The sequence below is a fragment of the Halosimplex carlsbadense 2-9-1 genome (genome assembly GCF_000337455.1).
Classification (GTDB): Archaea; Halobacteriota; Halobacteria; order Halobacteriales; family Haloarculaceae; genus Halosimplex; species Halosimplex carlsbadense.
Genome location: NZ_AOIU01000005.1, coordinates 1 through 183541, shown reverse-complemented (window position 1 = coordinate 183541; position 183541 = coordinate 1). Strand labels below are relative to the sequence as shown.

The window sequence follows — 183541 nt, the reverse complement described above, 5'->3', positions numbered from 1 at the left end:
AGAGTCTCTGGGAAACCCGGTTCGCCGCCTCCATTCATCCCGGCCACATTCGGCCGGAACGCATCACCCTCGACCAGTCACTACTGGTCAGGGGTTTCGTATTTATTTCGCCAGTGCCGACAGCGGGTGCTCGCTCGCCGACCCCGAAGAGTGGGCGAATCCGATGGGCTTAAGCGACACAGGCGGATACTATCTGACGCGCCAAGGTGGCAGAGTCCGGCCGAACGCAGCGGCCTGCAGAGCCGCCCATCGCCGGTTCAAATCCGGCCCTTGGCTTTCTGTTGTAAGTCCGTGAGTGGTGACACTGGTCCGGACGGTGGTTGATAGGCGTGGCGACACAACCGACGATATGAACGCGAACGAACGGCGACGAGCGTGGGACGAGATCGCTCGGACGTATGCAACACAGCGTGACTCCTCCGGATCGGACGCAGCACTCATCGGGGAGTTGCTGGAGCGGTGTCCGGCCGACCCGTTAGTGCTGGATGTCGGTTGCGGTGACGGTGCGCGGACGCTCGCGAACCTCCCGGGGGGTAGTATCGGGCTGGATTTCTCGCGACGGGGGCTGGAACTCGCGGCGGAAACGCTCCCGGACGCGCGGTTGTTGCAGGCGGACATGACGGCTATCCCGCTGGCTGACGGGACGGTCGACGCGGTCACGGCGTACTACGCGGTGTTCCACGTGCCGCGGGACCGACACCGGGAGGTGTACCGCGAGTTCGCGCGAGTACTGAACCCCGGCGGGGTTCTCTTGCAGACACTCCCGGGTGGTCGGTTCGAAACGGTTCGACGCGGCTGGATGGGCGGGTCGATGTTCTTCTCGGCGCCCGGACGGGAGGCGACGCTGGAACAGTTGCGCGAGGCGGGGTTCACCGGGGTGCAGACGGAGACGGTCGACGACCCGCTGGGGAGTTCGAGCGAGTTCGTCTTCGCGGAGCGGTCTCGGTGAGGTGAGCGTCACGGTCCGAGCGATACGTCGGCGCTGGGTCGCGCGTGCGCACTGAGTAGTGACAACAGCGTGCGCCAGCGCGACCGTTCGCTGGCTCGGTCGAGCCGGACGCTACTCCTCGGGGCGGGGTGTCGGGAGCGATCGGTGGCGCCGCGGCGGGACGAGGAAGTTCCCGCGACGGCGGACGAAGATGTACTCGAGGATGCCGTTGTTGACGCGCTGGCGGACGGCCGGCGTGGCGGCCGTGATGTCGGTGCCGTTCATCGCCTCGCGCACCGCTTCGAACGTCGAGATGCGGCGCTGGAGCGACGGGAAGTGGAGGCTGGCGACGGGCTGGTCGGATCCGATGTCGTCGGTCGACTCGAAGTGGCGGCGCAGGAGGCGGACGTTACCGTCGTCGTCGCGGTTGGCTCGCGCGGCCTTCTGGGCGTGGCCGACGCGGCCGGTGGCGCGCGCTTGTTCCTCGATGTCGTCGAGGAATCGGTCGACTTTGCTGTCGTCGCCGAGGTTCGCGCCGACGCCGTCGACGAGGTCGTGCTCGGCGTGGCCGGGGCTGAACAGCTCGGCGACCCGTTCGGGGTAGTCCTGCTCGCCGTACCAGTCGTCGAGTCGCTGACGGAGGTTCGCGATCACTTTCGTCGTCCCGCCGGCGAACGGCCCCTCGTCGATGGTGACGTAGTCCTCGGTGGCCTGGTTGCCGACGAAGCCCGCTTTGAACCCCATGAACAGCGGCGACTCCTCGGGAACGGGGTTCGAATCGGGGATCCCGGCGGCGTCCTGGCGCTCGGCGGGGAGGCCGGCGCCGACGAAGCCGGTACGTCGCGAGTCGACGGTCGCGACGTCGGTCAGTCGCGCGTCGACGGACTCGCTGTTGACCGACTCGCGGTCGCCGGTCAGCGCCTCGTCGGCTTCGAGGACCACGTCCGCGCGGTCGCTCGCGAGGTGGACGACGGCGTCCTGGGTGTCGAAGGTGGGATCTTCGAAGTCCGAGAGCGCGCGAGGCGGCGGGAGGTCGACCGACGAGGGAAGGGGGGTGTCGAAGCGGTCGAAGTAGGTGGGGGAGTACGCGACGGTGTGGAGCAGGCCGTCGGCGCTCCACTCGTAGGCTCGGTCGAGCGTCGACAGCGCGGCATCGAGCGTCGAACGGGCGTCCTCGTCCGGTGGACCGTCGGGGTCGAAGTCGACGTACAGGAGGACCTGGTGTTCGGGCAGGAGGGAGTTGCCGCTGTCGTCGTGTGGGACGTGGTCGCGCCAGGCGTGCTGGCGCGCGGGCTTGGCCGCGGGGTCGCCCGCAGGGACGGCGTCGCCGTCGGTTCGCTCCTGGCAGGCTGCGAGCGCGCTCGCGCCGCCCAGCGCGACGGCCGCCCGGAGGAACTGTCGGCGGGGGAGGTCGGAGTCGGGGACCATCTGTGTGGGGCGGTACCGTGTGGACCGAAAAGGGGGTTTTGGTCGGTCGCCGCTCGGGCGGGACCGAGCGACGGTCGGGTGGGTCCGAGGGGTGGACAGACGCCGCCGTAGCGGCGGAATTGGTAATCATTATACGCGGGGCCGCCCGACCACCCGGGTATGCAACGACGAGCCGCGGCGATTTATCTCGTGTTCTTCCTCGTCATCGGGGCCGGGGCGTACGGCCTCATCCAGACGGCGGAGGAACCGACGATCTCACTGCAAGGCGACACCGCGTACTCCGCGGGTGACACGGTGGAGTTCGGCGATCGGGCGTGGGAGGTCGCCGAGGCCGACACCGACAGCGGCGAACTGGCGTGGGTCAACGAGTCGGCCGTCATCTCGACGACCATCGACAACGGAAGCGAGGTCCCGGTGACCGACGTGCGCTGGTCAGACCAGTCGGCTCGGATGGAACAGGTCTTCGAGGCCGGAGCGACCGTCCAGTACAACGGCAGCGAGTACGAGGTGAGCGTCAACGGGAGCGCGGAGTCGTTCACGCTCGCGCTCGCGAGCGACGCCTCGGTCAACGAGAGCTACGCCGTCGGTGACACGGTGACCTACGAGGGTAACGAGGCAACGGTCACGAGCGTCACGGGCGATGCCGCGACCATCGTCTGGGGCGGTCCGTACATGCTCGTCGTCCAGGCCGAGAACGTCACCGACCCGACCGAGGCGATGTTCGTCGAGCAGCGGGACCTCGAAGCGATGGTCGCCGCCGATCCGGCGCTGTACGACGAGATCATCACGCAGAACGGCACGCGGAAGGTCACGTACCGCGCCAACGAGACGAACGTCGCGCTGGAGGGGTACTTCCCGCCGGTCGAGCGCCACACCATCGCCGAGGGCGAGACGCTGACCTACCAGGGCAACGAGACGACCGTCGACGCCGTGACCAACACCAGCGTCGAACTCACGCGACCCGGCCAGAACACCGTCACCGTGGGCTTCTCCGAGGGCGCGAACTTCACTGTCGCGGACACGCAGTACTTCGCGCACTTCCCGAACAACTCGTCGGTGTACTTCATGGAGACGAGCGAGCGCTACGGTGACTACCAGGCACAGGAAAACGAGATCGCTTCGTACAACGACCGGGTGACGGGCCTGTGGGGTATCGCACAGCTCTGCCTCGTCGCGGCGATTCTCCTGGTCGCCATCGCGTACCTGCCCGTCCGGGGCTGACCGCTCGCGGCGCGGTCGCTTTTCGCGGAACGCTTTTTGCGGACTCACTCGACGACACGGCGGCGGCGCTGTCCGACGTGTCGGGACGAAATAAAAACTGAGTCGGCGTTAGTCGGCGCGGCTGAGCCAGACGAGGAGAGCGCCGATGGCGGCGGTGCCGACGGCGCCGACCACCTGCAACGCCGAGGCGAGCGCGTCGCCTTTCGTCGCCCAGGGTGCGCCGGCGAGCGTCGCGACCGCGACGAGCACGAGCAGGGCGCCGAGGGCGATCCCGATCGGCTCCATCCGGTCCGAGAATCGGTTCGTTTCGTTCATAACGGCTTCTCGCGACTCACCGTGGTAAGTCTCTTGGTTCGAGATGCCGGCGGATCGCCGAAGTCCGAGTCGTCGGGAGAACGGGCCGGGAGGGAGTTGAACCACGTCGAGACATTCGGGGTCGCTCCTACGGTCGCTTCCCGGGCTGTGACTCGCCTCCTTCACTCTCTCCCGGATGCGTTGCTGGTCGCTCACGGTTCGTTCGCTGCGCGTGCCTTCCAGGGTTCGACTCCTTCCTGCCGGTTCACTCACCGCCTCACTGTCGCTCGGCGGTTCGTTGCACGGGCCGGGAGGGAGTTGAACCCCCGACCATCTGGTCTCTCCCGCAACCACGCGGATCGAACGCGTAGCCGCGATAAAAGCCAGACGCTCTGCCTGACTGAGCTACCGGCCCTACGTCTCCGAATGAGGGGGACGGCGATTAAGTACTTACGATCAGCCCTGCCCGAAGCGGCGTTCGAGCGCGGTCGCGACGATCTCGTCGGGCTCGACGTCCTCCAGGGCGGCCCGTCGCCGGAGTTCCCGGTAGATCCCGGGCGGGAGTTCCATCGTGAGTTCCCCGAGGGTGATCCCTTCGGTGACGAGGGCGTTCTCGACGGAGGTGCCGTCGTTGACGTCGCTGGCGACCGAGCGGACCTGGCGGACGGTCATGTCGTGGTCGAGGACGGCCCACGCGAGCTGGAGGCGGGCGGCGCCGGCGACGCGGGCGATGTGTTTGGCGGCGGTGGGGGCGATCTCGCCCATCGCGACGTGCTTGCGGATCGAGCGGGGCAGGTCGTGGACGCGCGACCACTTGCGGATGAAGGCGACGGTGGCCTCCCCGCCGGCGCGCTCGGCGGCGGCCTTGTACGATCCCTCGCCGCGGACGAGGGCGGCGCAGGCGGCGGCCCCGCGGAGCATGAAGACGGTGTCGGCCTCGCCGGCGGCGTCGCCGGCGAACTGTCGAACGGTCTGTGCGGCGGTCTCGAGGCTCTCGGGGTCGTCGGGGTCGAACTCGACGGCCTCCTCCGGTCGCTGTCCGGTGACGCTCGGGTCGCCCCGGATGACCGGCGCACCGACCGGTGACTCGCGGTCGGTCGGCGGCTCTCCCGGCCCCTCGTGACTCATCACTTGCTCCTTTGGAACGGTGTCTCAAAAGGCTCTCGGCTGTCGGGACGACGATGCGCGCGCGAGTTTGGCTCCGGTCGCCGCGCGCAGGCCGTCCCTCGGCGCGTCAGTCGGACGCCTCGGCGCGTTCCTCGGAGAGGTGCTCCCAGACCTCGGCGCAGCCACACCCGTCCTCCACGTCGTCGAGGTGGCTGGTGTCCGGCTCGGGCGCTTCGTCGTCGTGGGTGTCTGTTGCCTGGGTCATCGGTTCGTCGTACACCTGCCTATATCCCCTACTCCCTTAACCGATAGCGCTCCCGTAAGTGCTACCCGGGCTTGGACGTACCGGCAATCCCTTCACCTATCTCGGACGCACGTGTTCGGGCAGCGCGCGTCGACGAGTCGGCTCGGCGCGGAGCGCTCGGCCGGTGAGCGGGCCGGCGTCGCAGCCGGCGGCGAGTGTTGTGCGGGCCGACAGCCTCTGGGTCGTCCGGACCGTAGCTGTCGACAGTGACGACCGACGTTCACCAGCTCGACGACGGTGCCTGGATCAGCGTCAACGACGAGCGACAGGTCAACGTCAGCGACCTGTGGCTGCTCGCCCGCCAGGAGGTCTGTGACTGCGAGACCGCGGACTTCCTCGTCGAGGGGTTCGCCGAGGTGGGCGTCGACCACCCGGACATCCAGGCCAGAGTCGCCGGCCGCTGCATTACCTGCGGCCGGGAAGGGGTTACCGGCTGGCTCACCGTCGGCCGCGTCATCGACCCCGAGGAGGGCGACTTTTCGCCCGTCGACACCGCGAGCGTCCTGATACCGGAACGGCGCCACCGGCTGGCCCGACCGAAACCGTAGGCAACAATATCCGCTTCTCGGGAGAGGTGGGGGCTCTTGTCGAGATGCGCGCGCCTTTAAGAGCGGAAGACGTGGGACTGTACAAGAATGCCGACGAAAGTCGAGAACTGGAAAGACGAGATTTACGGGTCGGAGATCCGCGAGCATCTGATGGAGTTCGCCGAGAAGGGATGGGACGCCATCCCGGAAGACGAGCACGACGCCTGGTTCGAGCGCTTCAAGTGGTGGGGGCTGTACCACCAGCGGAAGGGCCAGGAGTCCTATTTCATGATGCGCATCGGGACGCCCAACGGCGTCCTGAAGCCCGGGCAGCTGGAGGTCGTCGCCGAGATCGCCGACGAGTACGCCCGCGGCCCCGTCGACAACCCGGAGTTCGGCGGCGCCTACTGCGACTGGACGACTCGCCAGTCCATCCAGCTGCACTGGATCAAACTCGAGGACATCCCGGAGATATTCGAGAAGCTCGAAGCCAACGGACTCGGGACCCAGCAGGCCTGCGGTGACTCCTGGCGCAACATCGTCGGCTGTCCCGTCGCCGGCAAGGACAAGCACGAACACATCGACGCTTGGCCGGTCGCCGAGGAGCTCCACGAGACCTTCAAGGGCAACGACGACTTCTCGAACCTCCCGCGCAAGTGGAAGGTCGCCGTCACCGGCTGCGACCAGGGCTGCGGCCAGGGCGACATCAACGACCTCGCCTACGAGCCGGCCACGAAGGAAGTCGACGGCGAGGAGCAGCTCGGCTTCAACATCCGCGTCGGCGGCGGGCTCTCCCGCAAGGAACCCCGGTTTTCCCGCTCGCTCGACGTGTGGGTGCCCCCGGAGCAGGCCGCCGACATCGGCGCCGGCATGTCCGCGCTCTTCCGCGAGTACGGCGACCGCGAGGACCGGTTCAACGCTCGCATCAAGTTCCTCGTCGACGAGTGGGGCCCCGAGAAGATGCGCGACGTGCTCCAGGAGGAGTTCGTCGACTTCGAGCTGGAGACCGCGGGCGAGAACATGCGCGAGAGCTACACGTACAACGCCGGCGGTGAGGAGCACGGCGACCACGTGGGCGTCCACGAGCAGCCCGACGGCAACTACTACGTCGGTCTCGACGTCCTCGTCGGCCGCATGGGCGTCGACGACGTGTCCGAGCTCGCCGAGCTGGCCGACGAGTACGGTTCCGGCGAGGTCCGCCTGACCCAGCGCCAGAACATCATCGTCACCGACGTCGACTCCGACCGACTCGACGAGTTCCTCGACGAGCCGCTGCTGGAGACGTACTCGCCGGACCCCCATCCGTTCATGCGCGGTTCGATCGCCTGCACGGGCACGGAGTTCTGCTCGCTGTCGATCGTCGAGACGAAGAACCGCCAGGTCCGCTACGCTCGCTGGCTGAAGGACAACGTCGAACTCCCCGAGGGCGTCGAGGACTTCCACATCCACCTCTCGGGCTGTACCGCGTCCTGTGCCCAGCCGCAGATCGCCGACATCTCCCTGCGCGGGATGAAAACGCGCAAGGACGGCGAGCCGGTCGAGGCGCTCGACATCGGCCTCGGCGGCGGCCTCGGCGAGGAGCCGCAGTTCGCCGACTGGGTCGAGATGCGCGTGCCCGCCGACGAGGTGCCGGGCTACGTGGAGAACCTGCTCGCCACCTTCGAAGACGAGCGCGAGGAGGGACAGACCTTCCGCGACTTCGTCGCCGAGCGCGACGAGGAGACGCTCCAGGACCTCGCGGAGGCCGAGGAGACCTCCTACGAGGACCCGTACATGCACAACACGAAGATGACGTGGTACCCCTACGCCGAGGAGGACGACATGGGCGACTCGCCCGCGCCGACCGACGGCGAGGGCAACTCGCTCGCGCCGGCCGACGACTGATCGGCGACGACTCGTCGCTTCCGTCGGCACGCTTCGACCAGTGGCGCGAGAACATCGCCGGCGACGTTGGCGGCGAGTGGAGCGGCTGAGCGACGGTGGTTCGGACCCGGCACGCGGCCGCCGGACTCGCCGCCGCTTAAGTGTCTGCGCCGCCGACCGTGGATATGGTCGACCGCATCCTCAAGGTCAACGCCTACACGACCTTCGATCTGCTCGACGGCCGCGTCGAGGGCCACGGCTTCGAGACGGAAGCGCTGAGCGTACTGAACGTCACGACCGACAGCCGCGACGACCCCGACCACGTCGAGTTGCAGGTCGAGATGGACAACACCGACCTGGAGGAGGTGACCGCCCACGCCGACCACGTCGAGCTGTCGGCCGCCCAGGCCCGCGAACTCGCCGGGGAGCTGGAGAAGTACGCCGGTCGGGTCGAGAGCGCGGACGAGGACTGAGTTTCTTTCGGGGAACGTGACCGAGCGGAACCCGCCACTCGAACTGGAACCGCGGACAGCGTGAAAGCCCCCGCTGTTCGCGGTCGTGGTCCTCGGAGCAGTCGATCCGCTCGTACAATCTCTCCAGCCCGATCTATCGACGAAAGCCGCTGCTAGCGACCACGGGGCTTTTCACGGCGACCGGCGAATCGGGGGTAATGGAAGCACTCACGCTCGGTCCGGCGGGGACCTACTCCCACCGGGCGGCGAAGGCGGTGGCCGACGAGGTGGTCTTCACGGACTCGAAGACGGCCATCGTCGAGGCGGTCGCGAGCGGCGAGTACGAGCGCGGGGTCGTCCCCGTCGAGAACAGCACCGAGGGGCCGGTCACCGAGTCGCTCGACGCGTTCGCCGAGTTCGACGTGGCCGCGGTTCGCGAACTCATCACGCCGATCCGCCACGCGCTCATCGCGCAGGGGCCGGAGTTCGACGTGGTGGCGAGCCACCCGCAGGCGCTCGCGCAGTGTCGCGAGTATCTCGACGAGAACTACCCGAGCGCGACGCTGGAGTCGATGACTTCGACCGCCGCCGGCGTCGAGCGCGCCCGCGAGGACCCGAGCGTCGCCGCCATCGGCCACCCGCAGAACGCGGCCGACGGCGACCTGCGAGTGGTCGCCGAGGACGTACAGGACCAGTCGTCGAACGCCACCCGCTTCCTCGTCGTCGCGCCCGCGAGCGAGCGCAGCGAGGCCGGCTCGAAGACCTCCTTCATCGTCTACCCGAACGTCGACTACCCCGGCCTGCTGCTGGAACTGTTGGAGCCGTTCGCCGACCGCGACATCAACCTCACGCGCGTCGAGTCGCGGCCCAGCGGCGAGCGGTTGGGCGATTACGTCTTCCACATCGACGTGGAGGCGGGGCTCTACGAGGAACGCACCCAGGACGCGCTGGCCGAGATCGAGGCCATCGCCGAGGAGGGGTGGGTCCGCCGGCTCGGCTCCTACGACAGCGAGACGGTGCTAGACTGAGTCAGGCCTCATCGGTCGGCACCGGGAGCCGGAGTCGCACGACCGTCCCGCGGGGGTCGTTGTCCTCGATAGATAGCTCCCCGCCGAACCCCGCGACCACCCAGCGGGCGAGCCACAGGCCGATCCCGGTCCCGTGGGTGACCTGGGTCTCCTCGCCGGCTTCGATCGCCGCGCGCTCGGACCCGGGGATACCGGGGCCGGTGTCGACGACGGTGATATCGGCCCAGCCCGCCGCCCCGCCACCGACCGACGTTGCCCCGAGTGTCACCGCCGGCGGGACCCGGTCGTGGTGGGCCAGCGCGTTGTCGACGAGTTCGCGGAGCGCGACGGCGAGTCGGTCGTCCGCACTGACCCGGAGGCTCGCGGGCGCTTCGACCGCGATCTCGGCGTCGGGGTAGCGCTCCGCGAACTCGTCGGCGACGGTCGAGAGCGTCTCGCGCGCGTCACAGACGGCGTCGGGGTCGCGCTCGCGCTCGAACAGCGACCTGGTCGTCGCGACCTTCTCGCCCGTCGCGGTCAGGTCGTCGGCCCACTCCTCGATGGTCGTCGCGTGGGCTCGGAGCTCCTCGTCGTCGAGTTCGCGCCGGAGGGCCGACGCGTGTCCGCTGACGACCGTCATCGCGTTCCGGAGGTTGTGCCGCAGGATCCGATTGAGCACGTTCAACCGCTGTTCGCGGAGGTTCCGGTCCGTGGTCTCGGACTCGATGCCGACGAAGTGGGTTATCTCCCCGTCGTCGGCGATCGGCGCGATCGTCTGGTCGACGTGGTACAGCTCGCCGGACTTGCGCCGGTTGACGATCTCGGCCTCCCAGGTCTCGCCCGCGAGGATCGTCTCCCACAGCTCGTCGTAGAACTCGTCGTCGTGTTTCCCGGACTTGACGATCCGCGGGTTCAGCCCGACGGCCTCCTGGCGGTCGTAGCCGGTGTCGGCGGCGTAAGCCGGGTTCACGTACTCGATCGTCCCTTCGGGGTCGGTGATCACGATACCGTGTCCCGCCTGCTCGACGGCCTTCTCGAACATCCGGCGGTCGCGCTCGCGGGACCGCCGCTCGGTCACGTCCATCACGGCGCCGCGTACTGCGGCCGTCCCGGAGGTCCCGTCGGCTCCGGGACCAGTGGCGTCGCCGACGGCGGACTCGCGGTCCGACGAGACTGGCTCACCCACCGAGCGGATCCACCGGTCGTCGCCCGCGGCGGTCCGTGCCCGGAGTACCACGTCGTACGGCGTCTCGTCCTCACAACACCGGCGGACGAGGCGTCGGATCCGCGAGCGGTCGTCGGGGTGGTAGAACTCGACCGCGTCGGCGAGGGTCGGCTCGTACCCGTCGTCGACCGCGAAGATCGACCGCGTCCCGTCCGTCCAGCGGAGGGCGTCGGCGCGGCGGTCGAGTTCCCAGCCGCCGACCCGTGCGAGCCGCTCGGTCTTCGAGCGGAGGTCCCGGTTCCGTTCGAGTTCGCGCTCGCGCGCTCGCCGCTCGGTGATGTCCCGCGAGATGCCGACGATCCGCGTCACTTCGCCGTCGGGACGGATCGGCGTCAGTTTCGTCTCGAACGTCCGACGGTCGGCGGGGAACGAGAGGGTCTCCTCGTACTCGACGGTCTCGCCCGTCTCGACGCAGCGGCGGTACTGCGCGGCGATGTCGCTCCCGAGGGATTCGCCGAACACCTCGCGTGGCGTCCGGTTCAGTATCTCGGACGCGGACCGCTCCGTGAGCGACTCGTAGGCGGGGTTGACGCGGCGGTACCGGTACGTATCGGCCGGGGCGACACCGTCGACGCCGACGAGAAAGACCGCGTCGTCGACGGTCCGGAAGATGGTCTCGTACTCGTCGGGGAGGTCCGACGGCGGTTCGGAGGGGGGATCCGGGCGGTCGGACGGTGTGGCGTCGCCCCCGCTCTCGACCCAGTCGCGCGAAGTCATCTATCCGAATTCGACCGCTGGCACAAAAAAGGTGCCCGGTCTCTTTCACTCCGTAGGCGAACCCGCCCCGGCGGGGGCTCGGCTCGTCCGCCGAGTCGGGGCCGGCGCGGACGCGCGGCTTAAGACGCGCGGGGACGTACCGCCGAGTGACATGACGGGATCCACCGATCCGTTCGGCGACATCGAGGAGCTGATCGACGTGATGACCGGCGGGCTCGAACCGTCGGGCGACCTGGCGGTCGACGTGGCGGACACCGGCGAGGCGTTCGCCGTCGTCGCCGACCTGCCCGGCTACGACCGCGACGACATCGACGTACAGCTGACCGACTCGACGACGCTCACCGTGTCGGCCAGCCGGGAGACCGAGGCCGTCGAGGAGGCCGACCGCTACGTCACGCGCGAGCGACACGGCGAGTCGATCACTCGTCGAGTCGGCCTGCCCGAGCCCGTCGTCGAGTCCGAAGCGAGCGCGTCATACGAGCAGGGGGTACTGACGGTCACGCTCCCCAAACGGACGACGAGCGACGACGGCGGCACCGACATTCCCGTCAACTGACCGCGCGGTACGGGTCCGCGAGCGGGCGCCCCGGCGCGACGGCCGGTGTCGACGGCGCCGGTCGCCGCAACCGAAACCGGCTTTCGCCGTCGGTCCGAGCCGTCGGTATGGCACTCGAACCCGGCGACCCGGCGCCCGAGGTGGCGGCCCCGAACCAGGACGGCGAGACGGTCGAACCCGACTGGGCGGGGGTCTCCGTCGTCTACTTCTACCCGAAAGACGACACGCCCGGCTGTACGACCGAAGCCGAGCAGTTCCAGGCGGAACTGGAGAGCTACCGCGACGCCGGCGTGACCGTCTACGGCGTCTCGGTCGACGGCGTCGACTCCCACGCGGCGTTCGCCGAGGAGTACGGGATCGAGTTCGACCTGCTGGCCGACCCCGACGGCGAACTGGTCGACGCCTTCGACGTCGAGCGAACCCGGGGCGTCGCGAGTCGGACGACGTTCGTCGTCGTCGACGGGTCCGTCCAGGCGACCTACACCGGCGTCGACGCGGACGGTCACGCGCGGAACGTCCTCGCCGACCTGGTCGAGACGGGCGTCGCCTCGCTCGACGACTGAGCGCGCCGTCGGTGGGCGGGAGTCGGACGACCCATCGCCACCGGAGCGTCGGGCGACCGACCCGTTCAGAAGGCTTATCATCGGAACGGATCGGAATAGCGACAATGAGCGTCGCGAACGGCAGTCTGAGATACGCGCTGCTCGCAGTGGTCGTCGGGGCGGTCCTGTTCCCGTTCTCACGCGTCGCGAGCGGCGCCTGCGTCGTCGCCGCGGTCGGCGTGGTCTACTTCCACCGCGACCCCGCCCGGGTCGTGCCGCCCCAGGGCGTCGTCGCCCCGGCCGACGGGAAGGTGACCGTCGTCCGCGAGGAGGAGGAAGGGCTCCGGCTGGGCATCTACATGAGCGGCTGGGACGTCCACGTCAACCGCGCGGCGATGGACGGGACCGTCGAGAACGTCGAACACATCCCGGGCGCGAACAAACTCGCCTTCACGAAAGACGCCGAGGAGAACGAACGCCTGCGCTTCGAGTTCGAGGACTACACCCTCGAACAGATCGCCGGCACGTTCGCCCGCCGGACCTACTCCTACGTCGACCCCGGCCAGGAGGTCGCCCGCGGCCAGCGAATCGGCCACATCTCCTTCGGCAGCCGCTTCGACATGGTCTTCCCGCCCGAGTACGGCCCCGACGACCTGACCGTCGACGTGGGCCATCGCCTCTACGGCGGCGAGACCGTCATCGCCCCCCAGCGCTCGGCGGTGAGCGGCGACGACGAAACCGCGGCCGACGCCGACGGGTCCGACGACGAATCCGCGACGGACGCCTCCGCTTCCCCCTCCCCCGCCTCGTCCGCCTGAGCGCCGGCGCGGACGCGGTCGCCCGCCGCGCTCCCCAGTTGTGTCCCGCCAACTGGCCGAGTACGTACGGCTCCGTTACCCTCGTTTATCGATTAATAACCTGACATATTTACGCGCGGGGCGACCAGTGAGGCCCGAGGAATGACACGGACAGAGGGGGAGAACGCGCGGTCGGGGGGCGAGTGCGCCTACGATCCGTCGGTCGTCGCGGGGGACGAATCGTTCTTCCGGACGCTGGTCGAGAGCGCGTCGGACGCGATCGTGACGGTCGACGAGACGGGGGGGATCGTCTTCGCCAACCCCGCCATGGAGGAGACGTTCGGCTACGACCCCGAGACGCTGATCGGGCGGTCGGTGACGGCGTTCGTGCCCGAGGACCAGCGCCCGCGCATTCGGGCGGCCTTCGAGGCGCTGCAGTCGGCCCCGGCGCCGCCGTCGGAGTGGGACGGGATCGAGACCGTCGGGCGCCACCGGGAGGGGCGACTCGTCCCGATCGAGCTCTCCTTGCGCGCCCACCGCGACGACGGGGCGTGGCTGTTGACCGCTATCGTCCGCGACGTGTCCGACCGCCACGCCGAGCGCATCGAACGCCGCCGCGAGCGGGACCTGACCGAGCAGCTCCTGCGGACGGTCCCGACGGGGCTGGTCGTCCTCTCCGACGAGGGCGTCATCGAGCGGATGAACGACCGCGCGGGCGAGATCCTGGGCACCGACCCGGCGGACGTGATCGGCGACTCCCGGGAGACCGACGCCTGGCGGCTGCTGGACGCCGACGGCGAGCCGATCCCGCCCGACGAGCGGGTGTTCCAGATCGCTCGCGATTCGGGGCGACCGGTGACCGAGGTCGAACAGCGCGTCGAGCGGACCGACGGCGAGCGCGTCTGGGTGCAGGTCAGCGCGGCGCCGCTGTCGGACGGCGACGGCGGCGGCCGAGTCGTGGTCGTCGTCGAAGACATCTCCTATCAGAAGGCCCGCGAGCGCCGGCTGCGCGAGCAGAACGAACAGCTCGAACGGCTCGACCGCATCAACGCGGTCATCCGGGGGATCGACCAGGCGCTGGTGCAGGCGACGACGCGCAGGGAGATCGACGAGGCGGTCTGCGAGGCGCTGGCGGCCGCCGACCCGTACCGTTCGGCCTGGATCGGCGACGTGAACGCCAGCAGCGACGAGGTGAGTCCGCGGGCTCACGGCGGCGACGTGGCCGACTACCTCGACGCGATCACGGTCACGCGGTCGGCCGAGCCGAACGGCACCGGCCCCGCTGGCCGGGCGATCCGCTCGCGGTCGGTGCAGGTCACCCACGACGTGGACACCGACCCGTCCTTCGAAGGGGTGCGCGCGGCCGCGGCCGACCACGGGATCCGCTCTGCGGCCAGCGTCCCGCTGGGCTACGATGGGACGATATACGGCGTGTTGACCGTCTACGCGGACGAGCCGGGCGCCTTCGACGACACCGAACAGGACGTGCTCGCCGAACTCGGAGCGACGATCGGTCACGCGATCAACGCGGTGACGACCCGACAGGCGCTGGTCGCCGAGCGCGTGACGGAGCTGCGACTGGCGATCGGCGACGAGCGGCACTTCTTCGCGGCGCTGTCGGCCGCGCTGGACTGCGAGGTAGCCTTCGACGGAGCGACCGTCCAGGCCGACGAGAGCCTCCGCTACTACCTGACCGTCGCGGGAGCCGACCCGGACGACGTGCTCGGGTTCGCCGACGAGTTCGCGGGCGTCGAGTCGGCCCGCGTCGTCAGCGTCGGCCCCGACGGGGAGTCGCTGCTCGAAGCGACGCTCGACGCCGAGAGCGCCTTCGGCGTGATCGCCGACCACGGCGGGGCCGTCCGCTCGGCCTCGGCGGCGGAGGGCGAGTGCGAAGTGGTGGCCGAGCTGCCGGTCGCCGCGGACGTGCGTACCGTCGTCGAGGCGCTCGACGAGGCGTTCGCGGACATCGAGGTCCGCGCCCAGCGCGACCGCCCGCGTTCGGGGACCGACTCGGTCTCCTCGTCGCCGTCGCTCGACGCCGACCTGACCGACCGCCAGCAGACGGCCATCGAGACCGCCTACTACGCCGGCTTCTTCGAGTGGCCCCGCGAGTCCACCGGGGAGGAAGTCGCCGAGTCGCTCGGCGTCTCGGCGCCGACGTTCCACAAACACCTCAGGGTCGCCGAGCGCAAGCTGCTCGCCGCCCGATTCGACGACGAATCGACGGCGGAGTGACACTAACCGTTTAGCCACGTCACTGAATACCGCAGGGGAGTATGAATCGATACAGATGGGACGAAACCACCACGAGGCCCTCGAACCGGCGACAGACGCGAACGGCACCGCCGAGACCGACGAACTGTTCGCCGTTCTCTCGAACGCGAACCGGCGGTTCGTCCTCTCGCATCTCGCCCAGCGGGAGACGTCGCCCGCGCTCGACCCGCTCGCCGGCGCGCTGGCCGAATGGAGCGACGACCTCTCCCTCGAAGACGCTCGCATCGCACTCCACCACGTCCACCTGCCGAAGCTTCAGGAGACCGGCCTCGTCGAGTACGACGAGACGGTCCGGCTGACCGACGAGGCTGGGGCCCCGCTCGACCTCGTCGAGGACCTGTAGCCGGTCCGATCCGTACGCGCTGATTCTCTCGACACACACGGTTCCCAGCGCCAGCTGAGGCTCGCGCCGCGGGCGTCGCCAGGGGGGCGACCTCGGCGACGCTGAAACGCGCGAACCGCGTGTTGCCGACGGCGTTCGCGCGCGGACAGGTCGCCCGCGGGCTCTCGCGGGTCGATACGGTGAAAGCGCGGGCGGTCGCCGGCTCGCTGGATGGGGTGCCCGACGGGCGGTTGCGCGCCGTCCGTGACGCCGCCGGCGAGCGTGCGACGGTGCAGTTCGCCGCCCGCTACGGCCGCAGCGGCGTCGACCTGCTCGAAGGGCTGAACGACCGCGCCGCCGGACGGCTGGCGGCGATCAGGGCCGATCGCGCGTTCCAGCGGCGGCTGGTCGAGTCCTACGACACGAGTCCCGACGTGTCCGCGGCCGACGTGGGCGCGGGCGTGCGGCGGTATCGGTCGTACGATGGACTTCGAGCGGCTAGCTATACGAATCTAGTCCGGAGGGGTGGCCCACGGGCAGTCGACGCGCTCGGTGCGTTCGACGACGACACGCTGAAGCGGTTCCTCGACGCGAGTGCGGGATACAACGACCAGCGACTGTTCGTGCAGGTGGCCGACGACGACGCTGCAGGGATCGTCGATTCGTTCGACGAGGAGACGCTGACGACGTATCTCGACGCGGAACTGATAACGAGGGAGTCACCCCTGTCGGAGCCGTGACCCGCTCACGCGATATCGATCGCGGGCCGCCCGGGTTCGGCCTTCCCGGCCAGGTCGTCGTCGGCCGCCTCGGCGGACTGGACGACCACCTCGGCGTCGAACTCCGCCTCGATCAGCCACGCGGCGCGCTCCAGCGCCGCGACCTCCTCGTCGGGCGCGAGCACGTCGGCGAGCGCCTCGCGCTCGGCCTGCAGGTCCTGGGCGAAGTCGGCGGCGGCGTCGCCCTGGCTCCGGATCTCGTCGTGGCCCATCAGGTCGCCGATGAGGTTGTCGGCGTCGGACTCGCGGGCGAGTTCGTGGGCGCGATGTTTCCACTCGGGGGCGACCGCGAGCGTGATCGTCTCGGGGTCCTCGATGCCGACCGTCTCGACGATGTCGCGCACGTCTTCGCGGGTGTCCTCGACGAGGCGGCTGGCCACGTCGTACTCGTCGGGGAGGGCGGCGTCGGGCCACTCGGCCTCGGCGAGCAGGCCCTCGCCGTCGAGCAGGCGCCAGACCTCCTCGCCGACGTGGGGCGCGACCGGGCCCAGCAGTTTGACGACCGTGCGCACGCCGCGCTCGACGGTCGCGGGGTCGGCGTCGGGCCGCTCGTGGTAGCGGCGCAGCAGCGAGACGAGGTCGCGGACGGCCTGCAGCGCGTGGTTGAACCGAAACGCCTCGAACTCCTCGGTGGCCCGCGCGGCGGCCGCGTCTATCTCGCGGTCGACGTAGGCCGCGACGGCGTCCTCGCCGGCGTCGGCGCCGCCGTCGGTCTCGGCGAGGTCCGCCGCGAGGCCGTAGAGGTTCTGGAGGAACTGGTGGGCCGACTGCACGCCCTCGGGACTCCAGGCGAAGTCCTTCTCGGGCTGGGCCGCCTCCATGATGAACAGTCGGGCGGTGTCGGCGCCGTACGCCTCGACGATCTCCGTCGGCGAGACGCCGTTGTCGCCGGACTTGGACATCTTGTTGCCGTCTTCGCCCAGCACCATCCCCTGGTTGGTGAGGTTCTCGAAGGGCTCGCGGACGCCCTCGACGAGGTCGATGTCGTCGAGCACCTTCGTGAAAAAGCGGGCGTACAGCAGGTGCATGACGGCGTGTTCGATGCCGCCGACGTAGCGGTCGACGGGCATCCAGTCGTTCGCGCGCTCGCTGTCGAACGGCGCCGAATCGAGGTCGGGCGAGAGGAAGCGCAGGAAGTACCACGACGAATCGACGAAGGTGTCCATCGTGTCCGTCTCGCGCTCGGCCGGGCCGCCACACTCGGGACAGTCGACCGACTTCCACTCCTCGGCCGCGTCGAGGGGGTTGCCCGTCGTCTGGACGAACTCCGGCAGTTCGACGGGCAGGTCCTCGTCGGGCACCTCGACGTAGCCACACTCCTCGCAGTGGACCATCGGGATCGGGGTGCCCCAGTAGCGCTGGCGGGAGATGCCCCAGTCCCGGAGGTTGTACTCGGTGCGGTGTTCGCCGTCGAAGACCTCGACGAACCGCTCGCGGGCCTCGGCGCTCTCCAGTCCGTCGAACTCGCCGCTGTCGACCAACAGCCCGTCTTCGGGATAGGCCGTCTCCTGCACGTCGACGTCTTCCGGATCCGCGTCGGCGTCGTCGGTCGGCTCCACGACCTGCACGATGTCGATGTCGTGGGCCTCGGCGAACTCGTGGTCGCGCTCGTCGTGGCCCGGCACGGCGTACAGCGCCCCCGTCCCGACGTCGGTCAGCACGTAGTCGGCCACGTACACCGGGATCTCCTCGCCGGTGGCGGGATTGACGGCGTACTCGCCGGTGAACACGCCGGAGGTCACGTCGAGTTCGTCCTCGTCGGCCCCCTCGGCCATCTCGATGTACTCGGCGACCTCATCGTTCTCTTCGGCGATCGCCTGTGCCACCGGGTGGCCCGGGGCCAGCGAGAAGAAGGTCGCTCCGTGGATCGTGTCGAGCCGCGTCGTGAAGATGTCCACGTCGCCGTAGCCGGGGATCTCGAAGGCGACGCTTGCGCCCTCTTGCTTGCCGATCCAGTTGCGCTGCATCTCGCGGACGTTGTTGGGCCACCCCTCCAACTCGTCTAAGTCCGCCAGCAGTTCCTCGGCGTAGTCGGTGATCGTCAGGAACCACTGGTCCATCTCACGGTGGTCGATCGGGGAGTCACAGCGCCAGCAGATCTCGGCGCCGCCGGCGTCCTCCTCGACCTGCTCGTCGGCCAGCACCGTCTCGCAGGAGGGACACCAGTTCAGCTCCGCGGCCTGGCGTTCGACCAGCCCCTCCTCGCGGAATCGCTGGAAGAGCCACTGGTTCCAGCGGTAGTAGTCGGGGTCGCAGGTGGTGATCTCTCGCTCCCAGTCGTAGCCAAAGCCCATCGACTTGAACTGCTCGGTCATCGAGTCGATGCAGTCCAGCGTCCAGTCGCGGGGGTTGGTGTCCCGTTCGTTGGCGGCGTTCTCGGCGGGGAGGCCAAAGGAGTCCCACCCCATCGGGTGCAGGACGCTCTCGCCGCGCATGCGCTCGAAGCGGGCGTAGGCGTCCGTGATCGTGTAGTTTCGGACGTGGCCCATGTGGAGTTCGCCCGACGTGTAGGGGAACATCGCGAGGACGTACTCGGGGTCCTCGGCGTCGTCGGGGATGCGGAACACACCCTCCTCGTCCCACGTGCGCTGCCACTCGGGTTCGATCTCCGCGTGGTCGAACCCACGCTCCCGTTCGCGTTGCTCTCCAGTCCCGGCGGTCATGCGCGTACGTCGGACAGCGACGTTGCTATACCTTTCCCTTCGCTGGGACGGGTACACACGGGCGAGCGGGCGAGTCGTCTCCGTGGCCTTCCGCTCGACCCACCACCGTGGTTTTACGTCCGCCCGTCCCCAGCCTCCGCTATGCGCGTCGCCTCTCTCTTGCCGTCGGCCACCGAGATCTGTTACGCCCTCGGGGTCGAGCCCGTCGGCGTCTCCCACGAGTGCGACTGGCCGCCCGAGGCCGCCGACCGGCCGACCCTGGACCGCTCGCGGGTCGACCCAGACCAGGACAGCGCCGCGATCAACGAACAGGTCGCACAGGCCGAGCGCGAACACGGCGGCGTCTACGAGATCGATCTCGACGCCCTCGCCGGCGCGGACCCCGACGTGGTCGTCACCCAGGGCGTCTGCGACGTGTGCGCCGTCGACACGTTGCTCGTCGAAGAGGCCATCGCCGAGGCCGGCGTCGACGCCGAGGTACTCACGACGGACGTACACGGTCTCGACGACCTCTATCGCGATATCGAGCGCTTCGGCGACGTGTTCGACCGCGAGGAGCGAGCGGCCGAACTCGTCGCGGACCTGCGCGAGCGCGTCGCGGCCGTCCGCGAGCGAACGGACGGGATCCCCGCCGCGGAGCGGCCGAGCGTGGCCGTCTTCGACTGGCTCGACCCGGTGATGGTCGCCGGTCACTGGATGCCCGAACTGGTCGAGGCGGCGGGCGGGACCTACCCGATGGCCGACGCCGGCGACCGCTCGACGCCCCGGGAGTGGGCCAGCGTCCGCGAGGCCGACCCCGACGCTCTCGTCGCCGCGCCCTGCGGGTTCGGCCTCGACCAGACGCTCGACACCGCCGACGAACTGACCGGGCGGCCAGGGTTCGACGACCTCACCGCCGTCGAGTCCGGTCGGGTCTTCGCCATGGACGGCCACTACTTCGTCAACCGGCCCGGCCCCAGACTCGTCGACACGCTCGAACACCTCGCGGGACTGCTCCATCCCGATCTGTTCGATAGTCCGCCCGAATCCGTCGCCCGCGACCTGCTCGTCGGCGAATCCGCGCGAGCGGGCCCGAAGCCCTGAGACGCCGCGACCACAAACTACGTATCACGGCCCGAAGACGTGGGACTGCATGCCCTCCGCGAAACCGTTCATCGACCCGGCGACCGGCGAACTGGACACGACGCGAGTCGTCTCGGAAGCGGTCCCGATCGGCAAGCTCGTCGGACTGTTCGTCGGGGTCAGTCTCGTCCCGTTCTCCCTCGTGTTCCTGGCGCTCGGCAACTCGCTGCTCGGTGCCGTGCTGGTCGCGATCGGACAGTTCGTCCTCGCGGTCGGCGCCGCGGTCGTCGTCACCTACGCCGTCGCTCGCGGGATACAGCTGTCGGGCGAGGACGCGCCGTGAACGGTCCGGTTCGAGCCGACGGCCGAGTCACCGGCTAGACGGCGACCAGTCCCACGTAGACGTTCGTCAGCACCACGGCCGCACCGAGCCCGATGACGCCGAGGAACCACGCGCGCCAGCCCGGCACGCGCTCGACGACCGACCGACACTCCAGGAGGACGACACCGGCGTACAGCACGACGGCGGCCTTCAGCGCGACCATCAGCATCGGGTGGTGCACCAGCAACAGGCGGATCCACGGGTTGGCCTCCAGCGAGGGGCCGGCGAACGCCACCGCGACCAGCGTCGAGGCGGCGTCGCCGAAGCCCCAGATCATCACCAGCGACAGCACCAGCTCGACGTAGCCGGGCTTCTCCAGGCGTATCTCCGACCAATCGAGCGCGTCGCCCATCGTCTCTGGCTCTGACATCGAATCCGGAGCGATCCGCTCCGTTCGTCTCTCTCGAATATCCACGCATAAATCCTCCTGACGGAGTATCATCGATGAGATTCTGGATCGGTGACGTGAACGACGCGGGGAGTGATCGAGAGCGTGGAGCGAATACGGGAGCGGGGGGCGCTCAGTCGGCCGGGACGGCGCAGCTCTCGGCGTACTCCACGTCGTCGACGGAGTCGATGGGGTCGTCGCCACAGACGGGGCAGGCGGGGTTCGAGCGGACGGTGACCTCCTCGAAGGACATGTCGGCGGCGTCGTAGACGACCATCCGGCCGTCCAGCGACTCGCCGACGCCGACGAACTGTTTGACCGTCTCGGTGGCCTGGATGGCGCCGACCGTACCCGGGAGGACGCCGAGCACGCCCGTCGTCGCGCAGTCGGGGACGGCGCCCTCGGGGGGCGCCTCGGGGAACAGACAGCGGTAACACGGGCCCTCGCCGGTGAAGGTGGTCACCTGGCCCTCGAAGCGGTAGATGGCGCCGTGGGAGAAGGGGACGCCGGCGAGCGTGCAGTAGTCGTTGATCAGGAACCGGGTCGGGAAGTTGTCCGAGGCGTCGACGACGAAGTCGTAGCCGTCGACGAGGTCGGCGACCGTCCCGGGGGAGACGGCGACCTCGTGGGGTTCGACGGTCACGTCGGGGTTCAACTCGCGGACGAACTCGGCGGCGCTCGCCACTTTCGGGCGGCCCACGTCGCTGTCGCCGTGGACGACCTGGCGCTGGAGGTTCGAGCGCTCGACGGTGTCGTGATCGACGATGCCGATGGTCCCGACGCCCGCGGCGGCGAGGTACTGGAGGACGGGCGAGCCCAGCCCGCCGGCGCCGACGACCAGCACCGCGGCGTCGAGCAGGCCCGCCTGGCCCTCCGGACCCACCTCGTCCATGATGATGTGCCGGGAGTACCGATCGAGTTGCTCCGGGTCGAGATCCGGCCCTGCCATACCCGCGAATACCGGGTCGAGCGGGTTAAGCGGTCCGCTCGCGTCGCCGCCGTCAGTCCCCGTCGATCAGCCGGTCCATCTCGCGGTTGATGTCCGCGACCTGGTCGGTCTGGTCGTCGGCCTCGGCGGCGATATCCGCCGTGGAGTCGGCGATCTCCTCGGCCGCGCCGGTCGCGTCGTCGACCATCGCCGCCACCTCCTCGGTGGAGGCGGCCTGCTCGTCGGTCGCTGCGGCGACCTCGTTGATGCCGTCGTTGACCTCCTCGACCGCCTGGTGGATGTCCTCCAGCACCTCGATGGCGTCCTCGACCATGTCGATGCCGCGCTCGATCTGCTCGTTGGACTCCTCGATGGTCTCGACGGCGTTGCGCGTGTCGTCCTGGATGCCCGCGACCATCCCCTCGATGGTCCCGGCCTGGCTCTGTGACTCCTCGGCGAGGCTCTTGACCTCGTCGGCGACGACGGCGAAGCCCTCGCCCGCCTCGCCGGCGCGGGCGGCCTCGATAGAAGCGTTGAGCGCCAGCATGTTCGTCTGGTCGGCGATGTCGTTGATCACCTCGACGATCTCGTCGACCTCGCCGACGCTGTCCTGGATCGTCAGCACGTCGTCGGCGACGCTCTCGGAGGCGGCCTGGATGTTCTCCATCGCCGTCGAGATGTCCGCGGCCGAGTCCTGGCCCTCCTGTGCGAGGTCGCGCGCCGTACTGCTCGCGGCCGAGACCTCCTCCGAGGACGAGGCGATCTCCTCGACCGCCGCGCTGAGGTTCGACACCTCGTCGGCGACCTGGGACATCCCCTCGTGTTGCTCGGCGGCGTGCTCGCGGATCCCGTCGATCTCCTCGGCGATCTCGATAGAGGAGTCCTGTAGCTCCGCGAGCGAGGTCTGGATCTCGCTGGCCGCCGCCGAGTCGTACCCCTGATTGCGGTCGATCCCCTCGGCGATCTCCTCGTCGATGTCCTTGTCGATGTCCTCGTCGAGCCCGCTCTCGGCCGCCAGATCCGTGGTCTCGTTACCGGTTCCTGCCATTGTATCGGTGCAGGGAAGCAGTTCGGCAAAAACGTTCGGCTGCAGTTATCCCGCGTGAGAACCCGAGTGACAACGGTCGTACATCGGAACCGCTCGCGCTCGGAGGGTCAGAGGTCGTAGAGGTCGCCGAACTTCTCGGTCGCGTAGTCGACGAAGTAGTCAGCGGTGAAGCCTTCGCCCGTGGCTTCGCGGACGAGGTCGTCGGTCTCGTAGCGACAGCCGTGGCGGTGGACGCTCTCGGTGAGCCACTCGTGCAGCGGGTCGTACTCGCCGCCCCGGATCTTCCCGTCCAGATCCTCGATGGCCTCCTCGGCGCTGGCGTACAGCTGGGCCGCGAGGACGCTCCCCAGCGAGTACGTCGGGAAGTAGCCCAGCGAGCCGTGGGTCCAGTGGATGTCCTGCAGGCAGCCCTCGCTGTCGGTCTCCGGTCGCACGCCGAGGTACTCCTCCATCTTGTCGTTCCACACGCCCGGGACCTCCTCGACGTCCAGATCCCCGGAGATCAGATCGCGCTCGATCTCGAACCGGAGGATGATGTGCATGTGGTAGGTGAGCTCGTCCGCTTCCACCCGAATGAGATTATCCGGGTAGATCTGGTTGGCGGCCTCGTAGAACTCCCGAGGTGAGGCGTCCACCCCGAGCCCCTCGTTGACGGTGTCGGCGAAGCGGTCCCAGAAGGGGCGCGAACGCCCGACGTGGTTCTCCCAGAGCCGGGACTGGGACTCGTGGACCGTCAGATCGCGGGACTGGCCTAGCGGCGTGCCGTAGTGTTCCCGCGGCAGCCCCTGGGTGTAGGTGGCGTGGCCGAACTCGTGGATCGTCGAGCCGATGGCGCCCATCGGGTCGGCGGGGTCGAACCGCGTGGTCACGCGGGCGTCGAACTGCGTCCCCGTCGAGAACGGGTGGGCCGCGGTGTCCAGCCGGCCGCGCTCCCAGTCGTAGCCCAGTTCGTCCAGCGCCGCCCGGACGGTCTCTTCCTGGGCGTCCTCGCCGTATTCGCCGTCGGCGAACGGGTCCGCCAGTTCCGCGTCGCTGTCCTCGATCTCGTCGATCAGCGGGACGAGTTCGTCGCGCAGCCGTTCCAGCACCCGCTCGGCGGTGTCCAGTCCCAGATACGGTTCGTACTCCTCGAACAGCACCTCGTACGGGTCGCGGTCGGGGTCGATCGCCGCGGCGTAGTCGCGTTTCAGTTCGACCATCGTCTCCAGCGTCGGCGCGAAGGCGTCGAAGTCGTCCTCGGCCTTGGCCTCCTCCCAGACCGGAAGGGCGTTCGACGCCGTCTCGGAGATCTCCGTCACGAGCTGTTCGGGCACCTCGACGGCCCGCTCGTGCTCGCGGCCGACCTCGCGGACGACGGCCCGCTGGCCGCCGGTCAGGTCTGCGTCGCCGAGCTCCTCCAGCCACTCGCCGACCCGCTCGTCGGTCAGCCGCTCGTGGGTGACCGCCGACAGCGCCGAGGACTGCTTCGACCGGGCGGGCGTCCCGCCCTCCGGCATCGTCACCTGCTGGTCCCACCCCAGCACTCCGCCGGCGTCGTTGAGGTAGGTGAGCTGTTCCACGTGCGCCTCGAAGGCGGGATAGGGCTCGGGCGCGGACTCGGACTCGGACTCCGATTCGGGGGATTCCGTTGCCATCACCACCCGATAGCGGCCCTGTCCGTATCAAAACACGGGTGGACGACCGCGCTCGTCAGGGCGAGACGACCAGCACCGCCGGCACCGGCCACTCAGGCGAACAGTTCCCGCGCGGTGTCGAGCGCCTCGACCAGCGTGTCGACCTCCGCCTCCGTATTGTAGATATAGAAGCTCGCACGCGTCGAGGCGGGGATGCCGAGCTTGTCGTGTAGCGGCTGGGTGCAGTGGTCGCCGGCCCGCACCGCGACGGCGAAGTCGTTGAGGATCTCCGAGGCGTCGTGGGCGTGGACGGTCCCGAGGTTGAACGACACCAGCGCCGCCCGGTCGTCGCCGGGCGGCCCCAGGATGTCGATGTCGTCGAACTCCGAGAGGCGGTCGTAGGCGTACTCAGCCAACGCTTCGCCGTGCCGTTGCACGTTCTCCATCCCGATCTCGTCGAGGTAGTCGCAGGCCTCGGCCAGCGCGATACCCTGGGCGATGACGGGCGTGCCGGCCTCGAACTTCCAGGGGAGCTCGTGCCACGTCGACTCCTCGAAGGTGACCTTCTCGATCATCATCCCGCCGTAGAGATACGGCTGCATCTCCTCCAGCAGGCGCTCCTTGCCGTAGAGGACGCCGATACCCGTCGGACCGCACATCTTGTGGCCCGAGAAGGCGAAGAAGTCGGCGTCGATATCTTTCACGTCGACGGGCATATGCGGGACGGACTGGGCGCCGTCGACGAAACACAGCGCATCGTGGTCGTGAGCCACGTCGGCGATCTCCGAGACGGGATTGACCGTGCCCAGCGTGTTCGAGACGTGGACGACGCTGACCATCTCGGTGTCGTCGGTGACGAGTTCGCGCAGATGGTCCATGTCGAGATAGCCGTCCTCGTCGACGCGGGCGTACTTCACCGTCGCGCCGGTCTTCTTGGCGATCTGCTGCCACGTCACGAGGGCGGCGTGGTGCTCCATCTCGGTCATCACGACTTCGTCACCCGGGCCGAGTTCGGCCAGCCCCCACGCGTAGGCGACGGTGTTCATCGACTCGGTGGTGTTCTTGGTGAAGACGACCTCCTTGCGCCCGTCGGCGCCGATGAAGTCGGCGACGCGGTCGTGGGCCTCCTCGTAGGCGATGGAGGCCTCCTGGCTCAGCTGGTGGAGCCCGCGGTGAACGTTGGCGTTGGTGTGGCGATAGTAGTGGGCGATGGCGTCGACGACCTGGTCGGGCGTCTGGCTGGTCGCCGCGTTGTCGAGATACGCCAACTGCTCGCCCGCGAACTCCCGTTCGAGGATCGGAAAGTCCTCGCGGATGCGCTCGACGTCGAGCGACTCCGATTCTGACACTCCCATTACTCCAAGGCAGGTGCTCGACGGGCAACATTCCTTCGGTTTCCCGAAAACTCAGTTCGCGCTCGGCGAACACCGCCGACACCCACCGAGTTCAGACCCACTCGCGGACCGGCAGGACACCCCCGAGCGTCGTCACGAAGACCACGAGACCGACGAGGAACACGGTGAGGCCGACCCCGAACGACGCGGCGGAACTCGCGCCGAGGACAGCCGTCACCCCGGAGACGAGGAAGACGGTGCCGATCCCGAGCAACAGGAGCGTGCCGACGACGCCGAGGATCGCGTCCTCGACGGCCTCGTGGACGATCTCGTAGAGCCGTTCCTCGTCGATTTCGGCGACCGATCCACCGTCGGGAACTGCCGGGTCGGACCCTCCGTCGGAGTCCGCGGGGTCGTCGCTTCCGCTGTCGGGCATGCGTCTGTCGACTCGCTGTGAGGTCAGAAACGTTGCGGTCGCGACGGCCGGGCCGCGGTCACATCCACAGCAGTTGCGCGTGGCGGGTGCCGTCGAGTTCGAGGACGTTCTCCTCGTCGACGAAGCCGTGGTCGACGGCCAGCCCGACGGTCTCCTCGCCGACGAGGTTGGCCGTCGTACAGCGCTTGAGACTGTCGACGACCTCCTCGGCCGAGGCCTCCTCGCCGTCGTAGAAGTCGGGCTCGACGGTCAGGGAGACGCTGCCGTTCTCGTAGGTCTCGCCCAGGTCCTCGGGGTCGCAGACCGAGACGAGCAGCCCCTCGTCGGTGTCGCGTTCGTTGAGCAACATCGCCTACTCTAGCATCTCCGCCTCGGCCTCCTGGCGGAGCTCGTCGGCCTCCTCGGCCAGCTCCTCGGCGCGGTCGTCCTCGCCGAGTTCCTCCAGAGCGCGGGCCTTCTCCTCGATGATCTCGGCGTTGCGAAAGCCCAGGCGGATCGCGTTGTCGAAGGCGTTGCGGGCGTCCTCGGCGAGACCCCGTTCGAGGAGGAAGAAGCCGCGGTTGTACCAGCCCTGAGCGAAGCGGGGGTCGACCTCGACGGCGCGTTCGGCGTGTTCGAGCGCCTGCTCGGTGCGGCCGGACTCCCAGAGGGCGAAGGCGAGGTTCGTCTCGGCGGTGGCGGCGTGTTCGGAGTCGTCGTCGATGTTCAGGGCCTCGCGGTAGGCGCCGATGGCGGCGTCCCACTCCTCCAGTTCGGCGTGGGCGGCGCCCTTGTTGGTCCGGGCCTCCTGTTCGATCTTCTCGTCGTCGGCGAACTGGGCGGCCCGTTCGAGCGCCTCGGTGGCCTGTTCGTAGCGGTTGATGCCGATGTAGCTCAGCCCCACGTCGAGCAGCTGTTCGGCGTCGACCTCGTCGGAGGCGAGGCTGCGCTCGTCGAGGAGGTCGGTGACGGCCCGCGAGTCGACGGGGTCGACTCTGTCGGTGTCGACGTGGAACTCCGGCGGGTCGATGTCGAACCCCTCGTAGGGGTCGCCGAAGCCCTGCCCCGAAGAGAACTCGTGGTCGTCCCGGTCGTCAGTCATACCCCGGGGTACGCGAGCCGAGCGGTTAAGGGCTACGTCCCGGGCTCGTCGGGGTCGGTCCCGTTCGCGCCGGGATCCGAGCCGGTCGGTGCGTCAGCCCCCTCCTCCGCGGCGTCGGGGTTGATCTCCACGATCGGATCTTCCCCCGGGAATCGGCCGAGTGCGCTCACGACGAGGTAGATCACCGCCCCCGCGAGAAACAGCGTGCCGTCGTACTGGTAGTTGCTCAACGGGCCGAACGCCGAGGCGAGCAAGGCGACCAACACCGCCGTACAGCGGCGGATCGTGGTGCGGAGGGCAGCGATGTCCGCCGCGCTCGCCGTGTCGTCCATGCACGGCGACGCGACCGGACGGGGGCTAAATCTATCGGTCAGCCGAACGCCGCCGGTGGTCGCTCGGTTACCAGTGTCCTCCGCCGAACGTCGCGGCCGGCGGACGGTCCGGGTCGTCGGCGTCGCTCTCGTCGGCGCCGTCTCCGTCGTCGGAATCGGCGCCGTCTCCGCTGTCCCCGCCCCCGTCACTCGGCGGTCCGCGTGGCGAGTCGGCCGAGTCGGCGCTCCGCCGGACGAGGCCGGCGAACAGGCTCAGGGCGAGGTAGCCGACGGCGAGGTACGCGAGGAAGTAGCCGAAACTGTTGTCCGGGCCGTACGGATGCGTGTTCGCGGCGATCAGCCCGAGACCGACGACGACGACGGCGGTGCAGCGGCGGAGGGTCAGACGCAGGGCGGCGGAGTCGTCCATGCGTGGCCGTGACTCCGCCGCGGTGCCTAAGTGTGACGGCCGTTCGCCCCACCGCGACAGCCCCTCCCACTACTCCCCGGAAACCGGAGGCGGGGCTTGAAGCCGACGGCGCCCGACGGGACGGCCATGGAACGGCAGGCGGACGTTCGAGCGCTCGCCCGCGACCTCGTCTCGGTCCCCAGCCACGAATCGGAGGCCGCGGCGGGCGACCGCATCGAGTCCTGGCTCCGCGAGCACACCGACGCCGCGGTGACCCGCGACGACGCCGGCGGGCCCGAACGCGGCGGCAACGTGATCGCCCGGAAGGGGTCGGGCGAGACCTCGCTTGCGCTGGTCGGCCACCACGACGTGGTCCCGCCCGACGAGTCACAGGTCGACGGCGGGGAGTACGTCGTCCGAGAGGACCCCGCCGACGGCGAACCGTCCGGTGGCGACCGCGAACGGACGGACCGACGACTCCACGGCCGGGGGAGCGCCGACATGAAAGGCGCCGTCGCGGCGGCCATGTGCGCCTTCCGCGACAGTGAGGTGCGACGCACCTCGGGCAGCCGGACGGCGTCCGGCGACGGCGAGCCGCCCGCGGGGGTCGAACTCGTCTTCGCCTCGTTCGTCGGCGAGGAAGTCGGCGGCGTCGGGGCGCGCGCGGCCATCGACGACGGCTTCGCGCCCGACTACGCCGTCGTCGGGGAGGGCTCGACCGGCTACTCCGCGCCGGGCGTCACCGACGTGGCCGTCGCCCACAAGGGCCGGCGCGGGTCGACGCTCGTCGCCGAGGGGTCGGCCGCCCACGCCAGCGAGGTCGAGTCCGGCGTCAACGCCATCTACCGCGCCACCGACGCCGTCGACGCCGTCCGAGACCTCTCGTTTCCCGCCACCGAGGTCCTGGGCCACGAACTGTCGGGGAGCGTCGCGGTCACGGGGATCGAGGGCGGGTCGGCCTGGAACGTGATCCCCGAGCGCTGCGAGGTGACCGTCGACGAGCGGACGGTGCCCGGCGAGCGCGCCGACCTGGAGCGCGTGGAATCGGTCGACGGCGTCACCTGGTCCGTCGACCAGGACCTGCCGCCGATGGCCTGCGACGACGCCGCTTTCGCCGACGCGGTCCTCGCGGCGGCCCGCGACGCACACGAAATCGAGGGAGCAACGGCGTCGGGCGACGATGGGGCCACCCCGGACGAGCGCCCGGCGGCACCCGGCGACGGCGCGCCCGAACAGGTGGTCAAACCCCACGCGACCGACGCGGGCTGGCTCGCCGACGCCGGGACGACCTGCGTGGTCTGTGGTCCCTCCGAACCCGGCGAAGCCCACACCGCGACCGAGAGCGTCTCGCTGCCCGTTCTCGACCGCTGTTACCGGATCTACCGCGGCGTCGCCGAGTCCTGGGGTGGATAACCTCGTGCTTATCAGCCGACAGCTCTAACGGCGAGTATGCGACGGCGAGCGTTCCTCGCCGCGTGTGTCGCCGCCGGGGTGGCCGGCTGCCGGGGCGACGACGCGTCGACAGACGGCGGAACCGACGACGGTGGTGGGGCGGAAGCGAGTACTCCGACTGGCCGGTCCGGCGGGGCGACGCCGACGGGGACGCCTACCGCGACGCCCACTGAGACACCGACGGAGACCGCGACCGCGACGGCCTCGCCGACCGCGGTCGGGAACGGGACCCGCGAAGCTGTCTTCCCCGGCTACGAGACGACCGACGTTCGAGTGACGACGCCGGACGGCGAGCGGCTCGGGTCGGTGACCGCCGCCATCGCCGATACCGGGCAGTTACGCTACACCGGGCTAAGCGACACCGAATCGCTGCCGGAGAACATGGGAATGCTGTTCGTCTACGAGGGGGTGGACGACCACACGTACGTGATGCGCGAGATGGACTTCGGCCTCGACATCGTCTACGCCGACGACGAGGGAGTCATCACGCAAATTCACCACGCGCCCGCGCCCGGCCCGAACGAGGACGGCGGGGACCAGACCTACCCCGGCCGGGGCCAGTACGTGTTCGAGGTGAACCGCGGGTGGACGACCGACCGCGGCGTCGAGGTCGGCGACGTGTTGCGCTTCGAGCTGTGAGTTCGAGCCGTGAGCGTCGTTTGCCCGGACCAGTTGCCCGTCCGCGTTCCGGCCAGCGATCAGTGCATGTTGCTTATCGACTACCGATCATTCTGTCTGTTTAATTTTCTGTTCAGCATCGCGTGCTGACACGCAAGTCGGTCTCGATCAGGTATTGTGTCGCCTTCGTTGGTACCGTCTGAGATTTGGGGTACCTATTTTCAGTCCTCTCCGGCTGCGACTGCGGCCAGCGACGACAGCGCGTCTGAGGCGGTCTCCACCCAGTCGTCCTTGCCGTCGATATCGTGTCGGTCGACGAGATACGCCGGGTCGTTGTACGTGACTGTCACCGTCCCGTCGTCCTCCTCCGTAACAAGCAGTTTCATCGGGAGGTCGATAGCGATGCTCCGGCCGGCCTGCATCAACGGCGTCCCAAGGTCGGGGTTGCCGAACACCAGAACGGTCGTCGGTGGGAGGTCGCGGTCAACCGTCGTTGCGTTGGCTTTGTGGTCGAACTCGGCCATCAGCCCCAGTTTCTCTTTTTGCCCGATAGCATCTTTGACGCGCTTGACGGAGTCAGTGACGCTCGCATCACTCTCTATCGTTACGAGCCCGTCCGTCACACCACCATCTGCGAGCAGTTGCCGCGCATCATTGGCCGTGCTGTCTGCCTCGTCGTGAGCTTCGAAAGGGGCGTCCGTCATCGTTGGACAGACGACCGCCTCTCATTTAACCCCGGCTTGTAGTTAGCGGGCGGTTTTTGGCAGTTATGAAAGGTATCTGCTTCCGCTTCGATACCTATTTCATCTGCACTGAGCATCCGCGCGCCTGCGGCACGCGGTTCTCCGGACGCGACCGAAGGGAGCGTCCAGCCTTCTTCGTGAGCGAAGCTCTGCCGGTGTTTTCACCTATCTTTTTTACGGTGGGGTGGGTGCGGCTTGCCCACCCCTCCGCGAAAAAGATGGGGTTTATGCGCCTCTTGCCGCTAGAGTCGCGCGTGGAGTCGCCGTTCGACGTTCTCTCGGTCGAGCCGGACGCCGACGAGGAGGCGATCAAGGAGGCCTACCGGGAGACGATCAAAGAGGTCCATCCCGACCACGGCGGGTCGGCCCGGGAGTTCCAGCTCGTCAGGTCCGCCTACGAGGAGATCAAAGACGGGGGCGCCGAGGCGGTCGGCGAGGAGGACGAGGACCGGTCGCCGGCCGAGCGGGCCGAAGCCGCGGCGTCGCCGAGGGAGGGCGAGGACCCTCGCCGCGAGCAGCGGTGCCGGGTCGAGTATCTCAATTACGAAGTGCTCGACGACCGGGGGTGGGACCTCGACGAGGCGGACCTCATGGAGACCGCCGCCGACGGCGGCCTCGACCGCGAGGACTACGGGCAGTTCTGGGTGCGCCCGCGCGAGTCGCTGCTCGAAGCCGCCGAGCGCCACGGCTTCGCCTGGCCCTTCGCCTGCCGCGGCGGCGCCTGCGCCAACTGCGCGATCGTCGTCCTCGAAGGGGATATGCGGACCCGCGTGGACCACGTCCTCCCCGAGGAGATGCTCGACGAGGGCTTTCAACTGTCCTGCAACGGGATGCCCGTGACCGACGAACTGCAGGTCGTCTACAACGTCAAGTCGATGCCCGAACTGGAGGACCTGTTGCTCCCGCCCCGGCCGTTCGAGCAGGCTCACGACGACTGAGGCCGGGACCCGATACCGCGCGGCCCGCAGATTTTTCCCGAGCGAGCGCGAGCGGACGACCGTGACACAGTGGCCCGACCGCCTGTTTCGTGAGCAGGCGGACCTGTTCGCGGAACAGTTCGAGGACATGTTCGCGGCGGCGGACGCCGAGGTCGCGGACCTGCTCGACCTGCTCGCCGACGAGTACGACTGCGAGCCCGAGCGGTCGCTCGACGTGGCCTGCGGCGTCGGCCGGCACGCTCTCGCGCTGGCCGACCGTGGGGTCGCGGCCGAGGGGCTCGACTTCTCCGAGTCGTTCCTCGGCCGGGCGCGCGAGCGGGCGAACGAGCGTGGGCTCGCCGACCGGACCGCCTTCCGCCACCGCGACATGCGCGAACTCGACGAGCTGTCCGGGAGCTACGACCTGATAACGGTGTTCTGGAACTCGCTGGGCTACTACGGTCGCGAGACGGACGAGGCAATCCTGACCGACGCCCGGGAGCTGCTGGCCGACGACGGCGTCCTCGTGGTCGAGCAGTCCAACCGGGACGCCTTCGTCGCCGACTTCGAGGAGGCGACGGTCACGGAAGCCGACGGCCACTTGACCGTCTACCGACAGGACTTCGACGTCGAGACGAGCCGGTTTGCGACGACGCTGGACGTGTTCGACGCGGACGGCGACGGCTACGACTACGTCGACACCATGGAGTGGGAGAATCGGCTGTACGCCCCGCCGGTGCTCCGGGAGCTGTGCGAGCGTGCCGGGTTCGAGGACGTGACACTGGTCGGTGGGTTCGACGGGAGCGAGCTGACGCTGGAGTCGACGCGGGTCGTCGTGCTGGCGCGCTGACTCGCACGGAGTATCGCGAGACAGTCCAGGATCGAGCGCACGACTGCGTGCGACCGCCCCGGGAAACGCTCGCGATACTCCGTCTCAGCCGCCGAACTCCCAGCCTGCGCTCTCCAGCCGCTTCTCCTCGACGCGGTCGCGGCCGGCCTCGTACTCGTCGGCGTCGTGGTGGGGGCGCTCGTCGGCCAGGTCGCGGGCGCGCTCGAACCACTCCTCGGCGTCGCCGTAGCGGTCGCCGGCCTCGTCGGTGTCGTCGATGTCGTCGGCCTCGCGTTCGAGCGCGGCGGCGTGGGCGCTCATCGCCTCCAGCAGGCCGGCGGTGACCCAGGTGAGCTGGTACTCCAGGGCGTCGCCCGAAACCGGGGCGTGGCCGTTCCAGCCGGCGTCGGCGGCCGCGCGGTAGCGGTCGAACGCCTCCTCCCAGGCGTCGACGGCGACGGTCGCGTCCTCGGCGTCGAGCGCCGTCTCACAGCGCCCCGCTGCGTCGTCGAGGAACCGCTCGCCGGCGTCGCGGAGGTCGGCCTCGATGGCGTCGAGTCGGCTCTCGGCGCCCTCGGGCGCGTCGTCGACGTCGTCGATCACGTCGCGGGTCTCCTCGACGGCCCCGCCGGCATCGACGTACGCCTCGCAGGCCTCGCCGTAGCGGCCCTCGTCGAGCGCCGTCTCGACGGTCTCGTACTGTGATTCGGCGCGGTCGAGCCACGAGTTCACGCGGGTGTGGGCCAGTTCCTCGACGACCGCCTCGATCTCGGCGCGGATCTTCTGTTCGGGCGCGCGGTCCTCACGGGTGGCAGAGCGGCGGGCCTGCGAGAACTGTGAGCGGGCGGTCAGCGCGTGGTTGTTGGGGTCGGCGCCGCGCTCGCAGGCGTCCTCGTAGGCGGCGATGGCGTCGCGGGCCTGCGCGAGCGCGCTGGACATATCAGCCCACGACGAGCCCACGTTGCTGATGTAGTCTTCGGCGGCCTCGGCGTCGCCTTCGTCGGGGTCGAAGACGACCATCTCGTCGTAGGTCTGGATCTCCAGCTTGCTGTTGATCAGTCCCTTGCGGATGTGGCAGGTCTGCAGTCGGGTCATCTCGAAAGCGATCTCGGTCTCCTCGGGCTGGTCGCCCAGCACCCAGAGCACCCGCTCGTCGGTCACGAGCATGTAGGCGCCGTGGCCGCCGCCCGATTCGATCGTCGTCGTTCGACCGTCCTCCGTGTGTTCGATCGTCCCGTCGTTGGCGAGCGCGTGCTGCAGCTCCTCGCCGTCGCGCAGCAACCCGTCGAGGTGCTCCGCGTCGACCTCCCCCGACCCACCGGATATCGCGTCGTTTACTCGGTCGAACATTGCCCTGTGGTTGTGCTGTATTTCCGGGACGGTAGGTAATAAACTTCGGTGTAGATTCACGGCGCGAAGCCGCCCGGCGATCGGCTGTCATAGCACGTATACTCCGGAATCGTTCGGTCGCGTGACAACCGCTCCCTCGGAATCCTTTTCCGCCGGTAGGGCATACTCACGGCCGACAATGGGTATCGGCGGATCGGACATGTACCGACAGCAGATCCTCGACCACTACAAGAACCCGCGTAACTACGGGGAACTCGAGGAGGCCACGTTCACCCACGTCGGCGAGAACCCGATGTGCGGCGATACCATCGAGATGGATGTCGTCCTCGACGACGCCGAGGAGACAGTCGAGCGCGTCGCCTTCCGCGGGGACGGCTGCGCTATCTCCCAGGCCTCCGCCTCGATGCTCTCGGAGCAGCTCGCGGGGATGGCGGTCGAGGACCTGAAAGAGATGGACAGGGACGACGTGATCGATATGCTCGGCGTCGACATCTCGCCGATGCGCGTCAAATGCGCCGTGCTCGCCGAGAAGGTCGCCCAGGACGGCGCGGAGATCTACTTCGACGAGTTGGACGTCGACAGGACGACGACCGAAGACGACGAAGACTGACCGGGCGGGCCGGCCGCTTCGGACCGCAATCCTCCGTTTTTCCACCGCTTCGCTTACTGCGCGTCGTCGGGCTCGACGACGGTCGTCTCGTCGTCGACGCCGTGTTCGATGGCCACGGTGTGGCGGGTGTGGCGGGCGTGGGTCCGCGCCCAGCGCTCGGCGGCGTGACGAGCGAGGTGTTCTGACAGCTCGGTACAGCGGCGACAGGAGGCGAGCCACGTTCGCACGTCGTCGGGGAAGTGGCCGGTGTGGCGCTTGTGGTCGAGCGCGAACTGCTCGACGGCCTGGTTGCCGACGCCCAGGTCGTCGAGTTCGTAGGCCAGGTCCCACTCGCGGTCGCAACGCGAGCAACTGACCGTCGGCGTGTCGTCGACCTCCGCCGTCGCTTCGCCGCCCGCGTCGTTGCTGTCGTCTGGCACGACACACGATTCGGCCGCGAGCGGCTTGGGTCTGACGGGGCCGCGCTCGTCGAAACCGGGACGTATTTTGCGTTCACCCCGCCTTCACCGACAACGTGCGTTCCCGTCCACGCTTCCGCGTCCCGCGGTCGCGCCGAGCGCCGCGACCCTCGCGGCTCCGCGACCGCTCCGTTTCGGGGGGGCAGACCCGGTGATCCCCCGCCGGTTCGCCCGGTTCGATGCGCTCGTCGCGACGGCGCTCGTGTGGTTCCTCGGGAAGTTCCTCCGGTACGCGTTCCCGCCGCTGTTCGGGACGATCGGGTCGACCTACGGCGTCTCCCGGACCGTCCTCGGGTCGGCGTTCACGGCGCTGATGCTCGTCTACGCGCTGATGCAGTTCCCCTCGGGGCTGCTCGCCGACCGCATCGGGCCGGTGCGTGTGATCTCCGCCGGGGCGCTCGCCACGGCCGCAGCCGCGTTCGCGCTGGCGGTCGACACCCCGCTGTGGGCCCTCGTCGGGGCGATGGCGCTCGTCGGCGCCGGTACGGGCACCTACAAGACCGTCAGCGTCAGCCTGCTCGCGCGGGCCTACCCCCGCGGGACCGGCCGCGCGCTCGGGATCTACGACACCTTCGGGACCTTCGGCGGCGCCGCCGCGCCGGCGGCCGTCGTCCTCGCATCGGCGACCCCTGCCGTCCTGGGCGCGCCCTGGCGGACGCTCTTCCTGGTCGCCGGGATTGTCGGCGTCGGCCTCGCCGCCGTCTTCGCCTGGCGCGTCCCGCGACGACTGCCCGACGAACCCGCCGCCTCGGCCGCCGACGGCGACGACGGGGACGCCGTACCGCTGCGCGCGTACGTCGCGCTGTTTCGCGACCGTCGCTTCACGCTCTTCGTCGTCGTCACGGTCTGCTTTTCTTTCACCTACAACGGCGCCGTGGCCTTCCTCCCGCTGTACCTCGCCGAGGAGACCGCCGTCTCCGCCGCGACGGCGAACCTGCTGTTCAGCGCGCTCTTCCTCGTCAGCCTCGTCCAGCTGGTCACCGGCGAGGCCAGCGACCGGTTCGGGGCCGGACCGATCCTCGCGCTGACCCTCGCAGTGGCCACTGCCGGAATGGTCGCCGTGCTGGCGTTCTCGGCGACCGGCGGCGCACTGGTCCTCGGCGGTGCGGTCGTCCTGCTGGGGCTCGGCGCCCACGGCTACCGCCCGGTTCGCGGTGCGTACCTGATGGAGGTCACGCCCGAATCGGTCGCCGGCGGGAGCCTCGGCGTCGTCCGGACGCTGCTGATGGTCGCCGGCGCCGCCTCGCCCGCCGTCGTCGGCTTCCTCTCCGAGACCGCCGGCTTCACCCCCGCGTTCCAGCTGCTCGCGGCCGCGCTCGTGGCGGCGACGTCGCTGACACTGTTCCTGTGGGCCACCGATCGGTGAGGACAGTCTATCGCCCGGCGAGGGCGGGGCGCTCCCTACGCGGGATCCCAGTCGAACCCGTTCCCCACGGCCGACACGCCGCCGTCGACCCGCAGGTTCGTCCCGGTGACGAACGACGACTCCTCGGCGGCCAGGAAGAGGACGGCGTCGGCGACCTCCCTCGGGTCGGCCGCGCGCTTGAGGATCCCCGGCCCGTCCGCGCTGGGCGTCGTCTGTTCCTCGCGGTACTCCCGGGCTTCCTCGGGGTCGTCGGGCAGGTGATACTCCGTGACGACGTAGCCCGGTGAGACCGCGTTGACCCGGATCCCGTCCGGCGCATGGTCGCAGGCCATGTCCTTCGTCATCGCGACGATGGCGCCCTTGGTCGAGTCGTACTGCGCCCATGCCGGACGAGCGACCTCGCTCCCCATCGACGCGACGTTGACGACCGAGCCGTTCCCTTCGGGTCCCCTGCCGTCGTCCCCACCACTGCCGTCACTCCTGTCCCCGCTCTCCTCGTCGCCGGTCATCAGCGGGATCAGGTGCTTCGCACAGAAGGCGACGCCTTTCTGGTTGACTGCGAGGATGCGGTCCCAGCTCTCCTCGTCGGCTTCGGTCACCGGCTTCGGGTCGACGCGGATCCCCGCGTTGTTGACGAGGATGTCGACCTCGCCGAACCGATCCGCGACCGTCGCTGCCATCGCTTCGACTGCGCGCTCGCCGCCCACGTCGCACTCGACCGCCAGTGTCTCCCGGCCGGTGTCGTCGGCGATCTCGTCGGAGACTCTTTCGGCCTGCTCGGCCAGCACGTCGACGACGGCCACGTCCGCGCCCTCTTCGGCCAGCCGCCGGGCCGTCGCCGCGCCGATGCCGCGGGCGCCGCCAGTGACGACCGCCACGCTGTCCGCGACTCGTCCGGTCATGGTCGCGGTTCGACCGTCCGGGTGTTGTAACTATCGGCGGTCGAGTAGCTCGAAAACCGCGACCGCGCTCAGGCGAGGAAGACGTGGCGGGGTCGGTCGGCCAGCACTTCACGGCCCCATTGGACCGTCTCGCGGAAGTCCTCTGAGCGGAAGAAGGCCATCGCGTCCTCCTTGGCGTCCCAGCGGCTGGCGATGAACATGTCGGCGTCGTCCTCGCGGTTGGCCAGCAGCGCCGTCTCGCGGTGGCCGTCCATCTCGGCCAGCAGTTCGCCGACGGTCCCGAACGTGTCGACGAACTCCTCGCGGTAGTCGGGCTTGACCGTGTAGAACATCCCCATCGTGCCGAAGCCCTCTCGCTCCTGCGGGCGGCCGACGATCTCCGGGAGGTCCGTGAGGAAATCGGCTGCGGTGTCGGCGGCGCTCTGGGTGTCCCAGAGGCTCACGACGGCGGTCGTGTCCGAGTCGCTGTCGGTGTCGGTGTAGACGGCGGTCTTGACGTGGGTGTCGTAGCGGTCGAAGCCGTCGCGCAGGTCTGATACCTCCGCGTCGAGCGTCTCGGCGTCGGCCTCCGAGTACAGCACCAGCGCGTAGACGTCCTCGCCGTGGGGCTGGCCGGCGTAGACGCCCTCGTCGGCGAGCTCCGCGCGGATGTCGGCCGCGGTGGTGTCGCTCTCGTCGTCGGCAGCCTCGTCGCCGCTCGCTTCCGACTCCTCGGGGCCGGCCTCGCCGGCGTCGCCGAGCGGGCCGCGGGCGCTGTGGGTCACCCCGTCGATGTCGGTCAGGAATCCGAGCGCCGTGTCGGCGGCGCCCTCGTTGTCCCAGACGCTGACGACGGCGGTCTGACCCCCGTTGGCGCGGACGCTCGTCAGGACGTGGGTGTCGTAGTGGTCGAAGTTGCCCCGCAGGCCGTCGACCTCGTCGACGAGTTCCTCGGCGTCGGCGTCGGCGTAACAGACCAGCGCGTAGTCGCCCGCGCCGTAGTCCTCGGGGTAGACGCCGAAGTTCGCGAGCGTCTGTGCGGCCTCGTCGGCGTCGAGTTCCTCGGCGTCCACGTCTTTCTGCGCGGCCGCGGGCCGGCCGCCGCTCGCGCCGCCCTCGCTCGATTCGCTGACCGCCTCCGGCTCGCCGTCGTCGGCGCCCCCGGCGTGGCTCTCGGCCGGCGGGTCGGCCGACTCGCTGTCGCTGCGGGCACCGTGGTCGCCGTTCGCGTGGGTACCGCCCCCGGCGTTGCCGTCGTGGCCGGCGCCCGACGCGCTGGCGTGGGCCGCCCGTTCGCCCGCCGACGATTCGCTCGCCCCGTCCGCCGTCGGTACCGACTCGCCCGCGAGGTAGGCGTCTAGATCCGCCGGCGGGAACTTCCGGCCGACGTAGAAGGGGCCAAAGTCGGCGAACTTCGAGGAGGAGGGGTCGAACCGCATCTCGTAGAGGAGCTCCTTCACGTCGGTCATGTCGTCGGCCCACAGCGTGACGCCCCACTCCCAGTCGTCCATCCCGACCGAGCCGGTGATCATCTGGGAGACCCGGCCGGCGTAGTCGCGGCCGATGTCGCCGTGGCTCTCCATGTGTTCGGCTCGCTCCTCGAAGGGCAGGTCGTACCAGTTCTGGTCGGGCTGGCGGCGTTTCGACATCGGGTAGAACGAGACGTGCTCGCTGTCGGGGATCTCCGGGTGGAGCCGCGACTGGATGTACTGTGCCAGCCCGGAGTCGTCGTCGACCTCGCCGTCGAAGTACTCGCTGGCGCGCTCGGAGTAGCCCGACGCCTCCGTGACGGAGACGTACGACGAGGACTGTTCGGTGAACTGCGCGAACTCGGTGCGCTCGAAGCGCCGTTCGAGGCGTTCGGTGTCCGCCAGGCTCGGCCGGAGGTGGACGACCATGAGATCGGCCTTGTGCCCGACGACGGCGTACAGCGCCGAGTCGCCCGCCTCGGCGTCGTCGACGGCCTCGGCCGACCCGAGGAACTCGACGGCCTCTTCCAAGGCTCGTTCGCGGACGCGCTCGGGCGCGTCGCGCCAGGCCTCCCAGTCGACCGTCCTGAGGTCGTGGAAGGCGTACCAGCCTTCCTCCGTCTGCGGCGGCTCGCGTCTGACCATACCGAAGATAGCCCGTCGCTGCTTAGGAAAGTTGCTGTTCCCGCCCGCGGCCGAGCACTGGGAGAGTCGAACTGCCCTCAGTTGAGCAGTTGCGGCCCGAACAGCATGAGGAACAGGCCGGCGATCATCAGCAGGCTGATCGAGGCGGTGACGGCGGTGGTCGCGCGGCGGCCGTCCTCGACGGGAAGGCGCGCCACCAGCGACTCCGCCGACGCCCGGAGGATGTGCCCCCCGTCGAGCGGGAACGTCGGCACGCAGTTGAACACGCCGAGGTTGAGGTTCACCCAGGCCGTCCAGAAGAGGATGTTCGCGATCATGAACACCCCGCCGCCGAGCGGTTCGAGCGGGCCGGTCACCGTGTAGAAGGTCGTCACGTCGGGGACGAACCCGGCGAAGTTGTAGCCGAAGCCCAGGCCGAGCGTGCTCAGGAACGGCAACAGGAGCACGACGAACATCTGCTGGAGGAACTGCCCGGAGAACAGCCCGCCCCAGTCACCGCTGAACCCACCGAGGTAGGCGAGGAACTGCGCCGCGGGGTAGACGTCGATACCGGCGTCGGTCACCGCGATGCCGCTGAAGCCCTGCTGGGTGCGAAGCCCGAGCGCGTCGCCCGGACCGTCCCAGCCGGCCGTGACGCTGTAGGTGTCGGTCTGGCCGCCGACCGACGCCCGCACGTCGACGGTCTGGCCGGCTTCGAGGCCGCCGACCACGTCACCGTACGCGGAGGCGTTGGGCGTGCGCTCGCCGTCGACCGAGCGGACGATCACGTCCGTCCCGTCGGCCGGGACCGAGGCGTTCGCGAGCGGGCCGTTGTCGACGGCCAGCCCGTAGGCGCCGACGTGGAAGGTGGCCGTCCCGCGATTGGTTTCGATCGTGGCCGTCTCGCGGCCGGCCATCGCCTCGGCGAAGCCGCGTTCGGTGTAGACGGCGGTGCCGTTGACGGCCTCGACGATCGTCGCGTTCTCCTGGTTCGGTCCGATCCCGTCGGTGACCGACGGGACCGACCGGACGAGCGCGAGTTTCCGTTCGAGCGTCGCCGTCTCATTGCCCTTCAACGTGAGTTCGACCGACCGTTCCTCGATCGCGTCGAGGCGCTCCTCGAACTCGGAGACGTTCGCGATCGCCTGGCCCTCGACCTCGGTGACAAGGTCGCCGTACTCCAGACCGGCCTCGTCGGCGGCCGACCCGGCGGCGGCGTTGCCCACGGGGACGCCAGCCGCCACCGATATCGCGCCCGAAATCGGGCCGAACAGGAGCAGGAAGCCGACGAAGGCGACGAGGAAGTTGTTGGTCACGCCGGCGGCGAACATCCGGGTCTGGCTCCCTCGGTTCGCCCGGAGGCGGCTCTCCTCGTCGGGTTCGACGAACGCGCCGACCGGGAGGAACGAGAAGAAGGCCAGCCCCATCGAGTCGATGTCGATGTCCTCGACGCGACAGAGCAGGCCGTGGCCGCCCTCGTGGACGACGAGGCCGATGAGCAGGCCGAGGACGATTTCGGGGGCGGCCGCCAGCGGGAGGAAGTCGTTGACGCCGGGGATGACCAGCACGTTCTGGGGGTTCTGGACGGGCTGGGCGTCGGGCTGTTGCATCGCCTGCCAGCCGGCGTTGAACACGGCGGCGAACATGCCGACCATCGTCACCAGCGCCATCCCGACGCCGAAGTTGCCCCAGGCGCGCCAGATCCGTTTGGGCTTGGCCAGCCACGTGAGGAACTGCCGACCCCGGAGCGTGTGCAGCGTCAGGATCGGGCCGGAGACGCGGACCGAGTCGGGGAGCTTGCCCCTCGCCTGCAGCGCCATCGTCCCCGCGGTGAAGACGACGATCGCAGCGAGCACCCAGTACAGCGGGCTTACCATTACCCGATTGCAGGGGCCTCCCCGTCAAGAGGGTTTGGTTACCATCTTTTTCCCGGAGGGGTGTCCTCGCTCACTGCGTTCGCTTCGGGCACCCCTCCGGCAAAAACATGGGTGAAAAAGGCGCGGCTCGTTCGCTTCGCTCACTCGCCGCGTGGAACCGCGCTCGCTTCGCTCGCGCGGATGCTCAGTACAGAGTGTGTCCCTCGCAAAGGCTCGTTCGAAATGTACATGTTGTGACGGTCAATTCGTCCATCTATGAAGCGTCGCTCGGTCCTCGCTGCCTCCGCTTGCGCCCTCCTGTCCGTTTCTGGTTGCGTCGCTGAACCCGGTACAAACGGTGGACTATTAGAAGTACTTGAAACACAGAAGCCTGCGGGTGCAACGGTTACGCCAGCGAACGACGAGCGGATTCGTTCTGTGGAACCGATCCAAACTGCACTCGATCGGGCAAGTACAGATGGAACTGGAACTACCGACCTACGATTAAACCAGTCTGAGTTCGACGCCACCGCAGATGCACTTACCCCGTTGCCGTGGTACGAGCGAGAAAGCGACTCTCCCTCAGGTATCTATCTCCGTTACGAAGGTGAAACGTTCGTCGCGTCACTTTGGCCCTATTGTAGCGATTCACTCGTCGGAAGTGCAGAAAGCGAGCGCGGCGTCTACGGACGTGGTGGTTGTCTGGACCCAGAAGAGCGCCCAGGAAACCCTTGATCGATACGCAATACGAACCAAACACCGCCGGGCCTCGGAAAACTGACGGCCCGTCTACCGCTGGCGGCGCAGCCGCTCGACGACGAACGCCCGGTCCAGATCGCCGAGGAAGTAGCCCAGCTGGGGCCCCTCCTCCTCGCCGAAGAACAGCCGGTAACCGATGCCGAAGAATTCGCCGATCTCGACGTCGTGGCGCTTCGCGCTCTCGTAGATCTCGCCCTGGATCGCCTCGCCGTCGGCCCCGTCGGCGACGAAGTCCGCCAGGTCGTCCAGCGCCGCCGCGGTCGCCTCGTCGACATCGACTTCGGGCAGCGTCGCTCGGGAGACCGTGTAGTTGTACTCGTTGTCGGTGCGGTCGGCCCACTCGCTGGCGAGCGCGACGCGGCCGAACGCGTCCTCGACGGCCCACTCGGGGTCGTCGTCGGCGACGTGGCCCTCCTTGCGCGCGGTCGCCGCGCGGGCGCCCTCGTCGTCGAACATCCCCAGCACCGCGGCGAAGGTGTAGGGCAGGCGCACCCGGCTTTCGAACTCGCCGTCGACGAACTCGCGTCGCCGACGGCGGTCCTCGGGGTCGTTGTGGTCGAAGTCGGCGGCCAGCGTCGCCGCCTCGTCGGTGTCTCCCACGTCGAACACGCCGCTCGCAGCCAGCGCCGCGGACGGCACGTCCGCCAGCGAACTCAGGAACGGATAGACGCGCTCGGCGCGCCGTTCCTCCCGCTCGGTGCCCGACTCTTCGCCGTAGTAGAGCCGCTCGACGCGGTCGAACTCGTCGACGAGCTGGTCGAGCCGCTCGACGCTGAAGTCGCGGGCCTTGTTCGGGTCTTTGGCGAAGAAGAACCGCAGCACCTCCGGTTCGAGGGTCTCCAGCACGTCGTGGACGAGGACGATGTTGCCCTCCGAGGACGAAAAGGGTTCGCCGTCGAGGGTGAACCACTCGTAGACCATCGGCTCGGGCGGTTCGATGTCGAGGACGTTCTCGGCGATGTCGACGCCGGACGGCCACGAGCCCTCGGCGTGGTCCTTGCCGAACGGCTCGAAGTCCACCCCGAGGACCTGCCACTGGGCGGGCCACTCGAAGCGCCAGGGGAGTTTCCCCTCGCGGAAGGTCGCCGTCCCCTCGTGGTCGCAGCCCTCGATGGTGCGGTTGCCCGCTTCGATGTCGGTACAGCGGTAGTCGACTTCCCTGTCCTCGACGCGGACCGCGGTGACCGTCTCGGTGACCTTCCCGCACTCCGAACAGAAGGGGTTGAACGGGACGTAGTCCTCGTCGACCTTGTCCTGGTACTCCGAGAGTACCTCCCGGGCCCGGTCGCGGTTTTCGAGGACGTGCTCGACCACGTCGTCCATGCGGCCGGACTCGTAGAGGTCGGTCGTCGAGACCACGTCGATGGGGGCGTCGAGCAGCTCCGCGGACTCGGCGATCAGCGTCGAGAAGTGCTCGCCGTAGGAGTCACAGCAGCCGAAGGGGTCGGGGATCTCCGTGTACGCGTGTCCGAGGTTCTTGCCGAGCGCACCGGCGTTCACGTCGCCCAAGTCGACGATCTTCCCGTCGAGGTCGGCGAGCTTGCGGGGGAGCTTGCGCAGGGGGTCGCGGTCGTCGGTGGTGAACACCTGCCGGACCTCCCAGCCGCGCTCGCGGAGGACCTCGGCGACGAAGTAGCCGCGCATGATCTCGTTGACGTTGCCGAGGTGCGGGACGCCCGAGGGGGAGATGCCGCCCTTGATCACGACCGGTTCCTCGGGGTCGCGAGCCTCGACGGCGTCGGCCACCTCGTCGGCCCAGAAGGCGTAGTGGTCCTCGCCCGCGGTCTCGTCGGATCGGGTGTCGTCGGCCGTTTCCGTCCCGCCGGGGGAGTCGGTCTCGTCGGATCCGGTGGTGGCGCTCGGTCCGTCCGTTCCGGTGTCGTCGCCGGTCTCGCTCATCGGTCGCTCCACTCGGGGGGCGCCGCGCCGACGCCCTCGGGGACCACGTTGGTCCCGTCGTGGTCGCCGGTGCGGATCGCCCGCTCGACGGCGGCGGGGTCGCTCCCGTCGAGGACGACGGTCCTGATTCCCGACCGCTGGACGATCTTCGCGGCCAGCAGGTCGACGGGCGCGTTGCTCCCGGCGTCCATCTCCAGGTCGGCGATCAGCCCGACGAGTTCGTCGGCGGTGATCTCCGAGAACTTCGCGGCGTCGGGGTCGTCGTCCGGGTCGGCGTCGTAGACGCCGTCGACGCTCGTGGCGTAGACCAGTAAGTCGGCGTTGACGTACTCGGCGAAGGCGGCGCTGACGGCGTCGGTGGTCTGGCCGGCGACGGTCCCGCCCATCACCGGGATGTCACCGCGACGGATGGCCTCGCGCCCGGTCTCGTAGCTCTCGGGCGGCGTCGGGGCGGCCCGCTCGTCGAGCGCGGCGATGAGTAAGCGACCGTTCAGGCGCGTCACCTCGATACCGAGCTGGTCGAGTTCGATCTCGTTGGCACCCAGCTCCCGCGCGGCGCCGATGTACTCGCGGGCGGTCGGCCCGCCGCCGACGACGGTCCCGAGCGTGTATCCGTCGGCGTCGAGCGATTCGACCGCGTCGGCGTAGGCCCGCACCCGCCTCGGACCCACCGACGGGACGAGCACGCTCCCGCCGATAGAGACGACTGTTTTCATTGGGACGGCGTAACCGCGATGCCGTCTTAAGGGTTGTCAAGCCGCGACGCCCGCCGGGCGGCGCTGGCCGCCCCCCGAGACCGGGACCGCCCTGGCCGCCCCCGAGACCGCTCCTCGCTCGGCCGGCCACAACCGCGGCAATACTCCCCTCAAGATCGGGCTAAATCCCCCTTTCACGCCCGTTCACCGGGCGGCCGTGTGGCCCGAGCGCAAAAACGTCTCGCCGACGCAGAACAGCGTATAAAATGTCTGCGCCGTCGAGAAAACGTTATAAAATCTTGCGAACGGCCCGTTTTACCTCGCTCGTCTGTGAAACGACACGAAGCCACCCGAAGCTTCCTCCGTTTATATGGGATTACCGGCCACAGAGAGAAACGAGGTGTCAACATGAGCTCGATACTCCAGCCCTCCAACGACGACGCGCCGTCGAAAGAACAGCGACTCAAGGCGTACCTGTGCCAGAAGGCCGAGGACGGCGAGATGTACTTCAAGAGCAAGTTCATCGCCGACGAGGTCGGCCTGTCGCCCAAAGAGATCGGCGCGCTCATGGTGAAGATCCGCGATTCCGCGACCGAACTCGAGGTCGAGAAGTGGTCTTACACGAGCGCGACCACGTGGCGCGTCGAAGTCGCCTGACGACGACCGAGCTTCACCGCACACCCACGTTCCGACCCCGCGGAGACCCCATCCACACCCTGGACGGCGACCCCGTCCGACCCCACCACACGCACCGGCTTCCGAACACCATCCGTTCACCACACCCCTGTCCCTGACGGGGCGCCCGAGCGTGGGCGTCCCGACCCGCTACCTCTCGCGTTCGTCCGACCCAGCGGCGCGTCCGGCGTCGCCGCCGGGTCAATGGCGAGGCCGTTCGTTCCGTAGCCCGTTCGCCCCTGCAGTCCGTTCGGCCGCCGGTGTCCCGGGATTTATACTCGGGAGGATCCAACCGACGGTCGATGGACGAGCGTCGCACGCCGGCGGAGGGGCCGCCGGTCGAGGACGTCGAGTCGGTATTTCAGGTGGCCGACGTGCGCGTCGACGACGGAACGGTCTACTATCTCGGCACGCCGCTGGCGTCCGCCGAGGTCCTGGAGCGCGAGCTGTGGGGCCTGTTCCGCGAGGCGGGCTACGACGTGTCGCTGACGACCCGCGCCCAGTCCTCGGGCCCGTTCGACGAGCGGACGGCCGTCGAGGGCCGTTTCGGGCCGACCCGTCCGCAGTACGTCCTCGTCGCCGAGCCCCGCTCGCCCCACATCGACGGGGTCCCGTGGACGAACCTCGTCTTCTTCGTCCTGACGGTGCTGTCGACGCTGTACGTCGGGTCGATCTGGTACTACGTCGAGCTCGACAGCCCGCTGGCCCTGCTGGAAGCGTGGCCGTTCACCGCCGCCATCCTCGGCGTGCTGGCGGTCCACGAGTTCGGCCACTACGTCATGATCCGCTATCACGACGTGGACGCGAGCCTCCCGTACTTCATCCCGTTCCCCTCGCTCATCGGGACGATGGGCGCCGTCATCCGCATGCGCGGGCGCATTCCCGACCGGAAGGCGCTGTTCGACATCGGCGTCTCCGGCCCGCTCGCGGGCCTGATCGCGACGGTCGTCGTGACCGTCATCGGGCTGTTCCTGGACCCGATCACCGTCCCCGAGCGCGTCGCCAGCGGCGGCGGTAGCGCGATCCGGTTCAACGACCCGCTCCTGCTGGTGATCCTCGCCGAGCTGACCGGCCAGCCCCTCTCGTATCCGGACCCGGGGCTGGCGGCCAACCCCGTCATCTTCGGCGGCTGGGTCGGCATGTTCGTCACGTTCCTGAACCTCCTGCCGGTCGGCCAGTTCGACGGCGGCCACATCGTCCGCGCGATCCTCGGCCCCCGTCAGGAGACCGTCGCCGCGGCCGTCCCCGCGGCGCTGTTCGGCCTCGCGGGCTACCTCTATCTCGCTCAGGAGGCGACGAACGCGGTCGTCCTCTGGGTCGTCTGGGGCGTTATCGCCGCCGGCCTGGCCTACGCCGGCCCCGCGACGCCGATCCGCGACGACCCGATCGACTCCCGTCGGCGAGCGTTGGGGGTCCTGACGCTCGTACTCGGTCTGCTCTGTTTCACGCCCGTCCCCTTCGAGATCCTGGCGGGGTAAGCGTCGCTCACGCGTGAGGGCGCGACGACCGCAGAATGGGTTTCAGTGCGTGTATCCCCTGTCGGCCAGGGGCTCGCCGTCCAGCGTGACGCGAGTCTCCGCGGCTTCGCCGCGTCGGCCCGAGGCGCTTCCCGCCTCGCGCTCGACGACCGTTCCGACCCTGGTCAGCTCGACCGACAGGTCCGCGCGGACGGCCGCGAGCGCCTCCTCGGGGACGGTACAGACGAGTTCGAAGTCCTCGCCGAAGTGGGCGCCCAGCTCCAGCCGGTCGTCGGCGTCGGCGGCCACCTCGTCGACGACCGGATCGACCGGCAGGGGCGACTCGACGGCGAACCCGCAGTCGCTGGCCTCGGCGAGCTGGTGGAGCGAGCGCGCCAGCCCGTCGCTGGAGTCCATCATCGCGGTCGCCCGGCCGGCCAGCGCGCGCCCGGCGGCCACGCGAGGCTCGAACCGGAACAGGTCGTTGGCGCGCTCGATGTCGGCGGGGTCGCCCCGTTCGAACAGCCGGAGCGCGGCCCCGCTTCGTCCGAGCGTCCCGGTGACGCAGACCGCGTCGCCGGGCCGGGCGCCCGAGCGCCGGACCGGGTCGTCGGCGTCGCCGAGCGCGGTCGTGGCGACGGTGAACTCGTCGTGGTGGTCGAGGTCGCCGCCGACGTACTCGGCGTCGACCGCCTCGCAGACCTCGCTCGCGCCGTCGACGAAGTCGGCGAGTTCGCTCTCGTCGAAGGCGGGGGCGGCGTAGACGGCGACGGCGGCGGTGGCGTCGGCGCCCATCGCGGCCACGTCCGACAGCGAGGCCCCGACAGCGCGCCAGCCGGCGGTGTAGCGGGTCGTCCCGTCGGGGAAGTCCGTCCGGTCGTGGAGCATGTCGGTGGTGACGACCTGGCCGTCGACGACGGCGGCGTCGTCGCCCGCCGCCGACAGACGGTCGCCGAGCAGCCCCAGCGCGGTCCGTTCGTCCATACCCCGCGTTCGCCTCCTCCGGGGAAACCCCCTGCGGTTCGGTCGGCTCCGTCCGAGCGGGTCGTCCCGGTCGGCTCACGGACGGCGGCCAGCGGCTCCGTCCCGGCTTCGCGGCCACTCCGGAGGGTTCAAGCCGCGGACGCCCTTCGGCCCCGACATGAACGGGGACAGGTGGGCCACGGTCGTCGGCTTCGTCGGCGCTGGGCTGGTCCTCGCGGCGCTCGTGTGGGTCGTCGGCATCGGCGACATCCTCTCTGAACTCCGTGAGATCGAGGTGCAGTACCTGCTCGTGATCCTCGGCGTCGCGGTCGTGTGGCTGTTCCTCTGGGGGATGGCGCTGCGGACGGTGCTGGGCGCGCTCGACGCCCCGCTGTCGATCGGGATGAGCGGGTTCGTCTTTGCCGGCGCGGTCTTCTCGAACAACGTCACCCCCTTCGGTCAGGCGGGCGGCGAACCGGTCAGCGGCTACCTCATCTCCCGGGCGACCGACCGCGAGTACGAGACCGGGCTGGCCGCCATCGCCTCCGTCGACGCGCTCCACTTCGTCCCCTCTATCGGCTACGCCGTGGTGGGGCTCACGTTCGTCCTCGCCGGCGCCGCGCAGTTCGGCCGCAACCTCATCTTCGCGACGACCGCGCTGGTCACACTCGCGGTCGGCATCCCCGCCGCCGCGTACTTCGGCTGGCAGTACCGCTACGAACTCGAAGCGACCGTCGTCCGCGCAGTGACGCCGATAATCCGCACGCTCGGCCGGGTCGTCCCGCGCAAGTCGCCGCCGACGGCCGAGGCGATCGAGCGCCGCATCGAGGGCTTTTTCGCCGCCATCGAGCGCGTCGCCACGAGCCGTACGACGATGCTGGAGGCCGTCGGCTTCTCGGCGCTCGGCTGGCTGGCGATGTGTACCTCGCTGTGGCTGTCGGTGTACGCGCTGGGCTACACGGTCCCGTTCTCGGCGGTTCTGCTCGTCGTACCGATGGGCGCGGTCGCCGGGATGACGCCGCTGCCCGGCGGACTGGGCGGGGTCGACGCCGTGCTGATCGCCCTGCTCGTCTCGACGACCGGGATCTCTGGCGGCGTCGCCGGCGCGGCCGTCCTCGTCCACCGCGGCGCCACCTACGTCTTCCCGACCGTCGTCGGCGGCGGCGTCGCGTTCGCCCTCGGCGTCGGCGACTGAACGGTCCCGTGGTCCACTGCGTTCGGGCTTTCTTTCCGGTCGGCCCCGCTACCCGCGGGTCATTGCCGTTCCCCGCTCGCTGTACCGTGGTCCTCGCTCCGCCCGGACCACGCTCTCCCTGTGTCGTTCTCCCGTACCCGTCCGGCGAACGATGCCCTTAAATGAGCCGCTCCGGAAGACATCTGCAATGACGACACTCTACGACGTGCCCGCGGAAGACCTCAACGAGGCGGTCGCCGAGCGCCTCGACGAGGAAGCAGACGTGCAGGAACCCGACTGGCTCAAGTTCGCGAAGACCGGCGTCGGTCGCGAGCTCCCGCCCGAGCAGGAGGACTTCTGGCAGCTCCGCGCCGCCAGCCTCCTCCGGAAAGTCGCCGTCGACGGCCCCACGGGCGTCGGCGCGCTCCGGACGGCCTACGGCGGCACCAAGCAGGGTTCCAATCGCTACGTGGTCCGCCCGAACCAGACCACCGACGGCAGCGGCAAGATCGTCCGTCGGGCGCTCCAGCAGCTCGAAGAGGCCGGCTACGTCCAGACCGCCGAGGGCGAGGGCCGCCGCATCACCGCCGAGGGTCAGAGCCTCCTCGACGACGTCGCCGGCGAGGTCCTCGAAGACCTGGACCGTCCGGAACTCGAACGCTACGCCTAACGGTCCTGCGGGCTGTTCTCTCTCGTTCGCCGCTTCGGGGAGCCCGGCTGGCGCGCCGATAGCTCCGAAATCGTTTTCCCCGCGACTCGACAAGGGACGCCCATGAGCGGCGAACCGAACGACGAGGAGCTCGAAAAGCTCCGCCAAGAGAAGATGGAGCAGCTGCAGGAACAGGGCGGTCAGGGCCAGGGCCAGGGCGTCGACGAGGAGGCCATGGAGGCCCAGCGCGAGCAGCGCGAGGCCCAGAAGAAGGCCATGCTGCGCAAGCACCTCACCGACGAGGCGCGAAAGCGACTCAACACGGTCAAGATGTCCAAACAGGAGTTCGGCGAGCAGGTCGAACAGCAGGTGCTCGCGCTGGCCCAGAGCGGTCGTATCCAGGGGAAGATCGACGACGAGAAGATGAAGCAACTGCTCAAGGAGCTCCAGCCCGACAAGAAGAGCTTCGACATCCAGCGCCGGTAGATGCCGACGGTCGCCGCGCTGTTCTCCGCCGGCAAGGACTCGGCGCTCGCCGCGGTGTTGCTCGACCCGTTCTACGACGTGGCCCTGTGTAGCTGCACGTTCGACCTCGACGGAGTCCCGTCGGTCGTCGAGACCGCCCGCGAAGCCGGCGACCGGGTGGGGTTTCCCGTCGAACGGGTCGAACTCGACGGATCGGTGGCCCGCGAGGCGGTCGACCGGATGGTCGCCGACGGCTACCCGCGCGAGGGGATCCAGCTCGTCCACGAGCACGCGCTGGAGACGGTGGCGGGTCGCGAGGCGATCGGCGGAGGGTCGTTTTCGGCTGTCGCGGACGGCACCCGCCGCGACGACCGCGCGCCCGCCGTCGAGCGGCCGTTCGCCCAGAGCCTGGAAGACAGGAACGGGATCGACTACCTGCGCCCGCTCGCGGGCTACGGTCGCGGCGCCATCGACGAACTCGCCGAGCGGTTGCTGGACGTGGAGACCGGTCCGAGCGAAGCGATCCCGACCGGCGACTACGAGACGGAGCTACGGGCGCTGATGATTTCGGAGTACGGCGAGGGGTCCGTCTCCGAGGTGTTCCCCGAGCACGTGCAGTCGCGGGTTCGCGGGCGAGGCCGGTGATCCGATACTCGTCTCCGAGCGCCTCTCATACGGTTTATCGTAGCTTATTTTCGGATAGCGCCGACACTGGGGTCGGCCCGTACCGGTAAATCGTTACAATAACCCGTATCAGTCGAGACGAGCGAGGTCACCGCGGCGTTCGCGCTGCATGATCCTCCCGGCGAAGCGGCGTAGTTTCGTGACGAGTTCCGCCTCGGTTTCGTAAGTCTCGACTCGCAGGTCCCACCGCACCGCAGCCGACCGGATCATGGCGCTCGTCACGTCTTCCTCTCGGACGAACACCAGTCGGTCCCCGTGTGTCTCCGAGAGCGCTTCCAGTACGCTTCCAGCCTCCTCGCCGACGCCGAAGTTGTGTCCGAGAAACGGAAGGACGAACGCCGTCGCGTTGCTACATCGCGTGAACTCGATGCTCTGGGTCGCCGCATCTACATCGTCGGTATCGACCCCGGCGTCGAGTGCTAGAAACGCGTTCACCCCGGGATCCGTCCGAAGATCCCCCTGCACCCGCCGCAAGAGGGCCTGTGCTGCATCGATGTCGTCCCTGTTTCGGAACAGTCGCCGTAACGGTCCGGGGAGGTCTTCGACATCGATCCCGTCTCGCTCCTCTTCGCTCAGTACGTAGCTGAGGTCGAACGACTTGTACGGCCCCATCAGGTAGAACAGGAATCGGTCGTATGTCACGTCCCCCAGTCGCTCGACGATCGATTCGCGGGTTATCTCCGCGGCCATACCCGACTGTCCTCCGCCTCACTTATAAAAAACGGTGTTTTCAGCAACAGCTGGCTTGAGAACAGCTAAGTTTGTTCGCCCGGTACGGACTCACGAGATGTCGATAGACCGCACGTCGGGAGCGGAAAACGACTTCCCGGAAGACCCGGAGGAGATGTTGCCTGCGGATAGCGTTCTCTCGCTCGACGAGTACCTCGCCATGCACGCCGCCGTCGGGCACAGAACGCGGTACGAGGTCCTCTATCGGTTGGTTCACGGAGGTGATATGAGTCCGACCGAACTCGAAGCGGCGATGGAGATCGACGACAGCACACTCCATTACCACCTCAACGAGCTCGTCGACGTGGGGCTCGTCGAGAAACGACAGCGGACGGAGCGGGGCCAGAACGGGCTGTACACGTATTATCGCGCGACTGTCTTCGGCGACGTCATACTCTCGGATGGCGTCGACGAACTGATCCGCGGCGAACGGGAGTTCGAAGCCATGTACGACAGCACCGCCGACCTCGACGTTGACGACTGACTGTCCGGGGACTTCGACGAGACTGGACGGGCGCCCCACACGGACAGGTTGAAGCGACCCCTCGCCGAACCACGGGGTATGTACGAGGGACTCAAGGGGTTCACCGACTTCTACCCCGACGCGATGGCCCCGCGCCGGCAGGTCATCGATACGATCGAGGAGACAGCGCGGGCCTACGGCTTCCGGGAGACGTCGACGCCGGCGCTCGAACCGGCGGAGATGTGGACCGACAAGAGCGGCGAGGATATCGTCGACGAACTGTACGACTTCGAGGACAAGGGCGGCCGCCACGTCACGCTCACGCCCGAGCTGACGCCGACGGTCGCGCGGATGGTCGTCGCCAAGCAGCAGGCGCTGTCGAAGCCGATCAAGTGGGTCTCGACGCGGCCGTTCTGGCGCTACGAGCAGGTCCAGCAGGGCCGCTTCCGCGAGCTCTACCAGACCAACGCCGACATCTTCGGCTCTTCGGAACCGGAGGCCGACGCCGAGGTGCTGGCCTTTGCCGCCGACTCGCTGACGAACCTGGGGCTCGACGGCTCGGAGTTCGAGTTCCGCGTCTCCCACCGGGACATCCTCGGGGAACTCCTGCGGTCGTTCGACGCCGACGTCGACACCACCGAAGCCATCCGGGCGGTCGACAAGCGCGCGAAGGTCGACGAGGGCGAGTATCTGGGTCTCCTGTCGGACGCCGGTCTCTCCTACGACCAGGCGCGGGAGTTCGATGACCTGCTCGTCGCCGGCGACGAGGACCTCTCCGCGCTCACCGACTTCTCCGACAGCGACGACCTGGCCGAGGCGGTCGAGAATCTGGAGACCGTCCTCGCCGCCGCCGAGGACTTCGGCGTCCGGGAGTACTGCGACGTGAGCCTGACGACCGCGCGGGGGCTGGACTACTACACCGGCGTCGTCTTCGAGTGTTTCGACGCCTCGGGCGAGGTCTCCCGGTCGATCTTCGGCGGCGGCCGCTACGACCACCTCATCGAGGAGTTCGGTGGCCAGCCCACACCCGCCGTCGGCGTCGGTATCGGCGTCATGAACTCGACGCTCCCCCTGCTCCTCCAGACTCACGACGCCTGGCCGGGCGAGGGCATCTCGACGGACTACTACGTCCTGCAGGTCGGCGACGTGCGCTCGGTGGCCTCCCGGATCGCTCGGGACCTGCGCGAGCGCGGTCACGTCGTCGAGACGGACGTGAGCGACCGGTCGTTCGGCGCGCAGATGAACTACGCCGACTCCATCGACGCCGAAACCGTGGTCATCGTCGGCGAGCGCGACCTGGAGAACGACGAGGTGACGATCAAGGACATGGAATCGGGCGACCAGACGAACGTCCCGGTCGAGGAGTTCCCCGGCGACAGCGAGCGGCCGACCTACGACGAGTTCGCCTGAGCGGATGCGCGCCTATCGGCTCGCCTACGACGGCCGCCCGTTCCACGGTTTCCAGCGCCAGCCCGACGTGCCCACCGTCGAGGACGCGGTCTTCGACGCCCTCCGGGACCTGGGTGTGCTGGCCGACGATGCGGACAAGCCCGACGGCTACGCCGCCGCCGGGCGAACGGACGCCGGCGTCTCGGCGCGAGCCCAGACTATCGCCTTCGCGGCGCCCGCGTGGCTCACGCCGCGGGCGTTCAACAGCGAGCTGCCCGCGTCGGTCCGGGCGTGGGCCAGCGCGGACGTGGAATCGGAGTTCCACGCGACCCACGACGCCGAGTCTCGGACGTATCGCTATCAGCTGTCTGCGCCTCGCGACGGCGCTATCGATCCGGATCTGGTTCGCGACGCGCTCGACCGACTCTCGGGCGAACACGACTTCCACAACCTGACGCCCGACGAGGAAGGGACGGTTCGGGACCTCTCCACGGCGGTTGAGCGCGACGGCGACTTTCTCGTCGTCGAACTCTCGGCGGGCGGGTTCGTGCGGCAACTGGTTCGGCGCGTCGTCGGGTTGGCCGTCGAAGTCGGGCGCGGCGAGTCGGAGCTATCGAAAGTCGACCGGGTGTTCGGTGACGCCGTCGTGGAGGGCCCCGAGGGCGTCGCGCCAGCGCCACCGTACCCGCTGGTCCTCTGGGATGTGGCCTATCCCGGCGTGTCAGTCTCTGTGGACGACGATGCAGCCGAGAGTGCCCGCGAGGTGTTCGGCGAGCGCTCCGTGGCGTTATCGACGCGGGGACGCGTTGCCGGTGCGATCCGCGACTCGCTGGAGTGAGTTGTCGTCGGCGTCGTTGCAACCGTACTCGATGGCAAGCGATGAAAGCCCTCAGCGCGCTCGCTCACGGGTCGTTGCACTCCCCGTTCGCATGTCGAGGCGCTCGCTTCGCTCGCGCCTCGCACTCGCGGTCGCTGACCGGGATATCCTCGCGGCCTGCGGCCGCTTCGGATAGTAGCCCGCTCAGGCGACAATCGGCGCGAGCGCACCTCGCCCTTTCAGTCCGCCAGGGGCGGCATCGAAACCGCCCCGCCCCGCCCCGCACAGCACCGCAGACGGCCTCGAACCTCCCCAACCTCTTGCGCTTCTCGGCCTGCGGCCTGCGATGACTCATCCCTCGCACGGTGTCGTCGGGCGGCTCTCACGAGGTTCGAGCACGCCCGACAGCGCGCGCCAGATGTCAGATTTCCAGAGCCGAAACGCCACGCGGACGCCTCACAGGCCGACACAAGACCTATCGGGGCCGGCCGAAACTGGAGGGGTATGACCGAGGAAGTCAAAGCGTGGTGGGAGCTGACCGCCCGCTGGTTCCAGGACGACATCGACCTCGACGTGGGCGTCAACTGGACCGGGATGGGCGTCGACGACGACCTGCGGCTGTTGCTCGACGTTGCCGGCGAGGACGTGCTGGAACTGGGCTGTGGCGGCGGGCAGTGCTCGGTGGCGCTGGCCGAGCGCGGCGCGACCGTGACGGGACTGGACCTCTCGGAGGAACAGCTGTCGTTCGCCCGTGAGTTGGCCGACGAGCACGACGCGGACGCGGACTTCGTGCAGGGCGACGTGACCGACCTGGGGATGTTCCCAGACTCGACTTTCGACGTGGCGTTCAACGCCTACGTCTTCCAGTGGGTCGACGACCTGGCGGCCTGCTTCCGGGAGACCCATCGGGTCCTCCGGGAGGGCGGTCGGTTCGTCTTCTCGATGCCTCACCCGGTCTACGGCCTGGCCGACCCCGAGAGCCACGAGGTCGCGGAGAGCTACTTCGACACCGGCCGGCAGGTCACCCCGCAGGAAGACACCGAACTCGACATGGTGACCTATCGCCACTCGGTCGCCGACGTGCACAACGCGCTGGTTGGGGCGGGGTTTCGGGTCGAACGGATGCTGGAACCGGGCTCCGACGACCCCGACGACTACGAGGAGGGGCCGTGGGGCGAACACAGGCCCGAGTTACTGGCGAAGTTGCCGTCGACGCTGATATTCGAGGCCCGGGCGGCGTGAGCCGACGGAGTGGGCGGGGCCTCGGGGCGACCCGACGAACAAAGCATTTGCCGCTGGGGGGCGCCATCCGCCGACGATGCCCTCCAGATTCGACCGCGCGGTCGCGGTCACCGAGGAGTCGCTGTCGCTGGCCTGGATTCCGGCCGCGGCGACGCTGCTGTCGGGATCGCAGGTCGCTCGCGCGCTCGCCGCCGAAGGTGGCGGCGGTGTCACGTTCCCCTTTCCCGCCGGCCTGCCGACGCTGTGGACGTACGTCTCGCTGCCCAGCGGCCCGGCCGGCGTCGGGACCGGCGGCCCGCTCTCGGCCGCGCTCGTCGTCCCGCTGTTTCTCGTCGGTCTGCTCGTCACGTCGGCGCTAGAGGCGGGCTTCCTCGGCGCGCTGAACGCTCGTATCGACGGCGAACCGGGCGCGTTCGCCGACGCCGTCCGGCGGTACACCCTCCGGATCGTCGGCGTGAACGTGATCCGGTTCGGGGTCGTGCTCGTCGCGATCCCCTTCCTGATCCTCCCGCCGGTCGGCCTGCTGGTCGTGCTGGCGCTGTCGTATCTCGTCTACGGGCTGCCGTTCGCGGTCGTGGTCGCCGACGCCGACCTCGGGACGGCGCTCGACGAGACGGTCGAGCGCGCGAAGGCGGGCGGGGAGTACGCCGAATTCGGCGTCGCCCACCTCGTCGCCGGCGCGGCGGGGTCGTTCGTCCTCTCGGGCGCGGTGCGGACCCTCGGCCCCGTGGGCGTCGTCTTCGGCACGGCCGTCGTCGCCGTTCCCGCGGTGATCGTGGCCGCCTACGGGCTGTTGCTCTTTCGCGACTTCAGGCCGTCGCCGCGCGGCCGCTCGCACGGGGGAGACTTCGGGAGCGGGTCGACCGGCGACGCCCCGTCGGGACGCGAGCGGACCGAACGAGCGGCGGTCGACGAGTTCGTCCGTGACACCCCGGCCGAAGTCGACGGCTCCGACGACGAACGCGGAACCGACCAGTAGGACCGCTCTCCGGGCCGGGACGACGACGGGCCGACCGATAGCGATCGAACCGCGAGCGCTGCCGGCGAGGGCCCGTTCGCTCGGCCGCTCGTCCCTTCCGGCATCGAACGGCTTACGGCGCGACGGCGCCAACTCCGGGCTATGAGTTCCGTGTCCGAGCGCGGCGACATCGACGAGGAGTACAAGTGGGAACTCGAGTCCCTCTACGCCGACGACGACGAGTGGGAGGCGGCCTTCGAGTCGGTTCAGGATCGCCTCGACGACCTCCGGGCCTTCGAGGGGCGAGCCACCGAGGACCCCGAGACCTTGCAGGACTGCCTGGAGACCTACGAGTCGATCATGCGCGAGGTGGCGAACGTCTCCGCCTACGCCCGGATGCGCAGCGACGAGGACACCGCCGACAGCCACTACCAGGCGCTGTCCTCGCGCGGCCAGTCGCTCGCTTCCGAGGCCTCCTCGGCCGCGAGCTTCCTCGAACCCGAGATCCAGGGCCTCGACCGGGAGACGGTCGACGAGTACATCGACGAGAACCCCGATCTCGAGGTGTACGGCCACTACTTCGACGACGTGTTGCGGATGAAACCCCACACCCGCTCGGCCGAGATCGAGAACCTGCTGGCCGACCTCGGCGAGGTGCTCGGCTCGACCGGCGAGGTGTACAACATGCTCGCCAACGCCGACGTGGAGTTCCCCAGCGTCGAGGACCCCGACGGTGAACCCCAGCGGATCACCCTCAACAACTTCACGACGCTGCAGGAGAACCCCGACCGACAGTTCCGCCGGGACGTGTACGAGACCTTCTACGACGAGTGGGAGACGTACCGAAACTCGATCGCCGCCGCCTACAAGAACAGCGTCAAGACCGACGTGAAACTGGCCCGCGCCCGCAACTACGACACCGCCCGCGAGGCCGCCCTGGACGGCCCGAACGTGCCAATCGAGGTGTACGACACGCTCGTCGACACCGTCGACGACAACCTCGACGTACTCCAGCGACACGCCGACCTCAAGCGGCAGTCCATCGGCGCCGAGGACCTGCAGATGTGGGACCTGTACGTCCCGATGGTCGAGGGCGAGAGCCCCGACGTCGAGTACGACCAGGCCCGCGAGTGGGTCACCGGCGCCGTCGAACCGCTGGGTGAGGAGTACCAGGAGTGGCTCGCGGAGGGGCTGGACTCGCGGTGGGTCGACGTCTACGAGACCGACAACAAGCAGTCCGGGGCCTACTCGGGCGGCACCTACGACTCCCAGCCGTTCATCCTGATGAACTACCAGGACGACGTGGCCTCGATGTACACGCTCGCCCACGAGCTGGGCCACTCGCTGCACTCGGAGTACACCAGCGAACACCAGCCCTACGTCTACAGCGGCTACGAGATCTTCGTCGCCGAGGTGGCCAGTACCGTCAACGAGACGCTGCTCACGCATCACCTGCTCGACGTGGTCGACGACGAGACCCTGCGCCGGCACGTCCTCAACCAGTACCTCGAACGCTTCCGCTCGACGCTGTTCCGCCAGACGATGTTCGCGGAGTTCGAACACGAGACCCACCGCCTAGAGGAACAGGGCGAGGCGCTCACCGCCGACCGGCTGGACGACGTGTACGGCGGGCTCAAGGAGGACTACTACGCCAACGCCGCCGTCGACGACCGTATCGCCCGCGAGTGGATGCGCATCCCGCACTTCTACCGCGCCTTCTACGTCTACCAGTACGCGACCGGAATCTCGGCCGCCGTCGCGCTCGCCCAGGGCATCCTGGAGGAAGGCGAACCGGCCGCCGAGCGCTACCGGGAGTTCCTCGCCAGCGGCTCGCGTGAGTACCCGCTCGAACTGCTGGAGTCGGCCGGCGTCGATATGACCAGCTCCGACCCGATCCAGTCGGCCATCGACACCTACGACGAGTTCCTCGACGAGTTCGAGGACCTGATCTGAGTTCGGAGCGGATCGGACGGAGTGTCGCTACCCCCTTTTTCACCGTGGCGCACGCTGTCGTGACCCCTGTCTGAGCGACCGCAGGGAGCGAAGATATGTCGCACAGACCGCGCGAGCGTACCGAGGGCTTCGGCTCTCAGACTTCCGTCCCCTCTCGCAGCGAGAACCGGGATGAAAGCCCCGAGCCGTTCGAGTCGGGCGCACCGATAGACTCGCTTCGCTCACGGCTTCGCCGTTCGCATCGAGGCCTCCCGCTGGTCGGCCTCGCACCGCTCGTCTATCGAGGTCACGCTCGGCTACACCTCGCGTGACTCTCGGTGCGGTCCTCGGTCGCTCCGCTCCCTGCGGTCCTTCCGTCGTCGGCCGTCCCCGAACGGCTCGCTCCTTTCAGTCCACCCGAACCGCACAGCACCGCACCACGTCCCTCCCCAGCCGATTCGCTCACTCCGTTCGCTCATCCCTCGCACGGTGTTGTCGCGCGCACGAGAGCGCGCTCCAGCGCGCGCCGTCCGCCAAGTCGACTCCCGCTCGACACCCCCGTTGCCACTCAAACCGTCTTACCGACAGAACACACTTCTCCGTGACGCTCGAACGCGCACGCGTGAGTCACGCGAAGGAGAACCCGAACACGGATACGGCGACCAGAATCGTCCTCTCCTATCCCTCGGACCTCAGCACGTGGGGGCGGGACAAGCTCGACGGGTCGCCCTTTCGCGCCTACCTGCGGAAGACGCTCGGGCGCGTCGAGGCGGGAGACGTCACCGAGCAGTTCACCGGTGTCGGCTGTTGCGGCGACACGCTGGACGTGCCGCTACGGGTCGAATCGGTCGAGGGCGGGCCGCTCGTCGACGAGTCGACGACCGTCGAGTACGAAGTCCGCGACGCCTGTGCGGTCGAGGGCGGCTGGCGCGTCCAGAGCGCGGGCGGGCCGACGGAGTGAACACCGTCCGGTTCGGTCGGCCGCTCAGGGCAGGTAGCGGACGCTCACGACGCCGGGTTCCGAGCGGATCTCGACGCGTTCGACGCCGAGGCGGGCGGCCCGCTCGACGGTGGCCTCGTCGTCGCGCACGTCGGCGACGGCCTCGTCTGTCCGCTCTTCGGGCACGGTCAGCACGTGGACTTCTCCCGTCCCCGCGCGCTCGCGGGTGGTCACCTCGCCGACGGGCTGGTCGGCGGCGGTCTCGCGGGCCTGCTGGGTCGGTGGCTCGTCGTGTTCCTCGACGGCGACGGTGAACTGCCGGTCGATCGATTCGACGGTCCAGACCACGTCCATCGGCGGTTCGGGCGCCAGCGTTCCCTCGACGGCGACGCCGACCTCCAGGTCGGGATTGGACCCGAGCGTGTGGATCTGGCCGTCGCTCACGTCGCGCAACACCGCCGACTCCGCGTCGGCCTCCGTGACGACGAACGTCCCGGTCTTCATGGGCGTCCGTAGTCGGTCGGGGGTTTTCCCCGTTTCGACGGCGACTCGTCACGTCGCCGCTGGCTCCGGCGCGCCCCACGAGCGGTCCCCGCCGCTCAGCGCAGCCGTCGGTGGGTGAGGTAGATCAGGAGCGCCGCGCCGACCGGCGGGACGATCGCCGCCTCGTTCGGCAGCCCGTAGAGGAACTCGGCGACCGCGCCGAAGGCGCCGTCGGGGTTGTCCCGCAGGTCCGCGGGCGTCGTGATCACCAGGGCGACGTACATCGCCAGGAGGAAGCCGTAGCCCGTGGCCGCTAGCTGGCGGTCGTAGCGCGTGTCCGACCCCACTCGTCGGTGGCGGCGGGCGACGAACAGCACCGGCGCCACCAGCGGCGCGAGCACCAGGAACATCAGGAACAGGAAGAAGGCTCTGGAGAAGGTGAACGACCCGCCGGACGCGTCGGCGGTACTCCCCAGCAGCGTCACGACCGCGAAGGTGAACAGCAGGACGACGCCGATACCGAACAGGGCGCTGACGCCGGTGTAGATCCGGAACGCCATCGAGTCGCTCGCTCTGAACGCGTAGGGGTAGGCGGTGAGGAGACCCTTGTACGTCTCGGCGGCGTCCGAGCCGTCGCCCGACGACCGGGCGACTTCCCCGTCCGCACTCACCTCGTCCGTGGCGTCGCTCATCTACGGGACGTTCGGTTCGGTCGGGAATAAACCACCCGTTCGTCGGCGGGGGGATCGCGTTCGCGTCCCGTCGCGGCGACCGGCACCGAGACCGCCTCGAAAAGGACTATCCCCCACCCGAGCGACCACCCGCACATGAACGTCGACATCGGGAACGCGCTGGCGAGCGAGGCCGACCCCGGGATCGCCCGAGACGCCCTCGACGACCTCGACGAGCGCGTCGCCGACGCCCACGACCGGATCGCCCGCGGCATGGCCGACGACGACTTCGGCTACGCCTCCCTCAACCTCCCCGAGCGCGCCGACGCGGCCGAGATCGAGGCCGCCGTCGACGGCTTCGACCCCGAGGCCGTCCTCACCGTCGGCATCGGCGGGAGCGCGCTGGGCGCGGTCACCATCACCGAGGCGCTGGCGGGCGACTCCCCGATCGACCACTACGCGCTGGACAACGTCGACCCGGCCCACGTGAACCGACTGCTCGACGACCTCCCGCTGGCCGAGACGGTCGTCCACGTCGTCTCGCGGTCGGGCACCACCGCCGAGACGCTCGCCAACTTCCTCGTCGTCCGCGACGCGATGGCGTCGGCGGGGATCGACTGGACCGAGCGGACCGTCGTCACGACCGGCGAATCGGGGCCGCTGCGTGACCTCGCGGCGGCCGAAGACCTTCCGGCGCTCGACGTCCCGACGGGCGTCCCCGGTCGATTCTCGGCGCTGTCGACGGTCGGGCTCGTCCCGGCGGCGATCATGGGCGTCGACCTCGATGGACTGCTCGCGGGTGGCCGCGCGGGCGCCGACGCGCTCGCGAACTCGCTTTTCGACTGTCCGGCCTACGCCTACGGCGCGGTCGCGTACGCGCTCGACGAGCGGGGCGCGAGCGTCAACGCGATGATGCCCTACGCCGAGGGCCTGGAGTCGTTCGCGGAGTGGTTCGCCCAGCTGTGGGCCGAGAGCCTCGGGAAGGACGACGGCGGCCAGACCCCCGCCCGCGCGCTCGGCGCGACCGACCAGCACTCCCAGCTCCAGCTCTACCGCGCGGGGCCGCGGGACAAACTCGTCACGGTCGTCCGCCCCGCCGAGCGACCCGACTGTCCGATCCCCGAGACGGACGTGGCCGACCTCGAATACCTCGGCGGACAGGACCTGGGAACGCTGCTCGACGCGGAGTTCGAGGCCACCGAGGCGAGCCTCGCCGCCGCCCAGCGCCCCTCGGTCCGGATCGAGATCGACGCGATGGACGCCGAAAGCGTGGGTCGGCTGCTGTTCGATATGGAAGCGGCTTGCGTGCTCGCCGGCGAACTGTACGGCGTCGAGACCTTCGATCAGCCCGCGGTCGAGTGGGGGAAGAAGGCCGCCCGGGGCCTGCTCGGCGGCGGTGAGTTCGAGGAGGCCGAGGCGGTGGCCGAGAAGACGGAACTGGTCGTGGACTGACGGTTCCGAGGGCGTCCGCGGTCGCCGAAGTGCGGCCGCGTCCGGACGCTGTGGGACCGGTGCAGTCAAACGCGTGGGATACGTACCGGCGACCACGCAGATGGCATCGGAGTACTATCACGTCGCCGACATGGAGACTCGCGTCGAGAGTCTGTTTCACTCGGTAGCGCTGGTCGTTCTGGCGTTCGTCGCCGGCACGTTCCTGATCGCCGGCGCCGGGTCGGTCCTGTCAGCTCTCGGCTTCGACGTCACGTCGATGGGGGCGCTGCCCCCACTGGCCTACGCCGCCCTGACGGCCACGCAGTTCGTCGGCTTCTTCGCCGTCATCGCGGCGTATCTCCTGTGGCGGTCGGACGAGCAGTTCTTTCAGGTCGCCGTCCCGTCGCTGCGGGACCTCGCCTGGGTCGTCGCCGGCTTCGTCGGCCTGTTCGCCATCGCGACGGCGCTGTCGGCGGTCATCCAGGCCGCCGGCGTCGAGACGGCGACCAACCAGGTCATCACGCAGGGCCAGCAGGACCCCGTCCGCTTTCTCTACCTGATCCCCGTGACCTTCCTGTTCGTCGCGCCCGCCGAGGAACTGCTGTTCCGGGGGATCGTCCAGGGGCTGTTCCGCCGGGCCTACGGCGCCGTCCCCGCGGTCGTGCTGGCAAGCACCGTCTTCGGCGCGATGCACTACTTCGCGCTGCTCGGCTCGGGCGGCAGTATCGTCTCGTCGCTCGCGGTCGCCGCCGCGCTGGGGGTCGTCCTCGGCACTCTGTACGAGGTCACCGAGAACATCGCCGTCCCGATCATCGTCCACGGCTGCTGGAACACGATGAGCTTCCTCCTGCAGTACGCCCAGGCCACCGGCGCCGTCGGCGCGTGAGGGGACTACCCACCTCCGAGCCGAACCGTTCCGCTCGAACGACCGGGAACCCCGTCCGACGACCGTCTGACGGGTTATTAAGCGATCAGCCGGAAAATACCGTGGGTATGCCGACCCGCTACACGGTCGTCTGCGACGACGACCGCGCCCGGGAGATCGAGGCGATCGCTCGGCAGTACGACCTCACCGAGGAGGAAGTACTCCGGCAACTCGTCGACACCGGGCTCGACAACCTGGAAGAGCACGCACCGTAGTGGGTTGGGGGTGCAGTCGGCCGGGCAGCGGTCGCGCTCGGTGGAGCGAACGTGCGGGACGGATCGGCCGGACGATCAGGCCGGATTCTTCCGGGAGAGGTCGCTCCCGCAGACCGGACAGCGGTCGTGGTTCTCGTCGAACTCGCGGCCGCAACCGGAACACTGGAAACGCCAGTCGCGCTGTTCGCTGATCCCCTCGCGGGCGATGAGTTCGACGGCCACCTCCAGCTTCTCGGCGACGTTCTGCATGGCGTAGTCGTCGGTGACCAGCCGGCCGTCGAGCTCGAAGGCGGCGGCGACCAGGCGGATGTCCGTCTCCGAGAGGGTCTCCAGGTCGCCCGTCTCGCGGGCGGCGCGTTCGATGCGCTCGACGGTCTCGTCTTCGGGGATGTGGATGTGCATCCCCGACCCCTCCATGGCGTCGTAGCGGTAGGCGCTCTCGTCTTCGAGCTCCTCGCGGACGAGCGGCACCGTGGCTTGCTGTTCGGTCGTGTGATACTCGTTGATAAACGCCGAGGCGTCGAGGACGTACATTTAACGCTGGACGATCATGTGGTCTTTGACTGCCTGCACGCGGTCGACGGGCACGAGGAGGTGTCCCTGCTCGTCGACGTCGAACTGCGTGTTGTCGAGGTGGTCGTTGGGGTCGATGATGAGGTTCCGGAGCCGCCCCGTCTCCAGGTCCATCGTGATGTTGTACAGCATCCCCATCTCGGCGCCGTCCGTCCCGGTGACGGCCTTGCCGGAGAGGTTCTCGGCGAGTATCTCGGCCATGCACTCGACTACCGAGTCAGGCCCCATAAACGCCACGGGGGCGTCTGACGACCGCGTGACGCCCGCTGTCACGCTCCGGGGGGCCACCGGCCCCGCCGTCGGCACGCGGTCGCCGGAACCACCGGGATTATGCCGGTCCTCGTTCAACGGGGTTCCCATGGATCGCAGACGTTTGCTGCGGACGGGCGCCGTCGCGCTCGCGGGGCTCGTCCCGGGGTGCGGGCTGGGGTCGGGTGGCGGCACGCCGACGCCGGAGGACGGCCCGGCACCGACGGAGCGACCGGCCGAGACGGCGACCGAGGGGCCGACGCCGATGGTCACGGCGACCGGGGAACCGACGCCGACGGCCACGGCAACCGCCGCGCCGACGGCAACCGCCGCGCCGACGTTCGACGAGGCCGATCAGGTCGTCACCGTCGCCGACGGCTCGGCGGTGTTCGACCCCGAGACCTTCGAGGTCCCGACGGGCGCGACGGTCGTCTGGGTGTGGCACAGCAGCGGGCACAACCTCCGCGCGACCGCCCGGCCCCGCGGCTCGACGTTCACCGGGACGGCCGGCGAGGACGAGACCACCTACGACGAGGGTCACACGTTCTCGCACACCTTCGAGGTCGCCGGCGAGTACGAGTATCGCTGCTATCCCTACCGGAACCTCGGGATGCGCGGGTCGGTCACCGTGACCGACTGACCGGCGGCCGGAGAGCGGACTGGCTCGGCGGCCGGCGGATCGGCCGATCCGGTCGCCGCCGGGTTTATTCCCCGCCGGTCCCGAGCGAGTGCATGAACCGCCGCCGCTTGCTCCGGCTCAGTGGGACCGCGCTCGCCGCCGCCGTCGCCGGCTGCGGGGGCGACGGCGCCGAGACCGACCAGCCCGACGGCGGCGACGCGACGCCGACGGCGAGCCCGACACCGACCGACGAGCCCGCGACGGACACGCCCACGCCCGAAGCGACGCCGACGGCGAGTCCGACGCCGACGGACTCGGCCGCGACACCGACGGGGACGCCGACGGCGAGCCCCACACCGATCGAGACGCCGACGCCCACGGCGACGCCTCGACAGGCCGCCCGGGTCGTCGCCGTCGCCGACGGGGAACTCGCCTTCGCGCCGTCCGCTTTCGAGATATCGACCGGCGAGACGGTCGTCTGGGTGTGGCACAGTAACGGACACAACGTGCGCCCCGAGACGACGCCGAGCGGGTCGGACTTCTCGGGGACGGCCGGCGACGACGGCGACCGCTACGACGAGGGCCACGAGCTGTCGTTCACGTTCGAGACGCCCGGCGAGTACGCGTACTACTGCAGCCCCCACCGCAGCGCCGGGATGACCGGGTCGTTCACCGTCACCGAGTAGCCGGTCCGTCGGCGCCACGGACCGCGTACCATCGTCGCGCACGGGTCACTCGCCATCGTCGTACACGCACAGATGCGATCACTTATCCGGCCTGCGGGGCTGATCCGAGACAACCGAACTTCTGTGGTGATAGGATGGCAGACTCACAACCGACAGACACCGACGACGAGTCCGAAGCGACGCTTCGGACACCGATAGTCGCCGTACTCGGCCACGTCGACCACGGCAAGACCAGCCTGCTCGACGAGATCCGCGGCTCCGCGGTCACCGAGGGCGAGTCCGGCGCGATCACCCAACACATCGGCGCGACCGCCGTCCCTCTCGACGTGATCTCCGAGATCGCCGGCGAGCTGGTCGATCCCACCGACTTCGACCTCCCGGGCCTGCTGTTCATCGACACGCCCGGCCACCACTCCTTTTCGACGCTGCGCTCCCGGGGCGGGGCGCTCGCCGACATCGCGATCCTCGTCGTCGACGTCAACGACGGCTTCCAGCCCCAAACCCTCGAGGCCGTGGACATCCTCGCGCGCACCCAGACCCCGTTCATCGTCGCCGCGAACAAGATCGACACCGTCCCCGGCTGGAACCCCAACGACCACGCGCCGACCCAGCAGACCATCGACGCCCAGACCGACCGCGTCGAGCGCGACCTCAACGAGAACCTCTACGAACTCATCGGCGACCTCTCGGACAACGACTTCTCGGCGGACATGTACTGGCGCGTCCAGGACTTCCAGAACAACATCGGGGTCGTCCCCGTCTCCGCCGAGACCGGCGAGGGTATCCCCGACCTGCTGACGGTGATGATGGGGCTCTCCCAGCGCTACATGAAAGAGGAGATGGCCGTCGACGTGAACGGGCCGGCCGCCGGCACCGTCCTCGAAGTCACCGACACCCAGGGCTTCGGGACCACCGTCGACGCCATCATCTACGACGGCACCATCCGCGCGGACGACGAGATCGTCGTCGGCGGCGTCGAGGGTCCCATCGTCACCGAAGTACGCGCGCTCCTTCGCCCGCGCCCGCTGGAGGAGATCCGCACCGAAGGCCAGTTCGAACAGGTCGACGCCGTGGCGGCCGCCGACGGCATCAAGATCGCCGCGCCGGACCTGGACGACGCGATGGCCGGCGCGCCCATCCGCGTCGTCGGCGACCGCGACGTCGACGACGTGATCGAGGAAGTCCAGGCCGAACTCGCCGACATCGCGGTCCAGACCGGCGAGGAGGGCGTCGTCGTCAAGGCCGACACGCTCGGGAGCCTCGAAGCGCTCGCCTCCACGCTCGAAGCGGAGGAGATCCCGATCGTCCGCGCCGAGGTGGGCGACATCGCGCCCCGGGACGTGCGCGTCGCCGAGACGGCCAACGAGGTGAAACACCGGACCATCCTCGGGTTCGGCGTCGAGACGCTCGACGACGCCAGCGACCTGGCCGAACAGGAGGGCGTTCGGATCTTCGACCACGACGTGATCTACCGGCTCGTCGAGGAGTACGAAGAGTACGTCGAGGAGCGCGAGCGCGCACAGCAGGACCAGGTGCTGGACAACATCACCCGGCCCGCCCGCTTCCAGATCCTCGACGACCACACCTTCCGCCAGTCCGACCCCGCCGTCGTCGGCGTCGAGATTCTGGGGGGGTCGCTCCGCCGGAACTCCAACGTCGCCAAGTTCGAGGGGAGCGAACCCGAGCGCGTCGGTCTCATGAAGTCCATTCAGGACGAGGGCGAGGACGTCGACGAGGCCCGCACCGGCGAGCGCGTCGCCGTCTCCATCGACGGCCCGACCGTCGGCCGCCAGATCCGCGAGGGCGACACCCTCTGGACGGAGATCCCCGAGAAACACGCCAAGATCCTGGAACAGGAACTCACCGGCGACATCCCCGCCGACGAGGTCGAGACGCTCAACATGTACCTCGAGAAGCGACGCAACCGCGACCCCTTCTGGGGCAAGTAGCGTCGCGTTACCGGCGGTACTACCCTGTTTAACCCCGACTATTCGCGCTGTCCGGTCCGTCCGTCCGGTGTGATCGCCGCCCCACGACGTGACTAGTAACGGCGGACAAAGCGGCAATATCTGTCGGAAAACTATTGGCGTCGAGTTCTAACGGCCTGCAACCGGGTCGGTGTCCAGCGGTTCGCGGGCGTCGCGGCCCCGGTTTCCAGGGGGGACACGAATGGTTACGTTCGCGGACGGCGACGCGTTCGCGCTCTTGGTGGTCACGCTCGCGTACGTGCCGGTGGTGCGAGCGTACGCGCTCGAGGGGTCCGCACCCCGACTCGTTGCGGCGTACACGGCGCTGCTCGTCGGGCGCGCCGCCGCGCTTCTGGCGTCGGCGGTCGACTGGGCCGTCCTCCCGCCGGTCGAGTACGGGGTCGGGGTCGCACTGGCCGCGCTCCTGTTCGCGTGGTACTGCTACGGGGAGTACCGACGGGGCGACCGGGGGCGAGCGGGCGTCCGCTCGTCGTCGGTCGCCAGGGACAGTGACTGATATGGTGTCGCTCCTGTCCGTCCTCACGCTGGTCGGCGCCGCGGGGTTCCTCGCGGCGGCCGCCCTCGCCGCTCGCCTGTACGTCGAGCGGCCGCTCTTTCGCAACTACTGGTTCAGCTGGGTCGTCGCGACCGGCCACCTCGCGCTGTGGGCGCTGGCCGACCTGCTCGGCCGGCTGGGGGTCGTCCCGTTCCTGGCCGACAGCGTCGTCCCGCTCCTGTTGCTGACGGTCGGCCTCGGCGCGCTCCTCCACATCGCGCTCTACGACAACACCGGGAGCGAAGGCCTCCTCACGGAGATCCGGACGAGCGAGGCGCTGAACGAGGCGGTCGTCGACAACTACCCCGACGGCGCGGTCGTCCTCTTCGACGCCGACCTGACCGTCCTGCGAGCGGGCGGCGACGACCTACCGGCTCGCGACGGCGCCGTGGCAGACGCCGAGGGCACGTCGCTGCCCGCCCTCCTTCCGGAGCCGGTGCTGTCGAGGGTCGAACCTCCGTGTCGGGCGGCCCTCGACGGCGAGTCGGCGTCGTTCGACCTCTCGCACGACCGGGCGACCTACGAGGCGCGGGCGCTCCCGCTCGCCGGCGACCCGCGGACGGACGGTGGGTCGCCGACCCGTCACGCGACGGTGGACGACTCGCTCGCTCTCCTCGTCGTCAGGAACGTGACCGACCGGGAGCGGCGCGAGCGACGGCTCCGCGAGCAGCGCGACCGGCTTTCGACGCTCGACCGGATCAGCCGGGTCCTCCGCGATATCGACCACGCGCTCGTCGGCGCGGACTCGCGGGAGGCGGTCGCGCGGGCCGTCGCCGACCGGCTGGCCGCCGACGACCCCTACCGCGCGGTGACGGTCGCCTGGCGGGAGGGGGCGCGGCTCGTCCCCGACGCCTGGGGCGGTCGCGAGCGCGACGGTGCGGCCCGGGCGTTTCCGGCGGCGACCGGTCCGGCCGCGACGGACCCCGGGACTCGCGCGCTCGAAACCGGCGCCGCTCAGGTCGTGCGGGACGTAGGGGCCGACGGGGGACTGGCCCGGGATGTGGGGGACGAGACGGACCCGTGGCGGCGGTCGGCCCACACCTTGGGGGCCCGAGCGGTCGCCGTCGTCCCCGTCCGCCACGAGGACCGGCGGCTGGGCGTCATCGCCGTCTACGCCGGCCGTCGTGACGACTTCGAGTCGCGCGAGCTCGCCGTCCTCGACGGGTTCGGCGAGACGGTCGGCCACGCCGTCGTCGCGCTCGAACGGCGCGAGCGCGTCACCGCGCTCGCCGACCTCCACCGACTCACCAGGGAGCTGTTTCACGCCGAGACGACCGACGCCGTCGGCGAGGTGGCGGTCGCGGCCGGGCCGAACCTGCTGGGCGTCGACGTGGCGCTACTCGCGTACGACGCCGCCGACCACCGCCTGCGGATCGTCGCCTCGTCGGGCGAGGACGCGACGGCGCTGGCCGACGGGACCGACCGGGCGTCGGTCGTCTGGCGGGCGTTCGCCTCCGGAGAGTCGCGCACGGTCGACGACCTCAGGGAGGCCGAGGGCGTCGCAGCGCCGTCGGCGGACGCCCGGAGCGCGGCGGTCGTCCCGCTCGCCGACCACGGCGTGCTGGCGGCCGTGTCGGAGACGACCGGCGCGTTCGACGAGCGGCGCCGCCAGCTCGTCGACCTGCTCGCCGCGACGACCGAGGCGGCCCTCGACCGGCTGGCGAGCGAGGCGGACCGCCGCGCCCGCGAGGCGGACCTGCGCGAGCGTAACGAGCGGCTCGTGCGACTCCAGCGGCTCAACGACGTGATCCGCGACGTGGACCAGGCGATGGTCGGTGCCACCTCCCGGGCCGAGATCGAGACGGCCGTCTGCGAGCGGCTGACGGCCGACGACCGCTTCGCGTTCGCCTGGATCGCCGGCGTCGACGACCGCGATCCCGTCGAACCGCGGGCGGCGGCCGGCGGCGGCACCTACCTCGAGAACGTCTCGTTCGACCGCGACGCCTCGCCGCCCGAGCCGGCACTGGCGACGCTCGCGACGGGCGAACCGACCGTCGTCGACAGCCTGGCCGACCGCGACCGATCGGCCGACTGGGTCTCCGCGGGGCTCGACGCCGGCTTCGCGGCCGCCGTCGCCGTCCCGCTCTCCCTCCACGACATCGACTACGGGGCGCTCGCGGTGTACGCCGACCGCCCGGAGACCTTCGACGAGCGGACCGTCGCCGTGTTCGCGGACCTGGCCGACACGGTGGCCTACGGGATCAACGCCCGCGAGACGAAACGGGGCCTGCTCGCGGCCGGCGGGACGGAGCTGAAACTCGCCGTCGGCGACGGGGAGTCGGTCCTGACGGAACTGGCCGCGGCGGTGACGGGCCCGCTCCGGGTCGTCGAGACGCGCCCGCTCGACGGCGATGCCACCGAGATCACGTTCGTCGCGCCCGACGCGTCGCTGTCCGCACTGCGCGAGCGCTCCGAACGGTCGCCGGTCGAGACGGTCGAGACGGTCAGCGACCGCGGCGACGAGCACGTCTTCCGAGCGACCGTCACGGGGCCCGTGCTCCCGGCCGAACTCGTCGAGTTCGGTGCCGTCCCGCGCGATATCGAGTCGACCGAGACGGAGACGACGGCCGTGGTCCTGTTGCTCCCGCACGTCGACGCCCGCCAGTTCGTCGAGCGGTTGCGCGAGCGGTACCCGTCGGTCGAACTCCTCGCCCGGCGCGAGCGCGACTCCCGATCGCTGACCCGCGGGGCCTTCCTCGACGAGTTCGAGTCGCTCGTCACCGACCGCCAGTTCGAGGTCCTCCGGACAGCCTACGAGCGCGGCTACTTCGACCGCCCCCGGGCGTCCAGCGGGCAGGAGGTGGCCGACAGCCTCGGCGTCTCCCAGCCGACCGTCAACTACCACCTCCGCGAGAGCCAGCACCGTCTCCTCTCGCTGCTGTTCGGTGACGCCGACGACGGGAGCGCCGGCGAACCACCCGACGACGAGGCGGCCTGACCTCCGTGCCCGCCGGACCGACCCGAAACCGGTCGAACCTTCGTTTCTCGGTGCTCTCACGGTCGGTCTCGCGCTCGTTCTATCCACATCGAACCCGCTGGCCGCCGCTCTCTACACCAGTCGAAGCCAGGCCCATGCCCGGTCGGGCCCAAGGGCCGGTACAGATGTACGATATCGATTCCACGACTCGCGGCGGCGGTTCCGACTGCCGCTCCGTCGTCGCCCACGTCGTCACGGCGCTCGCGCACGCGGAAGGCGTCGAACCGGAGCGCCTGGACACCTGCCTCGCCGACCACATCGACGCCGACGCGCTGGAAGAGCTGTACGCGCGCAGCCGAGCCGAGACGGCCGACGTCACGGTGCGGTTCGCCGTTGAGGGCTACGAGGTCGTCGTCGGTGGCCCCGGTGATATCCGAGTATCGAGGTGAGACGACGCCGTTCCAGTCGGTAAGAGGCCCTGACGACTGTGAAACCATGCCCGACCGCGTGCTAAGGACCGAAAGCGCACGGACCTGCGACCGCTGCGGCCGTCCGATCGACGACTCCCAGTGGCACCCCGTCGCCTTCGACGACGCCCGCTGTGCGATCCGCTCGTTCTGCTCGCGAGCGTGCAAGCGCCGCTTCCGCGCCGACGACTGACCGCTCGTCCCGCTCGCTGCTCCGTCCGCTCCGTCTGTTCCGTTCCCGGGATCCCAGGACCCTCCTCGACCGCACACGCAGTAATAACATTTAATTACGTCACGCTCGACAGTTGACACGTGCATCGACCAGCCGCGAACGACGCGCGCGGTGTGGTGTCGGTCCACGACGCGATACTGGCGTTGATCCCGGCGCTCATGGCGTTCGCGGCGCTGGTCGGCGCGATGTTATCGTGGTCGTGGGGGACGGCGCTGGCCGTCGGGAGCGTTCCGGCCAGTACGACGATCGGCTACGCGCTGTTCTACAACCCGCCGGCCGCCGTCAGCGAGAATTGAAAGACGACCGCGGTCGCGGAGCGTTATCGACGGAGGCTATCGAGCGGTCGGGCTCGTACTGCCCGACAGCGCCTGCTTGACCTGGAGCGCGGCGCTGGCGGCCAGCCCCTGCGCGAGATCGGTCTGTTCGTCTTCGGTGATGGTCGCGTCGGCATCCTCGGGCGTGTAGCCGGCGGAGACGACGGGGCCGACCGGGGGGCGGACGGCGACGGTGGCCTCGGGGCCGTCGGAGCCGGCCGTCAGGTCGGACCCGACGACGAACTCCTCGGGGAGGAGTCTCCGGGTCTGTTGGGCGACTCGCGAGAGGTCCCGCTCCAGCTGGCGGCGCTGGTCGTTCGAGAGGGCCTCCGGGTCCAACCCGTCGTCGCCGAGCGGCGAATTTCCGTACATTGGGCTCTTCCACGGCGGTAAGCGGCCCAGGGTCTTAACCCCTGGGAGAGGCGCGCTCCTTGCCGTCCCACACGATCGATCGTTTCCCCGTTCGGCCGATAGTGCCGTCACGGCCCCCTGTCAGCCGAGTAGGGATTCGCTACCGCCGTAGGCCGCGACGACGACCGCGGTCGCGTGGTCGGCCGGGTCCGCGGGCGTCGACTCGACGACGACCTCCGGCTCGGCGCGGAACGTCCATTCGCGCAGTTCCATCCCGCGGCGCAGCCCCGCCTCGACGGCCTCGGCGACGGTCTCGGGATCCGTGCCGGTGGCCTCGTAGAACAGTCCCCGGCCGGACTCGCTGCGGACCCATCCGAGGCCGGCGCAGGCCTCGCCGCCGGCGCCCGGGACGAGCGTCTCCCGGCCGACGACCGCGTACAGCGCCTCGCCGGTCGGGCCCAGATCGGGCGCGGTGCCGACGCGTTCGAGCCGAGCCTCGGCTGGGATCACCGACGAGAGCGTCACGAGGTTGTAGTTGTGGACGCCCGCCTCGGCCAGCGCGGCGTCGAACGACGACATCTCCGTCGGGCCGGTGGCCGACCCCCACGCGACCCGGATGGTACTCATACCTTCGCATCGTCGACTCGCGCGCTAAGGGGTTTCGCTTCCGGTCGAACGAGGCGGCAACTCGGCGGTCGCTGTCACAGCCCGCTGGCCATCGGCGCGAGGTGGAGCGGGTGGGACCCGCTCGACCCGGTCCCCCGGTCGTCGATCCCGGGCGTCGGCGGCACTGCGCGCTTGTGCAGCGAGTCGACGTACAGCCGCGCGACGGTCTCGGCGGTTTCCGGGCTCGCGTCGACGTCGTCGAGAACGTCCTCGACGCGCTCGCTTCGGTCGACGACCCGGCGGAGGACGGGGTCGATCTCCGAGTACCGAGCCCCAAGGTCCTCGGCGTCGGTCTGGCCGGCCCAGAGGTCCGCGGTCGGCTCCTTGGCGACGATCCGCCGCGGGACGCCGACCTGCTGGGCGAGCGCCTGCACCTCCGTCTTGTAGAGGTCTCCCATCGGGAACAGATCGGCGCCGCCGTCGCCGTACTTCGTGAAGTAGCCCAGCAGTAGCTCCGACCGGTTGGCCGTCCCGCAGACGAGATACGACCGGGCGTTGGCCGCGTAGTACAGCGCACACATCCGCAGGCGCGCAGTGAGGTTCCCGATCGCCCGCCGTCCCCCGCCGGGGGCGACCTCGGGGGCGACGTGGTCCTCGAAGAGGTCCAGCAGCGGCCGCAGGTCGACCTCGCGGAACTCGATGCCCAGCCCCTCGGCCATCGTCCGTGCCTCCTGGGCGTTGTCCTCGTCGGTGTGTGCTGGCAGCCCCAGCCCCAGCACGCGGTCGCTGCCGAGCGCCTGGACGGCCAGGTGGGCGGTCAGCGTCGAGTCGACGCCGCCGCTCAGTCCGACGACGGCGCCCTGCGCGCCCGCACCCGTCACTTTGTCCCTGATGAACGCCACCGCCTCCTCGCGGACCGCCGTCAGGTCGTCGCGCTCTGTCAGAAAGCCCGGCCCGTCCGTCCGGACCGACGTTACCCCCTCGCCGGTGTCGCTGGATACCATGTGTTCGGTCACCGTAATACGTTTCCTCTGGTCGTACGTCTCGTATTTAGTTTTGATCCTTAAACAAGCACGAAGGATATGCCTAAAAAGTGATCGGGTGGGGTTCGGACAAATATTCAGTTACGGTCGTCGCGCTGTCGGGGCGGTTCTGGCAAGGTCGCAGCGGTCCGGTGACGTGAGCATCGCGAGCGAAGGCTCGCTAGGGCTTGCTCTGGCGGTGTTTTCACCCATGTTTTTGACAGGTGGGCGGGTCGCGGGCCAGTGGTCCGCGACCGTATGTCGTGGCGGCTACGCCGCCACGCAGTGCCCGCAGGCGCGCTTCGCGCGCCGAGGACACCCATCCGCGAAAAAGATGGAAACTAGATGGCGTCTAGTAGAACGCGACGGGCTGACCTTCGGTCTGGTCGCCCTCCTCGATCTTTTCGAGGGCGTCGACGAAGTCCTCGGTGCGCACGTCGGTGCGACCGTCGCGGATGGCGAACATGCCGGCCTCGGTGGCGAGGCTGGCGAGTTCGGCGCCGGAGAAGCCCGCCGTCTCCTCGGCGAGGTGTTCGAAGTCGACCTCGTCGGCGAGGCTCATGTCCCGAGTGTGGATCTCCAGGATGCGCTTGCGGCCCTCGGCGTCGGGCTCGGGCACCTCGATCAGGCGGTCGAAGCGGCCCGGGCGGAGGATGGCGCGGTCGAGCATGTCGAAGCGGTTGGTCGCGGCGATGATGCGGATCTCGCCGCGGTCCTCGAAGCCGTCCATCTCCGAGAGCAGTTGCATCATCGTGCGCTGGACCTCGGCGTCGCCGGAGGTCTTGGACTCCGTTCGCTTGGCCGCGACGGCGTCGATCTCGTCGATGAAGATGATAGCGGGCTCGCGCTCGCTGGCGAGTTCGAAGAGATCGCGGACCAGCCGCGACCCCTCGCCGATGAACTTGCGGACGAGTTCGGAGCCGGCCATCTTGATGAAGGTGGCGTCGGTCTNAGTTCGAAGAGATCGCGGACCAGCCGCGACCCCTCGCCGATGAACTTGCGGACGAGTTCGGAGCCGGCCATCTTGATGAAGGTGGCGTCGGTCTCGTTGGCGACCGCGCGGGCGAGCATCGTCTTGCCGGTGCCGGGCGGACCGTGCAGCAGGACGCCGCTGGGCGGTTCGATGCCGATCTCGTCGAACTGCTCGGCGTTGATCAGCGGCTCCTCGACGGCTTCGCGGACCTCCTGGATCTGTTCTTCGAGGCCGCCGATGTCGTCGTAGGTGACCGTGGGCGAGTCGTCGACTTCCATGGCCTGGGCGCGGGCGTCGGTCTCGCTCTCGAGTTGGGACTGGACGGAGAAGGAGTCGTTGATAGCGACGCGGTCGCCGGCCTCGAGCCCCTCGCGCAGCTGGGTCGGAAGCTCGGTGAGGACCTCCTGGTTGTTGCCGTGCTGTTTGACGACGACGCCGTCGTCGATGATCTCCTCGGCGGTGGCGACGTACAGCGAAGAGGTCTTGAGCGTCTCGTTCTCGCGTTCGAGCTGGTCGACTTCGTCCGTGAGTTCCTCGCGGCGGGCGCGCGCGGAGTCGAGTTGCGCTTCGAGTTCGCGATTCACCTCGAGGAGCTGTGCGTGGTGGTCTGTGAGCGCGCCCAGCCGTTCCGACGGCGTCATGTCGGGGTCGAGTTCCAGCCGGGGTCGCTCGGGGAGCGAAGGACTGCGGGACATCGGGTTAGTGGGTGGTAACGAGCGAAAGAAAAAGTGCCTTTGGGTGTGCCGACCGGGCCGATCCGCGCCCCATCCCGCGGTCGCTGACGGCTCGAATGGACCGCTCGGGGCGAAGACGGGGGCGCCGCCCCGTCGGGATGTCGGCGCAATGGAGAAGGCTTATCGGCCGGGGTCGCACACCGACGGGCATGGTCGAGTTCGTAGTACCGGAACCCGATTACGACCGGTACTCTAACCGTCAGCTCGCGGCCGTCCCGCTGGCCGTGCTGGCGCTCGCGTTGCTGGTCCTCGCGGGGTGGACCCTGATGACCGGGACACCGGTCACACCGGGGATCGAGTTCACCGGGGGGACCGAGATACAGATAGCGACAGATGCCTCCCAGTCCGAGGTGCGACAGAGCCTCGACTTCGAGATCGATTCGGTCCAGCCGATCGCCGGCTCGAACGAGTTCATCGTCACGACCCAGGCGACCGACTCTAACGCCATCGGCTCGGCGGCCCGGTCGGCGGGGTACGAGGTCGTCTCCATCCAGTCGCGGTCGGCGAGCTTCGGCGCCGACGCCCAGCGCCTCGCGCTGATCGGCATCGGCGTCGCCTTCGTCGGGATGAGCCTGCTCATCTTCGTACTGTTCAGGTCGTTCGTCCCGTCCATCGCGGTCGTCGCCTCCGCGTTCTCGGACATCATCATCCCGCTCGCGCTGATGAACGTCTTCCAGATCAAGCTCTCGCTGGGGTCGGTGGCGGCCCTGTTGATGCTGATCGGGTACTCCGTCGACTCGGACATCCTGCTGAACAACCACATCCTCCGTCGACGGGGGAGCTTCTACGAGAGCACCTACCGCGCGATGCAGACCGGTGTGACGATGACCGTCACCTCCATCTCAGCGATGACCGTGATGTGGATCGTCTCGTCGCTGTTCGGCATCCCGCTGTTGCCGGATCTCGCGATCGTGCTCGTGTTCGGACTCGTTGCGGACCTCATGAACACCTACATGTTGAACCTGAGTCTGCTTCGCTGGTACAAGTACGAGGGGGTGGCCCGATGAACGCCGTCGAAGCCGAGCTTCGACGCGGCTCGTCTCGCAATCCTCGCCTCACCGCCGTCACACGCGGGACGCGTGACGAGCGCACCCGAACCCAGGGGGGATCCGCGTGAACCTCCGCGAAAACTGGCGGATCATCATGCTCGCCGTGTTCGTCCTCGCGTCGACGTTCGCGCTGTTCGGGCCCGCGACGGCGCCCGACGCCGGCGCGAACAACAGCTCCTCCTACGGGGCCGCGACCGGGCCGACGAACCTCCAGTTCGGGCTGGAACTGGCCGGTGGGTCGCGGATCCGCGCCCCGCTGGTCGGGACGACCGCCGAGGAACTCGATATCGGCCAGGGCCAGCGGGCGACCATCCGACAGACCGTCGGCGAGCAACTGGACGTCTCGACCGGCGACGTGTCCGTCGTGTTGAACACCGGCAGCGGTGACGCCGTCGAGGTACTCACCGAGAACGTCAGCCAGCAGCGCTTCCGCGCGGCCCTGACGGAAGCCGGACTGGACGGCGAGGCGGCGTCGATACGGAGCGGTGTGACCGCCCAGACCCGCCAGCAGACCGTCGAGACGATCACCGCGAAGATCAACCGCGGCGGGTTGAGCGGCGGGCAGGTGGCCACCCAGCGCTCGGCGACGGGCGAACAGTACGTCGTCGTCGACGTGCCCAACGCGAACACCACCGAGGTGCTCAACCTCATCGGCGACGAGGGGGAGGTCACCATCGTCGCCACCCGCCCCGTCGAAGCCGACAACGGCACCGTCTACCGCAACCAGACGGTCCTGACGAACCGCCAGCTGGAGAACTCCCAGATCGGCATCGCGCAGACCAACGACGCCGGCGAGCCCTACGTCCCGATCACGCTGACCGAGGACGCCGCGCGCAACTACTCCCAGGACCTCGTCGACCTGGGCTTCACTTCCAGCGAGGCGACCGGACCACAGAGCTGTCGGTACCGCCAGAGCCCGGAGAACCCGGGGTACTGTCTGTACACCACCGTCGACGGCGAAGTCGTCTACGCGGCCGGTCTCGACCCGGGTCTCGCCGAGGACATCGAGTCCGGCAACTTCCTGACGGCCCCGTCGTTCATCATGCTGACGCGGTCGACCGACGAGGCCCAGCGCCTGCAGGTCAACCTCCGCGCCGGCGCGCTGCCGACGCGGCTGGCCGTCGAGAACGGGACCGTCCTGTTCCTCCAGCAGAGCCTCGGTGACCGCTTCAAGTGGCAGGCGCTGCTGACGGGCCTGATCGCGTGGCTCGCGGTCAGCGGCTCGGTCTTCCTGCGCTACCGGAACCCCCGCGTCGCGCTCCCGATGCTGGCGACCGCCGCCGCCGAGGTGTACCTGCTACTCGGGTTCGCCGCGGCCATCGGCTTGCCACTGAACCTCTCGTATATCGCCGGGTTCATCGCCGTCATCGGGACCGGGGTCGACGACCTGCTGATCATCGCCGACGAGATCCTGAACGAGGGTGAGATCGCCACCGGCAGGGTGTTCCAGAACCGCTTCCGCAAGGCGTTCTGGGTCATCGGCGCCGCCGCGGTGACGACCATCATCGCCATGAGTCCCCTCGCCTTCCTCTCGCTCGGGGACCTGCAGGGCTTCGCTATCGTCACCATCGTCGGCGTCCTGATCGGTGTGTTGGTCACGCGGCCGGCCTACGGTGACGTGCTGCGCAACCTCATGCTCGACCGGAGCGGCGACTGAGCGGTTTCCTCGGCCCCGTCGGCCACCGTTTTCGCGTTCCACGTTCGGATACCGCCGAGTGGTCGAAGCGGCATCGTCCACCTGTTCCCGAGTGCCCATCCCGTTGGCTTCCGAACGGGCCGCGTATGACGACCGACTCCGGTATCAGCGCCCGACTCGTGCGACACGCGACCGTTCTGGTGACCATCGGCGGCGTGACGTTCCTCGTCGACCCGATGCTCTCGTCGCCGGGCGAGAACCCGCCCGTGCCGAACTCGCCGAACGACCGCGAGAATCCGCTCGTCCCGATGCCCGACGTCGACCGCTCGCACGACGCCGTGGTCGTCACTCACCGGCACACCGACCACTGGGACGACCGCGCGATCGAAACCCTTGCGGCGGACATCCCGCTGTTCTGCCAGCCCGAGGAGGCAGAGGAGTTCGAAGCGGAGGGGTTCACCGACGTGCGACCCGTCGACGACGAGGCCGAATTCGACGGCGTCGCCCTCCACCGGACGCCGGGCCAGCACGGACACGGACAGCTGGCGGAGGAGATGGGCCCGGTCTCGGGGTTCGTCTTCGAGGCCGACGAGACGGTGTACGTCGCCGGCGACACGATCTGGTACGAGCCGGTGGCGGAGACGCTCGACCGGTTCGACCCCGACCTGGTCGTCCTCAACGGCGGCGAGGCGCAGTTCGAGCAGGGCGACCCGATCACGATGGCCGTCGACGACGTCACCGCCGTTCGCGAGGCGACCGACGCCACCGTCGCCGTCGTTCACATGGAAGCGATCAACCACTGTCTCCTCTCCCGCGAGGAACTGCGTTCGGAGACCGAGGACGTGCTCGTGCCGGCGGACGGGGAGTGGTTCGCGCCGTGAACGAGGCGGTCGAGTCGCGGTGACCGGCCACGGGAGCGAAGTCGGCCGTCGGCCCCGTCAACAGTCGGAGAGCTCGGTGTTGGCGGCGTTGTCGTAGACGTTCGCCTCCGCGATGTCGCTGAACGTCACGTTCGAGCAGTCCAGGTCGGGATTGTACGTGCTGATCCCGTGTTCTGCGCTCTCCCGGATCGTCGAGTCTTCGAGGTCGAGTACCCAGTCCTCCTCGCCGAACCACCCGATGACGAGACACGCCTTCGTGTTTTCGCCCCCTCTGATCCCGGACCCGCCGCCACCGTACTCCACGACGACGTTCCGCAGGAGGTTCCGCGAGTCGGAGGTCTGGATGCTGAGCCCGGTCCAGTAGCCCGGGCTCTCCTCGATGCCGGTGAACACGACCGGGTCCGCGCCACCGGCGTCTGCGTAAATATACCTGTCCCGGACGCGGATATCTTTGTTCTTCCCGACGGCGAGCGTCGCCCCGGGTTCGATCTCCAGTGCGGCGTCGACCTTGAGATTGCGACCGATGCGGTACGGAACGCCGAGACCCGGCCAGTTCGAGTCGCGGGTCAGATTGGCGCGGGTGCCTTGACCGACGGCGACGTAGCTCTCGTCGTTCCCGGTGAACGTGTTCGAGTCGGCGACGCGGCCGACGAGGTCGGCCGGGACCCGCACCGGGAGCGTGTTCGCGCCGAACCGACAGCCCACGAGCGTGAAGTCGTACCCGGTGCCCTTCGCCGTCAGCCCGCTCGTCGCGTTGTTCAGGAAGGTACAGTCCCTGACTTCGACGGCGTCCTGGACGAACAGGCCGCCGCTGTCGATCGAGTCGCCGGTCCACTCCTGACCGCCGGCGTCCGTGACGTGGGCGTGTTCGAGGACGCTCGTCGAGCCACCGCCGTCGGCGACGTGGATCCCCCTCCACGAGCCGGCGCCGCTGGCGACGCCGCGGAACTCGACGAGGTCGCCCTCGGTCCCCGCGACGGTCAGTTGGCCCCCGTGGACGGCGAGCCCGGCCCCGCTCTCGAACTCGAACTCCGCGCCGTCTTCGACGGTCAGCGCGCCCGTGACGTGAGGTGTCCTCGTCACGTGGTACGGCGTCCCGATGTCGGCACAGGTCTGGTCGGTCGAGATGGCGGGCGTGCTCGACCCCGCTTCCAGCCGGACCACGTCGCTGTCGTTGCCAGTGACCACCGTATCGGACGCGAACGCGCCGACGTGGTCGGGGTGGACCCGCGGACCGGTGGTGCTGCTCTCGAACGCGGTCCCGTCGACCGACAGCGTCGCGTCGCTGTTGCGGGCCAGCAGCGACGTGTTGGCGTTCTTCCGGAACGTCGCGTCGGTGACGGTCACGCCGGCGTTTCCGACGAACAGCCCCGCGTTCGACGACGGGTCGCCGGTCCAGCCGCCGCTGCCGGCGTGTTCCAGGACGACACCCGCGAGACTGTGGTCGTCGGTACCCGAGTCGGCGGTCGCCCCGTCGTCCAGGCGGATTCCCCGCCAGAAGCCCCGCTGGTCGGTCTGTCCCCGCAACACGACCGGGTCGTTCGCCGTCCCCTCCGTGACGAGGCGGGGAGCGTCGGATCCGCTCGACCCCTCGCCGAACGCCAGGCCGGCCCCCGAAGCGAACTCGACGACGACGCCCGGCCGGAGTCTGAGCGTCCCGGCGCCGATCCGGTGGAGCGAGTCGATCCGGTAACAGCCGGGTTCTATCGTCGCGCCCCCGTTTACGTCGCTCCGACTCAGCGTCTCGTAGTTCGAACAGTTCGAGGTGACCGGCGTCCGGGTCGGCGCGTCCGTCGCGCCGAGTTCGTCGGCACAACCGGCGAGTCCGACGGTCCCGGCCGCCGCACCGATCCGCCCGAGTACCTCCCTGCGGTTCGGTGCCGCCCGCCCCGCGTCTGTCCGTGGGTCTGTCCCGCTCTCGGGACTGTCTCCCCGTTCAGGTCGGTCGCCCGTACCCATACACGCCGATCCGCCCGATCCGTTGTGAATGTGTCGATCAAATGAATATATAGGCGGAACGTCTCGAGCGCTTCGGCGGCAGACCGGGTCTCTCAGAAGTCGTCGAGCGTCGTCCGTCGGAGGCCGCTGCCGTCGGAGCGGACCTCCGTCTCGTCGCTTGCCTCCTCCACTGTTCGGCCGCCGTCGGGTTCGAACTCGCCGAGCGAGGACTGGGACTGTGCGGCGAGCACGTCCGTGCAGGTCTGCCAGGACGCGCGGGCGCAGGCGGGCAGTTCCTCGTGGTCGGCGACGTAGCCTTCGAGGAAGTCGCGGGTCGTGTCGTCGCCGGGGTAGCCGCTGCCCACGTCGCCGTACTCCTCGGCCAGCGCCTCGACGTGGGCGTCGCGAGCGACCTTGGCGACGATGCTGGCAGCGCCGACAACGACGTAGGTCTCGTCGGCGCCGTGTTCGGCGCGAGCGTCGATGGGGGGTTGGGCGGCGTCCTCGACGCGGCGCTCGAAGCGGACGGCGTTGGTGTCGCCGGCGTCGACGTACCCCTCCAGGGGGTCGTCGTCGGTCGGCACCCCCTCGACCGCGTCGGCGAGCGCGTCAACGGCCTCGGCGTGGGCGGCGACGGTCAGCGAGTTCATGTCGGTCTCCTCGTCGTCGATGCGCTCGACGGGGATCTCGGCGACGCCGACGCTCCCGACCTCGCGGATCGTCGCGGCGAGTTCGCGCCGTCGCTCGGGGGCGATCCCCTTCGAGTCGCCGACGTCGTCGGGCAGGTCGGCGGGGTCGACCGCGACCGCCGCCGCGAACATCGAGCCCAACACCGGCCCCTTGCCGGCCTCGTCGACGCCGAACTCGTGCATGGCCGCGGCTTGTCCCTGCTGGTATTTAAACCGTCGCGGTCGAGACGCCGACCGTCTGACGCGCGTCTGCCGTCTCGGGGTCGCTCGGTGCCGTTCTGGAGGGTCGGTTCGGCCGAACGATGGGGGCGGCGCGAATCACCGACCGGAAAAGCGGGGGACCGGAGCGTCGCGCGCGGTCGAATCGGTGGCGAACCGTCGGCGACCGACGGCGGACCTGCGGCCGCGACGCAGTCACTCGATCCGATCGTCGAGTTCGTCGGCCAGGTTGCGACCGATCGTCTCCATGCCGGCGTCGCCGGGGTGGAGGATGTCGGCGGTGTAGCCGGACACGTCGGTCAGCTCGCGGCCCTCGATCACGGAGATGTCGGGGTGGTCGGTGTCGGCGACGACCGCCCGCAGCGTCTCGCGGTAGTCCTCGGCGCGCTCGGCGTCGCCGCCCGCGATCACGTCGGGGTAGTACGGGAACAGGGTGATACAGGCGATCGGTTCGTCCTGGTGGGCCTCGGCGATGGTCTCGACGAAGCCTCTGGCTTTCTCCTCGAACTCCTCGACGGGGAACTCCTGGTTGGCCATGTTGATCGACAGCGCGAGCGTGGCCACGTCCCAGTCGTCGCGGTCGGCGATGTACTCGCCCATCGGGGCGTCGGCGTAGGCCGACCCCGAACAGCCGAAGTTCAGCGCGTCCCAGCCCAGTTCGCGGGCCGCGCGGGAGACGTAGTTGAGATGGTCGGCCGACGCCGCGGCGCCCTCGGTGATCGAGGTGCCGTAGGCGAGATAGCGCGTGTCGGGCAGTTCCGCGGGTTCGGGCGGCCGGCAGTCGCCAGTCACGTCGTGGACGGCCACAGCGGGCGTGCGCTCGAAACAGATACGGCAGACCCGCGGGTCGTATCGTCCGTCCACGTCGGTGTCGAGCTTGCGCAGTCGCTCGGGCACCGAGAGCGTGAGCGTCGTCGGCTCCGGGCCGATGTCCGTCGGTTTCCAGGGCTGGAACCCGCCCCAGAACACGTGGAGTTCGCCCGCCGCCTCGGCCGAGAGCGTGACCTCGATCTCGGCGTCGTCGGTCTCGGGGACGAATCGGAGTTCGCTCCCGGTCGGCTCGCGCACGCGGCCGTCGGCCATCTCGTTGAGCTGGCCGGCCACGTCGGCCGGGAGGCGGTGCAGGCGGTCGCCGTCGTCCGCCCAGTCGGCAGGCACAGTCTCGGAGACGTTGTGCAGCGACACCGAGGGGTACTCGTCGATCGTCGGCATTCGCACTCACAACTCGCAGCCTCGCCCTTGGTTTCGTCGGTGTCGGTGGCTTCGACCGCTTGCCCAGTCAGTCGTCCTCGTCGTCGCCACCGTCGCCGTCGACCGCGTTCTCGGCTCCGTCCGCGTCGGCCCCATCCGCCGGTTCGTCCCGGAAGAACTCCTCGGTCGCGAACGGTTCGTCCTCACCCTGCACGTCGAGCACGTCCAGCGCGGTCACCACGCTCTCGACGCCCAGCAGGCCCGCGAGACTCGGCTCCGTGCGGCCCTCGTCGCTCGAGACCAGTTCCTTGACGTAGAGCCCCCCCTCGCCGTGGAGCTCGACGGTCGCGTGGCGCTCGTCGTCAAGATCGCCTTCGATGTCGTACACCTCGCGCGTCCGCTCGATGTCCGCGCGCCGGTGGTCGACGCGCTGAGGCGTGCGCTGCTCGATGGTCGCACCCTCCAGTTCGTCGAGCGCCGCCTCGAAGTCCGCGGCGTCGACCGGTTCGTCGAACTCGACCGCCATCCGGTAGGTCTTGCTGGCGTCGAGTTCCTTGACTCGCTCGACCATCTCGTAGGTGGCCTGCCGGAGGTCGGTCACCTCGACCTTGCCTTCGGCGAACTCGTTTACCTCCGGTTGCAGCGCCGCGGCGTCGACGGTGCGTGTGCGGGGTTCGTCGATCTCGATGACGAACGGGCGCCCGCCCTCCAGCATCAGCGCGTCCACGTCCTCGCGGCCGGCGCCGTGGAAGGTGGCCGACTCGCCGTCCATCGCCTCCTCGACGACGGGCGCGGTGAGTTGCTCGACGCTCTCGTCGTAGCGATAGCCCGAGCCGTCGCAGCCCTCGCAGATCTCCCCGCGGTTCAGACCGGTGCCGTTGCAGTCGCTGCAGGGCCACTTCGTCTGGGGGATGTCCCGTTCGAGCTTGCGGTAGCGGCCGTAGACGAACGCGGAGTTGACCTGTGCGTCGACGGTGTCGTCGCCGAGGTTCAGGGTGATCTGCACGTCCGGGCGACCGAACTCCACCTCGGTGTCGGTCTCGCGGCCGAAGCGCTTGCCGACCTCCCTGTTGAGGTCCGTCTTGAGCGCCTCGCCGGCGTCGTCGTCGAGGCCCAGGTCCTCGCGGAGCAAGGCGTCGTTCTCCTCGAACAGCGGCGGGACGCGCGTCCCGACCTGGAAGGTCTCGAAGTCGTAGTCGTCCACGGCGTAGGCGGCGCGCTCGGCCCACTCCTGGGCGCGCTCCTCGGTGGACTCGCCCTCGCAGACCCAGCACGGTTCCCCGGGTTCGAGGTCGGCGACGGGGCGGTCGTCGGCGAGCGCGACGGCGACGCGGAGGCTCCGGCCCCGTTCGCGGTTGGTGAGGCCGAAGCTCCGCTCGGCGACGAGCCGGCCGAGACAGGGGTCACAGAGCGGCCCCGTCTCGACGGCCCGCCGGGCCAGGTCGACAACGTCGTCGGTCATGGCAGTGCGTGGGCGACGGGCGCGTAATTCCCTTTCGACACGGGGCGGCGCGTCAGACAGTCCGGAGTCCGAGACTGTACTCCAGTGCTCTGTCGACCTCGTCGAGCCGGTCGTCGGGTATCGATCCGATCACGTCGGTGATCCGTTCGTCGATCGAGACCGTTCGGATCTGGCTACACAGGACGACCGAGTCCTCGCGGAGCGCACACTCCTCGGCGGGCACGAGCACCTCGAAGGGGTACAACTGGTCGCCGAACGACGACGTGAACGGCACGACGATCGTGGTCGGTGCGTTCTCGTTGCCGGTGTCGTTCTGGACGACGAGGCAGGGACGCGTTCCGCGCTGCTCCGAACCTCGTGTCGGGTCGAGGTCGACGATCGCGATATCTCCGCGACGGAGGTGTCTCCCCGCCATTCACCAGTCGGGCGCGTCCCCGAGATACGTGTCGGCTTCGTCCGACGCGTGTTCCATCTCCGCTGCGATGTCACGGGCGCGTTCGGCGGTCGCTCGGTACCCCGCTGCGAGTTCCTCGCGAGTGACGGGCTTCTCGATGACGACTCGCCCGTCGTCCTCGTGGACGACGACCTCGTCGCCACCTTCGATGCCCAATCGCTCGCGGATCTCCTTCGGGAGCGTCACCTGTCCCCGTTCACCGACCGTTCGCTCGTTCCCTCTCGACATACCAGATCATATCATATTCGTATATTTGGTGGTTTCGGCTCTGCGGAATCCGAGACGGGTCGAGAACGAGAGGGGTCGCCGTCGCGCCTCGCTCCCGGGTCGCCGGTCGACGCTACGGCGTCTGCTCGCTGTCAGTCGGCGTGAAGATCGGTGTCCGGGCGGGCGTCGCCGTCTCGATCGACAGCCGCTCGGTCTCGATCGACTCGATAGTCGCGCTCTCGATCGTGACGTTCTCGACGACTGCGATCGTGAGGTTGCCCGTGTCGGCCGGCGTCCCGGCCGGCGTTTCGGTGGGCGTCGCCGTCGGCGTCTCGGTCGCGGTCCCGGCCGGCGTGTCAGTCGGCGCGTCCGTGGCGGCCGCCTCGCTGGTGGCGAGCGTCCCCACGTCCATCTCCTGGATGGTGAGGTCGTCGACGGAGACGTTCTGCACGACGAGGAACGTGTTCCCCTCGTCCGCTTCCGCCTCGTCGTCCATCGGCGTCTCCGTCTCGTCGTCGCCCGCGGGCGTCGCGGTCGCGTCGCCCCCGTCGGTCGGCGTCGCGGTCTCGTTGGCCTCGTCGTCACCGTCGCCGCCGAACAGGCCCCGGATGAAGTCGACGATGCCGCCGATCACCCCGCCGCCCTCGCGTTCGTCCACGTCGAGCTGTTCGATCGTCACGTTGTCGACGTTCATCCGCTCGATGGTCGCGTTGGCCACCGCTCCGGTTTCGGCGGCGTTCGGGTTGTTGGTCGCGACGCCGGCGGCGCTGATCCCGAACCCTTCGGCCGAGGCGTTCTCCAGCGAGAGCTCCTCGAAGCTCACGTTCCGCAACAGGACGACGTCGTTCTCGACACCGAGCGTCTGGTTGACGTCGTCGAGACCGCTCTGGTTCTCCACCGTGAGCCGGTCGATCCTGAGCCGCTCGATCGTGACGTTGTCTATCGTCGCGTTGTCGAGGTTCAGTTCGTCGACCTGCGCGTTCGCGACGGTGACCGGTGTCGTCTCCCCTGTCGCACTGTTCGCGTCGCCGGTGTCGCCGGTGACGACCAGGCCGGTCATCGGGAGCGATACGGCGATAGCGGCCGCTATCAGTACGGCTGTCGCTTTCTGTCTCATTCCGGTCGAACGTGGAACTCCAGTGACGATAAAAGGGGAGAGCCGTTTCCCGGGCAAACACGACCGTACCCGCCCGCTCGCGCCGCTAGGACCGACCTGTCGGCGAGTCGGCTCACGGTACTCGCGCCGGGGCGGTGCGCTCGGGTACTAACCGGACCTTTCGGCTCGCCGAGAGGCGGGGCGGCAGTCCCGAAGGGCCCCGTTCCGTGCCTATTCGGCCGAAAGCTCGTCTTACAGCCGCGCGAAACGGTCAGTCCGCGAGTTCGGTCGATTCGTCCGCCGACACCGGCGCCGGGTTGGTCTCCGCGCCGCCGTTCGCGCCGTCCATCGTCACCACGCGCTGGGGGAAGGGGATCTCGATCCCCTCCTCGACGAACGCGCGGTAGACGCCCTTGTTCAGCCGGTGGGTCGCCCGGCCGCGCAGGACGGGCGCGGGGATCCAGCAGAGCAACTCGACGTCGAGCGCCGAGTCGCCGAACCCCCGCATCCGGACGCGCGGTTCGGGGTCGTCGAGCACCACGCTCTCGGCGGCCGCGACGTCGAGGAGGGTGTCTTCGACGTGGTCGATGTCGGAGCCGTAGGCGACGCCGACGGCCACGCGGACGCGCCGTTCGCGCTCGGGCGAGGACTCGTTGATTATCGTCGCGGTGTTGAGCACGGAGTTGGGGACGGTCACGAGCAGGTCGTCGCGGGTGCGCAGGACGGTCGAACGGATGGAGATGTCCTCGACGCGGCCGCGCTCACCGGATTCGAGGACGACGAAGTCGCCCACCGCGTAGGTCCCGTCGGTGTACAGCGCGATCGACCCGAAGAGGTTGGCGATGGTGTCGCGGGCGGCCAGGCCGATGACGATGCCCATCACGCCGGCAGACGCCAGCAGCGGCGTCACGTCGATCGACCAGTAGGTGAGCACGAGGAAGGCGGAGGCCCCGAGCAGCAGCGCCGACCAGACGTTCTGGAAGATCGGCGCCATGCGGTTGCCCAGCTGGTCGTCGCTGGTCAACTCCTGGGAGACGCCCCGGCCCATGCGGGCGAGCTGGACCGCCCAGACGACGGTGACGACCGTCTGGGCCGTCGCGGTCGCGGGCTCGATCCACGCCGGGTCGGTCGTCAGCAGTCTCGTCCCCAGATACCCGCCCGCGGCCAGGACGCTCGCGTACAGCGCGGGGTGGACGCTCCGGAGGACGACGCGGTCCACGTCGCCCGGGATCGTCCGCGTGAGCCGACGGATGGCCGCGTCGCCGCCGACCTGGATCAGCCGTGCGGCCAGCAGCGAGGCGCCGACCACGAGGACGACGCTCTGCCAGCGCGGCAGCGCCTGCAGGTCCACCCACAGGTCGGTCGCCAGTCGCGTTTGCATGCGGCACCTACGCCGCCAGCATCCATAACTATACTGTCACCATCCGTGGCACGGTGGTGACGAGCGGGACCGCGGTCGCACGCCGGATCGCGGCGCTCGCCCGCTGGCGCCGACGGACGCCGAGGCCCGCCATGGTAACCCACGACGCCGACCGCTCGACTCCAGCGGACCCCGTCCACGAGGTGTGCCCGCTTGGCGTGCGTGTCGTCGAGTCCGCGCTGGACGGCCCTCGTTCGCCGGTTGTACAGATTTATTGCGGATGCTGACCTGACAGAGAAACGGGTATGAAACGGGTGGTCGCATGCGTTCTCGTCGTGGCGCTGACCGCGACGGCGGGGTGTAACGGGATTCAGGGCGTGTTCGAGTCGGATCAGAGTACTGCTACGGAGGCGCCGCCGTCTGCGACGGTCGCAGAGGGGGGACCGAACAGCGGGAACGGGCCGACCGGCGGGGACGGGCCGACCGCCGGTGGGACCGACGCCGGTCCCGAGTCAGGGCTGTACACGGTCGAAGAGACGGACACCGGCGAGATCGCGATCAGGCTCTCGGACCTCAGCATGGACTACAATTTCACTGGTGGGTCGACACAGATCGCGTCGGGCGACGACACGGCACTCCGGACCCAGCAGATCCGCAAGCAGAACAGGCGGACGTTCGTCCTCGAGAACCGGAGCCGGGTCGGCGAACAGCCGGTCGCGCTCGTCTCGGTCGCGATCATCTACGAGTCGTCGTCAGCGGCCGAATCGGCGCTACAGGACCACCTCGGGTCGTTCGACGGGGCGAACACCTCCCGCGTCGACGTTGCGGGCTTCGAGGGCTGGCAGACGACGTTCACGACCGAGGACGACCTCCGGAACGTCGCCGTCTTCGGACAGGACGAGAATCTGGTCTACTACACCGTGACGGCCGGCACGAGCCGCCGTCACCCGGGCTTCACGCAGGAACTGTTCGCCGAGATGGCGGTGGATGTCCGTTCTGGCGAATAGGGACCGACTGCTCTCCAAGAACGATCCAGGATCCGCTTGCCACATCCACGCCGACGTGCGAATCCATAGAATAGAAAATCGATGGTCACACTCTGGCACCAGTTACGAAAGAACGCCGAGTTGTTACTCCCGGATGACCTCTCGTGATTTCCCAAGCACGACTCCGACAGCTGGCCAGAGAGTTCGATGTTTGCCTCGGTTACGCAGAGAAGACTACATCGATTCGCTGGTAGCGTAGTCCCCGAATCCAGTATTTTGGCCGCCAATCCACCGACGAATCTGTCTTCACGCAGGGGACATCTGATCGTCGTCCGAACAGCTGTGCCGGTCTTCCAGATACGTTCGGCGCTCGCTAGTAGAGCGTACTCGGATCGAATTCGTCGGCACGGTCGCCAATACCGAAATCGACCCAGAAGTTCGCCGTTCGATACACGTCCCGTTCTACGTGCTCCGCTCGTACGGCATCCTCAATCCGTTCGAGAAACGCGGCCAGGTAGTCGCGATTCGCTTCACCGATCTCCGTCCGCTCAAGCCAGAGGTCACTCGAGAGACTCACCGAGACCTGCACGACGTACTCGGAGTCGATGGAGTCGTACTGGCGATTTCGATTGCAGACCAGTTCAACATCGAGGGGCGCCCACGTCGCATCGAGGTCTGCCGGCTTCCCGTGCTTGTACTGTCGGCAATCGCCGCGATCGATGAGCCGCTCGCCACAGTCCAGTTGAACCAGTATCCGGTGATCGTCGAAAGAGATCCGCGGTATCCACTCGCCCGGGAACTCGACTCGGTCGAGCGAGTCCGCGAAATCGGCGCTCGAGAGGCCGGTATCGTCCCGGAGCGTTTCACTCGTCCGGGCAACCGACTCACACGTCGCCGCCCCATTGATCGGATTCTGTTGTTCAGTGTATCGCCGGACCTGGTACGACATCTCGATGGGGGTCAGAAAACCGGCGAACGAACGAAAAACCCGTTCACAGAAATCACTCATCACGTCGACCTGCGCACCGTAACTCGTAATATCTAGCGACACCACGAACGTCCAGCTCACACCTGGATCTGTGGAGATCGGGACGTGACAGGTGCCAGGATGGGTCATGAACTGGATGAGACTACGACCGTGGTCCCGTCATCGGCCACGAGGCGGATCGTATCGGCCGCGACATTTGCCCGGTCGTTCATCGCTTGTTTCGCAGCATCCTTCGCAGTTTCGAGATCTGCGGCAGCGGATCCGGTATTGATCTCCAACACCTGTTCGGTGTCTGCGAGATCGAAGTCCGAATCGGACCTAGCGTTGCGTTGTTTCCGTTTCATCTCGCTCAACTTGTCACTCACGTAGTTGTAATCGATATCGCCGTCAATACTTCGAGTTTTGATCTCCACATATTCTGTGCCGCTGTCTCGGCTCACCAGCAGGTCGTAGTGATCGTTCCTGCCCGGTTCGACGACTACATTGTCTCCCCTCTCCGCGTGATGGATCGCTCGTTTGGCTTCGCCGGCCTGTCCACGGATCTGAGAGGCACTGGCGCCCTCTTCTGCCGCTTCGTCGGTCAGTCCATCGGCGTTTTCGATCCTGTCGTGGGAGCGTGCGGTGCTGATATCGTCAATGTACCCGTCGACGCGCCGTGCCCCGACTTCGTCACCGTGGCGTAGCACATTCTTCCGGAGTTGTCCGGATCCGTCGAACGAGAAGTCGAGCAACCGCCGGACCTGCTGTTGCTTCAATCCGCCTTCGAGGAGGGAGCCTAACCGCTCAGTATCGGTATCATCCAGCTGTCCACTGTTGTACTTCCGGATGACTTCGGCTCCGGTGTCCTCGTCTAATCGCTCGATTACTTTCCTGCCACTGTCTCCTGTCTCGGAGAGATACGTACCGACATCGGCGTCGAGTTCGAGGACGTTCCGGAGTGCACCATCGTTGGAATCGCCGAGCTCATCGATGAGTTTTAGCCCGGCATCGTCGGTCTTTTCGATTAGCTCCGTCGCATCCTGTTTGTACGGGTCATCCAGACCGTCGATCTCCCGGATGGCCGCGACCATCGTCTCTGAATCGACATCGCCGTTCCCGTACTGCCGGATGATATCCGGGTCTAAATCGCTGTTTTCGTACTTCCGAAGGATCTCTGTACCTGTCTGCTCGTCGACCTGATCGAGCAATTTCCCGCCGCTATCACCAGTCTCGGAAAGATACGTACTGACATCGACGTCCGACTTCCCGGAGTACGCTCGGATCTTCCCTTTGATCTTCCCGCGAACGTTCGGGCTGACCTTGCTCAGGCTCTTGGTGAACTTGTTCAGGTCGAGCTTCGTCAGTCCCTTCGAGACCTTCGAGCCCTTGGCGAGCTTCGAGACGGGGACGACGTACAGGGAGATCGCCATACTGCGGTAGCCCGAGTCGTAGCCGTTCTGGAACCACCGCTCCAGCTTCGGCTCGTCGTAGGGGTTCATCGAGCGGCGGTCTCCGGCAGGAACGCTCCAGGCGTCCTTCTTGACGCCCTCGACGGTCGCCTCGCCGAGTTCGGCGCCGGTCCCGATCGGTTCGTCGAGGAACGCGTTGCCCAGCCGCACCAGCGCGTCGACCGTCTGCATCGGGTCGACTTCGAGGAGGTCGGCCAGTGACTCGCCCTCCTCGACCAGCTTCCCGGCGACGCCGTATTTGAACCCGCTGGTAAACGCGTACCCTTCGGTGTGCGCTCCCGGGAAGTTGTACTTGACGCCCGTGTTCCCGAGGAGGAGCCCGGTGACCAGCTCCTCGGGGATCGAGTCGACGCCGGCCGTGACGTAGTCCTGACTCTCCAGCTCCGACTCGGTCTGGGGGAGCACGATGTGCCGGTCGGTGTCGTCGCGCTCGAACGCGATCTCGTGTTTCCAGAGTATCGTCTCCCGCGCGTCGCTCTCGTAGACGGTCGCCACGTAGTGGTCGGGCTGGAACCGGTCGAACGAGTACATCCCGTCACTGCCGGTGGTCGCGGTCCGCCCGTCGATCTCGACGACGACGCCCTCGACCGACTCGCCGCCATTCGCCTGGACCTGGCCCTCAACTCGTAGCAGGTCGGGTACGTCGACGTCGACGGTGGTCTCGGCGCCGGCGTCGACTTCGCGCCGGAAGCGCTGGTCGAACGCGCCGTCCGTGGACTCGACGCCCAGGAAGTGCTCGCCCGCGGGAACTCCCTCGAAGGTCGTTCGCCCGTCGGCGCCGACCCGCTTCTCGCGGGCTTCGTTGTCGACCCAGACCCGCGCGGTGAAGTCGTCTGCTCGCGACAGGTCTTCCTCGTCGACGGTGACGACGACGGTTCCGCCCTCGACGGGCGTGGCCGTCGGCTGGGACACCTCGACCGGGCGTGTGGCGCGGTTGTCCGTTTCGTCGGATTCGTCGATTTCGTCTTCGGGGTCGACCGCCGCACTCACCGTCCGAGTGTCGGCTGTCGCCGTCCACTCGAACGTGTAGGTCTCCGAACCGTCGCCCGCGAGTTCGACCGTCTCACGGAACGTCTCCTCGCCGACCGCGAGTTCGAGATCGGTCCGCTCGGCGTCGCGGTCGCCGGTGTTGGCGACTTCGACTGCGAGGGTGACGCTGTCGCCCTCCCGGAGGTCGCTCGGCACGTCGACCTCGGAGACGACCAGATTCGGCCGCTCGCGCTCGCCGTAGCGTGCGACCAGGTCGTAACTGCGGTCGATGTCCTCGATAGCGAGTTCGCGCTCGTCGGCGTAGAAGTCGCCGTCGGCGGTGTACCAGCCTTCGAACCGGTAGCCGTCGAGGGTCAGCGGGGCCGAGACCGAAACGTCCTCGCCCGCTTCGTACTGGCCGGCTCCGTCGAGGCGGACCGAGACCGGCTCGGCGTCGAGGCGGACGGTGTAGGTCACCGCCCCGAGGCTGATCTCCTCGGTCGCGGTGTCGCCGGCGACGACCGTGACCCGTCGCGTCGTCGACTCGTAGCCGTCGGCGGTGACCTCCAGCGTCCGGTCACCGACGGCGACTTCGGTGAACGCGTATTCGCCGTTCCAGTTCGTTCGGACGGTCGTCTCACCGCCCAGCGTCACCTCGGCGCCCTCGATCGGTTCTCCCTCGGCGTCGGTGACCGTGCCCTCGATCTGCCCGACGGCTTCCGAGACGACGACCCGCTCGGTCCGTCGGTTGTCTGACTCGTCGCGCTCGTCGACCTCGTCGGTCACGTCGGTCTCGACGGCGACCTCGTGGTCGCCGGTCCCGAGCGTTCCGACGTCGATCCAGTCGGTGGTCGTCATTTCGCCCGGTTCCAGTTCTCGGACGGTCGTGGCGTCTCTGCCGTCGCCGTCGACGGAGAGGACCGCCCGGCTCTCGGCGGCGGCGACGGTCCCGTCGTTGGCGACAGTGTAACGGATCTCGACGGGGTCGTCGCCCGTCGGGTCTGCGGGCCGGACTTCGACCGCCTCGACCACCAGGTCGGGTCGGCCGGTCCGCTCGTACACCGCGGTGAGGCGGTAGTCGCCGTCGATGCCCTCCAGTTCGTACGTCGGCTCGGTGCTTACCCGGGCGCCGTCGCGGCTCTCCCAGTGACTGAACTCGTAGCCGTCGCGCTGTTCGGGCGCGGAGAGAAATGCGTCCTCGCCCTCGGTGTACGTGCCGCCCCCGTCGAGCGGGACCGCGATCGGTTCCGAATCGAGGTCGACCGCGTACTCGGCCGGTTCGGCGACTCGGACCGTCTCCGCGCGTTCGTTGTTGCCCTCGTTCGATTCGTCGACGGTGTCGCTGGCGTCGACCGTCGCGTCGGCCTCGTAGGTCCCCGCGACGGCCTCCCAGGAGCTGAATTCGACGGCCACCGACTCGCCCGGCCCAAGGTCGACGTCCGGCTGTCTGAGCAGGTCGTTTTCGACGAACAGTTCGAGGTCGAACCCGGTCGCACGGGCATCGCCGTGATTGGCGATCTCGACGGTGTAGGTGACCGGATCGCCCTCGGTCGGCTCGGTGGGTCGCCACGTGATGTCGGTGACCGCCAGGTCCGGCTCCCCGTCCCGCTTGTACTGGGCGACGAGGTCGTGATCGTCGGTCAGGTAACTCAGCGCGAAACTGGCCGTCTCGCGGACGCGCTCGCCGTCGCGGGTCTCCCAGTGGCTGAACTCGTAGCCACCGCTCGTCCGGGGGACAGTGATATCGACCTCGCTGCCGCAGTCGTAGACGCCCTCCCCACGGGCGTCGACGTCGACCGGTTCGGCGTCCAGCCGAACGGTGTAGGACTGCGAATCCAGCCGGAAGTCCTCGGTCACGGTGTCGCCGCCGTCGACGGTGATCGTCCTCGTGGGGTTGTCGTAGCACGAGCCCGCGACGACCTCCAGTTCGTACTCGCCGGCGTCGACGCCGGAGAACGAGTACCGCCCCTGCGAGTCCGTCCGGGTCTCGGTCCGCGGGTCCAGATACACCCGCGCGCCGGCGATGGCCTCGCCGTCGTCGTCGGTCATGCGACCGGAGACGCTCCCCGCGGTCGCGTCGATCGAGAGCGTCTCGGCGTGTCGGTTGTCGCTCTCGCTGGTCTCGTCGATCCGGTCGTCGGGGTCGGCGACGGCGACGATGTCGTGGGACCCGGAGTCGAACGATTCGCCGCCCATCCAGCCGGTCCGGACGGCGTCGCCGGCGCCGACGTTCACCGTGGCGGGGAAGTCGACGGCGCTCCCGTCGGCGGCGATCCGGACCCGGGCGTCTCCGACGGACGCATCGCCGGTGTTGCGGACGGTGGCCCGGAACTCGACGGGTTCGTCGGCGCTGGGCTCGGTGGGTCGCCACTCGACGTCGGTCACCCGCAGGTTCGGCTGTGGGTCGGCCACCGAGAAGTCGACGGTCGCCGTGTTGTCGGACTCGTCGCGCTCGTCGACGCCGTCGCGGAAGTCGACCTCGGCGCTCGCGCTGTCGACGCCCGGCGTCGCGCCCCACGAGCCGAGCGAGACCGTCCGCCCGTCGCCGGCGCCGAGATCGAGGTTCGTCTGACTGAACGTCTCGTCGCCGACGTCCAACCGGACGCCGAAGTCCTCGGCGCCGGCCTCACCGACGTTCTCGATCCGAACGTCGAACTCCACCCGGTCGCCGTCCTCGGGTGACGAGGGGTTCGGACGGACGTCCGTGACGACGAGGTTCGGCTTCCGGTTCGCGACGGAGACGGACTCGAACGCCCGATTGTTGGTCTCGTCTTCCTCCTCGATCCGGTCGTTGTAGTCGATCTCGGCCTCGACGGCGTCGGTGCCCTCCTCGGCGCGCCAGTCGAACTCGACGGTGACCCGGTCGCCGGGGTCGAGATAGATGCCGTCGTGTCGGAGGACGTTGCTGCCGGCGGTGACCTCCAGATCAGCACCGTTTGCGCGCGACTCACCGGTGTTTGCGACCGCTGCCGTGATGGTGGTCGACTCGCCCTCGTCAGGGTTCGACGGCGAGACCTCCAGATCCGCGAGTTCGAGGTCGGGCTCGCCGGGCTCCGCGTAGACCGCGGTGAGGTCGCGGTCGGTGTTGACGGTGATCGTCTCGACGGCGTCCGTGCTGAACGTCTCACCGTCGGCCTGCCACTCCTGGAACTCGTAGCCGTCGACGGTCTCGGGGGCTTCGATAGTCGTCTCCTCGAGACAGCCGAACGTGCCGCCGCCGGAGAGGTACGCGTCGACCGGCTCGGAGTCGAGCCGGATGTCGTACGTGACCCTGTTCAACCTGAAGTCCGCGACCGCCGTATCGCCCTCGGTGACGCTGACGGGTCTGGTATCGCCGTCGTACTCACAGCCCGCCTGGATCTCCACGTCGTACTCGCCGGTCGGCACCTCCGAGAAGGCGTACTCCCCGTTGTCGTCGGTTCGGGTGCCGCCGATCTCGGGGTGGGAAAAGTACACTCGTGCGCCCGCGACGGGCCGCCCGTCCTCTCCGAGGACCTGCCCGCGAACGGACCCGTAGCTCCCCTCGACGGACACCGACATCGACCGCTCGTTGTTCCGCTCGTCGGTCTCCGCCTTGTGGTCGTCGGGGTCGACCTCCACCGTCACCGTGTGCGTTCCCGGCTCGAACTCGTGGTGGCCCGTACACGCCGCGGGCTCGGACTCACCGGGACCGACGGTCTGGGTCACGAACGTCGCGACGTGCTGGCCGTCGACGTAGCCCAGCAGTTCCACGGACTCCGCCGTCTCGGACCCGTCGTTGTAGATCGTGGCGCAGATGTCGGTCACTTCGCCCGCGTCCGGATTCGACGGATTCAGACTCACCGACTCGACCGTGAGGTCGATATCTCTCGCCGACCGATCGGCCCCGTCGACGAGTCCGTCGGTCAGTCCCGTCAGCGCCTGGCTCAGCCGGTCACCCACCGACTGGACGACACCCGCCTGTGCTTGGCCGTCCACACTGCCCGAATCGACAGTTGCCGACGGCGACAAACTGGATGCTTGCGCGGTCGTCGCGACCGGACTCAACACGATCAGAAGCGTGGCAAACGCTGCGAAAGCCTTCGAACCCATGTACCCCACCCGGGTACCGACAGGTGCACACAGACGATAATAAGCGATTGGATAGATGACGATATGACCGCAAACAGCTAGCATCGGCGGGCCGATTCGAACGGACGGTCAACGACCGCCCCGGCGCAGACGGTCGGCGTCCACTCGGCGATCGCTCGAAAGTTGGTGATCCGTCCGCGGTCTCCCGGCTGTAGGGCCGGGTCTCCGTCTCCATAGCGGTACCGAGCGCTACGTTCGGGGACAACTCCCTCCTAGCAACGTTCAACCGGATCGGCCGGCATCCGTCTCCTACACGGGGTCCGCGGCGCTCGCCCGCTGGCGCCGACGGACGCCGAGCCCCATCATGGTAGACCACGACGCCGACCCATCGACCGCGGAGGAGACCGTCCACGAAGACTACCCGCTCGACGTGCGCGTCGTCGAGTTCGTCCCCGACGGCGCCGAGCATCCGCAGTACCGCTTCGAGGCGCCCGAACACACCGATATCAGCTTCGCCGACCCGGAGAAGGCGACGCTGTACGCCGACGTGTACTTCGACACGAACGGCTTCCAGGAGGAGGGCACCGGCCACCGCGGCGTCCCGCCGGAGGTCGTCCAGGCCGGCCGCGACACGATGGCGGCCTACTTCCTGACGATGGCCGGCACCGACACCAACTGGGTCGCCTCCTTCTACGGGAAGAAACCGACGGAGATCGAGCGCTACGTCGGCGCCGTCCGGCGACGGGCCGAGGAGATCCGGGCCGAGGCCGCCGAGCGCGGCGTCGAACCGGCGGCCGACCCCGCCTGAGAGCGACACCGATTTTCCGGTCGATTCTCCCGCCGACACCCGTGGGATCGCCCGACCGCGGCCGTACCGCTCGGTCGCCGGCTTCTACATAGCGCTCCCTATCACTCCGTTCGTATCGGACATCGTTGTAGCTCTATTATAAGGTTTCATTTACTGATCAACTAACCCGTCGGACGCATGGTCGACCTCAATCGACGGACGCTGATGGCCTCGTCCGCGGCGGCGGCGCTCGGTGCGAGCGTCTCCGGCGTGGCGAGCGCCGAGACTGCAGACGACGAACAGACAGCGGGGGCGCCGACGGTGCGCGGCGACCTCAAGCGCTTCTCCTCGACGGCGCTGGGCGCGGAGGTCACGGGGCCGTACGTCTTCGACGACGGCGAACTGCTCTACAGCCTGCAGCACCCGAGCCGGGACAACCCCGGCGAGTTCAACCGCGCGAGCATCGGCTACTTCAGCGGCTTCAACTTCGACTTCTCGGGGACGAACGACGACTTCGAGGAGCTGTCGACGCCCTCGACGGAGGACGAGCGGGGGCGAGTCCGCGGCGCGGAAGGGGAGTACACACCACTCGCGCAGGAACAGGACCCGATCGACGGGGGGAGCGAGCGACTCGGCGTCGTCCAGACGCCGGACGGCTGGGACCTCACCACGCGGAACTTCGCGGGGACGCAGTACGGCGACGCCGGCTACAACCCCGACTGCAACCAGTTCGTCGCCACCGACGGCGCGCGCACGGAGGGGTACCTGTTCACCAACTGGGAGAACAGCCCGGGCAACGTCTCGCGGATCCCGCTGCACAAGGACGACGGCGAGTGGCACGCGGATCTGGACAACGCCATCAATCTCGCCAACACCGAGGCGTTCCGCGAGATCGGCGGGACGCGGATCAACTGCTACGGCGACAAGAGCCCGTGGGACACGATGCTCTCCTCGGAGGAGAACTACGCCCACCCGCGCGTCTCGCTGACGGCAAACGTCGGCGACATCGTCGACGCGGGCTCCGGGAAAGGGCTGATCGGCGCCTGTCAGTTCTGGAACCGGCCGAACCCCAGCGAGATCCAGTCCGCCGTCGACGAGTACTACGGCGAGGAGTCGTGGTCCGTCCAGGGCTACTGGGCGATGACCGGCGTCGAGCTACTGGCGTACTACCTGGGCGCCGACCGCGTCGACCAGGCCGCGCCGCCCCACGCCGACAGCGCCGAGCAGGCGAACACGACCGAGCCGATCGGCGACGGCTACCCCAACCCTTACCGCTACGGTTACCACGTCGATATCCGCGAGCCGGCCGCCGAGACGCCCCAGCCCGTCAAGTACTACGTGATGGGTCGGGCCGCCTGGGAGGCGCCGGACGTCCAGAGCGACGAGCGGACCGTCTACGAGTGCTCCGACGGCGACAGCAAGGGCGTCTACAAGTTCGTCGCCGAGGAGCCGATCCCGAGCTACGACGACCCGATGGACGTCGAGGGGACGCTGTACGCGCCGAAGATCACCAACGCCGACGCGGTCGCCGGCTCCTCGCCCGCCGAGGTCGACCTGGAGATCGAGTGGTGGCCGCTCGGTAGCGCCACCAACGGCGAGGTCGCCGACTGGATCGCCGAGTACGACGACGTGACCCAAGTCGACTACCTCGCGACCCACTCTTCGTGGACCGAGGGCGACGAGGTCACCGCCGAGGTCCTGGAGGCGGCCGACCGCGAGGTCGTCGAGAACGGCAACGCCGACTACGTCACGAACGAGGAGATCGTCGAGTGGGCCGACCAGTGGAGCGCCAACGACCCCGACAACGTCGACGACGACCTCCGGAAGGTGCCGTTCCTGGAGACCCGCGCGGCCGCCAAGGAGATCGGTGCTTCCATCGAGTTCAACAAGGCCGAGGGCGTCGACAGCGTCGAGGGTGCGATGGGCGGCGACTACGTCTACTTCGCGCTCTCGGAGTTCAACGACGACCTGGCGGACGACACGGGCGACCTCCGGCTCGACCGCGTCGACGGCGGCGTCGTCTACCGCGGAACCCTCGACTCGAACTACGATATCACGACGCTGGAACCGGTCATCGTCGGCCCGGACGCCACCGACCCGGCCGACGTGGCCGACGACGCGCTGATCAACATCGACAACCTCTACGTCATGGAGGACGGCCGCGTCCTCTGCTGTGAGGACGCCGACCAACTCGGCCGCTCCTACAGCAACGACTGCCTCTACGTCTTCGCCGACGAGGACACCGTCCGGCGGCTGGACTGACGAGCGGCGTCGACCCCAGTCGCTTCGCCGTTCCCGCTTCGCGGCCGTCACCGGGCCGCGATGTCCTCGCCGGCCGCGAGTGAGCGGCCGGCGACCGACGACCCGTCAGTTCTCGGTGTCGTAGCGCACCCGGAGCAGCGAGTTGTGACTCGACCCGTCCGGGTCGTCGGCGGCGAGCCGCGAGTAGTCGGCCGTCGAATCGTCGTCGGTTCCCTGGCTGTGATAGAGGACGAACTGGACGCGGTCGTCGCGGTCGGCCCGAGTCTCCCAGGCGTGGCGGACGGCTCTCGTCACGTCAACCTGTCGGCCGCCCCAGCCGTCCTCGAAGGGGACGACCGAACGGCCCGGCAACAGCCTGAGCGACCTCGTATTGTAGTCCGACGGCTCGATCGCGTCGCCGTAATCGACGTGGACCGCGCTCAGCTCCAGCAGGTCGCCGTAGGGGTCCCCCTCCGGCGGTCGGAGGACGAGGTTCAGCGTCGCGTCCGTTATCGCCGACGGCGAGAGATCGTCCGGGAGCAGGAGGTCGAACGTCAACATCGCCTGAGTCGAGACGTTCTCGGCGTCGTCGCCCACCGGGAGCGTGTCGGTCTCGGTCGCGGGGACGACCGTGCCGTCGTCGGACAGCGCCCCGCTCAGCGCCTGGTTCGAGTCGAACTCCCGGGTCCGTTCGTTCGGGCGGAACTCGACGGTGAAGCGGTCGGTGAGCGTCTCGTCGCCGCGGGTCGCCCGCGCTCGGATACCGACGATCTCGTGGCCATCGGAGCCCGGCCCCGTGTCGGAGACGGGGAACCCGTCGAACTCGAAGACCGCTCCGGGGTCGCTGGTGCCCATCCGCTGGTGGTTCCCGTCGCCGTCCCGGTAGGCCCACTCGACGGACCAGTCGTCGACGTCCTCGACGCCCCGCGGGGTCGCGACGAACTCGACCGTCTCGTCGGCGTCGACCGGCTGGTCGTTGCGCACGTCCGCGACCAGCGACGGCTCGTACAGGCTCATCAGGTAGTCGGGCTGGCGCCAGAACACGTCGAACGACCGCACGTTCGCGCCGCCGACCTGATGCTGGCGGATGTCGACGCCCATGGTGCCGGTCCCCCACTCGTTGTGGAGGAACAGGTCGGTGCCCTCGTCGGTGATGAAGCGGTCGCCCTCCGAGGTCTCGGCGCCGGTCCGGTGGAAGTCCCCGAGCACGACCCCCGTCTCGCCGGTCCAGTCGAACCAGCCGCCCCGTTCGAAACTCTCGACGCGGAGTTCGTCGCTGTCGTCGTCCCACGAGAGCAGCGAGACCCTGTCGTCGGCGACGTGAGCGATCCCGCCCCGGTTCGGCCGCGCGTGGTGCGGGAGGAACTGCCCGCCGTACGACCGGTCCTCGGACCCGAGCGTGAGCCGGTCCTGGGCGTTCTCGAGTCCCTTGAGGTCGTTCGTGCGGTGCCAGACCGACTCGAACCCGTCGCCGTCCCAGGAGAGGACGGCGGCCTCGTTGACGGCTGGGGAGGAGACCGTCTTGCGGACGTACAGCTCGTCCCGGCCGTCGCCGTCCAGGTCCGCGACCGCGAGGTCGTCGTCGGCGCCGAGCGTCCAGTCGCCGACCGCCTCGGGATGGACCGCCGCCGTGTCGAGCGCGCCGGCGGTCTCGTCCCAGCCCACCAGGGCCAGGCCGTCGTCGCCGACGACGACGACCTCCTCGCCGCCGGACCCGGTGAATCGGCCCGCGACGGCGGTGTCACGCGGGGAGAGCGAGTACTCGCCGACCGTCCCGCCGTGGGTCGCCGCCACGTCGAACCCCCCGTCCCACGAGAGGACGGCGGCTCCGTCGTCGCGGAGCGCGAGTATCTCGTCGCGGCCGTCGCCGTCGACGTCGGCCGCGACCTCGTCGTCCCGGGCGGTCAGCGTCCAGTCGCCGACCTCGTCCCCGACGACCGTGGGAGCCTCGAAGCGCTCGCCGGCCCACTGGAAGATCCCGGCCCAGCCGTCGCTCCGGACGTAGATCTCCTCGCGACCGTCACCGTCGAAGTCGCCGACGAGCTCGCGGTCGCGGCTCCCGAGGTTCCAGCCGTCGATCTGCCCCTCCTGTCGGGTGCGGACGAACCACTTCGTCTCGTCGTGGGCGAGCAGCGCCGCCGCGTCGTCGTCGCGGAAGAAGACCTCGTCGCGCGCCTCGGGGTCGTCGCTCGTGAACCGGCCGGCGACGCCGCGGTCCGCCGCCGCACACTCCCACAGCCGCTCGTGGCTGATCGGGTCCAGGCGCAGCCAGAACGAGGCGCTACCGTCCTCGACGGTGATATCGGAGATCGAGAGCGTCGACGACCGCCCGCCGTAGAAGTCGCTGCTCGGTTCCGTGTGGGGGGCGAAGAGGGCGCGTCCTGACTCGCCCGTGAAGAGCGCGCCCTCCAGGTCGGCACCGCGGAGCGGGCCGCCCTCGCCGCTGTAGTCCGCGAACTCCGGGTCGAAGTACGGCGCCTCGCTCAGGAACCAGTTCATGTGGGCCGGCCTGACGTCCCCACCGGTCAGCGAGAGGATCCGCTCGTTGACGTGCGTGATCAACAGCCCCGACTCGGAGAGGGCGCGGTCCGGACGCCACACCTCCTCACCGGTCGGTCCGCGGAACTCGACGACGAAGTACTCGTGGGGGTTGTTCTCGGGGTCGGGGACGACTTTCACTGCGTCGCCCGAGGTCGTGTACGGCTCCAGCGAGAACTCGTTCGCGTAGCCGGCGGCGCTGGACCCCTCGACCACCTCGGTGAACTCCAGCCAGCCGACCCGTTCTTTGTGTACGCTCGACACCTCCGACATCTTCGCGGGGATCGACCCGTCGCCGAGCAGGTCCCAGTACAGCGTCGCCCCCGTCGGCGAGTACAGGTCGCCGAACTCCAGGAAGTTGTGGGCGTACTCGTGGGCCAGCGGCGACCCCCACCACCGCCGGTTGTTGGCTTCCTCCTCCTGCAACCGCACGCCGAAGCCGTCGGCGCTCGCGTCGCGCTGGCGCGTGACGACCGCCTGGTTGCCCCTCCGCGTCTGGGCGTGACTGAGTACGACCGGGTCCGACCCGTCGGACAGCCCCGACAGCGACACCGGCTCCCACTCCATGTCTGTCTTAACCGTCCCGACCGACAGGTCGGTTCCGTCGGGCAACTCGTGGTCGCCGCTCTCGAGGACGACGTAGCCGACCGACTCGGTCACGTGCCGCTGGTTCTGGTAGTCCCACTCCTCTATCTGGAACTCGAACGACCGCGTACCGACGTCTCTGAGCCGCGTGTGCGCGGGCTGGGTCCCCTCGTAGCTCATCACCTGTGTCAGTACGACGGGGTCCGCGTAGCCCGCGTCCAGCGACACCGAGTGCCACTCCTCGCCGTCGCTCTGGTCGGTCCGAACGGTTCCGGCCTCGCCGATCTGCACGCCGTCGCTGTCGGTTATCTCCCCGTCCTCCACGGCGAGGTAGCCGACGGTCTCCGGGACGTGGTCCGTCTCGGCGTTCATCGAGCGTTCCTCCTCGACGGCGACCTCGGCGTCGGCGGGCGACCGCGAGCGCATCCGGAGCCCCGCCGTGTCGGACCCTTCGAACGTCTGGAGCGAGCCGACGACGACCGGCCGTTCCGAGTGCGTTCCGTCGAACGTGACCGTCGACCAGTCGTCGGTGACGCCGTCGACCGTTCCGGCGGGGCCGCTCCCGGTCGCCTCGGCCGCGACGTAGCCGATGTCTTCGGTCCTGTGGTTGCCGAGGTCGAACGTGACGTGCGTCTGGTCCCCGACGCGGTAGGTCGTCCCGTCGACGGTGTGGTCGAAGCCGCTGAAGCCGGCGCTGGCCGTGACCGAATAGTTCTGCACGAGCACGACCGACGGGATCCACGGCTTGCCGTCTTCGTCCCCGTCGACGTACAGGCCGCCCGCGGCCTCCCAGATCGCCGCCGCGTTCGCGTCCAGACAGTCTCTGATCAACTGCTTCCAGTTCCCGGAGCTCACGCCCGATATCGTCGGGACCAGCGGGTCACCGTGTTCGTCGCGTGGCGTGTCGACGCCGAAGGCGAACTCCCCGTACGAAAGCGTCCCCCAGTAGTCGGTCATGAACTCCGAGACGGTCGGCGAACTCGGGTCCTCGCCCTCGTCGAGCCACGCCTTCGCGTCCGCCGTCGTCGTCGTCGAGTAGTCTCCGGGTCGGTTCCCCTGCGGCAGGTTGAAAAACAGCGCGACCGAGTTCCAGTCGGCGGTGACCGACCCGTCCTCGGCGTCGCTCGGAAGGGGTTGCGGAAGCGTCTCGAAGATCCTGCGGCGCTCGGTCAGGTTCCCCGTCGGTCCCAGGATCGGACCGCTGTCTCCCTCGCCTTCGATACACGGCGGTCTGTACGGAGCGGTGACGTCGTCGATCCGGGCGCCCGGCCCGTCGTCGTCCGGATCCGCTGGGTCGTCGGGCACGTCACTCACGCTCCCGGCCGTCGGGCGCTCGCAGGCTCTCGGTCCGTTCTACTCCCGACCCGGGGGCGACTCCGCCGGACCGACGGGACCCGGCTGCCGGTCCGCGTGCGCCCCACCGGCCGACGCCCGCCCGCCGAGTTCGATAGCTGTGACCCGATTCTCCGCGCCCGAATCTCGTCTCTCCTGTCATTGTCTCCTCCGTGGGCGTTCCACCCTCGCTCCGCCACACGTCCAGTAAACTCGACTGTAAGAACGCCTGTCATTAGCATCGAATACGTAACTGATAAATATTTTCACCGAACCGGCAAACACCGTGATATCGGTCGATTGATCCGTTCGAGCCGCCGTCTCCGGGTCTCGGATCCGCAGCCGGTTCGGCCCGCAGTCGGCCCGCGCCGCGCGCCCGAATCGTCGACGCGCCGCCCGAAGCGACGGCGCTACTCCCACCCCGACCCCGATTTAGGCCGTCCGAAAAGTGTCTGGATGTTGAAAAGTTATAAGTGACTCAGGCGCGAAGTCGAGCATGCAATGAGCACCCAGAAGACCGTCCGACAGGAAGCTGGGACAGTCGGAGAGAACCCGGTTCGACTCGACGAGGAGAAAGCGGCGCAGGTCATCGAGGCGCTGAACGCGGACCTCGCCGACGCCTACGTGCTGTACCATCAGCTCCACAAGCACCACTGGAACGTCGAGGGCGCGGAGTTCCGTGACATCCACGTGTGGCTGCAGGAGGCCTACGAGGCGGTCGAGGAAGCCGCCGACGAACTCGCCGAGCGGCTGCAGGCGATCGGGGGCGTCCCGCACGCGAGCATGCCGGCGCTCTCGGCGGCGGCGACCGTCGAACCCGAGGACGAGGACGTCTACGACATCCGGACCTCCTTCGAGAACGACCTGGAGATCTACGGCGACATCATCGAGAGCTACCGCGAACACATCGAACTCGCCGAGGGGCTCGGCGACCACGCCACCGCGCAGATGCTCCGCGAACAGCTCGAAGACCTCGAAGAACACGCCCACGTCATCGACCACTACCTCGAAGACGACACGCTCGTCACCGACGCGGCGATGGACTGACGACAGCGAGACCGCTATTCGATATCCGGCGCTTTCTCGTCGGTTCGTCCGGGCAGTTCCAGTTCGATTTCGAGTTCCGGCTCGCCGACGCCGTCGAAGTCGAGTTCGAGTTCGACCGGCTCGCCGAACGCGAACGGGAGTTCCCACTCGTCGGTCGCGACCGTCAGTTCGTCGCCGTCGCGCAACTGTTCGCCCAGCTCTATCAGGAAGGTGCCGGCCTCGCTGGCGTCGAGGCGATACTCCTGTTCGAACTCGCGTCCAGTACGGATAGTCGTCCGTTCCGGTCCGTCCGAGTCCTCCCCGTCGTCGGTCGAGTGGTCGGTGTCGGTCATCTCACTGGGTCACCGCCAGCGTCGTGTCGCTGGCGATCCACCCGTCGGTGTTCCCCGATTCGAGGAACACGGCGGTTCCGGGAGCGCCCTCGCAGACTGAAATTTCGGGACGGTCACGCGATTCCACGTCGGGCTCGGCAGCGAACCGTGACTGTGTGCCGGCGGCCATTGCGAGCGTTTAGGCATACCTAAAAGATAAAGGGTGCGGTTTCGGCCGTCGGGCGGCGCGTTCAGTTGCTCGGCGAGGAGTCGGAGCGGCCGGCGTCGTCGCCGTCGTCGGGAGGTTGGGAGTCGCGTTCCTCGAAGCGGTTCTCGGCGTACTCGTCGGAGGGCACGTCGCCCGCGGACTGGGGGTCGGCGCCGACGGACCCGCCCATCGAGGCGTCCAGGGTGAGTCGCTCGCCGTGGAGCAACTCCGGGAGGACGATCCGGACGGCCTCCAGGACGGCGACGAAGACGATGGGCAGGAGGAAGAAGCCGTACCAGCCGAACAGGACGGGGCCGAGCAGGTAGGCGAACATGAGCATGATCCCGTCGAGGTGTCGCCCCGAGATGTACGGCTGGAGAAACGTCTGCGGGAGGAAATCGAGCGCGAGGAAGTAGACGACGGCGGTGACGCCGACGAACGCCAGGGCGGCCTCGTTCGACCTGACGGCCTGGACGGCCAGCAGCGCCAGCACCGGCACGTAGACGATCTTCCCGACCACGAGCGGGATCAGGCTCGCCGCGCCCGTCAGGAACGCGAGGACGGCGACCATCGGGACCGCGAGGCCCGCCGGAGCGACGAGGTTCGTCCCGACGTAGGCCAGGCCAGCGACGACGGACATGACGACGACGAACAGGAGGTTCCCGAAGAAGACCGACTCGACGTCCGAGTCGACGGCCGTCGCGTACGCGTAGGCGACGGTGTTGCGGCCGCCGAACAGCTGCCGGAGCGCGTCGGCCATGTCGTCGTCGTACTTGAGGAGGAAATACGAGAGAGTGACCGACAGCGCGAGCAACAGCAGCGTGCCCGCGACCGCAGAGACGACGGTCCGTCCGGTCTGAAGGACCGTCATCGCCCGCTGTCGGGGGTTCGAGACGAACTCCCCGGGGTTTTCGAGGACGTTCAGGAGCGACTGCCGCTCGGCGAGGGAGATGTCGCCGAGGCCGAAGTACTGCCCCAGGAGCGCGATGGGGTCGACGGTCCCGGTCAGGAACCCCTGGAGCGCGACGAAGACCTGATAGCCCGCGTACAGCGAGAGCGCGATCACCGGCACGAGCACGAGCAGGACGGTGATCCCCGCGGCCAGCCAGTCGCTATCGACGACCTCGCCGACGCGGTCGCTGATCGGGCGCGTGGCGTAGTAGCCGAAGACGCCGAGGACGAGCAGTCCGACGAACTGCCAGGCCAGATACGCCGCGACGGCCCCGAGCAGCGCGACGAACAGCCACCAGCCGATCCGCGACCGCTCGAAGACCGTCCGGTCGTCGGAGCCAGCCATCGGCGCCGATTGTCGCTCGACACCGAAGGGGTTGCTGCCGGGAGATGCATGCCGCCGCGAGGGCCGCGCGGCCTCTACTCTCCGGGAGATCGCCGGGACCGGTGCGTCGTGACTCCGGGTATCAGTGGGAACGCTTCGGGGAAGATTTTTACGCGGTGATAAACCAGTCGAAGGTATGCAAGCCGTCGTGCTGGCCGCCGGCGAGGGGACGCGGCTGCGGCCGCTGACCGAGGACAAGCCCAAGGGAATGGTCGAGGTCGCGGGCAAGCCGATCCTCACGCACTGTTTCGAGCAGCTGGTCGAGCTGGGCGCCGACGAACTGCTGGTCGTCGTCGGCTACAAGAAACAGGCCATCATCGAGTACTACGAGGACGAGTTCGCGGGCGTGCCGATCACCTACGCCCACCAGCGCGAGCAGAACGGCCTGGCCCACGCGCTGTTGACCGTCGAGGACCACATCGACGACGACTTCATGCTGATGCTCGGCGACAACATCTTCCAGGCCAACCTCGAAGACGTGGTCAACCGTCAGGCCGAGTCCCGCGCCGACGCCGCCTTCCTCGTCGAGGAAGTTCCCTGGGAGGAAGCCAGCCGCTACGGCGTCTGTGATACCAACAAGTACGGCGAGATCACCGACGTGATCGAGAAGCCCGACGAGCCGCCCTCCAATCTCGTGATGACCGGCTTCTACACGTTCACCCCCGAGATCCTCCACGCCTGCCACCTCGTCCAGCCCTCCAACCGCGGCGAGTACGAGATCTCCGACGCCATCGACCTGCTCATCCACTCCGGGCGCACCATCGACGCCATCCGCATGGACGGCTGGCGCACCGACGTGGGCTACCCCGAGGACCGCGAGTCCGCCGAACAGCGACTGCGGGAGGCCGGCGCCGTCGATACCGACGACGACGCCGAGCAGGCCGACGCGACTGCGGAGTGAGAACGGCCACCGCCGCCGTGCCGATGACTTTTTCTTTCGCCGGGTGAGCGATACGGTAATGCGAGTCCTCGTCACCGGTGGCGCCGGTTTCATCGGCGGTCACCTCGCCGAAGCGTTCGCGGGCGATGGCCACGACGTGGTCGTACTGGACAACTTCGACCCCTACTACGACACGCGGATCAAAGAGCACAACGTCGAGACCGGGCGCGAAGCCGCCGCCGAGAGCGACGGCAGCTACGACCTCGTCGAGGGCGACGTGCGCGACGCCGACCTCGTCGACGACCTCGTCGCCGACGCCGACTCCGTCTACCACCAGGCCGCCCAGGCCGGCGTCCGCACCGACTACAGCCCCCGCAAGTACGACGAGGTCAACGTCGACGGCACGCTGAACGTCCTCGACGCCGCCCGCGACCACGGGGTCGAACGGCTCGTCTTCGCCAGTTCCTCGTCGGTGTACGGTAAACCACGGTATCTCCCCTACGACGAGGACCACCTCACGACGCCGATCAGTCCCTACGGGACCTCCAAGCTGGCCGGCGAGCGCTACGCGATGGTGTACGCCGAGCGCTACGGCGTCCCAGCGGTCGCGCTGCGCTACTTCACGGTGTACGGTCCGCGGATGCGGCCGAACATGGCCATCTCGAACTTCGTCTCGCGCTGTCTGAACGGCGAGCCGCCGGTCATCTACGGCGACGGCACCCAGACCCGCGACATGACCTACGTCGAGGACATCCTCGCGGCCAACCGCGCGCTGCTCGACACCGACGCCGCCGACGGCGAGGTGATGAACGTCGGCAGTACGGACAACATCGACATCGAGACGCTCGCGACGGAGATCCGCGACCAGCTGGCGCCCGAACTCGAACTGGAGTACACCGACGCGTACGAGGTCGACGCCGACCACAGCCACGCCGACGTGTCGAAGGCCAGCGAGCTGATCGGCTACGAACCGACCTACACCATCCGCGAGGGCGTCGAGGCGTTCGTCGAGTGGTACCGGGCGAATCGCGAGTGGTACGAACCGCTCGTCCGAAACTCGTAGCGTCGATCCGACGTTCGCCGGAGTACCCGGTCAGACTCTTTTTCACTCCCGGCGAGAACCGACACACCTCTTCGCCGATAGCGCCGGCACAATCCATCGCTCGCCGTTTCAGACGAGGTGGACAGTTTCCAGATACATTCATAGTTTATTATCCTAATGTACCGATCGATCGTTCTGTAACCGCTGTACTCAACCAATTCACGATGGAAATACATTAGTATCACAATTACCGAATAGCTTATATCGGGTCCCCTCCACCCATGACGAACATCGCTCTCGTAGTCCTCGACACCCTCAGGAAAGACACGTTCGACGACCACTTCGACTGGCTACCGGGCGTCCGGTTCGAGAACGCCTGGTCGCCGACCGCCTGGACCACCCCGGCCCACGCGGCGCTGTTCGGGGGTGCATACCCGAGCGAACTCGGCGTGTACGCCAAGACGCAGTCGTTAGACTGTACACGGCCCGTGCTCGCGGAAGCCCTCTCCGAGGCCGGGTATCGGACACGCGCGTTCAGCGCGAACGCCAACATCGCCGCCGCGTTCGAGTTCGACCGCGGGTTCGACGAGTTCCGCCACAGTTGGCGCGGCCGGAAACACGACGAGGATATCTTCGACTGGGGGAACTTCGTCTCGGAGACACAGGATCAGGGACCGAGCCGCTTCCTGCGTGCGGTCTACGAGTGCCTCATCGGGGACGTTGACACGGTGGCATCGCTGGACTACGGGGTGCGGATGAAGGCCCGGGACATGGGTATCGAGTCGGTGGCGGGTGCGGACGACGGCGCACGGCTGGCGCTGGAGCACATCCGCGAGACGGAGTTCGGTGACCAGGAGTTCTTCTTCGCGAACCTGATGGAGGTCCACGGCCCCTACAATCCGCCTTCCGAGTACCGACAGGGTGAGTACACGGGGAGTCCGAATATCGACGACACCATCGGCGACGGTCCCGACGAGTCGGTCGAAACGATCCGCGGGGCCTACGAGGACTGTGCCCGCTATCTCTCTGACGTCTACTCGGACATCTTCGCGGCGCTTCGCGAGGAGTTCGACTACGTGATCACGCTCGCCGACCACGGAGAGCTGTTCGGCGAAGACGGCGCCTGGGCGCACAACCACGGCATCTACCCGGATCTGGTACACGTGCCACTGTCGGTCTACGACGGACGGGAGGGGACGACCCACCGAGAGGACCCGGTCAGCCTCATCGACGTTCACCGTACCATCCTGGGTCTGGCGGGGGCCTCGGCGCTTTCACGCGGGCACGACCTCCTCGGGGAAATACCCGAACGGGACCTGCTCGTCGAGCGCTACGGTCTCAGGACCAATCGGATCGAGCAGATGCCTGCCAACGGGTACGACGACACGGTCATCGAATGGTACGACCAGCCGCTCGAGGGAATCGTCCTCCACGACGCGGGGTACGCCTACGAGACGCTCGACGGCGTAGAAGACGGCGGCATCGACGACGCCGACCCGTGGTCGAGGCTCGACGCCCTGCGGGACCACCTCGACGAGGCCGCGGTGTCCCCGGACGAGGAGACGGTCCCCGAGGACGTGCAGGCGCGACTCGAAGACCTCGGCTACGCCTGAAGGCCTCCTCAGGTCGGAACATGGTCGACCAGGCCGGTGTCCGGACGCCGACACGTAGCTTTATGACGGATAGCCGGGTAGCAACGAACACACCTGTATGTGTTCTTTTGCCGGACAGTACCAAGCGTCGATACGACCCGGGGACAACGTGCTCGTCTGCTGCCCGTCGTTCACGGGCGCGGAGCCGCGGGCCTGTCTGGACCTGCTGACGCCTGACGGGTCGACCGACGTGCGCGCGCTCTCGGTGCTGTTCACCCAGTCTCCCGGCGACCATATCGACGCCTGGCAGCGGATCGCCGGCGGCTACCCGGCCCGGATGCGGATCGTCGCCGTCGATGCCGACGCCGGCTCGAACCGGACGACCGAGGCGGCCGACGCCGACCGGGCGGTCGAGCGGGTCGGGTCGCCGCACAACCTGACGCGCCTCGGGGTCAGGGTCGCAGACTGCCTCGACGAGTGGGACGGATCCGCCGAGACGGTCGTCGTCTGCTTCCAGTCGCTCACGACGCTGTTGCAGTACGTCGACGTCGAGAGCGCGCTCGAGTTCCTCGGGGTAGTCACCGAGCGGTGCGCGGCGACGGACGCCGTCGCTCACTATCACCTCGACCCGCAGGCCCACGACGAGCAGACGATCGCCAAACTGGGCGCGCTGTTCGATACCGTCCTCGAGTTCGACGACGGCGCGTGGACGACCGATGTCGGCGGTCGAGGGTGAGACGCGGCGCCGGCGGCCGGTAAGGGCCGCCTGCGACGCGTTCAGTCGCGCCATTACAAACCGGCTCGCGGCCGGCTCGAAGGGTACGAACAGGGTGTACGTACCTGATGACAACCGACAACCAGACGGACAACGACCGGCAGGGATCCACTGACAGTCAGACGAGCGCGATCGGGCGGCGGACGGTACTGAAGACGGCGGGCGGGGCGGCGGTCGGCGTTGCCGCCTTCTCGGGCATCGCGAGCGCGCACAACGGGAAGTTCTTCGGCTGCGAGCGGGTCTGCAGCGGGACCGACGGCGACTACGCGGTCGTCGCCGTCGACGACGGCTACNGCTCAGAGATGTGTATAAGAGACAGCTGTTACACCGCCGCCGAGGGCGAGGCGGTCGTCGGCTACGTCGCTGAGGACGAGTACAAGAAAGACGAGGGGTGCTGGCTCTGTCTCAACCCGAACGACTGCGCCGAGGTCCACTACGACGACGCGCGGGCGGTCCGCGACGCCCTCGACGCCTCGACCTGCGGCCCCTGCGAGGGGGAGATGAACATCTCGATCGGCTGCGAGCCCGCGACGGAACCGGCCGACGACGGCGACGACACCGCCGACTCGGAGACCACCGCACCGTCGGGACCGAGCCAGCCCACCGAGGACTCGGACGGCCCCTCCGAGGAGTACCCCCCGGTCGTCCGCCGGGTGAATCGACTGCTCCGGGAGTTCGCGCCCGGATTCCGGCGCTGAACCGGAGACGGCGACCCGACTCGCGGAACGGATCGAACGCGTCGAGGGGACTCGTTACGACGGGCTGACGGTGATCGTCTTGCCGCGGTCGATGGCCTGCTCCAGCTCCTCGGCGATGGCCGAGCCGCGGGAGACCTGCACCTCGCCGCCGCGGGAGACGGTGGCGGTGAAGAGGTACTCGCCGTCGGCCTGCACCTCGACGGTGTCGCCCTCGTAGCCGGTCATCGGGATGAGGACGTGCCGGGAAGTGATCTCCGGGGTGACGATCTCGCCGCTCGAACTCCCACCGCCGCCCGCACCGCTCCCCTCAGACCCGCTGGCGCTCCCACCGGGTCCGCCGGCGGAGGTGCCCTGCGGGCGCTCGTCGAGCGTGCGTACGTCGATGTCGATGCCCAGGCGGTTCTCCACGTCGGTGATACGGCCGCCGCCCTTGCCGATGACCGCGGAGATGTCGTCGTCGTCGACGTAGACGACGGCGGTGTTGGGGTTCTTGATCTCCACCTCCACGTGGCCGTGGGCGATCGACCGGATCTCCCGTTCGACCTCCTGTTTGGCGATGCGCTCGGTGCCGCTCTCCTGCCCTGCACCGCCCTCGGCCGCGTTCTCCCCCAGCGGCACGGTGACGACCTGGCGGTTGAACGTGTAGATCTCGTAGGCGGGCTGGCCGGTCTCGAAGTCGCGGATCATGATGACCGGCCGCGCCAGGTCCTCCTCCATCAGGCCCTCGGGCACTTTGACCTCGGTCGTCACGTCGTAGACGGTGTCGACCTCGCCGGCGTCGATGTAGACGACCGTGTCGACGACCTGCGGGATCATCCCGAGTTCGACCCGGCCGACGAGGCGCTGGAGGGCGTCGATGGCGCGGGTGGCGTGGACGACGCCGACCATGCCGACGCCCGCCAGGCGCATGTCCGCGAACACCTCGAAGTCGTCGGTCTTGCGGACCTCGTCGTAGATGGTGTAGTCCGGCCGGACCATCAACAGCGAGTCGGCGGTCTTGGCCATGGAACCGCCCAACTCGGTGTACTGGGTGATGTTGTCCCCGACCTGGAGGTCCCGCGGTTTCTCCATGGTCTTGACGGCGAAATCGGAGTCGGCGAGGAACTCCGCGACGGCCTGGGCGAACGTGGACTTGCCGGCGCCCGGCGCACCCGAAATCAGGACGCCGCGCTGGTGTTCGAGCAGCCGTTCGCGCAGTTCGTCGGCGTGGTCGTAGTCGTCCAGATCGGTCTTGACGATGGGGCGGACCGCGGTGATCTCCAGTTTGTCCGAGAAGGGCGGCCGGGCGATGGCGATGCGGTACTGGCCGAACTGGACGATGGTCATGCCCGGTTCGTCGAGTTCGACGAACCCCTCGGCGCTGGCGCGGGCGGAGTTCTCGATGTCCTGTGCCCACTCCTTGAGGTCCGTCTCCGTCGAGACCTCGTCGCTGATGGTCTCGTAGTGCATGTCGCCGATCTCGCCGCGCTTGGCCATCGGCGCGACGCCCACTTTGAGGTGGAGGCTCATCGTCGTCTCGTCGAAGAAGTCCTCGATGTCGAGCGACTCGGTGTCGCGGCCGCGCGGTTCGAGGTAGACCACGTCGAGGCCCTTGGCCTTCGCGACCTCGCTCTGGACCACGTCGCTGGTGACCAGCGTCGCGTCGTGTTCCTCGGCCAGGTCGCGGATGAGCGCGTCGATCTTCCCCTCGCCGGCCTCGCGCTGCTCGACCTCGGCGGGGCGACGACCGACGTACTCGACGCTGACGGTGCCGTCGTCGTGGAGTTCGGCCAGCCGCTGGAGTTCTCCCAGCCCGTCCCAGCCGCTCTCGCGGCCGTCGTTGGCCTGGGCTTCGAGTTCGCCCACGACCGCCTCGGGGACGTAGACGGTCGCGCCGGCGAATCCCTCGCCGACCGCCTCCGAGTCGGGGTCGGCATCGGCCTCGATCTGCTCGGACACGCGGCCGTCGATGACCACGCTCGTGTCCGGAACGATGTTCATACCGTCAGTACGGCGGCCCGTCGTGAAAAGGCCCCTGATGCGGGGGAGTCGACGAACCGTCGCTGGAAAACTGATTCGGCCGGTCAGGCCAGCGCTGGGAGTTCGGACCCGCCGCGGGTCGCGATCTCCGTCCCGCAGTCGGGACACGAGACGACCGCGTCGCCGTCACTGGCCCGGTCCGATCCCGGGTCGGCACCGCGGACGACCCAGTCGCCGGTCGGCGGGCTCTCGTGGCCGCAGTCGGGGCAGAACAGCGTCGCTTTCGGGGGCGGGTCTCGGTCGGGTGAAGTGGGCGCGTGTACGCTCATCGTACCCGGAGGTAATCACTCGATACGGAAAACTCCTTTTGCCCATTATCATTCGGTAGAGACTCCAGAAACGTGAAATCGGTTCTCATACACACACGGCAGAACGGCTCGGGTAAACGGGGAACCGGCGGCGAGTCAAACCGCGAGGTAGCTCGCGATCGTGTCCTCGTCGGAGAGTGCCTCCGCGCCGAGTTCGTCGACGATCTCGCCGCGCTCCATGGCGTAACAGCGGTCGGCCATCGAGCGGATAACGCCGAGGTTCTGCTCGACGAAGAGGATCGTCGTGCCGAGTTCCTCGTTGATGGCGCGCATGTCCTCGCTGATCTGGTCGACGATGGAGGGCTGGACGCCCTCGCTCGGCTCGTCGAGCAGGAGGAGGTCGGGGTCGGCCACCAGCGCCCGGCCGATGGCGAGCATCTGCTGTTGTCCGCCCGAGAGCGTCTCGCCGTCCTGGTCGGCACGCTCTTCGAGGACGGGGAACAGGTCGTAGACCTCCTCGTAGCGCGTCTCCGTGCTACCGGCGTTGACGTGTTCACCCATCTTCAGGTTCTGATCGACGGTGAGCCCGGGGAAGATGTCCCGGCCCTGCGGGATGTACCCCATCCCGGCGCGGGCGCGCTCGTCGGCCGACTGGTCGGTCACGTAGCTCCCGCGGTAGGTGATCGTCCCCGAGTCGGGTTCGAGCAGGCCGACGACGGTCTTCATGAGAGTGGTCTTGCCGACGCCGTTCTTGCCGACGACGCCGACGATCTCGCCTTCCTCGACTGACAGGTCCACGTCACGGAGGACCGGGGCGTCGTAGCCGACGGTCACGTCGGAGAGTTCGAGGAGGCTCACTGTTCGCCCCCCAGGTAGATGCGGCGGACCTCCGGATCGGACTCGATCTCCTCGATCGACCCCTCCCGGAACACGTCCCCGCGGTGCAACACCGTCACCGAGTCGGCGATCTCGCCGACGAAGTCCGTGTCGTGTTCGATGACGATGAAGGCGATGCCCTCCTCGCGGTTGAGTCGGCGGATCCGCTCGGCGATCTCCGTCCGCTCGTCCACCGAGAGGCCGGCGACTGGCTCGTCGAGCAGGAGTAGATCCGGGTCGAGCGAGGCGGCCATGCCGATCTCCAGCTGCTGTTGCTGGCCGTGCGAGAGCGCGCTGGCCGGCACGTCCTCGTAGCCGGCGAGGCCGGCGTCCTCGATGGCCTCGTCGACGCGGCGGCGGCGTTCCGCCCCGTCGGCGAACTGCTGGACCGGCAGGCGCGCGTTCTCCCGGACCGAGAGGTCACCGTACACCGACGGCACCTGGAACTTCATGCTGATGCCGTTGCGGACGCGCTCGTTCGGCTCCATGTCCGTGATCTCCTGCCCGTCGTAGTAGATGCGACCGGCGGAGGGTTCGAGCGTCCCGACGATCAGCTTCAACAGCGTCGACTTCCCCGCGCCGTTCGGACCGATGAGGCAGCGCAACTCGCCCTCGTCGACCGAGAAGTCGACGGAGTCGGTTGCGGTGAACCCGCCGAAGCGCTTGACGAGGCCGTCGGTCTGCAGCAGGGTGTCTGTTCGGTCGCCCGTGGCCTTGCCGGCGGGCGTCTCGCGGACGTTCGGGTCCATCGTGGTGTCGGCTTCGCCGCTCGCCGTCTCCGATGCCTCGCTACGCTCGGCGTCGCTGCTCACGACTCGCTCACCTCCGCGGGCGCGTCGGCGTCGTCCAGTTCCGAAACGGGCACGGAACTCTCCGAGAGCTTCCCGGCGATCCACGGGACGATCCCGCCGGGCAGCGCGAGGATGAAGACGAGCAGCAGGGCACCGAGGACGACCAGCGCCATCTCGCCCTCGACCGAGAGCCGGAAGTACTCGATACCGATCGTGGCGATCACGGCACCGAGGAGGCTCTTGCGGCCGCCGACGCTCACCCAGATGACGGGCAGCGTCGCGAACCACAGCGCGAACACTTGCGGGTCGATGTAGACGTTGCGCGCGGCGTAGAGTACGCCCGACAGCGCGGCGAGCGCACCGCCGACCGTGAACGTCAGCAGCTTCACTCGTTTCACGTCGTATCCGAACATCTGCGTGCGGTCTTGGTCCTCGCGGACCGCGACCATCACGCGGCCGAAGTCGGAGTTGACCAGCACGCGCAGCCCCAGGTACGCCGCGACGAGCGCGGCGAGCGCGAGGTAGTAGAACGGGTCGACCTCGACGGTCCCCAGCCCGGGGACGAACAGTTCGAGCGTGTTGAACACGAACTGGAAGGAGACGACGCCGGTGATCCCGAGTTCGAGCAGCGGGATGGCCGGCATGCCGTTGAACCCGCCGAGCGCGGCCTCGCCGATGGTCCACTCGGAGCCGGCGGTCTGTGCCATGAACGTCTGCAGGACCATCGTCGAGACGAGGGTGATGATGGTGACGTACACGTCGCGGACGCCGCCGTAGAACATGAAATAGCCCAACAAGGCGGCCGTGACGCCGCCGACGACGACGCCCGTGATGGCGGCCGCGGTGATCCCCGTCGGGTCGGGGAGGTTGATCGAGACGACGCCGAAGGTGTAGCCGCCGACGCCGAAGAAGACGACCTGCCCGAAGCTGAGCACGCCCGAGTAGCCCCAGACGAGCGACAGCGACAGGCCCAGCAGCGCGAGCACGAGGAACAGCGAGAACGACTCGCCGTTGCCCACGAGCGGATAGGCCACCAGCGCGAGGACGGCGACGGCGAACCCGAGCCAGAACCCGCGGGAGTTGCCCACGGTGTTGGGCCCTTCCAGGCGGCCGCGGATCCGCGCGACTGCGCCGCGGTCGGCGCCGGTCGCGGATTCGGTCGCCATCTACTCTCCCTCCTGGCGGCGGCTGCGGACGCGCTCGATGAACCCGGTGATCCCGCCGGGCAGGAACCGGAGCGCGAGCATCGCGGTCAGCAGCAGGGCGATCCGGCCGAACGTCGTCGAGTCGGTGAGGTTCGTCACCGTCGCGCTGACGGCGCCGAGCACGCCGCCCGACAGCGCCGTCCCGAGGACGACGCTGGGGCCGCCGACGACGACCGCGACGAACGCCTCGATGAGGAACTGACTGCCCAGCGTCGGCTGCATCGACAGCACCGGCGCGAACAGCGCGCCCGTCAGGCCGGCCAGGCCCGAGCCGATCCCGAACGTGAGCATGTAGGTCCGCTCGGTGTCGACGCCCAGCGCCTTGGCCGTCTGCTCGTCGGCCATCGTCGCGCGGACGCGCGTCCCGAACGTCGTGCGCGTGAACAGGTAGTACGCGGCCACGAGGACGAGGATGCTGATCCCCGCGAGCACGAGCCGGTAGGTCGAGTAGGAGAACTCGCCGTAGGCGACGTTACCGAACGGCGTCCCGACCGTATCGAGGTTGTTCCCGAATGCGATCCTGGCGCCCTGGACCATGATGAGACTCAGGCCGAACGTCGCGACCATCGAGTCGGCCAGCCGGTCGTACAGCGGTTCGATCAGGTCCCGGCCGACCGTCCGCTGGCCGACCCAGTTGGGGACGAACCCGGAGATGATCGTCCGCTCGACGACGATGCCGAACAGCGCGGTCACCAGCGCGCCGACGACCATCGCGACCGGCAGCGGGAGCCCCGCACGAGTGACCGCGAAGGTCGTCGCGTACGCGCCCACGAGAATGAACTCACCGTGGGCCAAGTTGATCACGCCCATGATCCCGAAGATGACGGCCAACCCCGCCGCCGCGAGCACGACGAACGCGAAGCTATCGAGGAACTGGAACGCGAGGTTCAGGCCGTTTACCATCCCTACTCGGCCTCCTCGAAGTAGTCGACCGGGGTGTACTGGGTCTGTTCCTCCGTCTCACGCAGGTCACAGCCGACCGTGTTCGAGAGGAACTGCTCGGGGATCTTGCGGTTCGTGACCTCCTCGATGTTGTGTTCCTCGTCGGCCCGCAGCACCCACATGTGGTGGTCGACGTGGTGGGTCGCGCCGTCGAGTTCGATCGTCTCGCCCTCGGGCGCTTCGGGCGCGCGTTCGGTGCCGAGGCTGATCCCGGACTCGAGCGCCTCGATCACCTCGGGCTGTTCGAGCGTCCCGGCCTGTTCGACGGCCTCCTTGTACATGTACGTCGAGAAGTAGTTGGTCTCGGCCTCCTCGTTGACGTAGTCCGCGTCGGGGTACATGTCGTAGTAGCGGTCGACGAAGCCGCCGTCGCCGGTGTTGCTCTCGGTCGGGACCTCTTCCATGTAGTTGACCCCGGCGTAGATGTTCTCCATGGCCGGCGGGTCGAGGCGGCGGTGCTCGTAGCCCTGAGCCATCGCCGTCGAGGTGCCGATGGGCACGTCCAGCCCCGCGGACGCTTTCTGCTCGTAGAAGGAGGTGTGGTTGGCGCCGACGAGCATCGACATCACGAAGTCCGGTTCGGCGTCCTGAATGTTGTTGATGACCGAGCCGAAACTGGACTCGGACAGGGGGATGAACTCCTCACCGACGACCTCGGCGTCGTTCTCGTCGGCGAGCACCTTCACCCAGTCGGCCGACAGCTGGCCGAAGTTGTAGTCGGCCGCGATAGTGTAGATCCGCGGGCCGAACTCCTCGACGAGGTACGGGAGCACGCTGCCCAGCTGCTGGCGGGCCGTCGGTCCGACGGCGAAGGTCGTCGAGTCACAGACGCCGCCCTCGTACTGGGTCGTGTAGAAGTACAGCTGCTCGTTCCGGTTGATGATCGGCCGGATCGCCTCGCGGGTCGCCGAGGAGTAGCCTGCCCAGAGGACGTCGACCTCCTCCTCACTGATGAACTCCCGCGTGAGCTCTTGGTAGCGCTGGTTGTCCGACTGGGGGTCTCGCGCGACCGGCTCGATCTGCTTGCCATCGATCCCGCCGTCGTTGTTGATCTCCTCGATCGCGAGCATCGACGCCTTGTATTTGGGGTCGCCGACCAGCGCGAAGTTCCCCGACTGGTCCTCCAGCACGCCGATCTTCACCGTGTCGGCGCTGCTCATCGTGTCCGTCGCCGCGCCGCCACCGTCGCCGTCGCCGTCGCCCCCGTCACCGCCCCCAGAACAGCCGGCGAGCCCGGAGACCAGCGCCGCACCACCCGCGGTCACGAACTGACGGCGGCTGAACCCGTCGCCGCTCATCGGCCGACCCCCGATACAAAAAAGTCACTAAATTCGGCCGAAATGAAATTGTTTCCACCACAGTACCCGTTCGACACCGCATGAACGTCCATCATTTGCGTACATACCTTCGATTTTGCAGACGGTAAATAAGGGTTTGCACTCGCATATTATAGATGTCCAATACCCCTGGCTTGAATATTAGGACATGATAGGACGGCTCGAAATTGGTGGACGTTCGAGCGAGCGTGGTTAGAAAACTACAGATACCTAATAATGTCGAGATCGAGCGATGTTCTGCGGGCTGGCGATCCAGCCGAGCCGCCAGTCCGGAACGTGACAATGAACGGACGATCAGATCGAACGGACGATATCCACGTGAGTGAGGTGGCCGGGGTGCGAGCCTACTCGTCGACGACGACGACCTTCACCTGCTGGACGCCGCCGAGTGCCCGGAGTCGGTTGGCGAGTTCGGTGATGTCGCCGGCCGAGCCCTCGACGACGAGCGTCTCCATGCAGGTGTCGTGGGAGAGGTGGATGTGCTGGACGGAGGTGATCGCCTCGGCCATCTCGTGTTGGATCGTCTGGAGGTCGTCGGCGATGCCGTCGACGTGGTGGTCGTGGACGATGACGATAGTGCCGTGGTGGTGACCGCCGCCGCCGGTCTCCCACTCGTAGTCCGCGAAGAAATCGCGCAGCGAGTCCCGGACCGCCTCGGACCGACTGTCGTACTCCCAGTCGTCGACGATGCCGTCCAGCCGCTCGACCATCGACGACGGCAGCGTCAGGCTGATGCGGTCGATGTCGTCGCTCATACCCCGGCTACGACGCTCCGCGTAATATGGCTGGCCACCTGCTCCCCTGCAGTAATACTGCGCGATAAGAAAGTATTATCCGGTCCGACGGTGACCGGGGAGTATGCACATCCCGGACGGATACGTCGATCTGTCCCTGGCCGCGCTGTTCGGCGCGCTCTCGCTGGTGGCCCTGAGCTACGCCGCCCGGCGCGTCGGCGGCGAGATCTCGGGCACCCGGGCGCCGCTCGTGGGCGTCGTCGCCGCGGGCGTGTTCGCCGCACAGATGTTGAACTGGCCGGTCCCCGGCGGGACGAGCGCGCACTTCGTCGGCGGCGCCTTCGCCGCAATCTTGCTCGGCCCCCATCTGGGTGCCCTCGCCGTCGCGACGGTCGTCGCGATCCAGGCCCTCGTGTTCGGCGACGGCGGGCTGGTCGTCCTCGGCGCGAACGTGTTCAACATGGCCGTCGTCGAAGTGTACGTCGGCTACGCCGTCTATCGCGCCGTCGCCCCCTACGGGGAGTTTCGCGCGGCCTTCGCCGCCGGCTGGCTCGGCATCACCGCCGGGGCGCTGACCGCCGGGCTCCAGCTCGGCCTCTCCTCGGCGTTCCAGTACGAACTCCTGACCACGCTGGCGATCATGGGCGTCGGCCACCTCGTCCTCGGGCTGGTCGAGGGCGCCATCACGGCCGTCGTCTACCGCTACCTGGCGCGGGCCCGCCCGGACCTGCGACCGACCGCCGCGCCCGAGGTGAGCGCCTGATGGCCCCCGACTGGTTCCCGAAAGCGGTCGCGGTCCTCGTCGTGCTCGCGCTGCTGGCGCCCGTCTTCGGCTGGGCGGCCGGCCAGGTCGGCTACGCCGAGCCCCTGGACAAGGCCGCCGAGGCGACCGGCGCGACCGACGACGCCGAGCCGGTCGAACTGGCGCCGCTCCCCGAGTACGGCGTCCCCGGACTGGGGTCCGCGCCCGGCACGCTCGTCTCGGCGCTCGTCGGGACCGGCCTGACTCTCCTCGTCGCGTTCGGGATCGGCCGCGCGCTCGGGAGCGACGCCGACGGGACGCGGTGACCGGGCGACCGAGATGGCCCGGACCGACCTGCTCGACCGCACGCTCGCCGGGCTCTCCGAGCGCGCCCGGTGGTTCCTCCTCGCCGAGGAGGCGCCCGACCGCTCGGGGTTCCTGCAGGCCGTCGCGCCGAGCGTCAAGCTCGTCGGCCTGGTCGCGCTCGTCGCGCTGACCGTCACACGGCGGGACCTCCAGGGAGTCGCCGTCCTGGCCGTGCTGGCCGGCGCGCTCGCGGTCGCCTCGCGCGTCCCCGCGCGGACCTTCCTGGGTCGGGTCGCCGGCCCGCCGGCGTTCGCGCTCGTCGCCGTCGCGCCCCAGACGCTGCTGATGGGCGGCCCCACCCTCACCGGGACGCCGCTCTCGGCGGCCGGCGTCGCGTACGTCGCGGTCTTCACCGCCCGCGTCGCCGTCTGCGTGGCCTTTCTCTCGCTGCTGCTGTTGACGACGCGCTTCTCGGACCTGCTGGGGGGGCTCGCCCGCCTGCGCGCGCCGGTCATCGCCGTCTCGCTGCTGGCGATCACCTACCGGTACCTCCTCCTCTTTTTCGCGGAACTCGAACGGATGGCCCGCGCCCGGCGGAGCCGGACGGTCGCCGAGCCGGACCTGCGCCGGACCTGGCGCGATTCGGGGAACTTCCTCGGGACCTTCCTCCTGCGGAGCGTCGAACGGGGCGAGCGCGTCGAACGCGCGGCCCGCGCTCGCGGCGGCGGTGGCGGCCCGCGACCCTCCACCGACAGCGCGCCGCTGGGTCGCGCGGACGCCGCCTTCGCGCTGGTCGTCCTCGCCGCCGTCGTCGGGGTGGGGTTGGCGTGACCGACGGCGACGATACGAGCGCGCCCGCCATCCAGGCGAGCGGGCTCCGCTACGCCTACCCGGACGGCACGCCCGCCGTCGACGGCGTCGACGTGAGTGTCGCCCGCGGCGAGCGGGTCGCCCTGCTCGGACCCAACGGCGCCGGTAAGTCGACGCTGCTCCAGCTGCTCGGCGGCCTCATCGAGCCCGACGAGGGGACGGTGCGGTACTTCGGCGAGACGGCCGACGCCGACGCCGTCCGGGACCGGCTGAGCGTCCTCACGCAGAACCCCGCCGACTACCTGTTCAACCCCACCGTCCGCGAGGACCTGGCCTACGGCCCCGCCCAGCAGGATCTGCCCGACGGCGAGGCCGACGCGCGCGTCGAGCGGGTCGCCGACCGGCTCGACCTGGACGAACTGCTGTCGAAACCGCCCTTCCGGCTCAGCGGCGGCCAGCAGCGACGGGCGGCGCTTGCGAGCGCGCTCACCGTCGAGCCGGACGCGCTCCTGCTGGACGAACCGGTGAGCGACGTGGACGCGGCCAACCGCGAGACCGTCCTCGCCCTGCTCGACGAACTGACCGACGCCGGCGTCACGCTCGTCGTCTCGACGCCCGACACGGAGCTGGTCCCCCGCGTCGCCGACCGCGTGGTCCTGCTGGACGGCGACGGCCGCGTCGCCGCGACCGGCCCCACTCGCGAGGTCCTGACCGACACCGCCCTGCTGACCGACTGCGACCTGCGGCCCCCGCAGGTCGTCCGGCTGTTCGACGGCCTGACCGACGACCCGCCGCTGACCGTCGAGGCGGCGCGGGACCGCCTCGGCGACGATACCTGATCGATCTTCCGATTTTGAGGCGACGATCCGGACGATCGAGGCACGATACGAGATCGGACGGTGCTATTTGCACCGAAGCGAACCGGCTTGGGATGGCTACCCGAATAATCGCGCAGATGATCGACTATCGACCGAAACTGTCGACGGACGTGGTGGTATGAGCGACGAGATCGTCCCAGGCGAGGTAGTACCCGCGGAGGGGACGGTGACGATAAACGAGGGGCGCGAGACGGCCGAGGTGACGGTCGGCAACGCGGGCGACCGGCCGGTGCAGGTGGGGTCGCACTTCCACTTCTTCGAGACCAACGCCGCTCTGGAGTTCGACCGCGAGGCCGCCTTCGGGATGCGGCTGAACATCCCCGCGGGCACGGCGGTGCGGTTCGAGCCCGGCGACGAGCAGACGGTCGACCTCGTCGCTATCGGCGGCAAGCGCGTCGCCCACGGGATGAACGGCCTCGTCGACGGCAGCGTCGACGGCGACGCCGCCGCGGCGGTCGAGCGTGCCGAACGGCAGGGCTTCGGCGGCATCCCCGACCAGGCCGGGAAGCTGGACAGCGAGGACGCTGATCGAGCGAGAGCCGAGAGCGCGGAGGACGAGGCATGACACGCGAGGTCGACCGCGAGGCCTACGCCGAACTGTACGGCCCGACGACGGGCGACCGCGTTCGTCTCGGCGACACCGAACTGCTCGTCGAAGTCGAGGAGGACCGCCGCACGCCGGGTGACGAGGCGGTCTTCGGCGGCGGGAAGACGCTACGGGACGGGCTCGGCCAGTCGCCGGGCACGACCCAGGCGGAGGGCGCGCTCGACTGGGTGCTGACGAACGCACTGGTGATGGACCCCGTCCTCGGGATCGTCGCCGCCGACATCGGTATCAGGAACGGCGAGATCGCCGGGATCGGCAAGGCCGGCAACCCGGACACGATGGACGGCGTCGACATGGTCGTCGGCCCCTCGACCGACGTGTACCCCGCCGAGGGGAAGATCGCCACGCCCGGCGGCCTGGACATCCACGTCCACTTCAACTCCGCCCAGCTCCCCGACCACGCGCTGGCGTCGGGAGTCACGACGATGCTCGGCGGCGGCTACGGCGGCGGCGCGACGACCTGCACGACCGGCCCCGAGAACGTCAAGCGCTTCCTCCAGGCCGCCGAGGCGTGGCCGGTCAACGTCGGCTTCTACGGCAAGGGCAACGCCTCCAAGCCCGGTCCCCTGCGCGAGCAGCTCGAAGCCGGCGCCTGCGGGCTGAAGATCCACGAGGACTGGGGCTCGATGCCCGCCGCCATCGACACCTGCCTCGACGTGGCCGAGGAGGAGGACGTGCAGGTGTGCATGCACACGGACACCCTGAACGAGGCGGGGTTCGTCGAGAACACGTTCGCTGCCGTCGACGGGCGGACGATGCACCTGTTCCACATCGAGGGCGCCGGTGGCGGCCACGCCCCCGACATCATGGAGATGGTCGGCCAGCCCAACATGCTGCCCTCCTCGACGAACCCCTCGATGCCCTACACGGTGAACACCTTCGACGAACACCTGGATATGGTGATGGTCTGCCATCACCTCAACCCCGACGTCCCGGAGGACGTGGCATTCGCGGAGTCACGCGTCCGGGCCGAGACCATCGGCGCCGAGGACGTGCTCCACGACGTGGGTGCCATCTCGATGATGACCTCCGACTCCCAGGCGATGGGCCGGCAGGCCGAAGTCGTCTCCCGCACCTGGCAGACCGCCTCGAAGATGAAGGGCCAGCGCGGCGCCCTGCCAGAGGACGAGGCGGCCGACACCTCCACAGAGGCCGACAACTTCCGCGCCAAGCGCTACCTCGCGAAGTACACGGTCAACCCCGCGATCTCGGCGGGCATCGACGACTACGTCGGCACGCTCGAACCCGGCAAGCTCGCCGACGTGGTGCTGTGGGATCCGGCCTTCTTCGGGGTCAAGCCCGCGATAACGTTCAAAGGCGGATTCCCCGTCTACTCGGAGATGGGCGAGGCCAACGGCTCGCTGATGACCTGCGAACCCGTCGTGCAGCGTCCCCGCGCCGGCGCGGTCGGCAAGGCCAAACACGGCCTCTCGCTGTCGTTCGTCAGCCCGGCCGCGGCCGAGGCCGGCGTCGGCGAGGCCTACGGGCTCGACTGCCCCGTCGTTCCGGTCTCCGGCGCTCGCACGCCCGGGAAGGCAGACATGCACTACAACGACTACTGCCCGGACGACATCGAGATCGACCCCGAAACCTTCGAGGTGAGAGTCGACGGCGAGGTCGTCTCGGCGGAACCGAGCGAGGAGGTCTCGCTCGCCCAACGGTACATGCTATGAGAGATCGAACGCACAGCGAGACGACAGAATTTGGTAGTATTTCCACCATCCGGAACCGGTTTAGGACGAACGTGTGGATGGGTACCAGATGACGAAGACAACGACTTCCCCGGCTCGCAGCCGCGACGGCCATCGCACGGCCGGCGACGGTACCGACCGGTCGCGTTCGGAGGGACGGCCGTGAGCGACGGACTCGTGCCCGGCGAGGTGACCGCCCGCGGCGACGGCGTCCGCATCAACGAGGGTCGCGAGACGGCCGAGGTGACGGTCGCCAACACCGGCGACCGGCCGGTGCAGGTCGGCTCGCACTTCCACTTCTTCGAGGTCAACCGCGCGCTGTCGTTCCCGCGCGCCGAGGCCTTCGGGATGCGTCTGGACGTGCCCGCCGGCACCGCGGTCCGGTTCGAGCCGGGCGACCGGAAGACGGTCGACCTCGTTGCCGTCGGCGGCGACCAACTCCTCACGGGGATGAACGCCCTGACAGACGGGCCCGTCGACGCCGAGACGAAGGCCGCGGCGCTCGACCGGGCGCGCGAGGCGGGCTTCGAGGGGGCCGAGTGATGCGGGACCTCGACCCCGACCAGTACGCCTCGCTGTACGGGCCGACCGAAGGCGACCGCGTCCGCCTCGGCGACACGGACCTGATCGCCGAGGTGACCGAAGACCGGATCACCCGCGGCGACGAGGCGGTGTTCGGCGGCGGGAAGACCCTGCGCGACGGGATGGGGCTCAAGCCCGGCTACACCGCCGAGGAGGGCGCGCTCGACTGGGTGCTGACGAACCTCGTCGTACTGGACCCGAAGCTGGGGGTGATCAAGGCCGACATCGGACTCAAGGACGGCCGCATCGCCGGCGTCGGCAACGCCGGCAACCCCGACACGATGGACGGCGTCGACGAGGAGCTGATCGTCAGCGCCAACACCGAGGTGATCTCCGCGGAGGGGATGATCGCGACGCCGGGCGCGCTCGACATCCACGTCCACTTCAACTCCGCCCAGCTGCCCGAACACGCCATCGCCTCGGGCGTGACGACGATGCTCGGCGGCGGCGTCGGCCCCTCGACGGTCGGCATCATCACCAGCGGGGTGCGCAACCTCGAGTTGATGATGAAAGCCGCCGAGGAGTGGCCGGTCAACGTCGGCTTCTACGGCAAGGGCTCCTCGAACGAGCCCGAGGTGATCCGCGAGCAGGTCGAGGGCGGCGCGGTCGCGCTGAAGATACACGAGGACTGGGGCGCGATGCCGGCGGTGATCGACACCTGTCTGGACGTGGCCGACGAGACCGGCGTCCAGGTCGCGATCCACACCGACACGCTCAACGAGTCGGGGTTCGCCGAGGACACCTTCGACGCCATCGACGGCCGGACGATCCACGCCTACCACGTCGAGGGCGCCGGCGGCGGCCACGCCCCCGACATCATCGAACTCGTCGGCAAGTCCCACATGCTACCCTCCTCGACGAACCCCTCGATGCCCTACACCGAGAACACCTTCGACGAACACCTCGATATGGTGATGGTCTGCCATCACCTCAACCCCGACGTACCGGAGGACGTGGCCTTCGCCGAGTCGCGGGTGCGCGCCGAGACCATCGGCGCCGAGGACCTGCTGCACGACATGGGCGCCATCTCGATGATGACCACCGACTCACAGGCGATGGGTCGGATGGGCGAGCTGATCGCCCGCACCTGGCAGACCGCCCACAAGATGAAACACGAGCGCGGGCCGCTGCCGTCGAATCTCGACGCGGACCACGACAACGACCGCATCCTGCGGTATCTCGCGAAGTACACGATCAACCCGGCGATCGCCGCCGGTATCGACGCCCACGTCGGCTCGCTCGAAGCCGGCAAACTCGCCGACGTGGTGCTGTGGGACCCCGCCTTCTTCGGGGTCAAGCCGTCGGTCGTCCTCAAGGGCGGCTTCCCGGCCTGGTCGGCGATGGGCGAGGCCAACGGCTCGCTGATGACCTGCCAGCCGGTCAAACAGCGGCCGCAGTTCGGCGCGAAGGGGCGAGCGGCCGACGCGACGAGCGTGCAGTTCGTCAGCCCCCAGGCCGCCGAGAACGGGCTGGCCGAGCGGTACGACCTCAACAAGGAGGTGGTGCCGATCGCGGACACGCGGGACCTGTCGGTCGACGACTTCGTGCGCAACACGTACTGTCCGTCCGTGGACGTGGACCCCGAGACGTTCGTCGTCGAGATCGACGGCGAGGAGGCACGGGGCGAACCCACGGACGAAGTGGCACTCGGACAGCGATACATCCTCTGAACGATGAACCTTACACCCAAAGAGCAGGAACGGCTGACGGTCTTCATGGCCGCAGAGCTCGCCCGGCGCCGCAAGGAGCGCGGCGTCGCGCTGAACCACCCCGAATCGGTCGCGTACATCTCCGACTGGTGTTTCGAGCGGGGCCGCGACGGCTGGTCCGTCGCGGAGATCCGCGCCGAGGCGACCCAGCTGCTCGACCCCGAGGACGTCATGGAGGGCGTCCCCGAGATGGTCGACATCATCCAGGTCGAACCCACCTTCCCCGACGGGACGAAGCTCGTCACCGTCCACGACCCGATCCGCTCGACCGCCGGGACGGAGTCCGACAGCGAACCCGAGAGCGCCGCCGACGGCGGCGACCCGGCCGACGCCGAGGAGGCCGACTCGTGAGCCTCACCCACCGCGACGTGGCGACGGTCGGCATCGGCGGCCCCGTCGGCTCCGGCAAGACCGCCCTGGTCACCGAACTCGTCCCGCGGCTGCGCGAGGCGGGCCTGGACGTGGGCGTCATCGCCAACGACGTACTCACACAGGAGGACGCCGACGCGCTGCGCGAACGATTCGCGGGGATCGTCCCCGAAGATCTGGTCGCCGGCGTCGAGACCGGCGCCTGCCCCCACACCGGTATCCGCGAGGACCCCTCGATGAACCTCGCCCAGATCGACGACTTCCTCGCCGACCACCCGGACCTCGACCTCGTCATCGTCGAGAGCGGCGGCGACAACCTCGCCGCGACGTTCAACCCCGAACTCGCGGACTACTCGCTGTACGTCATCAGCGTGGCGGAGGGCGAGGACATCCCGCGCAAGCGCGGGCCCGGCGTCGTCGACTGCGACCTGCTCGTGATCAACAAGACCGACCTGGCCCCCCACGTCGACGTGGACCTGGACGTGTTGGAGGCCGACGCCGCCGACGTTCGGGAGGGGCCGTTCGTCTTCACGAACTGCAAGGCCGGCGACGGGGTCGAGGACGTACAGGAGCACGTCAGCGAGGGCGTGCTGTTCGCGTAGATGGCCACAGACAGCCCGAACACCTCCGACGAAGCGCCCGAGCCGCCCGACGGACCGCCCGAACCACCGGGCCGGGACGACGTGATCGACGAGCCGCCCCACCCGTCGTTCGCCGACTACGCGACCGAATCGCTCCCCGCTGCGGCGGTCGGCTCGCCCGGGAAAGACGGCCGGCTCGAACTCCGCTTCGCCGCCGACGAGGCGGGGGAGACGAACCTCGTGCGGGATCTGGCCCGGGCGCCGTTCCACGTCAGCGGCACGCTCGGCCACGACCCGCTGCCCGAGGCCGAGACGGTGTACGTCCAGTCGCCGACCGGCGGCGTCGCCCAGGGCGACCGCCACCGGATCGACGTCGAGGTCGGGACGGGCGCCGTCGCCCACGTCTCCACCCAGAGCTCCCAGAAGGTGCTCTCGATGGAGCGCAACTACGCCGCCGCGGACGTGTCTCTCACCGTCGACCGGGACGGCCATCTCGACTACGTGCCCGAGCCGACCATCCTCCACGAGAACTCGCGCTTTTTCCAGGCGCTCGACCTCGACCTCGCGGCCGACGCGAGCGCGGTCGTCGGTGACGTGGTGGTTCCGGGACGGCTCGCCCGCGGGGAGCGCTTCGACTTCGAGCGGTACCTCTCGCGGCTGCGCGTCCGCCGCGACGGCACGTTGCTCGTCGACGACGCGACGCACCTCCGGCCCGCCCACGCCGACCCCACCGCCGCGGGTGTCATGGGCGAGTTCGCGGTGGTGGGGACGCTGTACGTCCTCGTCCCTGCGGACGAATCCGACGGTCTCGACGACCTGAGCGACCGACTGCACGGAGTCGCGACGGGTGCGGTCCCCGACCCCGAAACCGACGGCGACGCCGCGGCCGACGACGGCCACGCCGATACCGTCCGCGCGGGCGCGACGCGCCTGCCGAACGACGCTGGGTGCGTCGTGCGGGCGCTGGGCCACCGCGCGGAGACGGTGACGGCGTCGCTCCGGGCGGCGTGGGACGAGGCGAGAACCGACCTGCTGGGCGTCGGCGCGCCCGAATCACGGAGGCCCTGATGCTGGTCGCCGAGGAATTCGTCGGGCAACTGGACGACGAGGGGGTCGCCGAGCGCGTCGCGTCGGGCGACCCGCTCCGCATCGCGGTCGACGAGACCGAGCGGCGGCGCTCGCGGTTCCGCACGACGGCGGAAGACGGCACGGACCTGGGCGTCGTCGTCGCCCGCGAGTTGCGCGACGGCGACGTGCTCTCGACCGGCGACCGGCTCGTGATCGTGTCGCTCGAAGCCGTCGAGGCGATGGTGCTCGACTTCGACGGGGTGGCCGACCCCGACCGGACGGCGGTGACGACCGCGCTCGAACTCGGCCACGCCGTCGGCAACCGCCACTGGGACCTGGCCGTCGAGGACGGCCGCGCGTACCTCCCGCTGGCGGACACCCGCGAACGGATGGAGACCACGGTCGAACCCCACCTCCCCGACGGCGCGACGGTGGAATACGAGGCGGTCCCGCCGACGCTGTTCGACGAGGGGAGCGTCGACGACGGCCACTCCCACGGGCACGGGGGAGCCGGCAACGGCCACCGCGAGGACGGCCACTCGCACGGTCACGGCGACCACAGCCATGACCACGGCGTGCGGACGCTCGACCCGAAATCGGGGGACGACTCCGTCGGAGGTGGGGAGTCGTGAGCGACGAGGCGACCCTCGAATCGCTGCGGCTGGCCGACTCCTTCCTCCCGGTGGGGACCGACAGCGTCTCCTACGCGCTGGAGCAGTTCGTCGCGGACGACGGCGTGACCGACGCCGACGAACTGGGCGACCTCGTCGGGACGGTCCTCCGCCGGCAACACGGCCACGCCGACCTGGTGGCGCTGCGGGCGGCCCACGCCGCTGCCGGCGAGGGGGACCTGACGGGCGTCGAGCGCGCGGACCGGCGGCTCACCGCGGTGACGCTCGCGGCGGAGTTCCGCGAGAGCTCCGAGCGGACCGGCGACCGGCTGTTGACCCTCCAGCGGGACCTGCGCGACGACGACCTGCTGACGGAGTACGGCGAGGCGGTCGACGCGGGCGACGCGCCGGGCAACTACGCGGTCGTCCTCGGGACCGTCGCCGCCCTGGCGGGCGTCTCGGTGCGTGAGGCGTGCCTACTGGCCTGTCACGAGTTCGCGACCGCACAGCTCGGGGCGGCCCAGCGACTCATGCGCCTTGGGTCGACCGAGGTGCAGCGCGTCCTCGACGAGTTGCGACCTGCCATGGTCGACGCCGTCGAGGCGAGCGCCGAGCGCGATATCGACGACATGGCCCCGTTCGCGCCGCTGGTCGACGTGCGCTCGGCGGAACACGAGCGGGCCCAGCGGCGGCTGTTCCTGAGCTGAGCGGCGGACGGTCGCGGGCGGCCCCTCGACGACGGCCGGCCGTCGGGCGCCGCCCGGCGGGGTTAAGTGACCGCCCCCCGTTCGGTCCCTGCATGCATCGGTCCCGACGCGCCCTCCTCTCTTCGTTCGCCGCGGCGACCGCGGCGGGCCTCGCGGGCTGTCCCGGCCTGACCGACGCCGATTCGCCCGAACCCGGCGGTGTCACGCCGTCCGAGACCGCCGACGGCGGCTCGACCTTCCGACGGGTGACCAGCGACGCGACGCTGGCGGCGCCCGGCGACGCGGGCGGCGGCTTCGGGAAGGCGGTCGCGCTCTCGGACCGGCGGGGGTTCGTCGCCGCGCCGTCGGCCGCGGGCGCGACCGACCACAGCGGGACGGGAACGCTGTTCGACCGCGACAGCTGGTCCCGGGCCGCGACCGTCGAACCGCGGGCCGCGGGCGCGGCCGCCGCGCTCTCGGACGGGACGGCGCTCGTCGGTGCGCCGCACGCGACCGACGAGTCCGGTGTCGAGACCGGCGCGGCGTTCGTCTTCGAACGCGCGGACGACGGGTGGGAACGGACGGCGACGCTCACCGCGGCCGAGGGCGCCGACAGCGACGAGTTCGGCCGGGCGGTCGCCCTCGCGGGCGACACCGCCGTCGTGGGCGCGCCGGAGAACGGTCGCCGCGGCGAGGAGAGCGGGGCGGCGTACGTCTTCGAGCGCGCGGAGGGCGAGTGGCGGGAGACGGCGACGCTCGCCCACGGCGATCCGGCGCCGGGCGACCGGTTCGGCGACGCGGTGGCGACCGACGGGGACACCGTCGCCGTCGGCGGGGCGGACGACGACACCGGGCCTGGGACGCCCGCGACCGCGCCGGCGACGGACGCGCTGACCGAGATGGTCGGCTCGGTCACCGTCTTCGAGCGGGCCGACGGCGGCTGGGAGCGACGGGCGCGGCTGACGGCTACCGACGGCCGCGAGGACGACGGGCTGGGCTGGAGCGTCGCCGTCGACGACGGGACGGTGCTGGCGGGCGCGGTTTTCCGCGACAGCTACGACGAGATGTGGACCGGCGGCGCGTACGTCTTCGGGCGCGACGGCGACGGCTGGGAGCAGGCCGCGACGCTCACCGCCTCCGACGGCGACGACGGCGACGAGTTCGGCGCGAGCGTCGCGCTCGCCGGCGACCGGGCCGTCGTCGGCGCGCCCAGCGACGAGGACCCCTACGGTGAGCGGGCGGGGTCGGCCTACGCGTTCGCGCGCTCGGACGGCGAGTGGACGGAGACGGCCAAACTGGTCGCCGAGGACGGTACGGTCGGCGACAGTTTCGGGTTCTCGGTCGCGCTGACGGGAGCAACGGCACTGGTCGGCGCGCCGAACAGCGGGAGTCCGAACGACGACGACGACGGCGGGTCGGTCTCTGTCTTCGAACTGGACGCGGGTGAGTGAGTCGGCCGCGCGGCCGCTCAGACCGCGTCGAGGTCGATGTCCACGGCGTACCAGTCGAGGGCGAAGACGACGACGGCGCCGACGACGGCGGCGCCGGCGAACGCCTGAATCGTGGGCGTGTTCCAGACGACCGCGTACTCCTCGCCGTTGAGCGTCACGACGGGCGCCCGGAGCGCGCCGAGGACGAGCGCGACGAGGAAGGCGAAGGTCACCTCGCGGTTGGCGTCGAGCGCGCGGCGGATGACCCGCGAGACGGTGAACAGCCCGACCAGCCCGCCGCAGACGAACGTCACCACGACGACGCCGCGGTCGACCACCGGGGCGAGGCCGCCGCCCGTGACGACGCCGACGAGCGCGTCGACGAACGCCGAGAGCGTCGAGGACATCCGCTCGTACTGGCTGAGGATGACGAGCACGAGCGACCCGGAGATGCCAGGGAGGATCATCGCGCTGATGGCCAGGGCGCCCGCACCGAACACGACCGGGAGCCCGCCCGATTCGAGCACCTCGCCGTACCCCGAGACGACGAACGCGATGGCGAACCCGGCGACCGCCGCGACGACTTCCGGGAGCGTCCGGACGGAGACCGCGCGAAAGAGGATGACCGCCGAGGCGCCGATCAGGCCGAAAAAGAAGCCAAAGAGGAGGACCGGCGCCGCCTCGTTGGCGACGTCGACGATGCGGGTGACGAGGACGACCGCCGAGAGGATGCCTGCAAGCAGGGCGATCAGGAACCAGCCGTCGACCTCTTCGAGGACGGCGGCGGCGCGGTCGAGGGAGACGCCGCCGTCCAGCGGCGTGAGCGCGACGACGCCGTCGAGGAATCGACGGGGCGTGACCTCGTTGATCGCCGTAATGAGGCGCTCGTAGACGCCGGCGATGAGGGCGATGGTGCCGCCGGAGACGCCGGGCACCGCGTCGGCCGTGCCCATGAACAGACCGATCGCGACGGTCTTCGCCCACGCACGCGCGGGCGGAACCGACTCGCGGAGCGTCACCTCGTCGCGGGCGCTGTCCGGGGCTGTTGTCATTCGACTACACGTTCGCCTATCGACGGGAAGTTTCTTGTGGAACGGACGACCGCGGCCGAGTGTCGGCCGCGATCACGGGCGTGAAAATCCGGACGCGGTGTCCGGACGGCGTGGGTTCGGGTGGGTGTGGGTGGTTCGGGTGCGGATTCCGAACGGGGTGAACGTTCGGACCGCGGTGGAATGGTGTGTGCCGAGCGGTCGGCCCGACCGCTCGGCCGGGTATCGGTCCCGGAACGGTAGACCGCGGGCTCGCGAGCCTGACGGCTCCGTGTTCCGGTGCTCACCCGGCGACCGCGTTCGGGACCGTGACCGCTCCTGACGCCATTCCATTCGCTACATCGAACCAGGGTTATGTAAATCTTATTGGTAGAGAAAATAACTATACTCTCTATCAGGTCCCGTCGCTACTCGTCGACCCGGCCGGCCCGCGGGGCGCCGACCCGCCCCGGTTCGTCGCTCTGTCACCCAAAGAACAATATCGATCGAGCCGTTTCGTGTCGACAGATGGTAACTATCGGACACGCCACCGGACCGGGACGGGACCGGCCCTCGCCCGAACGCCGGCGCGTCGCCGCGGCGTCGGCGCGGTCGCGAGGGACCGGCGGGCGCTCGCGCCCGGTCGCTGGGGTGCGACGATGATCGGGCGGTCGGTCGGGACGGCGCTCCTGATCGCGGCGGCAGTCGTCGGGCTGGGTGCGGTCGCCGCCGTCGACCCGGGAAATCCGGCGGAGGGCGTCGACCGGGAGCGAAACGAGTCTATCGTCGAGCGCCAACCGTTCACCGGGGGCGGGAGCGCCGGCGGATTCTACATCGACCTCCCCGTCTCGATCCCCGGGAGTGACTCGATCCCGTTCCCCGGGCCGGCGCTGGTACTCACCGCACTCGCCGCCGCAGCGGCAGCCCTCTGGTATCAGTCCGACACGGACGTGTCGCTGGAGGCCCTGGGTGACGACGACGAAGCCGAGCGCGTCGGGGGCGGTGACGTGGACCTCTCGGCGGTGGGCCGGACGGCCGGCGCCGCCGCCGACCGGATCGACGCCGACGCCGACGTGGACAACGAGGTGTACCGCGCCTGGGACGAGATGCGCGCCCACGTCGACGCGCCCGACGCCGAGACTAAAGCGCCGGCGGAGTTCGCCGACGCCGCCGCCGCCGCCGGGATGGACCCCGACGACGTGGCCGAGCTCACCGAACTGTTCGTGGAGGTGCGCTACGGCGGGCGCGACCCCGCCGACCGCGCCGACCGTGCCATCGCTGCGCTGCGTCGCATCGAGACGGCGTACGCCGACGACGGACCCGGACCGGAGGGAGACGAGCGATGAAGCGTCGGGGCTGGGTCGGCGTCGTCGTCGTCGTCGCCGGCCTGGGACTGGCCGCGTGGGGCGGCGGCCCCGGAACCTCCCGGGCAACGGCCGCGGTCGCGGCGCTCGCGGCGGTCGTCGTCGTCGTCGTCGGGCTGGCCGGCGCGGCGGGTCGGCGCTTCGTCGACCCCGACCGCTGGCACCCGCGGGACCCCGAAGGGAGCTATCTGGTCCCCGTCCCCGGCGACGAGGACCCCGCGTTCGTCGGGGCTCGGGACCGAAGCCGGGCCAACGGGGACCGCGACGGGAACGAGGGCGACCGCGGAGACGGCACGAGCGGAGGGGATCACGGAGGAAACAGCGATGGGCCGTCGGTCCTCGCCCACGCGACGGGGCACTGGACGGGCGTGGTCGCGGTCGCGCTCGTGCTGGGCGGGCTCGGCGTCGTCTCGCGGGCACCGGGACTGGTGCTCTCGGGGGTGGTCGGCGCCGCAGTCGCGGGGTACGCGGGGACGGTCGAGCCGTCGCTCCGCGACGCCGAGACGGGCGACCCCGCCGTGAGCGTCCGCCGACGGCTCGCCGACGAGTCGCCCGAGCCCGGCGACCCGGTGACCGTCGGCGTCGAACTGCGAAACGAGAGCGACGAGTACCTGACGGACGTGCGCGTCGTCGACGGCGTCCCGGACGAGGTGGCCATCGTCGACGGCTCGGCCCGCCACGGCGCGCCCCTGTCTCCCGGGGCCCGGACGACGTTCACCTACACCGTCCGGGCGACGCGGGGCGAACACGACTGGACGCCCGCCGAGGTGACGGTCGCGGACCCCAGCGGCGCCGTCGAGTACGAGACGACCGTCGCCGCGCCGACGACGCTGCGCTGCACGCTCCCGGTGCTGGACGGCGAGCGGATACCGGTCGGCGGGACGACCGCCGGCTTCGCCGGCCGCGTCGAGACCGACGAGGGCGGCCCCGGCATCGAGTTCCACGCCACCCGCGAGTACCGCCGCTCGGACCCCCTCTCGCGGATAGACTGGGGCCAGCTGGCCAAGACGGGTGAGCTGGCGACGGTCGAGTTCCGCGAGGAGCGGTCGGCGGTCGTCCAACTCGTCGTCGACACCCGGCGGGCCGCCTACCGCGCGTCGGCGCCCGACGGCTACCACGCGGTCGAACGCGGCGTCGACGCCGCCCATCGCGTGTTCGACGCGCTCCTCGACGCCGGCGACCGCGTCGGCTTCGAGACGTTCGGCCGCGAGCGGGAGGGCTGTCGGCTCGCCCCCGGCGCCGGCGGCGACCACCGCGCCCTCGGCCGCGAGCTGCTGAACGTCCATCCCGCGCTGTCGCCAGTCCCCCCCGCTCGGAAGCTCCACGAGCGCTACCCGGTCGACCGGCGCGCGACCCTCCGGCTGGAGCGGATCCGCCGGATCCACCGCCGGCTCGACCCCGACGCGCAGGTCATGTTCGTCTCCCCCTGTTGCGACGACTACCCGCGACAGGTCGCCCGCCGGCTCGCCGCCTACGGCCGCGACGTGACCGTCGTGAGCCCCGACCCGACCGTCCGGGACACCGACCCCCACGAGCGGGCGGCCGACGAGCGCGACGAGCGGCTGTCGGCACTCCGATCGGCGGGCGTCCGCGTCGTCGACTGGGAGGGCGGCGAGCGCTTCGACGCCGCGCTCGCGCGGGCCCGACGGCGGTGGTCGGCGTGAGCGACGCCACCGGCCGGCCGCCAGCCACCGACGGGCCCGTCGCCGCCCCCGGAGGCGATTCGGGGGCGGACCCGGAGTCCGACCGGACGGACGACGACCGAGCGAGGCGTCACCGCTCGAGCGCGCCGACCGACGAGCGAGTCGGCGGGGCGGCGAGTTCGGGGACCGGGTCGGTCGACCGCTCGCCCGCGCGGACGAGCGCTCGGCTGGCGGTCGCGCTGGCGGTGGTCGCCGCGCTGTGGCTCCCGACGACCGGCGGGCGCGCGCTCGGGCTCCTCGGGGCGGTACTCGTCGCGGCCGGCGCCCTGCGGGGCCGTCGCCGCAGAGTCACCGCCGGCGCCGTCGCGCTCGTCGCCGGCGTCGCCGCGGCGGGGCTGGCCGGCGCGCCGACGCTCCCGCTGGTCGGCGCGACGCTCTGCTCCCTGCTCGCGTGGGACGCCGGCCGCTACGGGATCACCGTCGGCGAACAGCTCGGCCGCGGAGCGTCGACCACACGCCTCGAACTCGCGCACGTGGCCGCGACCGCGGCCGTCGGGACCGCCGCGGCACTGCTCGGAACCGCCTCGTTCCTCGCCGTCGACGCCACCACCGACGGCGTCGCCGTCGTCGTTCTCCTGGTCGGCGTCGCCCTCGTTCTCTCGGCGCTCCGGTGACCGTCTTCCGAGTGAGTGGCGGGAGTTCCCTGTGCGCTCGCCAACTGTCGTCTCGACCGCACTCGACAACGTGCGTCGACCGCACCGCTCACCGCGACTGAAACAACGTTCGCCCACACGAGCGTCGGTCGCCGCGCCACCGAACGCTGAAGACGCGCGCGGGTCGAGGGGCGAACATGGGCAAGCGACTGTTCGTCAGCGTCGACCTCGACGGGCTCGCCGACGAGGTGGCGGCCGTCCAGGAACGGTTCTCGAGCGCGTCGGGCCTGAACGTCACCGACCCCGAGGGGGCCCACGTCACGCTGAAGTTCCTCGGCGACACCGACACCGAGCGGGTCGACGCGCTCGTCGACGAACTCGCGGCGGCGGTCGCCGACGCCGGCGTGGCGCCGTTCGAGTGCGAGTTCGGCGGGTTGGGCGTCTTCCCGAGTCTCGACTATATCAGCGTGGTCTGGGTCGGAACGCGTTCGGGAGGCGAGGAGCTGACGCGCCTGCACGAGGCCGTCGAGGAGCGGACGACGGCGATGGGGTTCGACGCCGAGGACCACGACTTCACCCCCCACGTCACTGTCGCGCGGATGGACCACGCCGGCGGGAAGGAACTGGTGCAGGAGGCGGTCCGCGAGGGCGACCCCGACGTGGGGCGACTCGCGGTCGAAGAGATACGGTTGAAAGAGAGCGTGCTGGGGCCCGACGGGCCGACGTACGACACCGTCGAGCGGTTCCCGCTGTAGCGAGACGGAGTGGCGCCGACCGGGAGCCCGGACGCACTCAGAGCGCGGGGAGGCCGCCGGTGAGGACGCGCGCGGCGACGTACCCCTCGCCGTCGGCGGCCGGCGATAGCTCCATCCGGACCGTCGAACCGGGCGCCGTCCCGTCGAGTCGACCCGCGACGAGGCCGTCCAGACAGCCGACGACCGTCCGTTCGTCCCCCTCGGGCGTCTCGACGGTCATCCGGCCGGTCGCGCCCATCGGGTCGAGGACCCTGTGGGGCCGGGCCCCCGGCTCCCCCGCGTTCCCCGCTTCCGCGTCCGCGTCCACATCGGCCGTGCGCATCTCAGTGGTTGACATACACCTTTGTTCAGCGAACCAGTATTTATATCTCACCGCATAGGAGTTCGAACGTTTGCAGTGTGTATAAGGTGCATTAACCACGGCGTCACACACCGCGCTCGACCCCGCCGGGCGAGGGGGGTCCGGTCGGCGGCTCACGGAGGCCGTCCGCTTTAGGTCTCCCAAAAACAATCAGATTAGTGATAACTGTTAAGGACGCGCCCGGCGTAGGTTCGAGTACGGATGGTCGACCTCGGGAATCTCGGGCTGGTGTTCCTCGCGGGGTTGTTGACCGCGCTGGCGACGGGGCTGGGCGCGCTCCCGTTCTTCCTGGTCGAGGATATCTCCGACCGGTGGAACGTGGTGCTGTGGGGGTTGGCTTCGGGCATCATGGTGGCGGCGTCGCTGTTCGGGCTGATCCGGGAGGGACTGGCGGTCGTCGACGGCGGGTTCGTCGACGCAGCGCTCGCCATCGGTCCGGGCGTGCTGGTCGGCGTCCTGCTCGTGGTCGTCGCCCACGAACTGCTCGAGGGCGCGGAGTTTCACCCGAAGGAGTACGAGGAGGCCGACTTCAGGAAACTCGTCCTCATCCTCGGTATCCTGACCGTCCACAGCTTCCCGGAGGGTGTCGCGGTGGGCGTCTCCTTCGCCGAACTGGGGATCGACGACCCGAGCCTGGCGACGGTCACCGTCGGGAGCCTGACGCTGCCGGTCCTTGCGGTGTTCATGACCGTCGCCATCTCGATCCACAACGTCCCGGAGGGCGTGGCGATATCCATCCCGCTGCGGTCGATGGGCGTCAGCGAGTGGCGGATGGCGTGGTGGGCTGTCTTCTCCAGCCTGCCCCAGCCGCTGGGGGCCGTGATCGCCTACTACTTCGTGACGCTGGCCGAGCAGTTCCTCCCCTTCGGCTTCGGGTTCGCCGCGGGCGCGATGGTGTACCTCGTCGCGACGGAGTTCGTCCCCGAAGCGCTGGAGCGCGGTTCGGACCTGCCCGGCGGGGGCCGCCGGGAACTCCTCGGCGGGATCGCCGCGGGCGTGCTCGTGATGGTCCCGCTCGCGTTCGCCTGATTCGCCCGCTCCTCGGCCGGCCGAACGGGCGGGGACGGCGTCGTGGTCGGGCGGTGAGCGGTCCCGGGCAAAAGGAACAGGAATTTAAGCGCCGGGGCGGAAGGGGGTGACACTATGGGTAAGAAGTCGAAATCCAAGAAGAAGCGCCTGGGGAAACTCGAGCGCCAGAACACGCGCGTTCCGCCGTGGGTCATGCTCAAGACGGACCGCAACGTCGAACGCAACCCGAAGCGGCGCCACTGGCGCCGTAGCGACACGGACGAATGAGCGCCGGAGACTTCGAGGAGCGGGTCGTGACCGTCCCGCTCCGCGACGTGAAGGCCGCGCCCAACGAGGAGCAGGCCGACAAGGCCATGTCCATCGTCCGCGAGCACCTCGCCAAGCACTTCGCCGTCGACGGCGACGCCATCCGTCTGGACCCCTCGGTCAACGAGGCCGTGTGGGCCAACGGTCGCTCGAACCCGCCGCGCAAGCTGCGCGTTCGAGCCGCTCGCTTCGAGGAAGACGGCGAGAGCGTCGTCGAAGCCGAGACCGCAGAGTAGACTTGCTCCGCGCGGCCTTCTCCGGTTCGGCGTATGTCGGTGTCTTCGCACGCGCGACCGACGACTGTCTGCTCGTTCGCCCGGACGTGGACGAGGACCTCCGCGAGGACCTGGCCGACGAACTCGCGGTCCCGGCGGTCCCGACGACCGTCGGCGGCTCGGGCACCGTCGGCGCGCTGGCGACCGGCAACGGCAACGGGCTGCTCGTCAGTAGCCGCGTCCGCGACCGCGAGCGCGAGGCGATCGCCGAGGCGACCGGGCTCCCCGTCAGCGAACTCCCCGGCCGGATCAACGCCGCCGGCAACGTCGTCCTCGCAAACGACAGCGGCGCCTACGTCCACCCCGACCTCTCCGAGTCGGCTGCCGACGCCGTCGCGGACGCCCTCGGGGTCCCCGTCAAACAGGGCGTCCTCGCCGGGTCGCGCACCGTCGGAACCGCGGCGGTCGCGACCAACGACGGCGTGCTCTGTCACCCCGACGCGACCGACGCCGAACTCGACTTCCTCGAGGAGCTGCTGGACGTGCCCGCCGACATCGGCACCGTCAACTACGGCGCTCCGCTGGTCGGGTCCGGTCTGGTCGCCAACGACCACGGCTACGTCGTCGGCCAGGACACCACCGGCCCGGAACTGGGCCGCATCGAGTCGGCGCTGGGCTACATCGACTAGCCCGCGGGTCGACGGTCGCAGCCGGCCAGACGCTCTCCTCTCTGACCTGTGCAGCCTCGGCGCCCGGCACGTTCGGCACCGGCTTGACCGCCTCGAACCGCACCCCACGACCGACGGTTTCGGCCTCGCACGCGGTCGCCGCCGATCGATAACCGCGCCACGTCTCTCTGTCCGGAGGGCGTCAGGTGCGCTCACCGACTCGTCTCGCGCGGTCGCGGTGAGCGCCGGCGGAGGCGGCGTCCGACGGGCGCGGTGACGGCGGCGAGAATTCGTTGCGGAAGGTACTTCCCGCTCGCTCTCCCAGCGGGACACATGAGTGAGTTCACAGTCACCGGGCAGTGGAATGCCCGCGACGGCTGGCAGTCCTTCGAGAAGGATATCGAGGCGGTAAACGAGAACGTCGCGCGCGAGCACGTCCTCGCCGAGTTCGGCTCGAAGCACGGACTCAAGCGCACGCAGGTCGAGATCGAGGGGGTCGACGCATGAGCCTCGGTGGTGGCGGCGGCGGTCAGCAGCAGATGCAGCAGATCGCACAGGAGATCGAGCAGATCGAGGAGCAGATCGAGGCCCTTGAGGATGAGATCAGCGGGCTCCAGAACGAACAGCAGGAGATGAACGAGGCCATGGAGGCCATCGAGGCCATCGAGTCCGGCGACACCGTGCAGGTGCCGCTGGGCGGCGACGCGTTCCTCCGCGCCGAGATCCAGGACATCGACGAGGTCATCGTCGAGTTCGGCGCCGGCTACGCCGCCGAGCAGGACCAGGACGACGCGGTCGACATCCTCGAGAACAAGCAGGACACGCTCGACGAGCGCATCGAGGAGGTCCGCTCGGACATCGCCGAGCTGGAGACCGAGAGCGAGGAGCTCGAACAGCAGGCCCAGCAGATGCAGCAACAGCAGATGCAGCAGATGCAGCAGATGCAGCAGCAGGACGACGAGTAAGGCCCGATGTTCGACGGACTGAAAGAGAAACTCGGCCGCTTCAGCGACGATGTCGAGGAGGACGTCGACGACGAGGCGGTCGACGAGGAAGCCGACGACCCGGAGGCCGAGGCGGCAGATGCCGAAGCCAGCGACGCGTCCACCGAGACGGTCGACGAAGCGTCGGTCGAAGCGGACGCGGTGGACGCCGAGTCGGACGAGACCGAGGCCGACGTGCCCGAGCCCGACACCGACACCGACGCGTCCGACGCCGAAGTGGACGAGGACGCGCCCGACGGCGAAGCGGACGAGGACGCGGCCGGCGACGACGAGCCGGCGGAGGCCGAGGACGAGGCCGGAGACGAAGACGACGGGCGAAGCCTCGGCCAGCGGGCGAAGCTGTTCGCGACGGGCAAGACGGTCATCGACGAGGACGACCTGCAGAACCACCTCGACGACCTGGAACTCGCATTGCTCCAGAGCGACGTGGAGATGGGGGTCGCAGAGGAGATCCTCGACGGCGTCGAACAGAACCTCGTCGGTGACACGCGCCGGCGGCTGTCCTCGACGGGCAACCTCGTCCGCGACGCGCTGCGCGAGGCGCTGTACGACGTGATCAGCGTCGGGCAGTTCGACTTCGACGAGCGGGTCGCCGAAGCGGACGCGCCAGTGGTCATCATCTTCACCGGCGTCAACGGCGTCGGGAAGACGACGACCATCGCCAAGCTCTCCCGGTACTTCGAGGACCGCGGCCTGTCGGCGGTGCTGGCCAACGGCGACACATACCGCGCCGGCGCCAACGAGCAACTCCAGCAACACGCCGAGGCGCTGGACAAGCGGGTCATCTCCCACGAGCAGGGGTCGGATCCCGCCGCGGTCATCTACGACGCCGTCGAGTACGCGAAGGCCAACGACGTGGACGTGGTGCTGGGCGACACGGCGGGTCGCCTGCACACCTCGGACGGGCTGATGGACCAGCTCTCGAAGATCGACCGGGTGATCGGCCCCGACATGACGCTGTTCGTTGACGAGGCCGTCGCGGGTCAGGACGCCGTCAACCGCGCCCGCGAGTTCGACGACGCCGCGGAGGTCGACGGCGCGGTGCTGACGAAGGCCGACGCCGACCCGCAAGGCGGCGCGGCTATCTCCATCGCCCACGTCACGGGCAAACCGATTCTCTTCCTCGGCACCGGCCAGGACTACGGCGACCTCGAACCGTTCGACCCCGAGGACATCGTCGACCAGCTCCTCGGCGCGGAGTAGGTCGGCTACCGGGGTCGATCCGGTCAGTCCGCGGCGCCGATGTGGCCGCCGCCGTCGACGACCACTCGACAGTCGGCGTGTGAGAACGAGACCGTGAGCCCGTCGTCCAGTAACAACGTCGCCGCCGGTACCCGGAACGCACCGATGCCACTCGTGGAATCAGTCTGCACTGCCGGAAAACAGACGCCCGGCCTACTCGTCGCGTTCGTCGGAGAGGTGCTCCCACACCTCGGCACAGCCGCAACCGTCCTCGACGCCGTCGAGGTGTGAGGTGTCGACCTCGCGTTCGTCCTCCGATTCGACCTGCTCCTCTTCGACCGCCTGCACGTTCTGTGAGTCGCTCATTCGGTTATTCGATCACAAGGCTCCGTTCTACATAAAAGCGCACTTCCGCGCACCCTTCGCCGTCGCTGCCGCAAATAGGCAACATGATCCGGTTCAGTCGGCCGCGGTCGTCCGCGAAACCACCGGATAGCGGCGCTTGGCCGGGTTGGTGACGGTAAATCGGATACATGACACGACGGCTGGTCCCTCCCGACGGTCACCAACCCCAGTCGGGCGCGGTCTGAACGGCAAGCGGGGTTTCCTCGGTGCCCGTGGTGCGTCACCGATACCAGCAACCGAGGTGGGGTTTCGCGCAGTCGTGGCAGGGCTGACCGAGACGGTGGGATACAGAACCGTGGGTTGTGTGAACTGTTAGCACGCACGCGACCGCCGCGTGACGGGAGACCGAACATGCACGTCAGGAACACACCGACCCGCGGTACACGGGGGGATGGCCGATGAACGCTGTCAGAGCAAGCTCCGACGAGCTCATGCTCATCCCGGGGGGATTCGCATGAACACCGTCGAGGAGTGGAAACAGGAGAAACATCCGCTGGACGTGGTCGAGGACGTGAAGCAGTACGCCGCGGAGGGGCTGTCGTTCGCGGAGATCGAGGAGCGGGCCGGCGACGGCGAGTGGGAGCGGCTCAAGTGGGCCGGGATGTACTCCCACGGTCGCCAGGACGGCTACTTCATGATGCGCACGAAGGTCCCCGGCGGGTATCTCACCCCGGACCAGGCCGAGGTGATCGGCGAGGTGGCCGAGAAGTACGCCACCGCGCCCGACGAGTACGGCGGCGAGGACCAGAACTCGGTGTGGGGCGACGCCTTCCTCGACATCACGACCCGCCAGGATGTCCAGAAACATTGGATCGAGGTCGAGGACGTGCCCGAAGTCTGGGCGAAGTACGACGAGGTGGGGCTGACGACGATCCAGGGCTGTGGCGACGGCGCCCGGAACGTGCTCGGCTGTCCCGCCGCCGGCCTCGACGACCACGAGTGCTTCGACGCCCAGCCGGTGATCGACGCCGTCTCCGACTACTTCACGGGCAACCGGGAGTACGCCAACCTCCCGCGGAAGTTCAAGATGACCATCACCGGCTGCAAACACGACTGCGGTCAGTCGCAGATCAACGACGTGGGGTTGACGCCGGCGCGGAAAGCGGTGGGCGGGTCCGACGGCGACGAGGAGATATACGGCTTCCACTGCAAGGTCGGCGGCGGCCTCTCGGACGGGCCGCGGATGGCCACGGGGATGGACGTGTTCGTCCCACCGGGCGAGGCCGTGGAGTTCTGCCGAGCCATCGCCCAGACGTTCAAGGAACTGGGCGATCGCAACAACCGCGGCGTCTGCCGGATGCGCTATCTCGTCGAACAGCTGGGCACCGACGAGTTCGAGCAGGCCGTCCGCCGGCGCTGTGAGGTCGACCTGCCCGAGTCGGGGACCGACCTCACCGAGGGATACACGGGCGACCACGTCGGCGTCCACGACCAGAAGGAAGACGGCCTGAAGTACGTCGGCTTCAACGTCATCGCGGGCCGGATGGGCGGCGACGAGTTCGCAGCGGCGGCCCGCGCCGCGCGGAAGTACGGCACCGACGAGGCCTCTATTCGGCTCGCGACCGACCAGAACTTCCTGATCACGCACGTCCCGCGGGAGAACGTCGGCGACCTGCTGAACGAACCGTTCGCCCGCAAGTACGAGCCCGACCCCGGTCCCTTCTCGCGGGGCGCCGTCGGCTGCACCGGCTCGGAGTTCTGCAACTACGGCATCATCGAGACGAAAAACCGCGTCTACCGGTGGGCGAAGGCGCTGGACCGCCGGATCGACACGCCCGACGATCTGGACGTGGTCCGGATGCACATGTCGGGCTGTTCGGCCTCCTGTGCCCAGCCGCAGATCGCCGACATCGGCTTCCGCGGCGAGACGGTCCAGCTCGACGAGCGCGAGGCGCGGGGCGCCTCGGACCGGTCGAGCGGGGAGGGAACCGAGCCGCGAGACCCCGAGGGCACCACCAACGAGGAGGGGGACAACAGCGAGGCGTCGACGACGCCTCGGGCAGACGGCGAAGCCGTCGACATCGTGGAGGGCATGGACTTCGGCCTCGGCGGGTCGCTGGGGGCGGACAACGAGTTCCTCGACTGGGTCGAAACCGCAGTTCCGGCCAGCGCGGTCATCCCCGCCATCGAGGAGCTGTTCGCGGCCTACGTCGACGAGCGCGAGGACGGCGAACGGTTCTACGAGTGGACCCGTCGGGTCGGGAACCAGCGGCTCCGGAACGTCATGCAACGCGCCGACGCGAACGTCTCGGGAGGTGTCGCCCGTGGGGACTGAGCGCACCCGAGAGCGGCGACAGGACGGCGAGCGGCAGGTCGCGCCCGCGGACGTGGCCCCGGAACTGGCGGAAGACGGCCGAGACGACGCCGAAATCGACGACTCGCGCCTGCTGACGGACGGCGGTCGCGACGGGCCGATGCCGGGTGTCCCCGACGTGGGGAGCGACGACAGCGACGACTGCGGGTGCGGGAGTTCCTGTGGCTGCGGCGGCCGCCCCGAGAGCGGTCACACCCACGGAGGGGACGGGCAGTCCGGTGGTTCGTCGACCGTTCCGGACGGTGGTGCCAGACCCGCCAACGTCGACGAGCACGGCAAGCTCCGCGACGTGGAGTTCACCGAGCCGGCCGAGAGCGCGAGCCAGGACGTGTACGCGACGCCGGCCGACCGGCGCGTCCAGCGGCCCGGCGAGGCGGAACTGGCGCTGGACACGCCCTCCTACGAGATCCGCTCGCGGATGAACGACATCGAGACGCCCGAGGACAAGACGTGGTTCATGGAACTCGACGAGGCGGTCGTCGACGACGGTCGTTGCATCCAGTGTGGCACCTGCGTCGCCGCCTGTCCCTCCGACTCCATCGGTATCGGCGACGACGGCCTGCCCGAACTCGTGAAGATGTGTACGGGCTGTTCGCTGTGCTGGGACTTCTGCCCGCGCGGGGGCCTGCGCTACGAGCGCCAGTGGAAGATCACCGGTGGCGACGACAACGTCAGCGGCGCCGGCGACCCCATCACCGAGTTCTCGGCGAGAGTCGAAGACGACTGGCGCGAGGGCGCCCAGGACGGCGGCCTCGTCACGTCGGTCCTCGTCCACCTGCTGGAGGCGGGGGAGATCGACGGCGCCCTGATCGCCACCGAGAGCGACGACGACCCCTGGAAGGCCGAGGCGTTCCTCGCCACCACGCCCGAGGAGTGCATCGACAACGCCGGCAGCGTCTACAACCAGACGATGGCCCTGGGTACCCTCGACCTCGAACGGTGGGACCACAAACTCGACGTGCCCATCGAGGAGGCGTCGCTCGCGCTCGTCGGCACGCCCTGCGAGATCGAGGGGATCCGCGCCCTGGAGGACTTCGAGTGGGAGTACGGTTCCCAGGAGGCGGGCGTCCGGGCCATCGACTACCGCATCGCCCTGATGTGTACGAAGAACTTCAACTACGAGCGCCTGATGGGCGAGCAGCTCGTCGAGCAGCGGGACGTCGACCTCGACGACGTGGGGAAGATGGACGTGCTCGACGGGAAGATGCTGGTCTACGACCGCGAGGGCGAGCTGATCGTCGACGAGGACGTGGAGCACTTCCACGACGCCGCGCTGAAGGGCTGTGACGAATGTGCGGACTTCACCGGCTACTGCGCAGACCTGACCGTCGGCTCCGTCGGTTCCAGTGACGAGTACTCGTCGGTGATCGTCCGCACCGAGCAGGGACTGGACGCCTGGAACCTGACGAAGGGGGACCTCGATTACCACGACCTGGAGGACCGGTCGGCGGTCGGCGGGCTCCAGTCCTGGGACAAGAAGAAGGCCTTCGAGTCGCTGGAGCGCCCGTTCGACCCCGACGCGCCCCGGTTCATCGACTACACCGACCACGCCGAGCAGTACGGGACCGAACTGAACCCCCACGAGGCCAAGCACTGATACGGATTGTTGCAAGACATTCCTGGTTCGACAGCACGCGGTCGTGCGGTCGACCCGGTAAACGCTTGCAACAATCCGTATGAGCGTCAGTGGGTCTCATCACCGGTATCGGCGGGAACGACCGCGAGGTCGAACACTCTGAAGTCACCGTTGAACGTGAACACCTGTTCGACGTCTCGGTTTCGGGCCAGTACCGCGACGGAGTGGTCGACGAACGATATCTGCTGGTCGTCGTACCGGTCGAACGACTCGCAGACGGCCGCGAACTCGTCCGCATCGGGATGGGCGAGCGCGACAAGTGACAGGCCTGCTCGACTGGGGGCTCGTTCGCACGACCGACCGGGAGTACGACCTCGCCTGCGCCGAGCAGGGCCTCTGCGGGCTGAGTCCGCTCGATTCGGAGCGGCGGGAGCGTATCCGGTCCGCGCTGTACGAGGGGTACCGGGCGGTCCGGGACCTTCCCGCGGACGAAGCGTTCGAAGCGCGCCGGCGCCTCTACGTGCTCGTCTTCTTCGCTGCGAACATGAACTGGGTGTCCGGCTGGGTGACTCCCGACGTCGAAGACGAGGTCGAACGGGACTACCGGGCGTTCGTCGCCGAGTTGCTGTGACGGTGGCCCGGGCGCCCGCCGACGCCCGCCTACATCTCCGAGCGCTTGACCAGGGCGTAGACGAGCAGCGCCGAGAGGACGACGCTGAGATACGCCTCGCTGGCGGCGAACACCTCCGCACCGCGGCCCTCGGGCCCGAGGAAGCCGTAGCCGATGGTGGTGTAGGAGATGTAGCTAAAGCGCGCCACGTCGAACAGCGTCGCCAGCCCCTCGGGCGTGAGCGCCTCGCCGACGGAGAGCTGACCCGCCGCGGTCATGAACGTGTCACCGCCGAACGCGTAGAAGGGCACGTACAAAAGCGGCGCGAGGACGAACGCGAAGCCGATCCGGATGGGCCGCATCCCGTGGCCGCAAGTGATCCCGAGGAACCAGTTCTCGGTCGCGCGACCGAGGTTCTTGATCCGGGTCCAGACCGGTGCGGTCGAGTCGCGCACGACCGCCACGTTCTCCGCGCGGCTGTACTGCTGGCGCTTGACGCGGAACTCGCCTGCGACCTTCATATCGCCGACGGCGGCGGCGCTCTGTTTGGCCTTGAGGTAGGTGGTCTCGGCCACCTGGGGCGTCATCGCGAGTTCGTACTCGGGGTCGGCGTCGGGCGGTTCGTGGAACTCGTGGATCGCCCAGGCGTTGCGGTCCAGGTACTCGCGGTGGGCGCTGAAGTCGAACTCGTGGCCGTCGAACTCGGTGAACTCCGTGCGACAGAAGCGGAAGAAATCCAGCAGACGACGGTGGTCCTCGTCGGTGGCGGCGACCAGTTCGACGTCGCCGAGGGAAGCGAGCGTCAGGTCGTAGCGCACCCAGTTCTCGGCGGGCTGGGCGATGCGTCCGGAGACGATCTTCGCGCGGGTGAAATCCACCCAGGCGTCGCCGTCGACCTGGCTGGCCTCGAAGTCGATGCGCTCGGAGAAGTGGGCGCCGCTGAAGTCGATCTCGCCGCCGAAGGCGGTGTCGAGGAAGTTCGCGGAGGTGATCTCGGCGTTGTGGAAGTCGGCGTCGGCACCGAAGTGTGCGCCCTCGAAGGTCAGGTCGTCTTTCAGGAAGTTGGCGCCGCCGGTGAACTCCGCGCCGCGGAAGACCGCACGGGCGGCGAACTCGACGGCCGAGAAGTCCGCGTCCTCCCGGAACCGCGCCTCGTCGAAGTCGGCTTCGGACGCGAACGTCGCCCCGGCGAACGTCGCGTCGGCGTCGAACTCACCCTCCTCGAAGTGGGCGACGCCCTCGAAGGCCACCTCGGCGAAGGAGACGAACCGGAAGCGGGCGTGGCGGAAGTCGGCGTCGCCGGCGAACGTCGTCCCGGCGAAGGTCACGTCCTCGTCGAGCGCGCGCTCGCGGCCCGAGAAGGCGGCGCCGCGGAAGTCGGCGTCTCCCGCGAAGGTCACGTCGGCGAACCCGGTGTCGCCGTCGAAGCGGGCCTCGTCGAAGTCGGCGAACGCCTCGAAGACCGCCTCGTCGAACTCGGCGTCGCCGTCGAAGCTGGCCTCCTGGAAGTTCGCCTCGCCGGCGAACGTCGCCCGTTCGAAGTGGGTGAACCCGAACTCGGCCTGGCGGAAGTCCGCCAGGGCAGCGAACGACGCGTCGGTGAAGCTGGTGTTGTCGTCGAGCAGGTTCGAGTCGCCGTAGAACTCTGCCGCCCGGGCCTCGACGACCCCCTCGAAGGTCGCCTCGTCGAAGGTCACGTCGTTGGCGAAGGTCGCCTCGTCGACGTCGAACCGCCCCTCGAAGGTCGCGCCCTCGAACGCCACGTCGCCGGCGAACTCCGTCTCGAAGGCCTCGAAGTCGCCGGTGACGGTCACACCGTCGGCCAGAACCGGTTCCTCGACGTGGGCCTCGTCGAGGGTCACGTCGCCGAGCGTCGCGTCGTCCAGCCGGATCGGCAGGCGGATCGTCGCGAACGTCGCCGACAGCGACTCGACCGTCGCGCCCCGGAGGTCGACCGGGTGACGGTCGGCCCCCTCGACGGTCAGCCGGTTCAATTCGATGGCGGGCAGTTCGACTCCCCGAAGGTCCTTCGCCTCGGCGTCGCCCTCGCGGACGACTGTCAGGAACGCCTCGCGAACCGCCTCCTCGCCGATCCCTCGCTCGGCCCGCTCGTTCGGAGAGAGGTGAAGCACTTCCGCCGCCAGAGCGGATCCGTCCCCCGCGTCGTCGCCGTCCGCGCCCGCCCCGGGAACCCCGACCGCGCCGGATTCGTGACTCCCGTCCCCTCTATCTGCCATACTTTCTCACACGAGATGCGCGGACCATAAATATTTCTGACGGGTCGTCCGGGCGCCTCAGTCCGTCGGCTGGCCGGTCCGCTCCGGGTGGCGTCGGGCGTCGCCGTCTGTCGCGTCCGCGAGTACGCCGCTGGGTACCGACTCGAAGGTCGTCCGCGTGAAGAGCGCGAGGTCGAACTCGGGGTAGGTGTGATACGTCTCGTAGCCGTCAGTGCCGATATCGATCGTGGTGTAGGCGTCCTCGCCGAACCGATAGGACACGTCGAACGCGCCGTCGGCGGGGAACGCCGCGAGCGGGCGGCGCTCGACGAGCGTCGCGCAGGCCAGCCCGTCGGCCGCGTAGGTGAGGCGACGGCGACCGTCCGCACGGTCGGTGCCGTCGACCGCGGGCTCCGACGGGTCGGTGTCGGCCACCGTCGGCCCGTCGAGGCGCAGCGTCGTCGCGCCGTCGGCGTCGACGGGGTCACAGGTGGACAGCTCGTGGAAGTCGTAGGTGGGGGCGCTGACGTAGTGGGAGCTGCCGACGACGCGGAAGGTGAACTCGGCGCCGAGCAGCTCGCGGGTCAGCGAGTCGAACACGCGCACGTCGGCGGCGGGCGGGGCGTCGCCGTGGACGAACTGGAGGGTCTCGGATGTCATGGGTCGACGATCACGTCGTAGTTGGGGTCGAAGACGCTGTTCGGTTCGACGCCGCGGTAGGCGGGGATCGACCGCCAGTCCAGCCGCTCGTACCGGTCGGCGACGGCGTCGAGGTAGTCGCTGCGTGCGCGGGAGACGTTCGGGGTCGGAGCCGGACCGTCCGACAGCAGGTAGAAGCGCTCGCCGCGCTCTAACTCGTCGTCGCCGTCGGGGTCCTCGTACACCGAGTAGGGGAGATAGCGGTCGAAGCCGGCCTCGCGGACGGTCTCGGTGTACACCTTGTGGTGCTGGGCGAACCAGTACTTCGAGTACGCCCAGGTGGCGACGACTCCGCGGTCGGTCAGGTGGCCCCGGAGCAGCCGGTAGAACTCCGTCGAGTACAGCGACAGGGCGTCGTCGCTGCGGGCGCCCGGCACGTCCAGCAGGATCAGGTCGTAGCGTTTCTCCGAGCCGCGCAGGTAGTTGTACGCGTCGCCGACGGTCGTGTTCAGCCGATCGTACTCGAAGGCGTCGCGGTTGTGGCGGGCGAACGCCGACTCCTCGCGGGAGTAGTCGAGGAACTCCCCGTCGATGTCGACCTGGTCGACGCCGACGCCGTAGTCGCGCAGGCGGTCGACGGCGATGTAGTCGCCGCCGCCGACGAGCAACACGTCGAACGACGCGTTGCCGGCCGCATCGGAGCCGCTCCGGGCAGTGTCGGGCGCGTCGGTGCGGGCGGCCTCGGTCCTCGCGACACCCGTCTGCGGGTCCGCGCGAGCGGTCCCGGATCCGTCGACGTAGGCCGACATCGGCACGTCGACGAGGCCGGCGTGGTAGGAGTCGACCCAGTTCTCACAGAGCTGGATCGCGCTGTCGAGGCGGAGACAGGTCTCCGTACCGGGGTTGCCGGCCACGTCGCGGCGGTAGGTAGTGATCCGCTGGTAGCGGGTGCGCTCGAAGCCGGTGACGGTCACGTCGGCCGTGCCGGGCTGGTACTCGCTCTCGATGCGGTCGCCCATGTACGCGCCGGTGACCGCCCGGTCGACGGCGCCGGCGTTGGCGACCAGCCCGCCGTAGGTGCCCGTCAACAGCAGGCCCGCGAGGACGACCGCGCGCCACCGCGCCAGCGAGAACGAGCGGTCGGCGCCGCGTGCGGCCGGCGCTCGGGCCGACCACACCGCGAACGCCAGCGCGGCGAGGCCGTTCAGCAGCCCCAGCACCAGCACGGACACGACCAGGCCGTAGCGGGGGTACAGCACCAGCGCGTAGACGACCGTTCCGGCGAGGCCGCCGAGGTAGTCGACGCCCAACACCTCCGAGAACGACCGCCCCTCCGCCTCCGAGACCGAGAAGAAGACGCCGAGGGCGCCGCGGACGATCCTGCGAGGGTAGAGCCCGCCGAGCGCGGCGAACAGCGTCTCCTCTCGGTGCTCGACCAGCTCGTTCAACAGCGGGATCTCGAACCCCGAGAGCACGCCGACGACCAGGATCGGCACGTGGGCCAGCGCGAGCGTGAGGGGCTCCTTCAGCGCGAGCCGTCCGACGGTCAGGGTCAGATCCGGGAAGGAGTTCAACGCGATCATGAACCCCGCGCCGGCGGGACCGGCGAGCGCGAGGTACACCTCCGTCCGCAGGAAGTTCCCGGCGGGGTCGTCGAGGTGGGCCGAGAGGAACGACCCGACGCCCATCGAGAACAGGTACAGGCCGATGGTGATCGAGTACCGGAGGACCGTACCGCCGTAGAACACCGTCAGCAGCTCCGAGTAGACCAGTTCGTAGGCGATCGAACAGAACGCGACGACGAAGGTGAGCGCGAGCAACAGCCGCCGGTCGGTGAGGCGGGGGCCCGAAGACAGCGGCGGCTCCTCGTCGGCTGAACGGCCGGGCGGCGCGTCCGCCCCACCGGCGGCGTCGTCGCTATCGGGGACCATCGGCGGTCAGTGGCTCACACTCTGGGCTTGACGTACCAGGCCTTGTCCATCCGGGGGTCGCCCAGATCGGCGTCGACCTCCATGTCGACGGCCTGCCAGCCGTAGTTCGTCGAGCCGTCGGCGGAGACCAGCTCCGTCCCGACCCGATACCACCCCTCGCGGACGGCGTCGCTGGGCGATAGCGCGGCGAGGTTGGCCGTCAGGTCGGCGCCGGCCTCGGGGTCGTCCCAGGTCTCGTCCCAGGACACCGACCCGGGTCCGGGACCCGGCGCGTCGTTCTCGTACTCGTCGTCGGTGCCGAGGTAGGAGACGCCGAGCGTCGCGACCGAGGCGTCGGCCATCTCCAGTTCGTCGTCGTGGTCGTCCCGCCAGCCGTTGCTGTAGGCCCCGCCGTGCCAGATGGCCCACCCGTGGCGCGAGTGTTTCGGTGCCGACGAGTAGCCGCCGGTGCCGCGGCCACCGGCGCCCTTGGCCGCGCGGGCACGGCCGACCGGGAGCAGGGCGGCGACCCCGCCGCCACCGAGGTTGCTCTGGTTCTCCTGGCGCGTCTCGACCTCGATCTCGGACAGCAACTGGATCTGCAGCGTCGTTCCCTGGAGGGCGACGTCCGCGAACACGTCGGACTTTCTGGGCGGCGGGGAGCTGTTCCCCCCGATCCCCAGGCAGCCGGCCAGCGCCGCACCGGCCGCCAGCCCGGCACTGCCGCGCACGAAGCTTCTGCGCTTCATACCAACTATCGCATCGGCCATCCACCAAGTATCTTTATATTATCGTTTCATCTGCTCGAAACGTTCGGCGGCGTCGCCAAGCGGCGGCGACGGAGTCGGTGACCGGCGGTGGGCCGGGATTCAAGTGCAGACCGGTGGTAGAGGTGGGACAGAATCCCCGCATGAGCGACACCCCCGACGCGAGAACCGAACGCTACTCCGGCGACGTGCGACTCGCCGGGAGTCACGAGGCGCCCGTCGGCCTCCGCGGCGCCGCGGACGTGTTCGTCGGCCCCGACGGCGTCGCCGGGACCCTCCGTCTGGCCGACGCCGAGTACGTTTACACCGACGTTGCACCGCCCGGCGACGGCGGGGCCGTCCCCGTCGAGGACGCCCCCGACGTGGCGACAGAAGTCACCGGCGACATCGAGGACGGCTACGTCGAAGACGCCGCCGGCGACGTGGTGATCCGGGGCGTCGAGGACGTGTTCGTCGCGGGCGGCGCCGCCGAGGCGATCGACCCGGCGGGCGCCGAGCAGGTGTTCCACGACGGCGCCGCGACGCCGACCGAGGACCCGGCGGGCTACGACGCTACCGTCACCGGCTGGGACCACTCACGGAACGCCCGCGATCCGCGCGACGGCGTCCACGTCCGTGGCGCGAAAAACACCGTCGAAGTGACCGAGGGCAAACACGATCTGACCGTCTACGTCGTCGGCTGGGACAACGAGGTCCGGGTCGAGGGTCGCGGCGTCGACGCCACCGTCTTCTTCGTCGGCCGCGACAACCGCGTCAGCGTCGGCCCGTACGTCTCCGTCACGACCGCCGCCGAGAGCGGCTTCGACAACGTCGTCGAGTCGGACCCCGTCCCGCCCGAGGCGGTCGTCCAGACCTCGAAGTCGGAGGCCCACGCCGACGTCACGTTCGGTCGCCACCGCATCACCTGGCAGGAGCCCGCCCCGGACAAGGACTGGTGCCCCAACTGCGGCGAGGACGCCGACGCCGTCATCGCGCGCCGCCAGAAGGACGCCCTCTTCCTGTTCGGGACCGCCGTCCGGACCTACGACGACGGCGGCGTCTCCTACGAGTGCGAGCGCTGTAGCCGCCACGTGGCCGGTGACGTCGCGCTCGACGAGGACGAACGGAGAGACGCGTTGCGGTAGGCGCTCCGACCGGCGAGGGCGCGCTCCCGCGGGCGCGCTTCCCGGCGAAAACGACGCCGATCCGAACCCTGAAAGGCGGCGCTCGGTTCCACCCGGGTATGGAGGTGTACGCGCGGCTGGGCTACCTGCTGGCGCTGTTGCTCGCCGGCGTCGCGGCCAGGCGGCTCGGGTTGTTGACCGAGCGCCGGACGGGGTGGCTCAACGACCTCGCCTTTTACGTCGCGCTGCCGGCGCTCGTCTTCTCCTCGACGTACGACCGAGCGCTGGGCGAACTCGTCTCGCCGGCGCTGGTGGGCGGCGTCCTGCTGGTGTTCGCGACGGTGATCGCCGTCGCCTGGCTGGTCCACGGCCGCCGCGCCTCGCGCGGCCAGCGCAGCGTCGCCGTCGTCCAGTCGTATCACTCGAATCTGGGTTTCCTGGGCCTCCCGCTCGTGGAGGCGACGCTCGGTGGCGCCGCCAGCGGGACCGCGGCGGTCGTCCTCGGCATCGGCGTCCTCGTCCAGACGCCGCTGACCGTGGGCTCGCTGATCGCCATCAACGACGCCGACGCCGCGGTCGCCGACGAACTCCGCGGCGTCGTCACCAACCCCGTCCTGCTCGCGCTCGTCGCCGGCCTCGCGGTCTCGACGGCCGACCTCGGCGTCCCCACCGTTGCGGCGACCGGGCTCGGCGCCGTCTCGGAACTCGCCTTGCCCGTCGCGCTGCTCTGTGTCGGCGCGTCGCTCGAACTGGTCGATGCGGAGGTGGACTACGGGCTGACCGGCACGGTCGTCGCGACGAAGATCGGCCTGATGCCCGCACTCGCTTGGGTCGTCTTCACCCTGCTGGCCGTCGACGCGACCGCCGCGACCGCCGTCGTCGTCATGCTCGGGATGCCCTCCGCCGTCTCGACGTACGTCTACGCGACGGAGTTGGGCGGCGACGCGCAACTCGCCTCGCTCAACGTCTTCGCCACCACGCTGGCCTCGCTCGGGACGGTGGGCGTCATTCTGCAAGTGATGGGGTAGGCGCCCGCCGCCCCCCGCCCGACTTTATCAGCCCCGCCGCCTCATCGACGGCCATGGGCTACCACCAGATCGACCCCGACGACCTCGATTCGACGCCGGACTACCCCTGTGACCGCCGCGGAATCTCCGACGCGGCGGAGCTGGCGGCGCTGCACCTCGCGACCTACGAGATGGAACCCGGCGAGCAACTCCCCAGAACCTACCACTACCACGACAGTCGAGAGGAGGCGTTCTACGTGATTTCAGGGACACTGCACGTCGAGACACCCGACGAGGAGTTCGTCGTCCAGGGGGACGAGGTGTTCGTCGCCGAACCGGAGAGCCCCCATCGCGCGTACAACCCCGAGGACGCCGACGGATCGGTACGAGTCCTCGGCACCGGTGCGCCGAAATCGGACATCGCTCACCCTTACGAGCCCGCCGACGAGGACTCCGAGAACGCGGAGTGAACGGCGGCGGACGGGTCAGCCGGCGAGGACGACGAACAGCACGAACAGGAGGATCAGGAGGCCGACGAGGGCGACACCGGGCATCCGCGGGAAGCTGTCGCCGGCCATCGTCGTCCGCGGGTCGGGGGCGTCTGTCATACCCGACGTAGGTGCCGTCGGCGAATAAGGATGTCGACGATCGGAGGTGTCGGTCGGCGAGACGACCGGGGCGCGTCGATCCGGGCCGCCCGACCGGGTATCCTTTTGCCCCCGCCGGTCGCAGGTGCGGCTATGACGAACAAACGCGACATCCAGCAGCGCATCGTCGACAGCGGCGTGACGGCGGTCCTGCGAGGCATCGACGAGGAGGACATCGTCCCGGTCGCCGAGGCGGTCCACGAGGGCGGCGTCACGGCCCTAGAGGTCACGGCCGACGCCAAACGCTGCAGCGAGATGATCGCCGCCGTGGATCGGGCGACCGAGGACACCGACGCCATCGTCGGCGCCGGGACCGTCATGGACGCCGCCGCCGCGCGCAACGTCATCGAGGCCGGCGCGGAGTTCGTCCTCGCACCCAATCTCAACGAGGACGTGATCGACGTCTGCAATCGCGAGGGCGTCGTCTGCATCCCAGGCGTGATGACACCCACGGAGGCCGCCGAGGCGATGGAGGCCGGCGCGGACATCCTGAAGATGTTCCCCGCCTCGACGGTGGGGCCGGGCCACATCGGCGCGCTGCAGGGGCCGCTCGGTGACGTGCCGATCATGCCGACCGGCGGCGTCTCCACCGAGAACGTCGCCGACTACTTCGACGCCGGCGCGGTCGCCGTGGGCGCGGGCTCGGCGCTCGTCGACTACGACGCCATCGAACGGGCGGACTGGGACGCCGTCCGCGGGTCGGCCGCGGCGTTCGTCGAGGCCGTCGAGGACGCGCGGTCGTAGGCGGGAGCGTCGGCGGCCCAGCGGCCCAGGCCGGGTCGCCAGCGCTAAGAGGCGCGAGCGACCACGACGACGCATGGGAGACCGGTCGCTCGACGACTTTCTGGACGGTGACGACGGCGGAGACGGCACCGAAGAGTCGCCGGATCGGCCCGAGGAAGCGGTCGACGACTCGGTCGACGCGGAGGCCGACGACCCTGACGGAGTCGAGATCGGCGCCGACGACGGGACCGATGGGAGCGACGACGGGGACGAGGGCGAACCCGAGGAAGACAGCGACACCGACGAGGACGGCGTTCGCGTCGACCCGACGACCGTCGAGCCGGCCGAAGCGACCTACGCCTGGAGCACCGACGGCGACGCCTGCGCGGCCTGCGGCGAGACGGTCGAACGGCGGTGGCGCAGTGAGGAGGGCCTGGTCTGCCCCGACTGCAAGGAGTGGTGACGGGGTGCCGTGGGAGAGACGTGTGCTCACTTCTCGGCTGTTTCTGTTGGTTGTATCGCGGACTGAAGTCGAACGACAGCGACGCACTCACCGGAGACAGCAAGTGGTGAAAGCCCTCGGCGCGCTCGCGGTCGCTGAGCGGGATATCCTCGGCCGCTTCGCGGCCTCGGACAGTGGCCCGCTCAGGCGACTATCGGCGCGAGCGCACCTCGCCCTTTCAGTCCCCCAGGCACCGCAACCGCACCGCTCCACACGGCACCGCAACGGGCCACACACCTCCCCAGCCCATTCCTTCGCTCGCTGCGCTCGCTCAGTTATCCACTGTCAGAGCAAGCTCTGACAAGCCTTCGTTCACTCCGTTCACAAAGACAGCGAGGGACCGGAGGTCCCTCGGGCCATGCGGGCGACGCTCGGGTCGCCCGCAGACCTCGCACGGTGCTGTCGCGCGACGAGACGCGCCAACGTCAGAGCAAGCTCTGGCGGCCCCCGGAATCGAAGGCGATTCCGAGACGACAGCGCGCGCCACGGTGGATTGCTACGCTTATCGCCTGTAGTTAGCATCCGCGCGAACAGAGTGAGCGCGGTTCACCGCATCGAGGCCGAAGGCCGAGATGCGGCCTTTTTCACCCATGTTTTTGCCGGAGGGGTTCCGGCAGCGAACGGAGTGAGCGAGGAAACCCCTCCGGGAAAAAGATGGGGAACAAACGTTACTTATCTCCGGCCGTAAGGCACGATAGCGAACGTCCCGTGGGACGCCGTCCCACTCCCCCCAGTCGCCGTCGCGGGGCAACCGCGCGGCGGCGCGTCGGAGCCGTAGCCACCAATGACAGACACAGACACCCCAGTCTCCGGTCGCCAGGAGAGTACCGTCGAAGACGTAGACGACGCCCAGTCGGTGGTCTCGCGGGTCGTCGACAACGTCGAACAGGTGATCGTCGGCCACCACAGCGAGATCGAACACATCCTCACCGCCCTGCTCGGACGCGGCCACATCCTGCTGGAGGACGTGCCCGGCGTCGGCAAAACGATGCTCGCCAGGGCGGTCTCCCGGTCGTTCGACGGTTCGTTCAAGCGCGTCCAGTTCACGCCCGACCTGCTGCCCTCGGACGTGACCGGCGTCAACGTCTACAACCAGCAGACCGAGACCTTCGAGTTCCGACCGGGGCCCGTCTTCGCCAACGTCGTCCTCGGCGACGAGATCAACCGTGCGCCGCCGAAAACGCAGTCGGCGCTGCTCGAAGCCATGGAGGAAGACCAGGTCACGGTCGACGGCGAAACCCACTCGTTGCCCCGGCCGTTCACGGTTATCGCGACCCAGAACACCGTCGAGCGCGACCGCACCTACGAGCTGCCGATGGCCGAACTCGACCGGTTCATGAAGAAGCTGCAGCTGGGGTATCCCGGTCGCGACGAGGAGACGGAGATGCTGGACCGGATGGTCGGCCACCACCCCATCGACGAACTCAAATCGGTGGCGACGCTGGACGACCTCCGACGCGCACGCGAGACCGCCGCGAACGTCACCGTCGAAGAGAGCGTCCGCGCGTACGTGACGCGGCTGTCGCAGTTCACCCGCCGCCACGCCGAACTCGGCGTGAGTCCCCGCGGCGGACTGGCGGTGTTGCGCGCGGCTCAGGGCCGGGCGATCCTGGAGGGGCGGGACTACGTCATCCCTGACGACGTCCAGACCGAGGCCGAGGTCGTCTTCCCGCATCGCATCCGGACGAGTACGGACGAGACGACGCCGCGGGCCGTCGTCGAGAACGCGCTCGAATCCGTCCGCGTCGAGTGATGAAGCTGACACGCAGGGGCTACGGCGTCCTGGGCGTGGTCGTCCTCGCGGAGGCGCTGGCGATCACGTACGGCGCCCGGGCGCTCAACGCGATCGCCGCGCCCGCCGTCGTGGTCCTGCTGGCCTCGGCGGTCCAGCTGTGGCGCACGTCGGCCCCGACGGGCGAGCGCGACCGCGTTCCGGCCAGCTTCCCCGGCGATACCCGCGAGGTGACCGTCGACGTCGACGGCGGCGGCGTCGCCGAGATCGACGAGACCGTCCCCGAGGGGCTCGACGCCGAGGGCGCGAGCGCCGAGGCGTCGCTGCCGACGACGTTCGCCTACTCGCTGACCTGCGTCGAACGGGGGCGACACAAGCTGGGTCCGCTGACTGTCCGGGTCCGGGACATGCTGGGGCTGGTCGAACGGACCACCCAGGCCGGCTCGACGACGCGCGTGCTCGTCTACCCGCCGGTGTATCAGGTCGCCGGCCGGCAGGCCATCCTCCAGCACGTCCTCGATCGCTCGGAGGTCGAGCGCCAGGAGTTCGACTCCATCCGCGAGTACGCGCCGGGCGACCCGCTGCGGGACGTCCACTGGAAGTCGACGGCCAAATCGCCCGACGAGATCTACGTCACCGAGTTCGCCGACAACCGCGTCGAGGACGACGATATCACTATCGCCGCGGTCGGCGACGCCGGGTCGATCGACGAGATGGCCGCGGCGGCCGCCAGCGTCGCCGTCATGGCGCTCGACGCCGGGCTGGCCGTCGAACTCCGACTCCCCGACGCCCACGTCAGACTTGGCCGGGGTGACCACCACCGCCAGCGACTGCTCGCGACGCTCGCCGAGACGGACACCGACTTCACCTCGCCGTTCCAGACGTACACCCTCGACGACGACGTGCTCGCCGACGCCGACGTGGTCGTCCGGAGCGACTCCGACGGCGTCACCCTCGCCTTCGGCACCGACGAACGCGACTTCGAGGCGGTCACGGCCAGTCGCGAGAACCCGCTGTCGGCCCGGGGGGTCGGATCGTGAGCACCGAGACGCGCGCGGCCGACGCCGCGCTCGACCTGAAGGGGCTCGATTCGGTCAGGGCCGTCGCGCTCGGCGGGATCGGCCTGCTGATCGCGGCCTACGGCTCCGTCTTCTATCACTTCATCGACGTGACTGGCGAACCGCTGGTGTTTCTCGTCCTCGGGGCGGCGACGCTGGGTGCGGGGACGCTGCTGGCCCGGTCGCTACGGCTGCGCTGGGCGGCGGTCGTCGCGGTCGGGCTGCTGGCGACCGGGCTGGGGCTGTACATCGTCAGCCTGCCGCGCCAGCCGCCGCTGGTCCCGCTGCTCACCGACGCGGTCGCGCTGATGACCGGGCGGTCGCTGTTGCAGGTGACCAACGTCGACCTGTGGGTGCTCGGCGTCGCGCCCGGTCCGCTCTTTCTGACGTGGTATCTCGCCGTGCGTCGGCGCTACGTCGGCGGCGTCCTCGCCGGCGGGGCGACGCTAGGCTTTCTCGTGCTGACCGGCGACGCCTCGAACGTGACGACGCTGCTGGGCGTCGTCGGCGGTATCGTCGCGGTCGCCGTCGGCGACATGGACCGTCGGGGCGACTCCCTGCGAGCGGCCGAGCCGCTGGCGGTTCTGTTGGCGGCGCTGATTCTGCTCTCGGCGATCGCGCCGGTCGTCCCCGCCGGCCCCTCGCGGACCGCCGACACCTGGTCGAGCTTCCAGACCGGCGGCCCGGGCGGCAGCGTCGAGGCGAACCTCGTGGAGGCCGACAGCCAGCTGGGTATCGCGGGCAACCTCTCGCTGTCGCCGGCGGTTCGGTTCCGCGTCGAGAGCGACGCGGAGTCGTACTGGCAGGTCGGGAGTTACGACCGCTACACCGGCGACGGCTGGATCCGGACCGGGAGCAGCTACTCCTACAACGGCCGCATCCGGGGGCCGCCCGGTCAGAGTCGGGCGGTCAGTCAGACCGTCACCGCCATCGACGAGATCAGCGTCCTGCCCGCGGCCTGGAAGCCCGTCGAAGTCAGTGGGAGCGTTTCCGACCGCGCGCGCGTGACCGACCTCGACGGCCTCGAACTCGACGGGTCGCTGGCGAGCGGTGAGCGCTACAGCGTCACCAGCCGCGTCCCGGTCGCGAGCGCGCGCGACCTGCGGTCGGCCGGGACCGACTACCCCTCGGCTGTCGCCGAACGGTTCACGCGATTGCCCTCCAGCACGCCCGACCGCGTCGCCGAACGGACCGAGCGGATCACCGCCCGCGCCGACAACCCCTACGCGACCGCGCGGGTCGTCGAGCGGTGGCTGGAGAACAACAAGAACTACTCCCTGGACGTGGAGCGACCCCGCGGGAACACCGCCGACGAGTTCCTCTTCGAGATGGACGCCGGCTACTGCACCTACTTCGCGACGACGATGGCCACGATGCTCCGGACCCAGGACATCCCGGCGCGGATGGCCGTCGGCTACACGTCCGGCGAGCGCGTCGCCGAGGACGAGTGGGTCGTCCGCGGCTACGACGCCCACGCCTGGGTCGAGGTGTACTTCCCCGAAGTGGGCTGGGTGCGCTTCGATCCGACCCCCGCGGGCCCGCGACAGGCCGCCGAACAGGGCGAACTCACCGAGGCCCGCGAGAGCAACCGCACCGACGTCGACACGAACGAGACCGGGAGCGGCGATTGGACGCCGACGCCGACGGCCACGCCCGCGCCGCTCACTCCCCGGGCCGAACAGCCCGTCCAGGAAGCGCCCGGACAGGTCACCGTCCCCGACCGGATCACCCGCCCCGGCGGCGGTCCCACGGGCGACGTGGACACCTCGAATATCACCGTCACGCGCCCGCCGACGAACGCCCCCGGTGGCGGCGACGCCGACGAGGGCGACGACGGCGCGGCCGGCCCGCTCGACGGCCGCCCGCCCACTCGCGCGGAGGCGACGCTGGCGACTATCGTCCTCGTCGGTGCGGTCGTCGCCCTCCGGCGGACGGGCGTCACCGGCCGGATCTACCGAGCGGTGTGGCTGCGCTACCAGCCGACGAAAGACCCCGAGACCGACGCCGAGCGGGCGTTCGACCGCCTGGAGTACGTCCTCGCCGAGCGCCATCGCCCGCGCCGACCCGAGGAGACGCCGCGGCAGTACCTCGCGTCCATCGGCGCGGACGAGCGGGCCGCGCAGGTCGCGGCCGTCCGCGAGCGCGCCAAATACGCCGGCCGGGTCACCCGCGAGGAGGCCGACGAGGCGGTCGATCTGGTCGACGACATGGTCGGGTGGCGCGGCGCCTGAGTCCCGGGGCGACGCGGCGCCCGCCGGAGCGGGGCGTCCCCGACCGCCTGGACGGCGACCGTGGGAGGTCCCGACAGTGTTTAATAGGTCCATTTCGTAGGCGGATGCGTAATGTCGGAAGTCTGCTCGCTGAACAAGGCGAGTACGCCGCACGACCTCAGCCACAGCCCGTCAACCACCGAGACCGAACGCGCGGGTCAGTATGTCTGAGGTCTGCTCCACGTGTGGACTGCCCCAGGAGCTCTGCGTCTGCGAGGACGTGGCCAAGGACTCCCAGGAGATCAGCGTCCGCATCGACGAGCGACGATACGGGAAAGAGGTAACGATCATCGAGGGATTCGACCCGAAGGACGTCGACATGGATAGCCTCTCGTCGGACCTCAAATCGAAATTCGCCTGCGGGGGGACAGTCGAGGACGGTTCCATCGAGCTCCAGGGTAACCACACTGGACGCGTCGAGGACTTCCTTCGAGACAAGGGCTTCAACGTCGCCTGACCGCCCTCGTGGCCCCGTGAGCGCCGGCGGGCCAGCAGTTTTAGACCCGATCGCGTTCCGCCCCGACCGCACGGTCCCGCCGAGTCACGCCGCGGGACGGACCGTCGCGCCGGTGACGACGATCCGGACGCCGTCTTCGTAGTCGGTGTCGAGCGTCGCCGTCCAGCCCTGGGTCCGAGCCAGCATCCGCAGGTTCGGGAGGGTCATCCCCGCCGCCGAGTCGGGGACCGCACCGCCGTAGTCGAAGTACGCCTCCGGGGGCGTCCCGGTCGGCGGGGTGCCGTCGTCGGTGACCGCGAAGCCGTCCTGCCGTAGCGACACCGTCACCGTCGACGCGTCGTTGTGCGCGGCGAACTCGAAGGCGTTCCGGAACATGTCCTGCAGGCGCGGCTCGTTGGCCTCTACGTCGCCTGACTCGACCGACAGCGAGAGGTCACCGGTCACGGCGTCGTCGAACGCCGCCCGCGCGACCGCACCGACCTCGACCGTCCGCACGCGCTCCGGCGTCTGTCCGTGGCGCGCGAGGTCGGCGAGGTCGTCGACGACGGTCGACATTCGGTCCGCGCGATCGGAGGCGGTCGCCAGCGAGTCCCGGGCTCGGGAGACGTCGCCCTCGGTCAGCGCCTCGGCCGCGACGGTCACCCGGCCGTCGACGATCTGGAGCGAGTTGAGCAGCTCGTGCCTGATCGCGGCCGCGAACCCTTCGAGCTGGTCGTTGTGCCGTTCGAGCTCGCGCCGCTGGCGTTCGGTCTCGGTCACGTCCGAGAACAGCACCAGCCGGCCGATGTCGGTCTGGCCCAGCGAGAACGCGGCGTCGCTGACCAGGTAGTAGCGCGTCTCGCCGTCCTCGGACCGTTCGAGGACCGACCGCTCCGCAGACAGCTCCTCGGCCGCCGACGGCAGCGCCGCTTCGAACGGGTCGCCGACCGCCGACGGCAGCGACGGAAACAGCCGCTCGGCCCGGTCGTTGTACTCGCGGACACGGCCGTCGTCGTCGAGGTAGACGACCGGTTCCTCGACGCCGCCGGTGAGCTGGACCGCGAGGAACCGTTCGTCGAACAGGTAGAGGACGCCGACCGCGAACACCGCGACGCCGAGCGGTTCGTAGTTGATATCCAGCAGGACGGGCGTGGCGAACCCGACGATGTCGAGCACGACCGGGAGCCCGGTCACCGCGACGACCGCCCCAAGCGGCCGCGTGTCGTGGCCCGCTTCGAGGAACAGCTCGTAGAGCATGAAGAAGCCGACCGCCGCCAGCGCGTAGGACAGCCCCGTCACGACCCAGTGGACGACGCCGTGGCGGACCGTCATCTGGACGAACGGCGTCGTGACGAACGCCGTCGAGAAGTACAGTCCGTGGAGCGGGTTGGTCAGTTTGACAGCGACGATGGCGACGTAGACGGCGACCGCCGCCCGGCGGTAGGTACCGTTCCGGTGGAACGTCCGCCCGGTGTACGCCGAGCAGAAGTACAGCCACGCGCCCACCGTCGTCAGACCGACGACGAGACTGACCAGATACGCCGCGTAGGCCGTCCCCTGGGTGGGGGCGACCAGAAAGCCGAGTTCGAACAGCGCCCAGCCGCCGCTGGCGACCAACAGCCAGACCAGGCCGCGCCGGGTGGCTTCGTCCTGTACCGTTCGCGCCCGCGGGACCGACAGCCCGCAGCCGAGAACGGCCGCGCCGTACGCGGAGACGTACGTGAGAAACGGGAGTGAGAAAGCTACCATCAGTGCCTGTCCGGTAGTTGCACCTCGGGGTATTGAGCGCACGGTCCGATTTTCGCCAGATGATAACGGGCCGGAGCGGCCACCGCCTCCGCCGCCGCTCGCACCCGCGGTCAGAAGAACTGAAAGAGGTCGTCGCGCTCGGCTTCGTGGAGGTGGTGGCGGACGGCATCGGTCATGGGTTCGATGGAGCCCCGTTTCGCGGAGATGGGAGCGATGGTGTTCTGCCACTGTTTCCAGGGGGGATAGAGGCCGAGGCGGTCGCAGAGTTCGTTCAGGCGCTCGTCGCGGTCGTCGACCTTGTCCATCTTGTTGACGGCGACGACGACGGGTACGTCCACGTCCCGCAGGAAGTGAAACATCTCCACGTCGTAAGGGACCTCGTCGGGGCCCGAGTGGCGGTCGATGATATCGACGGCCGCCTTGCCGTCGACGACGAGGACGGCGGTCAGAATTTTGTCGGCGTTGTCCTCGATGTAGCGGACGATGTCGGTCTTGGTCTGCTCGCGCACGTCCTCGGGGACGCCCTCCATGAAGCCGAAGCCGGGGAGGTCGGTGATCATGAAGTCCTCGCTGGTCCAGTCGTAGTGGTTGGGCGAGCGGGTGACGCCCGGGCGCTGGCCGGTGTCGAAGGTGTGACCGGTGAGCTCGCGCATGAGCGTCGACTTGCCGACGTTCGACCGGCCGACGAGGGCGACCTCGGCGTCGCGGTCCGGGCGTGACTCGAACATGGGGGCCCTACACCGGGCGCGTGGAAAAGGGGCGCGTTCGAGCGCGGTCGGTGCGGACCCGCCGTACCGATCAGCAAACCTAAACGACAGCCGCCCGGAGAGTGTGGTGCATGCGCCGCCGTGAATACCTCCGTTCAGCAGTCGGCGCTGCCGGTCTCGCAGGGATCGCGGGAAGCGCCCTGACCGCCGCCGGTAGCGACGACGACGCATCGCCCTCCTCCCAGACGACCGCGACGCCGACGGCGACCGCGCCGGTGAGCGACACGGTGACCGCCGACGCCGACGGCTTCGAGCCGCTGGCCAGCCTCGACGTGTCCAACGAGCAGGCCGGTTACCAGACCACCGAGGCGGTGATGGAGCCGTCCGGCCGGTACGCCTTCGCGTCGCGGATCGACGGCTTCTACGTCGTCGACTGCGCCGACCCCGAGAGCCCCGAAGTGATCGGGACCTACACCGGGATCACGGGACCCGACGGTCGGAGCATCACCGGCTTTTACGACATCAAGTACAACCGGGGTCGGCTGATGCTTGCGACCTCGGCAGCGGCGGGTCCGTTCCGCGGGATCGCCCTGTACGACGTGACCGACCCGACCGAGCCGCGGCCGATGAAGACCTACGAGACGACCTACACCATCCACAACTCCGACCTCCACGGGGAGTACGCCTACCTGACCGACGGGCGCGAACTCGATATCGTCCACGTGGCACCGGACCAGCCCGAGTCGGTCGCGCGGTGGTCGCCCGCCGAGTACGACGCGGGCTACGCCGAGCTGTCGGGCAATCTGGTGAACCTCCACGACATGTACGTCCAGGACGGACGCGCGTATCTGGCGTACTGGGACGCGGGCGGATGGATCCTCGACGTGTCAGACCCCGCCAGTCCCGCGTACGTCGGCCACGCGTCGGAGTACTCCCTGTCGGATCTACAGGACGTGGGCGGGAGCGAGGCGATCGAATACGCGCTCGAACCGGACGGCAACGCCCACTACGTCCAGCCCGACGACGACGGCGACCTGCTCGCGGTCGGCGGGGAGAGCTGGAACCTCGAAGGGGGCGTCGACGACGACGAGTCCGACGAGGAGGACCTGGGCGGCCCCAGCGGGATCATACTCTACGACATCAGCGATCCCGCCAGCCCCGAACGGGTGACGGAGATCGAGCCGCCCCAACCGCCCGAGGGCGAGACCGCCCGCCGCAACGGCGGCTTCTGGACCACCTCGCACAACTTCGAGATCGTCGGCGACTACCTCTACTCGTCGTGGTACCGCGGCGGGGTGAAGGTCCACGACATCTCCGACCCGGCCAGCCCCGAGCAGCTGGCCCACTGGATGGACGGCGACCGCACGAGCTTCTGGACGGCCCAAGCCGGCGTCCCCGGCGACTTCTTCGTCGCGACGAGCTTCCGTCACCCGACCGAGCGAGACAGCCCGGGCGGGTTCTACACGTTCCCCGATCCTTCGGACAACCCGGCGACGGTGACGCCCTCCGGCGCCGGCGTCGACCTGCCGACGGACACCGCCGAACCGGTCGAGACGACGGCTTCCGAGGGGACCGCGGCGCCGACCGATACGCCCGGCGACTCGCCGATGTCGACCGCGACGCCGACGGATTCGCCGACGCCGACGGCCTCGCCCACCGACTCGACGACCGCGACGAGCGGGATGGCCGGCGAGACCGCGACAGCGACGGCCGGCGGGACCGCGGACGACACAGCTACGGCGACCGACGGGTCGACCGGCGGAGCCACCGACACCACCAGCGGCGACGGCGCCGGGCTGGGCGTCCTGTCGGGACTGGCAGCGCTCGGCATCGGCGCCTGGCGGCTCGGCGACCGCGGCGACGAGCCGTGACCGCCGAGCCATCGCTCCGATCGGCCCTACCGGGAAACTGATACCCGTCGGCCGCTAGACCGGGGACGTGCATCGACGTCACCTCCTGCGGGCGGTCGCGGGGACCGCCGCACTCTCCGGTGTCGCCGCCCTGGCGACCCGCGACGGCGACGCTCGACCGACGGCGCCGGGATCGGGCGAGGCCGGGGACGCGACGACCGCGAGTGGCGACTCGACCGCTACGCCGTCCGGGACGCCGACGCCCACGCCGACAGAGGCGGTCGCGACTCCCACCTCCGACTACGAACCGATCGGTAGCGTCGCGGTCGAAGGCGCGACGGAGGCCGTCCTGACGCCCGAGGGCGAGACGGCGTTCGTCGCGGTCGGCGACGGGTTCGCCGTCCTCGACCTGCGCGACCCCGCGAACCCGACGGTCGTCGCGAGCGAGCGGGACATCTCGCCGCCGGGCACGACCCGGCGCATGGGCGGCGTCCGGGACGTGAAGTACGACGACGGGCGCCTGCTCGTCGGCGGCCCCGCGAGCTACGACCCCGACAGCTTCTACGGGGTCGCGCTGTTCGACGTGTCCGACCCGACCGCCCCGGCGTTCCTGCGGGCCTACGAGACGGCCTACCCGGTCCACAACTGCGACCTCGCGGGCGAGTACGCCTACCTCACGCGGAGCGACCGCGAGGCCAACCCGCTGCTCGTCGTCGACCTGGGTCGCGAGGAGCCGCGCGAGGTCGCACGCTGGTCGGTACTGGACCGCGATCCGGTCTGGGAGTCGGTTCCCCTGCAGTTGCGGACGCTCCACGACGTGTTCGTCCGCGACGGCTTCGCCTACCTCGCCTACTGGGACGCCGGCACCTGGATCCTCGACGTGTCCGACCCCGCCGAGCCGGCGTACGTCGCGGACGTGCGCGAGCGCGACCCCGAGACGCTGGCCGAACTCGACGGGCTGGCGGTCGCCCGCGAGAGCTCCGAACCGCCGGGCAACGACCACTACGCCGCGACCGACCCGGATAGTTCGCTGCTCGCGGTCGGCAAGGAGAGCTGGAACTCCAACTTCGGGAAGGAGGGGACGACGCCCGGCCCCGACGACCCCGGCGGTCCGAGCGGGATCGCCATCTACGACATCGCCGACCCCCGCTCGCCACAACACCTGTCGACGATCGAGCCGCCGCCGACGGCGGATACGAATATCAACGGGGTCCGGACGACCGCGCACAACTTCGAACTCGCAGCCGGCCACCTGTACTCCTCGTGGTACCGCGGCGGCGTCGCGGTCCACGACCTCACCGAGCCCGCCGAGCCCGAACGCGTGCGGTACTTCCGGCGGTCGTCGACGACGAACTTCTGGACGGCCCGGCTCACGGCGCCCGGCGGAGCGGTCGTCGCTGCCAGCTTCGAGGACCCGTCGGACCTCGACGCACCCGCGAGGGTCTACACCTTCCCCGACGTGGCCCGGGCGACGCCGACGCCCACTTCCGGGTCGACCGACGCGACCGTCGCCCCGACCGATCCGGGCGGTCGGCCCGCCACGGAAGACGACGGCGGCGGCGAGGGGACGGACGACGATCGGCCCGAGACGAGCGACGCAGTGGCAACGGAGAGCGCGACCGCGGGCGACGGCCCGGGGTTCGGCCCCGCCGCGGCGCTGGCCGGCCTCGGGATCGGTGCGTGGCGGTTGCTCGGCGGCGAGGAGTCGGACGAAGAGGGCGGCTGACTCAGAGCGCGTTCTCGACCGCACTGGCGACGCTTCGAGCCTTCTCCGCGAGGGGTTCGGGGACGTGGCCGGCCGCGACGGCGGCGTCGAGTTCGTCGTCGTCGACGCGTTCGACGCGACCGTCGGCGTGTTTGACCACGTCGACGTGCAAATCGACGTAGCGGACCGCCGACGGGAACACCTCGACCGGGGTGCAGATATTGACGTAGGTGCCCCGTTTCTCGCCGTCCTCGCCCCGGTAGACGGTCGGGTACCACCACTTGCCCTCGGTGAGCTTCGTGACGGCCACGTCGCCGGCCTGCTGGTCGACGCCGAGCGCGTCGTAGGTGCCCCGGCCGGACATCTGACGCTCGACCACCACCGTCCCGTCGGCGTCCCGACGAGTCACCTCCCCGCTGCCGAGCGAGAACATGCGACCGTCGGGCTTGCCGTGGTCGATGCGGACGCTGTCGCCCTCCATCGGGCCGAACTGTCTGGTGACGGCGTCGAACGGGAAGTCCGTTTCGCCGCCGGTCCCGGCGTCGGGACAGACTGCCTCGACGAAGTCGACGGCCGCGCTCGCACCGTTGGTCGCCGCCTTCGTGCGGTGGTGGCCGGGCATCGTCGCCGTCACGTCCCGCCGGCGGTCGTCGAGGCCGAACCGCGACTCGCGGCCGAACCAGAGCCAGACCGTCGCCTCGCCGGCCCAGTAGCAGCCCGGCGCGGCTTCCTCCGGGTCGGGCGCGTCGTCGAAGGCCGAATCGAGCGCCGCGGCGCGCCCGGCGACCGCGTCGAGCGCGTCGCCCAGCGCGTCGAGATCCGCGTCGTCGGCCGCGCGGTCCCAGTCGATACCCCAGCCCTCCGGCGGGTCGACGGGGAGCAGGTCGGCCAGTTCCGGACCGTTCCCGCCCGGCGACGACCCGCGGACGAGCGTCGCCAGCCCGGCCTGGACGCGGACGGTCGTGTCCAGCACGGGCCGGCCCGACCCCCACGGCGCGGCGGGCTCTTTCACCTGGACGCGCAGCCGGTCGCCCTCCTCGACGTGGGTCGCCGTCTTCGAATAGGGGAGAAAGCCCTCCCGGTCGGTCCCGGCGACCGGTGGGAGCGAGTCGTCGGTTCCGTCCCCCTCGCTACCCTCGGGGCCGGGAGCATCGGTCGCTCCGTCACCGAGCTCGACGACCGCGCCGCTGCCGAGCGTCTCGGTCACCTCGCCGGCGTAGACGGCGCCCCGCGGCGTCGGGTCGCGCCAGGCCAGCGCGTCGATGTCGACCCCGCGGGCCGCGTCGAGCGCTGCCGCGACAGCCTCCCTATCGCCGACGATCCCGGCCCCCTGTCGGTCGTCGGTCGTCGAGACCGCGGCGCCGGCGGGCGCGACCGCGAACTCGTCGTCGAACCGGTCGCGGATCGGCGGCGACGCCTGCACCACCGACAGCCCCCGGTCCTCGAACAGCCGCGTCAGCGCCGTCGTGTAGATGCCGCGGACCCGGACGGTCGGCGCGGCGCCGGCGTCTCCGTCACCGTCGTCGGCGTTCACCGCGTCGCCGTCGCCGCTCATAGCGCGTCTCGGTCGGCGGCGAAGCGCACCCGGTCGTTCACCGTCGGGCCGAGCGACAGTTCGACCACGTCGTCGGAGAGGACCCGACCTCCCTCGACGGGTACGCCCCAGGAGTCGAATCGCAGGTACCCCCGGATGTCGTCGGCGTGGGTGAAGAGATCGAGGTAGTCGACGGCGTGGTCGGGGAACTGTTCGGCCGAGTGGGCCTGGTCCATGTCGGAGTAGACCGTCTCACGCTCGGCGAAGAACGCTTCGAGGTCGGCGGCGGCCTCGTCGGTCGCTTCGACGACGCGTTCGGAGGCGGCCTGGATCTCCTCGGTCGAGAGGCCGGCCTCGCGGAGCGCCGCCTGCGTCCGCTGGTCGAAGTGCATGCTCCCGGCTTGACGGGCGGGCCTTGAAAACGTCGCGGTCACGGCTGCCGACGGCGGTTCGCAGCCGTCACCAGCGGTAGTCGGCCGTCGACTCGGCGAGGTGCCCCTCTCAGAGCGTCGCGCGGAGGACGAGCACGAGGAACCCGAACATGGCGCCGAAGGCGATGACCGTCTTCGGGTCGATGCGGATGGCGTTGCGGTCTTCGGCGTCGAAATATCGGACCAGGCCCGCGCTGGACATCAGTCCGCCGCCGTCGTTGCTGCTCATGTCTCTCCCTCCTCCGTCCGTCCGCCTAAGCCTTTCGTCCTGACCCGAGCCCGCCCGCTCGAACCGACGGCGCGCGCACCGCCGACGGCCCACCGAAGCTGTCACTCGTGCGACCGTCAGGGCGGCCGTTCGGCGGTAGTGGAAACCCTTATCTCTCCGGATTCGCAATTTTCGGTGAATCCATGACAGTCACGCTCAAGGACTTCTACGCCGACTGGTGTGGCCCCTGCAAGACCCAGGACCCCATCCTGGACGACCTCGAGGAGGAGTACGGCGAGGTAGACTTCGAGAAGATCAACGTCGACGAGGAGCAGGACGTGGCCAACGAGTACCACGTCCGCTCGCTGCCGACCCTCATCGTCGAGAACGACGACGGCATCGTCGAGCGATTCGTCGGCGTCACTCAGGCCGACGACATCGAGGACGCGCTCAACCAGGCCTCCGCGTAGACCCCCTTCCGATCTCCGCTTTTCGAACGCTCCGAGCGACAGCGCGAGCGATGTAACCGCCATCGCCCAACCCGCCACATTCCTGAGAACGATAACGAATTTCAAACGTTGCGACGGACGGTATTCATGGTCACACTCGGACTCGTGGTCGCGGAATTCTACGAGGTGTTCGTGGCAGAAATGGAGGCACAGGCGCGGACGAACGCCGACCGGCGCGATGCCGAGGTCACCGAACGGGTGGCCGTCCCGGGCGTCTACGACGCGCCACTGGCGGCCGACCGCCTCGCCCGCCGAGACGATATCGACGCAGTGGTCGCGCTGGGCGTCGTGATCACGGGCGACACCGACCACGACCGAGTGGTCACGCACACGGCCGCACGGCAGTTGAGCGCCGTGAGCGTCGACCGTGACACCCCTGTCACGTTCGGGGTTCAGGGGCCGAACATGAGCGCAGTGGAGGCTCGCGAGCGGATTGAGAAGGGCGCCCGGGCGGTCGACGCGGCCGTCGATCTGGTCGAAGCGTTGCCTGCCGTGTCCGGAGACGAGTGAGTTACTGGACTGACGCAAGAAAGCCAGCGGGCGAGACGATATCGATCCCGCGAAACGCGCCGAGTTCCAGGGGATGGTCGTCGCCGGAGACCAGAACGTCGGCGTCGCCTGCGATAGCACACTCCAGAAACGCGTCGTCGTCCGGGTCGCGCTCGATTTCATCGATCGACTCGGTAGCAGCCACGACCTCGACCTCGCGACGAAGAATCGTCAGGAACGACTCCCGCTCCCGTTCAGCGATCGGGAGCCGATCGTACTCCATTACGCGACCGAGTTCAGCGAGTGTCTCGTCGCTGGCGACGATCTCCGTCCCCGCATCGTCGACGGCGTAGACTACCGCTTCGAGTGGCGTCCCACCGAATCCGAGTGCCGACACGAGAACGTTAGTATCGAGGACTACTGTGACCGAGCCCATGCGATAGCGTCGTCGACATCCTCCTCGGTTACCCCCTCTTCCTCGAATCGATGACGGACCCGAGCACCGAGCGCCCGGAGCGTGGTCTCCGTGTCGGCGTCTTCGGCCGTGATATCGCCGTCACGATCGTCGAGTTGGAGAGCGAGTGCCGCGAGTGCGAGTGCCCGCGATTTCCCAACTCCAGAGACTCCAGTTTCACTGTCGACGGCCGTGTACCGGCCGTCCTCTTCCGTTATCTCGACAGTGGCACTCATATCCGGAAGTTGCTCGTCATCGAATAAAAGGGTTCGGCAGCGACGCCTCCTCAGCGCGACCGGGTCAGTGGAACTTCACGCCCACGTCGTGCATCCCTTCGTTGTTCATCGCGATGTTGATCAACAGCGGGGTGAGCCCCTCGACTTCGGCGGCGTTGGCGATGCCGCCGGCGGAGACCGCGCGCAGCCCCTCGACGCCCTCGGCCAGCGCCGAGACCGTCTCGACGGCGTCCTCGTCGTCGCCGACGATCAGGGTGTCCACGTCGAGGTCGGCGTCGAGGTTCGCGAGGCGGTCGGCGGCGAGGTTGTGGAACGCGCCGACGACGGCCACGTCGTCGGGCGCCGCGCCCGCGGCCAGTGCGGTGACGCTGCCGGCGCCCGGTCTGTTGTAGTGCATCCCCTCTTCGTCGCGTTTCATGCCGACGGCGGGCGAGACGAGTACGTCGCCGTCGTCGAGTTCGTCGGCGACGGCTTCGACCGTGTCGGTGAGGTGGTAGGCCGGGACTGCGGCGACGACCACGTCGGCGCGGGCGGCGGCCGCGGCGTTCTCGGCGCCGTCGATGTCGCTGTCGACCCCGCGGCTGTCGAGTTCGGTCGCGTACTCCTCGGCCTTGTTGTCGGCCCGTTCGGCGTCCCGGGAGCCGACGATCACGGTGTGGGACGTGTGGTACGCCCACCGCAGCGCCAGTCCCTCGCCGATGTCGCCGGTTCCACCCAGCAGTGCGATGTCCATACCGGTGTCTGGGCCGAGATCAGGATAAGGGTTAGCGATTCGGCGAACCGGCGTGACCCCGCCGGCTGGCGCCGTCGCCGCGACCGCGACGCTCGCCGGGGTGTCAGTCCCCGTCGCCGTCGAGCAATCCGGGCAGGTCGTTGACGGAGTCGATCACCGCGGTCGCGCCGGCCCGTTCGTACTTTCGACGGCCCTCGTCGCCGGTCAGCCCGCCGGTGAGGACGCCGACGCCGCGATACGTTCGGTCGGGGTCCTCGGCTGCGGCGTTGACCGCCGTCTTGATGTCGTCGAGCGTGTCGCCGACGAAGACGACGGAGTCGGCGTCGAACCGGTCGGCGAGCGTCACCAGTGCCCGCGGGTGGGGCTTGCCCTCCTCCCAGTCGTCCATCGTGAACCGGTGGTCGTCGGGCACGTCCAGGCCGACCCGGTCCAGCGCGATGTCGGCCTCCGCGGCGGGCCGGCCCGTCAGCACGCCCACGTCGTAGCGAGCTTCGAGGGCGTCGGTCGTCTCGCCGTCGAGGATGACCGGCTCGTCGTGGATGTACCCCGACGTGTCCGTGTCGGGTTCGGCGCCTTCGAGGTCGCGGTAGAGGTCGCTCCCGAGGTAGAGCTGCTGGAACACCTGCCGGAGGCGGTCGGGGTTCCACTCGCTCATGACGCGCTCGCGCTCGGCGGGGCCGAGCGCGTCGAGGACGACCGTCTCGGCCGCGGAGACGCCGCCGCCCGTGGCGGCCACCCGGTCGGTAAAAGAGGTGAGCGAGAGCGCGAGCCCCTCGTCGCGCGCGAGCACGTACAGCGCGGCGGCGTACGTGAGCTCCCAGTCGTTGTTGAAGCCGCCAGCGTCCTTGAACTGCTGGATATCGGCCTTTTCGATGGTGTCGCCGTAGACCCGCGACACCGACTCGACGATCGCCCGGCGGTAGGAGTCGGCCACGTCGACGAGCACGCCGTCGACGTCGAGCACGACCGCGTCCGCGTTCATCGGTGTCTGCCGGGAAGCGCTCCTGGCAAAAGTCCGTTCCGACTCGGACGAGCGCGCGAGCGGGGAGGAAAATCCGCTCGCACGGGCGGCGCCTCGCGCTACTCGCCGGCGACGAACCCGGAGAAGACGCGCGACTCGATCTTCCGGAGGTGTTCCCCGACGGTGGCCGGCGAGACGCCGAGTTCGCCGGCCAGCTCGTCGTGGGTCGCTTCGCGGGGGTTCTCGTAGTAGCCGGCCCGCACCGCCGTCGAGAGCACTTCGCGCTGACGAGCGGTGAGCCGACCGGACAGCTGGCGGACGCCCGGGTCGTACTCGCCGGTCTCGATGACTTCGACGCTCACCTCTTCGGGGATCCCGTCGAACGCGCCGGCGAACGCGCTGGTGTCGCCGACGAGCGTGACCACGGTGGCTCCGTCGGGCTCGGACTCGATGGGCATCTCGACGATCAGCTCCGAACTGCGTCGGTATCGGAGGAGCCGCCGTATCAGGTCGTCCAGCTCGAAGTGGGTGTACGCGAACCCCCGGTCGGTGCCCGTCGTCGTGTACTCGATGACGAACGGCGATTCGGCGAGGATCTCGCTGTAGCGGTCGAGCCCCGACCGGATCTCGGACAGCGAGACGCCGGTTTCGCCGTCGATCACCTCCAGCTGGTGGATCGGTCCGGTGGCGACCGCCGGCTCGTCGGCCACCGCCGCGCCCAGCGGGTGGAACGCGTCGCCCTCGGCGTGCGTCGCCCGAACGGTCACGTAGCGCATACCGACCACCAGGCGCCCCCGACGGAAAACAGTCTGGTATAAACCCACCTCGCATGACCGGCAACAGTGATAGGTGGTGAGCGTCCTAACGAACCGCTGCTGGACGGGCACGGTCACGGCGGGCCCGGGCGCTCGTCCCACGTCGCCCTGAATCTCTTTCCCTCTCTCGGGCCCGTCGTTCCCTCGCTGACGCCACCGGCGCTCTCACCGGTCGGCCGTCTCGTACTCGCGTTCGCTCTCGCCGTCCCGACTCTGCCCGCCAGCCTCGGCGTCGTCGCGGTCGCCCCGTCCGTCGCGACCCTCACCGGCGGTGCGGCCGACGGTCCCCCGCTCCGGGTCGCCGGCGTCGCACCCTTCGTCGCGGAATTCGAGCGTGAGCGGGCGGGCGATCCGTCGGGCGAGTCCGGCGACCCGGGCCGCGATCCCGTCGTCGTCGGGGTCGACAGCGCGGATCGCGCTCCCCTCGCGGACGACGACGCCGCGCGACTCGAGGGTCTCGACGGCGGCGTCGATCGCCTCGTCGTCGGCGTCGAGCGCTTCTGTCAGCTCCCGGCGCGTGCGCGGCCCCTCGTCGAGCGCCTCACGAACCCGCCGGCCGACGTAGTCGTGGTACACCTCGCGGCCGGTGGGTTCGTCCTCGGTCGCGCCCTCGTGGCGAACCGTCTGGACGGCGTCGAGGACGAACCAGGTGCCGACCAGCAGGAACGCGACCGGGAACGCGACGACGTTCGGGCCCGAGAGGAGCATCGCGGCGCCGCCGACCAGCGCGTACACGCCGAAACCGGCGTTCCTGACCAACTGGCGCACGTCGTACACGTCGGTCGCGAGTTCCGACAGCCCGAAGACCCCCATCGAGACGGTCGTCGTCAGGAACTGCGCGGGGGAGGGGTCGAGCAGGTGATAGAGTACGGCCAGGGCGACGGCCCACTGGAGAGTGGCCCAGACGGTGACTCGCTCCCGGAGCGCGTCGCGGAGGGACTCCGACATCGCGCTCGTGTTCGCCCACCGAACGGATAGACTCGTCGGAGTCGGCTCCCCTCAGTCGTCGGCGCCCGCCGAGTCGCTCGCAGCGCCGTCCAGCCACTCGGGGTCGACGAGCGGCGTTCCGTCGGCCTCGGGCCCGAGTTCGGGACCGTGCGGGCCGCCGTCGGGGTCGATCCGGCGGCGCTGGCGGTAGTCCGTCGACCGTTCGACCGGGACCCGGCCGATGGCGTCGATCATCTCGACGTACTCGTCGAACGAGCGGACCTCGCCGTAGGCCCCGCCGGCGCGCTTGGTGATCTCCTCGCTGAGGATGGTGCCCATGAAGTCGTCGGCGCCACAGGAGAGCATCTTCAGCCCCTGCTCGTCGCCGTATTTCACCCAGGACGACTGGATGTGCTCGACGTTGTCGAGAAAGAGCCGCGAGACCGCGATCAGCAACTCGTCCTCGTCCGTCGTCGCCCCCGACTCGACCATCCCCTCCTCGTACAGCGGCGTCTCCTGGTGGACGAACGACAGGGGGACGAACTCCGTGATCGCGCCCGTCCGGTCCTGTAGCTCGCGGATCCGTTTCAGGTGCAGGGCCCTGTGCATCTCGTTTTCGACGTGGCCGTACATGATCGTCGCGGTCACGTCGAGCCCGACCGACGCCGCCGCCTCGATCGCTTCCAACCACTCGTCGGTCCCGATCTTGCCGGGGCAGATCACATCGCGCACCTCGTCGACGAGGATCTCCGCCGCGGTGCCGGGCACCGAGTCCAGCCCCGCCTCCTGCAGCCGACCGTACACCTCCTCGTAGGACCAGTCGGTGCCGCGGCGGCCGTGGTAGGCCTCCTCGGGCGTCATCGAGTGGACGTGGACGCCGCCGACGCTCATGGCCGCGATCTGCTCGCAGTAGGTGCCCGGGTCCACGTCGTACTCCTCGGGGGGCCGGTAGTTCAGGTCGCCGCGGTCGCTGGATTCGAGGATCGCCCGGTGTTCGTCGTCGAGGGCGAACGCCGGGTGGAGCCCCGACACGGACGTGACCTCGTAGATGCCGCGTTCGACGGCATCGCGGACGATATCTCGGGATTCGGCGGGCCGTTTCGTGAACCCGCCGTGGTCCTCGTCGTTGGCGGTGCGGAACCGTTCGGAGCGGTCCTTGAAGTTGCAGAACAGGCAGCCGGTGTTGCAGGCGGTCGTGACGTTGTTGTTGAGGTTGGCGACGAAGGTCACCGCCTCGCCGACGACCTCGGCGCGGCGCCGGTCGGCCGCTTCGAGGACGCGTTCCTTCCGCTCGCGGTCGATCCCGGGGCGTTCGGTGCCCGTGGTCAGCAACTCGACGCCGTCGTCGACGGTGAGCCGTTCGCCGGCCCGCGCCTTCGCCAGCGCGTTCTCGAACGACCCGTCGGTCTCGGGGGCGTGCTCGAAGTCGAACTCCCCGCGCGGCACGTTGGTCCGCGGCGCGGCGTCGTCTGCCATTGCACGTCCCCACTGCTGCCAGCGTCATAAGCGGCCGGGAACCGGCCGATGGGCCCGCTGTCGATGACGGCGAGTCCGCGGTCGGCGGCCGCCGCACACCCGAGCGCTCAGCCGCTCGGGAGGACGGAAACGACAGTCGAGACTTCCTCGACGACGACCCAGCCGACGAACAGCGCGTAGGCGACCAGGAGCGCGGCCGACTCCGGCGTCGACAGCGCGAGGTCGGTCCGGAGGAACGTGAACAGGAGGACCGTCGCGAGCGTCAGGACCGCGAACATCGGGACCGCGAGCTCGAAGTTGAACGACCACGTCCCGACGATGAGGACGCCGACCGGGATGGCCACGAGCAGGTCGAAGGTGTTCGACCCGAGGACGTTTGCCAGCGACGCGACGCCGCGGTCGTCGCGCGCGGCGCGGACGCTCACCAGCGCGTCGGGCAGGCTCGTCGCCGCCGCGGCGACGGTCACGCCCATGATGAACTCGCCGACGCCGACGGCCGCGCCGATCGTCTCGACCGCCCCGACCAGTTCGTGGACCGCCACGAGGATCACCGCGAGGCCCGCGAGCAGGTACCCCCACTGCCGGGCGGCGTCGATGCCGGCGCCGGCCTCGGGGTCGGCGACGTGGTCGGCGGTGTCTTGGGCCTGGATGAACAGATAGAGCCCGTACAGCGCCAGCGGGATAACCGCCAGCGAACGGTTCATCTCCCCCGAGATAAAGTCGACCCCCGTGACGGGGTAGTAGATGACCGCCATCGCGAAAGTGATCACCAGCGCCGAGACCGCGAGCATGTAGAACTGCGCCTCCTTGTAAACGAGCGTCCGGTTGGCCTCGACGTCCTCGTCCGTCGAGATGCCCGCCACCGCGGGGATCACGAGGACGTTGAAGATCGCCGAGCCGACGATCGCGCCGGTCCCGATCCCGAGCGCGCCGCCGAAGGCCGAGACCGCGACCGTCGCCAGCTCGGGAAAGCTCGACCCGACCGCCGCCACGACCGACCCCTGGACGACCTGCGGGAGCCCGTAGTACTCCGAGAGCTGCTCGCTCGCCGACTCCAGCCAGGTGCTCCCCAGCCAGACCGCACCGGTCGTGACGACGACGATCGCGACAGCCAGCCCGACGGATTCGACCATCGGGCGCAACTGCAGACCCGAACGGAATAGGCGTTTTGGGCCGAGATCGGAGGGGGACTTCCAGGCCGTTCCGCGGACCGACTCGCGGACCGCGAGTGAGAAACGACTTTGCCGCGGGGGCGAGAGAGTCCGGCAATGACTTCCGTGAAGGAGTTCCGGGTGGACGAGCCCGCCACGGCCGACAGTCTGGGCCGGGGCGCGTTCGTCTTCACCGACGACTACTCGGTGTTCGACTGGGGGAAGATGCCCGACGAGATCCCCGACAAGGGCGCCTCGCTCTGCACGATGGGCGCGTTCAACTTCGAGCTGCTCGAATCCGAGGGGGTCCCGACCCACTACGAGGGCGTCACGACCGACGCCACCGACGGCGCGGTCCCGCTCGACGACGCGCTCGACGCCGCTGAGCAAAGCTCAGCGACCCCTCCCTCGCACGCTCGCGAGGATTCGGGCGCGGCGCCCCGGGAGATGGTCATCGAACTCACGCAGGTGCCCGACCTGCCCTTCGAGGGCGACGAGAGCGCCGATCCAAGCGGCTACGACTACGACGCCTATCACGCCGACGCCGGCGAGAACTACCTCGTCCCGCTGGAGATCGTCTTCCGCAATCGCGTCCCCGTCGGCTCCTCGCTCCGCACACGCACCGACCCCGCCGACCACGGCCTCGACTTCGACGCCTGGCCCGACGAGGCCGTCGATCTGGACGACCCCGTCGTCGAGTTCTCGACCAAGTACGAGGAGCAGGACCGGTATCTCGCCCGCGAGGAGGCCGACCGCATCGCCGGAACCGCGAGCATCGACGACCTCGAATCGATCGCTCGCGAGGCCAACGCGGTCGTCACCGACCGCGCCGCCGACGCCGGGCTCACCCACGAGGACGGCAAGATCGAGTGTCTGTACTACGAGGGCGAGGTACGCGTCGCCGACGTAGTCGGCACCTTCGACGAGAACCGCTTCTCCTACGGCGACCAGCAGGTCTCGAAGGAGGTCGTCCGCCAGTATCACAAGCGGACCCAGCCCGAGTGGGTCGAGGCGGTCTCCGCGGCCAAGGCCGAGGCCGACGAGCGCGGCGTCGCCGACTGGAAGTCGCTGTGCGAGCGCCGGCCCGAACCGCTCGACGACCGCGTGGTCGAAGCCGCCCGCGACCTCTACTGTGCCGGCACGAACGCCTACGTCGGCCGCGACGCCTTCGACGCCCCGTCGCTGGAGGCCGCCGTCGACGCGGTGCGAGACCTCTGACTGCCCCCCGAAACCGATGACGGCCGATCCGGACCCGAAGCGACGGACGACCCGTCCGCCGGAGACGGACGAGCGGTTCTCCGTCCCGCTACGCGGGGTCGACGTGGACGCCGAGACCCGCTGTGGCCACTACGACGACCCGGTCGACGTGGTCGCGATCCGGTTTCCCTGCTGCGGGTCGTACTATCCCTGTTTCCGGTGTCACGACGCCCTCACGGACCACGGCGCCGAGCGGATCCCCCGCGAGGCCTTCGACGATCCGGCCGTGTTCTGTGGCGCGTGCGGCGCGACGCTCTCGGTCCGTGAGTACCTCACTTGCGACGACGCTTGCCCGGCCTGCGACGCGGCGTTCAACCCTGGTTGCCGGCGCCACCGGGAACAGTACTTCGCGGTCGAGGAGTGACGCCTCGGACGCGTCGCCGGGTCCCACCGGTCGGCCACAAGTTCAAGTGCGATTCCGGACGCACCTCGCCCCGTGACCTGAGTTCCGATGCGGGGCGCTCCGCGGGAGCGCGACACACCGTCCCGCGAGCCGTTCGTGTCGCCTGTTCGCTATCCTTTCAGCCACTCACAGGGGCTCGTCGTCTCAGGCGATGTCCCGGCTGGTATCGACCGCGATCCGGTCGGTGAGCGCGATCCGGAGCGGTTCGGCCAGAGCCCGACCCCCGCGGAACTTCGGGACGACCAGCCTGTTCTCGACGGTGTCGTTCCGGATCTCCGTGACGAGGTCGAACACGAGGTCGGCCACGTGTTCGGTTCGGTGGCGCTGTGCCGGGACCTCGTCGTGTTTCAGCGCGTGGAGCACGGCCACGCTGTTCGTCCGCGAGACGGTCGACCGGAGTTCGTCCAGAAACGCGCGGTACTGGCCGGCGTCGGCCCGCTCCAGCGGTCCGATGGAGTCCACGACCAGCACGCCCTCGTCGGGGAGCGACGGCAGCGACCGCAGCGTGTCGACCGTCGGCGCGTCGCCGTCGACCGACCGCACGGAGCGGTCCACGCATCGGTCGCCGTGGCCGCGGAGCGACGCCGAGACCGCAGTCGGCGGTCGGTCCACGGTGAGATACAGCGTCTCGCGCTGGGCCGCCAGCCGTTCGAAGAACAGCTCGGCCTGGCTGGCGGGGTCGGCGCGAAAGACAACGACTGTCCCCGCGGGGAGGCCGCCGTTCAGTTCCCTGTCGAGCGCGGTGACGCCGGTCGAGACGCGCTCGCTCATCCGCTCGACCGCCTCCGCGTCCGCTCACCCGCTGGACCGCTGATACCCGTACCCATGGCGGGACGATCAGCCGGGGACCCGTTAGTTACGGCCCGTCTAGCGGCCGCGACGGCGTCGTTAGTCGTCGGCTTCGGCTTCCGGCTCCTCGTCCGACCCCTCGCCGTCGCCCTGGTCGGCGACGTACTCGCCCAGTCCGTCGATCGGCCGGTCGGGGTTGGCCTGATCGAGGTCGCGCGGGGCGCCGAGTTGCGCGTCGGTGTCCTCGGGGTCGCGCAGTCTCGTCCGCCCGCGGTGGACGGTCACCTCGTCGGTGAGGTGCAGGTCGATGGCCTCCAGTAGCGCCTCCGCCTCCAGCGGCTGGCCGATCTGCTGCAACTCCTCCTCGGTGGCGTCGTCGGGGACGTTGAACGCCCGCTGAGTGATGATGGGGCCCTGGTCGAGGTCGGTCGTCACGTAGTGGGCGGTGACGCCCGCGATGCGGACGCCTTCCTCGATGGCCTGCATGTACGCCGACGCGCCGGGGAACGCGGGCAGCAGCGACGGGTGGACGTTGATGATGCGGTCCTCGTAACGAAACACCACGTCGGGGCTGAGGATGCGCATGTACCGCGCGAGGACGACCAGGTCGGCGTCGTACTCCGCCAGCAGGTCGAGCAGTTCGCCCTCGTCGGGGGTGCCCTTCTCGTCGCCGATGTCGTGGAAGGGCACGTCGTACTTCTCGGCCAGCGGCTCCAGATCGGAGTGGTTGGCGATGACGACCTCTACGTCGGCGCCCAGATTCCCGCTGGCCCACGCCTCGAAGATCGCCTCCAGGCAATGGGATTCCTTGGTAGCGAGGACGGCGATCTGCTGGGTCTCGCGGTCGTCGGGGAACCGCACCTGCACGTCGACGCCCAGGTCGTCGCCGAGTTCGTGGAGGTTCTCCCGCAGCGTTTCCTCCTTGACGATCATCTCCGAGGTGTCGACCCGCATGGTCATGCGGAAGACGCCCTCCCGGACCGCCTGGTCGAGGTCTTCGATGTTGATGTTGCGCTCGAAGAGCGTCGAGGTGATCTCCGCGATGAGCCCCGTGTCGTCGTCGCCGACGACGACGATCTCGGTCAGGTCGCTGGTCACGGGAACCACCGCCGGGGCGCCGGCGAACGGATGTGCGAACGGACAGTCATCGGATAGCGCTGACGGGCGTCGGTGCCTAAAGCGTTCTCGTCCCGCGTGGTCGGTTCGCACGCGTCGGCCCGCCCCGGTCGGTATCAAGGTTGGATCGCGTACGCAGAGAATTATAACGGTGGAGTCGAAAGGGTGTGCAGAGACGGATATGCGCGAACTGACAGTGTTGTGCGTCGACGCCGACGAGGCCGAGCGCGCGGCTACGTCCGACGCGCTCGCCGCGGACGACGAAGTCGCGATGACCGCGGCGGGATCGGTCGCAGCGGCCGGCGACGCCCTCGACGCCGGGGGCGTCGACTGCGTCGTTACGGCGTACGACCTCCCGGACGGGACAGGTCTCGACGTGGCTGCGCGAATCCGGGAGACGACGCCCGACACGCCCTGTATCCTCTTTACCGACGCGTCGCCGGACCGGATCGACACCGCCGACCGCGAGGACGTGGTCGTCGAGTACCTCCCGCGGGACATGCCGGACGCCCGCGACGCGCTGGCCCGGATGGTCGGCAACCTCGTCAGCCAGCGCACGCAGGTCGGCTACCCGCTCCCGACGCGGGAGGACGAGCGCCTCGCTGCGCTCGAACAGTACGACCGACCCGGTATGGACGCCGCCGAGGCGTTCGACCGGCTGACGGCGCTCACGCGGAAGTACTTCGACGTGGACGTGGCGTTCGTCGGCGTGATCGACGCCCACGAAGAACGTTTTCTCGCCTGTGCCGGCGCCTCCTGGGAGACGCTCGCCCGCGAAGACTCGATGTGTACTCACACGATCCTTCGGGACGACCTGATGGTCGTCGAGGACACCCACGAGGACGACCGCTTCGCCGACAACGACCGCCTCGACGAACTGAACATCCGCGCCTACGCCGGCGTGCCGCTGGAGACGCCTCGCGGCGCGACGATCGGCGCGTTCTGTTTGACTCACGACGAGCCGCGCACGTTCACCGACGACGAACTCGCTGACCTTCGGCGGTTCGCGGCCGAGGCGATGGACCAACTCGAACTGCGCCGCCAGCTCAACGAGTGTGAGGACGCGCGCGATACGGCCGACCACGAGGGGGCGGGGCTTGGAGACGACGGCGGTGATGACCCATGAGCCTGCAGGAACCGACGTACACGTTCGAGAGCCTGCCCCTGCGAGGGGTCGAGCGGGGGACCAACATTCTCGTGACGGGACCGGCGCTGGGCGGCATTCGCGAGCTGACGATGCGGATGCTCCTGCGTCGCCACTCCCGCGAGGGGACGCTGTTCATCGCCGCCGACGCCGACGGTCGCGAGACGCTGTCGGACTACGAGGCGCTCGGCGGCGACCTGGACTTCGCGCGAGTCGGCGCCGTCGACTGCACGGAGAACGGTGCCGACGACGAGTCGTGTAACGTCCACGCGGTCGGGAGTCCGGCGGACCTGACCGGTGCCGGTATCGAGTTCTCCTCGCTGTACGAGCGGATCCACGCCAACGGCGCCGCGCGGGTCCGAACCGGCGTGTACACCCTCTCGCCGTTCGTCGTCTACGCGCCCGCCAAGTCCGTGTTCCGCTTCGTCCACACGCTGACCGGTCGCATCCGAACCGCCGACGGCCTCGGCGTCTGCGCCATCGACCCCGACGCCGTCGACGACCAGACGCTCTCGTCGATCGCCCAGGCGTTCGACGGACAGGTCGAACTCCGCGAGGCCGACGGCCAGCGCGCGATCCGCGTCCGCGGACTCCCCGACCAGCCCGAGGAGTGGCAGGCCGTCGACTTCGACGCCGCCTGAGAGCGGTCCGCGAGCCGCCGGGTTCTCCGCGACGACCGCGGCGAGTCAAAACCGTTTTCTCCCGGCGCCGCCGCCACTCAGGTGATGACCCCCTACACCGCGACGGTCGAGGTCCGCCTGAAACACGGCGTGCTCGACCCCGAGGCGGAGACGACCGGCCGCGCGCTCGAGCGGCTCGGGTTCGAACTCGATGACCTGCGGGCCGCCGACCTGTTCGAGGTCGATCTCGACGCCGAGAGCGCCGACGCCGCCGCCGAGCGCGCCGACGAGATGGCCGAGCGCCTGCTCGCCAACCCGACCATCCACGACTACGAGGTCACCGTCGAGGAACGATGACTGTCGCCGTCTCATCGACGCCGACGCGCTGCTCGCACACCGGGGGGTGCCCGCTGTGACCGTCGCCGTCGTCCAGTTCGGCGGGTCCAACTGTGACCGCGACACCGTCCAGGCGCTCGCACACCTCGGCATCGACGCCGACCTCGTCTGGCACGAGGACGGCCTCCCCGAAGACACGACGGGCGTCGTCCTCCCCGGTGGTTTCTCCTACGGCGACTACCTGCGGGCCGGCGCCATGGCCGCCCGCTCGCCCATCGTGGAGGAGGTCCGCGAAGCCGCCGGGAGCGGGACGCCCGTCCTCGGCATCTGCAACGGCGCCCAGATCGGCTGCGAGTCGTCGCTCACCCCCGGCGCGTTCACCACCAACGAGAGCGCCCGCTTCCAGTGTGAGCGCGTCCACCTCCGCGTCGAGAACGCCGACACGCCCTGGACCGACCACTTCGACGAGGGCGAGGTCGTCGAGTTCCCCATCGCTCACGGCGAGGGCCGCTACGAGATCGACGACTGTCTCTTATACACATCTCTGAT

Annotated in this window: 183 protein-coding genes, 2 tRNA genes and 1 pseudogene; 105 read left to right on the top strand and 81 right to left on the bottom strand. The window is 69.2% G+C overall.

The window, feature by feature from the left end; translation table 11 throughout:
• The first annotated feature begins 200 nt into the window (after nt 1–200).
• Both C475_RS02360 and C475_RS02355 read left to right on the top strand, forming a co-directional pair.
• Nucleotides 201–276 (top strand) — tRNA-Cys (locus C475_RS02360).
• Between the two features lie 73 nt (nt 277–349).
• Nucleotides 350–949 carry a class I SAM-dependent methyltransferase gene (locus tag C475_RS02355; RefSeq protein WP_006882156.1) on the top strand — a complete coding sequence of 200 codons (600 nt, stop codon included), beginning with the start codon at nt 350–352 and terminating at the stop codon, nt 947–949.
• Between the two features lie 111 nt (nt 950–1060).
• On the opposite strand, the gene C475_RS02350 is transcribed toward C475_RS02355, so the two are convergent.
• Nucleotides 1061–2356 carry a DUF7405 family protein gene (locus tag C475_RS02350; RefSeq protein ID WP_006882155.1) on the bottom strand — a complete coding sequence of 432 codons (1296 nt, stop codon included), beginning with the start codon at nt 2354–2356 and terminating at the stop codon, nt 1061–1063.
• Between the two features lie 159 nt (nt 2357–2515).
• Between C475_RS02350 and C475_RS02345 the strand changes: the two genes are divergently transcribed.
• On the top strand, nt 2516–3577 hold the full coding sequence (locus C475_RS02345; protein ID WP_152436308.1) for a hypothetical protein: 1062 nt from the start codon (nt 2516–2518) through the stop codon (nt 3575–3577).
• A 108-nt stretch (nt 3578–3685) separates the two neighbouring features.
• Here the strand turns inward: C475_RS02345 and C475_RS02340 are convergent, their stop codons facing one another.
• From C475_RS02340 to C475_RS24185, 4 genes are all read right to left on the bottom strand, one after another.
• Nucleotides 3686–3892 (bottom strand): hypothetical protein, encoded by a 207-nt coding sequence (locus C475_RS02340; protein ID WP_006882153.1) that lies wholly within the window; start codon nt 3890–3892, stop codon nt 3686–3688.
• A gap of 282 nt (nt 3893–4174) precedes the next feature.
• A tRNA-Lys gene (locus C475_RS02335) sits at nt 4175–4286 on the bottom strand.
• 41 nt (nt 4287–4327) lie between these two features.
• Nucleotides 4328–4999 (bottom strand): DUF7119 family protein, encoded by a 672-nt coding sequence (locus tag C475_RS02330; RefSeq protein WP_006882152.1) that lies wholly within the window; start codon nt 4997–4999, stop codon nt 4328–4330.
• A gap of 106 nt (nt 5000–5105) precedes the next feature.
• Complete coding sequence (locus C475_RS24185) at nt 5106–5243, bottom strand: hypothetical protein (protein WP_167837389.1); 138 nt, start codon at nt 5241–5243, stop codon at nt 5106–5108.
• Nucleotides 5244–5488: 245 nt separating this feature from the next.
• Between C475_RS24185 and C475_RS02325 the strand changes: the two genes are divergently transcribed.
• The 5 genes from C475_RS02325 to pheA all read left to right on the top strand — a co-directional run bounded on the left by C475_RS02325 (nt 5489) and on the right by pheA (nt 9152).
• Nucleotides 5489–5830: a hypothetical protein gene (locus C475_RS02325; protein WP_006882150.1), complete on the top strand. Its 342-nt coding sequence runs from the start codon at nt 5489–5491 to the stop codon at nt 5828–5830.
• A gap of 87 nt (nt 5831–5917) precedes the next feature.
• Nucleotides 5918–7693, top strand: coding sequence for a nitrite/sulfite reductase (locus C475_RS02320; RefSeq protein ID WP_006882149.1), 1776 nt, complete (start codon nt 5918–5920; stop codon nt 7691–7693).
• Nucleotides 7690–7782, top strand: a complete 93-nt coding sequence (locus C475_RS25405) for a DUF7501 family protein (RefSeq protein WP_449404409.1) — start codon at nt 7690–7692, stop codon at nt 7780–7782. Before C475_RS02320 ends, C475_RS25405 begins: the two co-directional genes overlap by 4 nt.
• Nucleotides 7783–7857: 75 nt before the next feature.
• A complete protein-coding gene (locus tag C475_RS02315; protein WP_006882148.1) occupies nt 7858–8145 on the top strand; it encodes a DUF6360 family protein in 288 nt (95 codons plus the stop codon).
• 197 nt (nt 8146–8342) lie between these two features.
• Entirely contained in the window at nt 8343–9152 is an 810-nt protein-coding gene (pheA, locus tag C475_RS02310) for a prephenate dehydratase (RefSeq protein WP_006882147.1), read from the top strand.
• A 1-nt stretch (nt 9153) separates the two neighbouring features.
• Here the strand turns inward: pheA and C475_RS02305 are convergent, their stop codons facing one another.
• The gene (locus C475_RS02305) at nt 9154–11073 is read right to left on the bottom strand and encodes a PAS domain S-box protein (RefSeq protein WP_006882146.1); all 1920 of its coding nucleotides are present in this window, start codon (nt 11071–11073) and stop codon (nt 9154–9156) included.
• 151 nt (nt 11074–11224) lie between these two features.
• On the opposite strand from C475_RS02305, the gene C475_RS02300 reads away from it, so the two are divergent.
• The 6 genes from C475_RS02300 to C475_RS02275 all read left to right on the top strand — a co-directional run bounded on the left by C475_RS02300 (nt 11225) and on the right by C475_RS02275 (nt 16304).
• Nucleotides 11225–11629 carry an Hsp20/alpha crystallin family protein gene (locus C475_RS02300; RefSeq protein WP_006882145.1) on the top strand — a complete coding sequence of 135 codons (405 nt, stop codon included), beginning with the start codon at nt 11225–11227 and terminating at the stop codon, nt 11627–11629.
• Between the two features lie 107 nt (nt 11630–11736).
• Entirely contained in the window at nt 11737–12192 is a 456-nt protein-coding gene (locus C475_RS02295; RefSeq protein WP_006882144.1) for a peroxiredoxin, read from the top strand.
• 104 nt (nt 12193–12296) lie between these two features.
• Complete coding sequence (locus tag C475_RS02290) at nt 12297–12989, top strand: protein sorting system archaetidylserine decarboxylase (RefSeq protein ID WP_006882143.1); 693 nt, start codon at nt 12297–12299, stop codon at nt 12987–12989.
• A gap of 141 nt (nt 12990–13130) precedes the next feature.
• Nucleotides 13131–15203 carry a bacterio-opsin activator domain-containing protein gene (locus C475_RS02285; protein ID WP_006882142.1) on the top strand — a complete coding sequence of 691 codons (2073 nt, stop codon included), beginning with the start codon at nt 13131–13133 and terminating at the stop codon, nt 15201–15203.
• Nucleotides 15204–15258: 55 nt separating this feature from the next.
• The gene (locus tag C475_RS02280; protein ID WP_006882141.1) at nt 15259–15585 is read left to right on the top strand and encodes a DUF7344 domain-containing protein; all 327 of its coding nucleotides are present in this window, start codon (nt 15259–15261) and stop codon (nt 15583–15585) included.
• A 122-nt stretch (nt 15586–15707) separates the two neighbouring features.
• Nucleotides 15708–16304: a hypothetical protein gene (locus C475_RS02275; protein WP_152436307.1), complete on the top strand. Its 597-nt coding sequence runs from the start codon at nt 15708–15710 to the stop codon at nt 16302–16304.
• Between the two features lie 5 nt (nt 16305–16309).
• Here C475_RS02275 and leuS read toward each other — a convergent pair whose 3' ends face one another.
• Nucleotides 16310–19006 carry a leucine--tRNA ligase gene (gene leuS / locus C475_RS02270; protein WP_006882139.1) on the bottom strand — a complete coding sequence of 899 codons (2697 nt, stop codon included), beginning with the start codon at nt 19004–19006 and terminating at the stop codon, nt 16310–16312.
• Nucleotides 19007–19147: 141 nt separating this feature from the next.
• On the opposite strand from leuS, the gene C475_RS02265 reads away from it, so the two are divergent.
• Nucleotides 19148–20089 carry an ABC transporter substrate-binding protein gene (locus C475_RS02265; RefSeq protein WP_006882138.1) on the top strand — a complete coding sequence of 314 codons (942 nt, stop codon included), beginning with the start codon at nt 19148–19150 and terminating at the stop codon, nt 20087–20089.
• A gap of 49 nt (nt 20090–20138) precedes the next feature.
• On the top strand, nt 20139–20411 hold the full coding sequence (locus C475_RS02260) for a hypothetical protein (RefSeq protein ID WP_006882137.1): 273 nt from the start codon (nt 20139–20141) through the stop codon (nt 20409–20411).
• A 34-nt stretch (nt 20412–20445) separates the two neighbouring features.
• Here the strand turns inward: C475_RS02260 and C475_RS02255 are convergent, their stop codons facing one another.
• The 10 genes from C475_RS02255 to C475_RS02210 form a co-directional block, all read right to left on the bottom strand.
• Nucleotides 20446–20820 carry a hypothetical protein gene (locus C475_RS02255; RefSeq protein ID WP_049929909.1) on the bottom strand — a complete coding sequence of 125 codons (375 nt, stop codon included), beginning with the start codon at nt 20818–20820 and terminating at the stop codon, nt 20446–20448.
• Nucleotides 20821–20971: 151 nt separating this feature from the next.
• Nucleotides 20972–21787, bottom strand: a complete 816-nt coding sequence (gene ubaA, locus C475_RS02250; RefSeq protein WP_006882135.1) for an SAMP-activating enzyme E1 — start codon at nt 21785–21787, stop codon at nt 20972–20974.
• A 52-nt stretch (nt 21788–21839) separates the two neighbouring features.
• Entirely contained in the window at nt 21840–22814 is a 975-nt protein-coding gene (locus C475_RS02245; protein WP_006882134.1) for a methyl-accepting chemotaxis protein, read from the bottom strand.
• A gap of 107 nt (nt 22815–22921) precedes the next feature.
• On the bottom strand, nt 22922–24448 hold the full coding sequence (locus C475_RS02240) for a carboxypeptidase M32 (RefSeq protein WP_006882133.1): 1527 nt from the start codon (nt 24446–24448) through the stop codon (nt 22922–22924).
• A 92-nt stretch (nt 24449–24540) separates the two neighbouring features.
• Nucleotides 24541–25782, bottom strand: coding sequence for an aminotransferase class V-fold PLP-dependent enzyme (locus C475_RS02235; RefSeq protein ID WP_006882132.1), 1242 nt, complete (start codon nt 25780–25782; stop codon nt 24541–24543).
• Between the two features lie 91 nt (nt 25783–25873).
• Nucleotides 25874–26197 carry a hypothetical protein gene (locus C475_RS02230; protein ID WP_006882131.1) on the bottom strand — a complete coding sequence of 108 codons (324 nt, stop codon included), beginning with the start codon at nt 26195–26197 and terminating at the stop codon, nt 25874–25876.
• Between the two features lie 58 nt (nt 26198–26255).
• A complete protein-coding gene (locus tag C475_RS02225; RefSeq protein ID WP_006882130.1) occupies nt 26256–26546 on the bottom strand; it encodes a DUF424 domain-containing protein in 291 nt (96 codons plus the stop codon).
• 3 nt (nt 26547–26549) lie between these two features.
• The gene (locus C475_RS02220; RefSeq protein WP_006882129.1) at nt 26550–27278 is read right to left on the bottom strand and encodes a tetratricopeptide repeat protein; all 729 of its coding nucleotides are present in this window, start codon (nt 27276–27278) and stop codon (nt 26550–26552) included.
• A 32-nt stretch (nt 27279–27310) separates the two neighbouring features.
• On the bottom strand, nt 27311–27610 hold the full coding sequence (locus C475_RS24180) for a hypothetical protein (RefSeq protein WP_006882128.1): 300 nt from the start codon (nt 27608–27610) through the stop codon (nt 27311–27313).
• Between the two features lie 67 nt (nt 27611–27677).
• Nucleotides 27678–28019, bottom strand: a complete 342-nt coding sequence (locus tag C475_RS02210; RefSeq protein WP_006882127.1) for a hypothetical protein — start codon at nt 28017–28019, stop codon at nt 27678–27680.
• Between the two features lie 126 nt (nt 28020–28145).
• Between C475_RS02210 and C475_RS02205 the strand changes: the two genes are divergently transcribed.
• Together C475_RS02205 and C475_RS02200 are read left to right on the top strand one after the other, a co-directional pair.
• A complete protein-coding gene (locus tag C475_RS02205) occupies nt 28146–29411 on the top strand; it encodes a M20 family metallopeptidase (protein ID WP_006882126.1) in 1266 nt (421 codons plus the stop codon).
• Nucleotides 29412–29447: 36 nt separating this feature from the next.
• Nucleotides 29448–30089: a DUF192 domain-containing protein gene (locus tag C475_RS02200; RefSeq protein WP_006882125.1), complete on the top strand. Its 642-nt coding sequence runs from the start codon at nt 29448–29450 to the stop codon at nt 30087–30089.
• A 200-nt stretch (nt 30090–30289) separates the two neighbouring features.
• On the opposite strand, the gene C475_RS22140 is transcribed toward C475_RS02200, so the two are convergent.
• Complete coding sequence (locus C475_RS22140) at nt 30290–30772, bottom strand: DUF302 domain-containing protein (RefSeq protein ID WP_082223228.1); 483 nt, start codon at nt 30770–30772, stop codon at nt 30290–30292.
• A 293-nt stretch (nt 30773–31065) separates the two neighbouring features.
• Between C475_RS22140 and fer the strand changes: the two genes are divergently transcribed.
• Nucleotides 31066–31749 carry a ferredoxin Fer gene (gene fer / locus C475_RS02185; protein ID WP_006882122.1) on the top strand — a complete coding sequence of 228 codons (684 nt, stop codon included), beginning with the start codon at nt 31066–31068 and terminating at the stop codon, nt 31747–31749.
• Between the two features lie 61 nt (nt 31750–31810).
• On the top strand, nt 31811–32578 hold the full coding sequence (locus C475_RS02180) for an SAM-dependent methyltransferase (protein ID WP_006882121.1): 768 nt from the start codon (nt 31811–31813) through the stop codon (nt 32576–32578).
• Between the two features lie 84 nt (nt 32579–32662).
• Here C475_RS02180 and C475_RS23710 read toward each other — a convergent pair whose 3' ends face one another.
• Nucleotides 32663–33907 (bottom strand): hypothetical protein, encoded by a 1245-nt coding sequence (locus C475_RS23710; protein WP_006882120.1) that lies wholly within the window; start codon nt 33905–33907, stop codon nt 32663–32665.
• Nucleotides 33908–34085: 178 nt separating this feature from the next.
• Here C475_RS23710 and sufU point away from each other — a divergent pair, with 178 nt between their 5' ends.
• On the top strand, nt 34086–34517 hold the full coding sequence (gene sufU, locus C475_RS02170; RefSeq protein ID WP_006882119.1) for a Fe-S cluster assembly sulfur transfer protein SufU: 432 nt from the start codon (nt 34086–34088) through the stop codon (nt 34515–34517).
• Between the two features lie 53 nt (nt 34518–34570).
• Here sufU and C475_RS02165 read toward each other — a convergent pair whose 3' ends face one another.
• A complete protein-coding gene (locus C475_RS02165; protein WP_006882118.1) occupies nt 34571–34936 on the bottom strand; it encodes a hypothetical protein in 366 nt (121 codons plus the stop codon).
• A 190-nt stretch (nt 34937–35126) separates the two neighbouring features.
• Between C475_RS02165 and C475_RS02160 the strand changes: the two genes are divergently transcribed.
• Nucleotides 35127–36341, top strand: a complete 1215-nt coding sequence (locus tag C475_RS02160) for an MFS transporter (RefSeq protein ID WP_006882117.1) — start codon at nt 35127–35129, stop codon at nt 36339–36341.
• A 35-nt stretch (nt 36342–36376) separates the two neighbouring features.
• Here C475_RS02160 and C475_RS02155 read toward each other — a convergent pair whose 3' ends face one another.
• From C475_RS02155 to pyrH, 5 genes are all read right to left on the bottom strand, one after another.
• Nucleotides 36377–37243, bottom strand: a complete 867-nt coding sequence (locus C475_RS02155) for an SDR family NAD(P)-dependent oxidoreductase (protein WP_006882116.1) — start codon at nt 37241–37243, stop codon at nt 36377–36379.
• A 68-nt stretch (nt 37244–37311) separates the two neighbouring features.
• On the bottom strand, nt 37312–39336 hold the full coding sequence (locus C475_RS02150; RefSeq protein WP_006882115.1) for a heme-binding protein: 2025 nt from the start codon (nt 39334–39336) through the stop codon (nt 37312–37314).
• A gap of 77 nt (nt 39337–39413) precedes the next feature.
• Entirely contained in the window at nt 39414–41192 is a 1779-nt protein-coding gene (locus tag C475_RS02145; protein WP_006882114.1) for a site-2 protease family protein, read from the bottom strand.
• A gap of 768 nt (nt 41193–41960) precedes the next feature.
• Complete coding sequence (gene lysS, locus C475_RS02140) at nt 41961–43829, bottom strand: lysine--tRNA ligase (RefSeq protein WP_006882113.1); 1869 nt, start codon at nt 43827–43829, stop codon at nt 41961–41963.
• On the bottom strand, nt 43826–44545 hold the full coding sequence (gene pyrH / locus C475_RS02135) for a UMP kinase (RefSeq protein ID WP_006882112.1): 720 nt from the start codon (nt 44543–44545) through the stop codon (nt 43826–43828). Before pyrH ends, lysS begins: the two co-directional genes overlap by 4 nt.
• 387 nt (nt 44546–44932) lie before the next feature.
• On the opposite strand from pyrH, the gene C475_RS02130 reads away from it, so the two are divergent.
• Entirely contained in the window at nt 44933–45181 is a 249-nt protein-coding gene (locus tag C475_RS02130; protein ID WP_006882111.1) for a DUF7123 family protein, read from the top strand.
• A 320-nt stretch (nt 45182–45501) separates the two neighbouring features.
• Complete coding sequence (locus tag C475_RS02125; RefSeq protein WP_006882110.1) at nt 45502–46677, top strand: site-2 protease family protein; 1176 nt, start codon at nt 45502–45504, stop codon at nt 46675–46677.
• Nucleotides 46678–46719: 42 nt separating this feature from the next.
• On the opposite strand, the gene thiL is transcribed toward C475_RS02125, so the two are convergent.
• Complete coding sequence (gene thiL / locus C475_RS02120) at nt 46720–47640, bottom strand: thiamine-phosphate kinase (RefSeq protein WP_006882109.1); 921 nt, start codon at nt 47638–47640, stop codon at nt 46720–46722.
• A 157-nt stretch (nt 47641–47797) separates the two neighbouring features.
• On the opposite strand from thiL, the gene C475_RS02115 reads away from it, so the two are divergent.
• From C475_RS02115 to C475_RS02100, 4 genes are all read left to right on the top strand, one after another.
• Nucleotides 47798–48814, top strand: coding sequence for a lysylphosphatidylglycerol synthase transmembrane domain-containing protein (locus C475_RS02115; protein ID WP_006882107.1), 1017 nt, complete (start codon nt 47798–47800; stop codon nt 48812–48814).
• 187 nt (nt 48815–49001) lie between these two features.
• The gene (locus tag C475_RS02110) at nt 49002–49463 is read left to right on the top strand and encodes a 30S ribosomal protein S19e (RefSeq protein ID WP_006882105.1); all 462 of its coding nucleotides are present in this window, start codon (nt 49002–49004) and stop codon (nt 49461–49463) included.
• Nucleotides 49464–49565: 102 nt separating this feature from the next.
• Nucleotides 49566–49928 (top strand): DNA-binding protein, encoded by a 363-nt coding sequence (locus C475_RS02105; RefSeq protein ID WP_006882104.1) that lies wholly within the window; start codon nt 49566–49568, stop codon nt 49926–49928.
• The gene (locus C475_RS02100; RefSeq protein ID WP_006882101.1) at nt 49929–50552 is read left to right on the top strand and encodes a DUF7411 family protein; all 624 of its coding nucleotides are present in this window, start codon (nt 49929–49931) and stop codon (nt 50550–50552) included.
• Between the two features lie 108 nt (nt 50553–50660).
• On the opposite strand, the gene C475_RS02095 is transcribed toward C475_RS02100, so the two are convergent.
• Nucleotides 50661–51281, bottom strand: a complete 621-nt coding sequence (locus tag C475_RS02095) for a DUF7509 family protein (RefSeq protein WP_006882100.1) — start codon at nt 51279–51281, stop codon at nt 50661–50663.
• A 97-nt stretch (nt 51282–51378) separates the two neighbouring features.
• Between C475_RS02095 and C475_RS02090 the strand changes: the two genes are divergently transcribed.
• The 7 genes from C475_RS02090 (at nt 51379) to C475_RS02060 (ending at nt 59082) form a co-directional block, all read left to right on the top strand.
• Nucleotides 51379–51804, top strand: coding sequence for a winged helix-turn-helix domain-containing protein (locus tag C475_RS02090; RefSeq protein WP_006882098.1), 426 nt, complete (start codon nt 51379–51381; stop codon nt 51802–51804).
• A 78-nt stretch (nt 51805–51882) separates the two neighbouring features.
• Nucleotides 51883–53193 carry a histidine--tRNA ligase gene (hisS, locus tag C475_RS02085; RefSeq protein ID WP_006882097.1) on the top strand — a complete coding sequence of 437 codons (1311 nt, stop codon included), beginning with the start codon at nt 51883–51885 and terminating at the stop codon, nt 53191–53193.
• A 4-nt stretch (nt 53194–53197) separates the two neighbouring features.
• A complete protein-coding gene (gene truA, locus C475_RS02080; protein ID WP_006882096.1) occupies nt 53198–54010 on the top strand; it encodes a tRNA pseudouridine(38-40) synthase TruA in 813 nt (270 codons plus the stop codon).
• Between the two features lie 483 nt (nt 54011–54493).
• Nucleotides 54494–55231, top strand: a complete 738-nt coding sequence (locus C475_RS02075) for a class I SAM-dependent methyltransferase (RefSeq protein ID WP_006882095.1) — start codon at nt 54494–54496, stop codon at nt 55229–55231.
• 76 nt (nt 55232–55307) lie between these two features.
• Entirely contained in the window at nt 55308–56210 is a 903-nt protein-coding gene (locus C475_RS02070) for a hypothetical protein (protein ID WP_006882094.1), read from the top strand.
• A 141-nt stretch (nt 56211–56351) separates the two neighbouring features.
• On the top strand, nt 56352–58142 hold the full coding sequence (pepF, locus tag C475_RS02065; protein ID WP_006882091.1) for an oligoendopeptidase F: 1791 nt from the start codon (nt 56352–56354) through the stop codon (nt 58140–58142).
• Nucleotides 58143–58743: 601 nt separating this feature from the next.
• Nucleotides 58744–59082: a hypothetical protein gene (locus C475_RS02060; protein ID WP_049929929.1), complete on the top strand. Its 339-nt coding sequence runs from the start codon at nt 58744–58746 to the stop codon at nt 59080–59082.
• Between the two features lie 24 nt (nt 59083–59106).
• Here the strand turns inward: C475_RS02060 and C475_RS02055 are convergent, their stop codons facing one another.
• Together C475_RS02055 and C475_RS02050 are read right to left on the bottom strand one after the other, a co-directional pair.
• Nucleotides 59107–59565: a DUF5812 family protein gene (locus C475_RS02055; protein WP_006882089.1), complete on the bottom strand. Its 459-nt coding sequence runs from the start codon at nt 59563–59565 to the stop codon at nt 59107–59109.
• Between the two features lie 95 nt (nt 59566–59660).
• Complete coding sequence (locus C475_RS02050) at nt 59661–60236, bottom strand: hypothetical protein (RefSeq protein ID WP_006882084.1); 576 nt, start codon at nt 60234–60236, stop codon at nt 59661–59663.
• A gap of 135 nt (nt 60237–60371) precedes the next feature.
• Between C475_RS02050 and C475_RS02045 the strand changes: the two genes are divergently transcribed.
• From C475_RS02045 to C475_RS02035, 3 genes are all read left to right on the top strand, one after another.
• Complete coding sequence (locus C475_RS02045; RefSeq protein WP_006882083.1) at nt 60372–61667, top strand: hypothetical protein; 1296 nt, start codon at nt 60372–60374, stop codon at nt 61665–61667.
• Between the two features lie 100 nt (nt 61668–61767).
• On the top strand, nt 61768–62532 hold the full coding sequence (locus tag C475_RS02040; protein ID WP_006882082.1) for a CPBP family intramembrane glutamic endopeptidase: 765 nt from the start codon (nt 61768–61770) through the stop codon (nt 62530–62532).
• 107 nt (nt 62533–62639) lie between these two features.
• Entirely contained in the window at nt 62640–62786 is a 147-nt protein-coding gene (locus C475_RS02035; RefSeq protein WP_006882081.1) for a hypothetical protein, read from the top strand.
• 75 nt (nt 62787–62861) lie between these two features.
• Here the strand turns inward: C475_RS02035 and C475_RS02030 are convergent, their stop codons facing one another.
• Both C475_RS02030 and C475_RS02025 read right to left on the bottom strand, forming a co-directional pair.
• On the bottom strand, nt 62862–63320 hold the full coding sequence (locus C475_RS02030) for an NOB1 family endonuclease (RefSeq protein ID WP_006882080.1): 459 nt from the start codon (nt 63318–63320) through the stop codon (nt 62862–62864).
• Complete coding sequence (locus C475_RS02025) at nt 63321–63560, bottom strand: PRC-barrel domain-containing protein (RefSeq protein WP_006882079.1); 240 nt, start codon at nt 63558–63560, stop codon at nt 63321–63323. It abuts the gene before it with no gap.
• A gap of 157 nt (nt 63561–63717) precedes the next feature.
• On the opposite strand from C475_RS02025, the gene C475_RS25080 reads away from it, so the two are divergent.
• The 8 genes from C475_RS25080 to C475_RS24175 all read left to right on the top strand — a co-directional run bounded on the left by C475_RS25080 (nt 63718) and on the right by C475_RS24175 (nt 71348).
• A complete protein-coding gene (locus C475_RS25080) occupies nt 63718–64248 on the top strand; it encodes a plastocyanin/azurin family copper-binding protein (RefSeq protein WP_049929901.1) in 531 nt (176 codons plus the stop codon).
• A 92-nt stretch (nt 64249–64340) separates the two neighbouring features.
• Entirely contained in the window at nt 64341–64913 is a 573-nt protein-coding gene (locus tag C475_RS02015) for a plastocyanin/azurin family copper-binding protein (protein WP_006882077.1), read from the top strand.
• 134 nt (nt 64914–65047) lie between these two features.
• Nucleotides 65048–66862, top strand: coding sequence for a translation initiation factor IF-2 (gene infB / locus C475_RS02010; protein WP_006882076.1), 1815 nt, complete (start codon nt 65048–65050; stop codon nt 66860–66862).
• A 220-nt stretch (nt 66863–67082) separates the two neighbouring features.
• Nucleotides 67083–67397 (top strand): hypothetical protein, encoded by a 315-nt coding sequence (locus tag C475_RS02005; RefSeq protein WP_006882075.1) that lies wholly within the window; start codon nt 67083–67085, stop codon nt 67395–67397.
• A 1-nt stretch (nt 67398) separates the two neighbouring features.
• On the top strand, nt 67399–70374 hold the full coding sequence (locus C475_RS02000) for a GAF domain-containing protein (protein ID WP_006882074.1): 2976 nt from the start codon (nt 67399–67401) through the stop codon (nt 70372–70374).
• A gap of 164 nt (nt 70375–70538) precedes the next feature.
• Nucleotides 70539–70802, top strand: coding sequence for a HalOD1 output domain-containing protein (locus tag C475_RS01995; RefSeq protein WP_006882073.1), 264 nt, complete (start codon nt 70539–70541; stop codon nt 70800–70802).
• 46 nt (nt 70803–70848) lie between these two features.
• Entirely contained in the window at nt 70849–71013 is a 165-nt protein-coding gene (locus C475_RS23705; protein WP_161625157.1) for a DUF7576 family protein, read from the top strand.
• 119 nt (nt 71014–71132) lie between these two features.
• Nucleotides 71133–71348: a hypothetical protein gene (locus tag C475_RS24175; protein WP_049929897.1), complete on the top strand. Its 216-nt coding sequence runs from the start codon at nt 71133–71135 to the stop codon at nt 71346–71348.
• A 36-nt stretch (nt 71349–71384) separates the two neighbouring features.
• Here C475_RS24175 and C475_RS01985 read toward each other — a convergent pair whose 3' ends face one another.
• The 4 genes and pseudogenes from C475_RS01985 to C475_RS01970 form a co-directional block, all read right to left on the bottom strand.
• Nucleotides 71385–71738 (bottom strand): DUF5811 family protein, encoded by a 354-nt coding sequence (locus tag C475_RS01985; RefSeq protein WP_006882071.1) that lies wholly within the window; start codon nt 71736–71738, stop codon nt 71385–71387.
• Nucleotides 71739–71858: 120 nt separating this feature from the next.
• A complete protein-coding gene (locus C475_RS01980) occupies nt 71859–72344 on the bottom strand; it encodes a pyruvoyl-dependent arginine decarboxylase (protein WP_006882070.1) in 486 nt (161 codons plus the stop codon).
• Nucleotides 72345–72418: 74 nt separating this feature from the next.
• Entirely contained in the window at nt 72419–73327 is a 909-nt protein-coding gene (locus C475_RS01975; protein ID WP_006882069.1) for an NAD+ synthase, read from the bottom strand.
• Nucleotides 73328–73697: 370 nt separating this feature from the next.
• Nucleotides 73698–75013: pseudogene (locus C475_RS01970) on the bottom strand (proteasome-activating nucleotidase).
• Between the two features lie 188 nt (nt 75014–75201).
• Between C475_RS01970 and secF the strand changes: the two are divergent.
• The 3 genes from secF (at nt 75202) to C475_RS01955 (ending at nt 78618) form a co-directional block, all read left to right on the top strand.
• A complete protein-coding gene (gene secF, locus C475_RS01965; RefSeq protein ID WP_006882068.1) occupies nt 75202–76059 on the top strand; it encodes a protein translocase subunit SecF in 858 nt (285 codons plus the stop codon).
• A 106-nt stretch (nt 76060–76165) separates the two neighbouring features.
• A complete protein-coding gene (locus tag C475_RS01960; protein WP_006882062.1) occupies nt 76166–77758 on the top strand; it encodes a preprotein translocase subunit SecD in 1593 nt (530 codons plus the stop codon).
• Nucleotides 77759–77883: 125 nt separating this feature from the next.
• Nucleotides 77884–78618 (top strand): MBL fold metallo-hydrolase, encoded by a 735-nt coding sequence (locus C475_RS01955; protein ID WP_006882061.1) that lies wholly within the window; start codon nt 77884–77886, stop codon nt 78616–78618.
• Nucleotides 78619–78675: 57 nt separating this feature from the next.
• Here the strand turns inward: C475_RS01955 and C475_RS01950 are convergent, their stop codons facing one another.
• The 8 genes from C475_RS01950 to C475_RS01915 all read right to left on the bottom strand — a co-directional run bounded on the left by C475_RS01950 (nt 78676) and on the right by C475_RS01915 (nt 87255).
• Nucleotides 78676–80577, bottom strand: a complete 1902-nt coding sequence (locus C475_RS01950) for a hypothetical protein (RefSeq protein ID WP_006882060.1) — start codon at nt 80575–80577, stop codon at nt 78676–78678.
• Nucleotides 80578–80669: 92 nt separating this feature from the next.
• The gene (rnhB, locus tag C475_RS01945) at nt 80670–81428 is read right to left on the bottom strand and encodes a ribonuclease HII (RefSeq protein ID WP_006882059.1); all 759 of its coding nucleotides are present in this window, start codon (nt 81426–81428) and stop codon (nt 80670–80672) included.
• Nucleotides 81429–81659: 231 nt separating this feature from the next.
• Entirely contained in the window at nt 81660–82676 is a 1017-nt protein-coding gene (locus tag C475_RS01940) for a GDSL-type esterase/lipase family protein (protein ID WP_006882058.1), read from the bottom strand.
• A 67-nt stretch (nt 82677–82743) separates the two neighbouring features.
• Nucleotides 82744–84117, bottom strand: a complete 1374-nt coding sequence (locus C475_RS01935; RefSeq protein ID WP_006882057.1) for a tRNA pseudouridine(54/55) synthase Pus10 — start codon at nt 84115–84117, stop codon at nt 82744–82746.
• A 52-nt stretch (nt 84118–84169) separates the two neighbouring features.
• Entirely contained in the window at nt 84170–84532 is a 363-nt protein-coding gene (locus tag C475_RS01930) for a type II toxin-antitoxin system PemK/MazF family toxin (protein ID WP_006882055.1), read from the bottom strand.
• Complete coding sequence (locus C475_RS01925; RefSeq protein ID WP_006882052.1) at nt 84533–84799, bottom strand: AbrB/MazE/SpoVT family DNA-binding domain-containing protein; 267 nt, start codon at nt 84797–84799, stop codon at nt 84533–84535.
• Nucleotides 84800–84911: 112 nt separating this feature from the next.
• Nucleotides 84912–85895, bottom strand: coding sequence for a hypothetical protein (locus C475_RS01920; RefSeq protein ID WP_006882050.1), 984 nt, complete (start codon nt 85893–85895; stop codon nt 84912–84914).
• Nucleotides 85896–86145: 250 nt separating this feature from the next.
• Nucleotides 86146–87255 carry a mechanosensitive ion channel family protein gene (locus C475_RS01915; RefSeq protein ID WP_006882048.1) on the bottom strand — a complete coding sequence of 370 codons (1110 nt, stop codon included), beginning with the start codon at nt 87253–87255 and terminating at the stop codon, nt 86146–86148.
• A gap of 284 nt (nt 87256–87539) precedes the next feature.
• Between C475_RS01915 and C475_RS01910 the strand changes: the two genes are divergently transcribed.
• Nucleotides 87540–88241: a hypothetical protein gene (locus C475_RS01910; protein WP_006882047.1), complete on the top strand. Its 702-nt coding sequence runs from the start codon at nt 87540–87542 to the stop codon at nt 88239–88241.
• Between the two features lie 352 nt (nt 88242–88593).
• Here the strand turns inward: C475_RS01910 and C475_RS01905 are convergent, their stop codons facing one another.
• Together C475_RS01905 and C475_RS01900 are read right to left on the bottom strand one after the other, a co-directional pair.
• Nucleotides 88594–89289 carry a hypothetical protein gene (locus tag C475_RS01905; protein WP_152436306.1) on the bottom strand — a complete coding sequence of 232 codons (696 nt, stop codon included), beginning with the start codon at nt 89287–89289 and terminating at the stop codon, nt 88594–88596.
• Between the two features lie 44 nt (nt 89290–89333).
• Nucleotides 89334–95582 (bottom strand): CARDB domain-containing protein, encoded by a 6249-nt coding sequence (locus tag C475_RS01900; protein WP_006882044.1) that lies wholly within the window; start codon nt 95580–95582, stop codon nt 89334–89336.
• Nucleotides 95583–96039: 457 nt separating this feature from the next.
• Between C475_RS01900 and C475_RS01895 the strand changes: the two genes are divergently transcribed.
• Nucleotides 96040–96483, top strand: a complete 444-nt coding sequence (locus tag C475_RS01895; protein ID WP_006882043.1) for a hypothetical protein — start codon at nt 96040–96042, stop codon at nt 96481–96483.
• 177 nt (nt 96484–96660) lie between these two features.
• Nucleotides 96661–98724: an alkaline phosphatase PhoX gene (locus tag C475_RS01890; protein ID WP_006882042.1), complete on the top strand. Its 2064-nt coding sequence runs from the start codon at nt 96661–96663 to the stop codon at nt 98722–98724.
• A 105-nt stretch (nt 98725–98829) separates the two neighbouring features.
• Here C475_RS01890 and C475_RS01885 read toward each other — a convergent pair whose 3' ends face one another.
• Nucleotides 98830–103140 carry an FG-GAP repeat domain-containing protein gene (locus C475_RS01885; protein WP_152436305.1) on the bottom strand — a complete coding sequence of 1437 codons (4311 nt, stop codon included), beginning with the start codon at nt 103138–103140 and terminating at the stop codon, nt 98830–98832.
• A gap of 519 nt (nt 103141–103659) precedes the next feature.
• Between C475_RS01885 and dpsA the strand changes: the two genes are divergently transcribed.
• The gene (gene dpsA, locus C475_RS01880) at nt 103660–104205 is read left to right on the top strand and encodes a DNA starvation/stationary phase protection protein DpsA (protein WP_006882040.1); all 546 of its coding nucleotides are present in this window, start codon (nt 103660–103662) and stop codon (nt 104203–104205) included.
• Between the two features lie 14 nt (nt 104206–104219).
• Here dpsA and C475_RS01875 read toward each other — a convergent pair whose 3' ends face one another.
• The 3 genes from C475_RS01875 to C475_RS01870 all read right to left on the bottom strand — a co-directional run bounded on the left by C475_RS01875 (nt 104220) and on the right by C475_RS01870 (nt 106021).
• Entirely contained in the window at nt 104220–104537 is a 318-nt protein-coding gene (locus C475_RS01875; RefSeq protein ID WP_006882039.1) for an amphi-Trp domain-containing protein, read from the bottom strand.
• A gap of 1 nt (nt 104538) precedes the next feature.
• Entirely contained in the window at nt 104539–104706 is a 168-nt protein-coding gene (locus C475_RS24170) for a hypothetical protein (protein WP_006882037.1), read from the bottom strand.
• Between the two features lie 61 nt (nt 104707–104767).
• Entirely contained in the window at nt 104768–106021 is a 1254-nt protein-coding gene (locus C475_RS01870; RefSeq protein WP_006882036.1) for an AI-2E family transporter, read from the bottom strand.
• A 175-nt stretch (nt 106022–106196) separates the two neighbouring features.
• Here C475_RS01870 and aglF point away from each other — a divergent pair, with 175 nt between their 5' ends.
• From aglF to C475_RS01850, 4 genes are all read left to right on the top strand, one after another.
• Nucleotides 106197–106961, top strand: a complete 765-nt coding sequence (aglF, locus tag C475_RS01865; RefSeq protein ID WP_006882035.1) for a UTP--glucose-1-phosphate uridylyltransferase AglF — start codon at nt 106197–106199, stop codon at nt 106959–106961.
• 58 nt (nt 106962–107019) lie between these two features.
• Complete coding sequence (locus C475_RS01860; protein WP_006882034.1) at nt 107020–108003, top strand: NAD-dependent epimerase/dehydratase family protein; 984 nt, start codon at nt 107020–107022, stop codon at nt 108001–108003.
• A gap of 260 nt (nt 108004–108263) precedes the next feature.
• Nucleotides 108264–109595: a sulfatase-like hydrolase/transferase gene (locus tag C475_RS01855; RefSeq protein WP_006882033.1), complete on the top strand. Its 1332-nt coding sequence runs from the start codon at nt 108264–108266 to the stop codon at nt 109593–109595.
• Nucleotides 109596–109692: 97 nt separating this feature from the next.
• Complete coding sequence (locus tag C475_RS01850) at nt 109693–110310, top strand: DUF7504 family protein (RefSeq protein ID WP_152436304.1); 618 nt, start codon at nt 109693–109695, stop codon at nt 110308–110310.
• 791 nt (nt 110311–111101) lie between these two features.
• On the opposite strand, the gene C475_RS01840 is transcribed toward C475_RS01850, so the two are convergent.
• The 8 genes from C475_RS01840 to nikR all read right to left on the bottom strand — a co-directional run bounded on the left by C475_RS01840 (nt 111102) and on the right by nikR (nt 119220).
• Nucleotides 111102–113027: a PINc/VapC family ATPase gene (locus C475_RS01840; protein ID WP_006882030.1), complete on the bottom strand. Its 1926-nt coding sequence runs from the start codon at nt 113025–113027 to the stop codon at nt 111102–111104.
• An 83-nt stretch (nt 113028–113110) separates the two neighbouring features.
• Entirely contained in the window at nt 113111–113335 is a 225-nt protein-coding gene (locus tag C475_RS01835; protein ID WP_006882029.1) for a hypothetical protein, read from the bottom strand.
• 135 nt (nt 113336–113470) lie between these two features.
• On the bottom strand, nt 113471–114172 hold the full coding sequence (locus C475_RS01830) for an ABC transporter ATP-binding protein (protein WP_006882028.1): 702 nt from the start codon (nt 114170–114172) through the stop codon (nt 113471–113473).
• Nucleotides 114169–114939 (bottom strand): ATP-binding cassette domain-containing protein, encoded by a 771-nt coding sequence (locus C475_RS01825; protein WP_049929922.1) that lies wholly within the window; start codon nt 114937–114939, stop codon nt 114169–114171. The genes C475_RS01830 and C475_RS01825 overlap by 4 nt, the downstream gene beginning before the upstream one ends.
• A gap of 59 nt (nt 114940–114998) precedes the next feature.
• Entirely contained in the window at nt 114999–116147 is a 1149-nt protein-coding gene (locus C475_RS01820) for an ABC transporter permease subunit (RefSeq protein ID WP_006882026.1), read from the bottom strand.
• On the bottom strand, nt 116148–117089 hold the full coding sequence (gene urtB / locus C475_RS01815; RefSeq protein WP_006882025.1) for an urea ABC transporter, permease protein UrtB: 942 nt from the start codon (nt 117087–117089) through the stop codon (nt 116148–116150).
• Nucleotides 117090–117091: 2 nt separating this feature from the next.
• The gene (locus C475_RS01810) at nt 117092–118426 is read right to left on the bottom strand and encodes an urea ABC transporter substrate-binding protein (RefSeq protein ID WP_006882024.1); all 1335 of its coding nucleotides are present in this window, start codon (nt 118424–118426) and stop codon (nt 117092–117094) included.
• 383 nt (nt 118427–118809) lie between these two features.
• The gene (gene nikR, locus C475_RS01805; protein WP_006882023.1) at nt 118810–119220 is read right to left on the bottom strand and encodes a nickel-responsive transcriptional regulator NikR; all 411 of its coding nucleotides are present in this window, start codon (nt 119218–119220) and stop codon (nt 118810–118812) included.
• A gap of 103 nt (nt 119221–119323) precedes the next feature.
• Here nikR and C475_RS01800 point away from each other — a divergent pair, with 103 nt between their 5' ends.
• The 14 genes from C475_RS01800 (at nt 119324) to C475_RS01735 (ending at nt 131290) form a co-directional block, all read left to right on the top strand.
• Nucleotides 119324–119962, top strand: a complete 639-nt coding sequence (locus tag C475_RS01800; RefSeq protein WP_006882022.1) for an energy-coupling factor ABC transporter permease — start codon at nt 119324–119326, stop codon at nt 119960–119962.
• The gene (locus C475_RS01795; protein WP_006882021.1) at nt 119962–120267 is read left to right on the top strand and encodes a PDGLE domain-containing protein; all 306 of its coding nucleotides are present in this window, start codon (nt 119962–119964) and stop codon (nt 120265–120267) included. Before C475_RS01800 ends, C475_RS01795 begins: the two co-directional genes overlap by 1 nt.
• Nucleotides 120268–120280: 13 nt before the next feature.
• Nucleotides 120281–121078, top strand: a complete 798-nt coding sequence (gene cbiQ, locus C475_RS01790) for a cobalt ECF transporter T component CbiQ (protein WP_006882020.1) — start codon at nt 120281–120283, stop codon at nt 121076–121078.
• Complete coding sequence (locus C475_RS01785) at nt 121075–121896, top strand: energy-coupling factor ABC transporter ATP-binding protein (RefSeq protein WP_006882019.1); 822 nt, start codon at nt 121075–121077, stop codon at nt 121894–121896. Before cbiQ ends, C475_RS01785 begins: the two co-directional genes overlap by 4 nt.
• 157 nt (nt 121897–122053) lie before the next feature.
• Nucleotides 122054–122500: an urease subunit beta gene (locus C475_RS01780; RefSeq protein ID WP_006882018.1), complete on the top strand. Its 447-nt coding sequence runs from the start codon at nt 122054–122056 to the stop codon at nt 122498–122500.
• Entirely contained in the window at nt 122497–124215 is a 1719-nt protein-coding gene (gene ureC / locus C475_RS01775) for an urease subunit alpha (RefSeq protein ID WP_006882017.1), read from the top strand. Before C475_RS01780 ends, ureC (C475_RS01775) begins: the two co-directional genes overlap by 4 nt.
• A gap of 180 nt (nt 124216–124395) precedes the next feature.
• Nucleotides 124396–124776 (top strand): urease subunit beta, encoded by a 381-nt coding sequence (gene ureB / locus C475_RS01770; RefSeq protein WP_006882016.1) that lies wholly within the window; start codon nt 124396–124398, stop codon nt 124774–124776.
• The gene (ureC, locus tag C475_RS01765) at nt 124773–126485 is read left to right on the top strand and encodes an urease subunit alpha (RefSeq protein ID WP_049929879.1); all 1713 of its coding nucleotides are present in this window, start codon (nt 124773–124775) and stop codon (nt 126483–126485) included. The genes ureB and ureC (C475_RS01765) overlap by 4 nt, the downstream gene beginning before the upstream one ends.
• A gap of 3 nt (nt 126486–126488) precedes the next feature.
• Nucleotides 126489–126875, top strand: coding sequence for an urease subunit gamma (locus C475_RS01760; RefSeq protein WP_006882014.1), 387 nt, complete (start codon nt 126489–126491; stop codon nt 126873–126875).
• Nucleotides 126872–127495, top strand: a complete 624-nt coding sequence (gene ureG / locus C475_RS01755) for an urease accessory protein UreG (RefSeq protein ID WP_006882013.1) — start codon at nt 126872–126874, stop codon at nt 127493–127495. The genes C475_RS01760 and ureG overlap by 4 nt, the downstream gene beginning before the upstream one ends.
• The gene (locus C475_RS01750; protein WP_006882012.1) at nt 127496–128542 is read left to right on the top strand and encodes an urease accessory protein UreD; all 1047 of its coding nucleotides are present in this window, start codon (nt 127496–127498) and stop codon (nt 128540–128542) included.
• Nucleotides 128542–129174 (top strand): urease accessory protein UreE, encoded by a 633-nt coding sequence (locus C475_RS01745; protein ID WP_006882011.1) that lies wholly within the window; start codon nt 128542–128544, stop codon nt 129172–129174. The genes C475_RS01750 and C475_RS01745 overlap by 1 nt, the downstream gene beginning before the upstream one ends.
• Nucleotides 129171–129860, top strand: a complete 690-nt coding sequence (locus C475_RS01740) for an urease accessory protein UreF (RefSeq protein WP_006882010.1) — start codon at nt 129171–129173, stop codon at nt 129858–129860. Before C475_RS01745 ends, C475_RS01740 begins: the two co-directional genes overlap by 4 nt.
• Nucleotides 129861–129952: 92 nt before the next feature.
• The gene (locus C475_RS01735; protein WP_006882009.1) at nt 129953–131290 is read left to right on the top strand and encodes an FG-GAP repeat protein; all 1338 of its coding nucleotides are present in this window, start codon (nt 129953–129955) and stop codon (nt 131288–131290) included.
• A 17-nt stretch (nt 131291–131307) separates the two neighbouring features.
• On the opposite strand, the gene C475_RS01730 is transcribed toward C475_RS01735, so the two are convergent.
• Entirely contained in the window at nt 131308–132321 is a 1014-nt protein-coding gene (locus tag C475_RS01730; protein ID WP_006882008.1) for a DUF368 domain-containing protein, read from the bottom strand.
• Nucleotides 132322–132956: 635 nt separating this feature from the next.
• Here C475_RS01730 and C475_RS01725 point away from each other — a divergent pair.
• From C475_RS01725 to thpR, 4 genes are all read left to right on the top strand, one after another.
• A complete protein-coding gene (locus C475_RS01725) occupies nt 132957–133643 on the top strand; it encodes a DUF4129 domain-containing protein (RefSeq protein ID WP_006882007.1) in 687 nt (228 codons plus the stop codon).
• The gene (locus C475_RS01720) at nt 133640–135325 is read left to right on the top strand and encodes a DUF58 domain-containing protein (protein WP_006882006.1); all 1686 of its coding nucleotides are present in this window, start codon (nt 133640–133642) and stop codon (nt 135323–135325) included. Before C475_RS01725 ends, C475_RS01720 begins: the two co-directional genes overlap by 4 nt.
• Nucleotides 135322–135978, top strand: a complete 657-nt coding sequence (locus tag C475_RS01715; RefSeq protein WP_152436303.1) for a DUF7519 family protein — start codon at nt 135322–135324, stop codon at nt 135976–135978. The genes C475_RS01720 and C475_RS01715 overlap by 4 nt, the downstream gene beginning before the upstream one ends.
• A gap of 176 nt (nt 135979–136154) precedes the next feature.
• Nucleotides 136155–136712: an RNA 2',3'-cyclic phosphodiesterase gene (thpR, locus tag C475_RS01710; protein WP_006882004.1), complete on the top strand. Its 558-nt coding sequence runs from the start codon at nt 136155–136157 to the stop codon at nt 136710–136712.
• A gap of 37 nt (nt 136713–136749) precedes the next feature.
• Here thpR and C475_RS01705 read toward each other — a convergent pair whose 3' ends face one another.
• Nucleotides 136750–137049, bottom strand: coding sequence for a hypothetical protein (locus C475_RS01705; protein ID WP_152436302.1), 300 nt, complete (start codon nt 137047–137049; stop codon nt 136750–136752).
• Between the two features lie 225 nt (nt 137050–137274).
• On the opposite strand from C475_RS01705, the gene C475_RS01700 reads away from it, so the two are divergent.
• The 7 genes from C475_RS01700 to ftsY all read left to right on the top strand — a co-directional run bounded on the left by C475_RS01700 (nt 137275) and on the right by ftsY (nt 141498).
• A complete protein-coding gene (locus C475_RS01700) occupies nt 137275–138102 on the top strand; it encodes a ZIP family metal transporter (RefSeq protein WP_006882002.1) in 828 nt (275 codons plus the stop codon).
• A gap of 114 nt (nt 138103–138216) precedes the next feature.
• Nucleotides 138217–138369 (top strand): 50S ribosomal protein L39e, encoded by a 153-nt coding sequence (locus C475_RS01695; RefSeq protein ID WP_006882001.1) that lies wholly within the window; start codon nt 138217–138219, stop codon nt 138367–138369.
• Complete coding sequence (locus C475_RS01690; protein WP_006882000.1) at nt 138366–138644, top strand: 50S ribosomal protein L31e; 279 nt, start codon at nt 138366–138368, stop codon at nt 138642–138644. Before C475_RS01695 ends, C475_RS01690 begins: the two co-directional genes overlap by 4 nt.
• Nucleotides 138645–138646: 2 nt before the next feature.
• Complete coding sequence (locus C475_RS01685; protein WP_006881999.1) at nt 138647–139312, top strand: translation initiation factor IF-6; 666 nt, start codon at nt 138647–138649, stop codon at nt 139310–139312.
• Nucleotides 139313–139624: 312 nt separating this feature from the next.
• A complete protein-coding gene (rpl18a, locus tag C475_RS01680; RefSeq protein WP_006881998.1) occupies nt 139625–139798 on the top strand; it encodes a 50S ribosomal protein L18Ae in 174 nt (57 codons plus the stop codon).
• Entirely contained in the window at nt 139795–140256 is a 462-nt protein-coding gene (gene pfdA / locus C475_RS01675) for a prefoldin subunit alpha (RefSeq protein WP_006881997.1), read from the top strand. The genes rpl18a and pfdA overlap by 4 nt, the downstream gene beginning before the upstream one ends.
• Nucleotides 140257–140262: 6 nt before the next feature.
• Entirely contained in the window at nt 140263–141498 is a 1236-nt protein-coding gene (ftsY, locus tag C475_RS01670) for a signal recognition particle-docking protein FtsY (protein ID WP_006881996.1), read from the top strand.
• A gap of 23 nt (nt 141499–141521) precedes the next feature.
• Here ftsY and C475_RS23700 read toward each other — a convergent pair whose 3' ends face one another.
• Nucleotides 141522–141668 carry a hypothetical protein gene (locus C475_RS23700; RefSeq protein WP_161625156.1) on the bottom strand — a complete coding sequence of 49 codons (147 nt, stop codon included), beginning with the start codon at nt 141666–141668 and terminating at the stop codon, nt 141522–141524.
• 22 nt (nt 141669–141690) lie between these two features.
• Complete coding sequence (locus C475_RS24165) at nt 141691–141843, bottom strand: hypothetical protein (protein WP_006881995.1); 153 nt, start codon at nt 141841–141843, stop codon at nt 141691–141693.
• Between the two features lie 493 nt (nt 141844–142336).
• On the opposite strand from C475_RS24165, the gene C475_RS01665 reads away from it, so the two are divergent.
• The 4 genes from C475_RS01665 (at nt 142337) to C475_RS23690 (ending at nt 146403) form a co-directional block, all read left to right on the top strand.
• Nucleotides 142337–144157, top strand: coding sequence for a nitrite/sulfite reductase (locus tag C475_RS01665; RefSeq protein ID WP_006881994.1), 1821 nt, complete (start codon nt 142337–142339; stop codon nt 144155–144157).
• Complete coding sequence (locus C475_RS01660) at nt 144138–145793, top strand: Coenzyme F420 hydrogenase/dehydrogenase, beta subunit C-terminal domain (protein ID WP_006881993.1); 1656 nt, start codon at nt 144138–144140, stop codon at nt 145791–145793. Before C475_RS01665 ends, C475_RS01660 begins: the two co-directional genes overlap by 20 nt.
• Before the next feature lie 89 nt (nt 145794–145882).
• Nucleotides 145883–146095, top strand: coding sequence for a hypothetical protein (locus tag C475_RS23695; protein WP_006881992.1), 213 nt, complete (start codon nt 145883–145885; stop codon nt 146093–146095).
• Nucleotides 146092–146403: a hypothetical protein gene (locus C475_RS23690; RefSeq protein ID WP_006881991.1), complete on the top strand. Its 312-nt coding sequence runs from the start codon at nt 146092–146094 to the stop codon at nt 146401–146403. The genes C475_RS23695 and C475_RS23690 overlap by 4 nt, the downstream gene beginning before the upstream one ends.
• 29 nt (nt 146404–146432) lie before the next feature.
• Here C475_RS23690 and C475_RS01645 read toward each other — a convergent pair whose 3' ends face one another.
• The 4 genes from C475_RS01645 to C475_RS01630 are packed head-to-tail and all read right to left on the bottom strand — an operon-like array spanning nt 146433 to nt 151896.
• Nucleotides 146433–148619: a pentapeptide repeat-containing protein gene (locus C475_RS01645; RefSeq protein WP_006881990.1), complete on the bottom strand. Its 2187-nt coding sequence runs from the start codon at nt 148617–148619 to the stop codon at nt 146433–146435.
• Nucleotides 148620–148676: 57 nt separating this feature from the next.
• The gene (locus C475_RS01640) at nt 148677–149258 is read right to left on the bottom strand and encodes a hypothetical protein (protein WP_006881989.1); all 582 of its coding nucleotides are present in this window, start codon (nt 149256–149258) and stop codon (nt 148677–148679) included.
• Entirely contained in the window at nt 149255–151168 is a 1914-nt protein-coding gene (locus tag C475_RS01635) for a spermidine synthase (protein WP_006881988.1), read from the bottom strand. The genes C475_RS01640 and C475_RS01635 overlap by 4 nt, the downstream gene beginning before the upstream one ends.
• 14 nt (nt 151169–151182) lie before the next feature.
• Nucleotides 151183–151896, bottom strand: a complete 714-nt coding sequence (locus C475_RS01630; protein WP_006881987.1) for a twin-arginine translocation signal domain-containing protein — start codon at nt 151894–151896, stop codon at nt 151183–151185.
• A 161-nt stretch (nt 151897–152057) separates the two neighbouring features.
• On the opposite strand from C475_RS01630, the gene C475_RS01625 reads away from it, so the two are divergent.
• The 3 genes from C475_RS01625 to C475_RS01615 all read left to right on the top strand — a co-directional run bounded on the left by C475_RS01625 (nt 152058) and on the right by C475_RS01615 (nt 154494).
• Complete coding sequence (locus tag C475_RS01625) at nt 152058–153038, top strand: hypothetical protein (RefSeq protein ID WP_006881986.1); 981 nt, start codon at nt 152058–152060, stop codon at nt 153036–153038.
• A 98-nt stretch (nt 153039–153136) separates the two neighbouring features.
• Entirely contained in the window at nt 153137–154045 is a 909-nt protein-coding gene (locus tag C475_RS01620) for an AEC family transporter (protein WP_006881985.1), read from the top strand.
• Between the two features lie 53 nt (nt 154046–154098).
• Nucleotides 154099–154494: a cupin domain-containing protein gene (locus C475_RS01615; protein ID WP_006881984.1), complete on the top strand. Its 396-nt coding sequence runs from the start codon at nt 154099–154101 to the stop codon at nt 154492–154494.
• 15 nt (nt 154495–154509) lie between these two features.
• Here the strand turns inward: C475_RS01615 and C475_RS25075 are convergent, their stop codons facing one another.
• Nucleotides 154510–154632 (bottom strand): hypothetical protein, encoded by a 123-nt coding sequence (locus C475_RS25075; protein WP_268869900.1) that lies wholly within the window; start codon nt 154630–154632, stop codon nt 154510–154512.
• Nucleotides 154633–154764: 132 nt separating this feature from the next.
• On the opposite strand from C475_RS25075, the gene C475_RS01610 reads away from it, so the two are divergent.
• The 6 genes from C475_RS01610 to yciH all read left to right on the top strand — a co-directional run bounded on the left by C475_RS01610 (nt 154765) and on the right by yciH (nt 161413).
• The gene (locus C475_RS01610; protein ID WP_006881983.1) at nt 154765–155415 is read left to right on the top strand and encodes a bifunctional 4-hydroxy-2-oxoglutarate aldolase/2-dehydro-3-deoxy-phosphogluconate aldolase; all 651 of its coding nucleotides are present in this window, start codon (nt 154765–154767) and stop codon (nt 155413–155415) included.
• A gap of 73 nt (nt 155416–155488) precedes the next feature.
• On the top strand, nt 155489–155857 hold the full coding sequence (locus C475_RS22765) for a DUF7573 domain-containing protein (protein ID WP_006881982.1): 369 nt from the start codon (nt 155489–155491) through the stop codon (nt 155855–155857).
• An 823-nt stretch (nt 155858–156680) separates the two neighbouring features.
• Nucleotides 156681–157649: an AAA family ATPase gene (locus C475_RS01600; protein ID WP_006881981.1), complete on the top strand. Its 969-nt coding sequence runs from the start codon at nt 156681–156683 to the stop codon at nt 157647–157649.
• Nucleotides 157649–158668, top strand: a complete 1020-nt coding sequence (locus C475_RS01595; protein WP_006881980.1) for a DUF58 domain-containing protein — start codon at nt 157649–157651, stop codon at nt 158666–158668. Before C475_RS01600 ends, C475_RS01595 begins: the two co-directional genes overlap by 1 nt.
• Nucleotides 158665–160917, top strand: coding sequence for a transglutaminase TgpA family protein (locus C475_RS01590; RefSeq protein WP_006881979.1), 2253 nt, complete (start codon nt 158665–158667; stop codon nt 160915–160917). Before C475_RS01595 ends, C475_RS01590 begins: the two co-directional genes overlap by 4 nt.
• 202 nt (nt 160918–161119) lie before the next feature.
• Complete coding sequence (yciH, locus tag C475_RS01585; protein ID WP_006881978.1) at nt 161120–161413, top strand: stress response translation initiation inhibitor YciH; 294 nt, start codon at nt 161120–161122, stop codon at nt 161411–161413.
• Nucleotides 161414–161497: 84 nt separating this feature from the next.
• Here the strand turns inward: yciH and C475_RS01580 are convergent, their stop codons facing one another.
• Together C475_RS01580 and engB are read right to left on the bottom strand one after the other, a co-directional pair.
• Nucleotides 161498–163141 carry a histidine kinase N-terminal 7TM domain-containing protein gene (locus C475_RS01580; protein WP_006881977.1) on the bottom strand — a complete coding sequence of 548 codons (1644 nt, stop codon included), beginning with the start codon at nt 163139–163141 and terminating at the stop codon, nt 161498–161500.
• A 110-nt stretch (nt 163142–163251) separates the two neighbouring features.
• Entirely contained in the window at nt 163252–163869 is a 618-nt protein-coding gene (gene engB, locus C475_RS01575; protein WP_006881976.1) for a GTP-binding protein EngB, read from the bottom strand.
• 110 nt (nt 163870–163979) lie between these two features.
• Here engB and C475_RS01570 point away from each other — a divergent pair, with 110 nt between their 5' ends.
• Together C475_RS01570 and C475_RS01565 are read left to right on the top strand one after the other, a co-directional pair.
• Nucleotides 163980–165719 carry an LVIVD repeat-containing protein gene (locus C475_RS01570; RefSeq protein ID WP_006881975.1) on the top strand — a complete coding sequence of 580 codons (1740 nt, stop codon included), beginning with the start codon at nt 163980–163982 and terminating at the stop codon, nt 165717–165719.
• 67 nt (nt 165720–165786) lie between these two features.
• A complete protein-coding gene (locus C475_RS01565) occupies nt 165787–167424 on the top strand; it encodes an LVIVD repeat-containing protein (RefSeq protein WP_006881974.1) in 1638 nt (545 codons plus the stop codon).
• A 1-nt stretch (nt 167425) separates the two neighbouring features.
• Here C475_RS01565 and C475_RS01560 read toward each other — a convergent pair whose 3' ends face one another.
• The 3 genes from C475_RS01560 to C475_RS01550 all read right to left on the bottom strand — a co-directional run bounded on the left by C475_RS01560 (nt 167426) and on the right by C475_RS01550 (nt 169597).
• Nucleotides 167426–168958 carry a DUF402 domain-containing protein gene (locus C475_RS01560; RefSeq protein WP_006881973.1) on the bottom strand — a complete coding sequence of 511 codons (1533 nt, stop codon included), beginning with the start codon at nt 168956–168958 and terminating at the stop codon, nt 167426–167428.
• Nucleotides 168955–169329 (bottom strand): DUF7532 family protein, encoded by a 375-nt coding sequence (locus C475_RS01555; RefSeq protein WP_006881972.1) that lies wholly within the window; start codon nt 169327–169329, stop codon nt 168955–168957. Before C475_RS01555 ends, C475_RS01560 begins: the two co-directional genes overlap by 4 nt.
• Nucleotides 169330–169438: 109 nt before the next feature.
• On the bottom strand, nt 169439–169597 hold the full coding sequence (locus tag C475_RS01550) for a preprotein translocase subunit Sec61beta (protein WP_006881971.1): 159 nt from the start codon (nt 169595–169597) through the stop codon (nt 169439–169441).
• Between the two features lie 182 nt (nt 169598–169779).
• Between C475_RS01550 and C475_RS01545 the strand changes: the two genes are divergently transcribed.
• Nucleotides 169780–170046 carry a thioredoxin family protein gene (locus tag C475_RS01545; RefSeq protein ID WP_006881970.1) on the top strand — a complete coding sequence of 89 codons (267 nt, stop codon included), beginning with the start codon at nt 169780–169782 and terminating at the stop codon, nt 170044–170046.
• Between the two features lie 126 nt (nt 170047–170172).
• Nucleotides 170173–170595, top strand: coding sequence for a 6,7-dimethyl-8-ribityllumazine synthase (gene ribH, locus C475_RS01540; protein WP_006881969.1), 423 nt, complete (start codon nt 170173–170175; stop codon nt 170593–170595).
• A gap of 1 nt (nt 170596) precedes the next feature.
• Here ribH and C475_RS01535 read toward each other — a convergent pair whose 3' ends face one another.
• The 8 genes from C475_RS01535 to C475_RS01500 all read right to left on the bottom strand — a co-directional run bounded on the left by C475_RS01535 (nt 170597) and on the right by C475_RS01500 (nt 177309).
• Nucleotides 170597–171010 carry a putative toxin-antitoxin system toxin component, PIN family gene (locus tag C475_RS01535; protein ID WP_006881968.1) on the bottom strand — a complete coding sequence of 138 codons (414 nt, stop codon included), beginning with the start codon at nt 171008–171010 and terminating at the stop codon, nt 170597–170599.
• Entirely contained in the window at nt 170992–171264 is a 273-nt protein-coding gene (locus C475_RS01530; RefSeq protein ID WP_049929868.1) for a hypothetical protein, read from the bottom strand. Before C475_RS01530 ends, C475_RS01535 begins: the two co-directional genes overlap by 19 nt.
• A gap of 64 nt (nt 171265–171328) precedes the next feature.
• The gene (npdG, locus tag C475_RS01525; RefSeq protein WP_006881966.1) at nt 171329–171997 is read right to left on the bottom strand and encodes an NADPH-dependent F420 reductase; all 669 of its coding nucleotides are present in this window, start codon (nt 171995–171997) and stop codon (nt 171329–171331) included.
• A 103-nt stretch (nt 171998–172100) separates the two neighbouring features.
• Nucleotides 172101–172979 (bottom strand): TIGR01548 family HAD-type hydrolase, encoded by an 879-nt coding sequence (locus C475_RS01520; protein WP_006881965.1) that lies wholly within the window; start codon nt 172977–172979, stop codon nt 172101–172103.
• A 98-nt stretch (nt 172980–173077) separates the two neighbouring features.
• Entirely contained in the window at nt 173078–173734 is a 657-nt protein-coding gene (locus C475_RS01515) for a helix-turn-helix domain-containing protein (protein ID WP_006881964.1), read from the bottom strand.
• 204 nt (nt 173735–173938) lie between these two features.
• The gene (locus C475_RS01510; protein ID WP_006881963.1) at nt 173939–174721 is read right to left on the bottom strand and encodes a hypothetical protein; all 783 of its coding nucleotides are present in this window, start codon (nt 174719–174721) and stop codon (nt 173939–173941) included.
• Nucleotides 174722–174772: 51 nt separating this feature from the next.
• The gene (gene cofH / locus C475_RS01505) at nt 174773–176176 is read right to left on the bottom strand and encodes a 7,8-didemethyl-8-hydroxy-5-deazariboflavin synthase subunit CofH (protein WP_006881962.1); all 1404 of its coding nucleotides are present in this window, start codon (nt 176174–176176) and stop codon (nt 174773–174775) included.
• 107 nt (nt 176177–176283) lie between these two features.
• Nucleotides 176284–177309: a sodium:calcium antiporter gene (locus C475_RS01500; protein WP_006881961.1), complete on the bottom strand. Its 1026-nt coding sequence runs from the start codon at nt 177307–177309 to the stop codon at nt 176284–176286.
• Nucleotides 177310–177444: 135 nt separating this feature from the next.
• On the opposite strand from C475_RS01500, the gene C475_RS01495 reads away from it, so the two are divergent.
• The gene (locus tag C475_RS01495) at nt 177445–178545 is read left to right on the top strand and encodes a phosphoribosylaminoimidazolesuccinocarboxamide synthase (protein WP_006881960.1); all 1101 of its coding nucleotides are present in this window, start codon (nt 177445–177447) and stop codon (nt 178543–178545) included.
• Between the two features lie 16 nt (nt 178546–178561).
• Nucleotides 178562–178948 carry a CHY zinc finger protein gene (locus C475_RS01490; protein ID WP_006881959.1) on the top strand — a complete coding sequence of 129 codons (387 nt, stop codon included), beginning with the start codon at nt 178562–178564 and terminating at the stop codon, nt 178946–178948.
• A gap of 183 nt (nt 178949–179131) precedes the next feature.
• On the opposite strand, the gene C475_RS01485 is transcribed toward C475_RS01490, so the two are convergent.
• Both C475_RS01485 and C475_RS01480 read right to left on the bottom strand, forming a co-directional pair.
• On the bottom strand, nt 179132–179758 hold the full coding sequence (locus C475_RS01485; RefSeq protein ID WP_006881958.1) for an RAD55 family ATPase: 627 nt from the start codon (nt 179756–179758) through the stop codon (nt 179132–179134).
• 117 nt (nt 179759–179875) lie between these two features.
• Nucleotides 179876–180874: a formyltetrahydrofolate deformylase gene (locus C475_RS01480; protein ID WP_006881957.1), complete on the bottom strand. Its 999-nt coding sequence runs from the start codon at nt 180872–180874 to the stop codon at nt 179876–179878.
• A 199-nt stretch (nt 180875–181073) separates the two neighbouring features.
• On the opposite strand from C475_RS01480, the gene C475_RS01475 reads away from it, so the two are divergent.
• From C475_RS01475 to purQ, 4 genes are all read left to right on the top strand, one after another.
• Nucleotides 181074–182018 carry a GAF domain-containing protein gene (locus C475_RS01475; RefSeq protein ID WP_006881956.1) on the top strand — a complete coding sequence of 315 codons (945 nt, stop codon included), beginning with the start codon at nt 181074–181076 and terminating at the stop codon, nt 182016–182018.
• A complete protein-coding gene (locus C475_RS01470) occupies nt 182015–182677 on the top strand; it encodes a DUF7504 family protein (RefSeq protein ID WP_006881955.1) in 663 nt (220 codons plus the stop codon). Before C475_RS01475 ends, C475_RS01470 begins: the two co-directional genes overlap by 4 nt.
• A gap of 84 nt (nt 182678–182761) precedes the next feature.
• A complete protein-coding gene (gene purS, locus C475_RS01465; protein ID WP_006881954.1) occupies nt 182762–183013 on the top strand; it encodes a phosphoribosylformylglycinamidine synthase subunit PurS in 252 nt (83 codons plus the stop codon).
• A 55-nt stretch (nt 183014–183068) separates the two neighbouring features.
• A partial coding sequence (gene purQ, locus C475_RS01460) for a phosphoribosylformylglycinamidine synthase I (RefSeq protein ID WP_049929864.1) occupies nt 183069–183541 on the top strand: 473 nt, incomplete at its 3' end.

Excerpts from the sequence above, each read along its gene's own strand:
- C475_RS02355 (WP_006882156.1), top strand. The coding sequence starts at position 350 with ATGAACGCGAACGAACGGCGACGAGCGTGGGACGAGATCGCTCGGACG.
- C475_RS02350 (WP_006882155.1), bottom strand. The coding sequence starts at position 2,356 with ATGGTCCCCGACTCCGACCTCCCCCGCCGACAGTTCCTCCGGGCGGCC.
- C475_RS02345 (WP_152436308.1), top strand. The coding sequence starts at position 2,516 with ATGCAACGACGAGCCGCGGCGATTTATCTCGTGTTCTTCCTCGTCATC.
- C475_RS02340 (WP_006882153.1), bottom strand. The coding sequence starts at position 3,892 with ATGAACGAAACGAACCGATTCTCGGACCGGATGGAGCCGATCGGGATC.
- C475_RS02330 (WP_006882152.1), bottom strand. The coding sequence starts at position 4,999 with ATGAGTCACGAGGGGCCGGGAGAGCCGCCGACCGACCGCGAGTCACCG.
- C475_RS24185 (WP_167837389.1), bottom strand. The coding sequence starts at position 5,243 with ATGACCCAGGCAACAGACACCCACGACGACGAAGCGCCCGAGCCGGAC.
- C475_RS02320 (WP_006882149.1), top strand. The coding sequence starts at position 5,918 with ATGCCGACGAAAGTCGAGAACTGGAAAGACGAGATTTACGGGTCGGAG.
- C475_RS02315 (WP_006882148.1), top strand. The coding sequence starts at position 7,858 with ATGGTCGACCGCATCCTCAAGGTCAACGCCTACACGACCTTCGATCTG.
- pheA (WP_006882147.1), top strand. The coding sequence starts at position 8,343 with ATGGAAGCACTCACGCTCGGTCCGGCGGGGACCTACTCCCACCGGGCG.
- C475_RS02305 (WP_006882146.1), bottom strand. The coding sequence starts at position 11,073 with ATGACTTCGCGCGACTGGGTCGAGAGCGGGGGCGACGCCACACCGTCC.
- C475_RS02300 (WP_006882145.1), top strand. The coding sequence starts at position 11,225 with ATGACGGGATCCACCGATCCGTTCGGCGACATCGAGGAGCTGATCGAC.
- C475_RS02295 (WP_006882144.1), top strand. The coding sequence starts at position 11,737 with ATGGCACTCGAACCCGGCGACCCGGCGCCCGAGGTGGCGGCCCCGAAC.
- C475_RS02290 (WP_006882143.1), top strand. The coding sequence starts at position 12,297 with ATGAGCGTCGCGAACGGCAGTCTGAGATACGCGCTGCTCGCAGTGGTC.
- C475_RS02285 (WP_006882142.1), top strand. The coding sequence starts at position 13,131 with ATGACACGGACAGAGGGGGAGAACGCGCGGTCGGGGGGCGAGTGCGCC.
- C475_RS02280 (WP_006882141.1), top strand. The coding sequence starts at position 15,259 with ATGGGACGAAACCACCACGAGGCCCTCGAACCGGCGACAGACGCGAAC.
- leuS (WP_006882139.1), bottom strand. The coding sequence starts at position 19,006 with ATGACCGCCGGGACTGGAGAGCAACGCGAACGGGAGCGTGGGTTCGAC.
- C475_RS02265 (WP_006882138.1), top strand. The coding sequence starts at position 19,148 with ATGCGCGTCGCCTCTCTCTTGCCGTCGGCCACCGAGATCTGTTACGCC.
- C475_RS02260 (WP_006882137.1), top strand. The coding sequence starts at position 20,139 with ATGCCCTCCGCGAAACCGTTCATCGACCCGGCGACCGGCGAACTGGAC.
- C475_RS02255 (WP_049929909.1), bottom strand. The coding sequence starts at position 20,820 with ATGTCAGAGCCAGAGACGATGGGCGACGCGCTCGATTGGTCGGAGATA.
- ubaA (WP_006882135.1), bottom strand. The coding sequence starts at position 21,787 with ATGGCAGGGCCGGATCTCGACCCGGAGCAACTCGATCGGTACTCCCGG.
- C475_RS02245 (WP_006882134.1), bottom strand. The coding sequence starts at position 22,814 with ATGGCAGGAACCGGTAACGAGACCACGGATCTGGCGGCCGAGAGCGGG.
- C475_RS02240 (WP_006882133.1), bottom strand. The coding sequence starts at position 24,448 with ATGGCAACGGAATCCCCCGAATCGGAGTCCGAGTCCGAGTCCGCGCCC.
- C475_RS02235 (WP_006882132.1), bottom strand. The coding sequence starts at position 25,782 with ATGGGAGTGTCAGAATCGGAGTCGCTCGACGTCGAGCGCATCCGCGAG.
- C475_RS02230 (WP_006882131.1), bottom strand. The coding sequence starts at position 26,197 with ATGCCCGACAGCGGAAGCGACGACCCCGCGGACTCCGACGGAGGGTCC.
- C475_RS02225 (WP_006882130.1), bottom strand. The coding sequence starts at position 26,546 with ATGTTGCTCAACGAACGCGACACCGACGAGGGGCTGCTCGTCTCGGTC.
- C475_RS02220 (WP_006882129.1), bottom strand. The coding sequence starts at position 27,278 with ATGACTGACGACCGGGACGACCACGAGTTCTCTTCGGGGCAGGGCTTC.
- C475_RS24180 (WP_006882128.1), bottom strand. The coding sequence starts at position 27,610 with ATGGACGACACGGCGAGCGCGGCGGACATCGCTGCCCTCCGCACCACG.
- C475_RS02210 (WP_006882127.1), bottom strand. The coding sequence starts at position 28,019 with ATGGACGACTCCGCCGCCCTGCGTCTGACCCTCCGCCGCTGCACCGCC.
- C475_RS02205 (WP_006882126.1), top strand. The coding sequence starts at position 28,146 with ATGGAACGGCAGGCGGACGTTCGAGCGCTCGCCCGCGACCTCGTCTCG.
- C475_RS02200 (WP_006882125.1), top strand. The coding sequence starts at position 29,448 with ATGCGACGGCGAGCGTTCCTCGCCGCGTGTGTCGCCGCCGGGGTGGCC.
- C475_RS22140 (WP_082223228.1), bottom strand. The coding sequence starts at position 30,772 with ATGACGGACGCCCCTTTCGAAGCTCACGACGAGGCAGACAGCACGGCC.
- C475_RS23710 (WP_006882120.1), bottom strand. The coding sequence starts at position 33,907 with ATGTTCGACCGAGTAAACGACGCGATATCCGGTGGGTCGGGGGAGGTC.
- sufU (WP_006882119.1), top strand. The coding sequence starts at position 34,086 with ATGGGTATCGGCGGATCGGACATGTACCGACAGCAGATCCTCGACCAC.
- C475_RS02155 (WP_006882116.1), bottom strand. The coding sequence starts at position 37,243 with ATGACCGGACGAGTCGCGGACAGCGTGGCGGTCGTCACTGGCGGCGCC.
- C475_RS02150 (WP_006882115.1), bottom strand. The coding sequence starts at position 39,336 with ATGGTCAGACGCGAGCCGCCGCAGACGGAGGAAGGCTGGTACGCCTTC.
- C475_RS02145 (WP_006882114.1), bottom strand. The coding sequence starts at position 41,192 with ATGGTAAGCCCGCTGTACTGGGTGCTCGCTGCGATCGTCGTCTTCACC.
- lysS (WP_006882113.1), bottom strand. The coding sequence starts at position 43,829 with ATGAGCGAGACCGGCGACGACACCGGAACGGACGGACCGAGCGCCACC.
- pyrH (WP_006882112.1), bottom strand. The coding sequence starts at position 44,545 with ATGAAAACAGTCGTCTCTATCGGCGGGAGCGTGCTCGTCCCGTCGGTG.
- C475_RS02130 (WP_006882111.1), top strand. The coding sequence starts at position 44,933 with ATGAGCTCGATACTCCAGCCCTCCAACGACGACGCGCCGTCGAAAGAA.
- C475_RS02125 (WP_006882110.1), top strand. The coding sequence starts at position 45,502 with ATGGACGAGCGTCGCACGCCGGCGGAGGGGCCGCCGGTCGAGGACGTC.
- thiL (WP_006882109.1), bottom strand. The coding sequence starts at position 47,640 with ATGGACGAACGGACCGCGCTGGGGCTGCTCGGCGACCGTCTGTCGGCG.
- C475_RS02115 (WP_006882107.1), top strand. The coding sequence starts at position 47,798 with ATGAACGGGGACAGGTGGGCCACGGTCGTCGGCTTCGTCGGCGCTGGG.
- C475_RS02110 (WP_006882105.1), top strand. The coding sequence starts at position 49,002 with ATGACGACACTCTACGACGTGCCCGCGGAAGACCTCAACGAGGCGGTC.
- C475_RS02105 (WP_006882104.1), top strand. The coding sequence starts at position 49,566 with ATGAGCGGCGAACCGAACGACGAGGAGCTCGAAAAGCTCCGCCAAGAG.
- C475_RS02100 (WP_006882101.1), top strand. The coding sequence starts at position 49,929 with ATGCCGACGGTCGCCGCGCTGTTCTCCGCCGGCAAGGACTCGGCGCTC.
- C475_RS02095 (WP_006882100.1), bottom strand. The coding sequence starts at position 51,281 with ATGGCCGCGGAGATAACCCGCGAATCGATCGTCGAGCGACTGGGGGAC.
- C475_RS02090 (WP_006882098.1), top strand. The coding sequence starts at position 51,379 with ATGTCGATAGACCGCACGTCGGGAGCGGAAAACGACTTCCCGGAAGAC.
- hisS (WP_006882097.1), top strand. The coding sequence starts at position 51,883 with ATGTACGAGGGACTCAAGGGGTTCACCGACTTCTACCCCGACGCGATG.
- truA (WP_006882096.1), top strand. The coding sequence starts at position 53,198 with ATGCGCGCCTATCGGCTCGCCTACGACGGCCGCCCGTTCCACGGTTTC.
- C475_RS02075 (WP_006882095.1), top strand. The coding sequence starts at position 54,494 with ATGACCGAGGAAGTCAAAGCGTGGTGGGAGCTGACCGCCCGCTGGTTC.
- C475_RS02070 (WP_006882094.1), top strand. The coding sequence starts at position 55,308 with ATGCCCTCCAGATTCGACCGCGCGGTCGCGGTCACCGAGGAGTCGCTG.
- pepF (WP_006882091.1), top strand. The coding sequence starts at position 56,352 with ATGAGTTCCGTGTCCGAGCGCGGCGACATCGACGAGGAGTACAAGTGG.
- C475_RS02055 (WP_006882089.1), bottom strand. The coding sequence starts at position 59,565 with ATGAAGACCGGGACGTTCGTCGTCACGGAGGCCGACGCGGAGTCGGCG.
- C475_RS02050 (WP_006882084.1), bottom strand. The coding sequence starts at position 60,236 with ATGAGCGACGCCACGGACGAGGTGAGTGCGGACGGGGAAGTCGCCCGG.
- C475_RS02045 (WP_006882083.1), top strand. The coding sequence starts at position 60,372 with ATGAACGTCGACATCGGGAACGCGCTGGCGAGCGAGGCCGACCCCGGG.
- C475_RS02040 (WP_006882082.1), top strand. The coding sequence starts at position 61,768 with ATGGCATCGGAGTACTATCACGTCGCCGACATGGAGACTCGCGTCGAG.
- C475_RS02035 (WP_006882081.1), top strand. The coding sequence starts at position 62,640 with ATGCCGACCCGCTACACGGTCGTCTGCGACGACGACCGCGCCCGGGAG.
- C475_RS02030 (WP_006882080.1), bottom strand. The coding sequence starts at position 63,320 with ATGTACGTCCTCGACGCCTCGGCGTTTATCAACGAGTATCACACGACC.
- C475_RS02025 (WP_006882079.1), bottom strand. The coding sequence starts at position 63,560 with ATGGCCGAGATACTCGCCGAGAACCTCTCCGGCAAGGCCGTCACCGGG.
- C475_RS25080 (WP_049929901.1), top strand. The coding sequence starts at position 63,718 with ATGGATCGCAGACGTTTGCTGCGGACGGGCGCCGTCGCGCTCGCGGGG.
- C475_RS02015 (WP_006882077.1), top strand. The coding sequence starts at position 64,341 with ATGAACCGCCGCCGCTTGCTCCGGCTCAGTGGGACCGCGCTCGCCGCC.
- infB (WP_006882076.1), top strand. The coding sequence starts at position 65,048 with ATGGCAGACTCACAACCGACAGACACCGACGACGAGTCCGAAGCGACG.
- C475_RS02005 (WP_006882075.1), top strand. The coding sequence starts at position 67,083 with ATGGTTACGTTCGCGGACGGCGACGCGTTCGCGCTCTTGGTGGTCACG.
- C475_RS02000 (WP_006882074.1), top strand. The coding sequence starts at position 67,399 with ATGGTGTCGCTCCTGTCCGTCCTCACGCTGGTCGGCGCCGCGGGGTTC.
- C475_RS01995 (WP_006882073.1), top strand. The coding sequence starts at position 70,539 with ATGTACGATATCGATTCCACGACTCGCGGCGGCGGTTCCGACTGCCGC.
- C475_RS23705 (WP_161625157.1), top strand. The coding sequence starts at position 70,849 with ATGCCCGACCGCGTGCTAAGGACCGAAAGCGCACGGACCTGCGACCGC.
- C475_RS01985 (WP_006882071.1), bottom strand. The coding sequence starts at position 71,738 with ATGTACGGAAATTCGCCGCTCGGCGACGACGGGTTGGACCCGGAGGCC.
- C475_RS01980 (WP_006882070.1), bottom strand. The coding sequence starts at position 72,344 with ATGAGTACCATCCGGGTCGCGTGGGGGTCGGCCACCGGCCCGACGGAG.
- C475_RS01975 (WP_006882069.1), bottom strand. The coding sequence starts at position 73,327 with ATGGTATCCAGCGACACCGGCGAGGGGGTAACGTCGGTCCGGACGGAC.
- secF (WP_006882068.1), top strand. The coding sequence starts at position 75,202 with ATGGTCGAGTTCGTAGTACCGGAACCCGATTACGACCGGTACTCTAAC.
- C475_RS01955 (WP_006882061.1), top strand. The coding sequence starts at position 77,884 with ATGACGACCGACTCCGGTATCAGCGCCCGACTCGTGCGACACGCGACC.
- C475_RS01950 (WP_006882060.1), bottom strand. The coding sequence starts at position 80,577 with ATGGGTACGGGCGACCGACCTGAACGGGGAGACAGTCCCGAGAGCGGG.
- rnhB (WP_006882059.1), bottom strand. The coding sequence starts at position 81,428 with ATGCACGAGTTCGGCGTCGACGAGGCCGGCAAGGGGCCGGTGTTGGGC.
- C475_RS01940 (WP_006882058.1), bottom strand. The coding sequence starts at position 82,676 with ATGCCGACGATCGACGAGTACCCCTCGGTGTCGCTGCACAACGTCTCC.
- C475_RS01935 (WP_006882057.1), bottom strand. The coding sequence starts at position 84,117 with ATGACCGACGACGTTGTCGACCTGGCCCGGCGGGCCGTCGAGACGGGG.
- C475_RS01930 (WP_006882055.1), bottom strand. The coding sequence starts at position 84,532 with ATGGCGGGGAGACACCTCCGTCGCGGAGATATCGCGATCGTCGACCTC.
- C475_RS01925 (WP_006882052.1), bottom strand. The coding sequence starts at position 84,799 with ATGTCGAGAGGGAACGAGCGAACGGTCGGTGAACGGGGACAGGTGACG.
- C475_RS01920 (WP_006882050.1), bottom strand. The coding sequence starts at position 85,895 with ATGAGACAGAAAGCGACAGCCGTACTGATAGCGGCCGCTATCGCCGTA.
- C475_RS01915 (WP_006882048.1), bottom strand. The coding sequence starts at position 87,255 with ATGCAAACGCGACTGGCGACCGACCTGTGGGTGGACCTGCAGGCGCTG.
- C475_RS01910 (WP_006882047.1), top strand. The coding sequence starts at position 87,540 with ATGAAACGGGTGGTCGCATGCGTTCTCGTCGTGGCGCTGACCGCGACG.
- C475_RS01895 (WP_006882043.1), top strand. The coding sequence starts at position 96,040 with ATGGTAGACCACGACGCCGACCCATCGACCGCGGAGGAGACCGTCCAC.
- C475_RS01890 (WP_006882042.1), top strand. The coding sequence starts at position 96,661 with ATGGTCGACCTCAATCGACGGACGCTGATGGCCTCGTCCGCGGCGGCG.
- dpsA (WP_006882040.1), top strand. The coding sequence starts at position 103,660 with ATGAGCACCCAGAAGACCGTCCGACAGGAAGCTGGGACAGTCGGAGAG.
- C475_RS01875 (WP_006882039.1), bottom strand. The coding sequence starts at position 104,537 with ATGACCGACACCGACCACTCGACCGACGACGGGGAGGACTCGGACGGA.
- C475_RS24170 (WP_006882037.1), bottom strand. The coding sequence starts at position 104,706 with ATGGCCGCCGGCACACAGTCACGGTTCGCTGCCGAGCCCGACGTGGAA.
- C475_RS01870 (WP_006882036.1), bottom strand. The coding sequence starts at position 106,021 with ATGGCTGGCTCCGACGACCGGACGGTCTTCGAGCGGTCGCGGATCGGC.
- aglF (WP_006882035.1), top strand. The coding sequence starts at position 106,197 with ATGCAAGCCGTCGTGCTGGCCGCCGGCGAGGGGACGCGGCTGCGGCCG.
- C475_RS01860 (WP_006882034.1), top strand. The coding sequence starts at position 107,020 with ATGCGAGTCCTCGTCACCGGTGGCGCCGGTTTCATCGGCGGTCACCTC.
- C475_RS01855 (WP_006882033.1), top strand. The coding sequence starts at position 108,264 with ATGACGAACATCGCTCTCGTAGTCCTCGACACCCTCAGGAAAGACACG.
- C475_RS01850 (WP_152436304.1), top strand. The coding sequence starts at position 109,693 with ATGTGTTCTTTTGCCGGACAGTACCAAGCGTCGATACGACCCGGGGAC.
- C475_RS01840 (WP_006882030.1), bottom strand. The coding sequence starts at position 113,027 with ATGAACATCGTTCCGGACACGAGCGTGGTCATCGACGGCCGCGTGTCC.
- C475_RS01835 (WP_006882029.1), bottom strand. The coding sequence starts at position 113,335 with ATGAGCGTACACGCGCCCACTTCACCCGACCGAGACCCGCCCCCGAAA.
- C475_RS01825 (WP_049929922.1), bottom strand. The coding sequence starts at position 114,939 with ATGGACCCGAACGTCCGCGAGACGCCCGCCGGCAAGGCCACGGGCGAC.
- C475_RS01820 (WP_006882026.1), bottom strand. The coding sequence starts at position 116,147 with ATGGCGACCGAATCCGCGACCGGCGCCGACCGCGGCGCAGTCGCGCGG.
- urtB (WP_006882025.1), bottom strand. The coding sequence starts at position 117,089 with ATGGTAAACGGCCTGAACCTCGCGTTCCAGTTCCTCGATAGCTTCGCG.
- C475_RS01810 (WP_006882024.1), bottom strand. The coding sequence starts at position 118,426 with ATGAGCGGCGACGGGTTCAGCCGCCGTCAGTTCGTGACCGCGGGTGGT.
- nikR (WP_006882023.1), bottom strand. The coding sequence starts at position 119,220 with ATGAGCGACGACATCGACCGCATCAGCCTGACGCTGCCGTCGTCGATG.
- C475_RS01800 (WP_006882022.1), top strand. The coding sequence starts at position 119,324 with ATGCACATCCCGGACGGATACGTCGATCTGTCCCTGGCCGCGCTGTTC.
- C475_RS01795 (WP_006882021.1), top strand. The coding sequence starts at position 119,962 with ATGGCCCCCGACTGGTTCCCGAAAGCGGTCGCGGTCCTCGTCGTGCTC.
- cbiQ (WP_006882020.1), top strand. The coding sequence starts at position 120,281 with ATGGCCCGGACCGACCTGCTCGACCGCACGCTCGCCGGGCTCTCCGAG.
- C475_RS01780 (WP_006882018.1), top strand. The coding sequence starts at position 122,054 with ATGAGCGACGAGATCGTCCCAGGCGAGGTAGTACCCGCGGAGGGGACG.
- ureC (WP_006882017.1), top strand. The coding sequence starts at position 122,497 with ATGACACGCGAGGTCGACCGCGAGGCCTACGCCGAACTGTACGGCCCG.
- C475_RS01760 (WP_006882014.1), top strand. The coding sequence starts at position 126,489 with ATGAACCTTACACCCAAAGAGCAGGAACGGCTGACGGTCTTCATGGCC.
- C475_RS01750 (WP_006882012.1), top strand. The coding sequence starts at position 127,496 with ATGGCCACAGACAGCCCGAACACCTCCGACGAAGCGCCCGAGCCGCCC.
- C475_RS01745 (WP_006882011.1), top strand. The coding sequence starts at position 128,542 with ATGCTGGTCGCCGAGGAATTCGTCGGGCAACTGGACGACGAGGGGGTC.
- C475_RS01735 (WP_006882009.1), top strand. The coding sequence starts at position 129,953 with ATGCATCGGTCCCGACGCGCCCTCCTCTCTTCGTTCGCCGCGGCGACC.
- C475_RS01730 (WP_006882008.1), bottom strand. The coding sequence starts at position 132,321 with ATGACAACAGCCCCGGACAGCGCCCGCGACGAGGTGACGCTCCGCGAG.
- C475_RS01725 (WP_006882007.1), top strand. The coding sequence starts at position 132,957 with ATGATCGGGCGGTCGGTCGGGACGGCGCTCCTGATCGCGGCGGCAGTC.
- C475_RS01720 (WP_006882006.1), top strand. The coding sequence starts at position 133,640 with ATGAAGCGTCGGGGCTGGGTCGGCGTCGTCGTCGTCGTCGCCGGCCTG.
- thpR (WP_006882004.1), top strand. The coding sequence starts at position 136,155 with ATGGGCAAGCGACTGTTCGTCAGCGTCGACCTCGACGGGCTCGCCGAC.
- C475_RS01705 (WP_152436302.1), bottom strand. The coding sequence starts at position 137,049 with ATGTCAACCACTGAGATGCGCACGGCCGATGTGGACGCGGACGCGGAA.
- C475_RS01700 (WP_006882002.1), top strand. The coding sequence starts at position 137,275 with ATGGTCGACCTCGGGAATCTCGGGCTGGTGTTCCTCGCGGGGTTGTTG.
- C475_RS01695 (WP_006882001.1), top strand. The coding sequence starts at position 138,217 with ATGGGTAAGAAGTCGAAATCCAAGAAGAAGCGCCTGGGGAAACTCGAG.
- C475_RS01690 (WP_006882000.1), top strand. The coding sequence starts at position 138,366 with ATGAGCGCCGGAGACTTCGAGGAGCGGGTCGTGACCGTCCCGCTCCGC.
- rpl18a (WP_006881998.1), top strand. The coding sequence starts at position 139,625 with ATGAGTGAGTTCACAGTCACCGGGCAGTGGAATGCCCGCGACGGCTGG.
- pfdA (WP_006881997.1), top strand. The coding sequence starts at position 139,795 with ATGAGCCTCGGTGGTGGCGGCGGCGGTCAGCAGCAGATGCAGCAGATC.
- ftsY (WP_006881996.1), top strand. The coding sequence starts at position 140,263 with ATGTTCGACGGACTGAAAGAGAAACTCGGCCGCTTCAGCGACGATGTC.
- C475_RS24165 (WP_006881995.1), bottom strand. The coding sequence starts at position 141,843 with ATGAGCGACTCACAGAACGTGCAGGCGGTCGAAGAGGAGCAGGTCGAA.
- C475_RS01665 (WP_006881994.1), top strand. The coding sequence starts at position 142,337 with ATGAACACCGTCGAGGAGTGGAAACAGGAGAAACATCCGCTGGACGTG.
- C475_RS01645 (WP_006881990.1), bottom strand. The coding sequence starts at position 148,619 with ATGGCAGATAGAGGGGACGGGAGTCACGAATCCGGCGCGGTCGGGGTT.
- C475_RS01640 (WP_006881989.1), bottom strand. The coding sequence starts at position 149,258 with ATGACATCCGAGACCCTCCAGTTCGTCCACGGCGACGCCCCGCCCGCC.
- C475_RS01635 (WP_006881988.1), bottom strand. The coding sequence starts at position 151,168 with ATGGTCCCCGATAGCGACGACGCCGCCGGTGGGGCGGACGCGCCGCCC.
- C475_RS01630 (WP_006881987.1), bottom strand. The coding sequence starts at position 151,896 with ATGAAGCGCAGAAGCTTCGTGCGCGGCAGTGCCGGGCTGGCGGCCGGT.
- C475_RS01625 (WP_006881986.1), top strand. The coding sequence starts at position 152,058 with ATGAGCGACACCCCCGACGCGAGAACCGAACGCTACTCCGGCGACGTG.
- C475_RS01620 (WP_006881985.1), top strand. The coding sequence starts at position 153,137 with ATGGAGGTGTACGCGCGGCTGGGCTACCTGCTGGCGCTGTTGCTCGCC.
- C475_RS01615 (WP_006881984.1), top strand. The coding sequence starts at position 154,099 with ATGGGCTACCACCAGATCGACCCCGACGACCTCGATTCGACGCCGGAC.
- C475_RS25075 (WP_268869900.1), bottom strand. The coding sequence starts at position 154,632 with ATGACAGACGCCCCCGACCCGCGGACGACGATGGCCGGCGACAGCTTC.
- C475_RS01610 (WP_006881983.1), top strand. The coding sequence starts at position 154,765 with ATGACGAACAAACGCGACATCCAGCAGCGCATCGTCGACAGCGGCGTG.
- C475_RS22765 (WP_006881982.1), top strand. The coding sequence starts at position 155,489 with ATGGGAGACCGGTCGCTCGACGACTTTCTGGACGGTGACGACGGCGGA.
- C475_RS01600 (WP_006881981.1), top strand. The coding sequence starts at position 156,681 with ATGACAGACACAGACACCCCAGTCTCCGGTCGCCAGGAGAGTACCGTC.
- C475_RS01595 (WP_006881980.1), top strand. The coding sequence starts at position 157,649 with ATGAAGCTGACACGCAGGGGCTACGGCGTCCTGGGCGTGGTCGTCCTC.
- yciH (WP_006881978.1), top strand. The coding sequence starts at position 161,120 with ATGTCTGAGGTCTGCTCCACGTGTGGACTGCCCCAGGAGCTCTGCGTC.
- C475_RS01580 (WP_006881977.1), bottom strand. The coding sequence starts at position 163,141 with ATGGTAGCTTTCTCACTCCCGTTTCTCACGTACGTCTCCGCGTACGGC.
- engB (WP_006881976.1), bottom strand. The coding sequence starts at position 163,869 with ATGTTCGAGTCACGCCCGGACCGCGACGCCGAGGTCGCCCTCGTCGGC.
- C475_RS01570 (WP_006881975.1), top strand. The coding sequence starts at position 163,980 with ATGCGCCGCCGTGAATACCTCCGTTCAGCAGTCGGCGCTGCCGGTCTC.
- C475_RS01560 (WP_006881973.1), bottom strand. The coding sequence starts at position 168,958 with ATGAGCGGCGACGGCGACGCGGTGAACGCCGACGACGGTGACGGAGAC.
- C475_RS01555 (WP_006881972.1), bottom strand. The coding sequence starts at position 169,329 with ATGCACTTCGACCAGCGGACGCAGGCGGCGCTCCGCGAGGCCGGCCTC.
- C475_RS01550 (WP_006881971.1), bottom strand. The coding sequence starts at position 169,597 with ATGAGCAGCAACGACGGCGGCGGACTGATGTCCAGCGCGGGCCTGGTC.
- C475_RS01545 (WP_006881970.1), top strand. The coding sequence starts at position 169,780 with ATGACAGTCACGCTCAAGGACTTCTACGCCGACTGGTGTGGCCCCTGC.
- ribH (WP_006881969.1), top strand. The coding sequence starts at position 170,173 with ATGGTCACACTCGGACTCGTGGTCGCGGAATTCTACGAGGTGTTCGTG.
- C475_RS01535 (WP_006881968.1), bottom strand. The coding sequence starts at position 171,010 with ATGGGCTCGGTCACAGTAGTCCTCGATACTAACGTTCTCGTGTCGGCA.
- C475_RS01530 (WP_049929868.1), bottom strand. The coding sequence starts at position 171,264 with ATGAGTGCCACTGTCGAGATAACGGAAGAGGACGGCCGGTACACGGCC.
- npdG (WP_006881966.1), bottom strand. The coding sequence starts at position 171,997 with ATGGACATCGCACTGCTGGGTGGAACCGGCGACATCGGCGAGGGACTG.
- C475_RS01520 (WP_006881965.1), bottom strand. The coding sequence starts at position 172,979 with ATGAACGCGGACGCGGTCGTGCTCGACGTCGACGGCGTGCTCGTCGAC.
- C475_RS01515 (WP_006881964.1), bottom strand. The coding sequence starts at position 173,734 with ATGCGCTACGTGACCGTTCGGGCGACGCACGCCGAGGGCGACGCGTTC.
- C475_RS01510 (WP_006881963.1), bottom strand. The coding sequence starts at position 174,721 with ATGTCGGAGTCCCTCCGCGACGCGCTCCGGGAGCGAGTCACCGTCTGG.
- cofH (WP_006881962.1), bottom strand. The coding sequence starts at position 176,176 with ATGGCAGACGACGCCGCGCCGCGGACCAACGTGCCGCGCGGGGAGTTC.
- C475_RS01500 (WP_006881961.1), bottom strand. The coding sequence starts at position 177,309 with ATGGTCGAATCCGTCGGGCTGGCTGTCGCGATCGTCGTCGTCACGACC.
- C475_RS01495 (WP_006881960.1), top strand. The coding sequence starts at position 177,445 with ATGACTTCCGTGAAGGAGTTCCGGGTGGACGAGCCCGCCACGGCCGAC.
- C475_RS01490 (WP_006881959.1), top strand. The coding sequence starts at position 178,562 with ATGACGGCCGATCCGGACCCGAAGCGACGGACGACCCGTCCGCCGGAG.
- C475_RS01485 (WP_006881958.1), bottom strand. The coding sequence starts at position 179,758 with ATGAGCGAGCGCGTCTCGACCGGCGTCACCGCGCTCGACAGGGAACTG.
- C475_RS01475 (WP_006881956.1), top strand. The coding sequence starts at position 181,074 with ATGCGCGAACTGACAGTGTTGTGCGTCGACGCCGACGAGGCCGAGCGC.
- C475_RS01470 (WP_006881955.1), top strand. The coding sequence starts at position 182,015 with ATGAGCCTGCAGGAACCGACGTACACGTTCGAGAGCCTGCCCCTGCGA.
- purS (WP_006881954.1), top strand. The coding sequence starts at position 182,762 with ATGACCCCCTACACCGCGACGGTCGAGGTCCGCCTGAAACACGGCGTG.